This window comes from Embleya sp. NPDC059237, assembly GCF_042754105.1.
Classification (GTDB): Bacteria; Actinomycetota; Actinomycetes; order Streptomycetales; family Streptomycetaceae; genus Embleya.
Window position 1 is genome coordinate 550,640 of the sequence record NZ_JBHZAE010000002.1, and the last position, 230,686, is coordinate 781,325.

The 230,686-nt window shown below is 71.7% G+C and carries 200 protein-coding genes and 1 riboswitch (2 of these 201 cut by a window edge); of the genes, 103 read left to right on the forward strand and 97 right to left on the reverse strand.

The window, feature by feature from the left end:
• A protein-coding gene (locus ACFXKZ_RS09205; protein WP_379998121.1) for a PLP-dependent aminotransferase family protein crosses the window boundary here: on the forward strand, positions 1-313 show its 3' portion. 1,121 nt of this gene lie to the left of the window's left edge; 313 of the gene's 1,434 nt are visible here — the last part of the coding sequence; the start codon falls outside the window, past its left edge; it ends in the stop codon at positions 311-313.
• Between the two features lie 612 nt (positions 314-925).
• Here ACFXKZ_RS09205 and ACFXKZ_RS09210 read toward each other — a convergent pair.
• From ACFXKZ_RS09210 to ACFXKZ_RS09220, 3 genes are read right to left on the reverse strand one after another with little or no spacing between them, the layout of a single operon-like run.
• Complete coding sequence (locus tag ACFXKZ_RS09210) at positions 926-1,939, reverse strand: NAD(P)/FAD-dependent oxidoreductase (RefSeq protein WP_379998123.1); 1,014 nt, start codon at positions 1,937-1,939, stop codon at positions 926-928.
• Positions 1,936-2,454: an isoprenylcysteine carboxyl methyltransferase family protein gene (locus ACFXKZ_RS09215; protein ID WP_379998125.1), complete on the reverse strand. Its 519-nt coding sequence runs from the start codon at positions 2,452-2,454 to the stop codon at positions 1,936-1,938. Before ACFXKZ_RS09215 ends, ACFXKZ_RS09210 begins: the two co-directional genes overlap by 4 nt.
• 6 nt (positions 2,455-2,460) lie before the next feature.
• Complete coding sequence (locus ACFXKZ_RS09220; RefSeq protein ID WP_379998127.1) at positions 2,461-3,519, reverse strand: type III polyketide synthase; 1,059 nt, start codon at positions 3,517-3,519, stop codon at positions 2,461-2,463.
• Between the two features lie 196 nt (positions 3,520-3,715).
• On the opposite strand from ACFXKZ_RS09220, the gene ACFXKZ_RS09225 reads away from it, so the two are divergent.
• From ACFXKZ_RS09225 to ACFXKZ_RS09245, 5 genes are all read left to right on the forward strand, one after another.
• Complete coding sequence (locus tag ACFXKZ_RS09225) at positions 3,716-4,678, forward strand: UbiA family prenyltransferase (RefSeq protein WP_379998129.1); 963 nt, start codon at positions 3,716-3,718, stop codon at positions 4,676-4,678.
• A gap of 259 nt (positions 4,679-4,937) precedes the next feature.
• On the forward strand, positions 4,938-5,843 hold the full coding sequence (locus tag ACFXKZ_RS09230) for an ABC transporter substrate-binding protein (RefSeq protein ID WP_379998131.1): 906 nt from the start codon (positions 4,938-4,940) through the stop codon (positions 5,841-5,843).
• A gap of 103 nt (positions 5,844-5,946) precedes the next feature.
• Positions 5,947-6,861: an amino acid ABC transporter permease gene (locus tag ACFXKZ_RS09235; RefSeq protein ID WP_379998133.1), complete on the forward strand. Its 915-nt coding sequence runs from the start codon at positions 5,947-5,949 to the stop codon at positions 6,859-6,861.
• A 50-nt stretch (positions 6,862-6,911) separates the two neighbouring features.
• Positions 6,912-7,664: an amino acid ABC transporter ATP-binding protein gene (locus ACFXKZ_RS09240; RefSeq protein WP_379998684.1), complete on the forward strand. Its 753-nt coding sequence runs from the start codon at positions 6,912-6,914 to the stop codon at positions 7,662-7,664.
• Positions 7,665-7,833: 169 nt separating this feature from the next.
• Positions 7,834-9,174, forward strand: coding sequence for a class I SAM-dependent methyltransferase (locus ACFXKZ_RS09245; protein WP_379998135.1), 1,341 nt, complete (start codon positions 7,834-7,836; stop codon positions 9,172-9,174).
• Positions 9,175-9,188: 14 nt separating this feature from the next.
• Here ACFXKZ_RS09245 and ACFXKZ_RS09250 read toward each other — a convergent pair whose 3' ends face one another.
• Together ACFXKZ_RS09250 and ACFXKZ_RS09255 are read right to left on the reverse strand one after the other, a co-directional pair.
• Positions 9,189-9,584 carry a hypothetical protein gene (locus tag ACFXKZ_RS09250; protein WP_379998137.1) on the reverse strand — a complete coding sequence of 132 codons (396 nt, stop codon included), beginning with the start codon at positions 9,582-9,584 and terminating at the stop codon, positions 9,189-9,191.
• Positions 9,585-9,895: 311 nt separating this feature from the next.
• Positions 9,896-11,116 carry a helix-turn-helix domain-containing protein gene (locus tag ACFXKZ_RS09255; protein ID WP_379998139.1) on the reverse strand — a complete coding sequence of 407 codons (1,221 nt, stop codon included), beginning with the start codon at positions 11,114-11,116 and terminating at the stop codon, positions 9,896-9,898.
• A gap of 154 nt (positions 11,117-11,270) precedes the next feature.
• On the opposite strand from ACFXKZ_RS09255, the gene ACFXKZ_RS09260 reads away from it, so the two are divergent.
• Positions 11,271-12,359 carry a methyltransferase domain-containing protein gene (locus ACFXKZ_RS09260; RefSeq protein WP_379998686.1) on the forward strand — a complete coding sequence of 363 codons (1,089 nt, stop codon included), beginning with the start codon at positions 11,271-11,273 and terminating at the stop codon, positions 12,357-12,359.
• A gap of 77 nt (positions 12,360-12,436) precedes the next feature.
• Positions 12,437-12,988 (forward strand): hypothetical protein, encoded by a 552-nt coding sequence (locus ACFXKZ_RS09265; RefSeq protein ID WP_379998141.1) that lies wholly within the window; start codon positions 12,437-12,439, stop codon positions 12,986-12,988.
• Between the two features lie 37 nt (positions 12,989-13,025).
• Here ACFXKZ_RS09265 and ACFXKZ_RS09270 read toward each other — a convergent pair whose 3' ends face one another.
• The 3 genes from ACFXKZ_RS09270 to ACFXKZ_RS09280 form a co-directional block, all read right to left on the reverse strand.
• Positions 13,026-13,811, reverse strand: coding sequence for an SDR family oxidoreductase (locus ACFXKZ_RS09270; RefSeq protein ID WP_379998143.1), 786 nt, complete (start codon positions 13,809-13,811; stop codon positions 13,026-13,028).
• Complete coding sequence (locus tag ACFXKZ_RS09275; protein ID WP_379998146.1) at positions 13,808-14,563, reverse strand: SDR family oxidoreductase; 756 nt, start codon at positions 14,561-14,563, stop codon at positions 13,808-13,810. Before ACFXKZ_RS09275 ends, ACFXKZ_RS09270 begins: the two co-directional genes overlap by 4 nt.
• A gap of 66 nt (positions 14,564-14,629) precedes the next feature.
• Entirely contained in the window at positions 14,630-15,853 is a 1,224-nt protein-coding gene (locus tag ACFXKZ_RS09280) for an acyl-CoA dehydrogenase family protein (RefSeq protein WP_379998148.1), read from the reverse strand.
• 161 nt (positions 15,854-16,014) lie between these two features.
• Between ACFXKZ_RS09280 and ACFXKZ_RS09285 the strand changes: the two genes are divergently transcribed.
• Both ACFXKZ_RS09285 and ACFXKZ_RS09290 read left to right on the forward strand, forming a co-directional pair.
• The gene (locus ACFXKZ_RS09285) at positions 16,015-16,647 is read left to right on the forward strand and encodes a TetR/AcrR family transcriptional regulator (RefSeq protein WP_379998151.1); all 633 of its coding nucleotides are present in this window, start codon (positions 16,015-16,017) and stop codon (positions 16,645-16,647) included.
• A 43-nt stretch (positions 16,648-16,690) separates the two neighbouring features.
• Positions 16,691-17,332, forward strand: coding sequence for a GNAT family N-acetyltransferase (locus tag ACFXKZ_RS09290; protein WP_379998154.1), 642 nt, complete (start codon positions 16,691-16,693; stop codon positions 17,330-17,332).
• A gap of 44 nt (positions 17,333-17,376) precedes the next feature.
• Here ACFXKZ_RS09290 and ACFXKZ_RS09295 read toward each other — a convergent pair whose 3' ends face one another.
• The 3 genes from ACFXKZ_RS09295 to ACFXKZ_RS09305 all read right to left on the reverse strand — a co-directional run bounded on the left by ACFXKZ_RS09295 (position 17,377) and on the right by ACFXKZ_RS09305 (position 19,730).
• Positions 17,377-17,748 (reverse strand): OsmC family protein, encoded by a 372-nt coding sequence (locus tag ACFXKZ_RS09295; RefSeq protein WP_379998156.1) that lies wholly within the window; start codon positions 17,746-17,748, stop codon positions 17,377-17,379.
• A 172-nt stretch (positions 17,749-17,920) separates the two neighbouring features.
• Positions 17,921-18,574 (reverse strand): FMN reductase, encoded by a 654-nt coding sequence (locus ACFXKZ_RS09300; protein WP_379998158.1) that lies wholly within the window; start codon positions 18,572-18,574, stop codon positions 17,921-17,923.
• Between the two features lie 43 nt (positions 18,575-18,617).
• On the reverse strand, positions 18,618-19,730 hold the full coding sequence (locus ACFXKZ_RS09305) for an LLM class flavin-dependent oxidoreductase (protein ID WP_379998160.1): 1,113 nt from the start codon (positions 19,728-19,730) through the stop codon (positions 18,618-18,620).
• Between the two features lie 20 nt (positions 19,731-19,750).
• Between ACFXKZ_RS09305 and ACFXKZ_RS09310 the strand changes: the two genes are divergently transcribed.
• Entirely contained in the window at positions 19,751-20,146 is a 396-nt protein-coding gene (locus tag ACFXKZ_RS09310; RefSeq protein WP_379998162.1) for a hypothetical protein, read from the forward strand.
• A gap of 232 nt (positions 20,147-20,378) precedes the next feature.
• Here ACFXKZ_RS09310 and ACFXKZ_RS09315 read toward each other — a convergent pair whose 3' ends face one another.
• The 3 genes from ACFXKZ_RS09315 to ACFXKZ_RS09325 all read right to left on the reverse strand — a co-directional run bounded on the left by ACFXKZ_RS09315 (position 20,379) and on the right by ACFXKZ_RS09325 (position 23,460).
• Positions 20,379-21,071 (reverse strand): FadR/GntR family transcriptional regulator, encoded by a 693-nt coding sequence (locus ACFXKZ_RS09315; RefSeq protein ID WP_379998164.1) that lies wholly within the window; start codon positions 21,069-21,071, stop codon positions 20,379-20,381.
• A 51-nt stretch (positions 21,072-21,122) separates the two neighbouring features.
• The gene (leuA, locus tag ACFXKZ_RS09320; RefSeq protein WP_379998166.1) at positions 21,123-22,949 is read right to left on the reverse strand and encodes a 2-isopropylmalate synthase; all 1,827 of its coding nucleotides are present in this window, start codon (positions 22,947-22,949) and stop codon (positions 21,123-21,125) included.
• A 289-nt stretch (positions 22,950-23,238) separates the two neighbouring features.
• Positions 23,239-23,460, reverse strand: coding sequence for a hypothetical protein (locus ACFXKZ_RS09325; RefSeq protein ID WP_026218929.1), 222 nt, complete (start codon positions 23,458-23,460; stop codon positions 23,239-23,241).
• A gap of 332 nt (positions 23,461-23,792) precedes the next feature.
• Here ACFXKZ_RS09325 and ACFXKZ_RS09330 point away from each other — a divergent pair, with 332 nt between their 5' ends.
• Positions 23,793-24,497, forward strand: coding sequence for a hypothetical protein (locus ACFXKZ_RS09330; RefSeq protein WP_379998168.1), 705 nt, complete (start codon positions 23,793-23,795; stop codon positions 24,495-24,497).
• Positions 24,498-24,601: 104 nt separating this feature from the next.
• On the opposite strand, the gene ACFXKZ_RS09335 is transcribed toward ACFXKZ_RS09330, so the two are convergent.
• Positions 24,602-25,381, reverse strand: a complete 780-nt coding sequence (locus ACFXKZ_RS09335; RefSeq protein WP_379998170.1) for an SDR family NAD(P)-dependent oxidoreductase — start codon at positions 25,379-25,381, stop codon at positions 24,602-24,604.
• A 229-nt stretch (positions 25,382-25,610) separates the two neighbouring features.
• On the opposite strand from ACFXKZ_RS09335, the gene ACFXKZ_RS09340 reads away from it, so the two are divergent.
• From ACFXKZ_RS09340 to ACFXKZ_RS09355, 4 genes are all read left to right on the forward strand, one after another.
• A complete protein-coding gene (locus ACFXKZ_RS09340) occupies positions 25,611-27,245 on the forward strand; it encodes an MFS transporter (RefSeq protein WP_379998172.1) in 1,635 nt (544 codons plus the stop codon).
• A gap of 95 nt (positions 27,246-27,340) precedes the next feature.
• Entirely contained in the window at positions 27,341-28,069 is a 729-nt protein-coding gene (locus ACFXKZ_RS09345; protein ID WP_379998174.1) for a TetR/AcrR family transcriptional regulator, read from the forward strand.
• 127 nt (positions 28,070-28,196) lie between these two features.
• Positions 28,197-28,436 carry a DUF5302 domain-containing protein gene (locus ACFXKZ_RS09350; protein ID WP_379998176.1) on the forward strand — a complete coding sequence of 80 codons (240 nt, stop codon included), beginning with the start codon at positions 28,197-28,199 and terminating at the stop codon, positions 28,434-28,436.
• A 166-nt stretch (positions 28,437-28,602) separates the two neighbouring features.
• On the forward strand, positions 28,603-30,375 hold the full coding sequence (locus ACFXKZ_RS09355) for a GMC oxidoreductase (RefSeq protein ID WP_379998178.1): 1,773 nt from the start codon (positions 28,603-28,605) through the stop codon (positions 30,373-30,375).
• Between the two features lie 217 nt (positions 30,376-30,592).
• Here the strand turns inward: ACFXKZ_RS09355 and ACFXKZ_RS09360 are convergent, their stop codons facing one another.
• Both ACFXKZ_RS09360 and ACFXKZ_RS09365 read right to left on the reverse strand, forming a co-directional pair.
• A complete protein-coding gene (locus tag ACFXKZ_RS09360; protein ID WP_379998180.1) occupies positions 30,593-31,180 on the reverse strand; it encodes a hypothetical protein in 588 nt (195 codons plus the stop codon).
• A 53-nt stretch (positions 31,181-31,233) separates the two neighbouring features.
• Positions 31,234-34,785: a BTAD domain-containing putative transcriptional regulator gene (locus ACFXKZ_RS09365; RefSeq protein WP_379998182.1), complete on the reverse strand. Its 3,552-nt coding sequence runs from the start codon at positions 34,783-34,785 to the stop codon at positions 31,234-31,236.
• 228 nt (positions 34,786-35,013) lie between these two features.
• On the opposite strand from ACFXKZ_RS09365, the gene ACFXKZ_RS09370 reads away from it, so the two are divergent.
• Both ACFXKZ_RS09370 and ACFXKZ_RS09375 read left to right on the forward strand, forming a co-directional pair.
• The gene (locus ACFXKZ_RS09370; RefSeq protein ID WP_379998184.1) at positions 35,014-35,682 is read left to right on the forward strand and encodes a hemerythrin domain-containing protein; all 669 of its coding nucleotides are present in this window, start codon (positions 35,014-35,016) and stop codon (positions 35,680-35,682) included.
• Between the two features lie 93 nt (positions 35,683-35,775).
• Positions 35,776-36,321, forward strand: coding sequence for a YbaK/EbsC family protein (locus ACFXKZ_RS09375; protein ID WP_379998186.1), 546 nt, complete (start codon positions 35,776-35,778; stop codon positions 36,319-36,321).
• 96 nt (positions 36,322-36,417) lie between these two features.
• Here the strand turns inward: ACFXKZ_RS09375 and ACFXKZ_RS09380 are convergent, their stop codons facing one another.
• The 3 genes from ACFXKZ_RS09380 to ACFXKZ_RS09390 all read right to left on the reverse strand — a co-directional run bounded on the left by ACFXKZ_RS09380 (position 36,418) and on the right by ACFXKZ_RS09390 (position 41,425).
• A complete protein-coding gene (locus ACFXKZ_RS09380) occupies positions 36,418-38,244 on the reverse strand; it encodes an amidohydrolase (protein ID WP_379998188.1) in 1,827 nt (608 codons plus the stop codon).
• A gap of 117 nt (positions 38,245-38,361) precedes the next feature.
• Positions 38,362-40,212 carry an NAD-binding protein gene (locus ACFXKZ_RS09385; RefSeq protein WP_379998190.1) on the reverse strand — a complete coding sequence of 617 codons (1,851 nt, stop codon included), beginning with the start codon at positions 40,210-40,212 and terminating at the stop codon, positions 38,362-38,364.
• Positions 40,213-40,315: 103 nt separating this feature from the next.
• Positions 40,316-41,425 (reverse strand): glutamate--cysteine ligase, encoded by a 1,110-nt coding sequence (locus ACFXKZ_RS09390; RefSeq protein ID WP_379998688.1) that lies wholly within the window; start codon positions 41,423-41,425, stop codon positions 40,316-40,318.
• A 466-nt stretch (positions 41,426-41,891) separates the two neighbouring features.
• Here ACFXKZ_RS09390 and ACFXKZ_RS09395 point away from each other — a divergent pair, with 466 nt between their 5' ends.
• The 6 genes from ACFXKZ_RS09395 to ACFXKZ_RS09420 all read left to right on the forward strand — a co-directional run bounded on the left by ACFXKZ_RS09395 (position 41,892) and on the right by ACFXKZ_RS09420 (position 54,262).
• Complete coding sequence (locus ACFXKZ_RS09395) at positions 41,892-46,547, forward strand: hypothetical protein (protein ID WP_379998192.1); 4,656 nt, start codon at positions 41,892-41,894, stop codon at positions 46,545-46,547.
• A 2,757-nt stretch (positions 46,548-49,304) separates the two neighbouring features.
• Complete coding sequence (locus ACFXKZ_RS09400; RefSeq protein WP_379998194.1) at positions 49,305-50,279, forward strand: ABC transporter ATP-binding protein; 975 nt, start codon at positions 49,305-49,307, stop codon at positions 50,277-50,279.
• 31 nt (positions 50,280-50,310) lie between these two features.
• The gene (locus ACFXKZ_RS09405; protein WP_379998196.1) at positions 50,311-51,105 is read left to right on the forward strand and encodes an ABC transporter permease; all 795 of its coding nucleotides are present in this window, start codon (positions 50,311-50,313) and stop codon (positions 51,103-51,105) included.
• Positions 51,106-51,201: 96 nt separating this feature from the next.
• Positions 51,202-52,560, forward strand: coding sequence for a sensor histidine kinase (locus ACFXKZ_RS09410; RefSeq protein ID WP_379998198.1), 1,359 nt, complete (start codon positions 51,202-51,204; stop codon positions 52,558-52,560).
• On the forward strand, positions 52,557-53,216 hold the full coding sequence (locus tag ACFXKZ_RS09415) for a response regulator (RefSeq protein WP_379998200.1): 660 nt from the start codon (positions 52,557-52,559) through the stop codon (positions 53,214-53,216). Before ACFXKZ_RS09410 ends, ACFXKZ_RS09415 begins: the two co-directional genes overlap by 4 nt.
• A 95-nt stretch (positions 53,217-53,311) precedes the next feature.
• Positions 53,312-54,262, forward strand: a complete 951-nt coding sequence (locus tag ACFXKZ_RS09420; RefSeq protein WP_379998202.1) for an ATP-dependent DNA ligase — start codon at positions 53,312-53,314, stop codon at positions 54,260-54,262.
• Between the two features lie 22 nt (positions 54,263-54,284).
• Here ACFXKZ_RS09420 and ligD read toward each other — a convergent pair whose 3' ends face one another.
• Positions 54,285-55,166 (reverse strand): non-homologous end-joining DNA ligase, encoded by an 882-nt coding sequence (ligD, locus tag ACFXKZ_RS09425; protein WP_379998204.1) that lies wholly within the window; start codon positions 55,164-55,166, stop codon positions 54,285-54,287.
• Between the two features lie 104 nt (positions 55,167-55,270).
• Here ligD and ACFXKZ_RS09430 point away from each other — a divergent pair, with 104 nt between their 5' ends.
• Entirely contained in the window at positions 55,271-56,200 is a 930-nt protein-coding gene (locus tag ACFXKZ_RS09430) for a Ku protein (RefSeq protein ID WP_379998206.1), read from the forward strand.
• A gap of 110 nt (positions 56,201-56,310) precedes the next feature.
• On the opposite strand, the gene ACFXKZ_RS09435 is transcribed toward ACFXKZ_RS09430, so the two are convergent.
• Together ACFXKZ_RS09435 and ACFXKZ_RS09440 are read right to left on the reverse strand one after the other, a co-directional pair.
• Positions 56,311-56,583, reverse strand: coding sequence for a hypothetical protein (locus ACFXKZ_RS09435; protein ID WP_379998208.1), 273 nt, complete (start codon positions 56,581-56,583; stop codon positions 56,311-56,313).
• Positions 56,584-56,770: 187 nt separating this feature from the next.
• Complete coding sequence (locus tag ACFXKZ_RS09440) at positions 56,771-58,261, reverse strand: pyridoxal phosphate-dependent decarboxylase family protein (protein WP_379998210.1); 1,491 nt, start codon at positions 58,259-58,261, stop codon at positions 56,771-56,773.
• Between the two features lie 153 nt (positions 58,262-58,414).
• Between ACFXKZ_RS09440 and ACFXKZ_RS09445 the strand changes: the two genes are divergently transcribed.
• The 5 genes from ACFXKZ_RS09445 to ACFXKZ_RS09465 all read left to right on the forward strand — a co-directional run bounded on the left by ACFXKZ_RS09445 (position 58,415) and on the right by ACFXKZ_RS09465 (position 63,572).
• A complete protein-coding gene (locus tag ACFXKZ_RS09445) occupies positions 58,415-58,960 on the forward strand; it encodes a GNAT family N-acetyltransferase (protein ID WP_379998213.1) in 546 nt (181 codons plus the stop codon).
• A gap of 142 nt (positions 58,961-59,102) precedes the next feature.
• Positions 59,103-59,534: a nuclear transport factor 2 family protein gene (locus ACFXKZ_RS09450; protein ID WP_379998215.1), complete on the forward strand. Its 432-nt coding sequence runs from the start codon at positions 59,103-59,105 to the stop codon at positions 59,532-59,534.
• 179 nt (positions 59,535-59,713) lie between these two features.
• Positions 59,714-61,183: an SDR family NAD(P)-dependent oxidoreductase gene (locus tag ACFXKZ_RS09455; RefSeq protein WP_379998217.1), complete on the forward strand. Its 1,470-nt coding sequence runs from the start codon at positions 59,714-59,716 to the stop codon at positions 61,181-61,183.
• Positions 61,184-61,426: 243 nt separating this feature from the next.
• The gene (locus ACFXKZ_RS09460) at positions 61,427-62,041 is read left to right on the forward strand and encodes a hypothetical protein (protein ID WP_379998219.1); all 615 of its coding nucleotides are present in this window, start codon (positions 61,427-61,429) and stop codon (positions 62,039-62,041) included.
• An 85-nt stretch (positions 62,042-62,126) separates the two neighbouring features.
• Complete coding sequence (locus tag ACFXKZ_RS09465) at positions 62,127-63,572, forward strand: CHRD domain-containing protein (RefSeq protein ID WP_379998221.1); 1,446 nt, start codon at positions 62,127-62,129, stop codon at positions 63,570-63,572.
• A gap of 153 nt (positions 63,573-63,725) precedes the next feature.
• Here the strand turns inward: ACFXKZ_RS09465 and ACFXKZ_RS09470 are convergent, their stop codons facing one another.
• Entirely contained in the window at positions 63,726-64,745 is a 1,020-nt protein-coding gene (locus tag ACFXKZ_RS09470; protein WP_379998223.1) for an NADP-dependent oxidoreductase, read from the reverse strand.
• Positions 64,746-64,796: 51 nt separating this feature from the next.
• The gene (locus tag ACFXKZ_RS09475; protein WP_379998225.1) at positions 64,797-66,272 is read right to left on the reverse strand and encodes an MFS transporter; all 1,476 of its coding nucleotides are present in this window, start codon (positions 66,270-66,272) and stop codon (positions 64,797-64,799) included.
• 147 nt (positions 66,273-66,419) lie between these two features.
• On the opposite strand from ACFXKZ_RS09475, the gene ACFXKZ_RS09480 reads away from it, so the two are divergent.
• Both ACFXKZ_RS09480 and ACFXKZ_RS09485 read left to right on the forward strand, forming a co-directional pair.
• Positions 66,420-66,869 carry a MarR family winged helix-turn-helix transcriptional regulator gene (locus tag ACFXKZ_RS09480; protein ID WP_379998227.1) on the forward strand — a complete coding sequence of 150 codons (450 nt, stop codon included), beginning with the start codon at positions 66,420-66,422 and terminating at the stop codon, positions 66,867-66,869.
• Positions 66,870-67,021: 152 nt separating this feature from the next.
• Positions 67,022-67,573, forward strand: a complete 552-nt coding sequence (locus ACFXKZ_RS09485) for a hypothetical protein (RefSeq protein WP_379998229.1) — start codon at positions 67,022-67,024, stop codon at positions 67,571-67,573.
• 13 nt (positions 67,574-67,586) lie between these two features.
• Here the strand turns inward: ACFXKZ_RS09485 and ACFXKZ_RS09490 are convergent, their stop codons facing one another.
• Positions 67,587-68,195 carry a TetR/AcrR family transcriptional regulator gene (locus ACFXKZ_RS09490; protein WP_379998231.1) on the reverse strand — a complete coding sequence of 203 codons (609 nt, stop codon included), beginning with the start codon at positions 68,193-68,195 and terminating at the stop codon, positions 67,587-67,589.
• A gap of 118 nt (positions 68,196-68,313) precedes the next feature.
• On the opposite strand from ACFXKZ_RS09490, the gene ACFXKZ_RS09495 reads away from it, so the two are divergent.
• The 3 genes from ACFXKZ_RS09495 to ACFXKZ_RS09505 all read left to right on the forward strand — a co-directional run bounded on the left by ACFXKZ_RS09495 (position 68,314) and on the right by ACFXKZ_RS09505 (position 72,017).
• Complete coding sequence (locus ACFXKZ_RS09495) at positions 68,314-70,089, forward strand: CDGSH iron-sulfur domain-containing protein (RefSeq protein WP_379998233.1); 1,776 nt, start codon at positions 68,314-68,316, stop codon at positions 70,087-70,089.
• Positions 70,090-70,292: 203 nt separating this feature from the next.
• Positions 70,293-71,168 (forward strand): SAM-dependent methyltransferase, encoded by an 876-nt coding sequence (locus ACFXKZ_RS09500; RefSeq protein WP_379998236.1) that lies wholly within the window; start codon positions 70,293-70,295, stop codon positions 71,166-71,168.
• A gap of 141 nt (positions 71,169-71,309) precedes the next feature.
• The gene (locus ACFXKZ_RS09505) at positions 71,310-72,017 is read left to right on the forward strand and encodes a hypothetical protein (RefSeq protein WP_379998238.1); all 708 of its coding nucleotides are present in this window, start codon (positions 71,310-71,312) and stop codon (positions 72,015-72,017) included.
• Positions 72,018-72,035: 18 nt separating this feature from the next.
• Here ACFXKZ_RS09505 and ACFXKZ_RS09510 read toward each other — a convergent pair whose 3' ends face one another.
• The gene (locus tag ACFXKZ_RS09510) at positions 72,036-73,322 is read right to left on the reverse strand and encodes a lysine N(6)-hydroxylase/L-ornithine N(5)-oxygenase family protein (RefSeq protein ID WP_379998240.1); all 1,287 of its coding nucleotides are present in this window, start codon (positions 73,320-73,322) and stop codon (positions 72,036-72,038) included.
• Positions 73,323-73,736: 414 nt separating this feature from the next.
• On the opposite strand from ACFXKZ_RS09510, the gene ACFXKZ_RS09515 reads away from it, so the two are divergent.
• Positions 73,737-74,381, forward strand: a complete 645-nt coding sequence (locus ACFXKZ_RS09515; RefSeq protein ID WP_379998242.1) for an FMN-binding negative transcriptional regulator — start codon at positions 73,737-73,739, stop codon at positions 74,379-74,381.
• Positions 74,382-74,517: 136 nt separating this feature from the next.
• On the opposite strand, the gene ACFXKZ_RS09520 is transcribed toward ACFXKZ_RS09515, so the two are convergent.
• A complete protein-coding gene (locus ACFXKZ_RS09520) occupies positions 74,518-75,087 on the reverse strand; it encodes an LmbU family transcriptional regulator (protein ID WP_379998244.1) in 570 nt (189 codons plus the stop codon).
• A gap of 1,662 nt (positions 75,088-76,749) precedes the next feature.
• Between ACFXKZ_RS09520 and ddaH the strand changes: the two genes are divergently transcribed.
• From ddaH to ACFXKZ_RS09535, 3 genes are all read left to right on the forward strand, one after another.
• Positions 76,750-77,595 carry a dimethylargininase gene (ddaH, locus tag ACFXKZ_RS09525; protein ID WP_379998246.1) on the forward strand — a complete coding sequence of 282 codons (846 nt, stop codon included), beginning with the start codon at positions 76,750-76,752 and terminating at the stop codon, positions 77,593-77,595.
• A 257-nt stretch (positions 77,596-77,852) separates the two neighbouring features.
• A complete protein-coding gene (locus ACFXKZ_RS09530) occupies positions 77,853-78,416 on the forward strand; it encodes a sigma-70 family RNA polymerase sigma factor (protein WP_126635762.1) in 564 nt (187 codons plus the stop codon).
• Entirely contained in the window at positions 78,413-79,267 is an 855-nt protein-coding gene (locus ACFXKZ_RS09535; RefSeq protein ID WP_379998248.1) for a zf-HC2 domain-containing protein, read from the forward strand. The genes ACFXKZ_RS09530 and ACFXKZ_RS09535 overlap by 4 nt, the downstream gene beginning before the upstream one ends.
• Positions 79,268-79,333: 66 nt before the next feature.
• Here the strand turns inward: ACFXKZ_RS09535 and ACFXKZ_RS09540 are convergent, their stop codons facing one another.
• Positions 79,334-80,035 carry a transcriptional regulator gene (locus tag ACFXKZ_RS09540; RefSeq protein ID WP_379998250.1) on the reverse strand — a complete coding sequence of 234 codons (702 nt, stop codon included), beginning with the start codon at positions 80,033-80,035 and terminating at the stop codon, positions 79,334-79,336.
• A 445-nt stretch (positions 80,036-80,480) separates the two neighbouring features.
• On the opposite strand from ACFXKZ_RS09540, the gene ACFXKZ_RS09545 reads away from it, so the two are divergent.
• Positions 80,481-82,196, forward strand: coding sequence for a Cys-Gln thioester bond-forming surface protein (locus tag ACFXKZ_RS09545; protein WP_379998252.1), 1,716 nt, complete (start codon positions 80,481-80,483; stop codon positions 82,194-82,196).
• A 209-nt stretch (positions 82,197-82,405) separates the two neighbouring features.
• Here the strand turns inward: ACFXKZ_RS09545 and ACFXKZ_RS09550 are convergent, their stop codons facing one another.
• Both ACFXKZ_RS09550 and ACFXKZ_RS09555 read right to left on the reverse strand, forming a co-directional pair.
• On the reverse strand, positions 82,406-82,894 hold the full coding sequence (locus tag ACFXKZ_RS09550) for an isochorismatase family protein (protein ID WP_379998254.1): 489 nt from the start codon (positions 82,892-82,894) through the stop codon (positions 82,406-82,408).
• A 90-nt stretch (positions 82,895-82,984) separates the two neighbouring features.
• Positions 82,985-83,728, reverse strand: a complete 744-nt coding sequence (locus tag ACFXKZ_RS09555) for an SDR family oxidoreductase (protein ID WP_379998256.1) — start codon at positions 83,726-83,728, stop codon at positions 82,985-82,987.
• A gap of 129 nt (positions 83,729-83,857) precedes the next feature.
• Here ACFXKZ_RS09555 and ACFXKZ_RS09560 point away from each other — a divergent pair, with 129 nt between their 5' ends.
• Entirely contained in the window at positions 83,858-84,469 is a 612-nt protein-coding gene (locus ACFXKZ_RS09560; protein WP_379998258.1) for a TetR/AcrR family transcriptional regulator, read from the forward strand.
• An 18-nt stretch (positions 84,470-84,487) separates the two neighbouring features.
• On the opposite strand, the gene ACFXKZ_RS09565 is transcribed toward ACFXKZ_RS09560, so the two are convergent.
• The 11 genes from ACFXKZ_RS09565 to ACFXKZ_RS09615 form a co-directional block, all read right to left on the reverse strand.
• On the reverse strand, positions 84,488-85,639 hold the full coding sequence (locus ACFXKZ_RS09565; protein WP_379998260.1) for a low temperature requirement protein A: 1,152 nt from the start codon (positions 85,637-85,639) through the stop codon (positions 84,488-84,490).
• A gap of 117 nt (positions 85,640-85,756) precedes the next feature.
• On the reverse strand, positions 85,757-86,608 hold the full coding sequence (locus tag ACFXKZ_RS09570; RefSeq protein ID WP_379998262.1) for a fumarylacetoacetate hydrolase family protein: 852 nt from the start codon (positions 86,606-86,608) through the stop codon (positions 85,757-85,759).
• Positions 86,609-86,734: 126 nt separating this feature from the next.
• Positions 86,735-87,817, reverse strand: a complete 1,083-nt coding sequence (locus ACFXKZ_RS09575) for a hydroxyacid dehydrogenase (RefSeq protein WP_379998264.1) — start codon at positions 87,815-87,817, stop codon at positions 86,735-86,737.
• The gene (locus ACFXKZ_RS09580; RefSeq protein ID WP_379998690.1) at positions 87,801-88,832 is read right to left on the reverse strand and encodes a dihydrodipicolinate synthase family protein; all 1,032 of its coding nucleotides are present in this window, start codon (positions 88,830-88,832) and stop codon (positions 87,801-87,803) included. Before ACFXKZ_RS09580 ends, ACFXKZ_RS09575 begins: the two co-directional genes overlap by 17 nt.
• A gap of 53 nt (positions 88,833-88,885) precedes the next feature.
• Complete coding sequence (locus tag ACFXKZ_RS09585) at positions 88,886-89,944, reverse strand: NAD-dependent epimerase/dehydratase family protein (RefSeq protein WP_379998266.1); 1,059 nt, start codon at positions 89,942-89,944, stop codon at positions 88,886-88,888.
• Positions 89,945-89,975: 31 nt separating this feature from the next.
• Positions 89,976-90,950: a carbohydrate ABC transporter permease gene (locus tag ACFXKZ_RS09590; protein WP_379998268.1), complete on the reverse strand. Its 975-nt coding sequence runs from the start codon at positions 90,948-90,950 to the stop codon at positions 89,976-89,978.
• Between the two features lie 2 nt (positions 90,951-90,952).
• The gene (locus ACFXKZ_RS09595) at positions 90,953-91,858 is read right to left on the reverse strand and encodes a carbohydrate ABC transporter permease (protein WP_379998270.1); all 906 of its coding nucleotides are present in this window, start codon (positions 91,856-91,858) and stop codon (positions 90,953-90,955) included.
• 84 nt (positions 91,859-91,942) lie between these two features.
• Complete coding sequence (locus tag ACFXKZ_RS09600; RefSeq protein WP_379998272.1) at positions 91,943-93,202, reverse strand: ABC transporter substrate-binding protein; 1,260 nt, start codon at positions 93,200-93,202, stop codon at positions 91,943-91,945.
• 101 nt (positions 93,203-93,303) lie between these two features.
• Entirely contained in the window at positions 93,304-94,614 is a 1,311-nt protein-coding gene (locus ACFXKZ_RS09605) for a Gfo/Idh/MocA family protein (protein WP_379998274.1), read from the reverse strand.
• Between the two features lie 62 nt (positions 94,615-94,676).
• On the reverse strand, positions 94,677-96,887 hold the full coding sequence (locus ACFXKZ_RS09610; RefSeq protein ID WP_379998276.1) for a peptidase C14: 2,211 nt from the start codon (positions 96,885-96,887) through the stop codon (positions 94,677-94,679).
• Between the two features lie 325 nt (positions 96,888-97,212).
• A complete protein-coding gene (locus tag ACFXKZ_RS09615; protein WP_379998278.1) occupies positions 97,213-98,046 on the reverse strand; it encodes an IclR family transcriptional regulator in 834 nt (277 codons plus the stop codon).
• 204 nt (positions 98,047-98,250) lie between these two features.
• Here ACFXKZ_RS09615 and ACFXKZ_RS09620 point away from each other — a divergent pair, with 204 nt between their 5' ends.
• From ACFXKZ_RS09620 to ACFXKZ_RS09650, 7 genes are all read left to right on the forward strand, one after another.
• The gene (locus tag ACFXKZ_RS09620) at positions 98,251-99,624 is read left to right on the forward strand and encodes an aspartate aminotransferase family protein (RefSeq protein WP_379998280.1); all 1,374 of its coding nucleotides are present in this window, start codon (positions 98,251-98,253) and stop codon (positions 99,622-99,624) included.
• Positions 99,624-100,814 (forward strand): mandelate racemase/muconate lactonizing enzyme family protein, encoded by a 1,191-nt coding sequence (locus ACFXKZ_RS09625; RefSeq protein ID WP_379998282.1) that lies wholly within the window; start codon positions 99,624-99,626, stop codon positions 100,812-100,814. The genes ACFXKZ_RS09620 and ACFXKZ_RS09625 overlap by 1 nt, the downstream gene beginning before the upstream one ends.
• Positions 100,811-101,677, forward strand: coding sequence for an amidohydrolase family protein (locus ACFXKZ_RS09630; RefSeq protein WP_379998284.1), 867 nt, complete (start codon positions 100,811-100,813; stop codon positions 101,675-101,677). Before ACFXKZ_RS09625 ends, ACFXKZ_RS09630 begins: the two co-directional genes overlap by 4 nt.
• Entirely contained in the window at positions 101,674-102,507 is an 834-nt protein-coding gene (locus ACFXKZ_RS09635; RefSeq protein ID WP_379998286.1) for an SDR family NAD(P)-dependent oxidoreductase, read from the forward strand. The genes ACFXKZ_RS09630 and ACFXKZ_RS09635 overlap by 4 nt, the downstream gene beginning before the upstream one ends.
• 246 nt (positions 102,508-102,753) lie before the next feature.
• Positions 102,754-104,775 (forward strand): peptidase C14, encoded by a 2,022-nt coding sequence (locus ACFXKZ_RS09640; protein WP_379998288.1) that lies wholly within the window; start codon positions 102,754-102,756, stop codon positions 104,773-104,775.
• A gap of 1 nt (position 104,776) precedes the next feature.
• Entirely contained in the window at positions 104,777-105,685 is a 909-nt protein-coding gene (locus ACFXKZ_RS09645; RefSeq protein WP_379998290.1) for a GNAT family N-acetyltransferase, read from the forward strand.
• The gene (locus ACFXKZ_RS09650) at positions 105,685-106,740 is read left to right on the forward strand and encodes a lactonase family protein (protein WP_379998292.1); all 1,056 of its coding nucleotides are present in this window, start codon (positions 105,685-105,687) and stop codon (positions 106,738-106,740) included. Before ACFXKZ_RS09645 ends, ACFXKZ_RS09650 begins: the two co-directional genes overlap by 1 nt.
• Here the strand turns inward: ACFXKZ_RS09650 and ACFXKZ_RS09655 are convergent.
• Positions 106,700-107,575 carry an NAD(P)-dependent oxidoreductase gene (locus ACFXKZ_RS09655; protein ID WP_379998294.1) on the reverse strand — a complete coding sequence of 292 codons (876 nt, stop codon included), beginning with the start codon at positions 107,573-107,575 and terminating at the stop codon, positions 106,700-106,702. The genes ACFXKZ_RS09650 and ACFXKZ_RS09655 overlap by 41 nt on opposite strands.
• A gap of 119 nt (positions 107,576-107,694) precedes the next feature.
• Here ACFXKZ_RS09655 and ACFXKZ_RS09660 point away from each other — a divergent pair, with 119 nt between their 5' ends.
• The gene (locus ACFXKZ_RS09660) at positions 107,695-108,339 is read left to right on the forward strand and encodes a TetR/AcrR family transcriptional regulator (RefSeq protein WP_379998296.1); all 645 of its coding nucleotides are present in this window, start codon (positions 107,695-107,697) and stop codon (positions 108,337-108,339) included.
• Here the strand turns inward: ACFXKZ_RS09660 and ACFXKZ_RS09665 are convergent.
• From ACFXKZ_RS09665 to ACFXKZ_RS09680, 4 genes are all read right to left on the reverse strand, one after another.
• Complete coding sequence (locus tag ACFXKZ_RS09665) at positions 108,336-109,001, reverse strand: response regulator (RefSeq protein WP_379998299.1); 666 nt, start codon at positions 108,999-109,001, stop codon at positions 108,336-108,338. The two genes, ACFXKZ_RS09660 and ACFXKZ_RS09665, sit on opposite strands and share 4 nt — an antisense overlap.
• Positions 109,002-109,071: 70 nt before the next feature.
• Positions 109,072-110,454, reverse strand: a complete 1,383-nt coding sequence (locus tag ACFXKZ_RS09670) for a sensor histidine kinase (protein WP_379998301.1) — start codon at positions 110,452-110,454, stop codon at positions 109,072-109,074.
• Positions 110,455-110,520: 66 nt separating this feature from the next.
• Positions 110,521-111,642 (reverse strand): acyltransferase, encoded by a 1,122-nt coding sequence (locus tag ACFXKZ_RS09675; RefSeq protein WP_379998303.1) that lies wholly within the window; start codon positions 111,640-111,642, stop codon positions 110,521-110,523.
• Entirely contained in the window at positions 111,635-112,606 is a 972-nt protein-coding gene (locus tag ACFXKZ_RS09680; protein ID WP_379998306.1) for an alpha/beta hydrolase, read from the reverse strand. The genes ACFXKZ_RS09675 and ACFXKZ_RS09680 overlap by 8 nt, the downstream gene beginning before the upstream one ends.
• Before the next feature lie 274 nt (positions 112,607-112,880).
• On the opposite strand from ACFXKZ_RS09680, the gene ACFXKZ_RS09685 reads away from it, so the two are divergent.
• A complete protein-coding gene (locus tag ACFXKZ_RS09685; protein WP_379998308.1) occupies positions 112,881-114,380 on the forward strand; it encodes a sensor histidine kinase in 1,500 nt (499 codons plus the stop codon).
• A gap of 364 nt (positions 114,381-114,744) precedes the next feature.
• A complete protein-coding gene (locus ACFXKZ_RS09690; RefSeq protein WP_379998310.1) occupies positions 114,745-116,526 on the forward strand; it encodes a cholesterol oxidase substrate-binding domain-containing protein in 1,782 nt (593 codons plus the stop codon).
• Here ACFXKZ_RS09690 and ACFXKZ_RS09695 read toward each other — a convergent pair.
• Together ACFXKZ_RS09695 and ACFXKZ_RS09700 are read right to left on the reverse strand one after the other, a co-directional pair.
• The gene (locus ACFXKZ_RS09695; protein WP_379998312.1) at positions 116,518-117,105 is read right to left on the reverse strand and encodes a hypothetical protein; all 588 of its coding nucleotides are present in this window, start codon (positions 117,103-117,105) and stop codon (positions 116,518-116,520) included. The genes ACFXKZ_RS09690 and ACFXKZ_RS09695 overlap by 9 nt on opposite strands.
• A 184-nt stretch (positions 117,106-117,289) precedes the next feature.
• Complete coding sequence (locus ACFXKZ_RS09700) at positions 117,290-118,039, reverse strand: class I SAM-dependent methyltransferase (protein ID WP_379998314.1); 750 nt, start codon at positions 118,037-118,039, stop codon at positions 117,290-117,292.
• Positions 118,040-118,770: 731 nt separating this feature from the next.
• Between ACFXKZ_RS09700 and ACFXKZ_RS09705 the strand changes: the two genes are divergently transcribed.
• The 5 genes from ACFXKZ_RS09705 to ACFXKZ_RS09725 all read left to right on the forward strand — a co-directional run bounded on the left by ACFXKZ_RS09705 (position 118,771) and on the right by ACFXKZ_RS09725 (position 124,430).
• The gene (locus ACFXKZ_RS09705; protein WP_379998316.1) at positions 118,771-120,156 is read left to right on the forward strand and encodes a DUF6421 family protein; all 1,386 of its coding nucleotides are present in this window, start codon (positions 118,771-118,773) and stop codon (positions 120,154-120,156) included.
• A 99-nt stretch (positions 120,157-120,255) separates the two neighbouring features.
• A complete protein-coding gene (locus tag ACFXKZ_RS09710) occupies positions 120,256-120,957 on the forward strand; it encodes an SDR family NAD(P)-dependent oxidoreductase (protein WP_379998318.1) in 702 nt (233 codons plus the stop codon).
• Positions 120,939-122,006: a threonine aldolase family protein gene (locus ACFXKZ_RS09715; protein ID WP_379998320.1), complete on the forward strand. Its 1,068-nt coding sequence runs from the start codon at positions 120,939-120,941 to the stop codon at positions 122,004-122,006. Before ACFXKZ_RS09710 ends, ACFXKZ_RS09715 begins: the two co-directional genes overlap by 19 nt.
• A gap of 222 nt (positions 122,007-122,228) precedes the next feature.
• The gene (locus tag ACFXKZ_RS09720; protein ID WP_379998322.1) at positions 122,229-123,593 is read left to right on the forward strand and encodes a carotenoid oxygenase family protein; all 1,365 of its coding nucleotides are present in this window, start codon (positions 122,229-122,231) and stop codon (positions 123,591-123,593) included.
• 87 nt (positions 123,594-123,680) lie between these two features.
• Positions 123,681-124,430, forward strand: coding sequence for a hypothetical protein (locus ACFXKZ_RS09725; RefSeq protein WP_379998324.1), 750 nt, complete (start codon positions 123,681-123,683; stop codon positions 124,428-124,430).
• Positions 124,431-124,589: 159 nt separating this feature from the next.
• On the opposite strand, the gene ACFXKZ_RS09730 is transcribed toward ACFXKZ_RS09725, so the two are convergent.
• From ACFXKZ_RS09730 to ACFXKZ_RS09745, 4 genes are all read right to left on the reverse strand, one after another.
• Entirely contained in the window at positions 124,590-125,315 is a 726-nt protein-coding gene (locus ACFXKZ_RS09730) for a transglycosylase family protein (RefSeq protein WP_379998326.1), read from the reverse strand.
• Positions 125,316-125,503: riboswitch (cyclic di-AMP (ydaO/yuaA leader) on the reverse strand.
• 196 nt (positions 125,504-125,699) lie between these two features.
• Entirely contained in the window at positions 125,700-126,035 is a 336-nt protein-coding gene (locus ACFXKZ_RS09735; RefSeq protein WP_379998328.1) for an EthD family reductase, read from the reverse strand.
• 76 nt (positions 126,036-126,111) lie between these two features.
• Positions 126,112-126,975 carry a phosphoenolpyruvate hydrolase family protein gene (locus tag ACFXKZ_RS09740; protein WP_379998330.1) on the reverse strand — a complete coding sequence of 288 codons (864 nt, stop codon included), beginning with the start codon at positions 126,973-126,975 and terminating at the stop codon, positions 126,112-126,114.
• A 1-nt stretch (position 126,976) separates the two neighbouring features.
• Positions 126,977-128,221, reverse strand: a complete 1,245-nt coding sequence (locus ACFXKZ_RS09745) for a Tm-1-like ATP-binding domain-containing protein (RefSeq protein ID WP_379998332.1) — start codon at positions 128,219-128,221, stop codon at positions 126,977-126,979.
• A 157-nt stretch (positions 128,222-128,378) separates the two neighbouring features.
• Here ACFXKZ_RS09745 and ACFXKZ_RS09750 point away from each other — a divergent pair, with 157 nt between their 5' ends.
• The gene (locus ACFXKZ_RS09750) at positions 128,379-129,164 is read left to right on the forward strand and encodes an SDR family NAD(P)-dependent oxidoreductase (protein WP_379998334.1); all 786 of its coding nucleotides are present in this window, start codon (positions 128,379-128,381) and stop codon (positions 129,162-129,164) included.
• Positions 129,165-129,275: 111 nt separating this feature from the next.
• Here the strand turns inward: ACFXKZ_RS09750 and ACFXKZ_RS09755 are convergent, their stop codons facing one another.
• Positions 129,276-130,895, reverse strand: a complete 1,620-nt coding sequence (locus ACFXKZ_RS09755; protein ID WP_379998336.1) for a PucR family transcriptional regulator — start codon at positions 130,893-130,895, stop codon at positions 129,276-129,278.
• A 302-nt stretch (positions 130,896-131,197) separates the two neighbouring features.
• On the opposite strand from ACFXKZ_RS09755, the gene ACFXKZ_RS09760 reads away from it, so the two are divergent.
• From ACFXKZ_RS09760 to ACFXKZ_RS09780, 5 genes are all read left to right on the forward strand, one after another.
• Positions 131,198-132,082, forward strand: a complete 885-nt coding sequence (locus ACFXKZ_RS09760; RefSeq protein ID WP_379998338.1) for an FAD binding domain-containing protein — start codon at positions 131,198-131,200, stop codon at positions 132,080-132,082.
• Positions 132,079-132,579, forward strand: a complete 501-nt coding sequence (locus ACFXKZ_RS09765) for a (2Fe-2S)-binding protein (protein ID WP_379998340.1) — start codon at positions 132,079-132,081, stop codon at positions 132,577-132,579. Before ACFXKZ_RS09760 ends, ACFXKZ_RS09765 begins: the two co-directional genes overlap by 4 nt.
• A 4-nt stretch (positions 132,580-132,583) precedes the next feature.
• On the forward strand, positions 132,584-134,950 hold the full coding sequence (gene pucD / locus ACFXKZ_RS09770; RefSeq protein ID WP_379998342.1) for a xanthine dehydrogenase subunit D: 2,367 nt from the start codon (positions 132,584-132,586) through the stop codon (positions 134,948-134,950).
• 233 nt (positions 134,951-135,183) lie between these two features.
• Positions 135,184-136,689 (forward strand): NCS2 family permease, encoded by a 1,506-nt coding sequence (locus ACFXKZ_RS09775; protein WP_379998344.1) that lies wholly within the window; start codon positions 135,184-135,186, stop codon positions 136,687-136,689.
• Between the two features lie 40 nt (positions 136,690-136,729).
• Entirely contained in the window at positions 136,730-137,875 is a 1,146-nt protein-coding gene (locus tag ACFXKZ_RS09780; protein WP_379998346.1) for an XdhC family protein, read from the forward strand.
• Positions 137,876-138,154: 279 nt separating this feature from the next.
• On the opposite strand, the gene ACFXKZ_RS09785 is transcribed toward ACFXKZ_RS09780, so the two are convergent.
• The 8 genes from ACFXKZ_RS09785 to ACFXKZ_RS09820 all read right to left on the reverse strand — a co-directional run bounded on the left by ACFXKZ_RS09785 (position 138,155) and on the right by ACFXKZ_RS09820 (position 147,404).
• Complete coding sequence (locus ACFXKZ_RS09785) at positions 138,155-138,364, reverse strand: CsbD family protein (protein WP_078978080.1); 210 nt, start codon at positions 138,362-138,364, stop codon at positions 138,155-138,157.
• A 158-nt stretch (positions 138,365-138,522) separates the two neighbouring features.
• Positions 138,523-139,818, reverse strand: coding sequence for a family 2B encapsulin nanocompartment shell protein (locus ACFXKZ_RS09790; RefSeq protein ID WP_379998349.1), 1,296 nt, complete (start codon positions 139,816-139,818; stop codon positions 138,523-138,525).
• A gap of 290 nt (positions 139,819-140,108) precedes the next feature.
• Entirely contained in the window at positions 140,109-141,155 is a 1,047-nt protein-coding gene (gene alc, locus ACFXKZ_RS09795; protein ID WP_379998351.1) for an allantoicase, read from the reverse strand.
• Positions 141,156-141,271: 116 nt separating this feature from the next.
• Complete coding sequence (gene allB / locus ACFXKZ_RS09800) at positions 141,272-142,618, reverse strand: allantoinase AllB (RefSeq protein ID WP_379998353.1); 1,347 nt, start codon at positions 142,616-142,618, stop codon at positions 141,272-141,274.
• A complete protein-coding gene (locus ACFXKZ_RS09805) occupies positions 142,615-143,736 on the reverse strand; it encodes a glycerate kinase (RefSeq protein ID WP_379998355.1) in 1,122 nt (373 codons plus the stop codon). The genes allB and ACFXKZ_RS09805 overlap by 4 nt, the downstream gene beginning before the upstream one ends.
• A 157-nt stretch (positions 143,737-143,893) precedes the next feature.
• Positions 143,894-145,609, reverse strand: a complete 1,716-nt coding sequence (gene gcl / locus ACFXKZ_RS09810) for a glyoxylate carboligase (RefSeq protein ID WP_379998357.1) — start codon at positions 145,607-145,609, stop codon at positions 143,894-143,896.
• On the reverse strand, positions 145,609-146,565 hold the full coding sequence (locus tag ACFXKZ_RS09815; RefSeq protein ID WP_379998359.1) for a 2-hydroxy-3-oxopropionate reductase: 957 nt from the start codon (positions 146,563-146,565) through the stop codon (positions 145,609-145,611). Before ACFXKZ_RS09815 ends, gcl begins: the two co-directional genes overlap by 1 nt.
• The gene (locus tag ACFXKZ_RS09820; RefSeq protein ID WP_379998361.1) at positions 146,562-147,404 is read right to left on the reverse strand and encodes a hydroxypyruvate isomerase family protein; all 843 of its coding nucleotides are present in this window, start codon (positions 147,402-147,404) and stop codon (positions 146,562-146,564) included. The genes ACFXKZ_RS09815 and ACFXKZ_RS09820 overlap by 4 nt, the downstream gene beginning before the upstream one ends.
• Before the next feature lie 141 nt (positions 147,405-147,545).
• On the opposite strand from ACFXKZ_RS09820, the gene ACFXKZ_RS09825 reads away from it, so the two are divergent.
• The 6 genes from ACFXKZ_RS09825 to ACFXKZ_RS09850 all read left to right on the forward strand — a co-directional run bounded on the left by ACFXKZ_RS09825 (position 147,546) and on the right by ACFXKZ_RS09850 (position 151,526).
• A complete protein-coding gene (locus tag ACFXKZ_RS09825; RefSeq protein WP_379998363.1) occupies positions 147,546-147,803 on the forward strand; it encodes a thiamine-binding protein in 258 nt (85 codons plus the stop codon).
• Entirely contained in the window at positions 147,800-148,162 is a 363-nt protein-coding gene (locus tag ACFXKZ_RS09830; RefSeq protein ID WP_379998365.1) for a helix-turn-helix domain-containing protein, read from the forward strand. Before ACFXKZ_RS09825 ends, ACFXKZ_RS09830 begins: the two co-directional genes overlap by 4 nt.
• Before the next feature lie 159 nt (positions 148,163-148,321).
• On the forward strand, positions 148,322-148,819 hold the full coding sequence (gene uraD, locus ACFXKZ_RS09835; RefSeq protein ID WP_379998367.1) for a 2-oxo-4-hydroxy-4-carboxy-5-ureidoimidazoline decarboxylase: 498 nt from the start codon (positions 148,322-148,324) through the stop codon (positions 148,817-148,819).
• Positions 148,816-149,157, forward strand: coding sequence for a hydroxyisourate hydrolase (gene uraH, locus ACFXKZ_RS09840; protein WP_379998369.1), 342 nt, complete (start codon positions 148,816-148,818; stop codon positions 149,155-149,157). Before uraD ends, uraH begins: the two co-directional genes overlap by 4 nt.
• A gap of 4 nt (positions 149,158-149,161) precedes the next feature.
• Entirely contained in the window at positions 149,162-150,076 is a 915-nt protein-coding gene (gene pucL, locus ACFXKZ_RS09845) for a factor-independent urate hydroxylase (RefSeq protein ID WP_379998371.1), read from the forward strand.
• 34 nt (positions 150,077-150,110) lie between these two features.
• A complete protein-coding gene (locus ACFXKZ_RS09850; protein WP_379998373.1) occupies positions 150,111-151,526 on the forward strand; it encodes an 8-oxoguanine deaminase in 1,416 nt (471 codons plus the stop codon).
• 21 nt (positions 151,527-151,547) lie between these two features.
• On the opposite strand, the gene ACFXKZ_RS09855 is transcribed toward ACFXKZ_RS09850, so the two are convergent.
• From ACFXKZ_RS09855 to aceB, 3 genes are all read right to left on the reverse strand, one after another.
• Positions 151,548-151,895, reverse strand: coding sequence for a hypothetical protein (locus tag ACFXKZ_RS09855; RefSeq protein WP_379998375.1), 348 nt, complete (start codon positions 151,893-151,895; stop codon positions 151,548-151,550).
• 84 nt (positions 151,896-151,979) lie between these two features.
• Complete coding sequence (locus tag ACFXKZ_RS09860; protein WP_379998377.1) at positions 151,980-152,369, reverse strand: gamma-glutamylcyclotransferase; 390 nt, start codon at positions 152,367-152,369, stop codon at positions 151,980-151,982.
• A gap of 139 nt (positions 152,370-152,508) precedes the next feature.
• Entirely contained in the window at positions 152,509-154,128 is a 1,620-nt protein-coding gene (aceB, locus tag ACFXKZ_RS09865; RefSeq protein ID WP_379998379.1) for a malate synthase A, read from the reverse strand.
• A gap of 129 nt (positions 154,129-154,257) precedes the next feature.
• Here aceB and ACFXKZ_RS09870 point away from each other — a divergent pair, with 129 nt between their 5' ends.
• Positions 154,258-155,061 (forward strand): IclR family transcriptional regulator, encoded by an 804-nt coding sequence (locus ACFXKZ_RS09870; protein WP_379998381.1) that lies wholly within the window; start codon positions 154,258-154,260, stop codon positions 155,059-155,061.
• Positions 155,062-155,082: 21 nt separating this feature from the next.
• On the opposite strand, the gene ACFXKZ_RS09875 is transcribed toward ACFXKZ_RS09870, so the two are convergent.
• Positions 155,083-156,354, reverse strand: a complete 1,272-nt coding sequence (locus ACFXKZ_RS09875; RefSeq protein ID WP_379998383.1) for a TetR/AcrR family transcriptional regulator — start codon at positions 156,352-156,354, stop codon at positions 155,083-155,085.
• 255 nt (positions 156,355-156,609) lie between these two features.
• Here ACFXKZ_RS09875 and ACFXKZ_RS09880 point away from each other — a divergent pair, with 255 nt between their 5' ends.
• Positions 156,610-157,389, forward strand: coding sequence for an SDR family NAD(P)-dependent oxidoreductase (locus tag ACFXKZ_RS09880; RefSeq protein ID WP_379998385.1), 780 nt, complete (start codon positions 156,610-156,612; stop codon positions 157,387-157,389).
• Between the two features lie 183 nt (positions 157,390-157,572).
• On the opposite strand, the gene ACFXKZ_RS09885 is transcribed toward ACFXKZ_RS09880, so the two are convergent.
• Positions 157,573-157,743, reverse strand: a complete 171-nt coding sequence (locus ACFXKZ_RS09885; RefSeq protein WP_379998387.1) for a hypothetical protein — start codon at positions 157,741-157,743, stop codon at positions 157,573-157,575.
• Between the two features lie 141 nt (positions 157,744-157,884).
• On the opposite strand from ACFXKZ_RS09885, the gene ACFXKZ_RS09890 reads away from it, so the two are divergent.
• The 7 genes from ACFXKZ_RS09890 (at position 157,885) to ACFXKZ_RS09920 (ending at position 164,601) form a co-directional block, all read left to right on the forward strand.
• Positions 157,885-158,913: a glycerophosphodiester phosphodiesterase gene (locus ACFXKZ_RS09890; RefSeq protein WP_379998389.1), complete on the forward strand. Its 1,029-nt coding sequence runs from the start codon at positions 157,885-157,887 to the stop codon at positions 158,911-158,913.
• Between the two features lie 137 nt (positions 158,914-159,050).
• Entirely contained in the window at positions 159,051-160,199 is a 1,149-nt protein-coding gene (locus ACFXKZ_RS09895; protein WP_379998391.1) for an NAD(P)/FAD-dependent oxidoreductase, read from the forward strand.
• Positions 160,196-160,483: a (2Fe-2S)-binding protein gene (locus ACFXKZ_RS09900; protein ID WP_379998393.1), complete on the forward strand. Its 288-nt coding sequence runs from the start codon at positions 160,196-160,198 to the stop codon at positions 160,481-160,483. The genes ACFXKZ_RS09895 and ACFXKZ_RS09900 overlap by 4 nt, the downstream gene beginning before the upstream one ends.
• Positions 160,480-161,856, forward strand: coding sequence for an FAD-dependent oxidoreductase (locus ACFXKZ_RS09905; protein ID WP_379998395.1), 1,377 nt, complete (start codon positions 160,480-160,482; stop codon positions 161,854-161,856). Before ACFXKZ_RS09900 ends, ACFXKZ_RS09905 begins: the two co-directional genes overlap by 4 nt.
• Positions 161,853-162,794: a dihydrodipicolinate synthase family protein gene (locus ACFXKZ_RS09910; RefSeq protein WP_379998396.1), complete on the forward strand. Its 942-nt coding sequence runs from the start codon at positions 161,853-161,855 to the stop codon at positions 162,792-162,794. Before ACFXKZ_RS09905 ends, ACFXKZ_RS09910 begins: the two co-directional genes overlap by 4 nt.
• Positions 162,794-163,795: a proline racemase family protein gene (locus tag ACFXKZ_RS09915; protein ID WP_379998398.1), complete on the forward strand. Its 1,002-nt coding sequence runs from the start codon at positions 162,794-162,796 to the stop codon at positions 163,793-163,795. The genes ACFXKZ_RS09910 and ACFXKZ_RS09915 overlap by 1 nt, the downstream gene beginning before the upstream one ends.
• A gap of 122 nt (positions 163,796-163,917) precedes the next feature.
• Positions 163,918-164,601 carry a GntR family transcriptional regulator gene (locus ACFXKZ_RS09920; protein ID WP_379998400.1) on the forward strand — a complete coding sequence of 228 codons (684 nt, stop codon included), beginning with the start codon at positions 163,918-163,920 and terminating at the stop codon, positions 164,599-164,601.
• Between the two features lie 89 nt (positions 164,602-164,690).
• Here the strand turns inward: ACFXKZ_RS09920 and ACFXKZ_RS09925 are convergent, their stop codons facing one another.
• Positions 164,691-165,971: an alpha/beta fold hydrolase gene (locus tag ACFXKZ_RS09925; protein WP_379998402.1), complete on the reverse strand. Its 1,281-nt coding sequence runs from the start codon at positions 165,969-165,971 to the stop codon at positions 164,691-164,693.
• Between the two features lie 139 nt (positions 165,972-166,110).
• On the opposite strand from ACFXKZ_RS09925, the gene ACFXKZ_RS09930 reads away from it, so the two are divergent.
• The gene (locus ACFXKZ_RS09930) at positions 166,111-167,364 is read left to right on the forward strand and encodes a lactate 2-monooxygenase (protein ID WP_379998404.1); all 1,254 of its coding nucleotides are present in this window, start codon (positions 166,111-166,113) and stop codon (positions 167,362-167,364) included.
• A gap of 902 nt (positions 167,365-168,266) precedes the next feature.
• Positions 168,267-169,451: a low temperature requirement protein A gene (locus ACFXKZ_RS09935; protein ID WP_379998692.1), complete on the forward strand. Its 1,185-nt coding sequence runs from the start codon at positions 168,267-168,269 to the stop codon at positions 169,449-169,451.
• A 15-nt stretch (positions 169,452-169,466) separates the two neighbouring features.
• Here ACFXKZ_RS09935 and ACFXKZ_RS09940 read toward each other — a convergent pair whose 3' ends face one another.
• On the reverse strand, positions 169,467-169,973 hold the full coding sequence (locus tag ACFXKZ_RS09940; RefSeq protein WP_379998406.1) for an Lrp/AsnC family transcriptional regulator: 507 nt from the start codon (positions 169,971-169,973) through the stop codon (positions 169,467-169,469).
• 60 nt (positions 169,974-170,033) lie between these two features.
• Here ACFXKZ_RS09940 and ACFXKZ_RS09945 point away from each other — a divergent pair, with 60 nt between their 5' ends.
• A complete protein-coding gene (locus ACFXKZ_RS09945) occupies positions 170,034-171,341 on the forward strand; it encodes a trans-sulfuration enzyme family protein (protein ID WP_379998408.1) in 1,308 nt (435 codons plus the stop codon).
• Positions 171,342-171,427: 86 nt separating this feature from the next.
• Here ACFXKZ_RS09945 and ACFXKZ_RS09950 read toward each other — a convergent pair whose 3' ends face one another.
• Positions 171,428-172,582 (reverse strand): FAD-dependent oxidoreductase, encoded by a 1,155-nt coding sequence (locus ACFXKZ_RS09950; RefSeq protein ID WP_379998409.1) that lies wholly within the window; start codon positions 172,580-172,582, stop codon positions 171,428-171,430.
• A 140-nt stretch (positions 172,583-172,722) separates the two neighbouring features.
• Here ACFXKZ_RS09950 and ACFXKZ_RS09955 point away from each other — a divergent pair, with 140 nt between their 5' ends.
• The gene (locus ACFXKZ_RS09955; protein WP_379998411.1) at positions 172,723-173,352 is read left to right on the forward strand and encodes a TetR family transcriptional regulator; all 630 of its coding nucleotides are present in this window, start codon (positions 172,723-172,725) and stop codon (positions 173,350-173,352) included.
• A gap of 281 nt (positions 173,353-173,633) precedes the next feature.
• On the forward strand, positions 173,634-174,638 hold the full coding sequence (locus ACFXKZ_RS09960; RefSeq protein ID WP_379998413.1) for a transporter substrate-binding domain-containing protein: 1,005 nt from the start codon (positions 173,634-173,636) through the stop codon (positions 174,636-174,638).
• Between the two features lie 100 nt (positions 174,639-174,738).
• Here ACFXKZ_RS09960 and ACFXKZ_RS09965 read toward each other — a convergent pair whose 3' ends face one another.
• The 5 genes from ACFXKZ_RS09965 to ACFXKZ_RS09985 all read right to left on the reverse strand — a co-directional run bounded on the left by ACFXKZ_RS09965 (position 174,739) and on the right by ACFXKZ_RS09985 (position 182,168).
• Positions 174,739-175,434: a response regulator gene (locus ACFXKZ_RS09965; RefSeq protein ID WP_379998415.1), complete on the reverse strand. Its 696-nt coding sequence runs from the start codon at positions 175,432-175,434 to the stop codon at positions 174,739-174,741.
• 106 nt (positions 175,435-175,540) lie between these two features.
• Positions 175,541-176,716: a sensor histidine kinase gene (locus ACFXKZ_RS09970; RefSeq protein ID WP_379998417.1), complete on the reverse strand. Its 1,176-nt coding sequence runs from the start codon at positions 176,714-176,716 to the stop codon at positions 175,541-175,543.
• Positions 176,713-178,869: an MMPL family transporter gene (locus tag ACFXKZ_RS09975; RefSeq protein WP_379998419.1), complete on the reverse strand. Its 2,157-nt coding sequence runs from the start codon at positions 178,867-178,869 to the stop codon at positions 176,713-176,715. Before ACFXKZ_RS09975 ends, ACFXKZ_RS09970 begins: the two co-directional genes overlap by 4 nt.
• Before the next feature lie 824 nt (positions 178,870-179,693).
• Complete coding sequence (locus tag ACFXKZ_RS09980; RefSeq protein ID WP_379998421.1) at positions 179,694-180,728, reverse strand: ADP-ribosylglycohydrolase family protein; 1,035 nt, start codon at positions 180,726-180,728, stop codon at positions 179,694-179,696.
• A 906-nt stretch (positions 180,729-181,634) separates the two neighbouring features.
• Entirely contained in the window at positions 181,635-182,168 is a 534-nt protein-coding gene (locus ACFXKZ_RS09985) for a hypothetical protein (protein ID WP_379998423.1), read from the reverse strand.
• A gap of 940 nt (positions 182,169-183,108) precedes the next feature.
• Here ACFXKZ_RS09985 and ACFXKZ_RS09990 point away from each other — a divergent pair.
• From ACFXKZ_RS09990 to ACFXKZ_RS10000, 3 genes are all read left to right on the forward strand, one after another.
• Positions 183,109-183,627, forward strand: coding sequence for a DUF6643 family protein (locus ACFXKZ_RS09990; RefSeq protein ID WP_201260900.1), 519 nt, complete (start codon positions 183,109-183,111; stop codon positions 183,625-183,627).
• Between the two features lie 142 nt (positions 183,628-183,769).
• Positions 183,770-184,588 (forward strand): MOSC domain-containing protein, encoded by an 819-nt coding sequence (locus tag ACFXKZ_RS09995; RefSeq protein WP_379998425.1) that lies wholly within the window; start codon positions 183,770-183,772, stop codon positions 184,586-184,588.
• Between the two features lie 218 nt (positions 184,589-184,806).
• Complete coding sequence (locus ACFXKZ_RS10000) at positions 184,807-185,904, forward strand: ABC transporter ATP-binding protein (protein WP_379998429.1); 1,098 nt, start codon at positions 184,807-184,809, stop codon at positions 185,902-185,904.
• A gap of 72 nt (positions 185,905-185,976) precedes the next feature.
• On the opposite strand, the gene ACFXKZ_RS10005 is transcribed toward ACFXKZ_RS10000, so the two are convergent.
• Positions 185,977-189,114: a helix-hairpin-helix domain-containing protein gene (locus tag ACFXKZ_RS10005; RefSeq protein WP_379998431.1), complete on the reverse strand. Its 3,138-nt coding sequence runs from the start codon at positions 189,112-189,114 to the stop codon at positions 185,977-185,979.
• A gap of 390 nt (positions 189,115-189,504) precedes the next feature.
• Here ACFXKZ_RS10005 and ACFXKZ_RS10010 point away from each other — a divergent pair, with 390 nt between their 5' ends.
• Entirely contained in the window at positions 189,505-190,029 is a 525-nt protein-coding gene (locus ACFXKZ_RS10010) for a GNAT family N-acetyltransferase (protein ID WP_379998433.1), read from the forward strand.
• Between the two features lie 34 nt (positions 190,030-190,063).
• Here ACFXKZ_RS10010 and ACFXKZ_RS10015 read toward each other — a convergent pair whose 3' ends face one another.
• Positions 190,064-191,044 carry an aldo/keto reductase gene (locus ACFXKZ_RS10015; protein ID WP_379998435.1) on the reverse strand — a complete coding sequence of 327 codons (981 nt, stop codon included), beginning with the start codon at positions 191,042-191,044 and terminating at the stop codon, positions 190,064-190,066.
• Positions 191,045-191,253: 209 nt separating this feature from the next.
• Between ACFXKZ_RS10015 and ACFXKZ_RS10020 the strand changes: the two genes are divergently transcribed.
• A complete protein-coding gene (locus tag ACFXKZ_RS10020) occupies positions 191,254-192,303 on the forward strand; it encodes an LLM class F420-dependent oxidoreductase (protein WP_379998437.1) in 1,050 nt (349 codons plus the stop codon).
• A gap of 278 nt (positions 192,304-192,581) precedes the next feature.
• Here ACFXKZ_RS10020 and ACFXKZ_RS10025 read toward each other — a convergent pair whose 3' ends face one another.
• Both ACFXKZ_RS10025 and corA read right to left on the reverse strand, forming a co-directional pair.
• Entirely contained in the window at positions 192,582-193,205 is a 624-nt protein-coding gene (locus ACFXKZ_RS10025; RefSeq protein ID WP_379998438.1) for a hypothetical protein, read from the reverse strand.
• 256 nt (positions 193,206-193,461) lie between these two features.
• Entirely contained in the window at positions 193,462-194,436 is a 975-nt protein-coding gene (gene corA, locus ACFXKZ_RS10030; protein ID WP_379998440.1) for a magnesium/cobalt transporter CorA, read from the reverse strand.
• 180 nt (positions 194,437-194,616) lie between these two features.
• Here corA and ACFXKZ_RS10035 point away from each other — a divergent pair, with 180 nt between their 5' ends.
• The 4 genes from ACFXKZ_RS10035 to mshC all read left to right on the forward strand — a co-directional run bounded on the left by ACFXKZ_RS10035 (position 194,617) and on the right by mshC (position 198,192).
• Complete coding sequence (locus tag ACFXKZ_RS10035; RefSeq protein ID WP_379998442.1) at positions 194,617-195,342, forward strand: MSMEG_4193 family putative phosphomutase; 726 nt, start codon at positions 194,617-194,619, stop codon at positions 195,340-195,342.
• Positions 195,343-195,434: 92 nt separating this feature from the next.
• Positions 195,435-196,004 (forward strand): DUF3090 domain-containing protein, encoded by a 570-nt coding sequence (locus ACFXKZ_RS10040; protein WP_078978035.1) that lies wholly within the window; start codon positions 195,435-195,437, stop codon positions 196,002-196,004.
• Positions 196,001-196,825 (forward strand): SCO1664 family protein, encoded by an 825-nt coding sequence (locus ACFXKZ_RS10045; RefSeq protein ID WP_379998444.1) that lies wholly within the window; start codon positions 196,001-196,003, stop codon positions 196,823-196,825. The genes ACFXKZ_RS10040 and ACFXKZ_RS10045 overlap by 4 nt, the downstream gene beginning before the upstream one ends.
• A gap of 140 nt (positions 196,826-196,965) precedes the next feature.
• Positions 196,966-198,192, forward strand: a complete 1,227-nt coding sequence (gene mshC / locus ACFXKZ_RS10050) for a cysteine--1-D-myo-inosityl 2-amino-2-deoxy-alpha-D-glucopyranoside ligase (protein ID WP_379998446.1) — start codon at positions 196,966-196,968, stop codon at positions 198,190-198,192.
• A gap of 345 nt (positions 198,193-198,537) precedes the next feature.
• Here the strand turns inward: mshC and ACFXKZ_RS10055 are convergent, their stop codons facing one another.
• Positions 198,538-199,788 carry a class I SAM-dependent methyltransferase gene (locus tag ACFXKZ_RS10055; protein ID WP_379998694.1) on the reverse strand — a complete coding sequence of 417 codons (1,251 nt, stop codon included), beginning with the start codon at positions 199,786-199,788 and terminating at the stop codon, positions 198,538-198,540.
• Positions 199,789-200,145: 357 nt separating this feature from the next.
• Complete coding sequence (locus ACFXKZ_RS10060) at positions 200,146-201,018, reverse strand: TIGR04222 domain-containing membrane protein (protein WP_379998448.1); 873 nt, start codon at positions 201,016-201,018, stop codon at positions 200,146-200,148.
• 293 nt (positions 201,019-201,311) lie between these two features.
• On the opposite strand from ACFXKZ_RS10060, the gene ACFXKZ_RS10065 reads away from it, so the two are divergent.
• The 3 genes from ACFXKZ_RS10065 (at position 201,312) to ACFXKZ_RS10075 (ending at position 204,059) form a co-directional block, all read left to right on the forward strand.
• A complete protein-coding gene (locus ACFXKZ_RS10065) occupies positions 201,312-202,640 on the forward strand; it encodes a M20/M25/M40 family metallo-hydrolase (RefSeq protein WP_379998450.1) in 1,329 nt (442 codons plus the stop codon).
• 212 nt (positions 202,641-202,852) lie between these two features.
• Positions 202,853-203,092, forward strand: a complete 240-nt coding sequence (locus ACFXKZ_RS10070) for a chaplin (protein ID WP_379998452.1) — start codon at positions 202,853-202,855, stop codon at positions 203,090-203,092.
• Between the two features lie 307 nt (positions 203,093-203,399).
• On the forward strand, positions 203,400-204,059 hold the full coding sequence (locus ACFXKZ_RS10075; protein ID WP_379998454.1) for a chaplin: 660 nt from the start codon (positions 203,400-203,402) through the stop codon (positions 204,057-204,059).
• A gap of 134 nt (positions 204,060-204,193) precedes the next feature.
• Here the strand turns inward: ACFXKZ_RS10075 and ACFXKZ_RS10080 are convergent, their stop codons facing one another.
• Positions 204,194-204,379, reverse strand: a complete 186-nt coding sequence (locus ACFXKZ_RS10080) for a DUF5703 family protein (protein WP_078978027.1) — start codon at positions 204,377-204,379, stop codon at positions 204,194-204,196.
• 118 nt (positions 204,380-204,497) lie between these two features.
• Here ACFXKZ_RS10080 and ACFXKZ_RS10085 point away from each other — a divergent pair, with 118 nt between their 5' ends.
• Positions 204,498-205,139, forward strand: a complete 642-nt coding sequence (locus ACFXKZ_RS10085) for a hypothetical protein (protein ID WP_379998456.1) — start codon at positions 204,498-204,500, stop codon at positions 205,137-205,139.
• A gap of 89 nt (positions 205,140-205,228) precedes the next feature.
• On the opposite strand, the gene ACFXKZ_RS10090 is transcribed toward ACFXKZ_RS10085, so the two are convergent.
• Positions 205,229-206,368, reverse strand: coding sequence for a chemotaxis protein (locus ACFXKZ_RS10090; RefSeq protein ID WP_379998458.1), 1,140 nt, complete (start codon positions 206,366-206,368; stop codon positions 205,229-205,231).
• Positions 206,369-206,616: 248 nt separating this feature from the next.
• Between ACFXKZ_RS10090 and ACFXKZ_RS10095 the strand changes: the two genes are divergently transcribed.
• Entirely contained in the window at positions 206,617-208,170 is a 1,554-nt protein-coding gene (locus ACFXKZ_RS10095; protein ID WP_379998460.1) for an ABC transporter substrate-binding protein, read from the forward strand.
• Here the strand turns inward: ACFXKZ_RS10095 and ACFXKZ_RS10100 are convergent.
• From ACFXKZ_RS10100 to ACFXKZ_RS10110, 3 genes are all read right to left on the reverse strand, one after another.
• Positions 208,142-209,692: an MFS transporter gene (locus tag ACFXKZ_RS10100; RefSeq protein WP_379998462.1), complete on the reverse strand. Its 1,551-nt coding sequence runs from the start codon at positions 209,690-209,692 to the stop codon at positions 208,142-208,144. The genes ACFXKZ_RS10095 and ACFXKZ_RS10100 overlap by 29 nt on opposite strands.
• Complete coding sequence (locus ACFXKZ_RS10105; RefSeq protein ID WP_379998464.1) at positions 209,692-210,759, reverse strand: fatty acid desaturase family protein; 1,068 nt, start codon at positions 210,757-210,759, stop codon at positions 209,692-209,694. Before ACFXKZ_RS10105 ends, ACFXKZ_RS10100 begins: the two co-directional genes overlap by 1 nt.
• A 326-nt stretch (positions 210,760-211,085) precedes the next feature.
• Complete coding sequence (locus tag ACFXKZ_RS10110) at positions 211,086-212,033, reverse strand: LysR substrate-binding domain-containing protein (protein ID WP_379998466.1); 948 nt, start codon at positions 212,031-212,033, stop codon at positions 211,086-211,088.
• A gap of 410 nt (positions 212,034-212,443) precedes the next feature.
• Here ACFXKZ_RS10110 and ACFXKZ_RS10115 point away from each other — a divergent pair, with 410 nt between their 5' ends.
• Entirely contained in the window at positions 212,444-214,306 is a 1,863-nt protein-coding gene (locus ACFXKZ_RS10115; RefSeq protein ID WP_379998468.1) for an LVIVD repeat-containing protein, read from the forward strand.
• 54 nt (positions 214,307-214,360) lie between these two features.
• Here ACFXKZ_RS10115 and ACFXKZ_RS10120 read toward each other — a convergent pair whose 3' ends face one another.
• The 4 genes from ACFXKZ_RS10120 to ACFXKZ_RS10135 form a co-directional block, all read right to left on the reverse strand.
• Entirely contained in the window at positions 214,361-215,089 is a 729-nt protein-coding gene (locus ACFXKZ_RS10120; RefSeq protein ID WP_379998470.1) for an SMI1/KNR4 family protein, read from the reverse strand.
• Positions 215,090-215,098: 9 nt separating this feature from the next.
• On the reverse strand, positions 215,099-216,526 hold the full coding sequence (locus ACFXKZ_RS10125; RefSeq protein WP_379998472.1) for an MFS transporter: 1,428 nt from the start codon (positions 216,524-216,526) through the stop codon (positions 215,099-215,101).
• Between the two features lie 124 nt (positions 216,527-216,650).
• Positions 216,651-218,822 (reverse strand): endonuclease/exonuclease/phosphatase family protein, encoded by a 2,172-nt coding sequence (locus ACFXKZ_RS10130; RefSeq protein WP_379998474.1) that lies wholly within the window; start codon positions 218,820-218,822, stop codon positions 216,651-216,653.
• 93 nt (positions 218,823-218,915) lie between these two features.
• Entirely contained in the window at positions 218,916-219,470 is a 555-nt protein-coding gene (locus tag ACFXKZ_RS10135) for an NADPH-dependent FMN reductase (protein WP_379998476.1), read from the reverse strand.
• Positions 219,471-219,569: 99 nt separating this feature from the next.
• On the opposite strand from ACFXKZ_RS10135, the gene ACFXKZ_RS10140 reads away from it, so the two are divergent.
• A complete protein-coding gene (locus tag ACFXKZ_RS10140) occupies positions 219,570-220,037 on the forward strand; it encodes a YbaK/EbsC family protein (protein ID WP_379998478.1) in 468 nt (155 codons plus the stop codon).
• Here the strand turns inward: ACFXKZ_RS10140 and ACFXKZ_RS10145 are convergent, their stop codons facing one another.
• The 3 genes from ACFXKZ_RS10145 to ACFXKZ_RS10155 are packed head-to-tail and all read right to left on the reverse strand — an operon-like array spanning position 220,038 to position 222,990.
• Complete coding sequence (locus ACFXKZ_RS10145; RefSeq protein WP_379998480.1) at positions 220,038-220,700, reverse strand: class I SAM-dependent methyltransferase; 663 nt, start codon at positions 220,698-220,700, stop codon at positions 220,038-220,040. It lies immediately after the preceding gene.
• Between the two features lie 4 nt (positions 220,701-220,704).
• Entirely contained in the window at positions 220,705-222,117 is a 1,413-nt protein-coding gene (locus tag ACFXKZ_RS10150; RefSeq protein WP_379998482.1) for a VWA domain-containing protein, read from the reverse strand.
• A 6-nt stretch (positions 222,118-222,123) separates the two neighbouring features.
• Positions 222,124-222,990: a MoxR family ATPase gene (locus ACFXKZ_RS10155; protein ID WP_078979604.1), complete on the reverse strand. Its 867-nt coding sequence runs from the start codon at positions 222,988-222,990 to the stop codon at positions 222,124-222,126.
• A 235-nt stretch (positions 222,991-223,225) separates the two neighbouring features.
• Here ACFXKZ_RS10155 and ACFXKZ_RS10160 point away from each other — a divergent pair, with 235 nt between their 5' ends.
• Genes ACFXKZ_RS10160 through ACFXKZ_RS10175 form a run of 4 tightly spaced genes read left to right on the forward strand, consistent with a single transcriptional unit; the run spans position 223,226 to position 226,391 of the window.
• Positions 223,226-224,329 carry a slipin family protein gene (locus tag ACFXKZ_RS10160; protein ID WP_379998484.1) on the forward strand — a complete coding sequence of 368 codons (1,104 nt, stop codon included), beginning with the start codon at positions 223,226-223,228 and terminating at the stop codon, positions 224,327-224,329.
• A 36-nt stretch (positions 224,330-224,365) separates the two neighbouring features.
• Positions 224,366-224,989, forward strand: coding sequence for an AIM24 family protein (locus tag ACFXKZ_RS10165; protein WP_379998696.1), 624 nt, complete (start codon positions 224,366-224,368; stop codon positions 224,987-224,989).
• Complete coding sequence (locus tag ACFXKZ_RS10170) at positions 224,986-225,633, forward strand: AIM24 family protein (RefSeq protein ID WP_126635649.1); 648 nt, start codon at positions 224,986-224,988, stop codon at positions 225,631-225,633. The genes ACFXKZ_RS10165 and ACFXKZ_RS10170 overlap by 4 nt, the downstream gene beginning before the upstream one ends.
• Positions 225,630-226,391, forward strand: coding sequence for an AIM24 family protein (locus tag ACFXKZ_RS10175; protein WP_078978011.1), 762 nt, complete (start codon positions 225,630-225,632; stop codon positions 226,389-226,391). Before ACFXKZ_RS10170 ends, ACFXKZ_RS10175 begins: the two co-directional genes overlap by 4 nt.
• Before the next feature lie 82 nt (positions 226,392-226,473).
• On the opposite strand, the gene ACFXKZ_RS10180 is transcribed toward ACFXKZ_RS10175, so the two are convergent.
• On the reverse strand, positions 226,474-227,382 hold the full coding sequence (locus ACFXKZ_RS10180) for a LysR family transcriptional regulator (RefSeq protein WP_379998487.1): 909 nt from the start codon (positions 227,380-227,382) through the stop codon (positions 226,474-226,476).
• A 176-nt stretch (positions 227,383-227,558) separates the two neighbouring features.
• Here ACFXKZ_RS10180 and ACFXKZ_RS10185 point away from each other — a divergent pair, with 176 nt between their 5' ends.
• Positions 227,559-228,773 carry an amidohydrolase family protein gene (locus tag ACFXKZ_RS10185; protein ID WP_379998489.1) on the forward strand — a complete coding sequence of 405 codons (1,215 nt, stop codon included), beginning with the start codon at positions 227,559-227,561 and terminating at the stop codon, positions 228,771-228,773.
• Between the two features lie 61 nt (positions 228,774-228,834).
• Here the strand turns inward: ACFXKZ_RS10185 and ACFXKZ_RS10190 are convergent, their stop codons facing one another.
• The 3 genes from ACFXKZ_RS10190 to ACFXKZ_RS10200 all read right to left on the reverse strand — a co-directional run.
• The gene (locus ACFXKZ_RS10190; protein ID WP_379998491.1) at positions 228,835-229,191 is read right to left on the reverse strand and encodes a hypothetical protein; all 357 of its coding nucleotides are present in this window, start codon (positions 229,189-229,191) and stop codon (positions 228,835-228,837) included.
• Positions 229,188-229,634 carry a prevent-host-death family protein gene (locus ACFXKZ_RS10195; protein ID WP_379998493.1) on the reverse strand — a complete coding sequence of 149 codons (447 nt, stop codon included), beginning with the start codon at positions 229,632-229,634 and terminating at the stop codon, positions 229,188-229,190. Before ACFXKZ_RS10195 ends, ACFXKZ_RS10190 begins: the two co-directional genes overlap by 4 nt.
• A 230-nt stretch (positions 229,635-229,864) precedes the next feature.
• Positions 229,865-230,686, reverse strand: partial view of a choice-of-anchor A family protein gene (locus ACFXKZ_RS10200; protein WP_379998494.1) — the 3' end only. The gene runs 948 nt beyond the window's last position; the window shows 822 of its 1,770 coding nt (coding positions 949-1,770); its start codon lies off the right edge, out of view; it ends in the stop codon at positions 229,865-229,867.

Consider the following 230,686-nt stretch of genomic DNA (forward strand, 5'->3'; position numbering starts at 1 on the left):
GCGGCAGCGCTATCGGGCCCGCCGGGACCACCTGGTGGCGGCGCTGGCCGAACACGCGCCGCAGGTGAGCGCCACGGGAATCGCCGCCGGCCTGCACGCGGTGCTGCAACTACCTCCCGGCACCGAGCCGGCCGCCATCGCCGCGGCCGAACGCGAGGGCCTGGCCCTGGACGCCCTGTCCACCTTCCGCCACCCCGACACCGACTCCCCAGCCCGCGACGGCCTGGTAGTCGGCTACGCCACACCCCCGGACCACGCATACCCGGCGGCGCTAACGGCACTGTGCCGAGCCCTGGCGTCGGCAACGGCGTAACAACGCACCCGAACAGCGCCAAACCCAGCCCCGGGGAACCCGCCCCACCCCCAACGCTCGCACCCCGATGCTCGGCGGACTACTCCCCCCGCTCCCCGCAGACCACCCACCGTCGACCCGCCGAAGCCCACCCCGCCCGCCTTCCCGGCACTCACGCCCCGACGCTCGGCGGGCGACTTCCCCGGCATCCCGCAGACCGCCCGCCTTCAATCCGCCGGTGTCCGCTCCGGCCGCCTCCCCGACACCCGCACTTCGACGCGCAGCGGGGGCCTCTCGGCCTCCGCAGACCACCCCGCCCGCCTCCCCGGCGCTCACGCCCCGACGCTCGGCGAGCGGCTCCCCCGCTTCCCGCAGACCGCCCGCCGTCGACCCACCGGAGTCCGCTCCCGGCCACCTCCTCGGCACTCGCGCCCCGACGTTGGGCGGGCGGCCTCCCCGACTCCCCGCAGACCCCCCGCCGTCGCCCGCCGGAGTCCGCTCCGGTCGCGTCCTCGGCATTTGCGCCCCGATGTTCGGCGAGCGGCTTCTCTGGCTCCCCTGCCGGCCGGCCGCCTTCGCCTCGCCGGGCCCGCATCCGGCGGCAGCGCCTCGCGGTTTCGGGTCGCCCGCCGGTCAGGCGAGGGCGTTGACGATTGTGGTGAAGGCGGTGGGGAGGCGGTGGGCGGCGGGGACGATCAGGCGGGCGGTTCGGGGGTGGGCGCGGGCGGTGAGGAGGGCTTCGGTGAGTACGCGGTGGCGGCGGGAGAGGCGGCGCCAGTCGCGCTCGTAGCGCTCGGGGCGGCCCGCCCGCACGGCCGCGACCAGGGCGCGGGCCGAGGCCAGGGCCAGCGCGACGCCCTCGCCGGTGAGCGCGTCGGTGTAGCCGGCCGCGTCGCCCACGAGCAGCACCCGGCCCGCGACGCGGCTGCGCACCCGCCGGCGCAGCGGTCCCGCGCCGCGTACCTCGCCGCCCGCCGCGTCCGCGAGCCGTTCGCGCAGGGCCGGGAATGCGGCGAGGTGGTCGGCGTAGGTGCGACCGCGCGGGCCGAGCATGGCGACGCCCACCAGGTCCGGGCCGACCGGAGTCACGTACGCCTCGCCGCGCGGCGACCAGTGCACCTCGACGAAATCGGTCCACGGCGCGATCCGGTAGTGCCGGCGCAGCCCGTACCGCCGCTCCCGCCGATCGCGCGGCGGGGGGCCGAGCGCGGCCCGCACGGGCGAGTGCAGCCCGTCGGCCGCCGCGAGCCAGCGTGCGGTCGATCCGGCCGCGGTCACCGAGTGCGCGTCCTGGCGGACCTCGCCGACCCGGCCGATCCGGTGCTCCACGCCGAGGGCCAGGGCTCGTTCGTACAGCGCCGCGTGCAGCGTGGTCCGGCGCACCCCGAGCCCCGGCCCGGCCCGGAACCGCGCCTCCACCGCGTGCCGGCTGTCCACGTACCGGATCCCGGCCAACGGCCGCCCGGCGGGCGCCACCCCGAGCGCGGCGAGCGCGGCCACCCCCGCCGGCATCAGCCCCTCGCCGCACGCCTTGTCCACCGGCGTCGGGCGCGGTTCGACCACCACCACACGCAGCCCCGCGAGCGCGCCGTGGATCGCGGTGGCCAACCCCGCCGGCCCACCACCCGCGACGAGCAGGTCGATCACGCGGTCGCCGCCGACAACGCGGCCGACTCGCAGCGGATCCGGACCACCATCAACGCGGCGTTGAGGGTGGTGAAGGCAAGCGCGGTGATCCAGGCGCCGTGCACCAGGGGCAGCGCCGCGCCCTCGACCGCCACCGCGACGTAGTTGGGGTGGCGCAGCCAGGAGAGCCGATACGGCCCGCGCCGGATCAGCGGCGACCCGGGCACGACCACTACCTGGGTATTCCAGTGCGGCCCGAGCGCGGTGATGCACCACCAGCGCAACGCCTGCGCGGCCACCGTGAGCGCGACCATGGTCCACCCGAGTGCGGGAAGGAACGGCCGGTCGGCCAGGCCGACTTCGAGTACGCATGCGGCCAGCAGACCCACGTGCAGCACGACCATCGGCGGATAGTGTCCCCGCCCGCTGACCACGCCGCCCCGAGCCAGGCTCCAGGCCAGGTTGCGCCGCGCGACCACGAGTTCGGCGAGCCGTTCGAGGGCGACCAGGCCGACCAGGCCGAAATACCAATACATCGCGACCTACCACTCCACCAGGACGAGTTCGGAGCAGAACCCGGGACCCATCGCGATCATCAGGCCCGGGGTCCCGGGTTTTGGCCGAGCGGCGATCGTGTCGCGCAGCACGTGCAGCACCGACGTCGAGGACAGGTTCCCGGTCGCGGCCAGGGAGCGCCAGGTCATGTCGAGGGCGCCGGCGGGCAGGTCCAGCGTCTCGGCGACTGCCTCCAGCACCCTGGGGCCGCCGGGGTGGCACACCCATGCGGTGATGTCGGCCGTGGTCAGGCCGTGGTCGGCGAGGAAGTCCCGGACGTCGCCGCCGAGATGGGTGCGAGCCATCTCCGGGACGTCGGCGCCGAGCACGATCCGAAAGCCGGAGCCGCCCACGTCCCAGCCCATCACCCGCTCCGAGTCGGGGTACATCCGGCTGCGGGCGGCGATCACCTTGGGCCCGCGCCCGTGTCCCGGCTCGCGGTCGTCCCCGCAGACCACCACCGCCGCCGCGCCGTCGCCGAACAGCGCGCTCGCCACCACGTTGGCCATCGACGGGTCGTCGCGCTGGAGGGTGAGCGAGCACAACTCGACCGAGACCAACACCGCGACCTCGTCGGGCCGATCGCGCAGGTAGTCGTGCAATCGGGCGATCCCGGCCGCGCCCGCCACGCAGCCCAGGCCGAACACCGGCAGCCGTTTGACGTCCTCGCGCAGGCCGAGCCGGCCGACCAGGCGCGCATCGACGGAGGGCACCGCCAGGCCGGTCACGGTGGTGAACAGGATCAGGTCCACGTCCCGCGCGCCGAACCCGGCGGCGCCGAGCGCGGACTCGATCGCCTCGGCGGCGAGGTCGACTGCGACCTCCAGCCAGACGTCGTTGGCCGCGCCGAAGTCCGCCAACTTGGCGTAGTGGTCGAGCGGCAGCGCCAGATGGCGGGTGTCCACCCGGGCACTGGCGTGCACCCGGTCGAGTACGCGCCGATCGGCGCCGGTCGGCAGGCACAGCGCCGCGAACGTGTCGGTGATCTCGGCCTGCGGGTATCGGTGCGGCGGCAGTGCACCACGGACGGCGGCGATGCGGGTCATGGCGATTCCCCTGCTGGATTAGGGGGCGAGGCTGGAATAGCGGGTGAAAAGGCAGGTATCGGGAGGCGGGAGAGGTAGGGAACGCTGGAACAGTGCCCAGCGGGAACACGGAACCCACGTCGTTTGCCCGTAGTTGCCGCCCGCATGCGCTCCGACCCGTCCGGTCCCACCGCCTGCTCGCCCGAAGGACACCCACGTGAGTGACACCGCAGCGCCGAACCACCCCACCCCGCGCCCCCTCGGCCGTCCCCTCGCCCGTCTGCGCGCCCGCCGCCGCGCCGGCACCCCTGACCACCCCGAACGGGCCCCCGTCGTCGGCCTCCTGCTCGCCTGCCACCCCGGCCCGACCGTCGCCGTCACCGCGTTGACCACCGGGCTCGCCCGCGCCGCCGGCCGGGACGCGCGCGGCTGCGTACTGGTCGGCGCGGCCGTACTCGCCGGGCAGTTGTCGGTCGGCTGGTGCAACGACGCGGTGGACGCCGAACGGGACCGGGCGGCTGAGCGCGGCGGCAAGCCGGTGGCGGCCGGCCTGGTCGGGGCCGATCGGGTGGCGCGCGCCGCCCGCCGCGCGCTCGTGGTGTGCGTTCCGCTGTCCTACGCGTCCGGGCCCGCGGCCGGCACCGCGCATCTGGTCGGCGTGGGTGCGGCCTGGGCGTACGACCTCGGGGTCAAGGGCACGGCCGGGTCGTGGGTGCCGTACGCGATCGGATTCGGCAGCCTGCCGGCGTTCGTCGCGTTCGGGCTGCCGGGCCGGCCCGGGCCCACCTGGTGGATCGTCGGCGCCGCCGCGCTCCTTGGGTGCGGGGCGCATCTGGCGGACGCGCTGCCGGACCTGGCCGGCGATCGTGCGACGGGGGTGCACGGCCTGCCGCACCGGCTCGGTTCGACCGGGGTGCGGGCGCTCACCCCACTGCCGCTCCTCGCCGCCACCGCGCTGCTCGCGTACGGCCGGCCGGATCGCGCGGGCCGACTCGCCCTGCTCGGCGCGGGCACGCTCGCCGCGGCCGGCGCCCTGCTCGGCGGCCGGCGGCCCCGGATCCCCTTCGCGTCCTCCGTGGCGGTCGCCGCGATCGACGTTGCGCTGCTGCTCCGCCGGGGTACCGGGATCGCACGGGCCGGTTCGCGTGACGTCGGACGATCATCACGCCAATGCGCGTAGACCCGTCCCCGCCAGAGCTGTTTCGGTATGCCCTGAAAAAGGGCTGATGGGATGAAATAGAGCGATCGCTGCTTGACAGTCTGTCAAATTGGATCTTCGTATTTAACAATCTGTCCCATTGTCCCGCTCAGAGCATCAGGAAATCATTCATGCCCATAGCTCGATCCAGGATCAGTCCAAACCGCCCGCAGATCGGTCACCCCGAGCCAGCTCGTGCCGTGCCGGCACCTCTGTCCCCTCACACTGGAGGAACCCGCACATGAGCGGTCGCTTCACCCACCGCCGTCTGATCGCGTCCGCCGCGACCCTGATCGCGGGATCCATGCTGTTGACCGCCTGCGGCGACGGCGGCGGCGACAGCGCGCTCGGCAAGAAGGACGAGAACGCCCCGTTCTTCAAGATGCTGCCGCCCGACGTCCAGAAGTCCGGCAAGATCACGATCGGCTCCGAGGTCGCCTACGCGCCCATCGAGTTCATGAAGGACGGCAAGGCGGTCGGCGTCGACCCCGAGCTGGCCGCGGCGCTCGCCAAGCAGCTGGGCGTCAAGTACGACTACAAGAACTCGCAGTTCGACTCGCTGATCACCGGCATCACGTCCAAGCGCTTCGACATCGTGATGTCGGCGATGACGGACAAGAAGGAACGCCAGGGCCAGGGCCTGTCGTTCGTCGACTACTTCCGCGCGGGCACCTCGATCCTGGTGCAGAAGGGCAACCCGCAGCACATCAAGTCGCTCGACGACCTGTGTGGGAAGACCGTCGCGCTCCAGCAGGCGACCACCAACGAGGACGTCGCCGCCGCCCAGTCCAAGAAGTGTGAGGAATCGGGCAAGGGCGCGATCACCATCCAGAAGTACGAGCACGACGGCGAGGCCCTGCTGAAGCTGAAGAGCGGCGCCGCCGCGGCCGACCTCAACGACTTCCCCGTCGCCGCGTACAACGCGCAGACCTCCGGCGACGGCAAGGACTTCGAGGTCACCGGCGACCAGATCGACGCCGGCCTGTACGGCATCGGCGTCGGCAAGGACAACACGCAGCTCCAGCAGGCGTTGAAGTCGGCCCTGGAGGCGCTGATCAAGAACGGCGAGTACGCCAAGATCCTGGCCAACTGGAAGGTCGAGGCCGGCGCCGTCACCGAGGTCACCATCAACGGCGCCACCTCCTGATCGCCGGGTCCGGCCCGCACCGTCGCCCGGCGGCCGGGCCGGACCCGAACCGCGCCCGCCCGACCGCGTCCGTACTCGTGCTCCAAGAGGAGGTCACCCGACCGTGACCACGCCCGCAACACCCCCTGCCGACAAACAGCCGGTCAAGCGGGAACCCATCAAGGCCATCCCCGTACCGCACTACGGCCGCTGGGTCGCCGCCGTCGTGGTCCTCGCCCTGGTCGGCCTGCTGATCAACGCGTTCGCGAGCGCGAAGATCCACTGGGACGTGACCGGCGACTACCTCTTCGACGACCAGATCATGAAGGGCGCCGGCAACACCCTGCTGATCAGCCTGGCGGCCATGGCGGTCGGGCTCGTCCTCGGTGTGCTGGCGGCGATCATGCGGCTGTCCGGCAACCCGGTCACCTCGACCGTCGCCTCGGTCTACATCTGGTTCTTCCGCGGCACCCCGGTCCTGGTGCAGTTGCTCATCTGGGGCAACCTCGCGCTGGTCTTCCCGACCATGCTCGGCCAGAACACCAACGACGTGATCACCCCGTTCATGGCGGCGCTGCTCGGCCTCGGCATCAACGAGGGCGCCTACATGGCGGAGATCGTGCGCTCCGGTATCCAGTCGGTGGACGAGGGCCAGACCGAGGCGGCGCACGCGCTCGGCATGTCCAAGGGCCGCACCCTGCGCCGGATCGTGCTGCCACAGGCGATGCGGGTGATCGTGCCGCCGACCGGCAACGAGTTCATCAACATGCTCAAGACGTCCTCGCTCGCCAGCGCGGTGGTCTATCCCGAAGTGCTGCAGAAGGCGAAGGACGTGTACACGCACAACCTCGCGGTGATGGAACTTCTCTTCGCCGCATGTTTCTGGTACCTGCTGCTGACCACGGTGTTCAGCATCGGCCAGTACTACCTCGAGCGCTACTTCGCTCGTGGATCCAGTCGAGCCTTGCCGCCCACGCCGCTCCAGCGGATCATGGCCAATGTGTTCAGCACCCGGCGCACGGGGGTCAAGTCCCGATGACGACCAATCTCGACAAGCCCGCCCCCCGCCCGGCCGAGCCCGGTCGGGTGATGGTCCGGGCCCAGGACGTCTGCAAGTCGTTCGGCCCGCTCGAAGTGCTCAAGGGCATCGACCTGGAGGTCGCGACCGGCGAGGTCATGTGCATCGTCGGCCCTTCCGGCTCCGGCAAGTCCACCTTCCTGCGCTGCATCAACCACCTGGAGAAGGTCAACGCCGGGCGGTTGTGGGTGGACGGCCATCTCGTCGGCTACCGGGAGAAGGACGGCAAGCTCTATGAGCTGAAGGACAGCGAGGTCGCGCTCAAGCGGCGCGACATCGGCATGGTCTTCCAGCGCTTCAACCTGTTCCCGCACATGACCGCCGCGGGCAACATCATGGAGGCGCCCACCCAGGTCAAGGGCATAAGCAAGACCGAGGCCCGGGCCCGCGCGCACGAGCTGCTGGCGCGGGTGGGTCTGGCCGACAAGGCCGACGCCTACCCCTCGCAGTTGTCCGGCGGCCAGCAGCAGCGGGTGGCCATCGCCCGGGCACTGGCGATGGACCCCAAGCTGATGCTCTTCGACGAGCCCACCTCGGCGCTCGACCCCGAACTGGTCGGCGAGGTGTTGGAGGTCATGCGCGGGCTGGCCGAGGACGGCATGACGATGATCGTGGTCACCCACGAGATGGGCTTCGCCCGCGAGGTGGGCGACTCATTGGTGTTCATGGACGACGGGTTGGTCGTCGAGGCGGGTCATCCGCGCGAGGTACTGGCCAACCCGCAACACGAGCGCACGAAGGCGTTCCTGTCCAAGGTGCTGTGACCTCGGCGTAGCGCGTGTCTCGTCGGGCCGGCGGCCGTCCTGCTCCGTCCGGGGCGGCTCGCCGGCCCGGACGGAGCAATTCCGTTCGAGGCGTGGCGCGCGTGGGGTAGGGGCACCGGTGTCGCCCGGCTCGGGAGTCCGGGGATCCACCACCGCGGAGGAATCCGTCATGCCGCACACCGCCGACCGCCTCGCCGCTCTGGCTCGGCAGGTCCTCGGCCGCCCGTCGCCGATCCGGATCCGGGCCTGGGACGGCAGCGAGGCCGGTCCGCCGGACGGTCCGGCGCTGGTCGTGCGCAATCGCCGCGCGCTGCGCCGACTGATGTGGTCGTCGGGCGAACTCGGCTTCGCCCGCGGCTGGGTGTCGGGCGATCTCGACGTGGACGGTGACCTCTACGACGCACTGACCCGGCTGTCCGGACTGGCGCTCAATCGCGACGAGCCGGTGCCGGCGGGGCCGCCGGCCGGCGTCTTTGGGGCGGCCCCGCGCGGGCCCGCCGCCCGGCTGCGCGAGGCCGGGCGTACCGCGCGCGACGCGGCCCGCCCGCTGGGCACGATGCTCTCCCTGACCGGCCTGCCGGTGCCGCCGCCGGCGCCCGCCGAGGAGATCCGGCGCCGCCGGGGCGTGCTGCACAGCGTGCGCCGCGACCAGGAGGCGATCCGGCACCACTACGACGTCGGCAACGACTTCTACGCCCTGGTCCTGGGTCCGTCGATGGTCTACTCCTGCGCCTATTGGGATCGCCCCGACGCGACGTTGGAGGACGCCCAGCGGGCGAAGCTGGACCTGATCTGCCGCAAGCTCGCGCTCGGTCCCGGCATGCGGCTGCTCGACGTCGGCTGCGGGTGGGGCTCGATGGCGCTGCACGCCGCCGAGCACTACGGCGTGCAGGTGGTCGGGATCACCATCTCGCACGAACAGGCCGACCTGGCCCGCAAACGTGTCTCCGAGGCGGGTCTGACGGGGCGGGTGGAGATCAGGATCCAGGACTACCGCGAGCACGCCGACGGCCCCTACGACGCGATCTCCTCGATCGGCATGGCCGAACACGTGGGCCGCGTGCAGTTCCGCGCCTACGCCGACACGCTGTACGAACTCCTGCGCCCCGGCGGCCGGTTGCTCAACCACCAGATCTCGCGCCGCCCGGTGCCGAACGAAGAGGCTTACCAGGTCGACGAGTTCATCGACCGCTACGTCTTCCCCGACGGCGAACTGGCCCCGATCGGCACCACGGTGTCGGTCCTGGAGGAGGCCGGCCTCGAAGTCCGCGACGTACACGCCCTACGCGAACACTACGCAACCACGCTGCGCGCATGGGTGGCCAACCTCGAATCCAACCAGGAGCAGGCAGCCCGCCTGACCACCCAGGGCAGAGCCCGCGTCTGGCGCCTGTACATGGCCGCCTCGGCCCTGGCCTTCGAACAGAACCGGATCGGCGTAAACCAGATCCTGGCCGTCAAAACCCCACCCACAGGCCGCTCCGGAATGCCCCCCACCCGAACCCTGTAGCCCCGGGCCGTCGCCTATCGCCCCCGCACCCACCAGGCATCCTGGGCGGCCTTGATCCTCTCCCACACCTCCCGAAACGCGTCCTCCGGCTCCGCCTCCCCCAAAATCGGCGGCTCCCCCCACTCCGCCACCGCCCCCACGGGACACCCAACCCGCTCCAAATCCGCCAACAACGCAAACCACGCGGGCCCTTCGGCCGGTTGAACGGTCGCAAGCATGCCGCCGTCCACGGCACAAAGCTCCGTAAGCGTCCCCTCGGCCCGAAGCCCCACGTCTTCCCCACCCACGTACCGCACCACCCGACCCACAACCGGAGGCGGCAGCCGAAGAATCACCAAGTCCCGCACATCGGCGGCGAATTCGGTCCCGGCACGCAGCCGCAAATGCACCTGCCGCCCCTGCACATCCATGAGCACCCCCTCCCGCCCCGAATACGCGTCCCGACACCACGCATGCCGATAGCGCTCAAAGAACTCCCGCCCCCGGTCGATGTCGTCCTGCGTACTCCCCGAAACGCACCGCCGAGTCGTCGATCGATATGCCATCGCGCGCACGTGTCCCTTCTCGTGAGTGCGGCCGACGCCGATTGCCCCGCTCGCACGGTTGAGGTGGGCACGCGATGTGCGTGGGCGGCTTGCCGCATCTGTGACCGTAGGGATGGTGCCGGGGGCGGACCAGGGGCGGTGTGGGCGACTTTGTCTGCAGGGTGGGACGTCGTGTCCTACTCGGTGGCGATTTGCAGGCGGTCGGCGAGGGCGAGGATCGGGGCGGAGCGGCGGTGTTCGCGGGAGGTCAGGTCGGTGATGACTCGGCGGGATGTGGCGTGGTAGCGGAGCCATTCCGGGGCGGTTTGTTCGGCTTTGAGGATGGCTTGTGTGGCCCTGGTGTCGTTGGCGAGGTCGATGTGGGCCAGGGCGCGGTCGACGTGGTGGCGGGCCTGCCAGGTGGGTGGGAGGTGGTGGAGGCCGGTGATGCGGCGGGCTTCGGTCAGGGCCTGTTCGGGGCGGTCCATTTCCACGTAGGCGTTGACCGTGGCGACGCGGGCGTTGGTGGGGCCGAACGGTGTGGCGTAGTCCGTGCGGTCCGTGCCGATGCGGGCGGCGGCGGCGTTGGCGAGGCGTAGGAACTCGGCGGCGGTGTCCTTGCGTTCGGCGCGCACCGCGGCGGAGGCGGCGCGTAGGAGAAGGATGCCCCACAGCGCGACATCGATCAGTGGTGTCTTCGTCAGCGACGGCTCGATCTTCTCCGCCGTTGCCTGGGCCACCCGTTGAGCGTCGTCTATCCGGCCCTGCTTGCTGAAGATCCAGGACAGCGTGGACATGCCGATGACTTCGAGGCGGGGGTCGTCGGAGTTGCGGGCCGCCGCGCCGCCGCGTTCCATCGCCGTGTACGCCGCGTCCTCCTTGCCGAGCGCGGCCAACGTGGTTGCCGCGACCTGGTATGCCTCGGCCAGTACGGCGAACGACGCGGCGCGGTCGGCGCCGGCGTGTTCGCGCGTGGCGGATCGGGCGTCCGCGATCAGGCGCGGCAGGATCGTTGCGATCTCCGACAACCTCCCCTCGCGGCGGATCGCCTCCGTCGACCGCAACGCCTCGCGCAGATCGTGCACGGACGGCGATTCGCCGTCGGCGACCGCCGTTTCGTCGTCGAGCAGTTCGGCGATGGGGGTCACCGCCCGGCGCAGTGCCAACAGGCTCGGGGACGGATCCCGGTCCGCCGTCGCCCCCTGGAACGTGGTCGGCTGCCCGATCAGCGTCGACGTCTCCACGTCGAGCGCGCCCGCGAGCGCGTTGAGTGTCGAAAGCCTGGCCGTGAGGCGCTGGTTCTGCTCCAGTTTGCGGACCACGTCGACGGACACCCCCGCGACGGCGGCGAGCGATTCCTGCGTGTGCCCCCTCCGCAGACGCAACCGCGCGATGCGGTCCCCGATGCTCTCTCGCATGGTCAGACTCCCGGCAGGTTGGGCGCTGCCCACCACGGTACGCCCCGATACGGGCGGGTCGGCAACGCGCGACGCCGGCGGCGAGGTGCTTGACCCTCACGTGGCGTCATGGCGCATTGTCGGGGGTGTGGAGGAGCACCTGACTGTGGGGCGTGTGGCCGAGTTGGCCTGTGTGAGCGTCCGGACGTTGCATCACTACGACGAGATCGGACTTGTGCGGCCGTCCGCGCGGACGGCGGCCGGGTACCGGGCGTACGCCGCCGGGGACGTGGAGCGGTTGCGGGAGGTGCTCGCCTATCGGCGACTCGGCTTCGGGCTGCGCGAGATCGCGGATCTGGTCGACGACCCCGACACCGACGCGGTCGCGCACCTGCGCCGATTGCGCGGTCTGCTGCTGGAACAGCGCGACCGGGCCACCGCCATGGTGACGGCCATCGACACGGAACTGGAGGCACGGGCAATGGGCATCAGAACCACCTCGGAGGACCAGCTGAAGGTATTCGGCGCACAGTTGTACGACACGATCGGATCCGCGTACCCGGTGACGCGCCGCACCGAGCCGCGCATCGCCGCGCGGGTCTGGGAAGCACTCGGCGACGCCCGAACCGTCCTGAACGTCGGCGCCGGCACCGGCTCGTACGAACCCCCGGACCGCGACGTGACCGCGGTGGAGCCGTCGGCGGTCATGCGGGCGCAGCGTCCCGCGGGCGCGGCCCCGTGCGTGGCGGCCGAAGCGGAGAGCCTCCCGTTCCCGGACCAGTCCTTCGACGCGGCCATGGCGTTCAGCACCATCCACCACTGGCGGGACCCGATCGCCGGGCTGCGCGAGATGCGGCGAGTGGCCCGGCGCGTGGTGGTGTTCACGCACGATGCCCACGACACCGCGTGGCGGGACCGGTTCTGGCTCATCCGCGAGTATCTGCCCGAGGTCACCGGACTCGTCGCCGGCCGGCCCTCGGTGCAGCGGTTGGCCGGCACGATCGGCGCCCGCCTGGAGCCGGTGCTCATCCCGTGGGATTGCGCCGACGGCTTCTTCGAGGCGTACTGGCGCCGTCCCGAGGCGTACCTGGACGAACCCGTGCGCCGCGCGATCTCGCTGTGGACCCGCGTCGGACCGGGGGCCGAACAGCGGGCGGTGGACCGGCTCCGCCACGACCTCGCCTCCGGCCGGTGGTCCGAGCGCAACGGCGACTTGGCCGACCTCGACGCGGCGGAACTGGGCCTGCGTCTGCTCGTGGCCTGAGGCCGAGCGCCGGGCCGGAGAAATGGTTGTCGGCAGCGTTTGATGGAAAGGCCCCCCGGTGAACGGGAGGGGGACCATTGGCCGTTCGTGTTGCGGCGCCCGTGCCGCGGAAGGTCGCGGCCGTCACGCTGGGGGTGCTGCTCGCGATTGTCTCGGCGGGTTGCGGCGGCGGTGCGGCGTCAAGCTCCGCGGAGCAGGACTCCACACCGGGCGAGGGACGACTGCGGAAGTACCTGGACGGCTATGTCGCATTGCTCAACGCGGGCGACGTACCGAAGTTGGCCCGACATCTCGACATCGGCGGCGACCGGGGCAGACAGGACGCCGAGTTGCGGATGAGCGAGCACGGCCGGCAGCAGTGGCGGGACGTCACCTACACGTGGGATCAGCCGGTCTCCGTCGACCTGTACGACGTCAGGATCAAGGCATTCGCCGCCGCCACGTCCTCGTGGGTGCGCGTCGACGAACAGATCGTCTGGAGCCGTTCGCGCGATCGGTGGATGATCGTGTCGCACGTTCCCGCGAAAGCCGACCCGAGGAAACCGCACTCGGGCACCGAGCGCAGCCCGGTGCCCGACCTCGACCCGAAGAGCCTCGCGCCGAAGGCGTGGCGCCCGAACTCAGGTTGAGTCCGCGGCCGTTCCTCCGATGGGATGGGCGGGGGCTTCAGTCCTGTCGGGCCCGGTCCAACCTGGCCTGGAGTTTGCGCATGCCGGTCAGCCAGCGGTCCGGGTCGGCGGCGCGGCCCGCGTACATCGGGGCCACGTCCGGGTGGGGCAGGATCAGGAACGGGGCGCCCGCCGCGACCGCGTCGACCACCATGTCGGCGACGTGCTCCGGCTCCACGGCGTCGTCGTCCAGGAGCAGGCGGGCGGCCGGGCCGGAGGCGTCCAGGAGGGCCGTACGCACGCCCCGAGGGCAGATCGCCTGGACCGTGATGCCCTTGGCGCCGTACGTGATCGCCATCCACTCGGCGAACGCGTACGCCGCGTGTTTGGTGACCGCGTACGCCGACGCGTCCAACATGGTGAGGAGCCCGGCGGCGGAGACCGTGGTGACCAGGTGGCCGCGACCGCGCGCCAGCCAGGCCGGGGTGAGCAGTCGCGCGGCGCGTACGTGCGCCATCACGTTGACGTCCCAGGACTGCTCCCACGCCTCCTCGGGCGCGTCCAGGCCGACACCCGCACCGACGCCGGCGTTGGCGCAGTAGATGTCGACCTCGCCGAGCGCCGCCCGGGCCCCGGAGACCAGCGCCGCGACGCCCGCCTCCGTGGCCGCGTCGCCCGGCAGCGCGACGGCGTCGATGTCGGCGGCCACCGCGTGGCACGCGTCCGGGTCGAGGTCGTTGACCACCACCCGCGCACCGGCGGCGGCGAAGCGGCGGGCCAGGGCCGCGCCGATCCCCGCGCCGCCCCCGGTGACCACCACGCCCGCCCCCGCGAGCACCGTCACCCCACACCGCCGGACAGGCTCACGCCGCCGTCGACCAGCAGCGTCTGGCCGGTGATCCACCCCGCCTGCTCGGACAGCAGGAACGCCACCGCGCCGGCCACGTCCTCGGGCACGCCGAGTCGCCCCATCGGGTACGCCGCCGCGACCTCCTCCTCGCGACCCTCGTACAGCGCGGTCGCGAAGACGGTCTTGACCACGGCCGGCGCGACCGCGTTCACTCGTACGCGCGGCCCGAGTTCGCTCGCGAGCTGCGCGGTCAGGTGGGTCAGCGCGGCCTTGCTCACGCCGTAGAACCCGATCCCCTGCGCGGGCCGCTCGCCGGCCATCGAGGACACGTTGACGATGGCACCGCCGTGTTCGCCCAGCCACGCCTTGTGCACCCGCTGGGTCCAGGCCAGCGCGGCGAGCAGGTTGACCTCCAGGATCTTGCGCCCGGCGTCGAGGTCGAGTTCGACCAGCGGGCCGTAGACGGGGTTGATCCCGGCGTTGTTGACCAGCATGTCGATCCGGCCGAACGCCTCCAGGGTCGCGGCCACGGCGGCGTCCTGGTGGGCCGGGTCGTGCGCCTTGCCCGCGACGCCGATGGCATGCTCCGGGCCACCGAGCGAGGCGACCACCTCGGCCAGGGTGTCCGCGCCGCGCGCGGTCACGCAGACCCGGTCGCCGCGCGCGACCAGCGCCTGGGCGATGCCCAGGCCGATGCCGCGGCTGGCGCCGGTGACGATGGCTACGGGGCGGGAGGTGTCGGTCACTGGGCGGCTGCCTCTCGGTCGGAACGGGGTGCGCGGGTCATGGTCCGCGTCAACGGGGTGCGCGGTTCACTGGTCCGCGTCTCGGTAGGGCTTGAGTTCGCGGTGGGCGAGCGAACGACGATGTACCTCGTCCGGTCCGTCGGCCAGGCGCAGTGTGCGGGCGTGCGTCCACAACGAGGCGAGGACGAAGTCCTGGGACAGGCCGCCGGCGCCGTGCGCCTGGATGGCCTTGTCCAGGATCCATTCCACGGTGCTCGGCGTGGCGATCTTGATCGACTGGATCTCGCGGTGCGCGCCGCGGTTGCCGACGGTGTCCATCAGCCACGCGGTCTTCAGCACGAGCAGCCGCAACTGCTCGATCCGCACCCGGGATTCGGCGATCCACTCCTGGATCACGCCCTGCTCGGCCAGCGGCCCGCCGAACGCCTCGCGCGCCAGTACCCGACGGCACATCAGTTCCAGGCCGCGCTCGGCCATCCCGATCAGCCGCATGCAGTGGTGGATCCGCCCGGGGCCCAGCCGGGCCTGGGCGATCGCGAAGCCGTCGCCGGCGTTGCCGACGAGGTTGGTCGCGGGCACCCGTACGTCCTCGAAGACCACCTCGGCGTGTCCGCCGTGCGGGCCGTCGGTGTAGCCGAAGACGTGCATCCCGCGACGGATGTCCACCCCCGGGGTGTCGCGCGGCACCAGGATCATGCTCTGCCGGCGGTGACGCGGCGCGTCGGGGTCGGTACGACCCATCACGACCAGGATCTCGCAGGTGGGCGCCATCGCCCCGGAGGACCACCACTTGCGGCCGTTGATCACGTAGTCGTCGCCGTCGCGCACGATGCTCGTGGTGATGTTGGTGGCGTCGGAGGAGGCCACGTCGGGTTCGGTCATGCAGAACGCCGAGCGGATGGTGCCGTCGAGCAGTGGCCGCAGCCAACGCTCGCGCTGCTCCGGGGTGCCGAAGTCGTGCAGCAGCTCCATGTTGCCGGTGTCCGGCGCGGCGCAGTTAAGCGCCTCCGGGGCCAGGTGCGGACTGCGCCCGGCGATCTCGGCCAGCGGTGCGTATTGCAGGTTGGTCAGCCCCGCGCCCTCCTCACCCGGCAGGAACAGGTTCCACAGGCCGCGTTTGCGCGCCTCGGCCTTCAGCTCCGCCAGCACCGGCGGGCGGCCCCACGGGTCGGCGCCCGGAGCGGCCACCTGTTCGTCGAACACGGCCTCGGCGGGGTAGACGTGTTCGGTCATGAACGCGAGCAGCCGCTCGCGCAGTTCCTCGGTCCGGGCGTCGTAGCCGAAGTCCACCGGCGTGTACCTCCTCCTGGGTCGTTCCCGAGTCGACGGCGTCGAGTCCGTAGGGTTTTCGCGAGGCGTGCACGGAACACGACGCGCCCGATTCACGGTACCGACCGGTCGGTATCTTGGCTAGACTGGCGTGCGTACGCTCCCGCGAAAGGTTGAACATCATGGCGGCAAGAGGTCGCGGAAACGCGGCGCCGGTCGAGTCCGACGCCGACGGGGCGTCGCTGCCGCAGCGGTTGGTGCGCATCGCCTCGCGGATGTTCGCCGAGCGCGGCTTCGAGAGCACCTCGGTCCAGGAGATCGTGGCCGCCGCGGGGGTCACCAAGGGTGCGATGTACCACTACTACGCGTCCAAGGACGACCTCCTCGTCGAGATCTACCACCGCATGCTGGCGATGCAGACCAAACGCCTGAACACCATCGCCGACGGAGCCGAGCCGGTGCTCGACCGACTGCGCGAGGCCGCCGCCGACGTGGTGGTCACCACCCTCGGCAACATCGACGACGCGGTGGTCTACTTCCGCTCGATGCACCTGCTCGCGCCCGACAAGAGCGCCGAGATCCGGGCCGAACGTCGGCGCTACCACGAGCGGTTCCGCGCACTGATCGAACAGGGCCAGCGCGAGGGCCTGTTGCGCCGAGACGTGTCGGCAGACATCGCCACGCACAACTTCTTCGGCGGCGTGCACCACCTGAACAGCTGGTACCAGTTCGACGGGCCGATGTCGCCGCGCGAGGTCGGCGACGCGTTCGCCGACCTGCTGCTGCACGGGCTGGCGCCGACGGCGGCGCGCTGAAAATCCCGTGGCATCGGCGTCGCGGCAGCGCCCACAATCGAACATGCTCACCGATCATTGGCCGGTATTCGGCATCCGCGTGACCACGCCCAGACTGGAACTGCGCCCGGCGACCCAGGACGACCTGGTGGCGCTGGTGGAACTGGCCGAGAAGGGTGTGCACGCTCCCGACTACATGCCGTTCAGCCGGCCGTGGACGCGCGAGCCGCAACCGGCCAAGGCCCGGAACGCGCTGCGCTTCTACTGGAGTACGTGGGCCAACTGGCAGCCGGACGACTGGCGCCTGCTGCTTGCCGTCGTGCACGAGGGCCGGGTGATCGGCACCCAGGAGGGCAGCGCCAAGGACTTCGCCCACCGGCGCGAGATCGGCTCGGGCTCGTGGCTGGGCCTGGCCCACCAGGGGCAGGGATTCGGCACCGAGATGCGCGCGGGGTTGTTGGAACTGGCCTTCACCGGCCTGGGCGCACGATGGGCGATCTCGGCCGCCCTGTTCGACAACGCTCCGTCGCTGGCGGTCTCGCGCCGCCTGGGCTACGTCGACGACGGCATCGACGTCCTGCCGCACGACGGTGCGCCTCGCCCCTTCCAACGCCTGCGGCTGACCCGCGAGGCGTGGTCGGCGCATCGCACCACCCCGGTCGAGGTCACGGGCCTGGACGCCTGCCGGGACATGTTCGGCGCATAGCCTTCCGGCGGCGACGGCCGGTGCGGCGCTGGTCGGGCCGGCACTCAGGCGGGGTCGAAGACCAGCTGCTTGCTCAGCGTGGAGCGTACGGGCGAGCGTTCGACGCGCTCCATGACCGCTTCCCGGTGGGCCTCCATGGCCGGGTCCAGCACGAGTTCGTACCGGAACCGGGTCTGCGCCTCACCGCGCTCCAGGTGCACGCGCACGTCCACGTCGGCGTCGTCGACGCCCAGGTCCGCCAGGGCCATGCGCGCGGAGATGGCCATGCACGTGGCCAGTGCCGCCTCCAGCAGTTCGTGCGGCCGCATCCCGGCCGAGCCGCCGATGCCGCCCTTGAGGGTGTCGGCCATGCCCTCGTTGTCGTCGGTCCCAAACCTGACCTGCCAGGGAGTCGGCAACGCCGTCGCCTCGATCATGTGCCTCGCACCCAACTCTCCGTCGGAAACCGATCAGGATCAGGAGGGTAACGACAAGACCACATACCGAGAACGGGATTCCGAATGATGGACCGCCCATCGGCGTGCGCCGGATTCGACCGGCGGCCGGCGACGGGCCCACCCCGTCGCCGGCTGCCCTGTCAGGGCCCGCTCAGCCCCGTCCGAGCGCCGCCAACTGCTCGGCGAATGGCACGACTTCGTCGATCGCGTCGGTCGCGGAGGACGCCGGCCGAGTCGCCGGGTGTGGCGGCAACCCGACCACCAAGTCGGCCAGTTCGCCGCCTGCGCGAGCGATCCGCGTGCCCACTCCCTCGACGCCTTCCCCGGCCGCCGTACCCCATTCGTCGGTGGCCACGAACACCGAGGTCGGTACGACCGTGGCCCGCAGATAGGCGAACAGCGGGCGCAGCGCGTGCTCCAGGGCGAGCGAGTGCCGCGCCGTGCCGCCGGTCGCCGCGATCAGCACCGGCTTTCCGATCAGCGCGGTGTTGTCCAAGACGTCGAAGAACGACTTGAACAGCCCGCTGTAGGACGCGCTGAAGATCGGCGAGACCACGACCAGCGCATCGGCCGCGACCACCGTGTCGATCGCGGCCCGCAACCCGGGCGGCGGGAAGCCGGTGACCAGGTTGTGCGCGATGTCCACGGCGAGATCGCGCAGTTCGATCGTGTGCGCCTCGACCGCGACCTCCCGCTCGTCCAGTCGCCGGCGGGTCGCCTCGGCGAGCCGGTCGCCGAGCAGCCGGGTGGACGACGGTTTGCCGAGTCCGGCCGAGACGACGACGAGCTTCAGCGGTTCTGCCATCACTGTTACCTTCTCCCTTTCCACACCGGTGGGTTCGCTGCCGTCAGGACGTCTGCGGGACGGCATCGGCCGGCACCGCCGCCGCGTCGCGCCGGGCGACCAGCGCCGCGTGAGTGGGGCCGTCCGGCACCCCGGCCGGGCGTCGGGCGGCGAACTCCTTGCGCAGCACCGGCAGTACCTCCTCGCCGAACAGGTCGAGCTGTTCGAGCACGGTCTTCAGCGGCAGGCCCGCGTGGTCCATCAGGAACAGCTGGCGCTGGTAGTCGCCGAACGAGTCGCGGAAGGTCAGCGTCTTGTCGATGACCTCCTGCGGGCTGCCCACGGTCAGCGGCGTCTGGTCGGTGAACTCCTCCAACGACGGACCGTGCCCGTACACCGGCGCGTTGTCGAAGTAGGGCCGGAACTCGCGTACCGCCTCCTGCGAGTTGCGCCGCATGAAGATCTGTCCGCCGACGCCGACGATGGCCTGGTCGCGCGTACCGTGCCCGTAGTGCTCGAAGCGGTCCCGGTAGAGGTTGATCAGGCGCACGAAGTGGTCGCGCGGCCAGAAGATGTTGTTGGCGAAGAACCCGTCGCCGTAGTAGGCCGCCTGCTCGGCGATCTCCGGGCTGCGGATCGACCCGTGCCAGACGAACGGCGGCACGCCGTCCAGCGGGCGCGGCGTCGACGTGAAGCTCTGCAGCGGGGTACGGAAACGACCCTCCCAGTCCACCACTTCCTTGCGCCACAGCTCGTGGAGCAGCGCGTAGTTCTCGATCGCCAGCGGAATGCCCTGACGGATGTCCTGGCCGAACCACGGGTACACCGGCCCGGTATTGCCGCGCCCCATCATCAGGTCCACCCGGCCGTCGGCCAGGTGCTGGAGCATCGCGTAGTCCTCGGCGATCTTCACCGGGTCGTTGGTGGTGATCAGCGTCGTGGACGTGGAGAGGATGATCCGCTCGGTCCGCGCGGCGATGTAGCCGAGCATCGTGGTCGGCGAGGACGGCACGAACGGCGGATTGTGGTGCTCACCGGTGGCGAACACGTCCATGCCGATCTCTTCGGCCTTGAGCGCGATGGCCACCATCGCCTTGATCCGCTCGTGCTCGGTCGGCTCCCGACCGGTCGTGGGGTCGACGGTGACGTCACCGACGGTGAAGATCCCGAACTGCACGATGACCACTCTCTCAGTAGTTGAACTCTCAATCACCCCGTCCAAGCAGAATCCCACGCCGGGTATTCCCACCCACCCGCACCCCCGCACAGCCGGGCGCAGCGGGGGCGGCGGGCGCGGACGGGGCGGCGGGCGCGCGGACGGCGGCGGGCGCGGACGGGGCGGCGGGCGCGCGGACGGGGGCGGGCGCGGACGGGCGGGAGCGAGCGCGGGCGGGGGCGGGTAGTCGGTGCAGGCACAGCGGGCAGGCGCGGCGGGCGGCGGGGGCGGCGGGGGCGGCCGGATTCGAAGCACTCGACAAAACCGGGCGCTACCTGCTGATCCTGCCGCTGCTCCAAGCCCTCACCCCGGAGGCCAGGCAGCTCCGCCTCGACAAGGCCCTGAACGTACTGGACAGTGCCGACCGCCCGGAATGAGCAGCAGCCTCGACCCCGGAACGCCCCGAGGCAATGCACCCGGCAACCGACACGGGACGATCCGGGCCGGCAAGCCACGGGACGCGCCCACTCGCGCACGATCCGCACCCCGCCCCCGGGATCCGCCCCGGCCACGCGACCGTCCGCTGCCGCGTCGCCGGCACGGGTTGCCAAAACCGTCGCCGCCGTGGACCGCCCCGGATTCGATCGACGGACGCCACCGGGGCGAGGTCTAGTCGCGGAGGATTCGCAGGCTGACCTCGAGTTCCGTCTCCGTCACCCGGCCGGCTGCTGCCGGGTCGCCTGCTCGGATTGCGGCGACCATGGCCGCGTGGGCATCGGCTCCCGGGTCGGGTGCGGCTGCTCGCAGGCCCTGTGCGTCCATCGCGGCCAGGAGGTCCAGGAGGCCGGGGCGCATGGTCACCTGGAAGACCGCGAACAAGTCCGTGAGCACCTCGTTGTGTGCCGCCGCCACGATTGCCGCGTGGAACGCGATGTCGGCATCGATGTACGCCTCGTCGTCGCCGAGCGCCGCAGCCCGCGCGCGCAGTCGGGCGTCCAGTACCGCCAAGTCCTCGTCCGTGCGCCGCTCTGCCGCCAACATCGCGGCCCGCACCTCGATCAGGTTGCGCACCTCGTACACCTCGACCGCCGACGCCCGCCGCAGCCGCGCGGTCAGGTCCTCCGTCGGCTCGGTCGCGATCACGAAAACGCCGGACCCCTGACGCGACTCGACCAACCCGGCACCGGCCAGCGCACGGATCGCCTCCCGCACCGTCGACCGGCCGATGCCGAGTTCCCGGCCGAGTGCCACCTCGCCGGGCAGTTTCGTCCCGATCGGCCAGCGCCCGGTGGCGATCTGGTCCCGAAGCCGTTCGGCCGCCTGGCCGACCAGCGGGTTGCGGCGCAGGGGGCCGAACGTCATCGTGTGTCGCCTTACGTCATGGCTGCTGCATCTCAGGTTGTCTGATGAATCCTATCCCGCGTCAACCCGCGCCCGGTTCACCGCCGACAACGTCGCCTGCACCGAGGCCGCCAGGATCGACGTGTCGATCCCCACGCCCCACCGGGTCGCTCCGTCCACCCGGCACTCGACATACGCCGCCGCCTGCCGATCCTCGCCCGCGCCGATCGAGTGCTCGACGTAGTCCAGGATCTCGACCCGGATCCCGGCCGTACCCAGCGCTGCCGTCAGGGCCGACAGCGGCCCGTTGCCTTCCCCGACCACCGCCCGCGACCCCGAAGACGACCCCGCATGTGACCCCGAAGGCGACCCGACGAGCGTCCCGCTGAATCGATGCCGCCCCGCCGCCGGTTCCTCGGCGCGCCACCCCGTGATCTCCACCGGCGTACGCCGCTCCAGATACTCCCGCCCGAACAGCGCCCCCAACTCGCCCGCGCCGATCTCCTCGCCGCTGTCGTCGGTGGCCTCCTGAACCACCCGGGAGAACTCGATCTGGAGCCGACGCGGCAGGTCCAGGCCGTGTGCGCTCTGCATCAGGTAGGCGACGCCACCCTTGCCGGACTGGCTGTTGACCCGAATCACCGCCTCGTAGTCGCGCCCGACGTCGGCGGGGTCGATGGGCAGATACGGCAGGTTCCACGGCGCCCGATCCTCCTCCACCCCCAGCCGCGCGGCCTCGCGCGTGTGGTGCGCGAACCCCTTTCTGATCGCGTCCTGATGCGTTCCGGAGAACGCGGTGTGGACCAGGTCCCCGCCGTACGGATGCCGGGCGTGCACATCGATCCGGTTCGCGTATTCCACCGTGCGCCGGATCTCGTCGATGTCGGAGAAGTCGATCATCGGGTCCACTCCCTGCGTGTACAGGTTCAGCGCGAGCGTGACCAGGTCCACGTTGCCGGTCCGCTCGCCGTTGCCGAACAGGCAGCCCTCGATCCGCTGCGCCCCCGCGAGCAGCGCCAACTCGGCGCACGCGACGCCCGTCCCGCGGTCGTTGTGCGGATGCACGGACAGCACGACCGCGTCCCGGCGGGCCAGATGGCGGTGCATGTACTCGATCTGATCCGCGTACACGTTCGGCGTGGCGATCTCGACCGTGGCCGGCAGGTTGTGGATCACCGGCCGATCCGGGCTCGCGTCCCACAGTTCGGTGAGGCTGTCGCACACCTCCAGGACGTAGTCGGGTTCGGTCAGGTTGAACACCTCAGGCGAGAACTGGAACCGGATGTCCGCCCCGGGTCGCGCGTCGGCCCCGCGCGCCACGTCCTTCGCGCCGGCCAGGATCAGCGCGTGCAGCGCGGCCCGGTCGTGGCCGAGTACGACCTCGCGCCAGGTCGGCGCGGTCGCGGTGTACATGTGTACGACCGCGTGCGGCAGGCCCTCGATCGATTGGTGCGTACGTTCGATCAGGTCGGTCCGCGCGGCGGTGAAGACCACGACGGTGACGTCGTCCGGGACCGCGTCGCTCTCCGCCAGATGCCGGACGAAGTCGAAGTCGGCGCGGCTCGCCGAAGGGTAGCCGACCTCGATCTCCTTGTAGCCCATCGCCACCAGCAGATCGAACATCCGGCGTTTGCGTACGGGGTCCATCGGCTCGGCCAGCGCCTGATTGCCGTCGCGCAGGTCCACCGGGACCCACAGCGGCGCCTGCTCGATGCGATGGTTCGGCCAACTCCGCCGGGCCGGGTCGACATCGACGCGGACCCGCTCGTGCGCCGGGCGGTAGCGGTGGTGCGGCATCGTGCCGGGACGTTGCCGGTTCCAGTGCGGGCGGCCCTCGGGGATCGGGCCCGCGGGGGTGCGCAGGGTGGGGAAGGTGTGGTTGGTCATACGGTCGGTCATGGTGCGGGATCGTCCTCGCCGCTCGGAGGGGTCGACCGGCGACACCGAACCCCGCGGCGGGGTGCCGGTCGGATCAGGCCCCGCCGCGGCGGCCGAGAAGAAGGACCACGCGCAGCTTCATATCCGGGACGATAGCACAACTTGTCTGACAACCTGATGTCTTGGTGTATGGCAGGGTCCGAATCAAGCCGCGGCCCACAACGCGAAGGAGGCGCCGACCCGGTTGTCCGGGGGCGCCTCCTCGTACCGACCGCGTGGTGTCGGGACGTGCGAAACGGTGTCGTGTGGTTCAGAGATTGCTCAGCTTCGCGTAGGGACGGCAGATGCGTTCCTGGCGCGATCCGAAGTCGACAGTGACCGCGATGTCCTCTTCGACACCGACGATCCGACCGAGTCCGTACTGATCGTGCGTCACTCGAGCACCGAGTTCGAAATCCTCGATGATGGGAGCGACCGGGACATTGAAGGGACTGGTGGGCAGAATGCGCCGGGTCACGGCTGAGGTCGTCATCTCCCTCAGTATGCGCCTGTCGGGTGACGCGTGGGGCGTTCCGGGGCGGTATAGGCGAAGCCGTAACCGGAAAGTGTCCCCACGATATGGCGGCTCGAATCCCCTATGCGCCCGCCGAACCGGATCGAAATGCCACCTCGGCGCCGCTCCTGCAGGTCACGCGGTACCCGCCCGCCGGCATCCGCGGGACGCGATTCGCGTACAACGCCCCGTAGCCCCCGATTGGGCCGAGCGGGGGAATCCCGAACGGATCGCCGAGGTGGGACACGGGGTATCGGGGCCCGCCGGCGGGGCGCCGGGTCTCGCGGGGCCCCGGCGATAGGGTCGCCCACATGAGCGACAGCACTGCCCCGGTGGACATCGAGCTGGTCAGGCCGCCCGAGATCCTGCTCGCGCACGACGAGGTCCGGGTCTTCCATGGCGGGATCCTGCGTACGCCGGCCGGCCTGTATACGACCATCGGCATGGAGACCCTGGCCCGCCCGACCGGCCCGCGCCCGCCCGCGCCGCAGGTGTTCGGTCGGTACGGGGTGTCGGTGACCCGGTCGGGCGACCGGTTCGCCCACTCGGCGCTGGCCACGACCCTGTCCGCCGGGCCGATCCGGTTCACCTCGTGTCTGTTCGGCCATGTCCCGGACGGCGACCTCGTGTTGGACGTGGTGTTGCCGACCATCCCGCGCCGCCTGGTGCTGCGCTTCGACTCGGAACGCCACGACGGCACCGGGCTCACCCTGCGCACGCCGCCCGCGATCGTGCACAGCGACGCGGGCGTGACGCTGTGGCACGCGGGCGTGCTGGCCACGGAGACCGGTCTGCTCACCCATGTCGAGGCGACCTCCTCCGACGACCGCGCGCTCGGCGGGGCCAAGTGGGACGTCGAGCACGACCCGCTCGCGGTGACCTGGGCCGACCCGACCCCGGCCCGCGAAGCACACCAGCGCGGGCGGGGCTTCGTCAGCGCCGACAGCTGGATCGCCGCCCCCGCCGCGCACGGCAGCCTGCACTGCGCTCCGCTGGGCGTGACGCGGGACCTGTAGCGGACGGCGGCGATCGCGGCCCCGAAGTCGGCGGCCCCGGGCGGCAGTTGCCCGGCATACCGGGAGCCGGACGCCACCCCGTTCGGCCCGCCCCCGCCACGCCGTTACAGCTCCGACCCGCCCGTGGCGTCCAGCGTCGTACCCGTCACCCACCGGGCGGCGTCGGAGGCGAGGAAAGCGACCGTGTCGGCGATGTCGTCCGGGCGGCCGACCCGGCCCAGCGCCGCGCGGCTCGCCGCCTGCGCCTGCGCCTGCGGGTTCCCGCGCAGCCAGGACGCGTTGACGTCGGTGTCGACGATGCCGGGGGCGACGTTGTTGACGGTGATCCCGCGCGGGCCCAGGTGTTTGGCCAGGGCCAGGGTGAACGTGTCGAGGGCACCCTTGGTCATCGCGTACGCGATCGACTCGGGGAACGCGATCCGGGTCGCCCCGGAGGTGACGGTCACGATCCGGCCGCCGTCGCGCAGCAGCGGCAGCACCCGCTGGGTCAGGAAGAAGGGGGCCCGCGTGTTGACCGCGAACACCCGGTCGTAGCCGGCCTCGGTCTCCGCCTCGATCGGCCCGGTCGAGCCGATGCCGGCGTTGTGCACCAGGACGTCCAGGCCGTCCGCCCCGAACTCGGCCCAGCCGGCCCGCAGTCCGTCGACGACGGTGTCCACGTCGCCCGGTACGCCGAGTTCGGCCCGCACCGCGAAGGCCCGGCCGCCGGCCGCCTCGATCGTCGCGACCACATCCTTGGCGGCCGACTCGTCCCGGCCGTAGTGCACCGCGACCAGCGCCCCGTCCGCGGCCAGCCGCTCCGCGACGGCGCGGCCGATCCCCCGGCTCGCCCCGGTGACGAGTGCGGTCTTGCCGGTGAGCGTGTGGGTGAGCGTGCGCAACATGGCGCCCTTCCTCTCGTGTGTGCCGCTTCGTACGTCTCTCTCGGCGGCATTTCTTTAGCAATCGCTAAAGATCTTGCCGGGCAGCACCGTAGCGCAGGTTTATTAGCGATCGCTACAGAAAGAGTCCGGCACGGCGACCAACTTTGCCATTCCTTGGCTTTACAGCTGTATGTCGAAGCTCTAGATTTACAGCCGTAAGGAAACAGGCGTTAATCCATGGGGGCAGCTCGTGACCGGCACCGCATCGACCCGAACCACCACCGCATCACCGACACCGACCGACGTTCCCGATCCCGCCGGGCACCCCCGCCGGTGGGCCGCACTGCTCGTGTTGTGCTCGACCCTCGTCGCGGTGACCCTGGACAACTCGGTGCTCAACACCGCGCTGCCGTCCCTGGCCAAGGGCCTGGACGCGTCGACCGCCGACCTCCAATGGATCACCGACGCCTACACCCTCGTCTTCGCCGCCCTGCTGCTCCTCGCCGGCAGCCTCGGCGCCCGGTTCGGCGCCCGTCGCGCCCTCCTTGGCGGCCTGGTCCTGTTCGGCGGCGGCTCGGCCGTCGCCGCGGTGTCCACGACCGCCGGCGAACTGATCGCCTGGCGCGCGGTGATGGGCCTGGGCGCGGCCTTCGTGATGCCCGCGACGCTCGCGATCATCATCCGGATGTTCCCGCCCGTCGAGCGCCCCAAGGCGTTCGCCGTCTGGTCGGCCTCGGCCGGCGTGGGGGTGCTGATCGGCCCGGTCACCGGCGGCGCGCTGCTGATGCACTTCTCCTGGTCCAGCGCGTTCTGGATCAACGTCCCGCTGGTGCTCGCCGCGCTCGTCGGCATCCTGCGGATCGTCCCGACCATCCCGCGCCAGGGCACCGCCCGACTCGACCTGCCCGCCGCCGTGTTGTCCGTGCTCGGCCTCGGCATCCTGGTCGACGCGATCATCGAGGCGCCCGAACGCGGCTGGACCGACGCCGTCACCCTCGTCGAACTCGTCGTCTTCGTCGTGGTCGCCGCCGCGTTCGTCGTCTGGGAACTGCGTCGGGACGAACCCATGGTGCAGGTACGGCTGTTCGCCAACCGCGGCTTCGTCCTCGCCGCCGGCACCCTGGCGATCACCTTCTTCGCCCTGTTCGGCACGCTGTTCGTACTCTCCCAGTACTTCCAACTCGTCCACGGCTACAGCACGCTGAAGGCCGGGCTCGGCGCGATGCCGTTCGCCGCGGCGATGGCCGCGATGTCCGGACTGTCGCCGATCGTCACCGCCCGACTGGGCATTCGGGGCACCCTCACCACCGGGCTCGGCGCGATCGCGCTCGGCCTGGGCGTGATGGGCCTGACCACCGCCACCGACACCCCGTTCGTCGCCCTCGCCGGCGAAATGATGCTGGTGGGCGCCGGGATGGGAATGATGATGGCGCCCGCGAGCATGGAGATCACCGCGTCCGTACCGGCGCGCTTCTCCGCGATGGCCGGCGCGCTCAACAGCGTGGTCCGCGAACTCGGCGGCGTACTGGGCATCGCCGTGGTCGGCACGCTGGTCTCCTCGCACTACCGGAGCGAGATGGGCGATCAACACCTCACCGGCCCCGCCGCCGTCGCCGGGCACGACCTGCCCAGCGCCCACGTCGTGGCCGAGCACCTGTCCCCGGACGCGGCCGGCCGGCTCACCTCCGCCGCCGACCACGCCTTCACCACCGCGATGAGCAACGGCGCGCTCGTCGCCGCCGCGGTCGCCGCGCTCGGCGTCCTGCTGGTCGGCTTCGGCCTTCCCCGCCGGGCCGCACAGGCCACCGCCCCCGCCGGCAAGCCCGCCGAATCGGTCGACGTCCCCGCCGAACCGATCAACGCCCAAGCGGTACAAACCGTCTGATGAAGCCTCAGCCCGCCACCCGACGACCGGCCCCCGCCGGCCGCCGGGTGGCGGGCGTCATGCCATGCGCCGTCGAGAACCCCCGAGGAGGCCCCATGCCGAACAACGCCGTTTCCACGCCTCGTACGCTGAGCGCCATGGACGACGACCACGGGCCGAATCGCCGACGCAATCGCCGCGGCCAAGGGGCGCTGCTCCGCGACGACATCCTCGCCGCGGCGACCGACCTGATCGAGCGCGACGGCCACTCCGGCGACGTGACGCTGCGCCGGATCGCCCGGGAGGCCGCGATCACCGCGCCGTCGATCTACGCGCACTTCACCGATCTGGACGACATCCTCGACACGGTCCTCAACGGCTACTTCGACGACCTGCGCGCCGCCATCCTGGCCGCCTCGGGGGCCGAGGACACGCAGGCCCGCTCGCTGCTCGCGGGCTGCCGCGCCTACGCCCGGTTCGCGATGGAGCGCCCGGGCCGCTATCGGGCACTGTTCCACCGGATGCGCCCGGCACCAGAGGCATCGGAGGTGTCGGAGGCACCGGACGCGCCGAACCCGCCCGAGGCACCGGTCGCACCCCCGCCGCTGCCCAGGCTGCCCAGCCGCATGGACGTCTTCCAGACCCTCATCGACGCGATCGCCCGGACCCAGGCGGCCGGCCAGGCCGCCGGCACCGACCCGTTCCAGGACGCGCTGGCGGTCTGGGCCGCGATGCACGGCGCGGTGCTGCTGCGGATGACCGCGCCGGTCTTCGAGTGGCCGGAACTGGACACGTTCATCGACACCCTGGTCATCCGAACGGCGCAGGTCACCCAGGTGGGCTGAACCGGTCCGTCACGGTCCGAATCGACCGCCGTTGTGGCCGTTACCGCAACCGGGCGTGCCATCGCGGGCCTCGACATGGAAGGGTGGTCCTCACGGATCGCATCCAGTTCGAGAGCAGGAACGCACCATGGCTGACGAGACACCCGCGAACGAGACACCCGAGGAGACGGCCCCCGAGGCCGGCGAAGCCGCCGAGCCCGAAAGCGCCGAGGACGAGACCAAGCGCAAGTTCCGCGAGGCACTGGCCCGCAAGCGCGGCACCAAGACCGACGGCGCCGGTGAGAACCCCGGTGGCGACGGTTCGAAGATCCACGGTGCGCACGGGCCTGCGGCACAACAGCGCTCGTTCCGGCGCAAGAGCGGCTGAATCGACCCACCCCCGAACCGCGTCGGGCACGGGTCGACACACGGGCTCGACGCACGGGTCGCCACCCGACCGGACACACGGGTCCACACACGGGTCGGCTCGTCGAGGGGCTGCCTTCGCCGGGTTACCGGGGAGTAGGATCGCCGGGATCGCGAGATTTCACGGCATGCCTACTGCCCGCCCGGCGAAGGGTCCCCTCGTGTTCGACTACGACGTTCTGGTCATCGGCTCCGGATTCGGCGGCTCGGTCGCGGCGCTGCGGCTGACCGAGAAGGGCTACCGGGTCGGCGTACTCGAAGCCGGCCGACGGTTCGCCGACGCGGACTTCCCCAAGACGTCGTGGCAGGCCCGCGACTTCCTGTGGGCGCCGGCGATCGGGTTGACCGGCATCCAGCGCATCCATGTGCTCAAGGACGTGGTGGTGTTGGCCGGGGCGGGCGTGGGCGGCGGCTCGCTGAACTACGCGAACACCCTGTACCAGCCGCCCCAGCCGTTCTTCGACGATCCGCAGTGGGGCCACATCACCGACTGGCGCGCCGAACTCGCGCCGTTCTACGCCCAGGCCGAACGTATGCTCGGCGTGGTGCGCAACCCGCACATGACGCCCGCCGACGAGCACATGAAGGCCGTCGCCGAGGACATGGGCGTGGGCGACTCGTTCCATCTCGCACCGGTCGGCGTGCTGTTCCCCGAGGAGGGGCAACGGCCCGGCGAGGAGGTGCCGGATCCGTACTTCGGCGGGGTGGGCCCGAGCCGGACCACGTGCACCGAGTGCGGCTCGTGCATGACGGGGTGCCGGGTCGGGGCGAAGAACACGCTGCTCAAGAACTACCTCCACCTGGCCGAGCGGGCGGGCGCGGAGGTACACGCGGAGCGCACCGTGCGCCGGGTGCGCCCGCTGGCCGCGGGTCCGGACGGAGCGCCCGGCGCCTACGCGGTGGAGACGATCCGCAGCGGGCCGCCCACGACCGCCCGCGCGCCGCGTACCTGGACCGCCGAGCAGGTCGTGTTCGCCGCCGGCACGCTCGGCACCCAGCGGCTGCTGCACCGGATGGCGGCGGACGGTACGCTCCCGCGCCTGTCCCCTACGCTCGGCCGGTTGACCCGAACCAACTCGGAGGCCCTGGTGGGCGCGGTCGCGCCGACGACCGGGGTGATCGACGCGACGCGCGGGGTGGCCATCACGTCCTCGTGGCACCCGGACGCGGACACCCACATCGAACCGGTCCGCTACGGCAAGGGCTCGAACGCGATGGGGCTGTTGCAGACGTTCCTGACCGACGGGGACCGGCCCCGGGTACGGCAGTTGCTCGGCACGGTGGTGCGCGACCCGGCCAAGCTGAAATTCCTGAGCGTACGCAAGTGGTCCGAACGCGCGGTGATCGCCCTGATCATGCAGTCCCGGGACAACTCGCTGACGGTGTACCGGAAGCGGGGCCTGTTCGGCCGCACCCGGATCACCACACGCCAGGGCCACGGCGAGCCCAACCCGAACTGGATCCCGGCCGGCCACGAGGCGGTGCGCCGTATCGCGACCCGCCTCGGCGGCGTGGCCGGCGGCTCGTGGGGCGACCTGGCCAACGTCCCGATGACCGCGCACATCCTGGGTGGTTGCGTCATCGGCGACTCGCCGGCCACGGGCGTGGTGGACCCGTACCAGCGCATCTACGGCCACCCGGGTCTGCACGTCCTCGACGGCTCGGCGGTCAGCGCCAACCTCGGCGTGAACCCGTCGCTGACCATCACCGCCCAGGCCGAACGCGCGACGGCCATGTGGCCCAACCGCGGCGAGCCCGACAAACGACCGGATTCGGGCGAGCCCTACCGCCAAGTCCCGTACACCGCACCGGTGTCCCCGACGGTCCCGGCAGACGCCCCGGCGGCCTTGCGACTGCCGATCGTGGAGATCCGCTCGGGCCCTCGGCCGACGAAGGACTGACGGCGGGTCGGGCAGCGGGCGGGGCAGCGGGCTGCGAAAAAGAACTCCCCGCGGGCTGTCGATCCGGGCGTCGTGCGTTCGTCGTGTCGGTGTACGCGCCGAACGAGACGACACGACCCGAGGAGAGCCGGACATGGATCGCGACAGGATTCTTGCGTGGGTACGGGACGAGCGGCTCGGCCTCGCCCTGACGCGGCACCGGTGGGCCGCGGCCGGGTCAGCCGCGGGCGATGCGGGCGCGGCGGGCCCTGGCCGCCTCCTCCTCGGTGTCGGTGTGGCGGGGGATCTTGACCCGCTTGATCACGTTGAACTCCGCGCCGTCGGGCAGCCGCAGGACGCCGCCGTAGACGGGATTGCCCGCGAACAGCACCAGTTCGCTCAGGGGGTTGCCGGCCGCGTCGAACAGGTACCGCGCACCCCCGACATACGAGCCGATCGCACGCTTGGTCACCGGATCGAGCAGCACGAGCCGAAGCGTGGCGCGCACGCCCTTGCCCTGTCGCTCCAGGCGGTAGCCGTAGCGACGCCACGGGTATTCGCGCAGTATCCGCTCCGCGGCGCGAACCGAGGCGTGACGGCGGGACAGCAGGATGCCGAGGTATACCGGAATCCCGCCCAGGGCGAAGAACGCGCCGAACGAGTCGCGGAAGACGACGGTCAACGTCACAAGCGCCGCCACGCCGAACAACATCGCCGCGTCCAAGCGGCGTTGCCGACGCCGTTGCCACTCCACCGACACGCGCGTCTGCGCATCGCCGAGCGCGGGTCGCTCGTCTTCCGCGGGCAGCCCTTCCGAATCCGACATCCTGGTCCTCCCCCGTCGACAGGACTTCGGATTCTGCCGGCAGCCGGGGCGGGTCAGCCGGTGGATGACCGTTCTTCGGGCCGGCCCAGAGCCGAACGTGCCTGGTATGCCCAGTCGTTCGCTCCCCACGTGTCGGCGATGGCGGCGGCGCGGGTGAAGTGTTCGGTTGCTTCCTGTTCTCGGCCCAGGAAGCGGGCCAGTTCGCCCAGGGTCAGGGCCGGGGGGCGGATCGCGATGGACAGTCCCGCGCAGGCTGGGGGTGCTTCGGCCAGGGGGAACAGGGTCGGGTAGAGCGCGGCGGCCTCCTCTCGTTCGTCGAGGGCGATCGCCGCCGTCGCGCGAAGCACGGACATCGGGGTGTGGAAGAAGTCCGGGCGGATCGGCTCGTTCAGCGCCCGCATCGCGCGGGCCTCGTCGATCCGGCCGGCGGCGGCCATCGCGAGCGCACACAGATCCGCCGCGAACGGGCCGAACGTCGCCAGCATCTGCGGTGCCTCTTCGGCGAGTTCGCCGATCCGACCCTGCCCGAGCCGGATCGTGGACACGGCCACCCACCGGAACCCGAACGCGTGCGGCGAACCCTGGGCGATCATCGGCTCGATGGCCCGGTGATAGCGCTCCTCGGCCTCCTCGTGGCGGCCCGCGATGTGCGCGAGGGTGGCTTGTGCGAGGGCGCCGACGCCGATCGCCTCGGGCATCCGGTACGCCTCGGCGATCGCCGCGCTCTCCTCGACCAGGCGCCGCGCGGTCGCGGGGTCGTTGCGGTCGGCCGCCGTCGTGGCCAGGTTGAACCGGGCGTACCAGCCGTAGACGGGCAGGTCGTATTCGTCGGCCAGGTCCCGGAGTTCGGTCGCCGCCGCGTCCCGGGCGGCCTGCTCCGACAGCCGGCCCAGATTGGCCGCCAGCGTGGCCAGGGTCAGGCCGCGCAGGTCGGGATCGCCGAGTTCGCGGGCGAGCGCCACGGCCTCCTCGGCGAGCGCGCGCGGATCGGGGACAATGTTTTCCTCGGACACCTCGGACGCGTATGCCTCCAACAGCCGGCAGCGGATCTCCGGGGGCGAATCGGTACGGGCCGACAAGCGGCGCAGCGCCGCCACGACGGGCTCGTCCAGGACCCCGTACGGCCGGCGCTGCCACGGGGTGGGCACGGTCCAGGCGGTGAACGCGGCGACGACGAGGTCGTCCCGGCCCGCCGCCTCGGCCGCCTCGAAGGCGAGTTGCCGGGTGCGCCGGGCGCCCGAGACGTCGCCGGCGCGGACCCGAGCGCGCAACAACCGGCCGTACAGGTCGGCCCGTTCGGCGTCCCGGTCACCGGGGATGGCCGCCGGGACGCGGTCCAGGCATTCCAGGGCGCGGGTGAGCAGGTCGACGGCGGCGTCGTGGGCGAAGCGGCGTTCGGCCAACTCGGCGGCGGCGATGTGTACTTCGACGGCCCGGGCGGCGGTGGCGGCGCCGACGCCGTGGCCGTGGTGGTGGGCGAGGGCCGACACGTCGTGGGTGCCGAGTCGTTCCAGGGCGGCGGCGATCCGGGTGTGCATCCGGGTCCGGCGCAGGCCGCTGAGGTCGGCGGCCATCGTGTCGCGGACCAGCGCGTGCACGAACCGGACCCGGCCGGGGGCGGGTTCGGTGAGCAGGCCGGCGATCAGGCCGGCGTCGAGCGCGTCCAGCACGCCGCCCTCGTCCACCTCGGCCGCGTCGACCAGGACGTCCACGTCCGCCTCACGCCCGACGATCGAGGCCAGGCGCAGGACGGCGACGGCGGGATCGGGCAGCCGTGCCAGCCGGCGGCGCAGCACGTCGCGAACCCCCTCGGGGACGTCCGACAGCGCGACGAGGGCGCCCTCGCTGTCCAACAAGCGGGCGCTCTCCCGGAGATAGAAGGGGTTGCCGCCGGTACGCTCGGCCAGCGCGGTGAGGGTGGCGGCGTCGACGGCGGTCTGCGACACCGAGGCCACCACGCGGGCGGCGGCGTCGGCCGACAGCCCACCCAGCGCGAGCCGCACCGGCGACCGGCGGGCGAGATCCGCCAGCGTCTCGGTCAACCTGCCGTCGACCTCGTCGGGCCGATAGGCGGCGACGACGAACAGCCGTACCGGCGCCTGCTTTCCGTCGGCCGCCCCCGTCGTCCCGGCCTCCGCTCGGACGCCGGCGGCGAGCAGAGCCAGGGTCTCGGCGTCGGCCCGGTGCAGGTCGTCGAGCACGACGGTCAGCGGTCGGCGTCGGGCGACATCCGTCAGCCAGGCCCAGACCGCGCGGTGCAACCGGAATCGCCCTGCCGAGGTGTCGGGACCGGGCCCGCCGGCCGCATCGTCGGCCAGCAACGGCGCGAGCGCGTCGAGGAGTTCGTCCGGCGGCGGCTCGATCGCGGCGACCGCGCGCAGGGCCTCGACCCAGGCCCACGCGGGCGGCGCACCGTCGACCTCGGGGCAGCGCCCGGTGGCCACGAGCCCGCCGTCCCGCTGCAGTTCCGCACCGAGTCGGCCCAACAGCGCGGACTTCCCCAGTCCGGCCTCACCGGTGACCAACGCGGCCCGAACCCCGCCTGCCGCGGCCTCCCGAGCCGCCCGAAGCAACGCGGCCAACTCCTCGTCCCGCCCGACGAAGGTCTCGCCGGGACCCGAGCCGGGATCGGAAGCGACCTCGGAACCGAAACCGGACCCGACCTCGGAACCGAAGCCGGAACGCATCTCGGAGCCGGGATCGAAGCCGAGGCCAAAACCGCCCCCGGAGCCCGGACCGGGTCGAGGAGTGGACGCGAAGCCGGTCCCGGCCCCGGTCCCAGCCCCGGCTTCCACCGATTCGCCGACACCGAAGCCCTCACCCCCCGACCCCACCGCCGCCCGCAGCACCTCCATCCGCTGCCCCAGGATCGCCTCCTCGACCTCCGTCAACGCCGGCCCCGGGTCCAGGCCGACGTCGTCCGCCAGCACCGCGCGGGCCCGCCGGAGGGTGGCCAGGGCGTCGGCCTGGCGGTGGCTCGCCCACAGCGCCAGTGCGTGCAGCCGCCAGCCCTCCTCGCGCAGCGGGGCCTCGCGGGTGAGGCGTTCGGCGTCGACCGCCGCGTCCGCGGGGTCGCCGGTGCGCAGGCCGGCGGTGATGTGCAATTCGCGCGCGCTCAGGTGTAGTTCGTCCAGTCGCGCGGCCTCGGCGACGGCCCACGGCTCGTCCGAGGCGGCAGCGAAGGCCGGTCCGCGCCACAGCGCCAGCGCCGTTTCGACCAGCTTGCGGGCCTCGGCGGGATCGGCCTCGACCCGCTCGCGCGCGGTGTGGAGCAGGCGTTCGAAGCGCCACGCGTCCACCGCGTCGTCCGGCAGTCGCAGTGCGTAGCCGGGCGCCGCGCTGACCAGGATCGTGGCCGGTGCCCGGCGCGGCCGACCGGGTTCGAGCAGCCGGCGCAGGTTGGACACGTACGCCTGGAGCGAGGTGACCGCCTGCGTGGGCGGCTCGCCGCGCCACAGGTCCTCGACCATGCGGTCGATCGACACCACCCGGCCGCGCGCGACCGTCAGGAGCGCGAGTACCGCACGCTGCCGCGGACCGCCCAGGGGCACGGTCACGTCCGCCACCTCGGCCTCGAACGGGCCGAGCACGCGCAGGTACACCATTCCAACCCCAACCCGAATTCGTCGATGTCCGCCCCGGCGACCACCCGTACCGGTCCTGGGACAACCCGACCGGGCCGCTCCATGTTCCTTTACCGGTCCTGGGACAACCCGACCGGGCCGCTCCATGTTCCTTCCAGGTGCCTTCCAGGATTGTTCCAAGACGGCGGGACGAGGCTTGCACCACTCCCCACGACGACGGGTCGGGGGTCGCCGAAAGGGATCGTCGCCATGACCACCACCCCCATCACCCCCGCGCAGGCCGCCTTCGACACCCGCGAGATGGTCGTCATCCACCGCGGGTTGCGGCGCGAATCGCGGCTGCTGATCGAGCTGATCGGCGCGGTCGAGCCGGGCGACACCGCCCGTGCCAAGGTGCTCGCCGAGCACTTCGACCTGTACCGCCTCGGCCTGCACGGCCACCACACCGGCGAGGACGAGCTGCTGTGGCCGCCGCTGCTGGCCCGCGTCGACCTGGAGGCCGAGCTGGTGTTGCGGATGGAGGCCCAGCACGAGCGGGTCGCCGGTTCGCTGGCCGTCGCCGAGCAGTTGGCCGGCGCCTGGGCGGCGGGCGCCGGGGTCGCCGAACGCGACGCGCTGGTCGCGGCACTCGTCGAACACCGCACGGCGCTGATCGAACACCTGGGCGACGAGGAGACCGAGCTGCTGCCGCTGGCCCAGCGCCTGCTCACCGCGGCGGAGTGGCACGCCATGGGCGAACACTTCGTCGAATCCACGCCCAAGCCGCAGATCCTGCTGCTGCTCGGCATCGTGCTGGAGGACGCGACGGAGCAGGAGCGGGCGCAGATGCTGGGCGGACTCCCGCTCCCGGCCCGGCTGATCTGGTACGTGATGGGCCGGCCGATGTACGCCCGCATGGTCCGCCGGGTCCGCGGCTGACCCGGGTGCGTGGCGTCCTCCGCACCCGGGACCGGCTACCGCCACGGGGCCCGGGTGCGCGCATCGCCGCGTCGGGTGCGTTTGGATGGGTCCATGACCACCGCACTCGACCTGCATCCCGCCCTGACCCGACCCGAGTTGCTCGCGGAGCCCGTGGCCCGCGCGCTGGCCGGTTGGCCGCCCGCGTCCGCCGAGTTGGTGAAGGTGGCCGCGATCGATCCGGAACTGGCCGACACCGCCGCGTTCTGCGACCGCTACGACGTGGCCCCGGCCGACAGCGCCAACTGTGTGGTGATCGCGGCCAAGCGCGGCGGCACCGTCGGCTACGCGGCCTGCCTGATCGCCGCCACGACCCGTGCGGACGTCAACGGCCTGGTCCGCCGCCGACTCGACGCGCGCAAGGCCTCGTTCGCGCCGGTGGACGTGGTGTTGGCCGCGACCGGCATGGAGTACGGCGGCATCACCCCGATCGGCCTGCCCGCCGACTGGCCCGTGCTGATCGACGCCGCCGTCGCCGCACATCCGGGCGTCGTGGTCGGATCCGGGATCCGGGGCTCGAAGTTGTGGGTCCCGGGTCGGCTGCTGGCCGACCTCTCGGGCGCGGAGGTCGTCTCGGACCTCGGCGTCCCGATCGCCTGACCGAAGCCGGAGCCCACGCGTACGCCCCGCCCTGCCCGAGCACGATCACGAGCCGGGCAGGGCAGGGCAGGGCAGCCCGCGTACCGCAGCCGAACGTCAGCAGTGCGGCGCGAAGAGGTTCAACCCCACGCCCTCCGGAATCGGGGCCGACGCCGAATCCCCCGACGGCGGCGGCGGGTGGACCGTCCGCCCCGCCTTGATCGTCTCCTCGATCGTGATGCCGGCGATCTCCGTCCCCGGCACGGTCACCGGATTCGCGCTCAGGATCACCAGGTCGGCCAGTTTGCCGACCTCGATGGTGCCCTTCTCCGCCTCCTCGCCGTACTGGTAGGCGGCATTGACCGTGATCGAGCGCACCGCGTCCAGGCCCGACACGCACTGGTGTGCGCCCAGCGTCTCGCCGCTGCGGGTGAGCCTGGTGACCTGGCTGGACAGGATCGCGATGGAGCTGGGCCGGGCGACGGGCGCGTCGTGGTGGGAGGTGTAGATCATGCCGCGCTCCAGCGCCCACCGGGCGGGCGAGATGTCCACCGCGCGTACCGGTCCGAGGACGGTTTCGTAGTACCAGTCGCCCCAGTAGAACGTATGCATGGAGAAGAACGACGGGATGATGCCGAGCAGGCGGAACTGCTCGATCTGGTCCTCGCCGGCCGTCTGGCAGTGGATGCCGGTGGTGCGCCGATCGCCCGGTCCGGCCTCGTCGCCGGCGGTGCGTACGCAGCGGATCAGCTGCGCGATCGCCGCGTCGCCGTTCACGTGCGCGATCACCTGCCAGTCGTGCGCGTAGCCCGCGCGGACCTGGTCGAGCGCGGCTTTCTCGCCGAGCGCGGCGTAGCCGCGATAGTCCTCGTCCATGTCGTCCGGCGGGGTGGTGTAAGGCTTGCGCAACCACGCGGTGCGGCCCTGCGGGGAGCCGTCCAGGACGACCTTGATGCCGGCGGCGCGCAGGCCGTTCACGTACTCCCGGCCGGCCCGGACCAGTTCGGGCCGCTCGATCGCCTGGGCCGCCTTGACGTAGACCACGACGTCCAGCGGCAGACCGCCGGGTGTGGCGTCGGCGACCGCCCGTAGTTGGCCCAGTACGTCCAGTTCGGCGGCGCCCTCCTGCACCGTGGTGAAGCCGTAACTCGCGGCCGCGGCCAGGCCCTTGGCCAGGAATCCCGCCTTGTCCGCGTCGTCCATGCCGAGGATCGCGTGCCCCGAGGCGGGGTTGAACGCCGCTTCCTCCAGGACGCCGTCGGGTTCGCCGTGAGGCAGCACCGACATGTCGCCGCGGCGGATCTTCCCGCCGTCCGGATCCTTCGTCTCCGCCGAATATCCCAGCAGTTCCAGGCCCTTGCTGTTCACAGCGCCCAGGTGGAACGACTGGTGGATGGCCAACACCGGCCGGTCCACGGAGACCTGGTCCAGGTCTTCCCGGGTGGGGTGACGCTCCTCGGCCAGCAGGGAGTCGTCGTAGCCGAAGCCGATGATCCAGGTGGACCGCGAACCGACCGGGTCGACCGCGAACTCGCGCAGCTTGTCCAGGATTCCGGCGATGTCCTCGACGTCCCCGTCGGGCTCACCGAGCAGGTCGGCGATGCTCTCCTGAAGTCCGGTGCCGACCACATGCCCGTGCGGGTCGATGAAACCGGGAAGCAGCGCGCTCCCGCCCAGATCGCGCATGCGCGTCCCGTCGCCCTGCCATCGCGCACACGCCTGGTCCAGGTCACCGACGAAGACGATCCGCCCGTCCTTGACCGCGACCGCCTCCGGCCGCGGATCCGGTGACCTGGGACCGGCCGCCGGGCCGGCGACCGTCTCGATCTCACCGCCGTGGAAGATCGCATCGGCCGCACCCGGCCCGGTCGGCGGGGATTCCTCGGTCACCACACAGCTCACCCGATCCTTCGCCGACTCGCCGGCCCACGGACGCGCCGACACGATGCCGGCATCGCCATGCAGTCTGACGGTGACGGATCGTGACAATGAAGATCGAATCCGGCCATTCTTCGAATTCCCTTCCCTGCCGGCACGATTCCGGCGCGGCTCAGGCCCGCGCTACTCGGGCCCGCGCCCGGGCCCGCCGCCCGGTTCGCTCGGCTCCCGGTCGGCCCGGCTCACGTCCTCGCGCAGGAGTTCGGCCAACCCCTGGCGGGTGGCGGCCAGGATGACGCGATCCGTCGGCAGCAGCCGGTGGTCCGAGGGCGGTACGGCGACCGACCGGCCCGCGCTCGGCGACGCGGCGACACCGGGCGCGGGCGACTCGGTCGTGTCCAGGGCCAGGACCCGCCGGCGGCCCGCCCGAAACGATTCCGCGACGGTGTGGCCCTGGAGTTCGGGGTGACCCGCGACGTCGACCGCCGCGAACAGCAGCACCTCGCGCTCCACCGAGATCGCGCCGAGGATCTGTCGCCCCATCAGCGCGCCCGCGAACGCCGGTGCGGACAACGACGACACGCTGCGGCTGCGGGTGCGCGCGAGTGGATAGGACCGGCGCAGCGTCCCGTTCACGGACTTGGCGAAGTCGTCGTCGAACAGCCGCAGCACCACCCGTAGTTCGGGATCCACCTCGCGGGCGTACAGGACCGCCTCCAGGTTGATCGCGTCGTCGCTGGTGAGCGCGAGCAGGGCCCGGCTCGTCTCGATGTGCGCGGCTTCCAGGACGCCTTCGCGGGTCACGTCGCCGATCACCAGCGGTACCCGCCGGGCGTGTGCGGTCGCGACGCCGAGTGCCTGCGGGTCGCGTTCCACGCACACCACCGGTATGCCCAGGTCGCACAGCCGATCCAGCACCCGCGTACCGATCTTGCCCAGTCCGAGCAGCACCACGTGATCGGCGATGGCGCGCGGTGGCGGTCGCTGGATGGTCGCGGTACGGAACGTGCCCAGGCTCTCCAGCACCACCGCGAACAGCAGTGGCAGCAGCGCCATCCCGGCCATTGCGGACAGGACCTGGAGGATCTGGCGCCCGGCGTTCTCCCCGATCGCGGGATCGCCCATCCCGAACACGTCCAGGATCGAGCGGTACGCGGCGCGCATCGGCGGATCCCGGGTGACCCACCACGTCAGCCCCGCGAACACGAACAGCAGCGCCACCAGGCCGACCACGGCATAGCGCAGCCGGCGCGGGAAGAGAGTGGCCACCGGCAGCGCCTGGGGCATCCGGGGGCGGTTGACGGGCGGCCCGGCGGCCTCGGCGAGGCCGATCGCCTCCAGTACGGTCCGCCCCCGGGCGGCCCCGGCCGCGACCACGTCGGCCTCGTCCGGCAGCAGATCCGGGCTGCCCCCGGAGCCGTCGGCGGCCAGTGCGAGGGTGTGCAGGCACGGCGCCGGATCGGGTTCGGCGGGCGGCCGCTCGGCCACCCGCAGCAGCAGTCCGTCGGCCTGAACCACCTTGTCCGCGCCGGAGATCGCCGCCGCGACCAGCGCGGGTGTGGCGGTGTCCGCGTCGGAGAGAACGGTGGTGGTCACGTCCCGGGCCGATCCGTCGGCGGCCCGGGCCGCCGCCCGATCCAGCAGGTCCTCCAGATGCCGGCCCAGCTTGCGGTTGTACAGCCGCACCACCAGGCGGATCCGCGGATCGAGACGGCGCGCCCGTAACGCCGCGTGGATGTTGGCCCGGTCGTCGCGATACACCAGCGCCAGTGCCGCCGCGCCCGGGACGCCCGCGGAGCGCAGCGCGTCGTCGTCCGGTTCGGCGGCCTCGACCACCGCCACACCGCCGGCCCGGGCGAGATCGTCGATCTGGGGGCCGTGATTGCGGTGCACCGAGGGCAGCAGTACGGTCACGTGCTCCCCGTAGACGCGGGCCAGTTCGTAGGAGAGTCGTTGCGCGAGCGCGTCGTCGCCGCACACCACCAGGTGTCCGGTCCGAGGCGCGGGAGTCGGGTGGTGCGGAGGAGTCGACACACCCCCACCCTGCCCGCCGGGCCGCCCCCCGTCAGCCCCTTTCTTCCCGGCCGTACCCCACCGAGCCCCCGACCGAGCCCCCTGCCGCCGGCGCCGGCACGCCCTAGCTCGGCGAAGTGTCCGAGATCAGCAGGTCCATGACGCCCTGCAGCCCCCCGGCGGCGAACGCCGCCCGCTGGCGATCGGCCCCGGTCCCCTCCAGGATCATCCGGTCCACCAGCGCGAACACCTGGGCGGTGTCGCCGAATTCGTCCAGCACCGGGGCGACGTGTCGCAACAGCTCGCCGACCAGGTCCCCCGCGTCGATCCGCCGGGCGGCGCCCGCCGGCCCCACCGGTCCGAACAGTTCCGCTTCCAATCCGTCGCGCGCGGCCATCCAGCAGGCGGCGCGCAGCAGTTCCTGGTCGGGCGCGGCGTACGGCGCCTTCTCGTCGTGCTGTTGCAGCGCGGTCACCACCAGAGCCCGCACCAGGCCCGCCAGCATCACCGCGTCGTCCGCCCGCAGTTGCACGTCGGGGCAGCGGATCTCGATGGTCGGGAAGCGCTCGGACAACCGCACCTGCCAGTACACCTGTCCCCGATCCAACATCACCCCCACCGCGAGCAGCGCGTCCACCCGCCGCTCGTACTCCTCCAGGTCCACGAACACCGGAGGTTGCCCCTCCACCGGCCACCGCGCGTAATGGATCGTTCGCCAGCTGGCGAACCCGGTGTCCATGCCCTGCCAGATGGGCGAGTTGGCGCCCATCGCGACCAACACCGGCAACCAGGGCCGGATCCGGTTGACCACTTGCACGCCGGTCTCCCGATCCGGCACGGCGACGTGTACGTGCATCCCGTGGATCAGTTGCACGTCGGCCAGCCGCCGGGCGTTGGCTCGGATCGCCAGATAGCGCGGGTGTTCGCTGATCTCCATCATCTTCCCGTTGCCCACGGGCGCGGTCCCGCAGGCGATCATCCGGCAGCCGCTGCGTTCGGCCGCCGCCGACAGTTCCCCGCGCATGCGATGCAGGTGTCCGCCGATCTCGTCGAGCGAGTTGCAGACGGGGGTCGCCACCTCCAACTGCGCCTTGAGCAACTCGGGTTGTACGTCGCCGACACCGAGACCGGGCCGCAGGCACGCCTCGGCGCGGACCCGTTCCGCCGCCGGCGCCGGTAGACCGCTGACGGGGTCCACGAGCAGGTACTCCTCCTCGACACCCAGGGTGGTGATCACCGAACCGTCCTTTCGAGCGGGCGCGAACCCGCCGGGCAGGGCCTCCACCAGGACCTGACCCACCGGCGGCCGGTACGCGCCACGACCCGTGCCCCGGTACCCCGTAGCCCTCGGGAATATCCCCGAACCCCACACGGTGCGGCATCGCGACCCACGACGTGCTCGACCAAGATCCGGACAGGTCGTATTACTTGGGAGGACTCGATCGGTTGTACCCGTAACCACCACAGGTCGACACGTCCGGCCGGGTCGGGACCGATGGGGGCCGGAGGAGGGCGCGGTGTGGGGCGCTGCTCGGGCTCGGTTCGGGGCCGGGTGTGGCGGGGTCGGCGCGCCCGATGTCCGGCCGTTGTGATGGGGTGGATCCCGGTAGCCGAACAGGTGAGTGTGGGGGCGTGTGGTGTCTGGGGTTCAGGTCGCGAACAAGGCCTTGCTGGTCGGACTTTTGTTCGAAGGGGCGGCGGTGGGCGACCTCGGCCGCGTCCGTCATCGTCTCGGCGACGAGGTGATCGCCACCCTGCTCACCGACAAACGACTCACCCCGCGCCTGCGCTCGTTGGCCGCGCTCGACCCCGATCCGTGGGTCCGGCGGGCCGTGGCGGCCAACTCGTCGGCGCTGACCGCGGCCGATCTGGGCGCGCTGCTGGAGCAGCCCGATCCCGTGGTCGATCGCATCGTGTACGCGCACCCCGAGGCGACCGCGTGGATGCGCCGGGTGGTGCTCACGCCGGACCGGTATCCCGACGAACCGCACCCGTTGGCCGCGTTGCACGCGGAACTGCTCGCGCTGTCCGCCGAATCCGCGCTGCCGCGCCGGTTGGGCGCGGCGGTGGTGGCCGATCGGCCGGAATTGGTCGTGCACGCGTTGCGGGTGTGCGCCGGGGCGTTGACGGTCGCGGAAGAGCTGAGGGGGTTGCTCTCGCTGCAACGGTACGGTGGGGAGGGGCTGTTGGCGGAGGCGGCGCGATATGTACGGCCCGAGATCGCCGCGCTCGCGGGGTCGGGTGCGGAGGGGTCGGCCGAGGCTGGGGTGGGCGGCGCGGATCTGGCCGCCGCCGTAGCCGAGGCCGAGGGAGCCGTGGGGCTGATCGCCGAGTTGCGGGCCGGGATCCGGCCGACGACCTGGCGGCGCGGGGTCGACTGGGCCGCGGTGACCGAGGCGCATCGGGACGAGCCGCTGCCGGAGGCGATCGCCGTGGTGCTCGCCGCCGACGCCGAGTGTCCGGAGGAGCTGCTCGTCGCGCTGTACAGGGCGCATCCGACGGCGGTCGGCCCGGTGGCCCGGCCGGCGGCGGCCGTACTGCGCGCGGCGATCGACCTGCCCAAACACCCGGCGCTGGCCCGGATCGCCGTACTCACCCGCGACTGCGCCGCGCCCGCCGACGTGGCGCGGATCATCCACGAGGTGACCCCCGCCCGGACCGCCGTGGCCACCCTGCTCGAACTCCCGGAGCACACCGAGCTGCGCGACCTGCTGCACCGTCACCTGGGCGCGCACGCCGACCGCTGGCACACGCTGCGCACCGCGCTGCCCCGGTACCGCGCGACGCTGCCCGCGTTGTTGGCCGAGATCGCGGCGGGCACCGTCACCGCACCGGCGGAACCGGTCGGCGGCCCGCCGCCGACCCTGACCAAGCCCTACCGCTACCTGCTCACCGCGGCCGACCTCGACGACCTGCGCGAGGTGTTGCCCGCGCTGCCCGACGCGCTGGTCCGCGACCTGCTCTCCAGCGGCTCGCTGCCGCGGCGCGTGCACGAGGCGGCGATCGCCTCCACCGACCCGCGAGCGTGGGAGGCGTTGGCCCGCAACATCGGCCTGGACGTCCGCGAACTGGCCCGCCTGGTCGACAAGCGGGTCCCGGCGGTGGACGCCGCGGCGTACATGAGCATGCGCTCGACCCCGTCGCTGCGCCGCACCATCGCCCGCCGCACGCCGCTGGACCCGGGCCTGCGCAGGGAACTCCTCGCCGGCGGCGACCGCCGTACACTGCTGCCGCTCGTGGCCTGCGGCGAACCCGAACTGGCGGCTAGAGCCCTGGAGTTCGGGTGCCGCAAGATCGCCCAGCAGTACGCGTACATCCAGGTCTGGGAGCGGCACGGCCCAGAGGGCGTCCGCGAGTTGCTGGCCGCCGCCGGCAAGGGCACCGCCGCGCAGATCCGCAAGCGGGTGGAGGCAGCGCTCAAAGCCGAGGACGGCCTGGCCGACCTGCGCGCGAGCGGTGAGCCGTACGACGATCCGGCCACGCTGCCGAACCGCTTCCAGACCCGGACCAGTCGAACCACCGTGCGCGACCTGGTCCACGAGCCGTACGCGCACGACTTCCCGCTGCTGATGGCGGCCAACCGCACGGAGCCGTTCGCGTACGAGGCGCTCGACGACCTGATCCGGCACGAGGACGCCACCGACGCGGATCGGGCCGCGCTGCAACTGGAGTTGGTCAACTTCCTGCGCGGGTACGACCGTCGTGCGGTCGACATCTCACCGCAGGAGTGGCTGCGCACCAAGGCGTTCAACCGCGACGAGGACTGGGCCGACGCGGCGGTCGAGAACGGCCTGCTCGACCCGGCGCACCTGGTGGACATCGCCTATCCGGCGCATGCGGTGGTCGCGAGCATCAACCGGATGAGCCCGACCCTGGTCGTGGACCCGATGCGGGAGCGGCTCACCGAACTGACTCGGGATCACCTGGCGGGCCACACCGAGGCGTTGGCGATCGCGGTGGGCCTGGTCGAGGAGTTCAACGGCTCGCTCGCCGAACTGGTCACGCTGGCCGGGCAGGCGGCGGGCCCCCGGCCGGACGCCGAGGAGGTGGCCCGGGCCGACGCCGCTGCCCTCGCACAGGCCCGGCGCGAGGCGGCCGAGACCGCGCTGACCGCATCGGTGCCGGCGACCGCGGATCCGGCGACGCCGGCGGCGAACGCACGTCGGGGCCGGGAGCGGACGACCGAGCCCGACCGCACCTCGCGCCTGGTCGCGGTGGACCTGCTGCGCACGCTGGCCGGGGCCGCCGCCGGCGACCCCGAGGCCGCGCCGGTGCCCGACGATCCGGCCGTGCTCGCCGCGCTGGCCTCGCTGTCGACGTTCGACGCGCCCGGCTACGAGTATCCGAGCTGGCTGTACGAGGCGTGCTTCGCGAGCAAGTCGGTCGAGCCGCGGGTGGCCCTGGGACGCCGGGTGTTCGACGAGTCGGTCGCCAACGACCTGATCGACCTGGGCGAGCCGGAGGTGCTGGGCGCGCTCGGCGAGAACAAGGGCCTGGAGAAGCCGACGGCGGACCGGGTCGCCGCGATCCTGGCGGGCACGCCGACCGATCGCCCCGCGCAATACCCGTCCCGGGACACCTGGCCGAGCGCGGCCGCACCGACCGCGTTCTTGCGCTGGATCCGTGAGTACTTCGAACAAGGCCGCGGCGGTGGCGGCGAATACCTCGCCGAGGGCGCCTACCGGCACGGCATCGTCGGGCCGACCGACATCCTCGGCATCCTCCCGACCCGGGCACTGACCCCGCTGCCCCGAAAGTGGCGACACCGAATCGTGGCGGACCCGATCAAGCGGGCGGTCGGCACGCTGGTGGCCGACCGACTGGGCGTGGACCCGGATCGGTGGTTGCGGGCGCTGACGGCGATGGGGACGGCGGGGGATCGGCCGATCGGGGAACTCCTGGATGCGGCGGTGGAGTCCGGGTCGGGGGCGGTGGCAGGGTCCGTCGTGGAGGCGGAGGCGGGCCTCGGGACCGTCGCGGAGGCGGAGACGGAGGCGGATCGGGAGGCCGCTTGGCAGCGTCTCCAATCCCCGCACACGATCGAGGCCGCGGTGGTGCACGAGGCCGAATGGCGAATCCGGCGCGCGTGGCGATGGCCGGCCGCCGACCTCCTGCTGCACGCCTCGCCCGAGGCGCTGGTGGCGATCCTGCCGCGACTCGGCCCGCACGCCTACCCCTCGCTGTGGGCGTACTCGCGGCACGTCGAGCACTCCTCCCGAGCGCTGGACGAGTACCCGTTCCTCGCCAACGACCGCGTCGCGCTGCGGATCGTCGCGACCCACACCGAGAACCCGGTGCTGCTGAAGCGGCTGTTGCGTCTCGACGACCCCGAACTCAACCGCGACCTGTACGGCTCGCCCCTGGAGGACGAGGGCGCCTCGATCCGACGTGTGGTGCTCTCCCGGGTGCCGCAGGGCCGGCCCCCGACCGGCCCCGACGATCTGCTCGCGCTCGACCCGGATCTGCGCGCGCAGTTGCTGATGGACCACCGGCCCACCGCCTCGCTCGTGTCGGCGCTGCGCCTGAAGGTGGAGGCGGCCGACCCGGAGGTGGTCGAGCACGCGCTGCGCCAACTCGGCCGAAAGCTCTCGCTGTTGGACCGGCTCATCGGTGTCCGCGGCCTGCTGCGGCACGGCGGCGCGGACCGGATCGGGGCCTTGGTCGAGGAGGGCGTACTCGGCGCCACGGCCGGCCGGTTGGTGGCCAAGGCCCTCACCGATGCCGACCCCGACGCGACGCTCACCGCCCGCATCGACCGCGAGCGGGGCGGCGACAAGTTGGTCGCGAAGCTGCGCCGGTGCGCCGGTGTGGCCGACACGGACGAGGCACTGGACCTGCCGTACATCCAGGACTGGGACCTGATCCTGGCCGAACACGAACGAGAGCCCTTCCCGGGGCAGGTCCTGAGCCGCCTCGTCCTCCACCGCGAGTCCCCCGCGAGGCTCCTCGAACTCGGCCCGGTCGACGTCGGCGCCGCCCGCCGCTCCGCCCTCCTCGACCCCGCACACGCACTCGCCTCGATCTCCTCCGGCCAATCCTCCCTCGGCGACGCCAAGTGGTACGCCCACATGGACGACCTGGTCACGAGGGGCCACATCACCGGAAGGGACCTGGTCCACAAGGCCAGAGGCGCCGCCACGATCCTCCGCTGGATAGCCGAATCCACCCACCGCCTCGAGGCCCCCACCCAAATCCACAGGGCCGGCCACGAAGCCCAAACGGAAATCACTTCCATCCTGACGACGAGCAAGCCCGAATGGCCCCACGTCTACGCAGCCCTGACAGCCCAAGACCCGACGTGGCATGCGGAGTCCCCGAACTCAACCATCCACAACCTGCTGACACGCACCGTGTAGCGGGAGCGGAGGGGCCGGCGGGGCCGGAGGGGCGACACGGGAGGGCGGTCGAGTCCGGTTCACCGGCCGCCTTCCCGAGTGGGCCGGATGCTTCCGGCGGGTGTTGCGCTTGTGGTTGCAGGCCGGCTGGTGTGGGGCTGGTCGGAGTCGGTGGTGGGCCGCTGCCCGGGGTGGGCTTCGGGGTGTGGGGTTTCGTCGGGGCGGGTGCCCGGGTCGGGGTGAAAGGCGACCAGCGGCGGGTGGCGGGGTGGGGGGTCGGGTTGGGTTCCGCCGGGCTTGCGTTGTCGGGTGGGTCGGGTTTGTTTCGGCGTGCGTTGGGCTTGGGGTTGCGGGCCGGGTGGTGCGGGCTGGTCCGGGTTGTGGGGTTGGCCGGCGCCGGTGGGGGCTTCGGGGTGTGGGGTTTCGTCGGGGGTGGGCCCGGGTCGGGGTGAAAGGCGACCAGCGGCGGGTGGCAGAGAAGGGGGCCGGGCTGGGTTCCGCCGCTCTTGCGTTGTCGGGTGGGTCGGGTTTGTTTCGGCGTGCGTTGCGCTTGGGGTTGCGGGCCGGGTGGTGCCGGGCTGGTCCGGGTCGTGGGGTTGGCCGACGCCGGTGGGGGCTTCGGGGTGTGGGGTTTCGTCGGGGGTGGGTGCCCGGGTCGGGGTGAAAGGCGACCAGCGGCGGGTGGCAGAGGAGGGGGCCGGGCTGGGTTCCGCCGCTCTTGCGTTGTCGGGTGGGTCGGGTTTGTTTCGGCGTGCGTGGCGCTTGGGGTTGCGGGCCGGGTGGTGCGGGGCTGGTCAGAGTCGGTGGTGGGCCGCTGCCGGGGTGCGGGGCTCCAAGACTCGAAGCTCCCGACGAGACGGGTGTGTTGCTCGGCGAAAAACCGGCCGGCAGCGGCGGGCAGGGAGGGCACTGGGGTGGAGTCTTCCGAGGAGCCCTCTCGGCCGGGTTGGGACGTTTTCGGGGGTGTTTGGAGGGGAGTTGGGGTTCGAAACCGGATCGCGGTGGGTGGTTGTGGGCTTCGGGCTTCGGTGACCTGCGGTTTTGTGGTGTCGGGGTGGAAAGTCGGGCGTCGAGTGCCGGTTTCGTGTGCTCCGGCCTCTTCGACGCCGGTACGGAGACCGAAACTGCCCGGTCGGGGCGGCTTCGGGCGCTGCGACCTCGCAAAGGCCGTCGAGCCGACCGAAAGTGCCCAGTGGGAGCCGAAACCGGATCCCGAGGCACACGAAACGGCTTCCCTCCCCGCTGACCTGCGGTTTTCTCTCGCGCCGAGACCACGGCACCCGACGCCGTCCGGTTTCGTGAACTCCCGCCCCCCACAAGCCCACCGCACCTCGCAACGCCCTGCCCAACCCACTCGGGAAGGCTCTCCGGAGAACTCGACCGGGCCGCCTCCCTGTCCGCCGCTGCAGGCCGGTTTTTTCGCCAACCAACACGCTCGCCTCGTCGGGAGCCGACGGCGCGGAGCCCCCGGACGCCGGCAGCGGCCCATCACGGACTCTGATCAACCCCGCACCGGCCACCCGCAACCAAAGGCGCAACGCACGCCGAAACAAACCCGCCCCAATCGGAAACGCAAGCCCGGCGGAACCCAACCCGGCCCCCTCCTCTGCCACCCGCCGCTGGTCGCCCTTCCCCCGACCCGGGCACCCGCCTCGACGAAACCCCACACCCCGAAGCCCCCACCGGCGGCGGCCCACCCCACGACCCGGACCAGCCCGGCACCAGCCGGCCCGCAACCCCAAGCGCCACGCGCGCCGAAACAAACCCGACCCACCCGCGAACGCAAGCCCAGCGGAACCCAACCCGGCCCCCTCCTCTGCCACCCGCCGCTGGTCGCCTTTCACCCCGACCCGGGCACCCGCCTCGACGAAACCCCACACCCCGAAGCCCCCATCGGCGGCGGCCCACCCCACGACCCGGACCAACCCCGCACCACCCGGCCCGCAACCCCAAGCACAACGCACGCCGAAACAAACCCGACCCACCCGACAACGCAAGCCCGGCGGAACCCGACCCGACCCCCTCCTCTGCCACCCGCCGCTGGTCGCCTTTCACCCCGACCCGGGCACCCACCCCCGACGAAACCCCACACCCCGACGCCCCCACCAGCGCTGGCCAACCCCACGACCCGGACCAACCCCGCACCACCCAGCCCGCAACCCCAAGCCCAACGCACGCCGAAACAAACCCGACCCACCCGACAACGCAAGCCCGGCGGAACCCGACCCGGCCCCCTCCTCTGCCACCCGCCGCTGGTCGCCTTTCACCCCGACCCGGGCACCCACCCCCGACGAAACCCCACACCCCGAAGCCCCCACCCCGGGCAACGGCCCCCCACCGACTCAGACCAACCCCGCACCACCCGGTCCCGCAACCACAAGCGCAACACCCGCCGGAAGCATCCCACCCGGCCTGGCATCCTCTCCTCCGCCGCCATCACCCGACCAGGCAACAGGGCCGGTTCCGCGTCGTGTTCGTCGCCTCGGCGGCCGGCGGCCGGCGGCGGTCCGGGCTGTACCGCGTTGGGTGGACCGATCGCCGGGTCCGTCTGCCGAGTGCCCGGCTTCAGGTCGCGTCGGCGTTGTCCTCCGCGTCTGCCGCGACGAAAAGCGTGGCGGCCCCCTTTCGCCTTCCGGCCATCCACCGATCGGTGGATGGGGGTCCACCGGGCCTGTGGTGAGTGCGGCTCGTCGGTGGATTCGGGGGTGTCCGCCTCGGTCGCATTCTCGTAGGGGTCGGCACGAGGTCGGCTCGGAGTGCGGGGAGTGGTCAGCCACCATGGCGAATGTCGAAGCGGTGCGTGTCGAGGGGTTGAGCAAGTCCTACCCCGGCAAGTCCGTCCTGCGGGACGTCTCCTTCAGTGTCGACGTCGGCGAGATCTTCGGCCTGGTCGGGCCCAACGGAGCCGGCAAGACCACCACCGTCGAGTGCGTGACCGGGCTGCGCCGGCCCGACGGTGGTACGGCGCGCGTGCTCGGGCTCGACCCTCGGACGCAGCGCGACGAGGTGCGGCACGTGCTCGGCGTGCAGTTGCAACAGAGCGCGCTGCCGGACAAGTTGCGGGTGTCCGAGGCGATCGAGCTGTACTCCGCCTGCCACCGCGCCCCGATCGAACCGGGCCCGCTGCTCACCCGGCTCGGCCTCGACGCGCACCTGCGCACCCCATACGCCAAGCTCTCCGGCGGCCTCCAGCAGCGGTTGTCCATCGCCCTCGCGCTGATCGGCGCGCCGCGGGTGGTGATCCTGGACGAACTCACCACCGGACTCGACCCGCAGGCCCGCCGGGACACCTGGTCGCTGGTGGAGGAGATCCGCGACGCGGGGGTGACGGTGCTCCTGGTCACCCACTTCATGGAGGAGGCCGAACGGCTCTGCGACCGCGTCGCGGTGCTCGACCGCGGCCGGATCGTCGCCCTCGACACCCCGCAGGCGCTGATCGAACGGGTCGTCCGCCACCAGATCGTGCGCTTCCGCCCCCGGACTCCGCTCACCCCGGAGCTGCGCGCCGACCTGGCCGCACTCCCCCAGGTCCGGGAACTGACCGAGATCGACGACCGGATCGTGATCACCGGCGCCCCGGACGTACTCACCGGCGTCACCGCGCTGCTCGCCCGCGCCGGCGTGATCGCCGAGAACCTGCGCGTGGACAGCCCCGACCTGGACGACGCCTACCTGGCCTTGACCGACACCAACGCTGGCACGGATGCGGACGCCGACACACGCGCAGGCGCCCGAACCGTCGACCAACCCTGACCACCCCCCACCACCCCACTCGGGAGCCCGCATGTCCACCGCAACCACCCCCGCGACCATCACCCTCGCCCCCCGCCACCCCGCGCGCGGTCTCCTGGCCCAGGTCACCCGCACCGAACTGCGGCTGTTCCTGCGTGAACCCGTCGGCCTGCTGTGGGGGCTGCTCTTTCCCGTGGTGCTGCTCGTCGTGCTCGGCTCGATCCCGGGCACCCGCAAGCACAGCGACGACCTCGACGGGCAGAGTGTGGTCGAGGCGTACGTCCCGATCCTGACCGCCTTCACCTTCGCGATGCTCGCGCTGAACGCGATGCCACCGGCGCTGGCCGGCTACCGGGAGAAGGGTGTGCTGCGTCGGTTGTCCACCACGCCGCTGCCGCCGAGCCGGGTGCTGGGGGCGCAGATTCTGATCCACGGCGCGGTCGCCACGCTGGCCACCGCCGTGATCACCCTGGTCGCCCGGTTCGCGTTCGGCGTGCACCTGCCGCGAGCGCCGTTCGCGTTCGTGGTCACCGTCGTCCTGACCGGCCTCGCGCTGTTCGCGATCGGGCTGTTCGTCTCCGCCGTCGCCGCCAATACCAAGGTCGCCAACGGCGCGGGTGCGGTGCTGTTCTTCGTGTCGATGTTCTTCGCCGGCTTGTGGCTGCCCCGGGCCAAGATGCCGGACACGCTGCGCACGATCGGCGACTGCACGCCGCTCGGCGCCGGCGTCCGGGCCCTGGGCGACGCCGGCGCCGGTCACTGGCCGCACGGTTCCGCGCTCCCGGTCCTGGCCGGCTACGCCCTGGTCTTCGGCATCGCCTCGGCCCGCTGGTTCCGCTGGGAGTGACCCGGCCCGGGCGAACCGCGTCCGGGCCCGGTGAGAGGATCCGTGAGGATCCCGGTGGTACATCCCCCCTGAGAGAGGAAGGAAGGAACGATCGACGTGGCGACGGCGGACGACACCCCCGGCCGGGTCGGCCCCGGGCACTCCGCTCTCCGGGACCGCACCGAGCGCGACGACGCGCGGATCGCCCGCTACCGCAGGTTCGGCCCGTTCTTCCTCCTCGCCGCCTCGGCCGTACTCGCCACTCTCAGCGTCGCGCACGGCTACGGCTCTATTGGCGAGTACCAGGCCGCCCTGCTCCTGACCGTCGTGGCCGGCGCCTGGTCGTGGTGGATGGACAGCCGACGCCCGATCGGCCCGGAGCGACCGCGCCTGTTCCACCTCTATTTCTGGGTCCGGTGGGGATTGAGTGCGGTCCTGGTCGCGCTCAATCCCTGGTACGCGGTGTTCGGATTCCTCGGCTACGTGGACGCCCGCCGCTTCGGTTTCGGCCGACTCGGCACGGTGGCCAAGGTGGCCACCGCCGCGGTGATCGCCCTCGCCCAGATGGGCGGACGCGCCGAGTTCACCGTCGGCAACCTCCCGCTCTACGTCTCGCTCACCGCGATCAACGCGATCATCGCGTCCGCGATCGTCCTGGTCGCCAACGCCGTGCAGGTGCAGAACGACGAGCGCAAGCAGGTCATCGACGCACTCGCCGACGCCAACGCGCGCCTGGAGACCGCGTTGCGGGAGAACACCGGCCTGCACGCGCAACTGCTCAACCAGGCCCGGGAGGCGGGTGTCCTGGCCGAGCGGCAGCGGCTGGCCGGCGAGATCCACGACACGATCGCGCAGGGCCTGGCGGGTATCGTCACCCAACTGGGCGCGGCGCACGAGCAGGCCCGCCGGCACGGCGGCGTACCGGCCGACTGGCAGCGGCATCTCGACCAGGCCCGTGACCTGGCCCGGGACGGCCTGAACGAGGCGCGCCGCTCGGTCGAGGCGTTGCGGCCCGCGCTGCTCGCGGAGCGGGTACACCTGCCGGAGGCGATCGCCGAGTTGGTCGCGCGCTGGTCCGAGAGCACCGGCACACCGGCCGCCGCCGGGACCGACGGCGTCGTGCGGGCGCTTCCGGTGGACTGCGAGGTGGCCCTGTTCCGGGCCGCGCAGGAGGCGCTGGCCAACGTCGCGAAGCACGCCCACGCCACCCGCGTCGGGGTCGCGTTGACCTACCTGGACGACGTGGTCCTGCTCGACGTCCGCGACGACGGCATCGGCCCGACCCGCACCGACGACACCCGGCTCGACCGGGACGGCGGCTACGGCCTGCACGCGATGCGCCACCGGGTGGCCCGGGTCGGCGGCACCGTCACGATCGAGGGCGCCCCCGGCGAGGGCACCACGGTCAACGTGTCCGTCCCGACCGGCCCGCCCGCCGCCGGCCCCGGCACCACCCCGAAGGAGACGCCCGCATGACCGCCGCCCACCCCGCCCCCGGCGAGGCCCCGATCCGCCTGCTGATCGTCGACGATCACCCGGTGGTCCGGGACGGCCTGCGCGGCATCTTCGCCGGCGACCCCGGCTTCGACGTGGTCGGCGAAGCGGGCGACGGCGCGGCGGCGGTCGACCGGGTCCGGGTGGGCGGGGTGGACGTGGTGCTGATGGACCTGCGGATGCCCCGTATGGGCGGCGTCGAGGCGATCCGGGCCCTGCGCGAGGTCGCCCCGGACGTCCGCGTGTTGGTACTGACGACGTACGACACCGACCGCGACGTACTGCCGGCGGTGGAGGCGGGGGCGACCGGCTATCTACTCAAGGATGCGCCACGCGACGACCTGGTACGCGGGGTGCGGGCCGCACACGCGGGGCAGGCGGTGCTCTCGCCGTCGGTGGCCGGCCTGGTGATGGGCCGGGTCCGCGCTCCCGAGCCGGCCCCGGCGGTGCTCAGTCCGCGCGAGTCGGAGGTGCTGCGCCTGGTCGCCGGCGGCGCCACCAACCGCGAGGCCGCAGCTGCCCTGTTCGTCAGCGAGGCCACGGTCAAGACCCACCTGCTGCACCTTTACGGCAAGCTCGGCGTCCGCGACCGCGCCGCCGCGGTCGCGGAGGCCTACCGACGCGGTCTGCTCGTCTGAACCCTGCGCGCCTCGGACCGGCCCCGGCCGTCGGCCGCTGCGCCGTCCGGGCGACGCAGGGTATACATCCGCGGCGGCGCGACCACGCTCACCCCATGCCCGAGCTGCCCATCTACCCGCCCATGCTGGCCACCCCGGGCACCCTGCCACCCCGGGCCGAGGACGAGCGCTGGGCGTACGAGACCAAGCTCGACGGTCAACGCTGCCTCACCTACCTCCCGGGCGACGGAACGGTGTCGTTCCGGGCCCGTTCGGGTGCGGACATCACCGGGGCCTACCCGGAGTTGCAGGGGTTGCGCGACGTCCTGGGCGCCCGGCCGGCGATCCTGGACGGCGAGGTGGTCGCGCCGGACCGGCACGGGCACAGCGACTTCGAGCGGTTGCAGTCCCGGATGGGCCTGGTCGGCCACCCCGCCGAGGCGGCCCGGATGCGTGACGTGGTGCCCGTGCGGCTGCTGCTCTTCGACGTGCTGTTCCTGGATCGGCGGACCACGGTGGACCGCCCGTACCTGGAGCGACGCAGCCTGCTCGAAGGGCTCGACCTGCACGGATCGCACTGGGCGACGCCGACCGCGCTGATCGGACACGGCGAGGCCGCCCTCGCGGCCACCCGGGAGGCGGGTCTGGAGGGCCTGGTCTGCAAACGCCTGGATTCGGTGTACACCCCCGGGGTGCGCTCGCCGGACTGGGTGAAGATCCGGCACGCACACACCCTGGACGTGGTCGTGGGCGGCTGGCTGCCCGGTCGCGGCCGGTTGGCCGATCTGCCCGGCGCGCTGCTCGTGGGCGTGCGCGAGGCCGGCCTGCTGCGCTTCGTCGGCGCGGTCGGGTCCGGCTTCGCCGATCGGGAGCGGACCATGCTCGGCGAGCTGTTGCGGGTGTCCGCGATCGACGAGTGCCCGTTCACCCCGGAGCCGGACCTGGTCGACGCCCATTGGGTACTGCCGCGCCTGGTCGGCGAGGTCCGCTACGCCACCCGCACCCGCGCGGGCCTGCTCCGCCACCCGGTCTGGCACCGCCTGCGCCCGGACCTGGCAGAGGACTGAGCGCGACGCGGCACCGGCGCCGCTACGGCAGCCGCCCCGTGGTCTGCGCCGCCAGCAGCGGCGCGAAGCCGTCGCCGTCCCGGGCCACGCGCTCCAGCACCTCGGCCGGGCCGAAGGTCAGTTCCGCGGTCGAGTCGATCTCGGCCCAGGTCACCGGGGCGGACACGGTCGGCTCCGGGCCGGCCCGCAGGGTGTACGGCGCGGCGGTGGTCTTGGCGGAGGCGTTCTGGCTCCAGTCCACGAAGACCCGGCCGGCCCGCAGGTTCTTGGCCATCCGGTGCACGACCAGCTCGGGCCGCTCGCGTTCCAGGCGTTGTGCGAGCGCCTTCGCGTAGGCGCTCGTGGCCGCCTCCGGAGTCGGCTTGAGCGCCGCGTACAGGTGCAGCCCCTTGCTCCCGGACGTCTTGACCACGCAGGTCAGCCCGTCCTCGGCGAGCACGTCCCGGGCCAGCAGCGCAACCTCGCGGCACTCGGCCATCCCCGCACCGGGCCCCGGGTCCAGGTCGAGGACCAACCGGTCGTGGGCGTCCGGGTCGGTGCCCCACTGCGGCACGTGGATCTCGATCGCCGCCAGGTTGGCCGCCCACATCAGCGTGGCCAGGGAGTCGACGTCGACCTGCCGCCTGGTCTCGTCGTGCCCGACCACCTCGATCGTGCTCACCCACTCGGGCGCACCGGGCGGCACGTGCTTGGCGTAGAACCGGGTCGTGCCCTCGACGCCGTCGGGGAGGCGGATGAACGAGGCGGCGCGTCCGGCAACGTGCGGAAGCAGTACGGGGGCCACTTTCGCGTAGTAGTCCAGCGCCTGGCCCTTGGTGTACCCGGTCTCGGGCCACCAGACCTTGTCCAGGTGGGAGAGGGTCAGGGTGCGTCCGTCGACTGTCGTGGCGATGCGGTCCGGCATACGGTAAAGGTCCCCTCGTGCCCGTTTTCGATGCATTTTGCGGCACATCGAGGCAAAGACGTACCACAGCGGACCATGCCCCGCCCCGCGATTCTGGAGAGCCGATGCGCAGCAGCTGGAAAGGCGCGATCACGTTCGGACTGGTGAGCATCCCGGTCCAACTCTTCCCCGCCACCGAGGAGCACAACGTGCCCCTGCACCAGGTGCACGAGACGGACGGCGGCCGGATCCGGCTCAAGCGCTACTGCGAGTTGGAGGAGCGCGAGGTCCCGTACAAGGAGATCGCCAAGGCGTACCAGGCGCCCGACGGCCGGCAGGCGGTGCTCACCGACGCCGACATGGCGGAGTTGCCGCTGCCCAGCAAGAAGGTCATCGACGTGCTCGCGTTCGTGGCCGACGACGAGATCGATCCGCTGATGCTCTCCAAGGCGTACTACCTCCAGACCGCGACCCCGGCCGCGGCCAAGCCGTACGTGCTGCTGCGCGAGGCGCTGACCAAGGCCGGCAAGTCCGCCGTCACCAAGATCACCCTGCGCACCCGGGAGAGCCTGGCCCTGCTGCGGGTGCACGACGACATCCTGATCCTGCAGACCATGTTGTGGCCGGACGAGGTGCGCGCGGCGGACGGACTGGCCCCCGAGGGCAAGTTCGACATCCGGCCGCAGGAGCTGAAGATGGCCACCTCGTTGATGGACACGCTCAGCGAGGACTTCGACATCCAGTCGCTGCACGACGACTACAAGGAGGCCCTCGACTCGCTGGTGGTCGCCCGCCTGGAGGGCGCCGAGCCGGTGGAGGGGGGCGAGGAGGCCGCCGCGACGCCGGACAACGTGGTCGACCTGATGGCCGCGCTGACCGCGAGCGTCGAGGCGGCCAACCGCAGCCACGGCCGGGCCTCCGCGAAGAAGGGCACGGCCCGCAAGTCGGCCGCGAAGAAGACGTCGGCGGGCGGCTCGTCCGGGAAGGGCAAGTCGGCGTCGACCGCGAAGAAGGCCGCCGCCAAGAAGACCACCCGCAAACGCACCAGCGCCTGACGCGGCCCCGGCCGGCGGCGGCACCCGACCGGCGGCGTCCCACCGTCCGGCGTCCCGACGCCCGGCGTCCCTGCTCCCGGCCCGGCGAGCCGCGACGCCGGCCGGTGCGCTCAGGCCGTGGGGAACGCCGCGATCCGCTCCGCCAAAGGCACCGGCTCCTCGGCGATGCCGTCGGCCGAACCGCTCGCCAGGCGCGCGCACACCCCCCGACAGGCGAAGGTCTGCCGCTCCTCGACGTGGCCGACCGGCACCGCGTCGGGCGCCGGCTTGTCGGCGGGGGCGCGCAGATCGCGCCCGCACATCGTGCAGGCCAGGCCGTAGGTCATCTCGACCGTGGGGCGGGGGCTTCGGCGGTGTCCAGCGATCGAGTGCTGTGAGTACATGCGTTCGAATCCTCCGGTCGGCCTGGTGCTCGAATGTCCGAATCACCGCAGACGACGCCGGCACGGACAAACGGCATACGAGGTGCCCTCGGTCTCCTCAAAGTACTCCCCCCATTCGCCCACCCGGACCCCTACGCGGAATCGTTTCGACATCGCGTCCGGATCGCCGCGACCGACCCGCGTGGCACTACGCGTCGCCGGCCGCGGACCTTCCACCGCGCGAATCGGCCGCCACCCGGGCGCCGATCTCCCGTACCAGGGCCGCGAGCAGATCGATATCGGCCGCCGATGTACGCCAGTTCACGATCGCCGGGCGCAGCGCCACCCGCCCCCGGTACACGGTGGTGCCCACGTACACCCGGCCGTCCGCGTTCAGCTCGGCCCCCAGGCGCCGGTTCAACTCGTCCAGTTCGGCCTCGGTGAGCGGTTCGGTGCGCGCATCCGGACCCGACTCGGCCGGTCGATAGCGGAAGCACACCACGCACAGCTTCACCGGCGCGAGCAGTTCCAACTCGGGTGCCTCCTCGACCAGTTCGCCGAGCCGGCAGGCGAGGTCGTGGTGGCGTTCGATCATCTCCCGGTAGCCGGACCGGCCGTACGCGCGCAGCGTGGCCCAGATCGGCAACGCCCGGGCGCGGCGCGAGGATTCGGGCCCGAGCCGGTTGTAGTCGAGGTGCGTGTCGCCGGTCTCCGGCAGGTACGGGGCGTTCCAGGACCCGAACGCCCGCCCGAGCATCTCGGCGTCGCGCACGAACACGAAGCCGCTCTCGTAGGGCACGTTCAGCCATTTGTGCCCGTCGGCGGCCACCGAGTGCGCCCGCTCGACGCCGTGCACCAAGTGGGCGAGTCGCGGCGAGACGCCGGCGAACAGCCCGAAGGCGCCGTCCACATGCAGCCAGGCGCCATAGCGCCGGGCCAGGTCGGCGAGCGCGTCGATCGGGTCGAAGTCGCCGGTGTTCACCTCGCCCGCCGAGGCGATCAGCACCGCGGGCCCGTCGATCTCGATCAGCGCCCGCTCCATCGCGTCGATGTCCACCCGACCGGCGTCGTCGCGCGCGCAGATCCGGACCGTATCCCGCCCGCAGCCGAGGATCTGCAGCGCCTTGCGGTTGCTGGGATGTATGTAGCCGCTCGCCAGGACCGGCATGGTCGGCAACCCGGCCAGCCCGTCGGCGGTGACGTCCACGCCGTGTTGCGCGGCCCACCAGTGGCGCGCGCAGGTGAGCGCGGTGAGGTTGGCGAAGGTGGCGCTGGGCGTGAGTACGCCGCCGTACGTGTCGGGCAACCCGAACAGGTCCTTGAGCCAACCGAGCACCACCGTCTCGGCCTCGGTCGCCAGCGGTGACGCGATCCACAGGCCCGCGGGCTGGTCGAGCAGCCCGGTGACCCAGTCGCCGGCCTGCGCGGCGGGGGTGGCCCCGCCCACGACGAGGTGGAAGAACCGGGGTCCCGAGGACTGGATCGCGCCGCGCGTACCGATGTCGAGCAGTTCCTCGATACTGGCCAGCGTGCCGTCACCGCGCTCGGGCAGCGGGCCGCCCAACCGGTCGAACACCACGTCGGCGGCCGCGTCACGGACCGGCAGTTCCGGCAGCGCCTCCAGGTAGCGTCCGGCGGCCTTGGCCACCAGGTCGAGGGCGGGCCGGGCGAGATCACGTTCGTGGAGGGGGTCAGCCATCCGAGCAGGGGATCACGACCGGCCCGTCCGCGTCGAGTATTTCCGGACCCCGAACGGCTTTTGACGGCCCATCAGGATTACCGCGCGGGCGTGGCTCGCGGCGCCCCGGGGAAAGTCCCCTCTCGGGGACCGATCACCCGACCGGGAGGAAGCGTGGCGACCGAGATCGAGCTGACCCACCACCGCGGCGGTGACCTCGACGAGATCCGGAAGGTGCTGCTCGACGTCTACGCCGAGGTGTACGCGGCCGAGTCGGCGCAGCCGTTCCAGTCGGTGGACGCCTTCGCCGAACGGCTGGCCGGGTACGCCGCCTCGCCGGGGTTCGAGTGTGTGATCGGGTGGAGTCGGGACATCCCGGTCGGCTACGCGTTCGGCTACACCCTCCAGCCCGGCGCGCGCTGGTGGATCGGGCTGACCGAGCCGGTGCCGGCGGTGGACATCGAGGAGGACGGGCGGCGTACCTTCGCGCTCAACGAGTTGATGGTGCGCGAACCGTGGCGGGGCTCGGGCGCGGCACGGGTGATCCACGACCGGCTGCTCGCCGCCCGCACCGAGCAGCGGGTGACGCTGCTGGTCGACCCGACCCATCCCAGGGTGTTGGCCCTGTACGAGCGCTGGGGTTACCACGTGCTCTGCGACCTGCGCCCGGCCTGGCCGAACGCGCCGCTGCTGACCGTGCTCCTGCTCGATCGCACCTGAGCGGCCGGGTGTTCGCCCCGGCCCCGGCCCCGGTCCCGGCCCCGGTCCCGGCCCCGGTCCCGGCCCCGGTCCCGGCCCCGGTCCCGGTTTCGAGAAACCTTGCCTCTGTTCAGTTTCGGCGCTCGTACATAGTGTTCGCGCCATGAGTGACGCGACCGCGAACAAGCGGCTGATCGAACAGTTCTGGCAGGACCTGTACGCCCGCGACTTCGCCAAGGTCGCGGCCTGCTTCGCCGCCGACGGCCACTACACGGACGTCGCCGCGCCCGGGCCCGGCGCGACCGGCCCGGCAGCGATCGAGGCCCGGCTGCGACTGGGCCTGGACATGCTCACCGGCTACATCCATCACCACAAGAGCACCGTCGCCGAAGGCAACCTCGTGGTGACCGAGCACGCCGAGGAGTGGCACTGGAAGACCGGCGAGCAGGTGGTGCTGCCGTTCGTGTCGGTGCACGAGTTCCGCGACGGGCTGATCGTGCGCTGGCACGACTACTGGGACTTCGGCACGCTCATGAACGCCGCACCGCAGTGGTGGCTGGAGCACGTCGCCCAGGGCTACGCGCAGGACGCCTGACACCGAGGCGAAGCCGCGACGCCGACGAGCCCGCCCGTACCGACCGCCGACCGCCGACCGCCGCTTCCGTACCGACCGCCGGACCGCCGGGCCGGATAAAAATTGGCCCACGTGTCGGCACGACGTAGAGTTCCGCCGGGGTTTTGTGGCACCGGCGAGCACAGGAAACGGCAACGGCGATGACAGCGAGTAGCGAGATTCAGGCGGACACGGGCGTGGCGGAGGGGATCGACCCCGCGCGTATGGAGTTGTGCCTGAGCGTGCTCGCCGAGGTGGAGGAACTCGACGTCGAGCACCCGGACGCGGTGCGGATCCGGCGGGCCACGGCCGCGATCTACAAGAGCGTCAAGGAGCGCCGCCGCAAGGAGCGCCGGGACCGGGTGCTCGCCAACGACGAGGCGGTCACCGCCGCGACCGCGACCGGCGCGCCGGGCCGGATCGACGACGAGACGTTGGGGATCGCGCTGACCACGGTCACCACCACCGAGATCGCCGGTGTCCTGGAGCGCGCGCGGGCCTGCTACATCTGCAAGCAGCGCTACCGCGAGGTGGACGCGTTCTACCACCAGCTGTGTCCGGAGTGCGCCGCGTTCAACCGGGCCCGCCGCGACCAGCGCACCGACCTGACCGGCCGCCGTGCGCTGCTCACCGGCGGCCGGGCCAAGATCGGCATGTACATCGCGCTGCGCCTGCTGCGCGACGGCGCGCACACCACGATCACCACCCGCTTCCCGAACGACGCGATCCGTCGCTTCGCCGCGATGCCGGACAGCGCCGACTGGCTGCACCGGCTCAAGATCGCCGGGATAGACCTGCGCGACCCGGCCCAGGTGGTCGCGCTGGCCGATTCGGTGGCCGCGGCGGGGCCGCTGGACATCCTGATCAACAACGCCGCGCAGACGGTACGCCGGACCCCGCAGGCGTACGCGGCGCTGGCCGCCGCCGAGGCCGCGCCGCTGCCCGCCGGCGAGTTGCCGGAGATGGTGTCGTTCGGCCACGTCGGCGGCAGCGGCCACGTGCTGCTGCCCGGCCAGTCCCGCGGCGACGACCAGGCGCTGACCCCGCAGGCCCTCACCGCGCTCGCGCTGACCAGCGGCTCGGCCTCACCCGCCCGGATCGAGACCGGCACGGCGATCGACGCGGGCGGCCTGGTCCCCGACCTGGACCCGGTCAACAGCTGGGTGCAGCGTGTGCACGAGGTGGACCCGGTCGAGCTGCTCGAAGTGCAACTCTGCAATGTGACCGCGCCGTTCGTCCTGGTCAGCCGGCTGCGTCCGGCGATGGCGGCGGCCAAGGCGCGGCGGAAGTACGTGGTCAACGTGTCCGCGATGGAGGGCCAGTTCAGCCGCGGCTACAAGGGCCCCGGCCACCCGCACACCAACATGGCCAAGGCCGCGTTGAACATGCTCACCCGCACCAGCGCCGAGGAGATGTTGTCCGACGGCATCCTGATGACCGCCGTGGACACCGGCTGGATCACCGACGAGCGCCCGCACCCGCAGAAGATGCGCCTGGCCGACGAGGGCTTCCACGCGCCGCTCGACCTGGTCGACGGCGCGGCCCGGGTCTACGACCCGATCGTGCGCGGCGAGGCCGGCGAGGACCTGTACGGCTGCTTCCTCAAGGACTACGCGCCGGCCGCCTGGTAGGCCGCCGACCTGCGCTTTTCGGCCCCGGCGAGGATTCTCGCCGGGGCCGTTTCGGGTCCGGTCGGGATTCGTCGAAAAAAACTTTCCCGACCGTTGAACCCTCTTCGACCCCTCCCCCGTACTGCTGGATGTCGACGCACCACCGACCGGCAGCGCACCGGTCGACCCGCCCGGGATCGGAACCAACAGCCGTTCCCCGTAAGGCAGTTCGACTCATTCATCGATCTTTTCCGGGGGTTCACCATGTCTGTCTTCAGCACGCGCGGCTTCGCCGCGATCGCCATCGCCGGTGCGCTCGGGCTCGGTCTGTCCGCCTGTGGCAACGACTCGAAGAGCGACACGTCCACCGGCACCACGCCGCCGGCCGCCACGCAGCCGGCGCAGTCCGCGCCGAGCGCCCCCGGCACACCCGGCGGGGCCTCGAACGGCGGGGTGGGCAAGGCCGTCCTGAAGGCGGGCACCGACGCCAAGCTCGGCCCGATCGTGACCGACGGCAACGGATTCACCCTGTACCGCTTCGACAAGGACACCGCCAAGCCGTCCAAGTCGAACTGCGACGGCGCCTGCGCAACCCAGTGGCCTCCGGTGACCACCACCGGCGGCGTCACCGTGACCGGCGTCGACCAGTCCGCCGTCGGCAGCGTCACCCGTAGCGACGGCAGCACCCAGGTCACCATCGCCGGCTGGCCGGTGTACCGCTTCGCGCCCGACACTCAGCCCGGCGACACCAAGGGCCAGGGCGTGAACGGGACTTGGTTCGCGGTGACCCCCGACGGCAAGAAGGCGGGCGCGGCCGCGACCGGCGCACCGCAGACGAGCAAGGCGCCGACCACCAGCGGTGGCGGCTACGGCTACTGATCGACCCGAGCGGTATGCACCGACGCCCGTCGGCGCCGCTCACCCGGCACGCATCCATCCCACCCAGTCTTCGGGGAGACTCGTCATGTCCGCACGCAGGTATCCGCTGCCCGCACTCGCCCTCGCCGCCGGTCTCGTGTTCGCCGTCGCCGGCTGCTCGTCCTCGGACACCAAGTCCGGTGCCTCGCGCCCCGATCCGGCCGCCGCGGCCAAGGGCGCCAACGATCCCGGTACGGTCCACGGCGCCGAACACGGCGGCGCCGTGCCGGCCTCCGACCTGACCACGACCGGCGCCGCCGAGCCCGCGACCGGCGAGGAGACGTTCTTCGCCGCGGGCCTGACCGGGGCCAACGAGGTCCCCGGCGGCAACGCGCGGGTCGGCGACCCCGACGGCAAGGGCACCGCGCTGGTTCGGGTCAAGGGCGACCAGGTCAGCTTCGGCATCCGGTGGGAGGGCATCGGCGCGCCCACCGCGGCGCACCTGCACCTGGGCGGCAAGGGGCAGAACGGCGAGGTCAAGGTGCCCTTCTTCGCCTCGCCGCTGCCCGACTCGGCGACCGCGGTCACCGGCGCCGTCAAGGTCACCGACGCGGCGCTGCTCGACCGGATCAAGAGCGACCCGGCGAGCGTGTACTTCAACGTGCACACCGGCGAGTTCCCCGGCGGCGCGGTACGCGGGCAGTTGGTCAAGCTCGCCCGAGCGGCCGATGTGAACAGTGTGCTCAAGACCGGCACACTGCCCGCCGAGGCGACCGGCAAGCAGGAGGTGCCGAACGCCGAGGGCAAGAAGACCGCCGACCCGGACGGTCGGGCCGACACCTCGATCCGCCCGTGGGGCAACTGCATCGACTGGTCGTTCAGCTGGACCGGCATCGCCCCGCCCACGCTCGGCCACCTGCACCGGGCGGCGGCCGGGGCCAACGGCGACGTGGTCGCGCCGCTGTTCGACGCGAAGGCGGGGCTGCCGCAGTCGGTGACCGGACTGGCCGGCACCGTCGAGGGCATCGACCCGGCGCTGGTGGAGCGGATCAACGCGACGCCGGCGAACTACTACACCAACCTGCACACGGGCGAGTTCCCGGGCGGCGCGGTGCGTGGGCAGCTTTCCCGCAAGGTCACCCCGAAGTCGCCGGCGCTGAACCTGTCGGTGGTCGCGGGCAAGCAGATCTACCAGTGCACGGCCAAGGACGGCGGCACCGCGTTCACCCAGCTCGACGTCGCCGCCAAGCTCCAGGGCGACCTCAAGCACACGTTCGTGACCCCGACGGCGGGCCCGCCGCAGTGGGTCGCCCCCGACGGCAGCTCGGTCACCGGCGCGGTGGCGAGCAAACTGCCCAACGGCGACGGCAACATCCCCGAGCTGGTGCTGAACGCCACCCAGACCGGCAAGCCGGACGCGCTGCTGTCCGCGACCACGCAGGTACTGCGCCTGAACACCCGGGGCGGCGTGGCGCCGACGGGCTCGTGCGACCCGGCCACTCGGCCGACGGCGGAAGTGCCGTACCAGGCGGACTACCTGTTCCTGGGCTGAGTCGAACTCCCCTCCCCCGAGGGTGAGTCACCGGCCCGCACCACCCCGAAGGGCCGCGCGTAGACCCCCACGCGCGGCCCTTCGGCACGTCTGCATCCGCTCACTGCGGCCGGTCACCGCGCCCTCCGGCTCCCGCCCGCTCACCGCGGCGGCTCACTCCGGCAGCGCGACGACCATCTTCCCGGTGTTCTCCCCGCGCAGCATGCCGAGCAGCGCGGACAGGTTGTTCTCGATCCCCTCGACCACCGTCTCGCGATACTTGAGTTCGCCGTTGCGCAACCAGCCGCCGACCTCGGCCAGGAACTCGTCGCGCCGGCCGAAGGAGTCGATCACGATGAAACCCTGCAACCGCAGCCGCTTGCCGATCGACAGCGCGAGGTTGCGCGGCGCGGGCGTCGGCTCGATGGCGTTGTACTGCGCGATCGCGCCGCACATCGCGACCCGGCCGTGTGTGTGCAGCGCGCCGATCGCGGCCTCGAGGTGTTCGCCCCCGACGTTGTCGAAGTAGACGTCGATGCCCTCGGGCGCGGCCTCGGCCAGCTGCTCGGCGACCGGCCCGTCCTTGTAGTTGAAGGCCGCGTCGAAGCCGTACTCGTCCTGGAGCAGGGCGACCTTGTCCGCCGAGCCCGCGCTGCCGATCACCCGCGAAGCGCCCTTGAGCCGGGCGATCTGGCCGACCTGGCTGCCCACCGCGCCGGCCGCGCCGGAGACGAACACCGCGTCGCCCTCGCGGAAGGACGCGATGTCGAGCAGGCCCACCCAGGCGGTCAGACCGGGCATGCCCAGCACACCGAGGTAGGCGGACAGCGGGGCGAGGTCGGGATCGACCTTGACCGCCCCGGCCCCGCGGCCCTCGACCACCGAGTACTCGCGCCACCCGAGCCAGTGCTGCACGTAGTCGCCGACGGCGAAGGCGTCCGACCGGGACGCGACGACCCGGCCCACCGCGCCGCCCTCCATGGGCTCGTTCAGCGCGAACGGCGGGGTGTACGACTTGACGTCGTTCATCCGGCCGCGCATCGCCGGGTCGACGGACAGGAACAGGTTGCGGACCAGGATCTGCCCGTCCGCGAGTTCCGGGATCTCGACCTCGCGCAGTGCGAAGTCCTCCTCCTTCGGCCAGCCCTTCGGGCGGGCGAGGATGTGCCATTCGCGGCTGGTGGTGGGGGTCATCTCGGGTGGCCTTTCCGAAGTGGGACGGACGGAGGGGACGGGCGCGGTCGGTCAGGCGTCCACGGACTCCTGGACCCGCGGGTGGGGCACGGCGACGGGTTCGGCCCTGGCGGGTACCCGCTGTAGGCCGAGCAACGCCACCCCGACGACCAGGACCAACATCACGCCGGCGATCACGAAGCCGAGCGTGAACCGGCTCTCCGCCGGGATCGGCGGCAGGCCCGGGGGCAGGCCCTCGACCGACTTGGACGCGAGCAGCGAGGTGATCACCGCGCTGGCGATCGAGCTGCCGACGCTGCGCGAGATGGAGTTGATGCCGTTCGCGATGCCGGTCTGGTGGTGCGGTACGCCGGCCACGATCAGTGCGGGCATCGCGGCGTAGCCGAACGAGATGGCGATACCGGTGAGCATGCCCGCGAGGATCACCGACGCGGACGCGCCGTGCCCGAAGGCGAGCCAGGCGAAGCCGGCCACCCCGACGGCCGAGCCGATCGCGAGCGTGGCCCGGGCGCCGATCCGGCCCACGAGCAGACCGGCCGGCGGCGCCGCGAGCAGCGAGATCAGCGCGCCCGGGAGCAGATATTCCACCGAGGCCCGCAACACCGAGGCACCGAAGCCGTATCCGGCCACCCGCTCGGGCATCTGGACCAGGTAGGAGATGCCGATGAACTGGCTGAACGCGGCAAAGCCGACGAACAGACCGGCCAGGTTGGTCAGCAGGACCGGGCGGTGCACGAACATCCGCAGGTCCACCAGCGGGTCGGCGACCCGGCGCTCGACCTGAACCCACACGAAGGCCATCACCACCGCGCCGACGAAGGAGCCGATGGTCCGGCCGGACGCCCAGCCCCACTCGTGGCCCTGCGAGATGCCCAGGAGCAGCAGGACCAGGAACAGGCCGAGGGTGGCCGCGCCGAGCAGGTCGATCCGACCGCCGGCCTTGACCCGGCTCGCCGGCACCCGGATCAGCACCGCGACCAGGGCCACGACGGACAGGATCCCGGAGAACCAGAACACCAGGTGGTAGTTCGGGTCGTCACCGCGCGTGAGCAGCCCGGTGGCCACCAGCGACAGACCGCTGCCGAACGCGAGGGTGGCGCTGATCAGCGCCATCGCACCGGGCAGCTTCTCGACGGGCACCTCCTCGCGGATGATCGACAACGCGAGCGGGAAGATCGCGGTCGCCGCGCCCTGGAGCACCCGGCCGACGATCAGCAGCGGCAGCGAGGACGTCACGGCCGCGAGCACCGAGCCCGCGATCATCACGATCAGTACGCCGATCAGGGTCGGCCGCTTGCCGTGCTGGTCGCCGAATCGGCCGAGCAGCGGCGTGAACACCGCCGCCGACAGCAGCGTCGCGGTGGTCACCCAGCCGACCCCGGCGGGCGTGGTGTCCAGTTCCTGCTGGAGCAGCCCCAGGATCGGGATGACCTGGGTCTGCGCCATCGCGACGACCATGGCGGCCAGGCCGAGGGCGAGGATCAGCGGTCCACCGGATCGTCGCGTGTCGGGCGGGGTGGGGGTCACGGGTGTTCTTTCTACGAGCGAGAAGCTTGTCGGCCTCGATGGTTGAAGACTTCAAGCAATTGGACGGAACCGACCGTAGACACCCGGAAATTGCTACGTCAAGTTCAATGGTTGAAGTCCTCAACCTTTTTGCATTACCTTGGGGTCATGAGCAGTCCCGAGCCGAGCACCCCTGAGCCGAGCACCGCCGAGATCATGGACGCCATGGCCGCCGTGGGTACCGCGTACTTCCACGACTTCGCCGCGGTGGTCAGCCGGCACGGGCTCACCTCCGTGCAGGCCAAGACGCTGTCCCTGCTGCGCCGCCCGCTGCCGATGCGCGGACTGGCCGATCGGCTGGTGTGCGACGCCTCCAACGTCACCGGCATCGTGGACCGGCTCGAATCGCGCGGCCTGGTCCGCCGCGAGGCCGACCCCGCCGACCGGCGGGTCAAGAACGTGGTGGCCACCGAGGAGGGGCACGAGACGATCCGCCGGATCCGGGCCGAGATGCACACCACGCGCGCCGCGCTCGACGCACTCACCCTCGACGAGCGCGCCGCGCTGTACGGCCTGCTGGGCCGGCTGCGCCCGGCGATGGAGGCCCCGCACGCCTGACCGCGCCGGCGGCGGCTCCGGTTCGCCCCGGGCCCGACCGCGCGAATCGGCTTGCCCGAAGGTGCGCGCGCCCGGCACGCTCGGTCGGTGACCGCGATTCCCGAGATCGAGTTCCCCGCGGCCGCACCGGCCCGGCACCGGTTCGGCAGCGCATGACCACCGATCCCGAAGGCGCCCCATCCGGCCTGCACTTCGTCCCCACGCCCCTCGAACTCGGCGACCCCACCTGGGTCTTCCCCTCCGTCGCCGAAGACGAGGCGGCCGGCGTCCGGACCGCGCTCGCCGAGGCCGACGCCCGGCTGCGCGAGACGGGCGCACACCTCGGCGTCCCCGGCTCGGTGCACTACGTCGGCCAACACTTCGACGGGATCCACTGCGCGAGTGTGCAGGGCCGGCTCGAACTCCCCAACGGCCGGAGTTTCCTGGCCGCGCTGTACTTCCCCCGGCGCTGCGCCTTCGACCTGCGCTGGGGGCCGCCCTGGGTGAGCGAGGTCGAGATCGGCCGCGCGTGCCCGCCGCCGGCGGACTGCGGCGGTCATCCCGACGCCGAGTGGTCCCGCGAGTACGACACGCCGCCGGCCGCGGCCCTGGGCTTCGCCGCCGACGCTGCTCGGCTGCGGGAGCGGGTTCTGGCCCGGCCCCGGTCCGCTTGGCTCGCGGCCGAACCGGACGCCGGTTGCCGACCGTTCGACCCGGCGACGTGAGCGGGCCGATCCGCTACGGCGTGTCGGGGTCGGCCGGCGGGACCGTGCCGCCGAGGGCGCGCCAGAGCAACGCCGCGGTGCGATACGGCCAGTTCGTCGGGACCGGCGCGCCGGCCAGTTCGCGGCCGTACCAGGAGCCGGTACACATCGTGAGGGCGACCTCCAGGTCGGCGTCGGGGTCGAGTTGGCCCTGGCGGCGGGCCGATTCCAGCGCGGCGAGCAGGCGCGCGCGGCGGGGGGCGATCACCCGGGAGCGGTAGCGGGCGCGCAGTTCGGGGTCGGTGGTGTCCTGGAGCATCGTGCCGACCAGGGACATCCGGCCGGGTTTGCCGACGCCGCGCTGGAAGTCGGCGAGTTCGGCCACCAGCGTGCCGAACGGGTCGGCGGCGCCGACATCGTGCTCCTCCTCGGCGAGCGCGGTCACCACCGCCGCGGCCAACTCGGCCTTGCCGGGCCAGCGTCGATACAGCGCCTGGCGGGTCGTGCCGGCCTCCTGGGCGACCGCCGCGAGCGACATCGCGGCGTATCCGTCCCGGGCCAGATGCTGTCCCGCGACGGCCAGGATGCGGGCGTCGATCGCGCTGTCCCGCGCCCGACCGGCACCGCGGCTGGCACTTTCCATTTCAATACACTCCTGTATTGTATTGATCGGCAACGCACCGAGAAACAGGGGTAGCGAGCGTGATCATCGTGTTCAACCGTCCCATCATCCCGTCGGGCCGATCCACCGGCGGAACCCCATGACCGGCGCGCCGATCCCGAGCCGGTTGCGGTCGCTGCTGACCCGAGCACACACCCTCGACCACGCGCTCACCCGCCGGATGACCGACGCCGACGCGGGCGAGCCGCTGCGGGACACGGTGATCCGCCCGCTCGCCGAGGCACTGGCCGAGGTCGGCGGGAGCGCCGTCGGGCCGGAGCCGGCCGACCCGACGGCCGCCGACGCGGATCCGGCCGGCCTCGTGCGCGCCCTCGCCGCGGACGTCACCCGGCTGCGCGCCGAGGTCGACCCCGAGCCGCCGCTCGGCGTGCAGGAGGCCGCCGCCGCGCTGCAACACCTGGCCTGGCTGTTCGCCGACGAGGCCGATCGGGTCGCGCTGGTCGAGGAGTTCACCGCGCTCCAGGCCGGCCTGCAGAGCCGGATCATGGTCGCGCCGAACGGCCCGTACCTGGTCACCAATGCCACGCGCGTCACCGACCGGCTCGGCGAGCCGATCCCGGTACTGCCGCAGACCGCGCTGTGCCGGTGCGGCGAGTCGACCACCAAGCCGCTGTGCGACGGCAGCCACGCCCGCAACGGGTTCACCGGCGCCAAGGACCCCGGCCGCGTGCCCGACGAGCGGCGGACGTACCCCGGCGCGCCCGTCGCGGTCACCGACAACCGCGGCATCTGCGCGCACTCGGGCCTGTGCACCGATCGGCTCTCCACCGTCTTCCGGCAGAAGGAGGAGCCGTTCGTGGCGCCCTCGGGCGACCGCATGGACGAGATCGTGCGCACCGTGCGGGCCTGCCCGTCCGGCGCGCTCGACTACCTCATCGACGGACAGTCCCCGCCGCCGCAACCGCGCGACCCCACGATCGAGGTCTCGCAGGACGGCCCGTACCGGGTGACCGGCTCGATCCCGCTGGTCGGCGCCGACGGCGAACCGGAACCGCGCGGTCCGGGCGCCCCGACCGAGCACTACAGCCTGTGCCGGTGCGGCCATTCGCAGAACAAGCCGTTCTGCAGCGGCATGCACTGGTACGTGAACTTCGCCGACCCGCCGCGCTCCGAGGAGCCCACGCTCTACGAATGGGCCGGCGGACTGCCCGCGCTGACCCGCATGACGCACATCTTCTACGACAAGTACGTACCGCAGGACCCGCTGCTCGGCCCGCTGTTCGCCCGGATGGCACCCGACCACCCCGAGCGGGTGGCGGCGTGGCTGGTCGAGACCTTCGGCGGCCCCAAGCTGTACACCGAGCAGTACGGCGGCTACGACCACATGGTGGGCGAGCACGCCGGCAAGGCCCTGACCGAGGAATGGCGCACCCGCTGGACCCAGTTGATCGGCCGGGCCGCCAACGACGCGGGCCTGCCCACCGACGCCGAGTTCCGCGCCGCGTTCGTCGCCTACGTCGAGTGGGGCTCGCGCATCGCGGTGGAGAACTCCCAGCCCGGCGCCCGGCCGCCGGCCCACATGCCCGTACCCCGGTGGTGGTGGGTCTGCGGCGCCACCCCCGGCGCCCGGGTCTCCGCACTGGCCCCCGTCGCGACCGAGGAGACGACCGAGATGCCCCTGCCGACCGAAGAACAGCCGATCGGCTTCGCCGAGCACATCAAGCCGCTGTTCCGGGAGATGGACCGCAAGTCGATGAGCTTCATGTTCGACCTGTGGTCGCACGACGACGTCAGCGCGCACGCGCAGGCGATCCTGGCCCGGCTGCGTCAGGGCAGCATGCCCTGCGACGGCGCCTGGCCCGCCGACCGGGTGGACGTCTTCGCCCGCTGGGTCGACGAGGGCACCCCGGCGTAGCGCCGGTATACGCCGGTGCCGGCGGTCCGCGCCACGGGGGCCGACCGCCGGCACCGATCGTACTCGCCCGGCACACCGGCCGGTTGCCGACCGGCCTCGGGTATGTCCCGGTTCCTCGACAGCGGTTGCCCGTCGACCCGAACCGCGAACGTCCCCGGTACGCTCGGCGCACGTACGGAATCTGTGGTGCGGAGGCAGGCGGCGTGACATCCATACCGGCGGGGCACGCGGGCGAAGGCGACGAGAACGCTTGGCGGTTGCCGCGACTCGACGAGATCGAGAGCGGACTGCCCACCCGGATCGACACGACCGTTCCGCATACCGCCCGGATCTACGACTATCTTCTCGGCGGCAAGAACAATTTCGCGGTCGATCGGGCCACCGCCGACGCCATCGTCGCGGCGATCCCCGACCTGGCGGTCAGCCTCCGGCTCAACCGGCTCTTCCTGCGTCGCGCCGTGCGCTACGCGGCCCGCCGGGGCATCCGTCAGTTCCTGGACATCGGCACCGGGATTCCCACCTCGGGCAACACCCACGAAGTGGCCCACGAGATCGCCCCGGACGCCCGGGTGGCCTACGTGGACAACGACCCGATCGTGCTCGTGCACGGCCGGGCGCTGATGACCGACGCGGATCCGGGCCGGACCACGTTCACCCAGGCCGACCTGCGCGCGCCCGAGGACATCCTGTCCGCGCCGGAGGTGCTGGAGGTCATCGACTTCGACCGGCCGGTGGCGCTGATGCTGGTGGCGATCCTGCACTTCATCCGGGACGACGAGAAACCGCACGACATCGTCGCCCGACTCCGCGACGCGCTGCCCTCCAAAAGCATGCTGCTGCTCTCGCACGCCTCCTTCGACGCCAACCCGAACCAGGGCCGCAAGGGCGCCGAGGGCTGGAAGAACGCCTCCGCCGAGATGACCATGCGCCCCTACGCCGAGATCCGCGCCATGTTCGCCGGGTTCGACCTGGTCGAACCCGGATTGCGTACCCACTGGAACCCGGACGGGGAGCCCGAACACCCGCTGGACGAGGTCGAGAACGTCTGGGGCTACGGCGCCGTCGGCATCAAACCCTGACCCTCGCGACACCGCGCGGGCCCGCGTGCGCGGCGATCGACGATGCGGACGGGCCGCCCGCGCCCGACGGGATCCGACCCGCGATACTTACCCGTCGGATTCCCGGGTTCGCAGGCAAGGAACGTCGTGTACACATCCCGAATGGCCGTGACCGCCATGGCGGTCGTCCTCTGCTGCGCCGCGCTCGCCGGCTGCGCCGGTGTCGGTGACGCGCTGGAGTCCAACGTCGACCGGGACGCGCGGGACCTGGTCCGCGAGTCGGCGAGTCTGGTCCGCGGCGCCGACGACATCCGCATCGTCGGCGACCAGGTGCTCACCTCCACCAGGCGCGTCGACTTCGACCTGTGTGTGCGCGAGGGCCGGGACTACCGGGGCTCGTTCGAGATGAACGGGCGCCCGGGCGAGGCGATCGTGGTCGGCGGGAAGTCCTACCTCAAGGCCGGCGCCGAGTTCTGGGAGTGGGCCGGCACGAGCCTGCCCGACACCGCCGCGAACAGGCGGACGTACGCCGATCGTTACGCGATGCTCGCGTACGACCCGACCAATCCCCTGGACACGGTCGGCGTGATCTTCGAACCCGGCGCCGACGGCTACACCAAGGGCGAACCGGTCACCATCGACGGCCGTACGCTGATCCCCCTCACCCGGGTCGACGGGGAGGGGGACGCGCAGGGCCGGCGGCGGTCGCGCACGGTCTATGTGCGGGCGTACGGCAAGCCGTATCCCGTCGTCATCCGCTCCGAGGGCACCCGTCCGCAGAATGCGAGGATCACCCGCAGCGAACGCTCGTGCGTGCCCGCCGCACCCCCCGCGGGCGAGGTCGTGGATCGCCTGCCCGCGGGGAAGTAGCGGCTCGGGTCGATGACGTCAGCCGTGCAGGGCCTCCGCCGGACGGCGGCCGAGGATCGACTCGGCGATCTCGCCGCTGCGGATGGCGAGATTGGACAGGAGCGAGGAGGTCAGCCCGTGGGTGTGCTCCGTACCGCCCTGGAGATAGATACCGCAGCGCAGTTCGGGCGAGGTGACCAGTCGGTAGTCGCGGCCCACCCGATGCCGGCCGGCCTCGTCGCGCAGGCAGTACCGGTCCAACTCGCCCAGCAGGCGGCTCGGTTCCATCGCCTCGTAGCCGGTGGCGAACACGATCGCGTCCACGTCCAGCTCGGGCGATTCGTCGTCGAGCAACGACAGCAGTGACACGCGCGTCTCGTCGCCCGCCCGCTTGACCTCGTCGACCCGGGTCAGGTTGAGGAAGTGCAACCGCTCGGCCCCGCGCACCTCCTCGTCGTACGAGCGCCGGTACAGGTCGCGGATCACCTCGGCATCGACCACCGAATAGTTGGTGTTTCGGTGGTACTGCCAGAACGCCTCGCGGGTGCGGTCGGTCCCGAAGTAGTACGCGTCGACCGCGTTCGGGTCGAACACCTGGTTCGCGAACGGGGTGTCGTCGGCCACGCAGTAGCCGTACGACGGGATGATCGAGTAGACCCGGGCGTGCGGGAGTTCGTCGTAGAGGAACCGGGTGATCTCGGCCGCGCTCTGGCCCGCGCCGACCACCGCCACGGTGCGCAGCCCGGTCGGGTCGGTCCGGCTGTACTTGTCCAGGAACTCCGAGCTGTGCCAGACCCGTTCGTCGGCCTGGATACCGTCGGGCAGGCGCGGTACCAGGCCGGTGGAGATGGCCACGTTGCGCGCATCGACCGTGCGGGTCCCGGAGCCGTCGCGGATCTCCAGGCGCAGATGCTCGGCCGAGGCCGGGTCGACGCCCGCCGGCAGCCGGATCGCGGTCACCTCCGAGCCGTAGTGCACCCGGTCGGTGAAGCTCGCCTGCGCCCACTCCAGGTACTGGTGGAACTCCTGGCGGGTCGGGAAGAAGTCCTGGTTGTTGACGAACTGCGTGAGCCGGCCCACCTCGTGCAGATACGACACGAAGCTGAACCGCGACGCCGGATTCCGGAACGTGGCCAGGTCCTTCATGAACGAGATCTGCATGGTCGCGGTCGGCAGCAACATATTGCGATGCCAGCCGAACGCACGCTGCCGCTCGAAGAATATCGCCCCGGGTCCGTCCGGGGATCCGTTTCCCCCGGCGCCCCCGTACTCCTCCAGGGCGATGGCCAGGGACAGATTGGAGGGCCCGAATCCAATGCCCGCCACGTCGTAGATTTCATGTGCAAAAGTACCCATAGAATACTCTCTCGCTAGCGTGGCGGCGACAGGGGCTTCGGTAACTTCGACGGGTCGGTCACGGAAACCGGGAAGGGACCCTGATCGGGCGTCCTGGAATTCAGCGGAAAACTTCGTCGAGCGTTGTCGGCTGTTCCCGCATCGCTCGACCGGAGAACCGGGAGAAACGCATTCGGTATTGCGCCGGGAAGCACCGCAGCTTCAACTTAGAGGGGCCGAGCACACCTTTCAAGGGCTCGGTCGCAATGCAGCGGAGTACGCCGTCCTGCCGACGGGACAACGCCCCCGCCGGAGCGGCGCCCCGCTCGTATCCATGCCAAGCACTCCGGCTCCGTCGTCGTGGAGCCGCGCCCTGCACCAGGTCACCGAAAGGGTGAGTTCCGGATGTTCGTTCCCGGGCAGTATCGCGAACCGGACGGTTCGTGGATGGTCGAGCTGATCCGCAGTAATCCGTTGGCGCTCGTGGCACTGAACGGCAGCCCCGAGGAAGGGCCTTTCGCCACACACCTGCCGGTGATCCTCGACCCCGAGCGGCACACCGAATGGAGCGACGACCTGGTCGGTGTCACGTTGCTCGGACACATGAACCGGGCGAATCCGCATTGGCGGGCGCTGACCGACGGCTGCACCGTGCTGCTCACCTTCACCGGACCGCACGCGTACGTCTCGCCGACCGTGTACGAGATCACGCCGGCCGCGCCGACCTGGAACTTCACCTCGGTTCATCTGCGCGGCACGGTGGAGAAGATCGATTCACTGGACGAGACGCTGGGCGTGGTGAAGTCCACCGTCCGGGCGTTCGAGAGCGAGCACGGCACCGGATGGGACATGACCGAATCGGTGGAGTACTTCCGCAGCATCGTGGCCGGCGTGGGCGCCTTCCGGATCCGGGTGACCCGGGCCGACGGCATGTTCAAGCTCAGCCAGGAACAACCCGGCGAGGTGCGGGACCGGGTGCAGCGCTCGTTCGACGAGCGCGGGTGCACGCGGCATCGCGCCACGGCCGAGTTGATGAGCCGCCTGCCCTGACCGTGGCCCGACCTGCCGACGGGCCCGTGCTCGATGCGGAGCACGGGCCCCTCGGCCCACCGGAGCGGGAAGTCGGGCGGGGGCGTACCGGGCTTCGGGCCGCCCCCGCCCGCCCGCCGACCTGCGTCCGGATCGGTCAGACGCCGACGCCGGCCTCCTGCGGCACGCCCTCCTGTACGTCCTCCAACGCGACCTCGATGGCGTCCTCGAGCACCCGCTCGGCGGCGTGGTCGAGCGTCGCGAGCACCCATTGCTCGAAGTCGATCCCGGAGTGTTCGGCGGCCTTGTGCCACCACTGGATACGATCCCCGGGCACCGCGAGACGACGGGTCGCCTCGATCTGCCGGCCGTCGCGCCCCTCGTCCGCTCGCGCGTCGCGGATAGCGTTGCGCAGCTGCTTGGTGGTCCACTTCATCTGTTCCGCGCGATCCAGCCACAGCTCCTGTTCACCGACCGGCAACGAGGCCAGCTCGGCATGATGCTGGAAACTGAGCGCGGATCGCCGTCGATCGAAGTCGAACCTCCTGGAGACCCACGCATAATTCCGGAGCGTCTGGTAGCTTAACCCCGCTGCGCGTATCCCTCGCTGATACAGGTCGGTATAGTGATCTTTTCCGTATACCAACCAGTCGCCGAGCCACCACGACGAGGAATCAAGGATTCCCGAGAGCTTACGCCCGGCTTGCTCCCAATCCTCGAAGGTCATGTCGGCCGGGATTTGCAGACCCACCTTTGTGGTGAGCAATCGTCCGCAATGCGGCGGATGTTCCCTGACAGCTCTTCGCGGGCGGGCGACCACTCCCGGCCCCGAGTGCAGCTGGGCCTCTCTCTCGCGTTCGTGAACTCTCGTCTGGTTCGCCACCATGCCTCCATGTGCGTGCATGCTCGAACAAGCAAATAATGCGCAGGCCATAACCGCTGTTTGCGCAGTGCGTTGCCCCAGGGAGTTCTGCTACGGGGTGTGCCCGATATCCGATCTGCATTCAGTGGACGATCGGCCCCGCCGCGGCTCCGGTGTCGCCGGTCGCCTACGGATCACCCCCACCCGGGTGATCGGCGACACGACTTCCGGAAGCATGCGGCTACACCACGCAGAGGGCGCGGTATCAGGGCCGGACATAGTCGACATGTGTACGAATGCGTGCATCAACGGTTTGCCCCGTTCGCCTCTTTACAGATCCCCGTTGGCGTTGCGGCTGTCGGCGGCACACCCCCGCCGACTCCCGAAGATCCACATTCAGAGTGGTGCTCTTCGGGCCTACCCGAGTAGATCTCAGCAGGTCCCGGAAATCAAGGAACCAACCACCAACACTTCGCGACCGACTGGCTACGCAACTGTTTGGTTGGTGTTCATCGACATTTTGCCGACGGCGGGAATGAATCGACCAACCGGATCGTCCCGCAACCCAACCCGTAGGAAAGGCAATCGGTTGGCCGCAGGCCCGGATCCGGTGTACTCGATCGTTCACTTCAACCATTCTCGCGGGGCGGTCACTATAGACGAAATGATCTGCTCCCCACTCGGCTACTCATGCGTATTGACGCCTTCCTAACGCACCACCCGCAGATATTTACGATGGGACGCAACCCGAGACATCCGATCACCATCCGGATGGTTTTTTCGAACATCAGGTCGAAGCCTCGATCGGCGCCGCGCCGGCGGCGCGATCCGGCCGGCGAACACGCGGGGTGTCGGGGTCGCAGCGGGGTGCAACGAGAGGGGAAGAAGTGCCGGAACGGCCTCGAAGGAGCCGCCGGGGTGTGCGACGTGTCGCGCGCGGGAGCGGGCACGGGAGTCGTGAGGCGTGCTCCGGGGTGCGGATGTGGGTGTGGGCCCGGGTTCGGTCATGAGCGCGGGCGTGAGCGCAGGCTCGGTCGTGTAGGCGTTCGACTCGGTCGTCCCGGGGTCGATCCGGCGCGCCCGGGAGGGCCGGCCCGGCCCCGGGGGCCGGCGGTGGCACCGGGTGGGGTTCGGCGACCCGATCCGACCCGCCCGTGCCGGCTCGGCTCCGGGTGCCTCCCCGCGTGACCCGCCGGCCCGGGACCCCGCCCCCACCGCTTCGGGGCTGCAACGCTCGCTTCGGTGGGAAATATGGCCGCGAGTCGCCGGAATGCGCGATTGTCGGTCTCCGGCGCGATCCGTCGTGGAGCCCTTCACGGTGCCGCGCCGACCGAAACGGCGGCTGTCCTGTCAACGGGACGGATATCGGTCGAACCTCGTGCTAGTTTCGATCGGCGGCAATCCCGCTCTTTTCCGGTATGCCCGCATCATCGGGCGCACACCGTGTTTTCCTCCGGTGTCGCACACCGCCGAATTCGGCATTGATTTCATCCCCCGGACACAATCACGGAGAAAAAGGAAATCAACGTGCCCCAGTCAGAGATCGAACGACCCACACACGACAACCGAACGGTTGGACCGCGTCGCTATCTGATGTGCCGGCCGACCTACTTCGACGTCACCTATTCCATCAATCCGTGGATGGATCCGAGTGTGCCCACGTCGGCGGACACCGGTCTGGCCCAGTGGAAACGCCTGCACGACGCCTACGTCGCGCTCGGGCACGAGGTGGCGCTGATCGAACCGGTGCCCGGACTGCCCGACATGGTGTTCTCGGCGAACGGCGCCACCGTCGTGGACGGCCGGGTGCTGGTGGCCCGGTTCCGCCACCCGCAGCGCGTCGACGAGTCCGCCGCCTATCTCGACTGGTTCCGTGCCGACGGCTGGGCCGAGGTCCACCAGGCCGAATACATCAACGAGGGCGAGGGCGACTTCCTCCTGGTCGGCGGGCAATTGCTGGCCGGCAGCGGCTTCCGCAGCGATCCGCGGGCGCACGACGAGGCCCGCGAGTACTTCGGCCTGCCCGTGCTCGGCCTGACCCTGGTCGACCCGAGGTTCTACCACCTGGACACCGCGCTGTCCGTGCTCGGCCCCGACGAGATCATGTACTACCCGGAGGCATTCGACGAGGCCGGCCGCCGCGTCCTGGCCGAACGTTTCCCGGACGCGATCCTGGCCGACGAGGCCGCCGCCGCCACGTTCGGGCTCAACGCGCTCTCCGACGGCCGGCACGTACTGCTCCCGGAGCGCGCCGTCCCGCTCCTCGGTCCGCAGTTGCGCGAACGCGGCTACATCCCCCAGGGGATCGACCTGACCGAACTGCTGAAGGCCGGCGGCAACACCAAGTGCTGCACACTGGAACTGCGTCGCTGATCGACCGGTTGTCGAATCGGTGCCGGCCGGGCCACCCGAAATGCCCGGATCCCGTCGACGAGACGGCCCTCCGGCCACGCGCCGGCACCGTCGCGGCCACCCCCGACACCGCGTTGCCACCCCGGCGCCATCGATGGCGCCGGGCCGATCCGGCCGAAGCGGGCTCCCGGTTCCCCTAGGGTATTGCCAGTTCCGGGGACGGTGAGTGCGGTTCCGGGGACTCGGATCCCGACTACGGGGTGAGGAGGCCGTCGCGGATGTCCGATGTGGACACACCGGGGTCGGGCCCGCCGGGTGCCGACGACCCGCCGGGTGGCGACGAGGAGACCAGGTTCGTCGCGATGCTCTACCGCGAGTATTCCCGACCGCTGCTCGCGGTCGTCTCGCGCTTGAACGGCGGTGACCGCCAGCGGGCGGAGGACAGCGTGCAGGAGGTGCTCGTCCGCGCCTGGCGCAATCGGGAGAAGCTGGATCCCGCCGCTCCGCTGCTGCCGTGGCTGGTCACCGTGGCCCGCCGCCTGGTCATCGATGAACAGCGGGCCCGATCGGCCCGCCCGCCGGAGGTCGGCGACGAGCCGCTGGCCACGCTGCCCACCGGCGACGAGGTCGACCGCCTGCTGCGTTCGGTCGTGGTCGGCGACGCGCTGGACGCGCTTTCCACATCGCACCGGGAAATTTTGATCGAAACCTTCTTCCGCGACCGTACTGTCAATCAGGCGGCCGACGTACTCGGCATCCCGGCCGGTACGGCGAAGTCGCGCGTGTACTACGCGCTGCGCGCCCTGCGGGTCGTCCTGGAGGAGAGGGGGGTGTCGTCATGAGCGTCCAACCCGAGCACGCGGATGTCGGCGCGTATGCCCTCGGACTGCTGGAACCGGCCGACCGGGAGGCGTTCGAGGAGCACCTGACCACATGCGACCGCTGCCTGGACGAGCTGGCGGATTTCTCCGGCATGGCCACGCTGCTGACGGAGCTGCGCGACGAGGGGGTGTACGAGCTGCCGGAGGCGAGGGGTGAACCCGAGCCGACCGGGTCGGCCGTACCCTCGCCGACGGCGGCTCCGGAACCGCCGACGCTGCGGGTGGCCGCTCCGCCTCCCCCGGCCGGTTCGACTCGCTCGGACTCTTCGGCCGGCTCGGCCCCCGCGGCCCGCTCGGCTCCCGTGGACGAACTCGCCACGCGCCGGGCGGCCCGCCGGGCGCCGCGGCGCTCGTTGCTGGTGGCCGCGTGCGCGGCGCTCCTTGTGATCGGCCTGGGCGCCGGCGTACTGACCGGGCGGACCTGGTTCAAGGACGACTCGTCCACCGCGACGCGGGCGGTGCCGGGCGACCCGATGGCGGTGATCGCTGCGAACGGGCAGGTGGTGGGCGCGACCGGGCCGAACGGTGGCGCCACCGCGCGGATCGCCCTGGAGAGCAAGGCGTGGGGCACCAACCTGGCGCTCGAACTGCGCAACGTCCACGGCCCGTTGAAGTGTTCGCTGGTCGCGGTGGACAAAGCGGGGAAGGAGCAGCAGATCTCCTCCTGGATGGTGCCACCGAAGGGCTACGGCGTCCCGGGCTCGGAGGCCCCGCTGGTACTGCAGACCGGGACGTGGACCACGAAGGACAATCTGGCCCGCTTCGACGTACGCACGTCCGACGGGGGCACGCTGGTCAGCGTGCCGGTGTAGCGGCGGCAATACCGATGCCGGTGCCTCGGGACACCCGTCCCGAGGCACCGGCACACCGGACGGGTTCTAGGCGAAGCGGCCCTGGAGCAACCAGACCCCGGGCGCGCCCGGGTCGGCGACCGGGTCGCCGAGCAGGCCCCAGAATCGCTCCACCACGGCGGCCCGCGGCACGTCGGCCACGTCCATGCCCTCGGGGAAGACCGAACTCAGCACCTCGAGCACCTCGCCGATGCGCTTGCGGCGCATCCCGATCAGCCGGGTGATGTCGGGCAGTTGCGTCTTCCACCGGCCGACCACGGCCTCGGCCAGCAGGTTCTCCAACTCCGGGCCCACGCCCGACACTTCGGCCAGACCCTGCATGGACAGGCCGAGCGCGCGGACCAGGAATCCGGTGCGCTCCTCGTCGGCCCGCCACTTGTTCGCCCGTTCGAGCCGGGTGTAGCCCACCTCCCGCATCCGCACCCGGTTGGCGAGTTCGGCGCGGGTGAGGCCGGCCGCGATCCGGTGGTCCTGGAGGTTGGTCGGCCGGCCGCCCATCAGTCGGCTCACGGGCACGACCAAGGACTTGGCGAGGGCGAGCAGTTCGGCTTCGTTCGGGCGTTCCGTACCGGCTTCCCACTGGGCCACGGTCGACGGCATCACCCGCAGCTCGTACGAAGCCAATGTCGCGGCCACACGCTCGCAGGTTAGCGCCATCACCCCCCGTGCGGAGGCGGCTGCGGACGGCGAGAACGCCGGTGGGACATCGAGGTCATTGGGGTCGGTCACGCGGCAAGCATAGAAAGTCCGGGCCGCGACTCCGAGCCGACGTCCGGGTGTTGGGGCGGACCGGCACCGACGGCGAGCCGGACCGACCGGCCATCCGGTCCGGATCGATCGTCGATCGATCGGGTCCGGATGGTTCACGGATGGTATACAGACCGCGCACGGTCGGTATGCACGCTTCTCGCGACTTCCGCGAAGCATCCGAGCGACGTGCCGATCACCCTCCGCACACCGACTCGGGCATAAATCCGGAGAAAGCCCAACACCGTTCCGGTGCGCTCCTGTTCGGCCGCCGAACCGGCCACAATTCGACGCCGAATTTCCCCCGTCCCGAATTGACTAAACATGCCGTCGCCACGATTCTTGCGTGCGGTGGCCCAGGGGTGGGGAGCCCGGTGAACAGGCCCGGGCTGCGGGGGCCGCTTTTTCGTGAGGGAGTCGTCTTTTCATGTTCCTGGCACAGCGGGGTATATCCCGCGCGGCGTCGGCGTGTGCCGTCGCCGGTCTGGCGGCCGTCGCGCTCGTCGGGTTCGCGCCCGTCGCGCAGGCGGACACGGCCGCGCTGCAATTCCGTGGGCACGTCGACCGCACGGAGGGCGCGGTCGCCCTGTCCGGCTTCCGGTGGCTGCAGCAGACCGAGCTGATGATCCTGAGCGCGGAGGGACGCCACGCCCCCCAGGTTCTCGTGTACTGCATCGACCTGGAGACCTCCGTCCACGGCGGTGTCGACTACCGCGAGGGGGCGTGGGCCGACTCCTGGCTCAAGGACACCGCCAAGGTCGCGAAGATCAACTGGGTGCTGAACCACTCGTACCCCAAGATCAACGACCTCGACGCGCTCGCCAAGACCGCCGGCCTGCCGGACAAGAAACGCCGGCTCGACGCGCAGGAGGCCGTCGCGGCCACCCAGGCCGCAATCTGGCACTACAGCAACGGCGTGAACCTGTCCACTTCGGACAACGGCGAAGACGTCGTGAACCTGTACAAGTACCTGACGGGCGACGCCAACAAGGGCGAGGCGAGCGAGCCGGGGGCCTCCCTCGAACTCGCGCCGACCACGACCAGCGGCAAGGACGGCGACACGCCGGGCGTGGGTCCGGTCACCGTCAAGACCACCTCGACCGAGCCGGTCGCGGTCAAGCTCGACGGCACCGTCCCCGCCGGCGTCTCGCTGGTCGGCAAGGACGGCAACCCGCTCGGCACCGCCGGCAACGGCACCGAGTTGTACGTCAAGGTGCCGAAGAGCCAGAACCCGGGCGAGGCCCGGATCGCGGCCTCGACCAAGGCCGGCGTCAACATCGGCCGGGTGTTCCTGGCCAAGGACCGCAAGCACTCGCAGACCCTGATCGCGGCCGGTTCGCAGCCGTTCTCGGTCGGCGCCGCGGCCCAGGTCAAGTGGAGCCACCAGCCGGTTCCGGTCCCCTCGTCGGCGTACAAGGAGGACTGCGTCCAGGGCGGGGTCACGGTCACGCTGAAGAACACCGGTGACGGCCCCGCCGACTTCAAGCTCAACGGCGAGAAGGTGACCGTTCCGCCGAACTCGACCAAGACGCAGTTCGTCAAGGTCGCCGAGGACACGAACTACACCATCACCGTGACCGGTCCGGGCGACTACGCGCAGACCTACACGGGCCGGCTCGACTGCGTCGAGACCCCGACGATCCCGCCGACCACCACGCCGCCGACGGCTCCCGCGAGCACGCCGCCGCCGGTGGTGACCACGCCGCCCGCCACCTCGAAGCCGCCGACCACGACAGCCCCGCCGACGTCGAACACCTCGGCCCCGGCGACCAGTTCCGCCCCGGCGACCACTTCGGCTCCCCCGGTCACGCCGACCATCCCGCCGAGCACGTCGGCTCCGGCCACCACGGGCGCGCCCGCCACCACGGGCACACCGGCGACCTCCTCGTCCGCCCCGGTGGGCAGCGCGAGCCCGAGCGGCAGCCAGGCACCCACCAAGCCGATCGTGGAGCCCGGCACGGACAACCCGCCGATCGAGGTGCCCTGGCTCCCGGTCGCCCCGGCGGGCAGCCGCAAGGACCTGGCCAACACCGGTGGGGACGACTCCAACGTCGTCCTGATCACCGGCGTCGCCGCCGGCCTGCTGCTGGCCGGTGGAGGCGCGCTCTACCTGAACCGCCGCCGCGGCCGTCACGAGGCGTGACCGTCCACCGAGGTGATCGCACCACCACGCAAGGCAGTTGAATCGGGTCCCGTCACCATGTGACCCGTTCCGACGACGAAGGCCCCGCCGGTGTACCGGCGGGGCCTTCGTCGTCCGCGAACTCCCTTTCCACACCACCTCGAATGCGATCCCTATTTGTCGACAGCACGATTCATTTCCTGAATCACGTCGCGCGGGGGCATTCGAAATCAGCCGTAGGAAGCCGCGGTTCGCACCGTCCCGAAGCGCGGAAAGATGCGCTCGACGGTGAAGTCGTGCTCGTCCGCCGCGAATCCGGACATCGCGTCGGCCACGAACTCGACCTCGTAGCCGTGGTCGTCGGCCGCCCGGCCCGTGGACTCCACACCCATGGTGGTGACCAGGCCCGCCAACACCAGCCGTTCCACGCCGCGCGCCCGCAACTGCGCGTCCAGGTCGGTTCCGTGGAACGCGCCGACGGTGTGCTTCACGATCGTCACGTCGCCGGGGCGGACCAGCCCCTCCGCGAAGTCGCTTCCGGGTGGCTGCTCGGCGACGCCGGGTCGGTCCACCCGCACCAGGACCACCGGGTTTGCGTCGGCCCGGAAGTCGTCGGCCAACCGGCGACAGCGGGCGAGCACGTCCTCGCCGGAGTGCGGTGCCACCGGCAACGCGACGATGCGCGGCATGAGATCGATGAGAATCAGGGCGGTAGTCACGGTCGTGATCGTAGACACGCCGTCCGCTCGGCGCCGGACCCGGCCGGCCGGCCGGCCACCGTGACGGGCCGGCCACCGGCGCGTCGGTGCCTACCGGCCGGTGGCCAGGTTCGCGCCCCCGGTGCAGTCGATCACAGTCCCCGTCATGAAGCCGTTGCCCACGAGCATCCGGATCACATCGGCCACTTCGTCGGCGTGGCCGACCCGGCCGACCGGGGTCGCGGCGCTGATCCCGGTGAAGAGTTCGGTGCGGGCCTCGCTCGGGATCGTGTCCCACCACGGGGTGTCGATCACGCCCGGCGAGACCGCGTTGACCCGGATCGGCGCGAGTTCGACCGCCAGCGGCGGCACCATCGCCTCCAACGCGCCATTGATCGCGGCCAGTCCGGCGGTACCGGGGAAGGCCGCCCGCGCCGAGGCCGCGGTCACGAACGTCACCGAGGCGTGCGCGGCCAGCCTGGGCAGCGCCGCCTGGACGATCCGGATGAACGGCCAGAACTTGCCCGCGAAGCCGGCCGCCAACTGCTCCAGGTCCAGGCCGGCGATCGGGCCGCTGCCGGCGGCGCCGCTCAGCGCCAGGACCAGGTGGTCGATCGGCCGGCCCGACGCCGCGAAGAACTCGGCCACCTCGGCCTGATCCGCGCCGTCGAGCCGGTATCCGGTGGTCTTGCCGCCGATGCGCTCGACGGCGGCGTCCAGCCGCGCTCGGTCGCGGCCGGTGACCACGACCTCCGCGCCGTCGGCGGCCAGCAGGGCCGCGGTCGCCTCGCCGATTCCGGAGGTGCCGCCCATGACGACGACGTGCTGACCATGCAGGGAACGGGACAGAGCCATGACGGTGCCTTGCCTTCTCTTCGTACCACCCGATGCAGACCACGGGAGGGCTCTCGCTTTACCGAGACCTTCCGTCTCGACAAAGCATTACCGAGACCGACGGTCTCGTCAAGCGGCTATGCTGATCCCATGACGAACCCCGACGACGACACCCCGCGCCGCGCGCACACCGGTCGGCGCCGCAACGAGGACGCCCGCCGCGCGATCCTGGACGCCGTGCTCGTCCTGCTCGCCGAGTCGGGCGGCGCGCCCGTGACGATCGACACCATCGCGCGCGCGGCCGGCGTCGGGAAGCAGACGATCTACCGCTGGTGGCCCTCGAAGGGCGCGGTCCTGCTCGAAGCCCTGATCGGCCTGGCGGGCGACGTCGTGTCACCGCCCCGGGGCGACACGCTGCGCGCCGATCTGACGTCCTTCGTCACCGCCACGTTCCGCGGTGCCCGGGCCGAGTCGACGGCCGCCGTACTGCGCTCGCTGGTCCGCGAGGCGGCGCGCGATCCGCATGCCGCAGACCTGGTCCGCACCTTCACCGAGACCCGCCGGGACGCGCTGCGCGCACTGCTGGCCGGGCACCCCGACGAACTCGCACCAGACGCCGACCTCGACCTGATCGTGGATCAGATGTACGGACTCTTCTGGTACCGCTTCCTGCTGGCCCACCGCCCCCTGTCGGACGAGGCCGCCGCCGCCCTCGGCGCGGCCCTCGCCGCCCAGGCCGGAGCTGGATCCGCCCGCCCCTGAGGGGCCCCGGCCCCCGCGTCACTCCCGCGCGGCCGACTCCGCCGGTCGTCGGCGGGTCGCCGAGACCTCGGCCGCCGCCGTCACGACGAGGACCGCGGCGGTCGCGCCGATCAGGCCCGCCACCGGCAGCACCCCGGCGGCGGGCAGCAGTGCCGACACCACCACCGCGGCGGCGATCCTGATCCACACCGTCGCGTCCCGCGAGCCGGCGAACGCCGCGCGTACCCCCGCCCCGGCGACCAGGAACAGCACGATCCCGCCGAGCAGGCACGCGGCGGTCGCCGTGGACACGTGCCGGTCGTCGCCGCCGACGACCGTACCGATCGCCGCGCCGGTCACCGCGATGCCCCATTGCATGGGCAGATGCCCGAAGACGTACACATCGCGCAGGATCGGACTGGTGGCGATCTCCTCGTGGCCGCCCACCCGGGTCGCGCTCGCGTTGAAGTACATCCACCAGACGCACGCGCACAGCGCGAACGCGCTCAGCCCGATCAGCCCCGTGGACACCGCCCCGCGCCCGCCGTCGGCGAGGCCGCCGGTGCAACCGAGCACCGCCTCGCCGATCACGATGATCGTGAACAGCCCGAAACGCTCCCGCAGATGCTCCGCGTCGTGCGAAGCGGCGGCGATCCGGCGGCGGGCCAGGAACGGCAGCGACAACTCGCCGACCATCGCGACCGCCCAGAGCCCGTAGCGCACCGAGTCCCGAGGCGCCGGCAGACCGAGGACCCACACCGAACCGGTCAGCGTCGACATCGTGCCGAACGAGCGCAGGATCGGCCGAAAGCTCGGGTCGGATCGCGCACCCCAGGCGTACGAGAACACGATCACCCCGCGCGCGCCGAGGTATCCGGCGACGAACCCGACACTCGCCCCGGTCCCGTGTCCGACCCCGCCGACGAACACCGCCATCGCGGCCACGGCGGCCATCCCGACCATGGTGATCAACCGATGCGCGGAGTCGTCCGGATCGAAACGATTGGCCCGCACCGTGTACAACACCCAGGTCCACCACACCGGTACGAACAGCGCGGCGGCTCCCACGACCGAACCGCCCGTGGGCTGTTCCCCCACCCGGTGCACGACCTGCCCGACGGCCGCCACGAACACCAGGTCACAGAACAACTCGAACCAGGTGGCCCGCCGCTCCCCCACCGCCTCGGTCACCCGAATCCCCCCACACACCGGCCCGATACGCCGGCCGATCCTACGACCACCCCATGCACGCACGAGGCGCCGGTCGGGTGCTCCCCCGACCGGCGCCCCCGCGGCGTGCGGCGTTCGTCAGGCCTGGACCAGATGTGACCGCTGCCGACCCAGCCGGTCGATCTCCAGTTCCATCACGTCGCCCTCGGCCAGGTACGGGAACCGGCCGGACAGCGCGACGCCCTGCGGCGTCCCGGTGTTGACGATGTCACCGGGCTCCAGCACCAGATACTGCGACAGGTGGTGGATCAGGTACGCCACGCCGAAGATCATGTCGGCCGTGGTGGAGTCCTGCCGGGCTTCCCCGCCGACCCACGAACGCAGCCCGAGCGTCTGCGGATCGGGGACCTCGTCGGTGGTCACCAGCCATGGGCCGAGCGGGTTGAACGTCTCGCAGTTCTTGCCCTTGGACCACTGCCCACCCGACTGCTCCAGCTGGAAGGCGCGCTCGGAGACGTCGTTGCTGATCGTGTATCCCGCGACGTGTGCCAGGGCCTCCTTCGCCGAGGCGAGGTAGCGGGCCCGGCGGCCGATCACGACGGCGAGTTCGACCTCCCAGTCGGTCTTGACCGCGCCGCGCGGGATCAACACGTCGTCGTACGGGCCGACCACGGTGTGCGGTGTCTTGTAGAACAGGATCGGCGTGGTCGGCGGCTCGGCGCCGGATTCGGCCGCGTGCGCCGCGTAGTTCTGGCCGATGCACAGGACCGCGCCGGGCCGGGCCACCGGGGCGCCGACGCGCAGGCCCGCGACGTCCAGCTCCGGCAGCGTGCCCGCCGTCGCGGCCTCGCGGACCCGCTCGACGCCGTCGGAGGCGAAGAACGCGCCGTCGATGTCGGCGGTGAGCCGGCCCAGGTCGAAGTGGCGGCCGTCGGCGGCGAACAGCACGGGGCGTTCGTTGCCGGGCTCGCCTACGCGCATCAGGCGCACGGTGAACTCTCCAGATACATATGGGTACAGGGGTATGGGGATGATGACCGGAAGCAGACCACACACCGCACACGGCAGATGCCATAGCGCACACGGCATACGGCATACGGCAACGAACGGCCTGCTTCAGCCGACGCGGATCAGCGCCTCCGGGCCGACCTCGTGGTTGAGTGAACGACCCGTCAGATAGCGCTCCACCTCGTCGACGACGATGTCGCCTTGTCGGCGGCGACACTCGACCGTACCGGCGGCCTGATGCGGAGTCAGCAGCACGTTGGGCAATGCCCGAAACCCATGCCCGACGGGCAACGGCTCCGCGTCGTACACATCCAGCGCGGCATCGATCCGCCCGGTGCGCAACGCGGCCAGCAGCGCGTCCTCGTCGACCAGCCACGAACGCGCCGTATTCACCAGGCCGGCGCCGTCCGCCAGCAGGGCCAACTCGCGGGCGCCGATCAGGTGTCGCGTCTGCGGCAACGACGGCGCGTGCAGCGCGACGATCCGGCTCGTGGCCAACAACCGATCCAGCGGCACGAGTTCCGCCCCGATCCGGGCCGCTTCCGGCGCGCTCAGGGTGGGGTCGGCGACCTGCACCCGAGCACCGAGAGCGCGCACCACCTCGATGTACGCCCGACCGGTGCGGGACGCGCCGACCACACCGATCCGGGCGCCGAACACCTCGTGCCGCGGCGGTGCCACCGATGCCTCGGCCCATTCCCGTCCGCCGCGCAGCGCGTGGTCGTAGCGATGGGTCCGGTGCAGCAGCGCGAGCGTGAAGGCCAGTGCGACCTCGGCCACCGACCGCGCCATGCCCTGCCCGGCCTGGGTGACCCGCACGCCGCGCGCGAAGGCGTCCGCGCCGACGTACGGGGCGATCGCGGCGCCGGTGTGCGCGAGCAGCCCCACCCGGGGCGCCGCCGCGAGCAGTTCGCCGGTCAACCGCGGCATGCCCCAGGAGGACACCACCACGTCCGCCCGCGCGAACGCCGCCCGCAGGGCCGGGAGATCCCGGGGATCGTCCACGACCACGATCCGCCCGACATCCCGCAGCCGCTCGCTCAGCGCGCCGACGTGGGGTTCACCCGAGCCGCCGCCCGCCGCCTCGCCGAAGAACTCCGCCCGCAGTCCCGGCGGTACGGCGACCGCCACCACGGCCGGCCCCCCATCCGCCCCGGTCCGGTCGAAGCGCGCCTCACCCGAGCCAGGCATCGAGGTGCTCCAGGACGAACGTGTCGTCGGTCAACCACGGATACGCCGAGGCCACCCGATCGATCTCCGCGGCCTGCCCCGGCGACAATGTCTCGGCCGGGTCCAGGCACCAGGTCCCCGCCAACAACCCCTGCCGCCGCAGCACTTCGTGCACCCCGGCAATGCAGCCTCGGAACCCGCCGCGCACGTCGAAGACGGCCGAGTTCGCGTCGGTCAACTCGGGTGCCTGCCGCAGCAGTTCGACCATCGTCTCGTGATCGCCCGCACGCGCCCGGCGGACGCGTTCGAGCAGGGTGACCGCCGTCGACGTCCACACCGCCCACTGTCCGAGCAACCCGCCGGCGAACCAGCGGGGCCGGTCGCCGGCCCGATACGGGGTCAGCAGGTCGGTGATGATCGCGTCGTCGTTGCCGGTGTACAGCGCGACCTCGCCCGCCCGGTCCGCCGAGGCGATCGCGCCGAGCACGTCGGCGGTCCGGTAGCGGTCGAACGGCGCTATCTTGATCGCCGCCACCGACGGGATGTCGGCGAACGCGCGCCAAAACCCCGGGGTCAGGAACCGCCCGCCCACCGCGTCCTGGAGGTAGAAGCCGATCACCGGCAACACCTCGCCGACCGCGCGGGCCCGGTCCAGCAGCCCCTGCTCGTCGGCGCCCGGCACCGCCGGGCTCAGCAGCACCGCGTCATAGCCGAGCGAGGCGGCGAGTTCGGCCTCGGCCACCGCCTGCGCGGTATAGCCGCACGCGCCGGCCACCCGCACCACCGGCCGCCCCGCCTCGCGCGCCACGGTCTCGGCGGCCAGTTCGAGCACCGGCCGCAGCAGCCCGACCTCGGGTTTGCGGATCTCGAACTGCGTGGTGTGCACGCCGACCGCGATGCCGCCCGCACCGGACGCGAGGTAGTAGCGGGTCAGCGCCCGCTGCCGCCGCTCGTCGAACCGCCCCTCGGCGTCCAACGCGAGCGGATGCGCGGGAATCACCGTGCCCGAAAGCAGCAGTTCGATCGGCGAGTCGATCCGCGAGTCGGGAGCACTCGACGCGGCCGTATCGGAGTTGATCACGTTGTGCCTCAGAACTTTCCGTCGCGGACCTGGAACTTGGTGGCCTTCCCGGACAGCGGATGACCGCGCCGGATCCAATCCGCCTGCCAGGCCACGAGCGTGCGCAGGGGGACGTCGGGATAGCCGAACAGCTCGTGGCAGCGGCTCGCGTCCGACAGCAGCGCACTGCCCGACTCGACGCCCGCCACCACCGCTTCCCGCCCGAACTCCGCACCGAACAGGGCCGCGAGGCGTCGCACCGACGCGGTCTCCGGACCGGTGAGGTTGATCGTGAACGGTACCGCCGCCGCGTGCCCGAGGCAGCGCAGCGCCACCTCGTTCGCGTATCCCTGCCACACCACGTTGGCCTGACCCGTCGTCACATCCACCGGCTCGCCCGCGTACACCGCCGCCGCGATGTCGGCGAGCACCCCGTACCGCAGATCCACCGCGTAGTTCAGCCGGATCAGCGCCACCCGGGTGCCCCGAGTGCTCGCCGCGTGCGCGAACACCCGTTCCCGGCCCAGGCACGACATCGCGTACTCGCCGACCGGCCCCACCGGGTCGCTCTCCACGCTGCCCCCGGAGCCGACCGCGACCAGCGGATACACATTGCCCGTCGAGAACGCGGCGATCCGCGCGGCCGGGTAGCGGCGCGCGATCCGGTCCGGCAGCGCCGCGTTCACCGCCCACGCGTGCTCCGGCGCGCCGGCCGAGCCGAACTTGGCGCCGACCATGAACACCACGTTGCCCGCGTCCGGCAGTTCGGCCGGATCCCCGTCCATCAGGTCGAACGCGACGGTACGTACGCCGTCCTCTTCCAACGACCGGGCCGCCGCCGGGTCCGACCAGCGCGAGACCGCGTACACGCTCACGTCCCCGCGACCGCCCGCGTCCAGCGCCCGCCGGGCCAGTCGGCACAGGCTCGGGCCCATCTTGCCGCCGGCGCCGAGCACGACCAGGTCGCCCTCGATCCCGGCCAGGTCCGCGATCAGCCCGGCCGACGGCGTCGCGAGCAGTTCCTCCAGTGCGGCCTCACCGTCCGGGAACACCGATCCGGTCGACCCGGCCGGCGCCGATTCCGCCATCCCTACACCATTCATGACGCGTGATCAGCTCTCAGCCCTTGATTCCGGTTGCCGCCACGCCCTCGGTGACGTAGCGCTGGCCCACCAGGTAGGCCATGAAGATGGGGACGAACGCGACCACCGAGCCCGCGAGGACCACGTTGAGCGGCACGTTCTGTTGTTGCAGCGACGCGATGCCGACGGTCAGCGTGCGCATGTCCGTGCTCTGCCCGACGATCAGCGGCCACAGGAAGTCGTTCCAGTGCCACAGGAAGACGAACGTGCCGAGCGTGGCCATGATCGGCTTGATCAGCGGCAGCACGATCCGGACGAAGATCTGGAACTCGGAGGCACCGTCGATCTTCGCCGCCTCGAACAGCTCGTCCGGCAGGCCCTGGATGAACTGCCGCATCAGGAACACCGCCTGCGCGTTGGCCAGCGACGGCAGGATCAGACCCCAGTAGGTGTCGACGCCGTTCATCTTCGCGATCAGGACGAACGTCGGGATCATCGTCACGTGGTACGGGACCATGACCATCGACAGGAACGACCAGAACATCGCCTCGCGGCCGGGAAAACGCTTCTTGGCGAACGCGTATCCGGCCAGCGCGGAGAGCAGCAGCGTGCCGAGCACGCCGACGATCGAGTAGATGAGCGTGTTGATCAGCCACTGGGGCACGTCCTGCGAGCCGAGCACGTCGCTGTACGCGCTCGTGGTCAGGTTCCACGGCAGCAGGCTGCCCGGGAACTCGACCGCGCCGGACGGCTTCAGGGACAACACGACCATCGCGTAGAACGGGAAGATCGTGGCCAGCGCCACCACGCCGAGCAGCACGCCGCGCAGTACCTTGCCGCGCCGGGTGCCGCGCAGCGCGTACGGCACGGTGTCCTGTTCGCGTCCCGCGCCGAAGCGCTCGCGCCGGCGCAACCCGAGCCGGGAGCGCGGGGGTTCGCCCTGCACCGCCGGCACCGACGGCGACTCGGTCACCGTGCGGGCCTCGTGGGTGCCACGTGTATCCAGGGACATGGTCACTTCTCCTTCCCGATCACCAGGCGCTGGATGACCGCGACGATGAGCGTCAGTACGAACAGGGCCAGGCCGATCGCACTGGCGTAGCCGAGATCGAAGTACTTGAACCCGGCGTCGTAGAGCTGGAAGACCAGCGTGTAACTGGCGTTCGCCGGACCACCGCCGGTCATCACGTACACCGCGTCGAACACCTGGAAACTGGCCGTGGTCTCGATCACGGCCAGGAAGAACAGGGCGGGCTTCAGACTCGGCAGGATGATGTACCGGAAGCGCTGCCAGGGGCCGGCGCCGTCGGTGAGCGCGGCCTCCTCCAGCTCGCGCGGTACGTTCTGCAGGCTCGCCAGGAGGATCAGCATGCCGTAGCCGAACCGCGACCAGATGCCCACGATGGCCAGCGCCGGCACCACGAACACGTCGTCGGCCAGCCAGGATCCGGTGTGTCCGCCGACCCAACCCATCACCGTCGACCACGGACCGTCGGTGGAGAAGATCCAGATGAACACCGTGGAGGCGAGCACCAGGCTGGTGACCACCGGCAGGAAGAAGATCGAGCGGAACAGCTTGGATCCGCGGAACGCGCGCCGGGTCAGCAGGGCCAGACCCATCGCGGCGACGATCGTGCCGGGCACGGTGATCACCGTGTAGAGCACGGTGACCTTGAGCGAGGACCAAAAGACCGGGTCGTCCCACAGCCGGGTGAAGTTGTCGAGGCCGGTGAACGTCGGCGAGTCCATCAGCGAGTAGTCGGTGAAGCCGAGCAGCACGCCGGCGATGCTGGGGCCGAAGCGGAACAGCACGAACAGCACGAAGGCGGGCAGGACGAACAGCAGCCCGATCCGGGCCTCGCGGCGTGCGTGCGGCCCGCGTCGGCGGAGCCTGCGGGATTGTTCCGCGACTGCGGCCACGGGGACCTCCTGGGGCTGGGAAGGCGGATGGAACACAACGGGAGGGCGGGCGGCCCGCGCGGGGGTCGGGCCGCCCGGTCGGGGTCAGCGCGCGAGCAGCGCGTTCGCCGCCTTGGCCGCGTCGTTCAGCGCGTCCTTGGGGCTCTTGTTGCCGATCAGCGCGGCCTGGATCTCCGGCGCGAGCACGCCCATCACGTCCCGCGACTTCTCCTTGAGCGGGCCGGAGCTCATCACGTCGAGCGTCTTGGCCACGTCCGCCTGGAGCGCGTCGCCCGGGTACGGATCGGCGGCCGAGGTGCGGGCCGGGAAGTAGCCGTTGGACTTGACCAGGGCCAGGCTGTTCTCCGGCTTGGACACGAACGAGATCCACTTGCCCGCGGCGTCCTTGTTGGCGCCCTTGAGCATCGCGAACGAGCCGACCGTGCCGTAGCCCGCCGACTTGGCGTCCTTGAGCGGGGGCTTGACCACGATGTTGTCCTTGCCCCAGAACTTCTCCACGTCGGCCGGGGTGTTCTGCCAGGTGCAGGCGACCTTGCCCTTGGCCACCGGGGTCTGCTCCAGCTTGGGCGTGGTGGTGACCTGGTCCTTGTCCGTGTAGCCCTTCTCCACCAGGGTCTTGAGGTAGGTCAGCGCCTTGACGCCGGCCTCGGAGTTGAACGCGACCGACTTGCCGTCGGCGGCGAACACGTCCCCGCCCGCCTGCCAGAGCATCGGGTACCAGGTCAGGTTCAGCGTCTGCTGGGTGTCACCGCTGTAGCTGGTCGCCTGGTAGCCCTTCTCCTTCAGCTTCGGCGCCAGGTTCAGCAGGTCGTCCCACGTACTCGGGTAGTTCGTCTCGCCGATCGCGGCGAACACCCGCTTGTCGCAGATCAGCGGGTTGGCGCTCATCAGCAGCGGGGTGGCCATCGGCTTGCCGTCCACGCTCACCGAATCCAACGCGGCCTTGCGGAAGTCGGCCTTGTCGGCGGGCGGCATGTAGTCGTCGGCGGGCACCAGGCTGCGCGCGTACTTGGGCAGCTGGTCCGGCACCAGGTAGACCACGTCCGGGCCCTTGTTGGCCGCGATGGCCGTGGCGAGCGCGGTGTCCCGGTTGGCCCAGGGGTAGGTCTCGACCTTGACCTTGTAGCCCGGGTTGGCCTTGCTGAACGCGTCGCTCAGCCCGGCCCAGTACTCCTTGTTCTTCGCCTCGTCGGCGATCACCGGGTACATCCAGGTGGTGACGGTCTTGCCGCCCGAACCCGGGCCGGACGAGCCGCCGCAAGCGGCCAGGCTCACGGTGAGGGCGGTGGCGAGCACCGGGAGGGCGATCATGCGGGCGGTGCGCGGGCGGATGGTTCTTCTCATGGGGATCGCGTCTCCTGACAGCGAGATGTGACGGGGTGTCAGTTCTGGGGGCCGGGCCGGGCGAGGCCGAGGCGGCGGGGCCTTTCGCCCCGCGCGGGCGCTCAACTTCGCGGCACGGTTTCGGTGTTGCCGCCGAGTCGGGAGCGTTCGACGGCGAAGGCGGCGAGATGGCTGCCGAGCGAGTCGGCACCGTTGGAGCGGATGTGCGCGGGATCGCCGGTGGCGAGCGCCGTGACGAACGCGTCGATCAGCGCGGTGTCCCCGCCGCCGTGTCCGTCCGCCGCATTCGACCCGGACGCGCCCGCGTCGTGGGTGACCACCCGGTCGTCGGCGAAGGTGTGCACGGTGACCTTCTCGCCGTCGCCGCGCAACCAGCCGTGGCTGCCGAAGATCCGTACCTGGCGGTGCGTCTGCTCGGTGAACGCGGTCATCGTGAAGGTCGCGGTGATCCCGCCGGACAGCTGCATGGCCACCACCTGGTGGTCCACCACGTCGTTGTCGCAGTGGTAGACGCAGCGCCCGTACGGCCCTTCGCGCAGTGCCCGGACCAACTCCGCCTGATCCTCGGGTCCGTGCGCGGCGTCGGTGACGTGGTTGATCGGCCAGGCGTCGCCGGTCTGACGCAGCGCCGGGAAGTACAACTTCGGTCCGGAGTAGGGGCACTCCGGCTCCACCGCGCAGTCCAGGCAGTTGCGGGCCGAGCCCGCCGGCGCGTTCTCCGGCTTGAAGTGAGCGAGGCCGCCGAAGCTCGCCACCGTCTCGATCCGGGCGCCGGTGACGTATCCGATCCAGTCCAGGTCGTGCGAGGACTTGGCCAGGATCATCGGCGACGAATCGGCCTCGCGGCTCCACGGACCGCGCACGTAGCTGTGCGCGTAGTGCCACCAGCCGACCGGCTCCAGCAGGTCCAGACTGACGATCGAGCCGAGCACGCCGGAATCCAGGACCCCCTTCACCAGGTCGGTGTAGGGGGTGTACCGGAGCACGTGGCACACCGCGAACGGCACGCCGGCCGCGGTCACGCCGTCGAGGATGCGCCGGCAGTCCGCCTCGGTGGCGGCCATCGGCTTCTCGGTGAGGATCGCGTAGCCGGCCTCGGCCAACGCCAGGATCGGCTCGACGTGTTCGCGGTCCTGGGTGGCCACGATCACCGCGTCCGCAATGCGCTCGTCGAGCAGCGGTCGCCAGTCCTCGAACTGCGTGCTCGCCCCGGACGCGGTCCGGGCCGAGGCGCGCGGGTCGGCCACCGCGACCAGTTCGGCGCGGTCGGGGTGCCGGCGGATCCAATCGGTGTAGGTCAGACCCCGGTTGCCCGCGCCGACCAGCGCGAACCGTACGGGTCGGTCGGTGATGGCCGGTCGGTCGGTGCGGGCCGGCGTGGCGGGGTTCGTGGTCGAACCGGTGGCGGTCATGGTGCTTCCCGTGGTGCGAGGGCGGTGCGGATACGAGGGTGCTGCGGGCTCGTACGGGCGGGTCAGATCAGCTGGTTGCCGGCGGTGTGCGCGACGCGCGGGCCCTCGTCGGGCATCGCGGTACGGGTGACGCCGTCCTCGACGCAGCCGCTGTGCAGCAGTGCGCCGGCCCCGCCGAAGGCCGCGCCGGCCAGTTCGAGTCGGCCGCCGGCGAAGGTGTTGCCCGCCGCGCGGTAGCGGTTGGTGCCCTCGCCGATCAGCACGTGTGCGGTGGCCGCGTCGGCGGCGGTCGACACGCAGCCGTCCAACTGCCAACGGACCGTGCGGGCGCCGCCGGTGCGCGAGAGCAGCGCACGGGTCGCGTTGGTGCCGCCGAGCCGAGTGCGCGACAGCGCCACGCTCTGTTCGCCGGTGCCCGCCAACCGCAGCCCGGTGTCCCGCAGTTCGCCGCCGGACACGGCCAGCGCGGCGCCGGTGACGGTGATCGGTGCAGCGTTCGGCGCGCCGATCAGGGTGCACTCGGTGAGCACGAGTCGACCGGCGTTGCGCAGCGCCGCGTTGTCCAGTCCCTTGAGCGTGACCCGTTCCAGGTGCAGGTCGCCGGTCACGTTCGCCTGGGTGATCTCGGCGTCCTTGGCCAGGGTGAACGTGGAGTCGGCGATCACGTTGGCGCGTTGCGACCGGTTGGAGGCCTGGGAGACGATCAGCGGCCCCGACGCGGTGCAGCCGCGAATCTGTACGCCATCCGCGTTGACCCAGAGCATCCCGGAGCCGGACAGCGCGGGTTTGCCGATCACCTGCATGTCCTCCAGGGTCAGATCGGTGATCTTCACCCGGGCCACGAACCACGAGCACACGTGCTTGCGGACCGTGATGCGTTTGGCCACCGACCCCCACGCGGCGCCGGAGTTGGCGAACGTCATCAGGCCGGAGTTGCCGGTGTAGACGAGGTCGTGCTCGAACTGACCGTGCGTCACGAACGGGCCCTGGTCGTCGCCGTCGCCGTGACAGTTCGTCACGTAGCAGTAGGCGGAGGCGGTCAGGTCGTTGAGGTGCCGGCTGTTCGCCACGTGGCAGTCCTCGACGTGCCCGTACAGGCAGTAGATCTGCTGGGTGAGATAGCCGGCGCCGCCCCAGGTCACGCTGGCCGGGTTGCGCAGCGAGCAGGCGCGGGTGCGGTAGTGGGTGCACCAGCGGCGCATGATCACCGGCCAGAACGTGCCGACCGCGTCGACGTGTTCGACGTCGCAGTTGGTCGTGTACTCGTAGGCGATCGGGTGCGATCCGGTGTACTGGTCGCCGTCGGCGATGCCCTGGAAGACCATGTTGCGCACGTGCGCCCGGTCCACCGGTTCGATCCGGGTCCAGGTGAAGGTGCGGCCGGCGGCGAGGTCCCACCCGATCTTGTAGCCGACCCGGATGTGCGTGGCGTCGACGAGTTGGGTGATCTCGACCAGGCGCTGCACCTCCTGCTCGTACTTGCCCTTGCCGGTTTCGGGATCGATGGTGACCGCCCACCAGTCGCCGACCTTGAACGCCGCGCTGTCCGGCACCTCGAACACGTCCGCGAGGTCCGGCATCGGCTGGGACAGCTTGGCCTTGACCACGGTGTCGGTGACCTTGCCCTTGAAGTACAGGACGGCGCCGAAGGGGTTGTCGTGGGTGTTCTTCTCGATGCCGGTGGTGCGCACGGTGTGGCCGCCGAAGTCGAGCACGATGCGCGAGCGGGCGAAGGTGTGGCGTTTGACGAAGAGCAGGTCGCTGTGCGCCTCGACACGATGGATGTACGGATCGTTCACCATCGCGTCCAGCGCGGCATCGGCCGGGACCTTGTCGTCGAGGATGCCGAACCGGCGGAAGTCCATCACGCCGTCGTGCACCTGGATCCACCGACCGTCCCGGCCGGCGGCGGGATCGGCGAGCACGGTGCCGCCGTTGACCGGAAGCTTCGACCGCGGGTCCCAGCGCACCACCATCGCGCCACCGTCACCCGCCGCGTGATAGCCGGCCACCAGCACCATCGCATCGGCCTCCAGGGGCCTGACGTTCATCCGCAACAACGCGGCCACATTCGGCACGCTCATCGACACGTCGCGCGAACCCGCGCCATGCCGATCGTCATCGGAGGAGGCCGAGGCGGTCCCCGCGGCGGCCGTACCGGCGAGCAACAACCCGCCGAGACCGCCGGCGGCGAGCAGCCGACGACGCGACGACCCGGGAGCGGGGGCCGACGGCGTGGCGGTGGAGGTGGAAGGAGTGGGGGACGTGCTCATCGGGGAACCTCGGCCTTCGACGGAGGATGCTTCCCGTGGCGCGTGCCGATGACGTCGTTTCCCGACCGGGGAGGGAAACGCGCGGCGGATGGCATGGGGTGGCTGCGCGGCCGTGGTGACGGACCGTCAACCCGGGGCCGGCGATCGGGCACGATTCGTGGCAGCGAACGTGCGGGCCCTGATGAGTCCAGGAACGTAGGCCCGGACATCGATCCTGGTCAAGCCCTCCTGGCCGACTTTCATCGTCCGTAATCGCGGGAACACGAAGGGGTCGCGACGGATTGTTCCGCCACGACCCCTTCGCCCGATTGTTCACCCATCGATTTCAGCCGGCGCCGATGTCGCCTTCGCCACTCTCCGTGCTGCCCAACTCGCGGCTGACCCGCAGCGCGCCGGCCCGCACCTGGCGGCCCAGTTCCTGGAACCGCCAGCCGGGCAGGTCGAGCTTGAGGCCGGTGATGCTGATCGCGCCCACACATTTGTCGCGGTGGTCGCGGACCGGGCTGCCGATGCAGAAGATCCCGTCCGCGTCCTCCTCGTCGTCGAGCGCGTAGCCGGTCGCCCGCACGTCGCGCAGGTGGGCGATCAGGGTCTCGGTGTCGGTGATCGTGTGCGAGGTGCGCCGGGGCAGCCCGGAACGGTGGATCACCTCGCGCGCCTCGGCCTCGGGCAACGCGGACAGGATCGCCTTGCCCAGGCCGGTGCAGTGCGGCAGCTCCCGTACCCCCATGCGCAGGTCCAGGCGGACCCGCTGCTCTATGCCGACCTGGTCGACCACCACCGCGAGCCCGCCCTCGGGCACCGCGAAGCGGGCGGCCATGCCGGTCTGCCGGGTCAGCTCGGCCAGCACCGGGCGGGCCACGTCGCGCAGCGACACCTGGGCCTGGGCCCGGTCGCCGAGTCGGGCCAGGCCCATCCCGAGCCGGTAGCGCCGATTCATCCCCTCGCCGTCGTCGGACACGAGGCCGTAGCCGCGCAGGGTCTGGAGCAGTCCGAAGGTCGCGCTCTTCGAGATCCCGCAGGCCTGACCGACCTCCGTGACGCTCATGCCGTCCCCCGGACCACGTGCGGAGAGCACTTCGAGGATGTCCGCGGCCCGGGCGACGGACTTCACCCAGTACTTCGACTCCTCGACATTCTCGTTAACGCTGTTCGACATAGCAGAACACTTTACCGGTCCAGACCTCTTGACTGCTTTGTACATCCAAATGTAGAGTCCTGCACTGTTCGGCTGTGTCGAACAGTGTTCAGAAAACGAAAATGCACCACCTGCGACGCGTGCCGAAGGCGGATGGCGCCGGAGGTCCACGGCCTGGCAGGGCCGCGGATCCGAACGGTCACGAACGACGCAAGGAGCCCACCGATGAGTGTCGGCACAGCCGCCACCGACTCCCTTCCCGCCCGAGCCCTTCGGGTCATTCCGGGCGGGGTGAACAGCGGTCAGCGCCGGATCCCGGGCCTGACCGACCTGATCGTCACCGGCACGAGCGGGGCGAACTTCACCGACGCGGAGGGTCGCGTCTACACCGACTACCACTCCGCGTTCGGCCCGCCGCTGCTCGGCCACAACGACCCCGACGTACAGCGCGCGGTGGCCGAGGCCGCGACCCGCCTGGACCTGACCGGCGTCGCCGTCACCGAGGGCGAGGTCACTCTCGCCGAGACCCTGGTCGAACTGGTCCCCTCGGTCGAGAAGGTGCTGCTCACCAGCACCGGCAGCGAGGCCACGTTCCACGCGCTGCGGGTCGCCCGCGCGGTGACCGGACGGCGGCTGATCGTCAAGTTCCAGGGCTGCTACCACGGTTGGCACGATGCGGTCAGCCTGAACGTGATCTCCTCGCCCGAGGCAGTCGGCGCGCCCGACCCGATCTCCACCGGGATCCTGCCCGAGGTGCTGGCCGCCACCCTGGTCCTGCCGTTCAACGACCCGGCCGCGGTACGCGCCGCGTTCGCCGAGCACGGCGCGGACATCGCCGCGGTGATCCTGGAGCCGATCCCGCACAACGTCGGCTGCCTGCTGCCCGACGCCGAGTTCCTCACCACGCTGCGCGAACAGTGCACCGCACACGGCTCGGTGCTGGTCTTCGACGAGGTGATCACCGGCTTTCGGCACGACCTCGGCGGCTACCAGAAGATCGCCGGGATCACCCCCGACCTGACCACCTTCGGCAAGGCCATCGCCAACGGCGCCCCGGTCGGCGCGCTCGGCGGCCGGGCCGACCTGATGGAGCAGTTCAGCACCCGCCCCGGCGCGCCCGCGTTCTTCGCCGGCACCTACAACGGCCACCCGTGGGTGGTCGCCGCCGCCCTGGAGACGTTGCGCAAGCTGCGCGAGGAGCCGGTCCACGAGCACGTGTTCCGCCTCGGCGAGCGGGTGCGCACCGGCCTGGCCGAGATGTACACCCGGCTCGGCGTCCCGGCCGTCGTCACCGGCTACGGCTCGGTGTTCGTCACCTACTTCATGACCGGCGGCGTACCGCGCAGCTACGACGACCTGCTCGCCAACGACGCGAACCTGTTCATCGGCTACCGCCGCCGCCTGCTCGAACACGGCGTGTTCGAACTGCCGTTGAACCTCAAGCGCAGCCACATCTCGTACGCGCACACCGACGCCGACGTGGACCACCTGATCGCCGCCACCGAACTGGCCGTGCAGGACGCGATCAAGGACGGCGGCATCGACGAACTCGCCGGCACCTCCACGATGGGCGGCGCAACCGAGGGGACGGCCCGCTGATGCTCGTCGTCGACCGCACCCGACCCACCGGACCCGCCGGCCGGATCACCCACGTCGAGACCCTGCTCCTGGGCACCGCGTGGCGCGACTTCGGCTACGTCCGTGTACACACCGACCAGGGCCTGTCCGGCGTCGGCGAGATCACCCACCCCTACCGGGTCGCCGAGACCGCCGCACTGGCCGAGGCGATGGCGCGGCGGCACCTGATCGGCGCCGACCCGTTCGACACCGAGGAGATCTGGCTGCGCCTGTACCAGGGCGACTTCCTGCGCGGCGGCGACATCGGCGGCATCGTGCTCTCCGGCTTCGACCAGGCCATGCACGACCTGATGGGCAAGGCACTGGGCGTACCGGTGTACCGGCTCACCGGCGGCGCCTGCCGGGACAGGGTCCGGGTGTACGCGAACGGCTGGTACAACGGCGAGCGCGACCCGGCGGTGTTCGCGGCCAAGGCCAAGGAGACCGTGGCCAAGGGGTATTCGGCGCTCAAGTTCGACCCGTTCGGCGCCGGGCTGCACGAGTTGTCCCGGGCCGAACTGCGCCAGTCGGTCGAGCTGGTGGGCGCGGTCCGCGAGGCGATCGGGCCGGACGTGGACCTGTTCGTCGAGGGACACGCGCGGTTCGCGATGACCACCGCCTCCGCACTGCTGCGGGCGCTGGAGCCGTTCGACATCGGCTGGTTGGAGGAGCCGATGCCCTGGACGCACATCGAGCGCTACGCGGAACTGCGCGCCCGCGCGCCGTTCCCGATCTCCGGCGGCGAACACTTCCACAACCGCTACGAGTACAAGCAGCTGTTCGCGACCAACGCGGTGGACATCATCCAGCCGGACCTGTCCATGGCCGGGGGCCTGACCGAGGTGCGCAAGCTGGCCGCGATCGCCGACACGCACGGCGTGATGGTCGCCCCGCACAACTCCAACTCGCCGCTGTGCACCACCGTTTCGGTGCACGCCGCGCTCGGGATCACCAACTTCAAGATCCTGGAGACCTTCGACGGCCTGCTGGAGCCCTACGTATTCGACGCGGTGCGCGGCGCACTGCCGGTGACCGCCGACGGCCACGTGGAGATCCCCACCGCGCCCGGCTTCGGCGTCGAACTCGACGACGACGTGTTCGCCGAACACCCGCCGACGCACCGGTTCTGGAACATGTTCTCGGCCGGCTGGGAGAAGAGGAACCGCACATGACCTCCGCGCCGGCGGGCCCCGGCATCGTCGACGTGCACTCCCACCTGTTCCGGCAGTGTTGCGACTTCGACGACGCGTTCAAGGCCGAGTCGGCCCGCGCGCACGCGGGCGAGGTGGACCTGACCGTGCGCTGGGCCGACTACGCGGCGAGCAGCCCGGCGGACACCCGTACCATCGTGGTCGGCGGCAAGGCACGACGCAGCGGGTTGTGGGTCGAGGACAAGGCCGTCGCCGAGTATGTCGGCGCGCAGCCGGAGCGGCTGATCGGCTACCTGTCGATCGACCCGACCCAACCCGGCTGGCAGGACGAACTGCGGTTCGGACACCAGGAGTTGGGGCTTCGCGGGATCAAGCTGATGCCGATGTACGCGGGCTTCGACCCGGGCGATCCGCACTACGACCCGCTGTTCGCCTACGCCGAGGACAACGGCCTGCCGATCCTGGTGCACACCGGGACCACGTTCGTCTCGGCGGCGCCGATCGCCTACGCGCAGCCGAGGTTGCTGGACCCGGTGGCGATCCGGCATCCGGAACTGCGCATGGTGCTCGCGCATCTGGGCCATCCGTTCGAGGGCGAGTGCATCGCGGTGATCCGCAAGCACCCGCACCTGTACGCCGATCTCAGCGCGCTGCACTACCGGCCGTTCCAGCTGTGGCACAGCCTGCGGCTCGCCCAGGACTACGGGGTGCTGCACAAGCTGCTGTTCGGCAGCGACTACCCGTTCACCACGGTGGACGCGTCGGTGACCGGGCTGCGCGAAGTGGCCGCCGTGCCCGGCATCCCGGGTCTGCCGCCGCTGGACCGGGACGCGGTGGAGGCGATCATCTTCCGTGACGCGCTGCCCCTGCTGGGGTTGTCGTGACCGGCGGCGAGGCGGGGCGCACGGTGGACTTCGCGCTGACCGACCGCACCGCCCTGGTCACCGGCGCGGCCGGCGGCCTGGGTCGGGCGTTCGCGGTCGCGCTGGCCGAAGCGGGCGCCGACATCGTGCTCACCGACCTGCCGGGCGTCGACTTGGAGCCGACCCGCGCGGCCGTCGAGGCGACCGGCCGCGCCGCTCGGGTGATGCCGTTCGACCTGGCCGACACCGCCGGGCTGGCCGGCTTCGTGGACGAGGTGCGGGCCGCGGCCGGGCCGCTGCACATCCTGGTCAACAACGCGGGCACGGCCGCCCTGGAACGGTTCAACGAGATCTCCGTGGCGAGTTGGCGGCGGGTGCTCGCGGTGAACCTGGACGCGGTGTTCTTCCTGTCCCAGCGAGTCGCCGAGCACCAGATCGCGGACCGGGTCGCCGGCCGGATCATCGCGGTGACCTCGAAGAACGCCCACGTCGCCGAGGCCGGGTTGGCCCACTACAACGCGTCCAAGGCGGGTGTGGACCTGCTCGTGCAGAGCCTGGCGGTCGAACTCGCCCCGCACGCGATCACCGTCAACGCCGTGGCGCCCGGCATGGTCGAGACGCCCATCGACGGCGAATTCCCGCTGGACCGGGAGCCGTTCGAGGCCGCCTACCGGGAGCGAATCCCGCTCGGCCGCTACGCCACCCCCGACGAGTGCGCCGGCGCGGTGGTCTTCCTGGCCTCGCCCGCCGCGTCCTACGTGACCGGCACCCGCATCGTCGTCGACGGCGGCGTGCTCGCGGACCAGATGCCGCGCATGCGCCACATGCCGCCGTACCGCAGCTCGCTCTGATCACCGGTGTGTGCCCGTCGGCCCGAAAAGGGCCGACGGGCACACACCCGACCCCACTTCGTGCACGGATCGAGAAAGTGAGCGGGACCCATGTCCTCACTCGGTTCTTCCCCTTCGTCGTCCCGCCGCCGACTGCTGGCCGCAGGCGGATTGGGCGGGTTGTTGCTCGCCGGTACGGCCGCCGCGGGGACCGCCTCGGCCTCCTCCGATGACGATCGGCATGGCGCGGGTTCGCGTGATGTGTCGATGAGCGTGCCGAATGTGGCCGCGTTGTTGCGGATGAACGTCAGGCCCCTGGAGGCCGATGCGATGGTGCTGGTGGCCGGCTATCACGCGGCGGGTGACGGTGGCGCGATGGTGGTGCGCTGGGACCCGCGGTCGAAGCTTCCGGTCAACGGCGGCACCGTGCTCGCCGATCCCGCCGCCGGCCGGGACGGTCGGTGGATCCAGGTGCACGACGGCGTGATGGACTTCCGCCGGTTCGGCATCCTCGACGACAAGGTCCCGGCCGATGCCGCGCTGGACGCGATGGTGAACGACCCGTACATCCATCGTGTCGAGGCGCACAGCGACCTGCTCTTCGTCAAACGCCACACCTTCGCCCGCTCGCGCATCGTGCTCGACTTCGGCGGCCACACCGTGCGCACCACCGGCATCGAGAAGAACACCCACGACAACCCCTTCGGCGCCGTCCTGTACTTCAAGGGCAAGGTCACCGACACGGTCGTGAAATACGCGCTGCCCGAGACCGTCATCGAACTCACCGACGCCTTCCCGGTTCCCGACGCCGGCGCGTTCAAGGTCGGCGAGTGGTGGACGGTCGAGATCGACCCGATCGCCGGCGGCGGCACCTACGAGCGCGAATTGCAGAAGCTGGTCGAGATCACCCAGGTCGTCGACGGCAAACACATCCGCGTCGACTACCTCAACGGATGGGAACTGGCCGCCGGGCGCGGCATCACCTGGACCCGGGTGGAACCCGTGCGGCGCGCCGACGTCCGGAACATGGTGTTCTTCGGGGCCGGTGCCGGCGACGACGAGTACACCGGCTCGCACCCGATCGCGTACGAGTACGCGGTGCGCTGCGACGTCACCGGGATCGAGGCGACCGGCTCGTTCTGGCCGGTGGTCATGCGCCGTTGGTGCACCCACTTCGTCACCGCCCGCTCGTCGTTGAAGAACCCGCCCACGGTGATGTACGGCGGCGCGGGCTATCTGACCCAGCAGATCTACTGCCTCTACGGCCGGGTCGAGGACTGCGTCTCCAGCAACGCCCGACACCTGAACGACCTGACCGCGTCCGCCTACTGTCACGTCGTCAACTGTCACGGCGACGGCGACGACCAGGGCGGCAACCCCTTCACCACGCACGGCCAGTACGAGCACGACCTGCTCTTCGAGGGCAACTCCGGCCTGATGGACATCGCCAACTCGGGTGCACTGTGGGGCACTTCGGCCAAGCGCATCACGGTGCGCGACCACACCTGCTCGTGGTTCGTCGCGGGTACGAAGATCACCGACCTGACCCTGGAGAACGTCCGGGTGATCCCACGTCCGACCTTCGACCCGGGCGGCACGCTCCAGGTCAACGCCGACGGCGTGCAGATGCGCGGCTGTGTGGCCCGCACGTTCGCGATCGGCCAGCGCTCGAACCGCTCGACCCGGCCGAACATCGTCGAGGGCTGCACGTTCGACCTGCCCGCGAAGCAGGTGCTGGTCCAGACGCCGGTGAGCAACACCGTGCACTTTCGGGACTGCCTGTTCACCGGCGTCGACGGCGCGATCCTGCGCGGCTCGGGCGAGGTCGACTTCGACTCCTGCACCCTCGTCGGCGCGGGGCCGACCGCCGCGCCCCTGGAGGTCGGCTCGGCCGTACTGCGCCTGACCGCGAGCACCCTGACCGACACCGGGATCCTGCTGTCGGCCGTCCGCGACCAGAACCTGCACGTGAGCGCCGGCACCCGGCTGACCGGCGGCAACGGCGCGGGCGCGCTGCTGTCCCGAGGCGCCGGGGCGGGCGTGCTGCGCTGGCACCTGGCCGGCGCTGCCTCGACCACCGACGGTGCGCATGTGCGCCTGGCGGGCGGGGTCAACCACTGGATGGCCGGCCAGACCCGGTTCACCGGCGGCCGGTTGGAGCTGCGCCCGGAGGCGTTCGGCGGCGCCTCCTCCGCGCTGCACACCGGTTGTGTCGAGGACGGGGTGACCCGGACCGCGATGCCGGCGGACGGCGCGCGGGTGGCCACGAGCGGGAACCTGGCGATCTGAGATGCGGCTGCGCCCGAGCACCACGGCCGACGAACCCGCGCTGCGCGCCCTGTGGGCGGTGGCCTTCACGGACGCGCCCGACCTGCCCGCGCTGTACGCGCGCGACGCGGGCCGGCATCCGCGCACCCTGGTGGCCGCCGGCGACGACGGTGGGATCGACGCCGTCGTGCACTGGCAGCCCCGCCCGATTCGCAATCCGGCGGGCGGGGTGGACACGGTCGGCTGCGTCGGCAGTGTGGCCAGTGCGCCCAGGGCCCGCGGCCGGGGGTTGATCCGGCGGCTGCTCGCCCTGACCGTCGACGACATGACGCGCCACGGTTGTGCGTGGTCGTTGATGTTCAGCGGTACGCCGGGGGTGTACACGGGATCCGGCTGGGAGACCTTCGCGGCCCCGTATCTGCGCGGCGTGGCCGGCCCCGAGGCGGCGTGGGGGGATCGTCGGGTACGCCCGGCCGCCCCCGCCGATCTGCCCGGGATGGTCGCCACGCACGCCGCCTGGAATTCGAACCGGCCGCTGACCACGGTGCGTTCCGCCGCCGACTGGGCGCACCGCTTCCCGCACTGGTACGCGCCGCCGACCCGGATTCTGGTCACCGAGGAGGGGGACTACGTGGTGCTCCGGCCGGACACCGGCGAGGTGGTCGAACTCGCGCTCGGCCCGGGCCGCCCGTACGCGCTGCCCGCACTGTTGCGGGCGGCGACGCGTGAACTCGGCGGCCCCGGCACGGTGGTGACGCTGCACGTGCCGATCGACGCGGCGCTGACCCGGGCGGTCGGCGCGGTACTCGCCGACCTGAGCACCGGGCACACCACGTTCGGGCTGGCCCGGCCGATCCAGAGCGACCGGGCCCGGGTGCGCGCCACGATCACCGCCCCCGGCGCGATCCACTGGCCGGCGGACGCGTTCTGATGAGCCGTCAGGACGCTGCGATACCACCCGACTCGGCGAGAAATCACCCCGTGCCGCCGAGTCGGGTGCCGGTCCTGGTCGGCGGCGCCGGCACGCTGGTCTGCGCCGCCGACCCGGACACGGGCGTACTGACCCCGGTCGGCCCGCCGGCCCCGGTCCGCACCGCGTACGCCGCCGCCCATCCGCGTCTCGACTTGGTCTACGGCGTGGACGAGGCGCCGGTCGGCACGATCACCGGGATCACGACGACCGGCGGCGCCCGAATCCGGCAACAGGCCCCCTCGCACGGCGCGATCCCCTGCCATCTCGCGGTCTCCCCCGACGGCGGCCGGCTGGTCACCGCCAACTACGGCAGCGGCGACCTGGTCGTACACCGGCTCGCCCCGGATGGCGCGCTCGCGGGTGTGGCCGCCTCCGTCCCGCTGCCGGGGTCGGGCTCCGGCGTGATCGCGGACCGGCAATCCGCCGCGCATCCGCACCAGATCGTCTTCGCGGACACCGACACGTTCACCGTGGTCGACCTCGGCAGCGACGCACTGCTGACCTACCGACTCACCCAGGGGCGGCCACAGTTGCTCACCACCCGGCCCGTTCCGCCCGGAACCGGCCCCCGGCACCTGTCCGGTCGCTGGCTGCTGGGCGAACTCGACCCGGTGATCCTGGCGTTGCCCGACCTCACCCGCCACCCGCTGGCCGCGCCCGGCCTGCCGTCCGCGATCGTCACCGCGCCCGACGGGGCCCACGTGTACGCGGCCAACCGCGGCCCGGGCACCATCACCACCCTGGCCGCCGGCGCCCCGCATACGATGTCCGACCTCCCCGCCGGCGGCGCCGCCCCGCAGGACCTGGCCTTCGTCGGCCGGATCCTGTACGCGGCCGTCCCCGACGCCGACGCGGTCACCGCGTTCGCCTGGACCCCGGGCACCGGCACGCTGCGCCCCCTCGGCGTGGCGCTGCGCGTCCCGGATCCGCGCTGCGTCCTGCCGCTGCACCCGGGCCTGCCGGCATCCCGGATCATCCCCGGCTCGACCGGAAGACCTCGGTCAGGCTGGTGAAGCTGTCCCTGCCGTGCCCGGCCGCGATCCCCCGGCGGAAGATCTCCAGGACCGCCGCCGGCAGTGCCGTGTCCACGCCCGAGTCGCGCGTGGTGTGCAGCACGTGCTCGACGCTCGCCACGCCCATCGCCAGGTTGTCCACGTCCCCGCCGTGCTCGTCCGCGTCCAGGCGGGGCGCGTAGAAGGCGAGGAAATCCGGCACCGACGCGGCCGTCGAGGACGCGTACGGCAGGAACTCCCGGGCCGAGATGCCGTTCGCCCGGGCCACCGTCAGGGCGTGCGTCGCACTGAGCATCGAGGTCCAGAAGATGTCCATCTGGAGCTGGTAGAGCAGCGCGGCCAGACCCGGATCGGCGCCCCGGTAGTCGGTGCCGGTGAGTACGGCGAGCGTGTCCCGATGCGCCTCGAAGACGTCGGCCGGGCCGCTGTAGAAGGTCGACATCTCCGGCGACCCGATGCCCGAGGGCGGCGACTGCACCCCGCCGGTCAACTGCCGGCCGCCGTGCCGACCCACCCACGCGGCCGCCTTGCGGGCCTGCTCCGGGGTGTCCGAGCTCAGATTGACCACCACCCGCCCGGCCAGCGCCGCGGCGACCGGTTCGAGCAGCACGTACATCGCCGCGTAGTCGGTCAGGCTGAGCACCACCAACTCGTTCGCGGCCAGCGCCGTCTCGATCGTGTCGGCCCGTACGGCCCCCTCGGCCACCAGTGCGTCGGCCCTGCTCGCGGTCCTGTTCCACACCGTCGTCGGGTGGCCGGCCGCCAGGAACGCGCGGGTCATCGCCTGCCCCATCGGACCGAGACCGATGACCGTGACCGCCTGCTTGTCACCCACGAGTACTCCCGTTTTCGCGATACGAGCAAAGGAATGCCCGGACTAGAACGAACGCTCTATCCAGTGCGAGAAACGTAGCACGCCTCTGGAACGAACGCTCTATTCGGTAGACTCGGCCCGTGCAGACGAAGACGCAGCAGAGCCGACCCGATCAGTCCGAGGCCGCCGCCGGGGCGACTCCGCCCGGCACCCGCGAGCGCATCGTGCGCACGGCGTCGCGGCTGATGCAGCGGCAGGGCTACGACGGCACCGGGATCAAGCAGATCTCCACCGAAGCCGGCGCCACGCTCGGCTCGATGTACCACTTCTTCCCGGGCGGCAAGCAGGAGTTGGCGGTCGCCGCGATCCGACACGGGGACGCGGAATTCGTCGACATCCTGGGCGCCGTACTGGCCGCCGAGCCGGACCCGGGCGCGGCGATCCGCGCGCTCACCCGGAGTCTGGCCGAGGGGCTGCGCGCCTCCGACTGGGTCGACGGCTGTCCGGTCACCGCGACCGCGCTCGGCACCGCCGCCGGCCTGCCGGACATCCAGGTCGCCGCGGCCGAGGCGTTCGCGCACTGGCGGGAGGCGGTGCTCGCCAAGCTGATCGAGGCGGGCCTGGCCGAGACCGACGCGCGCGAACTCGCGCACACCGTGATCAGCACGCTGGAAGGCGCCGAACTGGCCGCCCAGGTGACCCGCAGCGAGGAACCGCTGCTGCTCGCCGGCACCCACCTGACCCGGCTGATCGACACCTACCCGCGCACCACCGACACGCGTTAGCGCTCGCCCGCGCGCACCACGCCGTTCTCGTACGCGAACACCGCCGCCTGCGTGCGGTCGCGCAGGTTCAGCTTGGCCAGCAGCCGGCTGACGTGCGTCTTGACCGTCTGCTCACCGATCACCAATCGCGCGGCTATCTCCGCGTTGGACAACCCGTGGGCGATCAGCGACAACACCTCGGTCTCCCGCTCGGTGAGCTGCTCGACCCGGGCGCGCGGACCGGCGCTCGGACCGCCGAGCCGGGCGAACTCGGCGATCAGCCGCCGGGTCACGGTCGGTGCGAGCAGCGCCTCACCGGCGGCCACCACCCGTACCGCGTCCGCGAGTTGCCGCGCCGAGGCGTCCTTGAGCAGGAACCCGCTCGCCCCCGCACGCAGCGCCTCGTAGACGTACTCGTCCAGATCGAACGTGGTCAGCACCAGGACTCGGGTCGCGCAGTCGGGGTCCGCGGTGACCTCGCGGGTGGCGGCGAGGCCGTCCAGGACCGGCATCCGTACATCCATCAGCACCACGTCCGGGCGCAGCGCCGCGACCTGTGCCACCGCGTCGCGCCCGTCCACCGCCTCGCCCGCGACCTCGATCCCGGGCTGGGCGCCGAGCAGGACCGAAAAGCCCTCGCGCACCAGCATCTGGTCGTCGGCGATCAGCACCCGGATGGCCATCGTGTCCCTACCGTTCGGTCGTGGTCGCGGTCCATGGCAGGTGCCCCGGCTTCCCCACCGGTGGGCGGCGTCATTGCCCGTCCGTCGGCAGGAAGACCTCGACGTGGTAACCGCCCTCGGGAGTATGCCCGGCCTCCAGGGTGCCGCCGATCATCGCGGCCCGCTCGCGCATGCCCATCACGCCCTGCCCGGAGCCCTCGCGCGCGGGCGGCGTCGGGTGCGGCGGCGGTTCGTTGTGTACGCGCAGGCCGAGTCCGGTCGGCACGTACGCGACCTCGACCCGCACCCGCGCGCCGGACGCGTGGCGCAGCGCGTTGCTCAGCGCCTCCTGGGCGATCCGGTAGGCGGACAGATCGACGCCCTGGGGCAGCGGGCGCGGGGCGCCGACGGTGACGCGGTCCACCGTCATCCCCGCCGCGCGCACGTTGTCGATCAGTTCGGGCAGTCGCTCCAGCGTCGGCAGCGGGGCGGGTCGCCCGCCCCGGTCCACCGCCGCGGCCCCCTCGCCGTCGCCCTCGGTGCGCAACAGGCCGAGCACGCGGCGGAGTTCGGCCAGCGCGTCGACCGCGTTGGCCCGGATCGTGACGAAGCTGCGCACCAACTCCGGTGGCGGGTCGGCGACTCGGTAGGGGGCCGCTTCGGCCTGGATCGCGATCACCGACATGTGGTGTGCGACCACGTCGTGCAACTCGCGGGCGATCCGCGCACGTTCCTCCAGGAGTGCGCTGCGCTCCCGCTCGGTGGCGGTCAGGTCGGACTGTACGGCGAGTTCGCGGCGCGCGTCGCTGCGGCCCCGGAAGGCGACCACGACGATCATCACGGTCGCGGTCAGCAGCGCCACGGCGGGCATCGTGTCCCAGCGCGACGGGTCGTCCTGGGCGTTGCGCACCAGCACCACGCCGAGCAGCGCGGTGCACACCCACGTCTCCAGCACGATCCGCACCGGGGTGTGGAAGGCGACATGGGCCATCACCACCACCTGGGCAACCACGCCGACCGCGCTCCACGGCCACTGCATGGCGGGGGTTCCGCCGGACCCGGACCCGCCCGGCGTGGCGGCCAGCGCGCACACCGCGGTCGAGCCGAGCGACATCCACCAGGCCACGATCGGTCGTTGCGGTGCGAGCAGGATCGGAACACCCGTGGCGAGGCCCAGGGCGAAGGCCGCCCCGCCGGACACCCCGGGATAGCCGGCGAACACAGCCCCCTGGATGCCCACGACGAGCACCACGGTGAGGTAGTGCAGCGCCAGGGCGACCGCGCGGCTGCTGAACGGGGCGGGCGGTCGCTCGGTTCGGACCCGGGCGTCGAACAGGTCGCCGCGCAGCGTGGTCAGCCCCCGCCGCACCCGGTCCGCCGCACCGGCCCGGACGGTGGTCGAGGTCTCGGCGCCGCCCGCCGCATCCGCGACGTCGATGTCCCGCCCGCCCGATCCGCCTGCCTTTGTGCTCATCCACAGCAGGCTAGAGCCAGGCCCGGAGCCCGGCGTCCCCGACCCGGGTGATCCGGGATATCACTCTCAGGAGCTACGCGACCGCCCGCCGGCGGTCTCCCACCGATGGAACACCGTCCACAACACGAGCAGCACGGCGGCGAACACCGGCATCCAGCCGATCCGCGCGGCCACCCACGGCAGTCCGTCGGGCGCGGTACCCAGGCCGGGCAGTCCGCCCAGGGCGATGCCGACCGCGGTGGTCGCGAGCATCGCGCTCTGGTGCCACAGGAACACCGTCATCGCGGACAGATTGACCAGCGCCACCGCCGCCCACGTGCGCGGATGCCGGCTCAGCGCCCGGCGCAGCGGGGCCCGGACCAGCAGTGCCAGGCCGCACTGGGCAAGACCGAAGGCGACCGCCGCGAGGGTGGGCGGGTTGAGGTTGGAGATCGCCTGGCCCGGGACGCCGACCATGCTGACCGGATAGCCGCACCAGCGGATCAGCGCGGCGCAGCCGAGCGCGCCCGCCACCAGGAGCGGACCGCCCAGTCGCTCGATCCGGGCCCGATGCGGACCGGCCCAGAGCACCCCGAGGCTGTACGGGACCAGCCAGCCGGCGAGCACGTTGACCCAGCCGAGCGCGGCGGGCCCGTCGGCGGCGAACCTGGTCAGGTCCACCGCGGCGACCACGGCGAGCGCGAGCGGCGGCCCGGCCCGGCCGAGGCGGACCACCAGTGGGGTGAGCAGGGTCAGGCCCGCGTAGACGAGCACGAACCACAGCGGGGAGAGCACGAGCTTGCCGAGCGTGTGGAGGGTGTCGCCGGGTACGAAGTCGGCGAGCAGCGCCATGAGTACGGTCCACACCGCGAGCAGCGCGGCGATCGGCCGGCCGAGCCGGATCATCCGCCGCCGGGCCCACGCCCGGTGGCTCCTCGCGTGGGCGTACGAGCGTGCCCCCACGTACCCGCCGACCAGGAAGAACACCGCCAGCGGCTGGAGCAGCCAGGTGGCCGGGGCGAAGTCCGGCAGTCGGCGCAGCGGGCTGTCGGTCCGCCAGTGGTCGGCGCCGGCGGACACGCCCGTGACGATCCAGTGGCCGAGGACCACGCCGAGGATGGCGAACGCCCGCAGACCGTCCACCTCCCGCTCGCGGTCGGCGGGGGTCGATTGCTCGATCCGGCGTACCAGCACGCCCGGTTCAGCCATGGGTCACCTCCGTCGCGCGGCCTCGCACGATCAACGCGAGGTTGTACAGGGCCCGCCCGCCGGGCCGCAGGTAGTCCGAGTGGCCACCGCCGCCGGCCGCGAAGTCGCGGGCGCCGAAGCCGCGCGAGGTCGGGTCCGCGCCGAAGCCGACGGTGGTGTCGAAGAACGGGATGCTGAGGTGCGGCACCACGTCGATCCAGTCCGAGTCGCCGCGACCGGCCCAGACGCGGGCGCCGGTGCCCAGGTCGTCCCGGTCGTCGACACCCAGGCCGGGGCTGCCGAACACGGCGAGATCGGCCACGTCGATCGTGGAGACCGCCCGCCCGCACACCACCGAGCCGTAGGAGTGGCACAGCAGCGACACCTGCGCGGCAGGCGCGACCGCGTACAGCCCGGCGACGAAGCGGCGCAGTTCGCGCGCGCCGTCGTCGGCCCGGCCGGTGGTCAGCACGTCGAGGCTGATCGTGTGCGGCGGGGAGTAGCCGAGCCAGGCGATCACCGCGACGCGGGCGGTCGGGTCCTGGGTGTGGATCTGCGCGTACAGGGCGCGCGCGCCGCCGCCGGGGGCCGAGTACGGCTTGTCGCCGCGCGTGTCGAAGTGGTCCAGGTCGGTGTCCGCGCCCGGCACCAGGACCGCGATCCGGTCCGCGGCGGCCAGGTCGCCGACCACCTCGACCGCCCGTACCCGGCCCGCGCGGCCGTCGAAGGACAGGAAGGTCCGGGCCGGGTCGGCCATCCGCGCCAGCTTGTCCGCCCGGCCGGTGTGTCCGGTGTCCCGGGCCAGCCCGGCCGCGTCGGCGATGGCCCGCTGGTTGGCGGTGTAACGCTCTCCCAGGGTGGTCGCGGACATCGCCGGCAGCGTCGGCGGGGCCGCCGCGGCGGCCTCCGCCGCACCCACGCCGGGCCCGGCCAGCCCGGCCGCCACCAGCACCGAGACCAGGCCCATTCGCAGCCGACCACGCATCTCCCGCTCCCGTCCTCGAAGTTCCGGACTCGAAGCTAGGAATCGGCGTCCGTAGCCTGCGTCGCGCCAGGGAGTGGACCCTGCGGGTAGCTCTGGGGGACTACATGGGCCACTCGCGTGGTCGAGCGTCGGCGGGGACTTCCGGGGCGGCCCGCGCCGGGGGCGGTTCGCGCCGGGCAGCCCGTGCCGGGGGTGGTTCGCGCCTCAGGTATCACGCGTGCTCTCCTCCGCTGGGCTGACGGCGCGCCGGGTGCGGCCGGCTACCGTGGCATCCGTGACTTTTCGCTCCGCCGCCGAGTCGATCCGCCGCCCGTTCCCCTCCTGGCCGCAGGCCCGACGCTCGTTCGCCTTCGACCTCACGGTGGCGATCGTGGTCGGGCCGCTGGTTCCCGCGATCGCCTTGGCGGTGCATCTGCACGAGTCGGGTGCGGACGTCGCGAACGCATGGCTGACGTACGTGGCCCAGGCGATCGCCGGGCTGATCCTGATCGTCCGACGCCGGCATCCCGAGGTGTGCGTCGCGGTCATCGCGCCCACGCTGCTGCAGGGCCAGTCCTTCGGCGCCCTCTTGGCGGCCTACGCGGTCGCGGTCTACGTGAGCGACCGCCGGCGGATGTGGTTGTTGATCGGCGTCCTGTGCCTGGCCACGTGGCAGCCTTGGGATTGGCGGGATCTCGCCAACAACACCGGGAACACCTTCGGAACGCTCACTCCCGCGTGCTACGGCCTCTACATCGCCTCACGCCGCCGGCTCATCGCTGCCCTCGGCGAGCGTGCCGAACGGGCCGAGCGTGAACAGGAGTTGCGTGCCGAGCAGGCCCGGGAGGAGGAGCGCAACCGGCTGGCCGGGGACATGCACGACATCGTCACGCACCGGGTGAGCCTGATGGTCCTCCAGGCGGGCGCGATGCGTTCGCAGGCGGTCGACGACGCGACCCGGCGGGCGGCGGAGGACCTGCGTTCGACCGGGTGTCAGGCGCTGGCCGAACTGCGCGATCTGGTCTCGGTGTTGCGTGCCGCGCAGGAGCGTGACGCGCGCGCCCCGGTGGAACCGGCGGTGCTGGACGCATCCGCGCTGGTGGAGGAGTCGGTGGCGGCGGGGGTGGATGTGCGCCTGGAGGTGGAGGGTACGGCCCGGCCGGCCTCGCCGGTGGTGGTGCGCACCGCGTATCGGGTGGTCCAGGAGGCACTGACGAATGTGCACAAGCACGCGCCGGGCGCCTTCGTCCGGGTCCTGGTGCGGCACACCGACGGCGAGGTGCGGATCACCGTGACGAACACCGCGCCCACCCGGCCGCCGGAGATCGAACTGGGCGCGGGTGGCACGGGATTGGTCGGGCTGCATCGGCGGATCGAGCTGACGGGGGGCACGTTCCGGGCGGGGCCGCGGGCGGATGGGGGCTTCGAGTTGGACGCGCGGTTGTCGGTGGGGGCCGGCGCGGCGACGGCGGCCGTGGATTCCGGTGCGCCGGGTGACCCGAACGAGCCGCCACGGGCCGAGACTTCGACCGAAGCCGAAGCCGAAGCCGAAGCCGAGACCGCGTCCGTCGAGCCGCCGAGCGGGGTCGCCCGGGTGTCGCGCGCGCGTCCGGTACGCCCGGCCCGGGAGCGGTCGGGCCGGGATCGATCCAAGGCGGGCCGCCCCGCCCCGGAGCACGTGGACCGCCCGGAGCACGCGGAGCGTTCGGGCCGTTCGGATCACCACGATCGTTCGGACTCCGCCCCGGCATCGACACCGGGAGTACTGACGGGATCACGCCCCGAAACCGGCTGATACCCGGAGGATCCGGCCGCGCCGACTTCTCGATCCTCGACACGTGTCACCCACCTTTCGGTGTTGACTTGCGCGGCCCCCGGATGGACCCTCGGGCCAGCCGCGTCGCACTGTTCGGCCGACCGGCCCCGGGTTCGGAACCACCCCGAACCCGCCGCCTCGGCACGCCCGGCACGGCTGCACCGGCACGGCACCGCACGGCGCCCGGATCCGTTTCTCCGCTCCCGCGCCGTGGTGTTCGACATCACCGCTCCACCTCGCTCCTCGGCACGCAGCAGATCGATCTTCCGGAACCGGAGCCACCGATTCCGCATGTCGAATTCCCCCGGGCTGCAGGCCCTCGGGACGCCCGAAAGGCATCCTGATGCCCCGACCGAACCACCCGAGTCCGAACCCGAACCACTCGAACCCGAACCCGAATCCCGACCCGAGCCCGTCCCGCCGCGCGGTGCTCGGCGGCCTCGCCGGCGCCGCGCTCGTCGCGGCCCAGTGGACCCCCGTCGGCCTGGCCCCCGCCGCCGGGGCCGCCGCGCCGCCGGCCCCGCCCGACTTCCCGGCCGGCATCACGCTGGGCGTGCAGCAATACCGGAACTGGTCCGGCGAGATGCGCGCCGACGACGTCTGGACGGCGGTACCCGCGCACCCCTCCGACGTGGTGACCCTGGCCAACTGGGCACGCGCCAAGGGCTATCGGCTCCGCCCGCGCGGCATGAGCCACAACTGGTCGCCGATCCTGATCCCGCCCGGCGCGGACACCTCGCGCACCCTGATGGTGGACACCACACGAAACCTGACCTCGCTGGTGATCAACCCGGGCTCGCCCACCACGGTGACCGTCGAGACCGGATGCAGCATCGAGCGCCTGCTGACCAAACTGGAGGAGGTCGGTCGCGGGATGATCGCCACCACCGCGCCGGGCAAGCTGAGCGTGGGTGGGGTGCTGGCCGTCGGCGCACACGGCAGCGGCATCCCGACACCCGGCGAAACCCTGCCCCAGGGCGGCACTTACGGCACGTTGAGCAACCTGGTGACGGCGCTGACGGCCGTGGTGTGGGATCCGGCGGCCGGTGCGTACGTCCTGAAGACCTTCCGGCGCGACAACCCCGAGATCGGCCCCTTCCTGGTGCACCTGGGCCGGGCCTTCGTCACCGAGGTCACCCTCCAGACCAACACGAACCAGCGGCTGCGCTGCCAGAACTTCTACCACGACCAGATCGGCACCCTGCTCGGGCCACCCGGCGGTTCCGGCAAGAAACTCGCCGACTACCTGCGCGACTCCGGCCGGGTCGAGGTGATCTGGTTCCCGTTCACCACGGTGCCGTGGCTCAAGGTGTGGAGCGTCGCGCCGAGCAAGCCGTGGGTGTCGACCCAGATCAACGCGCCGTACCCGTACACGTTCGCCAACTTCGTCACCGAGGACCAGGCGAAATTCCTCGCCGACATCGCCACCGGCAACGTCGGCGGCACCGAGGTGTTCACCAACGCCGAGATGGCGGTGGTCGGCTCGGGCCTGATCGTGACCTGGACCTGGGACATCTGGGGTTGGTCGAAGAACACCCAGCTCTTCGTCGAACCGACCACGCTGCGCATCCACGAGGGCGGTTGGGCGGTGCTGACCGCGCGGGCGAACGTGCAACGGGTGCTCAACGAGTTCTTCGTGCGCTACACGGGCCTATTGAGCGCGTACAAGGCCAACGGACAGTATCCGTGCAACAGTCCGATCGAGTTGCGGGTGACCGGCGTGGACCGGGCGAGCGAGGTCGTGGTCGCGAACGCGGTCGAGCCGACCCTGTCCGCCGCCCGCCCGCGCCCCGACCATCCCGAATGGGACACCGTGGTCTGGCTCGACGTCGCCACCCTGCCCGGCACCCCCGCCAACCACGACTTCTACCGGGAGATGGACTCCTGGATCTGGGCCAACTACACCGGCAATTACGCCTGTGTCCGCCCGGAGTGGTCCAAGGGCTGGGCGTACGGCCTCGGCGGCGCCTGGACCGACACGGCCGCCGTGACCGGCCGCATCCCGAACGCGTTCCGCGCCGGCCTGCCCACGACGGCGAACTTCGACACGGCCCGCGCCACCTTGAACACGTACGACCCGAGTCGCGTCTTCGCCAACCCGTTCCTGGACGTGCTCCTACCCTGACCGCCCGCCCAACCAGCCGTCATCCAGCGACCCGTTGTCGTCGTACACCACGAACTCTCGCTCCATCGAGGCGATTTCGTACTCGGCCAGGGCGGTCACCAGGTCCTCCGCGGCCCGGGTGGCCGCCACGTCCCCGACCCCGTGGCAGCGCTGCGTGACAAACCGCTCGGCCCGCCCGTCCGCCCGCACGCGTCGCGCGTTGTACGACAGATGCGCCCCATGCCGCAGCACCGCGGTCACCAACCCGCCCGACTCGGCGGCGCCTTCGGCCAACACCAGCTTCACGTGATGCTCGAAATACATCCCGGACCCGAGTTCCCGCGCCTGCGCGTCCGTCCGAGGCACCCCCGGATGCCACGGCGCCACCTCGATCTTGGTCCGCGTCACCCGATGCCCGCCCCGCGCCAACACATCGGCCAACTCCGCGGCCCGCTCCCGAGCCGCCGGCAGGGTCGTGGTGGCCCGCTCGGTGACCATCGGCTGCGACACGGTCCGCCCTCGCGCCAACACGATGTGCGTCACCCCGACGCCCGCCTCGGCGGCCCACCGAACCAACCCGTCCACATCCGGGGTCCCCACGGTGACATGCGTCTCGAAAAGCCCGACCGCCGCACCGGGAAACCCCGCACCATCAACCTCACCCGACCCGTACACACGCCCATCCTCCCAGGTGGGGCACCACGAACGACGCAATAATCGACGGCGCCCCATCTTGGGGAGCGGTCGCGGAGGGTGATCCTGGGCCTTCTCGGAGGCGAGGCCCTCAGGTGGTTCGGAGTCGGAAGTGCAGCAGGTCGGTCGAATCGGCAAAGGCGGGTTTACCGTCCGGGTCGGTGACCGCGATCACGGTCAGGCCGGCGGTCATGGCCAGCGTCTCGAACCGGTCCCGGGGGTACCAATGCATGATCCACGGGCGGTCTTCGATGGTGCTGTCCGAACCGTGGTGCCGTTCGTAGCGTAGAAGAGTCGTCTGTGTCCGGGCTGTCTCGTCGCGTTGCTCGGAGACGACGGATACCCGGAGTTCGGCGCCGTCGGGTGCGGTGGCCGTGCGCACCCGGCCGATCTGTTCGGCGGGGGTGGGTGCGGGGGTGAACAGGGGCACCAGGGCGGTGCCGCCCTCAGTCAGGTGATCGCGGATGCCGCGCAGGGCGGTGAGCGCTGTGGCGTCATCGGGAAGCAGGGTGAAGGTCGGCCCGGCCAGGAAGATCGCCCGGTAGCGGCGGGGCAGGTTCAAAGCCTCCATGCGCTGGTGGAACACGGTGGCACGGATGCCTTGTTCGTCTGCCCGGCGTCGGAGCCGCTCCAGCATGTCGGCGGAGGAGTCGACGCCGTCGACGTCCAGGCCGCGTCGGCACAGTTCGAGCAGGGGGTCACCGTCTCCGCACCCCAGCTCCAGTGCCGGTATGCCGGCTTGCCGAATGAAGGCCGCGTAGGGTTCGGGATCCTGGGAGAAGGATTTCAGCGGTCCATAGAGCTCCGCGACGATGCCGGTGTAGAAGTCCGCTGGGTCCACGCCCGTCACCCTACGCAGCCCCTTCCCTGCGTTCACCCGAATATCGCGAGTGGGTCACTGCGGGTGTGGCGGTGCCGCCCTGGTGGCCGAACTCCGTGCCACGCACGCGCCGGGTTCGTGCGGCCCGTCCCCGAGAGCGGTGCACGTGGCGCACAGGTGGCCGAGTTCGTCGGTATGTCCGGGCCCGGACCTCGTCATCAGGGCCCCCGATCCCGCCGCGCCGAGCCGGCACCACCCCGCAGACCGGCGCGGCCGGCACCGCACCGTGTCAGCCCCGGCCCGAAGCAATACGGGTCGGGGCTGACCGCACTTCCTGCCCGAGCGTGACCCCCTGCCGCCCGTGACGCTCGTGCTCCGGGCCATCGGCGTACGGGATCGCAGGTTCGGGCAGTGAGAGTGGATGCGGATCCGGGAGCGTTCCCATGGTCGACTGGTTTCGTGATCCGGAATCAGTATTCCGAAGAGCGGATCGACGGTCCATGGCGACAGCCTTCGGCGGCCGGGTCGGCGAAATCTTCTGGCTTCTCCCCGGGCGATCAGGGTCGGGCCGCGCTTCGGTCGGCATCGGGCCGGCCGTGGACTTGCCGCGAGCAAGATGATCGCATTCTCAACTTATTCGGGCAAAACGCACTGGAGACGATAAGATTGCGTTTGAATCGGCCTTGCCACGTGAAATTCTTTTGACATAGGTTCGCCTGACCGTGGTTCCTGCGTTTCCCTGAGGGGGTTTCATGTCCGACATGACCCGCGTAGCCGTCCGTACCGCCGTCGACCACCCGCAGTGGCCGGTGCTCAAGGAAGCCGTTGCCGACCTGCGTCCGCTTCAGGCCAAGGACGGCTCGATCGAGCCGTCCGGGCATGCTGCCGCCCGCCTCCTGGTCGCCGACATCACCGCCGCCATCGCGGCGCTCGCCCCGCTGTTCCCGCACGACGAGGCCTACCTCGACGCCGTCGTGGCCGATTTCCACCGCTGGGCCGAGGCCGACTTCGCGCGCCCGGACTTCCTGGACTCGCTGGTCGCCTTCCGCCCCGAGCAGAACCGGCGGGACGGTCTGGAGCACCTGGTGGTCTTCCCGATGACCACCCAGAACGGCAATCCGAACCGCAACGTCGAGGCGGTCCTGCTGCGCGTGGTGTGGCCGCAGTGGCTGGCCGACCTGGAAGCGACGCGCTACGACAACGCGATGTTCGTGCCGCTCGCGTTCGTCGACTTCACCGACGGATACGACACCGACTCGGCGGTGCTCTTCCCCGAGACCGTCGCCGTCCGCGAAGTACCCAGGTTCACCTGGGGCGGCATCTTCTGCGACCGCGAGGCGGCTCGCTTCCGCCGGGTCGGGACCGCCGCGGCGGACACCCTCGGCCTGGAACTGCCGCCGGAGGCACAGGCGTTGGTCGAGAGCCAGCAGCTCGCCCAGAACGCGTTCGTGTTGTGGGACCTGATCCACGACCGCAGCCACATGCGCGGGCACATGCCGTTCGACCCGTTCATGATCAAGCAGCGCATGCCGTTCTGGATGTACGCCCTGGAGGAGCTGCGCTGCGACCTGACCGCGTTCCGCGAGGCGGTCGCGCTGTCCGCGGAGGGCGAGCCGACCGCGCCGCTGGTGCGCTACGCGGTGATCTTCGACCGGCTGTTCCGCTTCCCGGTCACCGGTGGGCGGGTGCGCAACTACGACGGGCTCGGCGGGCAGCTGTTGTTCGCCTACCTGCACCGCGCGGGTGTGCTCGACTGGTCGGACAACCGGCTCACCATCGACTGGGACCGGATCACCGACGCGGTGCTCGGCCTGTTCGACGAGGTGGACCGGCTCTACCGCGAGGGTGTCGACCGGCCGAAGGTCGGCCACTGGCTGGCCGGCTACCAGTTGGTCGCCAAGTATGTGCCGTCGCACCCGGGGTCGGTGTGGGCCAAGGGGACCGCCGCGCTGCCGATGGACGGCCCGCCGAAGGCGCTCGTGGACGCGGTGCTGCCCGACGAGTTCCCGCTGAGCATGTTCTACGAGGCGCTGAACCGGCGGCTGCGCGACGTGATCGCGTCCACGCGCGGGATCACCGCCGACGCCCCGCCGACGGGCCCGGTCGAGGCGCGCGAGCGGGAGGCCGCGGTGTCGTGACCGTGCGGATGCGACGGATGCGACCGACGTGATGGGTGCGACGTGCGCCCACCGGGGTACGGGGCAGGACGAACGGCACGTGAACGAGGAGTCGCAGTGATGAACGGTCTCGAAGGCGCGGTGATCGCGGTCGCGGGCGCGGGTGGACCCACCGGGCGGGCGGTGCTCGAACGGCTGGTCGGCGCCGGCGCCCGGGTGTACGGCGCGGACGCGAACGCCGAACGATTGCGGGCGAGCGTGGACGCCGCGCCCGGAGCGCACGGCGCGGTGGTGGACCTGCTCGACCCGGACGCCACCCGCCGCTGGGCGGAGGAGGTCGAGCGCGAGCACGGCCGGGTGGACGGGCTGGTGCACCTGGTCGGCGGCTGGCGCGGCGGCAAGAAGTTCGGCGACAACTCGCTCGACGACTGGGCCCTGCTGCACAACCTGCTCGTACGTACCCTCCAGCACACCACGCTGGCCTTCCACGAAGCGCTCGCGCGCAGCCCGCGCGGTCGGTTCGTACTGATCTCCGCCGCCGCGGCCGGACAGCCGACCCAGGGCAACGCGGGTTACGCCGCCGCCAAGGCCGCGGCGGAGACCTGGACCCTCGCGCTCGCCGACGCGTTCACCGACACCGAGGCGGCGGCCACGATCCTGGTGGTCAAGGCGCTCGTCAACGACGAGATGCGCGAGGCCCGACCCAACGCAAAGTTCGCCGGATTCACCGACGTCGCCGATCTCGCCGCCGAGATCGCGGGTCTGTGGAACACCCCGGCCATCGACCTGAACGGGAAACGACTGTGCCTGAACGTCCCCTGACCCCGCGTCACGACCCCGACGCGCGCGGTTTCGCCAGCGACAACTACGCGGGCATACATCCCGAGGTGTTGGCCGCGATCGGCACGGCCAACGGTGGACACCAGATCTCCTACGGCGAGGACGTCTACACCGAGCACCTGACCGAGGTCTTCCGCGCCCACTTCGGCGAACGCGCGGAGGTGTTCCCGGTGTTCAACGGCACCGGGGCCAACGTGGTCGGCCTGCAGTCGATGACCGACCGCTGGGACTCGGTGATCTGCGCGGCCACCGCGCACATCAACGTGGACGAGTGCGGCGCGCCGGAGAAGGTGGCGGGCCTGAAGCTGCTCTCCGTGGCCACCCCCGACGGCAAGCTCACCCCCGAACTCGTGGATACGCATGCGTGGGGTTGGGGCGACGAACACCGGGCCCAGCCGCGGGTGGTCTCATTCGCCGAGAGCACCGAACTGGGCACGGTCTACACGGTGGACGAGATCGCCGCGTTGGTCGCGCACGCGCACGACCACGGCATGCTCGCCCACCTGGACGGCTCGCGCCTGGCCAACGCCGCCGCCGCGCTGGACGTGCCGCTGCGCGCGCTGAGCACGGACGTGGGCGTGGACGTGTTGTCCTTCGGCGGCACCAAAAGCGGCCTGATGTTCGGCGAGGCCGTGGTCGTGCTCAACCCGGACGCGGCGCGCGGCATCAAGTATCTGCGCAAGGCGGCGATGCAACTCGCGTCCAAGATGCGGTTCGTGTCGGTGCAGTTCGAGGCGCTGCTGTCCGGCGATCTGTGGCTGCGCAACGCGCGGCACGCGAACGCGATGGCGGCGCTGCTCGCCGAGAAGGTCGCCGACCTGGACGGGGTGACGCTGTCTCGGATGCCGCAGGCCAACGCGGTGTTCGCGGTGCTGCCGGCGGATGTCACCGAGCGGATGCAGAAGCGGTTCCGTTTCTACACCTGGGACGAGTCGATCGGCGAGGTGCGCTGGATGACGGCGTTCGATACCACCGAGGCGGACATCGAGGCCTTCGCGACCGCGCTCGCCGAGGAGTTGGGCGCGCGCTAGCCGAACGGGCGCACGGCGGTGGGCGGGTCGGGGCGGGTACCCCGGCCCGCCTTCGCGTAGTGCCGGGGCTTTGTCGCATCGACCTCGAAGTGGTGCCGGTTTCCGGCCGGTTGCGGACTTCTTTCGGGGCGCACGGGTCGGCGAGGGCTCGTTCACATCGGGTGCCGAATCGGCGGCGGCAGGTGCTACAGTCACCGACCCAGGTGATCGGAGCGCGCCGTCGTGGACCTGCGAAAGCCCTATCTCGCCGAGCACTTCGCGCCTGTCGCCGACGAGATCGACCGGCGCGACCTGAAGGTTCGGGGCATGCTTCCGCCGGAGCTGAACGGTCGCTACATCCGCAACGGGCACAACCCGCGACCCGGTGACGTGCCGTCGCACTGGTTCCGGGGCAGCGGCATGCTGCACGGCATCCGGCTGCGGGCCGGCCGGGCCGAGTGGTACCGCAACCGGTGGGTGCGCACCCCCGCGTGGAACGGCGCGCCGTATGTGCGCGCGGACGGCAGCGTCGACCTGACCGCGAGCATCGCCGGCACGCACATCGTCGAACACGCCGGTCGGCTGCTCGCGCTCCAGGAGGCCAACCTCCCGTTCGAGGTGACCCGCGAGTTGGACACGGTCGGCCCGTACGACTTCGCCGGCGGGCTGACCACCGCGATGACCGCGCATCCCAAAACCGATCCGGGCACCGGCGAACTGCACTTCTTCGGCTACTCGCCGACCCCGCCGTATCTGACGTACCACGTCGCGTCGCCCCGAGGGCGGATCATCCGCAGCGAGGTGATCTGCGGCGCGGGACCCTCGCTGATGCACGACTTCGGGCTGACGCGACGCCATGTGGTCTGGCTCGACCTGCCGGTGGTGTTCAACCCGGCCGAGTCCTCCGGTGTGCCCTACCGCTGGAGCGAGTCCTACGCGCCCCGGATCGGCGTGATGCCGCGCACCGGCCCGGCCGTGCCGACCTGGTTCGAGGTGTCTCCGGGGATGGTGCTGCATGTGGCCAACGCGTACGAGGACGCGCGCGGTCGGATCGTGCTGGAGGCACCGAGGTTCGATCGGGCCGCGTGGGAGACGAGTTGGCGGTGGTGGGTGGGTGCGCCCGGCTACCCCGAATCACCCGTGGTCGGCGCGATCTCGCACCGATGGATCCTGGACCCGGCCTCGGGCGTCGCGGGCGAGCAGGCACTGGACTCGCTGGTCGTCGAGTTCCCCACGATCGACGCCCGCGCGGTGGGCCGGCCGCACCGATTCGGCTACGCGTCGGCCTTTCCCGGGGCGGGGCTGCGCGAGTACGCGATCGTCAAGTACGACCGGGTGAGCGGGGAGCGGTGGATCGCCGGGCAGGGGCGCGACCGTATGCCCGGCGAGGCGGTGTTCGTGCCGGCCGAGGGCGGCACCGCCGAGGACGACGGCTACCTGCTCACCGTGATCAGTGATCTGGCCCGGAATGCCTCGGAGTTGCTGGTACTGGACGCGCGCAGGATCACCGCGCAGCCGATCGCGGCCGTCGAATTGCCGCGCCGGGTGCCGGCCGGGATCCACGGTTCGTGGATCCCCGACCCCGACGGATCGGTTGCCGACGGCTGAACCCGATCACGGTGATCTCCGTGCTCTACAGTCCGAGCAGCGTGCTCGGGTGGGCCGGGCACCGGGTGGGGTGGGAGTGCGATTCGGGTGGGTGCGACCAGGCTGCTTGCGGTTCTGCTGTTCGTCGGCACGACGGCGTTGGGCATCGTGCTGTACTTCGTCGAGGACACGTCACTGGCGGATCTGCTCTCGCTCGGGGCGGGGGCGGTGTGTCTGTTCTGGCTGATCCTGGTGCTCACCGCGCCGTGGAACCTGTACTTCCGGGCCCAGCGGGTGATCACGGAGATCGCGATCAGCCGGGAGCGGGGCCTGGCCGTACCGGAGGGGCGTGACGTCGAGGCCCGGCGGATCGCCCGCCGACTGCTCTACGGCGCGATCGGCGCACACGTGCTCTCCGCCGCCGTGATCGCGCTGATCACCTGGATCTCCGGTGGCGTGGTGGGCTACTGGTTCGCCGGGTTCTACCTGCTCAGCACCCTGTTTCGACCCGGTCAGGCGTATGCGGAGCACCTGTCCCAGCGGCTGCGCACCATGCTGCGCGAGGTGACCCACCCCCGCGACGACGTGCTCGCGGTCAGCCAGGACGTCACGGCGCTCAAGGCCAAGGTCGAGGCCCTGGAGACCCGCACCAAGGAGTTGCTGGAGAGCATCGAGCAGCTCAAGGAGACGACGGTCTTCGGGGCGGCCGACACCACCAAGCGCTTCCAGGAGGCGGACCGCAAGGTGGACGCCCTCGGCCGCCGCTTCGAGGACACCATCAGCCAGTTGACGGACAACCAGGAAGTCATCTCCGGCATCAAGGCGTTCCTGCGGCTTTTGCGCACCGAGCAGAGCTGACCGGGCCGTTCGGCCTACTCGCGTCCGGTGCTCACCGCCAACGCCATCTCGCGCATGTCCGGATCGGGATGGGCGCGTGCAACGGCCCGGCCGGGCCTGGTCGAACGCGCGTGGGCCCCGCCGAATGTCTCGGCGGGGCCCACGTGGTGAGGGTATGGATCAGACGGCGAGCTTGGTGCCCACGGCGATCACGTTCGGGTTGTCGCCGAGGACGCCGGCGTTGGCCGTGTGCAGGGCCTTGTAGCCGCCCTTGACACCGAACTTGGCCGCGATCGCGGACAGCGTGTCACCGGACTTGACGGTGTAGGTGCCGGAGCCCGACGCCCGCTCGGTCGCGGCCGACTTCGGCGCGTCCTGCTTGGCAACATCCTGCTTGGGCTGCACGTTGAGCTTCGGCGCATTGCCGGTCGCGGGCTTGGCCTCGGACGTCGGCGCGGCCTTCGGCTCGACCGCGGACTTGGTCTTGCCGGTGGTCGAGGACTCGGCCGTGGCGTTGGCGTCGCCGCCCTTGCCCAGACCGGCCTTCACGGAGCAGACCGGCCAGGCGCCGGGGCCCTGGCTCGCCAGGACCCGCTCGGCGACGGCGATCTGCTGCGCCTTGGAGGCCTGCGCCGCGCTGGCCGCGTACTGGCTGCCGCCGAACGCGTTCCAGGTGCTCGGGGTGAACTGCAGACCGCCGGAGAAGCCGTTGCCCGTGTTGATGCTCCAGTTTCCGGTGCTCTCGCACTGGGCGACCGCGTCCCAGGTGGACGAAGTCGCGGCGTTCGCGCTGCCCGCCATGCCCACGAGGGGAAGGACGAGACCCGCACCGGCGGCGACGGCGATGCCGGCGCGACGGCCACGAGAGAGCGAACGAACCGGAGCGGTGATGGCACGGAAGGTCATTGATTACCTCGTCGGGCGCCTACGAAGTTAGCTGTCGGGTTCGGACGATTGGCCCGGCCTCGCCTGTCACAGGCATGGCTTCACCCCAGGCATCGGCAGTGCCGATGTCGGCTCACTTGGTTCCCCCGCTCCTGCCGCCAGTCGATATCGACTGCTTCCCTCGGACGGCGGCAGGATTCGGCGTACCGCCCGGGGAGTCCGCTTGTGCGAACAACCACGAAGCTACGCACCGGTTCGCCGGGTTGGCAAACATTTCGGATGGTTTGTGACGTCCCCCATAGGGAGGAATAACACCTATTTGCCCGATTTGTCGCCGTCTTTGCAGGTCACGGCTCCGGCGTACACGGTGCGCGGCCGCGTGGTCACGCGTGCTTCAGCGACGGGCTATTCCGTCGCGGGCAGCTCTACCGGAACCACTACCCGCTCCTCGTCCCAGAGGAACGTCGCGCCGCCGGTCGCGAAATTGGGCACATCGGCCACCGTGGCCCGCCCCTCGGGCGAATCCAGCACCGCCTCGAGTTCCGCGCGCGAGGGCGCGTACAGCGCGACCACCAGGTAATAGGGCGGCTTCGCACCGGACGGATCCGGTTCGCACTTGCCGATGGTCCAGCCGGTCAGTCCCGGCATGGTGCGGGCCAGCGGGACGTGCTTGTCCCAGTAATAGGAGTCGAACGCCGCCGGGTCTTCAGGGTGGCCGTAGAGCACGGTCAACTTGTACATGCCGGGTCCTCACGCTCGTGGTTGTCGGACGGACGGACGTGCGCGTGCGCCACGCATCTGCTGCCGGGCGCGTTGGTTACGGATGTGCCGGAGTGTCGCCCGCCGTGGCGGTGCCCCCACTCGGGGTGATGCTCTTGAACGCCCGCGCCTGCTCGGTGATGGCCACCTCGGTCGGCAGGCGCTCCATGCTGGAGGCGCCGAAGAAGCCGACCACGCCGGTGGTGTGGGCCAAGACGTACGCCGCGTCCTCGGGTTCGGCGATCGGCCCGCCGTGGCACAGCACCAGCACGTCGGGGTTGACCTCCGCCGCCGCGTCGCGCATCTCCTGCACCCGCTCCACCGCCTGGTCGAGGGTGACCGCGGTGGTCGCGCCGATGCTGCCCTTGGTGGTCAGCCCCAGGTGCGGGACCAGCACGTCGGCGCCGGCCGCCGCCATCGCGCGGGCCTGCTCGGGATCGAAGACGTACGGCGCCGTGAGCAGGCCGCGCTCCGCCGCCAGCCGGATCATCTCCACCTCCAGGTCGTAGCCCATCCCGGTCTCCTCCAGGTTCTGCCGGAAGACACCGTCGAACAGGCCGACCGTCGGGAAGTTCTGCACTCCCGCGAAGCCCATGGCCGCGAGTCGGTCCAGGAAGTGCGGCATGATCCGGAACGGATCGGTGCCGCACACCCCCGCGAGGACCGGGGTACTGCGCACCACCGGCAGCACCTCGCCCGCCATCTCCACCACGATCGCGTTGGCGTCGCCGTACGGCAGCAGTCCCGCCAACGAACCCCGGCCGGCCATGCGATAGCGGCCCGAGTTGTAGATGATGATCAGGTCCACACCCCCGGCCTCGGCGCACTTGGCGGACAATCCGGTGCCCGCGCCTGCGCCGATCACGACGCCGCCCTGCTCGACCGTCGTGCGCAGTCGGCCCCGCGCCTCGCGTCCGTTCATCTCAGTCCACGTGTCCCTTCGTGATCAATTCGTGCAATCGATCCGCCGCCGCCTTGGCGAACGCCGGATCGTTGATGTCCGTCGCGACCTCGCGCACCTCGACGGCGGTCCCGTCGAGGCCGGCGCGCAGCGCGTCGAACAACGCCGTATCGGCGTCGGAATCGTAGAAGGGTCCGCCCTCGACGTCGATCGCGGAGACTCCGCGCAGCGGCAGGTACAGCGCGGTGGGCCCGGTCGCGTCGATCAGTTTGGCCGCGATCCGCCGTCCCAGTTCGGCGTTTTCGGCCGGTGTGGTGCGCATCAGTGTCACGGTCGGGTTGTGCACGTACAACAGCCGGTCCTCGAAACGCGGCGGAACGGTGTCGCGGGGGCCGAAGTTGACCATGTCCAGCGCGCCCACGCTGACCACCTGCGGCAATCCCATCCGCCCGGCCGCGGTCAGCCGCTGCGGGCCCGCGCTGAGCACCCCGCCGACCAGGTCGTCGGCCAGCTCGGTGGTGGTCAGATCGAGGACCCCGGCCAGGAAGCCGCCCTCGGCCAGGTTCTCCATCGACCGGCCGCCGGCCCCGGTGGCGTGGAACACCAGTACCTCGTAGCCCAGTTCGTTGAGCCGCTCGCGCGCCGCGTCCACCGCCGGGGTGGTCACGCCGAACTGGGTCGCGGCCACCAGCGGTCGGCCCTCGCCGGTCACCCCGGCGACCGCCGCGCGGTCCTCGGCGTAGCCGCCGGCCATGCCCGCGATCGCGTCCGCCGCGTTGCCCAGGATGCGTTCGGAGAGCCGGTTGATCCCGGCGATGTCCACGACGCTGTACATCATCGTCACGTCCACCGCGCCGACGTACGGCGACACGTCGCCCGCCGCCATCGTGGACACCAGCAGCTTGGGCACGCCCACCGGCAGCGCGCGCATCGCGTGGGACGCGATCGCCGAGCCGCCCGAGCCGCCCATCGCGAGCACCCCGTCCACCCGTCCCTGCTCGAAGAGTTCGCGCAGAATCGAGGCCGCGCCCTCGGCCATCGCGGTGGTCGCCGCGCCCCGGTCGGCGCGGGTGCGCAGGTCCTCCAGATCGGTGCCCGCCGCGGCGGCGACCTCGCCCGCCTGTACATCGGCCTGGGCCAGCGAGTCGCCCAGGACGCCGACGTTCATCAGCAGGACCTCGGCTCCTCTGGCCCGCAGCCGGTAGGCCAGCCACGCGTATTCGGACCCCTTGGTGTCCAGCGTTCCGATCAGTACGACGGTGGGCATCGGTGCCTCCGGTGGTGTCGGTACGGCTTGCCGGGTTGACGCTTCGGCGGCGAACGGCCGCGCACAGTAACCCAACCGGATGATCATGGCAATGCAAAGCACCGTGCGATAGGACGGGTGGCGAGTCGCGGATTTCGCGCACGTGAAAGGGGTGTCGATGGCGGAGGAACCGGACGCACGGGTCGCAATCGTCGCGGGAGCCGGAGCGGGCATCGGGCGCGCGTCGGCATTGGCGCTGGCCCGCGACGGCGCGGACCTGGTGCTGGCCGCCCGCCGCCCCGAACCGCTGCGCGAACTCGCGGACGAGATCCGGGAGCTGACGGGCCGTCGGGTGCTCGCGGTGCCGACCGATCTGGCCGACCATGGCGCCTGCCGCGCGCTGGTGGACACCGCGGCCCGGGAATCGGGCCGGGTGGACGTGGTGGTGAACGTGGCGACGTACAACCCGTCGGGACGCCTGGAGGAGTTGGACCCGGACGAGTTCCGGCGCGCGTTCGAGATCAACGTGCTGGGTGTACTGGCCGTCTCCCGCGCCGCGTTGCCCCATCTGCGCGCGGTCGGCGGCGGCTCGATCGTGCAGATCTCCTCGGAGGCGCCGCGCGCGAAGCTCGTCGGGCTGGGCGCGTACGCGGCGACCAAGGCCGCGATGGAGGTGGCCTCCGGGGTGTTGGCCAAGGAGGTCGGGCCGGACGGCATCCGGGTCAACGTGGTCGTCGCGGGCTACACCGAGAACGCCAAACTCGCCGGGTACATCGCCGACATCGCCGCGCGCCGGGCGGTGCCCGAGAGCGAGGTACGGGCCGAGCTGACCCGGTCCTCGGCGCTGCGCCGGATCACCCGGCCCGAGGACATCGCCGACGCGGTCGCCTTCCTGGCCTCCGACCGGGCCCGGGCAATCACCGGCACGGTCGTCCCGGTCACGTCGGGGGTCTCCTTCGGCTGACCCGGCCGGCACGATTTTCGACCCATCGGCCGACCCGGGATCCGCCCGACCGATCCGATTTCGACGCATCGGCGGGGAAGCCGGGCCGCCGGTACGCCCGTTCGCGCCCGCTCAGCGCAGCCGCAGCGCCAGGAAGAAGTCCACCTTGTCCTCCAGACGAGCCAACTGACGCCCGGTCAGCTCCTCGATCCGGCCGATCCGGTAGCGCAGCGTGTTCACGTGTACGTGCAACCGCGCGGCGCACCTGGTCCACGACCCGTCGCAGTCCAAAAACACCTCCAACGTGCCGATCAGGTCCGCCTGATGGCTCGCGTCGTACGCGCGCAGCGGTTCCAGCAACCGGCCCCGGAAGGCCCGGCGCACGTCCTCGGGCACCGCGGCCAGCAGCGCCACGTGCGAGGCGAGTTCGGCGTGCCCGACCACCTCGATCCGGCCCGTCCTGGTCCCGGCGATCCGGCCCGCGTGCCAGGCCTCCTCCAAGGCGCCGCGCAGCGCGTCGGCGCGGTCCACCCGGGCGCTCACCCCGATGTGCGCCCGCAGGTCGTCCGTCGCGGGCCCGTCCAACGCGGCCAGCCGCTCGCGCAGCAGGCCTGCGGTGGGATCCGGCTCGGCGCCGTCCCGGTCGTCCCCGCCCTCGCACGAGATCAGCGCCACCGCGCCGGAGCCGGCCGCCGACACCAGGGCGGGCGTCGGTCGATCCGCCAGCGCCTCCTCCAGGAGCACCCGGGCCAGTCCGGGTGCGTCGCGCACGGGCACGTCGGGCAGCGTGAGGGTGACGAACTGCCGGTGCCACGTGTCGCCCTCGTCCGGCTCGGCCACCCGCAGGCGTGTCGCCACCTCGAACGAATCGGCGCCGCTCGCGAGCAGGTTCAGCACGTCCTCGGCCACGCGTCGGGTGCGCCGGCGCCCGTCCTCGACCCGCTCGCGGCCCACCGAGACCAGCCGGACCAGTTCGCCCAGCAGCGCCTGGTGCCGGTCGGGCCAGTCGCTCACGTCGTCCTCGACCGCCAGGAACCAGTCGCCCCACGCGTCCGGGTCGGCCGCCCCACCCGCCTCGGGCACCGGCAGCAGCGAGAACGAGCGCCCGTCGGCCCGGTGCCGGAACGGCACCCGGGCCCGGCGCTCGCGGGCGGCGAAGTGCGCGCGGGCCAGCTTGACCCGCAACCCCGGTGCCAGGTCCGGCCCGCCGGCGGCGGCCTGCCGCCCGGTCAGCGAGAGCACCCAGCAGTGGATGTCGATGTCGGCCGCGACCAGCCCGAGCACCCCGTCCAGCCCGGCCCCGCCGGCCGCCGCCTGGACCAGACGTCGATGCCGGTCGACCACCGCGGTCAGGTCGTCGGCCCGCTCGGCGGAGATCCGCCGGACCACGAACTCGGTCAGGTGGGCGAAGGACAACTCCTCCTCGACCGCGAACAGCGGCAGGTGATGCCGCTCGCAGGCGTCCACCAGATCGGCCGGGATGGCGCCGATCTCCGCCTCCCCCGCGGCCAGCGCGGTGGCGCCACCCCGGGTCAGCACCCGGACGAAGCGGTCCGAGTCGCCCGGGCCCGAGCGCCAGCCCATCCCGGTCAGCACCAGGGCCCCGGCGGTCAGGTAGCGGCTGGGGTCGTGCAGGTCGGTGGTCATCACCGCGCGCACCGTACGATCCAGCTCCCCCTCGCCCACCAGCAGACGGATGCCGGCTATGCCGACGCCGGTCGTGCCATCGCCGAGAAGCGCGCGCAATCGCATCGACGGCCCCCTCTCGATCGAGCCGGCCACGGCGTCGGCCGCGCGGCGGATCCGTCATACCGGTTCGGCGACCGGACGAGCACTTGGAGAAAAGTACGGGAACACCGCCCGTGTGACACGCCTGGGTCATGTCTTCGGTGGGTACTCGCAGTGACCTCCGTCTCGGTGTACTGGTGCGCACCCTCCCATCCACAAAAACGACCGGTCACGAAACGAGCGGTCACCACGCCCCGAGCGACGCGCCCCCCGCGACGGGTACAAGGACGGTAGGGCCATACGCAAGGCAGAAGGAGACACCCGACATGGAATTCCTGCGGCCCGCGACGTGGGAGGAGGCGCTCGCCGTCAAGGCGCAGCACCCGTCCGCGGTCCCGATCGCCGGTGGCACCGACGTGATGGTCGAGCTGAACTTCGACCGGCGTCGCCCCGATGCCCTGGTGGATCTCAACCGGATCCGCGAGTTGCACGAATGGCGGATCGAGGACGACGACACGGTGCGTCTGGGCGCCTGCGTACCGTACGCGCGGATCATCGAGTCGCTGCACGACCGGCTGCCGGGGTTGTCCCTCGGCGCACGCACCGTCGGCTCGCCGCAGATCCGCAACCGGGGTTCGGTCGGCGGCAACCTCGGCGGCGCCTCGCCGGCGGGCGACGCGCACCCGCCGCTGCTCGCCTCGGGCGCAACGGTGGAGGCGGCGTCGGTGCGTGGCACCCGGCTGATCCCGATCGACGACTTCTATCTCGGGGTCAAGCGCAACGCGCTGGAGCCGGACGAGCTGATCCGGGCGATCCACATCCCGTCGGCGACCGGGCCGCAGCAGTTCGCCAAGATCGGCACCCGCAACGCGATGGTGATCGCGGTCTGCTCGTTCGCGGTCGCGCTGCACCCGCGCACCCGGGATGTACGCACCGGGATCGGCTCCGCCGCGCCCACCCCGCGCCGGGCGCGCGAGGCGGAGGAGTTCATCCGGGCCGAACTCGACGAGAGCGGCCTGTGGACCTCCGGCGGCGAACTGCCGCAGGCCACCGCGCGGCGCTTCGGCGAACTGGTGGCGGCGGCCGCCGCGCCGATCGACGACGTGCGCGGGTCGGCCGCGTACCGGCGCCACGCGCTGGCCGTGATGGGGCGCCGCACCCTGCTCTGGACCTGGAACGACCACCGCGCCACCGGGAGGGCCGCCGCATGAGGGTCACATTCACCGTGAACGGCCGCCCGACCGAGGCGGACGACGTGTGGGAGGGCGAGAGTCTGCTCTACGTCCTGCGCGAGCGGGTCGGGCTGCCCGGGTCCAAGAACGCGTGTGAGCAGGGCGAGTGCGGCTCGTGCACGGTCTATCTCGACGGCGCCCCGGTGTGCGCGTGTCTGGTCGCCGCCGGACAGGTGCAGGATCGTGAGGTCGGCACGGTCGAGGGGTTGGCCCACGGGGACACGCTGGATCCGGTCCAGCAGGCGTTCGTGGACGCGGGCGCGGTGCAGTGCGGGTTCTGTACGCCGGGCCTGCTGGTCCAGACGCACGACCTGCTCAACCGGGCGCATCACCCGTCCGACGCGGAGATCCGCGAGGCGCTGTCCGGCAATCTGTGTCGCTGTACGGGCTACGAGAAGATCATGGACGCGGTCCGGTTGGCGGCCGCGCGCAAGGCCGACGCGCGCGGTACGGCCCCGGCCGGTTCGGAGGGCTGACGCCATGGCCGGTCCGACCATGCCGAAGAACCTGCTCGACGTCGCCGCGCCCGGTCGGGACGGCATCGGCGCGTCGCCGCTGCGACCCGACGGGATCCTCAAGGTCAAGGGCGACTTCGCCTACGCCTCGGACCTGTGGCACGAGGACATGTTGTGGGGCACGACACTGCGCAGCCCGCACGCCCGGGCCCGGATCCGATCCTTGGACGTGTCCGCGGCGCTGGCCGTGCCGGGGGTGTACGCGGTGCTCACCCACGAGGACATCCCCGGCAGCAGGTTCTACGGCCTGGAGATCGCCGATCAGCCGGTCCTTGCCATCGACGAGGTGCGCTTCCACGGCGAGCCGATCGCGATCGTGGCCGCCGACCACCCCGAGACCGCGCGGCGCGCGGCGGCCCGGATCGTGGTGGACTACGACGTGTTGCCGGCGATCGGACCGGTCGAGGCGCTGGATCCGGAGCGATACGGCTACGTGCACGCGCCGGCCGACTACAAGGCGCACGCCTTCGGCAACATCGTGCACAGCCAGCACATCCACCACGGCGACGGGGACTCGGCGCAGGTGCGCGCACGGGCCGATGTGATCGTGCGCGGCGAGTACGAGGTCGGCATGCAGGACCAGGCGTTCCTGGGCCCGGAGTCGGGGCTCGCGGTGCCCGCCGAGGACGGCGGGATCGATCTGTACATCGCCACCCAGTGGCTGCACGTGGACCGAGAGCAGTTGTGCCCGGTGCTCGGTCTGCCGCCGGAGAAGGTACGACTGTCCCTGGCCGGCGTCGGCGGCGCGTTCGGCGGGCGCGAGGATCTCTCGATGCAGGTGCACGCGTGTCTGCTCGCGCAGTACACCGGCAAGCCGGTGAAGATCGTCTACAACCGCGAGGAGTCGTTCTTCGGCCACGTGCACCGCCACCCGGCGACGATGGTCTTCGAGCACGGCGCCACGCGGGACGGCCGGTTGGTGTTCGTCCGGGCGGAGATCGTGCTGGACGGCGGCGCGTACGCATCATCCTCCCCCGCCGTGGTCGGCAACGCGGCCTCGCTGGGGATCGGTCCGTACGTGATCCCGAACGCCTCGATCGACGCGACCGCGGTGTACACGAACAACCCGCCGTGCGGCGCGATGCGCGGCTTCGGCGCGGTCCAGATGTGCTTCGGCTACGAGAGCCAGATGGACCGGCTGGCCGCGGAACTGGGCCTGGATCCGGTGGAGTTGCGGCGGCTGAACGCGATGGAGCAGGGCTCGGTGCTGCCCACCGGCCAGGTTGTGGACGCGCCCGCGCCGGTGGCCGAACTGCTGCGCCGGGTGAAGGCGATGCCGCTGCCGGCGGCGGAGCACCGGCACACCGGCGACGGTGTGGACGTGCGCGAGTTGCCGGGCGGGGTCTCCAACAGCACGCACGGCGAGGGCGTCGTGCGCGGGATCGGCTACGGGGTCGGGATCAAGAACGTCGGCTTCTCCGAGGGCTTCGACGACTACTCCACCGCACGGGTTCGGCTCGAGGTGGTGGGCGGCGCGCCGGTCGGGCTGGTGCACACCGCGATGGCCGAGGTGGGCCAGGGCGGTGTCACGGTGCATGCGCAGATCGTGCGCACCGAGTTGGGCGTGGACCTGGTGACCATCGCGCCGGCCGATACGCGGGTGGGCTCCGCCGGGTCGACCTCCGCGTCGCGGCAGACGTACATGACGGGCGGTGCGGTCAAACTGGCCGCCGAGGCGGTGCGCGGCACGGTGTTCGAGCGCGGCCGGCTCCGCCACGGCTGGACGCCCGATCTCGTGGCGGGCCTGCGCCTGGTCGGCGGCAAGGTGGTCGACCGCGCCGACGCGGTGGTCGCCGACTTGGCCGACCTGCTCGGCGACGAACCCGTGGACGAGACCGTCGAGTTCCGACACCGCCCCACCCAGGCGTTCGACCGGACCACCGGACAGGGCTTCGGACACGTCCAGTACACCTTCTGCGCACACCGCGCGGTGGTGGACGTGGACGTGGAGCTGGGCCTGGTCAAGGTGGTCGAACTGGCCGCCGCACAGGACGTGGGCAAGGCGATGAACCCGCTCGCGGTGCTCGGCCAGATCCACGGCGGCAGCACCCAGGGGCTGGGTCTGGCGGTGATGGAGGAGATCGTGGTCGCCGAGGGGCGGGTGCGCAATCCGTCCTTCACGGACTACCTGATCCCCACCATCCTCGACACCCCGCCGATGCCGGTGGACGTCCTCGAACTGGCCGACCCGCACGCCCCGTACGGGCTGCGCGGAGCCGGCGAGGCACCCACTTTGTCCGCGACGCCCGCGATCGTCGCGGCGATTCGCGCGGCGACCGGCCTGGCCCTGAACCGGGTGCCGGTCCGGCCGGAACACCTCACCGGGCTCTGAGACACCGTCAGTTCCCGTTCTCATCACCGTAGTACGGTCCCGGCGGCGGCGCAGACGCGGCCCCCGGGGCCGGACCGGCTCGACCCCGCACGGCCGATCGCCGTGCCGTCGAGCGGACGCGCCCCCACGCAGGAAGGTCGTCGCGCCCGCCTGCCCGGAACAGGCTCCGGGTGGCTGCGCCGCGGCGACCCGGCTCCACCCCAACAACACCTAGGACACTTGGGAGTGGGAAAGTGCCTCAGACATCGGTTCCGACGGAACCCGGCGAGAATCCCCCGAATCCGCCGCGCGGATCCGGGGCGACCCGGGCCGGCGATCCGCCGCCGGCCGGCTCGTCCGGTTCGGGCGCGTTGGACACGTACTTCCGGATCAGCGCGCGCGGCAGCTCGGTGGGCCGCGAACTGCGCGGCGGTCTCACCACGTTCATGGCGATGGCGTACATCCTGTTGCTCAATCCGATCCTGCTGGGCGGCAAGGACGTCAAGGGGCACCAGCTCGACCCCGCGCAGATCACCACGATGACCGCGCTGGCCGCGTTCATCACCACGGTGGCGATGGGCCTGATCGGCAATGTGCCGCTGGCGCTTGCCGCGGGCCTGTCGGTGGCCGGTGTGGTGGGCAACCAGGTCGCGGCCGAGATGACCTGGCCGCAGGCGATGGGCCTGTGCGTGATCTACGGCCTGATCATCATGCTGATGGTCGTCTCGGGGCTGCGCGAGCGCATCATGAACGCCATTCCGATGGCGCTCAAGCACGCGATCACCATCGGGATCGGCCTGTTCATCGCGATGATCGGGCTGAACAAGGCGGGCGTGGTGACCGAGAACGCCGCGCCGGGCGGACCGCCGGTGACGCTCGGCCCGGCCGGTGAACTGGCCGGCTGGCCGGTGCTGATCTTCGCGGTCACGGTGCTCACCATCTTCATGCTGATGGCCCGCGACATCCGCGGCGCGATCCTGATCGGCCTGGTCTTCGGCACCGTGCTGGCGATCGTGGTCAACGCGATCGTCGACATATCCGACAAGACCTGGGGCGGTGGTGTGCCGAACCTGCCGGACAAGGTGGTCGATGCACCGGACTTCGGGCTGTTCGGCGAGGTGAGCGTGTTCGGCGGCTTCTCCGAGGCCGGCGGCATCACCGCCTCCGTCCTGGTGTTCACTCTCGTCTTCGCGGGCTTCTTCGACGCGATGGCGACCATCATCGGCATCGGCACCGAGGCCGAGCTCGTGGACGACAAGGGCCGGATGCCCGGGCTGTCCAAGGCGCTGGCCATCGACGGTGCGGGGGGCATCGTCGGTGGGGTGACCAGCTCGTCGGGTCAGACCGTCTTCATCGAATCGGCGACCGGCGTCGGCGAAGGCGCCCGCACCGGGCTGGCCGGCGTGGTCACCGGCACGATCTTCGGCCTGATGTTGTTCTTCACCCCGCTCGCCGGCGTGGTCCCCGACCAGGTCGCCGCCGCCGCGCTCGTGGTGATCGGCTCGATGATGATCACCCAGGTCAAGCACATCGACTGGGACGACAAGGCCGCGGCCATCCCCGCGTTCCTGACCATCGTGCTGATGCCGTTCACGTACTCGATCACCGCGGGCGTCGCCGCCGGCGTGATCGTCTACACGCTGATCAAGGCCGCCCAGGGCAGGTTCCGCGACATCGGCCCGCTGATGTGGGTCCTCACCCTGGCCTTCCTCGTGTTCTTCGCCCTGCATCCGATCAAGGAGTGGTTGGGCGTCAGCTGACGCCCGCACACCGCACCACCCACACCCCCAGGAGACGTCGATGCTCGACCTCGGGAGCGAACTCGCGGCATGGCGCCGTGCGGGAACGCCATACGCCCTGGCCACCGTCGTCGGCGTCGGCGGGAGCGCCCCCCGCCCCCCGGGCGCGGCGCTCGCGGTGGGCGCCGACGGCACGGTCGTCGGCAGCGTCTCCGGCGGGTGTGTGGAGGGTGCGGTGTACGACTTGTGCCGCGAGGCGCTGGAGTGCGGCACCCCGGTGCTCCAGCGCTTCGGCTACAACGACGAGGACGCCTTCGCCGTGGGGCTGACCTGCGGCGGAGTGCTCGACATCTTCGTACAACGCGCCGGCGACGCGACGGTGGAGGCGGCCCTGGCCGCGGCCGAACGGGACATCCCCGTGGCCGCGGCCCGCGTCGTGGCGGGACCGGCGACGCTGGTGGGGCGGGCGATCACGGTCGTGGGCGCGGCGCGAGGGGCGCACCCCGCGGAGTCGGCGGTGACCGGTACGTTCGGCGCCGATCCCGCGCTGGACGCGTCCGTGGTCGCCGAGGCCCGAGCCATGCTCGCCCTGGGCTGCACCGGCCGGGTGACGCTGCGCCCGGACGGCCGTCCGTGTCCGGAATCGGACCCCGACGACGTCACCGTCTTCGTGGAGACCCGCACCCCGCCGCCGCGCCTGCTCGTCTACGGCGCGATCGACTTCGCGGCGGCGGTGACCCGCATGGGCAACCTGCTCGGCTACCGGGTGACGGTGTGCGACGCGCGGGAGGTGTTCGCCACCCGGCGGCGTTTTCCCGACGCGGACGAGGTGATCGTGGACTGGCCGCACCGCCACCTGGCCTCGATCGCGAACACCCTCGACGCCCGCACGGTGATCACCGTTCTGACCCACGACCCGAAGTTCGACGTCCCACTCCTGGACCTGGCGCTGCGCCTGGATCTGTCCTATGTCGGCGCCATGGGCTCGCGCCGCACCCACGCGGCGCGCCTGACCCGGCTGCGCGAAATCGGGCTCACCGAAAAGCGGTTGGCCGCGCTGCACTCCCCCATCGGCCTGGACCTCGGCGCTCGCACCCCCGACGAGACGGCCCTGTCCATCTTCGCCGAGGTGGTGGCCACCCGAACCGGCGCCACGGCCCGCCCCCTGCGCACGGCCACGGGCCCGATCCACCACACGGCGACCTGACCCCGCCACCCCGCCGTGCCGACGCCGACCTCGTCGACGCCCCCGCCCGGGCCGCCGCGCTCGCGATCGCCGTAGTCGTGCCGCCGCGGGCCGACCGCCGCCCGTTCGGCCGCTCGGGCCAATTCGTCGGAACCGACCCGCGTGGGCCGACCCGTCCCGGCCGACCCGCTCACCCACGCCGCGAGGCCCCCGGCGCACCGGGGGCCTCGCGGTCGCCCGACTCCCGTCGCACGCGGCGACCGGGCGGGCCCTGCGATCAGTCCCGCTCGAACGAGACGATCAGTCTCGCTTGAGCGAGCCCTTGATCTTGTTGATCGCCTCGTTGGCCTTGTCCTTGGCGCCCTCGACGGCCTGCTTGGCCTTGGCCGAGCCCTGATCCTGTTGGCCCTCGTCCCGCAGGTCCTCGTTGCCGGTCGCCTCGCCGACCTTCTCCTTGGCCTGGCCGGCTGCGTCCTGGGCCTTGTTGCGGATGTTGTCGTCGATGCCCATGTCTCGGGTCTCCTGTCGCGGTAGACCGCGCGCGTCCGTTGATCGCGCGACGTCCGGCCCGACCTATAACCGGAAATGACCGGTTTGACACCTATACATAGTCTTCGTGATCTTTCTCATCCGGTCACCCGTGTCCCGCACGGGGCGCCCTCTCCCGCTCATCGGGCCCGCGAGATCTCGACGTTCTCCAGGACCCCCAGGGCGTCCGGGACCAGTACCGCCGCCGAGTAGTAGGCGGTGACCAGGTAGGAGATCAGCGCCTGCTCGTTGATGCCCATGAAGCGCACCGACAGGCCCGGCTGGTACTCGTCGGGCAGGCCGGTCTGATGCAGACCCACCACACCCTGGTCGTCCTCGCCGGTACGCATCACCAGGATCGAACTGGTGTGCCCCTCCGAGATCGGGATCTTGTTGCACGGGAAGATCGGCACGCCGCGCCAGGCCGGGATCTGGTTGCCGCCCACGTCGACCGTGGTCGGGTACAAGCCGAGCCGACTGCACTCGCGGCCGAACGCGGCGATCGTGCGCGGGTGGGCCAGGAAGAGCCTGGAGCCGCGTCGCCGGCTGAGCAGTTCGTCCATGTCGTCGGGGGTGGGCGGGCCGGACTGGGCCTGGATGCGCTGGTCGTAGTCGGCGTTGTGCAGCAGCCCGAACTCGCGGTTGTTGATCAGCTCGTGTTCCTGGCGCTCGCGCAACGCCTCGATGGTCAGCCGCAATTGTTGCTCGATCTGATCCATCGGGTGGTTGTACAGATCCGCGACCCGGCTGTGCACCTTGAGCACGGTCTGCGCGGCGCTCAACTCGTATTCGCGCGGCTTGAGTTCGTAGTCCACAAAGCTGCCGGGCAGCAGCGCCTCGCCGCGGTGGCCGGCGGACATCGGGATCTCCGCCTCGCCCTTGGCGTTTTGCGGCCGACTGGTGTCCTCGGCGTATTCGGCCAGGTGCGTGCGCAACGCGTCGGCCCGCACCGCGTCGAACGCCTCCCGGGTCATCTCCAGCACGATCACCGAGGTGGCCGCGGTGGCCGTGTACCCCCACGTCGCGTCCCGGTCGACGAGCATGCGCTCGCCGAAGTGGTCGCCGTCGCCGTGCAGTCCGAGCACGGTGCGGTCGCCGTAGCGGCCCTCGCCGAACCGGTTGATCTTGCCGTGCACGACCAAAAAGACCCGGTCGGTCGGCTCCCCCAGGGTCGTCAGCGTCTCCCCCGCCGCGAACTCCCGCCGCACGAAGCGGTCCGCCAGCGCGCGCAGCACCTCCTCGTCCTCGAACCCGCGCAGCGGCGCCAGCTCGCCCAACTCCGCCGGGATCACCCGCACATCGGAACCGGTCTGGACGAACTGGACCCGGCCATCCCCCACCCGGTAGCTCAGCCGTCGGTTGACCCGGTATGTACCACCCGATACCTGGACCCACGGCAACATCTTCAGCAGCCATCGCGACGTGATGTCCTGCATCTGCGGGACGGTCTTGGTGGTCGTCGCGAGATTTCGCGCCGCCTCCGTCGCAAGACTCGAACGGGCCTGCGTGTCCTGGGCGTCACCTTCCGTGCGCGCCCCAGCATCGATCGACAACGATTCCGCCTCCCCTGGATGAACCCGTTTGCGCGGTCAATCGTTGCCGGTGCGCCGACGGCCGGCCATTACCCGAACGAGTGAGACTGATAGGGGTGCGAAGTGGCTAAGCAGCTCTGACGGAGGCTTCCCGCGGGTTCTGCACGCTCATCTCGGATCCGACTCCCCGTCGGCTATGCGGGTCCGGCGCTGTGGAAGCGCTCGCGCAGCGCGGTCAGGCCCGCCGCGGTCAGTCGGCCCGGCAGCCGCAGTCGGGCCACCCCGCCGTCCGGGAAGACCTCGATGCGTACGTGCGTAACCGGGGGCACGTCGGTGAAGCGGAATCGGTGTCGGGTGTCCGGCTGGACCCTGGTGCGCGGCAGCAGTTCGAACCAGGCGTCGGGATCCACGCTCGCGTCGCTGCCGGCCAGCGCGATCCAACCCGGCGCGTTCCCCAGGTAGTTGTCGATGTCGACCTCGGCGCCGAGCAGTTCGGCCCGTCCGACCAGGCGCAGCCGCACCCAGTCGTGGCCGGCGTCGCGCCGCCGGCGGGTCTCCCAACCCTCGCCCATCACCCGCGAGCGGCCCGGCGCGTTGAGGTTGTGCGGCGAGGAGAAGTAGCGGTCGCTGGCCGCCTCGGCGACCCCGCCGTACTCCTGCGCCGCGAGGTCCACGGTGAGCCCGTCGAGCCAGGCCGGATCCGGTACCGCCTCGCCGTGCACGCGCAGTCGGGCCACCCCGCCGTCGGGGAAGATGTTCAGCCGTACGTGGGTGAACCGCCGTGCCACGGCGACCTCGAAGGGATGCGCGGTGTCGCCCCGCAGCTCGGTGCGGGCGACGATCGTGGCCCACGCGACCGCCGGGTCGAGCAGTTCCTCGACCGAGGGTGTGCCGGGCACGGAGGCGGCCTCGACCGAGACGCCCGGCGGATAGTTGCCGGTGAAGAACGCGGTGTCGATCACGACCCCGCGCACGATGCCGGGCACGCCAAGGCGCACGATCGCCCAGTCGTGCGCGTCCGGTTCGGGGTGCGGGTGTGCAGCCGAGGGGCCGCGCCGGCGGCGGGTCTCCCAGCCGTCCATGATCTGCCCCCTGGGGCCGAACGTGTGCGGTGCGAAGACCGGCGGTTCGGCCCGAAGCAGGTTCTCCTTCTCGGCGAACCACTCGTCGTTGGCGGCGACCACGCCGGCGCCGAGCGCGCGCGAGGCCAGATTGATGTATGCGGTGAAGTCGGTGGTCATGGGGAATCTCCTCGCCCGGAACGGGAGTCGACAACCGCGGGCGGGCGCTCGCGGTTACTGGAGACCACTCGAGGGAGGTGGGCCGTGGCCGCGCAGGCGGCGCATGGCGGGGGTGATCACGCGGCCGTCCCCACACGATCCAGGAGGCGCCCGCGCGGGGTGCCGTGTACGTTCACGGGCGCGCCCGCGAGCCACGTGGTGCGGACGACGCCGGTGAGCGTGCGGCCGGCGTAGGGGGTGGCCGGATTGCGGTGGTGCAGCCCGCCCGGATCCACCGTGAACACCGTGTCCGGGTCGAACGCGACCAGGTCCGCGTCGTATCCGGGGGCGATGGTGCCTTTGCGGGCCAGGCCGACCAGCCGCGCCGGTCCGGTCGACATCAGCGCGACCACCTCCGCCAGCGCCAGGCCGCGCGCCCGGGCCGCGGTCCACACCGTGGGCAGACCCAGTTGCAGGGAGGCGATGCCACCCCACGCGGCGGCGAAGTCGCCGACGTCGAGCCGCTTGAGGTCGGTGGTGCACGGCGAGTGGTCGGAGACCACGGCGGCGAACGCGCCCGCCTCGACCCCGCGCCACAGCCGCTCGCGGTTGTCCTCGGAGCGGATCGGCGGACAACACTTGAACGTGGTGTCGCCGGCCGGCACCCCCTCGGCGGCCAGGGTCAGATAGTGCGGACACGTCTCGGCGGTGACCGCGATCCCGTCCGCACGGGCGGCGGCGAGCAGCGGCAGTACGTCCGCCGAGGACACGTGCAGCACGTGCACCCGCACGCCGGTGCGCCCCGCGGTGTCCAAGAGTTGCCCGACGGCGACCGTCTCCGCCGCGTCGGGTCGGGAGGCGAGAAAGTCGGCGTAGGCCCGACCGGGCACTTGCGGCGCGGCGTCCAGGACCTGCGGCGCCTCGGCGTGGATGATCGCGAGCGCGCCCAGCCGGGCCTGTTCGGTCAGCGCCTCGGCCAGCTCCGCGGCGTTCACGTGCGGGAACTCGTCCACGCCGGACGGCGCCAGGAAGCTCTTGAACCCGTACACGCCGGCCCGGTGCAGCGCGGCCAATTCGCCCGTGTTCCCCGGGATCGCCCCGCCCCAGAAGCCCACGTCCACGTACACCCGCCCGCGGGCCGCGTCCCGCTTGACCCGCAGCGCGTCGACCGTGACGGTGGCCGGGATCGAGTTGAGCGGCATGTCGATCAGGGTGGTCACCCCGCCGGCGGCCGCGGCCCGGGTGGCGCTGGTGAAGCCCTCCCACGCGGTGCGACCCGGCTCGTTGATGTGTACGTGGGTGTCCACCAGGCCCGGCAGCAGGGCGACGTCGCCCAGATCCTCGATCGGCGCGCCGCCGGCGGCGGTGCCGTGGGGCAGCACCTCGGCGATCCGGTCGCCGGCCACGACCACGTCGGCGGGCCGCTCGCCGTCCTGGGTGAGCACCCGGCGCGAGCGCAGCACGAGGGTGGGGGTGTGGGTCACGACGCGTCCTCCGATGCGGTGAGCAGGTCGCGGGCCAACCGCTCGCCCGCGATCTCGGCGAGGGCGCCGGCGCGGGTCAGGCTGTCGGGGCCCAGATCGGTCAGCGCGTAGGCGGCGACGATGCCGGCCGCGTCGAGTCGGTCCCGGCTCAACTCGACGCGGCCGCACACCACCGCCACGGGCACCCCCCGGGCCCGGGCGGCGGCGGCCACCCCGGCCGGTGCCTTGCCGTGCAGGGTCTGTGCGTCCAGGCTGCCTTCGCCGGTGACCACGAGCCGGGCCCCGTCGAGCAGTTCCGCGAAGCCCAGGAGGTCGAGCAGCAGGGCGATGCCGGGGCGCACGGTCGCGCCGAGCAGCGCCAGCGCGCCGAAACCGGCGCCGCCGGCCGCTCCCGCGCCGGGGACGTCGGCCAGGTCCGGGGCGACCACCTCCGCCCAGCGCGCGAGGGCCGCGTCGAGCACGGCCACGTCGTCGGGTGTGGCGCCCTTCTGCGGCCCGTACACCGCCGCCGCGCCCTTGGGGCCCAGCAGCGGGTTGTCCACGTCCGAGGCGATCACCACCTCGACGCCGGCCAGCCGTGCGGCCAGGGCCGGGGCTCCGTCGATCCGGTCCAGGTCACGCAGCGCGGCCCCGCCCCGGGGCAGGTCCGCCCCGGCCGCGTCGAGGAGGCGCACCCCCAGCGCCCGGGCCAGCCCCGAGCCGCCGTCGGTGGCGGCGGCGCCGCCCAGGCCGAGCACGATCCGGGTGCAACCCAGTTCGAGCGTGTGGGCGATCAACTCGCCCACCCCGGTGGTGTCGGCGGTCAGCGGCTCGAATCCGCCGGGCAGCCGGGCGAGCCCCGCAGCCTCGGCCAGTTCCACCACGGCGGTGGCGCCGCGCACCGCGAACGCCGCGTCGACGGGCCGCCCCGTGGGACCGCTCACCCGCGCCGGGATCCGGGTGAAGCCGGCCGCCACCGCGGCGTCGACCGTGCCCTCACCGCCGTCGGCGACGGGCAACACGCGGATCTCCGCGTCCGGGCGCGCCCGGCGGATCCCGGCGCCGATCCGGGCCGCGGCCTCCACCGCGGTCAGGGTCCCCTTGAATTTGTCGGGGGCCAGCACGACGACCGGGCCCATGCGCTGCTCCTTCGGGTGGGCTGTGCCAGGAGCACAGTCAACTACGCGGCCGCCGTTTCGGGCAGGACCGACGAGGCCGGCAACCGCCCGGTGACGCGGGCACGACACCGGAATGGGGTCGACGCCACCGGACGGAATCGATGGGAGCGGCGGTCCGCTACGGCACCGGCTCGAACTCCTCGACCGCGTCGATCGCCGGCCCGTGCGGCGTGTTCGCCTCACGCTCGATCATGATCTCCACCAGGACCGGCCGCGAGGTGCGCCGCGCCTCCTTGCGAGCCCACTCGATGCTCGGGCGGATGTCGCCCGGCTCGATCACCCGCGTGCCCGAACAGCCGTATGCCTCCATCAACTTGACGTTGTCGGTGCCGACCTCGTCGTAGTGGATGTCGACCTGGTAGTTCATCTCGTACGGGATCGACGCCTGCCGGATCAGGCCCAGATACTCGTTGTTGATCATGATGATCACGAACGGCACGTTGTACTGCGCCGCCACGGCCAGTTCCTCGACCAGATACTGGAAGCCGTAGTCGCCGACGATGCCCACCACCTCGGCGTCCGGATCGTTGTGCCGCAGCGCCTTCTTGACCCCGATCGCCGCCGGGATCTCCCAACCGAGCGGGCCGGCCTGACCGCAGACCTGGTAGTGGCGCGGCTTGTACGCCTTCTGATGCTGGCCGCCCCAGATCTGGTAGAGCCCGATCGCGGTGACGAAGTAGGTGTTCGCGTCGAAGATCTCGTTGATCTCCTTGTACACGCGCGGCGCCTTGATCGGCACGGTGTCGAAGTCCTCGCGCCGGGTCAACGACGCGCGCAACTCCCGGATCCGCGCGACCCACGCGCCCGCCTCGCGGCGGATGCCGCGCTCCTTGGCGGTGGCCAGGATCGCCTGGAGGAACAGCCGGGTGTCCGAGACGATGCCCAGATCCGGCTCGAACACCTTGCCGATCTGGGTGGGTTCGATGTCGACGTGGATGAACTTCCGCTGCCCCCGGTACACATCGAGTGTGCCGGTGTGCCGGTCGCCGAAGCGGGCGCCGAGCGCGAGCACCAGGTCCGATTCCAGGAACGAGGCGTTGCCGTAGCGCTGCGAGGTCTGCACACCGGTCATCCCGCTGTAGAGCGCGTGGTCCTCGTCGATCGACCCCTTGCCCATCAGGGTGACCTGCACCGGGACCTGGAGCAGTTCGGCGAGTTCGACCAGTTCTTCGTGCGCCTCGCCGATGATCACCCCGCCGCCGGAGAGCAGCAGCGGGCGTTCGGCGGCGAGCAGCAGGTCCAACGCGGCGTCCACCCGCGGCTGGTGCGGGTACACCTCGGTCACCGGCAGCGGCGCGTCCACCGCGGAGTCCCACCGGATCTCCTGGCGCTGCACGTCCAGCGGCAGGTCGATCAGCACCGGGCCCGGGCGGCCCGAGCGGGCCCGCCGAAACGCCTCGCGGAAGATCCAGGGAGCCTGTGCGGCCTCCTTGACCTGCACCGACCACTTGGTCACCGGTTTGGCGATCTCCACGATGTCGACCGCCTGGAACGCCTCCTGGTGCAGCTTGCTCGACACGGCCTGACCGGTGATGCACACGATCGGGACGGAGTCGGCGAGCGCGGTGTACAGGCCGGTGATCATGTTGGTGCCGGCCGGACCGGAGGTGCCGATCGCGACGCCGACACCGCCGTTGGTCCGGGCCCAGCCGTCGGCCATGTGGGTCGCGCCCTCTTCGTGCCGGACGATCAGGTGCTCGATCCCGCCGACCGCCTCCAGGGCCGCGTAGAGCGGCAGGATGGCCGCACCGGGGCAGCCGAACGCGGTGTCCACGCCCTCCGACTTCAGCACCTCCACCACGGCGTTCATGACCGGAACACGACGGGGTGCCATCAGTTGTCTCCCTGCTTCGAAGCACTGTCCTTGGTGCCGGCGGTCGGCGAACCGCCCTCGCGGGGGCCGCCGTTGAGCCGTTCCAGGCCGAGCAGCAGGCCGGAGTGGTCCAGCCCGCCCCCGCCCTGGGCGCGCAGCGAGGCGACGAGTTGCGCGGTGAGTCCGGCGAGCGGCAGCACGAGGTCGAACTCGCGGGCCGATTCGGTGACGATGCCCATGTCCTTGTGGTGCAGGTCGATCCGGAACCCCGGCTCGAAGTCGCGGTCGCGCATCAACCGCCCCTTGCGGTCCAGGACGGTACTGCCGGCCAGTCCGCCGGCGAGCACCTTCAGCCCGGCCTCGGTGTCCACCCCCGCGCGCTCCAGGAACAGCAGTGCCTCGGCGACGAGTTGGACGTTGCCCGCGACGATCAGCTGGTTCGCGGCCTTGACCGTCTGGCCCGCGCCGTGCGGACCGACGTGCACGATCGTGCGGCCGAGCACCTCGAACAGCGGCAGTGCGGCGGCGAAGTCCTGCTCGGTGCCGCCGACCATGATCGAGAGCACCGCCTCGATCGCCCCCGCCTCGCCGCCGCTGACCGGCGCGTCCAGCACCCGCAGCTTGCGCTCGGCGCCGGCCTGGGCCACCGCGATCGAGGTGCCGGGCTTGATCGAGCTCATGTCGATCACGAGCGTGCCGGGCGCGACACTCTCCAGGACGCCGCCCGCGCCGAACATCACCCGCTCGACCTGCGGATCGGCCGGGACCATGGTGATCACCACGTCCGCGTCGCGCGCCGCGTCGGCGATGCCCGCCGCGCCCTCGCCGCCGGCCGCGATCAGCCGGTCGATCGCGGCCCGCTCCAAGTCGTATCCGGTGACCCGGTGGCCGGCCCGGACCAGGTGGGCCGCCATCGGGCCGCCCATGATGCCCAGTCCGATGAACCCGATCCGCCTGGTGTCCGCCGCGCCGGTCATCCGGCCCCTCCCCTGTTGCCGCGCAGCTCGCGTGCGAGCCAGCCGAAGCTGTCCACGGCGGCGCCGACCGCCTTGTATTCGAGGCCGACGCGCCCGGTGTACCCGGCGGCGACGAGTCGGCGGAACAGGTCGTCGAAGTCCACTTCGCCGGTGCCGGGTTGCCCCCGTCCGGGGGTGTCGGCGATCTGCACGTGGCCGAAGCGGTCGGCGTGGGCGTCGATCACCTCCGCCGGCGCCTCGCCGTTGCGGGCGAGGTGGTAGAAGTCGGCCAGGAAGGCCGTGTTGCCCAGGCCGGTCTCGGCGTTCACCTTGTCCACCACGGCGAGCGCGTCGGCCGCGCCGGCGAGCGGGTAGCGCGGGTTCTCCGGCGTGTTCAGCGCCTCGATCAGCACGGTCGCCCCGACCCGCTCGGCGGCGACGGCCGCCGACACCAGGTTTTCCAGGGCGAGTTCGTCCTGGGCCCGCGGATCCACGCCGTCCTCCCGGTTGCCGTACAGCGCGTTCAGCGCGCGGCAGCCCAGGCTCCCGGCGAAGCCGGTCGCGACGTCGATGTTGGCCCGGAAGCGCGCCGCCTCGGCGGGCCGGGACAGCAGGCCACGATCCCCGGCGGGCATGTCCCCGGCGTCGAAGTTCAGCCCGACCAGGGCGACGCCGGCGTCGCGGACGGCCCGGGCCAGCGCGTCCAGCTCGGCGTCGGCGGGGGTCGGCCCGGCGAAGGGCCACCAGAGCTCGATCTCAGTGAAGCCGGCCTCGGCGGCGGCCGCAGGCCGTTCGAGGAGCGGGAGTTCGGTGAAGAGGATCGAAAGATTGACGTCGAAGCGCAGTTCGCGAGCGCTCACGGGATCACCTCTTCCACGTTGATTCCATAATGCGGAAGTAATATTCTGATCACCGAAATCATGCCATGCGGCTTCAACAGTTTGTCAAGGGTGGTGCGCGGCAACCTGGCCTGCCGGGGATCGGCCGGTTAGGGTTCGGGCGTGCGATTGCGGATGGAGTTCTCGACCGAGCCGTTCGATCTGGACGGCGTGCCGGCCCATGCCCTGGAGGCCCGACGCGTGCTCGACGAGGCGGGTCTCGACGTGGAGGTCGGCCCGTTCGGCACGACCGCCGAGGGCGATGCCGCGGTGGTGCTCGCGGCACTGGACCGGGTGTGCCGAGGCGCGTTCGGGGTCGGCGCGTCCCGCATCTCGATCCAGGTGACGACCATGCCGCAGACGCCGGGAGGCCGGGCGTGAGCACCGCCGAACATCCCCTGTCCGCCGCGATCAAGCCCTTGGTGACCGCGATCGGCGCCGAATTCGTCCCGGTCGGCGACGCCGGCCCCGAGGACGTCGTGCTCGACTGGGAGGGCCACCCCGCCGTCGCCGTACGCCTGCCCGGCCTCGGCAGCGCTCTGGACCGCCTCCTCGGCGAGGCCGAACGCCAATACGGCCCGCTGGCCGACCTCGGCCGCGAGGACAAGCAGCGGGTGGTCCGCACCCTCGAACAACGCGGCGCGTTCACCATCCGGCACGGCGTCGAGACGGTGGCCGCGGCCCTCGGGGTGAGCCGCTTCACCGTCTACAACTACCTGAACCGCGACGCGCGCCCCTGATCCGAGGCCGCACGATCGCTCCGACGATGCACTTCAACAAACTGTTGACGATCGGGATTCGCAACGCCTAGCGTTCCGGCCAGTGCCGACGCCGGGTACTCGCTCGGGCGTGGTGCTCACCTCTGGACGGGAGTACCCGCGGAGCGAGGAGGTCTCGACATGCCATCGACCCCAGGGCTGAAACGGCTCGACGACGCGTCCACCGACGAGGGGATCCGACTGCTCGGGGAGGTATGCGCCAGTCGCGCCTGGATCGCGGCGGTGCTGGCCGGACGCCCCTACGCGGACCCGGACGCATTGTTCGCCGGCTCCGACGCGGCGACCGCCGCTCTCACCACCGACGATCTGCTGGAGGCGATCGACGGACACGCCGTGATCGGGCGCCCCCGGCACGACGATCCACGGTCGACCCGCGAACAGGCGGGCGTACAGCAGGCGGACGACACACTGTCGGCCGAACTGCGGGCCGGGAACATCGCGTACCGAGACCGGTTCGGTCGGGTCTTCCTGACCTGCGCGAGCGGGCGCGGCGCCGTGGAGATCCTGGCCGAACTGCGCCACCGACTCGACAACGACCCGACGACCGAGTGGGAGGTCACCCGTGAGGAGTTGCGGAAGATCAACCGCCTGCGCCTGGAAGGGCTGATCCGCGCGTGATCTCCACCCACATCCTCGACACCAGCGAGGGCCGCCCGGCCCCCGACGTCCCCGTCGAGCTGTCCCGACGCACCGCCGACGGCACCTGGATCGTGCTCGGCACGTCCGCGACGAACGCCGACGGCCGCTGCCCGGACCTGCCGGCGCTCGGCGTCGACCCGGCCGCCGGCCCCGTCGACGTGCGCCTGGTCTTCGACGTCGGCGCCTACCGGCGCGCCCGTGGCGAGACGCCGTTCTTCCCGGAGGTCCGGGTGGTCTTCACCGCCGATCCCGAAACGCACTACCACGTACCGCTCTTGCTCAACCCGTACGGATACTCCGTTTATCGAGGGAGCTGACGACATGCCGATGGTGCTCGGGCAGAACCAGTATGGGAAGGCGGAGACCCGCGTCGTCCGGGTCCGCCGCGACACCGAGCGGCACGAGGTCAAGGACCTCAACGTCGGCGTCGCGCTGTCGGGCGACCTGGCCGACACCCACTTGACCGGCGGCAACGACAAGGTGCTGCCGACGGACACCATGAAGAACACCGTGTTCGCCTTCGCCCGCGAACACGGCGTCGACTCCATCGAGGCCTACGGGATACGGCTGGCCCGGCACTTCGTCGAATCGCAGCCGTCGATCACCCGGGCCCGGATCCGGATCGAGGAATACCCGTGGAACCGGATCACCTCGGCCCCGGGGCGCGATCGATTCGTCGGCGCGGACGAGATCCGCCACTCGTTCGTCCGCGACGCGAGCGAGACCCGCACCACCGAGATCGTCTGGGAGCACGAACGGGCGCGGGTGATCTGCGGGCTGAAGGACCTGGTCGTGATGAACACGACCGCCTCCGAATTCCGGGGCTACATCAAGGACCGCTACACCACCCTCCAGGAGGCGTACGACCGCATCCTGGCCACCGAGGTCAGCGCCCGCTGGCGGTTCTCCTTCGACGCCTCCGCCGGCGCGAGCGAACCGGACTGGGAACGCTCGTACACGCAGGTGCGCCGGCATCTGCTGGAAGCGTTCGCCGAGACCTACTCCTACTCGCTCCAGCAGAGCCTGTACGCGATGGCGGACCGGGTATTGACCCATCGGCACGAGGTGGACGAGGTCCGCCTGTCGCTGCCGAACAAGCACCACTTCCTGGTCGACATGGAGCAGATGGGCATCAAGAACGACAAGGAGGTGTACTACGCCGCCGATCGACCCTACGGTCTGATCGAGGGCACGGTGCACCGCGAGGGTGTCACACCACTGATCCCGGTGGACTGAACCCACCGACACCGCTGCCGCAAAGGGACCGCCGATGTCTGTTGACAACTCCACCGGCTCCACCGCCTCCGCCGTCACCGGCGACACCACCGCCCCCGGGCGCATCGTGATCGAGAACTGCGCGATCGCCACCGTCGACGCCGGGGACACGGAATACGACTCCGGCCACGTCGTGGTCGCCGGCAACCGCATCGAGGCGGTCGGCGCCGGGCCCGCCCCCGCCGGCCTGGAACGGGTCGTGCGCCGGATCGACGGGACCGGGCACCTGGTCACCCCGGGCCTGGTCAACACCCACCACCACTTCTACCAATGGATCACGCGCGGCCTCGCGCAGGAGTGCAACCTCTTCGACTGGCTCGTCACGCTCTACCCCGTCTGGGCCGGGATCGACGACGAGATGTGCCACGCCGCGGCGCAGGGTTCGGCCGCCGCGCTGCTGCGTTCGGGCTGTACCACCTCCACCGACCACGCCTACGTCTTCCCCAAGGACGGCGGCGACATCCTGGGCGCGGAGATCCGCGCACTGGCCGAGTTGGGCATGCGGTTCCAACCCACCCGGGGATCGATGGACCTGGGCACGTCGCAGGGGGGACTGCCGCCGGACGCGTGCGTCGAGGACACCGACGCGGCGCTCGCCGCGACCGCCGAGGCGATCGACCGCTGGCACGACGCCTCCTTCGACGCGATGGTCCGGGTCACCGCCGCACCCTGCTCGCCCTTCTCCGTGACCCCCGAACTGCTGCGCGGAGCTGCCGAGTTGGCCCGCTCCAAGGGGGTCCGGCTGCACACCCACGGCGCGGAGACGGTGGAGGAGGAGGCGTTTTGCCGGGAACGATTCGGCATGGGGCCGACCGACTACCTGGAGAGCCTGGGCTGGTTGGGCGAGGACGTGTGGATGGCGCACTGCATCCACATGGACGACTCGGACATCGCCAAGTTCGCCGCCACCGGCACCGGCGTGGCGCACTGCCCCTCCTCCAACGCCCGGATCGCGGCGGGCATCGCCCGGGTGCCGGACATGCTGGCCGCCGGCGTCCCGGTGGGCCTCGGCGTGGACGGCGCCGCCTCCAACGAGTCGGGGGAATTGGGTACCGAGCTGCGCAATGCGCTGCTGATCGCCCGACTGCGCGGCGGCCCGGGCGCGTTGACGGCCCGTCAGGCGCTGCGCCTGGGCACCGCGGGCGGCGCGAAGGTGCTCGGCCGGGAGCACGAGATCGGCTCCCTGGAACCTGGCAAGCTCGCCGACCTGGCCATGTGGCGGGTGGACGACGTGCTGCACTCGGGCATCGCCGACCCGGTGGCCGCGCTGGTCCTGGGCGCCGCCGCCCCGCTGACCCTGCTGCTCGTGAACGGCCGCGAGGTGGTCGAGCAGGGGCACCTGTCCCGGGTGGACGAGGAGGAGATCGCCCGCAACGTGAGCCGAGCGGCGGCCCGACTGCGCGCGAAGTAGCGCCGTGCGGCGGACGGGAGGTCAGTCCCGGGCCGCCTTGGCCACCAGGGCCAGCGGTACCGTCGCGCACTGCGTCGCGGAGGCCACCGTCATGGTCCGCACCCCGGTCCGCCCGGCGATGTCCACCAGCCGGGCCGCGTCGCACACGTAGGGCCGGGCATGCGGGACGTCCCGGGCGCAGGTGGCCGCGTCGACGAAGGCCGCCAACCACGGCTTGCCGTCCTGCCCGTGGATGAACACCACCGACTCGGTGTCGTCGATCGCCACCACCACCCCGCCGGCCACGATCGCAGCGAGCAGGTCGGCGGGGTCGATCTCCCCGTCGGGGTCCTCCAGGACGGCGGCCAGGGCGGCGTTCTCGGCAGTCATACCGTGATCATATGGGCGCCGGCGCGGCGTTTCGCCCACACGTCGCGCCCGCGCTCGGGCCGGCGGAACACCCCACGCCGGCGGCTACGCCTCGCGCCCGAGCCTGCGCAGGTACGCCCGCCACCCGCCGAACTCGGTGATCTCCTTGTGCCGGCCGGACTCCGACTCGCCGCGGCGCAGGATCATCGAGAAGCAGGCCGAGCCGTCCTCCAGCTTGATGATCCCGAACTCCAACTCCGGCGGTTCGGTCGGCAGCAGGTTGTCCCGCAACACCTCGTCGGGGACCTCGTACACCTCGCCCGCGATCCGCGCCTCGCTCGTCGGGTCGGGCAGCAGTCCCGGGCAGCGGTCGCCGATCGAGAAGAAGCGGTATCCGGGAGCGGTGCGCGTCCGGGCGACGAGCGGCGCGCCCTCCAGGTGGTGGTGGAACGGGCCACCCTCCATCGCCTGACCATTGAGGAACATGCGGGCCATCGGCTGTCTCCTGTTCGAATCGGCAGGGGTGTGGGGGGAGGGTGCGGAACGGCCGGGCCCGTCCGATCGGACGCGCCCCACGACCGCCGGGATGGACCCGGCCGTTCCGCGCATGTGGGGGATGGACCAACGGCTCGACTCAGTCGAGGAGTTCGCATCCCGGCAGGGTGAGGAAGTCGACGAACTCCTCGGCGAGCGCGACCCGCAGGAACAGCTCGCGCGCGTCCGTCCAGCGGCCCGCGTCGAAGTTCTCATCGCCCAAGTCCTCGCGCAGCGCGCCCAGTTCCTCGACCACCAGGCGGCGGACCAGGTCCGCGGTGACCTTCTCGCCGGTGTCCGAGAGCACCACGCCGTTGTTGATCCACTGCCACACCTGGGAGCGGGAGATCTCGGCGGTGGCGACGTCCTCCATCAGGCCGAACACGGCGACCGCGCCGTATCCGCGCAGCCACGCCTCCAGGTAGCGCAGGCCCACACCGACCGCGCCGTGCAGTCCGGCGCCGGTCGGCGAGCCCTGGGCGGAGGCCACGTCGAGCAGCTGATCCGCCGTCACCTCGACCTCGTCGCGGGTACGTTCGAGCTGGTTCGGCCGATCGCCGAGCACCGCGTCGAACGCCTCGCGGCACACCGGGACCAGGTCCGGGTGGGCCACCCACGACCCGTCGAAGCCGTCCGCGGCCTCACGATCCTTGTCGTCGCGCACCTTGGCCAGCGCGGCCGCGTTGGCCGCCGCGTCCCGGCGGGAGGGGATCACCGCCGCCATCCCGCCGATGGCGTGCGCGCCGCGCCGGTGGCAGGTGCGCACGAGCAGTTCGGTGTACGCGCGCATGAACGGTGCGGTCATGGTGACCGCGTTGCGGTCGGGGAGCACGAACGCCTCGCCCGCGTCCCGGAAGTTCTTCACGATGCTGAACAGGTAGTCCCACCGGCCGGCGTTCAGCCCCGAGGCGTGCTCGCGCAGTTCGTACAGGATCTCGTCCATCTCGAACGCGGCGGTCACCGTCTCGATCAGCACGGTGGCCCGGATCGTGCCGCGCGGGATGTCGAGCAGGTCCTGCGCGTGCAGGAACACGTCGTTCCACAAGCGGGCTTCGAGCCGGCTCTCGATCTTGGGCAGGTAGAAGTACGGTCCCAGGCCCCGGTCGAGCAGCCGGGCCGCGTTGTGGAAGAAGTACAGCCCGAAGTCGACCAGCGCGCCGGACGCCGGCGCGCCGTCGACCAGGATGTGCCGCTCGTCCAGGTGCCATCCGCGCGGACGCATCACCACGGTGGCCAGTTCGTCGTCCGGGCGCAGCCGGTAGCTCTTGCCCTCGGCGGTGGAGAAGTCGATCCGCCGGTCGTAGGCGTCGATCAGGTTGAGCTGGTGTGCCACCACGTTGTGCCAGGTGGGCGCGGAGGCGTCCTCGAAGTCGGCGAGCCAGATCCGGGCCCCGGAGTTGAGCGCGTTGATCGTCATCTTGCGGTCGGCCGGTCCGGTGATCTCGACCCGGCGATCACGCAGCGCGGGCGGCGCCTCGGCTACGCGCCAGTCGGCGGCACGCACGTCGGCGGTCTCCGGGAGGAAGTCGAGCCTGCCGGTGCGGGCGATCTCCGCGCGTCGGGCCCGTCGCCGGTCGAGCAGTTCGAGGCGGCGACCGCCGAACCGGCGCTGCAAGGCGGCCACGAAGCGCAGCGCCTCGGGGCCGAGCACTTCGTCCGCCCGCGGCACGGAGCCGCCGGTCGCGCCGCCGTGCTTGACCACGATGGTCGGTGCACTCATGGTGGCTCTCCTTCGCCGTCGACGTTCTTTTGTAGAGTGGACATTAGTTTCCGGCAAACGGAAGTTCAACAACATGTTGAACTCAGTCTCGACGAATCCCGTCGAACCGAGTCGTGTGGAGGATCGTCGGTGGCCGCAGTCAACGCAGGCAGCAACGGCACGGGCGGCGGTGTCCAGTCCCTGGAACGCGCGTTCGACCTCCTCGAACTGCTCGCCGACGCCGGCGGGGTGCTGACGCTCAGCGAACTCGCCGCGCGTTCGGGATTGCCCATGCCCACGATCCACCGCCTGGTACGCACCCTCGTGTCGTCGGGTTATCTGCGCCAGGACGCGTCGCGCCGCTACACCCTGGGCCCGCGGCTCATCCGGCTGGGCGAGACCGCGGGCCGGCTGCTCGGCAGCTGGGCCCGGCCGTATCTGGCCGAGCTGATGGAGGCCACCGGCGAGACCGCCAACCTCGCAGTCCTGGAGGCGGGCGAGGTGGTCTACGTCGGCCAGGTGCCCAGCCGGCACTCGATGCGAATGTTCACCGAGGTCGGCCGCCGGGTGCAACCGCACTGCACGGCGGTGGGCAAGGTGCTGCTCGCCCAACTGCCCGAGGCCGACGCGGCACGGGTACTCGGCGCTCGCCCGCTGGCCTCGCACACCGAGCACACGGTCACCGATCCCGCCGAGCTGCTGGCCCAGTTCCCGACGATCCGGGCCCGTGGTTACGCGATCGACGACCAGGAGCAGGAACTCGGCGTGCGCTGCGTGGCGGTGGTGGTACCGGGCGCGCCGACCGCTACCGCGCTGTCCATCTCCGGCCCCGAGGCGCGCATCCGGGCGATGGAGGAGGGCTGGATGACCAGCCGGATGCAGGAGATCGCCGTCCGCCTGGGCCAACGCCTCGGCGGCACCGATCCGCTCCCGGAGCCCCTGGCCGCCGACTGAGCCACCACCCGCCGAGCGGGGTCAGGCCGGCGTCAGGCCGAGCACGGCGCCGGCCACCACCGCCAGGGTCGGCGCCACGCCGTCGGTGTCGCGCAGATGCCGCACCCGGGCCACGTCGTTGATCGCGCTCAGCGCCGCGTGCACCCGGATCCGCGCCTCGGCGGCGCCGTACTGCGGCCGGACCGCGCACAACAACCGGTTCCACTCCATGAGGTAGTCCACCCGCGCCTGCCGGGCCCGATGCCGCGCCTGCGTCGGCAGGTGCGAAACCTCCGCGACCAACAACTGCACCAGATCGTTGCGGTCGAGGGAGAAGCGCACATACGACCGCAGCAGTACGCGCAGTGCCGTCTCGGCGTCGTCGGCGCCCGCGAGCGCGCGCGTCATGTCCAGCAAAAGCCACTCCAGGCCCCGGGTGACCGCGGCGCACAGCAGGTCGGCCTTGCTCTCGAAGTGGTTGTACACACTGGGGCCGGCGATCCCGGCGGCGGCGCCGATGTCCTCGATGGCCACTCCGGCGTAGCCCTGCTCGGCGAACATCCGCACCGCCGCGCCGAGCAGCGCCTCGCGCCGCGAACGCAGCCCGATCCCGGCCGGCGCCGGGGCCTCGGCGATCGGCCCCAGTGCCACCGGTTCCGCGGTGACCGCCGCCCGACACAGGTCCACCAGGAGGCGGACGTACTCCGGACGGGGCAGGTCGATCCGGTGGAAGGACGGGCTGAGCAGCACCCCGAGGCCGCTGCGGGCCAGCACCTCGCCCTGCCCGGCGGACAGTCGCGGGCGGGCCTTGCGGATCAGCGCGGTGACCACGGCGGTGACCGCGCGCACCTCGCGGCGTACCTCGGCGCGTTCCGCCGGCGGCAACAACCGGCCCTCGCGCTGCCACAACACGCCCACCTCGCGGTGGTCGAGGGTGGCCGCGACCACCGCGCGCAGCACGGTGTCCGGGTCGTCCACGGCGCTGCGGGCCAGCGCGTCGCGCACCGGCGCGATCCCGTCGAGCACCACCTGCAGGAGCAGGTGCTGTTTGCTGCGGAAGTGCCGGTACAGGGCGGAGGGGCCCATGCCCACCGCCTCGGCGATGTCGCTCATCGCCACGTCGGCGTAGCCCCGGCGGTAGAACAGGTCGGCCGCCGCGGCCAGGATCAGTTCGCGTCGATTGCGCGGCCGGGTCCCCCGGGCGGGCGGCACGAGTCCGCCGACCTTGCGCACCGCAGCCGCCATCGCGTACTTCCCTCCGGGATCCGCCCCCGCGCGCCATTGTTCCAGCCGGCCGCCGCCCGCGGCGGCCACGCGCCGAACCTGCCCCGCCCCGATGGACAGGACCGGGCCACCGGTCGCGATCACTAGGGCGTGTCTTCAAACCCCCGCCGAGCTCCACGACGCCCGGCACCGCACCTCGCCGCCCCGGAGAAACAGGCGAATAGAACCACTATGCACCTGCTTCTTCGACACGCCGATGCACGGCATCCGCCCTTCGGGCTCCTCGCTGCGCTCACGCCGCGGAGCCCGACGGGGGTTTGAAGACACGCCCTAGGCTGCGGAGGCATGACGACCTCACTGATCACCGGTGCCACCGCAGGGCTCGGCGCCGCGTTCGCCCGGCGCCTCGCCCACGAGGGGCACGACCTCGTCCTGGTCGCGCGCGACCGCGAACGGTTGACCGAATGCGCCCGCGAACTGCGGGAGGAGCACGGCGTGTCGGTGCAGGTGCTGGCCGCCGACCTGTCGCTGGACGAGGGGATCGCCGCCGTCGAGGCACGTCTGGCCGACCGCGAGGCGCCGGTGGACGTACTGGTCAACAACGCCGGGTTCGGCAGCAGCGGCGGCTTCCTCGCCATCTCCACCGCGGAGGAGTTGCGCATGCTCAAGGTGCACTGCGAGGCGGTGCTGCGGCTGACCGCCGCCGCGTGCGAGGCGATGCGCGAGCGCGGGCGCGGCTGGGTGGTGAACGTGGCCTCCGTCGCCGCCTTCCTGCCGCGCGGCACGTACGGCGCGAGCAAGGCGTGGGTGGTGAGCTTCACCGAGGGCGCGGCCAAGGAACTCGCGGGCAGCGGTGTGCGGTTGATGGCGCTGTGCCCGGGCTTCGTGCGGACCGAGTTCCACCTGCGGGCCGGGATGGGCACGTCCAACATCCCCAACTGGATGTGGCTGGACGCCGATCGGGTGGTCGCCGCGGCGATCCGGGACCTGGCGCTGGGCAAGTCGGTCAGCGTGCCGGACCTGCGCTACAAGGCGGTGGTCGCCCTGGCCCGGCTCACCCCGCGCGCCCTGTTCGGCAGCGTGTCCACCCGGACCGGTCGGGTGTACGGACCCACGCGCGGTTAGCGCCTGCCCGCGGTCGCGGCGCCCACGCTCCGGGTGGGACACCGAAGACCCCGCCGACGGGTGGTCGGCGGGGTCCTCGGGTGCGTCCGGGCGGGGCGGTGTGTCCGTCACGCCCCTCCCCCGGGTATCCGCGAAGTCTTCGGGTCGACACTCCGGGACCGTCGCCCCGGAGCGACCGGACGGTCAGCGACGACGGCCCTTGGGTCGCTCGCTCTTGCCGCGCCGGGCGGCCTTGGGGGCTTCGAGCGTGTCGATCGCCTCGGTCGGCTGCGCCGGGGCGGACTCGTTGCGCCCGGTGTCGGCGAGCAGCGGGTTCTTGTTCTTCAGATGCGGCTTCTGCTTCTGCTTGGCCATGACCGTTTCCTCCTGGAGAGAGCCGTTGGGCGGTCATCGACCACTCTCACACCGTTCGTGACGGTACGCATGTCGAGCATCACACGCCGTCATCCAGGGGGGATTCGAATGGCAGCTCGACGTACCTTCTACGATGCCGGGATGCCCATCGATCCACCCCAACGCCGGCACCGCCGCCGGGGATACCCCGTGCGGCGGATCGGCGTCGCGCTCGCCATAGTCGGCATCGCCGTCGGCACCGTCCAGTGCGCCGAGCCCGCCTGGATGCACAAGGACGGCAAGACGGCGTCCGCCGGCGGCGTATCGACGACCACCGAGCCGCCCCAGCCTGCCGCGATGCGCCCGTCCTCGGCCGGCGCCGGCGCCCCGAACGGCTCCTCGGTGATCGACGGTCGCCGGTACATGCGATCCGCCGGCGCCCGGGTGACCGTGTTCGCGCACCGCGGCGCGCCGACGCTGGCCCCGGAGAACACGCTGCCCTCCGACGAGGCGGCCCGGCGTTCGGGTGCGGACTGGATCGAGAACGACGTGCAGCCGAGCCGGGACGGCGTGCCGCACATCATGCACGACGAGACGGTGGATCGAACCACCGACGGACACGGGCGCATTCGCGATCTGACCTCGGCCCAGTTGGCCGCTCTGGATGCCGGGAAGTGGTTTCGGCCGGAGTTCGCCGGCACGAAGGTGATGACCCTGCGCGGGCAACTCGCGGATCTGCGCTCCCGGGGCGGGCGGCTGCTCCTGGAGATCAAGAACCCGCAGACCCGGGAGGAGATCGCCCGCATCGTCGACGAGGTGCGCCACAGCGGCATGTCGGACCGGGTGTTCGTACAGAGCTTCGATCGGGAGTCGTTGCGGATCACCCGCGATCTCGCCCCCGACCTGCCGCTCGGCCTGCTGGGCGACGAGGACGAGGCGGATCCGGTGGCACTGGCCCGGGAATTGCGGCTGACCTCGTACAACCCCTCCTACTACCTGGTCGCCAAACATCCCGACCTGGTCCGCCGACTGCACGCGGCCGGCGTCGCGGTGTTCGCGTGGACCCCCGACGACCCGAACGAGTGGTCGAAGCTGAACGACGCGGGGGTGGACGGGATCATCACCAACCGCAGCGCCGACCTGGTCGCGTGGAACGGGCAGCACACCCCCGGGAAGGGCGCCCGCCACTGAGCCGAGCCGACGAACGGCCCGTGAACGGCCCGCGACCGACCCGAAACCCGCTTTCGGACGGGTCGCGGGCCGTCCTGTCCACGGAACCGCGTCGACAAACCCTTTACCTCGTAAGGGCAATGTGACATTTTACTGACGTGAGCCAACTCCGTCCCAGTGATGTCGTCGTCATCGGCGCGGGCGTGGTGGGTGCCGCGTGCGCCCACTTCGCCGCGCGCGCGGGCCTGTCCGTCACCGTGCTCGACCGGGGTCCGGTCGCGGGCGGGACCACCGGCGCGGGTGAGGGAAACCTCCTCGTCTCGGACAAGGAGCCCGGCCCGGAACTCGCGCTGGCCCTGCTCTCGCTCCGCCTGTGGGCCGAACTCGCGGAACGCCGCGACGACTTCGAATACGAGCCCAAGGGCGGCCTGATCGTCGCCCGGACCGGGGCCGAGGCCGCCGCGATGGCGGCGACGGCGGCGGCCCAGCGCGCCTGCGAGGTCACCGCGCACGCGGTGGACGCCGCGCGCCTGCCCGACTACGAGCCGCACCTGTCGCGCGCCGTCGTGGCCGGCACCCACTATCCGCAGGACGCCCAGGTACAGCCGGCCCTGGCCGCCGCCTCGATGTTGCGCGCCGACGGCATCCGGCTGCACACCGGGGTGAGCGTCACCGGCTTCCTGCGCGGGGCTAACGAGCGGGTGGTGGGCGTGCGGACCTCACACGGCGACCTGGCCGCCGGCGCGGTGGTCAACGCCGCCGGCACCTGGTCCGGCGAGGTGGCCGCGCTGGCCGGGATCGCCCTGCCGATCCTGCCGCGCCGGGGCTTCGTGCTGGTCACCGAGCCGCTGCCGCCGATCGTGCGACACAAGGTGTACGCGGCGGCCTATGCCGGGGACGTGGCCGGCGACGAGGCGGACCTCGCCTCGTCGCCGGTGATCGAGGGCACCCCGGCCGGGACCGTCCTGATCGGCGCCAGTCGGGAGCGGGTGGACTTCGACCCCTCGTTCCCGGTGCCGGTGTTGCGCCGACTGGCCGCGCAGGCGATCGAACTGTTCCCGGTCCTGGCCGGCGCCTCGGTGCTGCGCGCCTATCGGGGCTTTCGGCCGTACTGTCCGGACCACCTGCCGGTCGTCGGCCCGGATCCGCGCGCGCCCGGCCTGCTGCACGCGTGCGGCCACGAGGGCGCCGGCGTGGGTCTGGCACCCGCCACCGGCCTGCTGATCGCCCGCACGCTGACCGGGGAGCGCCCCGACGTCGACCTCGCCCCGTTCGCCCCGACCCGCTTCGCGGAGGTAGCCGCGTGACCGACGAAACCGGCCCCGCCCCCCTCGATCGACCCGGCGACGCCGGCTTCCACCTGACCGTGGACGGCCGCCGCATCCCGGTCGAGCCCGGCCAGACGGTCGGCGCCGCGATGCTCGCCGCGGGGATCCGGTCCTGGCGCACCACCCGGTTCGCGGGCAAGCCGCGCGGCCTGTTCTGCGGCATCGGGGTGTGCTTCGACTGTCTGGTCACGGTGGACGGCACGCCGTCACTGCGGGCCTGCCTGGTGACCGCGCGCCCCGATGACGAGGTGAGCACGTCATGAGCGACGAGATGGGCCAGGGAATGAACCACGAGAAGGGCCCCGACTCGGGTGGCCGCGACACTCTCCATGACCTCGTCGTCGTCGGCGCCGGGCCGGCCGGGCTCGCCGCCGCCGTCACCGCCGCCGGCTTCGGCCTGCGCGTCGCCGTCCTGGACACCAACGCCCGGGCGGGCGGCCAGTATTACCGACACCGTGCGGGCCGGCCGCCCGCGTGGGCACCGCTCGCGCGCCTGCACACCGTCGAGCACTTGGCCGAACACCGGGTCTGGGCGGTCGAACGCGGCGACGACCACTTCACCGTGCACGCCGTGGCAGGCGAGCGCGACGGCGTCGCGGTGACCGTGCGCGGCCGTCGGCTGCTCCTGGCCACCGGCGCCTACGACCGGCAACTGCCCTTCCCCGGCTGGGATCTGCCCGGGGTGTTCACCGCCGGCGGCGCGCAGGCCCTGCTCAAGGGCAACGGCGTCGCGCCCGGGCGGCGGGCGGTGGTGGCCGGTACCGGTCCGTTCCTGCTGCCCGTCGCCGTCGGGCTCGCCGACGCGGGTGTGCGGGTGCTCGCGGTGGTCGAGGCCTCGCGCCCCACACCGCGAGCCGCCGCGCTCGCCCCACACAGCCCGGCACGGGTGGTCGAGGCCGCGGGATATGCCGCCGCGTTGGCACGGCGGCGCATCCCGTACCGCACCGGCCGGGCCGTGGTCGCCGCGCACGGCGACGCGGGCGTACTGGGTTCGGTCACCGTGGCCCGGCTCGACGCCGACTGGCGGGTGCGGCCCGGGACGGAAAGCGAACTGGCCTGCGACACCCTCGCGGTCGGCTACGGCTTCACCCCGCAACTCGAACTCGCCGGCCAACTCGGCTGCGCGAGCACCCCCGACGGCTTCGTCGCGGTCGACACCCGCCAGGCCACCGACCTGCCCGGGTTGTACGCCGCCGGCGAGAGCACCGGCATCGGCGGCGCCCAACTGTCCGAGGTCGAGGGCGAGTTGGCCGCCTACGCCGTCGCCGGCCGGACACCGCCGAAGGCGCTGCTGCGCCGGCGGGCCCGGCTCACCCGCTTCGCCGGCGGGCTGCGCGCGCTGTACCCGATCCGGTCGGGCTGGCCGTCGTGGTCCGACGAGGACACCCCGATCTGCCGCTGCGAGGAGGTGCCGCGCGGTCGGATCGCGGACGCGGCGCGGCAGGGCGCGGACGACGTGCGCTCGATCAAGCTGCTCACCCGCGCGGGCATGGGCTGGTGTCAGGGCCGTATGTGCGCCGAGGCCACCGCGTGCGTGCTCTCCGACGTGTTGGGCCGGCCGATCGCCGCGCCCGCGCCCACCCGTCCGATCGCTGTCCCCATCCGTCTCGGAGATCTCGCCCAAGGAGCCTCATGAGCACAAGCCCGCACCTTCCCGCCCCGGAGCGCTCCGCCCCGCAGGACGGCGCCGACCGCAAGCCGTGGCACGGCGTCGTGGTGGCCACCGCCCTGCCGCTGCGCGAAGACCTGTCGGTGGACTTCGACGCGTACGCCGAACACGTGCGGTGGCTCGTGGACTCGGGCTGCGACGGGGTTTGTCCGAACGGCTCGCTGGGCGAGTACCAATCGCTCACCCCGGAGGAGCGCGCCCGCGTGGTGCGGGTCGCGGTCGATGCGGTGGGCGGCGACCGGGTGCTCCCGGGCGTGGCGGCGTACGGCGCGGCCGAGTCACTGCGCTGGACCGAGCAGGCGGCCGAGGCGGGCGCTCATGCGGTGATGCTGCTGCCGCCGAACTCCTATCGTGCGGACACCCGTACGGTGATGGACCACTACCGCACGGTGGCCCGGGCGGGGCTGCCGATCGTGGCCTACAACAACCCGTTCGACACGAAGGTCGATCTGACCCCCCGGTTGCTCGCGGACCTGTACGAGGAGGGTCTCGTGGTCGGCGTCAAGGAGTTCACCGGGGACGTGCGCCGGGCCTACGAGGTGGCCGAACTCGCCCCGGGACTCGATGTGTTGATCGGCAGCGACGACGTCACCCTGGAGTTCGGGCTGGCCGGCGCGGTGGGCTGGATCGCAGGCTACGCCAACGTCTTCCCGCGCGCGAGCGTGGAGTTGTACCGCGCGGCCGTGCACGGCGACCCGCGCGCGGCATTGCCGCTGTACCGCCTGCTGCACCCGCTGCTGCGGCTGGACGCGCGCACCGAGTTCGTGCAGTCGATCAAGTTGTCGATGGATCTGGCGGGCCTGCGCGGCGGGCCGTGCCGCGCGCCACGGCTGCCGCTGTCGCCCGAACAGGAAGCCTTCGTCCGGGAATCCACCGAGAAGGCGCTCGCGGAGGGATTGAACTGATGCGTTCCCGACACGTCTACCACGCGGTCGACTCGCACACGGAGGGCATGCCCACCCGGGTGATCACCGGCGGCATCGGGGTGATCCCCGGCGCCACGATGGCCGAGCGGCGCAGCCACTTCATGGCCGAACTGGACCACATTCGCACGCTGTTGATGTACGAACCGCGCGGGCACGGGGCGATGAGCGGGGCGATCCTGCAACCGCCGACCCGGCCGGACGCCGACTACGGCGTGTTGTTCATCGAGGTGTCGGGCTGTCTGCCGATGTGCGGACACGGCACCATCGGGGTGGCCACCGTCCTGGTCGAGACCGGCATGGTCGAGGTGGTCGAGCCGGTGACCACGGTCCGCCTGGACACCCCGGCCGGGCTCGTGGTCGCCCAGGTCGAGGTCCGCGACGGCGCCGCCCGCTCGGTGACCTTGCGCAATGTGCCCGCGTACGCCCACGAGTTGGACGCGACGGTGGACGTGCCGGGGCTCGGCGCGGTCACCTACGACATGGCGTACGGCGGCAACTTCTACGCGATCCTGCCGATCGAGAAGGTCGGCCTGCCGTTCGACCGGGCCGAGGGCACCCGCATCCTGGAGACCGGCCTCGCCATCATGGCGGCGATCAACGAGCAGGCCAGGCCGGTGCATCCGGAGCATCCGGAGTTCGCGGGCTGCCACCACGTGCAGTTCCTCGCTCCGGGCTCGGACGCGGCGCTGTCGCGCAACGCGATGGCGATCCACCCCGGTTGGTTCGACCGTTCGCCGTGCGGCACCGGAACCAGCGCGCGGATCGCGCAGTTGGCGGCGCGGGGCGAGTTGACGGTGGGTCAGACGTTCGTCAACGAGTCGTTCATCGGGACGCGCTTTCGCGGTCGGATCGTCGCCGAGGCGGAGGTCGGCGGGCGGGCGGCGGTGGTGCCGGAGATCACCGGGCGGGCGTGGGTCACCGCGACCGCGCAGTATCTGCTCGACCCGGAGGACCCGTTCCCGGCGGGGTTCCGGCTCTGAGGGGCGGCCGGGCGGGCGGTTCCGCCCGGTTCCTTGCTCACCCTCGGTGATCTTCCACACGCGGAGTCGCGATCCCGCCCCAGCGGTGACTGACCGTCAGTAACATGGCGGGAGGAGGCACCATGGACACGGGACACGGAGCGCTCGCGCTGCCGTCCTTCGACGATCGACCGATCCTGCGGGATCGGGTGGCACGAGAGTTGCGCGCGGCGTTGATCGCGGGTGAGATGCGGCCGGGCGTGGTCTATTCCGCGCCCGCGTTGGCCGCTCAGTTCGGCGTGTCGCCGACGCCCGTGCGTGAAGCGATGCTCGACCTCGCCAACGAGGGACTGGTCGAGGCCGTACGCAACAAGGGATTTCGCGTCACCGAGCTGTCCGACCGCGAGTTGGACGAGTTCACCGAGGTGCGCGCGCTGATCGAGGTTCCGGTGGTGGCCCGCCTCGCGGGCGTGGTCACCCCGGCCGAGACCGCCGCGCTGCGCCCGGTCGCCGAGGAGATCGTCGCGGCGGCCGAGGCGGGCGACCTGATCAGGTACGTGGAGGCGGACCGCCGCTTCCACCTGTCGCTGCTCGCGCTGGCGGGCAACGAACACCTGGTCCGGGTGGTCGGCGATCTGCGCAAACGGTCGCGCCTGTACGGGCTGTCCCGGCTCGCGCGCGGCGGCCGACTCGCCGCGTCCGCCGCCGAGCACCTCGAACTGCTCGACGCGCTCGACAGCGGCGACCCGGCCGCGGCCGAGCAGGTGATGGCCCGGCACATCGGCCACGTCCGCAATCTGTGGGCGGGGCCGGAGCGGGAGGGCTGAGCCGGGGGCGGGATCGGGATCGACGTCGCGTCGCCGGCTCCGCACCCCCGGATCACGTGCCCACCGCCGACCGGGCCCGGTCGGCGGTGTCAAACCTTGCCGGCGACCATGTCCATCAGACGGCCGAGGACCGCGCCGCCGGAGGCGTGGGAGCCGTCGTGCTCCCACTCGTTGGTGACCCACGCGCGCAGGTTGCCCACCTCGCGCGCGGTCTCCAGGGACAGGTCGGCGTCCACGTACATGTCGTCGAAATAGACCGCCGCGGCCACCGGGACGGCGTTCGCGCGCAGTCGCTCGACGTCGTACAGGACGGGCCAGTCGTGCTGCTCGGCCAACAGGTGGGCGGCCTCGCGGAACGGGCGCAGCGCGGCCATCTCCTCGAACATCCAGGGGTACATCATCTCCCCGGTGAACAGCAGCGGATCGGCACTCTCCGCGAACTCCGGCAGCCCCGCGCGCACCTTCTCGGCGGCCCACCCGGTGGCGACCTTGCCCTGCCCGTAGATCGGCTCCTGGAGCACGGCCCACAGCGGTTGGTCGGTCAGCGCGGTGGCCTGCATGGCGGCGGCACGGAAGGTGTCCGAGACCCGGTCGCCGTCCCACGCCTCGTCCAGCATCCAGTGCACCCGCTCGAAACCGTCGCCCATGCCGAACACCGAGCCGAGGAACTGCAGTCGGCGCACGGTCAGTCGGTCACCGTCGGGCAGCCGCACGTCATGCGCGGCCAGGTGGTCGGCGAGCCGGCGAACCGCCTCCACGTCGTCCGGGTAGCGTGCGTAGTACTCGGCGTTCTTGGTCCGCACCCTCGGGTAGGTGCGGTGGTAGACGTCCTCGGCGGTGACGTCCAGGCCGATCAAACCCCCGGTGACGTAACAGGACTTCAGCGCCTCGGGGGCTCGGGAGAGATACGCGAGGGTGATGAAGCCGCCGTAGCTCTGGCCGAGCGTCTCCCACGGCTCGTCGCCGCATAGTCGACGGCGGATCAGCTCGGCGTCGGCGACGATCGAGTCCGCGCGCATGTGCCGTAGCAGGGCGTCGAGTTCGTCGGGTGGGGTGCGCGCCGCCAGGCTCGGTGTGACAGGCGTGCTGCGTCCGGTACCGCGTTGGTCGAGCAGCAGCACCCGGTGGGTCTTCAGCGCACGGGCCAGCCAGCCGTTGGCGCGTGGGGGCCGCTGCGCCTTCTGGCCCGGGCCGCCCTGGAAGAAGCACAACCACGGCCGGTTGCGACCCGTCGCGGTGGGATCGACCACCTCGCGGGCGAAGACCTCGATGGTCGGCCCGTCGGGACGCGCGTGGTCGAGCGGGACGACGAAGGTGTGATCGGTGAGGGCCATCCCCGGGATCCGGGTGATGCGGGTCGTGCGGGTCATGCGGATTCCTCCCCTGGGTGCGTGGCGTTCGGGTGTGCTGTGACATTCCACCGGAGGAAGGTGCTTGTTGTCCCGCCGCATCGGGAAGATTGCTGCGGCAGGGTTCTGCGGGATCCCGTGCGGCGAAAGGGTGTCAGTCATGCTCGATGGCCCGGTGTCCGATGGTGCGCAGGCCGATGGGCCGCAGCCCGGTGAGGCGCAGTCCGGTGAGCCGCAGGCCGGTACGGCGCAGACCGCCGGGCCCTTCTCCGCGTTTCAGGACTCGATCTACCTCGACGGACTGCTGACCGGGGAGACACCCCCGTACCCCACGGGCGCGAGCGCGTTGGAGGAGGCGGCGCGCGAACGGCTCGATCCGGGGCCGCGCGGCTACGTACTGGGCGGCGCGGGCGAGGGCGCGACGATGCGGGCCAATCGCGAGGCGTTCGAGCGGCGCCGGATCGTTCCGCGCATGTTGCGGGACGTGGGCGCCCGGGACCTGTCCTGCTCGGTATTGGGCACCGACTCGCCCGCGCCGGTGTTGCTCGGGCCGGTCGGCGTGCAGTCGATCGTGCATCCCGAGGGCGAGTTGGCGACCGCGCGGGCGGCGGCCGGGCTCGGGCTGCCGATGGTGTTGAGCACCGCGTCCTCGTACTCCCTGGAGGAGGTCGCCGCCGCGTCCGGCTCGGGCCCCCGGTGGTTCCAGCTCTACTGGCCTCGCGACGACGACGTGACCATCAGCCTGCTCGCCCGGGCGCGGGCGGCCGGCTACACCGCACTGGTGGTCACCCTGGACACCTGGTATCTGGGCTGGCGGCCGACCGACCTGGACCGGGCGTACCTGCCCTTCCTGCGGCACATCGGCCTGGCCAACTACCTGAGCGACCCGGCCTTCCTGGCCGGCCTGAGCCGCCCGATCGCCGAGGACCCGATGGCCGCGATCGTGCACTGGGCCGGAATGTTCTCCGACCCGACCAAAACCTGGTCCGACCTGGCGTTCCTGCGCGACAACTGGATCGGCCCGATCGTCCTCAAGGGCGTCCTCCACCCCGACGACGCCCGAAAGGCCCGAGACGCGGGCATGGACGGCATCGTGGTCAGCAACCACGGCGGCCGCCAACTGGACGGCGCAATCCCGGCGTTGGATGCCCTGCCGCAGATCGCAGCAGCGGTGGGCAACGACCTGACGGTCCTGTTCGACAGCGGCGTACGCACCGGCACCGACATCCTCAAGGCCCTGGCCCTCGGCGCCCGCGCAGTCCTCCTGGGCCGCCCCTACATCTGCGGCCTGGCCCTGGGCGGCACCCCAGGCATCACCCACGTACTCCGCTGCCTACTGGCCGAGTTCGACCTATCCATGTCCCTGTCAGGCCACACCCACCCACAAACCCTAACCCCTTCAACCCTGGCCTAACCGCCAACCAACCCGAACCCACCCAACCTTCTCCATCCCACCCAACACCCTCCGGCCAGTCCGACGCTCTCCGGCCTGCCCAACGCTCTCCGGCCAGCCCGGCACCCTCCAGCCCGTCCGACACGCTCCGGCCCGTCCGGCACCCTCCAGCCGGTCCGACACGCTCCGGCCCGTCCGGCACCCCTCCGAGCCGTCCGGCATCCAGCCCCTCCGGCACGCTCCAGCCCATCCAGCACCCCTCCAGCCCGTCCGGCGCTTGAGGACAACGCCTGCGCCACCAACCACATCACGGCACATCCCAGCGCACGAGCCCACCAACCTCAGCCCGTCCGGCGTTTGAGGACACCACAAACGCCACCCAACACTCAGCGACACATCACAGCGCAAGCCAACCAACCCAGCCATCCGGCGCTTGAAAACACCCGCGCCACTCACCGCACGTCAACACATCACACGAGCACCAACCAACCCCAGCCCGTCCGGCGTTTGAGGACAACGCCTGCGCAACCGACCGCATCACGGCACAACACAGCGCGCGAGCCCACCCACCTCAGCCCGTCCGGCGTTTGAGGACAACGCCTGCGCAACCGACCGCATCACGGCACAACACAGCGCGAGCCCACCCACCTCAGCCCGTCCGGCGCTTGAGGACACCACAAACGCAACCCAACGCACGGCGCAACATCACAGCGCGAGCCCACCAACCCCCCAGCCCGTCCGGCGTTTGAGGACAACCGCAGGCCGGCCACCCCGTCGACCCCAGGTCACCTCGACGACACCGCCCGCTGAGATTACCCCGTTTTGCCCGCCCCTCTCGGATACCCTCCGCGCATGATCACGCCCGGATCGAGAGGACCCACCCCGTGACCAACCCCGCGCGCCCCACCGCCATCCTGCGCCGCATGACCTCGCGCAGTTCCACGGAGCCGCACCGCGCATCCACGCCGTTGGAGTTGTTCTTCGACCTGACCTTCGTGGTAGCCGTCGCGCAAGCCGGCAGCCGCCTGGTGCACTCGCTCGCGGAAGGCCACCCCGGGCACGGGATCACGGGATACCTGCTCGTGTTCTTCGCGATCTGGTGGGCATGGGTCAACTTCACCTGGTTCGCCTCCGCGTACGACTGCGACGACCCGCTGTACCGCGTCGCCACGCTCGTCCAGATCACCGGTGTCCTGGTCCTGGCCGCCGGTGTCCCGCGCGCGTTCGAGAACAGCGACTACACGGTCGCCATCGTCGGCTACCTGATCATGCGCCTCGCGCTGACCTTCCAGTGGCTGCGCGCGGCCCACGACGAGACCGACCCGGCCGCCCGCCGCACCGCGCTGCGCTACGCGGCCGGCGTGGTGCTGGTCCAGATCGGCTGGGTGGTGCTCCTGCTCCTCCCCGACGCCGCCTGGAACTGGGGCTTCCCGCCGCTGGCGATCGCCGAGATGGCGGTACCGGCCATCGCCGAACGCGGGCGCTCCACCAGCTGGCATCCGCATCACATCGCCGAGCGCTACGGCCTGTTCACCATCATCATGCTCGGCGAGAGCGTGTCCGCCGCGACCGTCGCGATCCAGACCGCGCTCGACGACCAGGCCGCACTGGACGAGTTGTTGCCGATCGCCGCCGGCGGGCTACTGATCGTGTTCGCGGCCTATTGGATCTACTTCGCGGCACCGATCCACGAATACCTGCAATCCAGCCGTCAGGCGTTCCTGTGGGGCTACGGCCACTACGTGATCTTCGGCTCCGCCGCCGCGATCGGGGCCGGTCTCGAAGTCGCCGTCGAGCAGGCCGTCGGCGAGGCGCACATCTCCGACGTCGCCGCCGCGGCGAGCGTCACGGTCCCCGCGGGGCTGTTCCTGGTCACCACATGGGCGCTGCACGCCCGCCACCACAAGCGCGGCGCCGCCCAGCAGATACTGCTGCCGAGCGCCGCGGTCCTGGTCCTGGCCTGCACGTTCCTGGGCGAGGCGGCGGTGCCGGCGGCCGGAGCGGTGGCGGCGCTGACCGTGGCCGCAGGGGTGGTGTTGTCCGCCCGACAGGGCGAGGGCGCCGGCGACGTCGACCCGCGCCCGGAGCCGGTGCCCGAGGCCGACTGAGTCCGGGGTGTACCGCTAACCCGCCGTCAGGCGCCGTGCGGGCACCGACGGTTCGGGCGGGAGGAGCGGACCGCCGGACCACTGCTGGAAGATCAGCATCGTGTGCACCTGGGTCACCTCGGTACGCGCCGTGAAGCCGTCCACCACCAGCCGTTGCAGCCCGGTCGCGTCGGCGACCGCGACGTGCACGAGGAAGTCGTCGGGACCCGCGAGGTGGTACAGCGCGCGGGTCTCCGGCAGCTTCAGCACATGCCCGACGAACGGGTTGAGCACCACGCGGTGGTGGGGCCGTACCCGCACCGCGAGCATCGCCTGCAGCGGTCGCCCGAGCGCCGCCGCGTCCACCTCCACCGTCGCGCCCTTCACCACCCCGGCGGCGCGCATCCGGGCCACCCGGTCCAGGCAGGTCGAGGGCGCTATGCCGACCTCGGCCGCGAGCGCCTTGTTGCTGATCCGGGCATCGTTCTGAAGAGCCCGGAGAATGCCGAGGTCGGTCGGATCGAGGGCGATGGATTGGCTCATTCGGCGATGATAATTCGGCGTCCGGGCAGCTTCTCCGGAGGTCGCCCCAGGATGACGTCCATGGACCTTCGACCGGACTCCCCCGCCACCGCCGGCCGCACCGACACCGCGCCCGCCGGCCTCACCCCTGCCGGCTCCACCCCCGCCGGACCCCTCGCGCGGCACACGTTCGAGACCCGCGCGGTACACGCCGGCCGCGACGACCTGGCCGCGCTGGGCGTACACGCCGTGCCGATCGACCTGTCGACCACCTATCCCCTGCCGGACCTGCCGGCCGCGGCCCTCGCCCTGGACGCCTACGCGGAGGGCGAGTTGCCCGACGGCTCGGCGATCTACGGTCGGCTGACCAATCCGACCGTGCGCCGCTTCGAGCAGGCGCTCGCCGAACTGGAGGGCTGCGCCGACGCGGTGGCGTTCGCGACCGGCATGGCGGCGGTCACCGCGTGCCTGCTCGCCGCCGCCGCGCAGGGCCGACGGCACGTGGTCGCGGTCCGGCCGCTGTACGGCACCACCGACCACCTGCTCTCCGGCGGCCTGCTCGGCACCGAGGTCACCTGGGTCGAACCGGACGGCGTGGCCGCGGCGTTGCGGCCCGACACGGGCCTGGTCATGGTCGAGACACCGGCCAATCCGACGCTGGCCGAACTCGATCTGGCCGAACTCGCGGTGCAGGCGGGCGAGATACCGCTGCTGGTGGACAACACGTTCGCCACACCGGTCCTGCAGCAGCCGGCGTCCTCGGGTGCCCGTCTGGTCCTGCACAGTGCGACCAAGTTCCTGGGCGGACACGGCGACGTGCTCGGCGGCGTGGTGGCCTGTGATCCGGAGTGGGCCAAGGCGCTGCGGCAAATCCGGTTCGCGACGGGCGCGTTGCTGCATCCCCTGGCGGGCTATCTGCTGCTGCGCGGCCTCGCGACCCTGCCGATCCGCGTCGCCAGGGCCTCCGCGACGGCCGCCGCGCTGGCCGCCCGACTGGCCGCACACCCGGCGGTGGCGCGGGTGCACTATCCGAGCATCGGCGGCGCCCTGGTGGCCTTCGAACCGACCGGCGACCCGATGCGGCTGGTCGGCGCTCTCCGCCTGATCACCCCCGCCGTGAGCCTCGGCGGCGTCGACACCCTGATCCAGCACCCGGCTTCGCTGACCCACCGGGTCATCGACGACGCGGCGCGCACCGAAGGCGACATCGGTCCGCACCTGCTCCGCCTGTCGATCGGCCTGGAACACGAGGCGGACCTGTGGGCGGACCTGTCGGCGGCGCTGGACCGGACGGGCGTCGAGCACGTCGGGGCATCGCCGGTTCCGGACGCGCAGGTCGGGGTGGGCGACGCGGCGCCGGGCGCGGCGCTGTGGCCGGTGGGGGTCTGAGGGGGCGGGGCCGGGGTGGGTCCGGAGTCCGCGCGGGCCGGGGATCGGTGGCGGTGCACTTCGCGGCGCGGCCGGCCCCGGCGGGGTCAGCGGTAGGTCAAGCCCGAGAGTTGCAGGGCGAGTCGGCGGCGCACGGCGGGGATCCGGGTGAGCGTGCGCAGCACGGTGTTGCGCAGGGGGCGCAGCGCCGGGGTGAGGGTGGCCACCCGGGTCATCCGGTCGGCGAGCCTGACGATGCGTTCGGCGATCGGGCGGCGGGTGGCGCCGTAGGTGTCCAGGGCCGTGGTGGGGCCGCCGTCGAGTACCGAGCCCAGCGCCTCGGCCAGGGTCACCGCGTCGAGGATGCCGGCGTTCATGCCCTGGCCACCGGCCGGGCTGTGTATGTGGGCGGCGTCGCCGGCGAGCAGGATCCGGCCCGCGCGGTAGGTGTCGGCGATCCGGTGGTGAACCCGGAAGCGCGATCCCCAGACGACCTCCTCGACCACCACGCGGCCGGTCTTCGAACCGCGTACGTCGAGGAGTTCCTGGACGTAGGCCGCCGACGGCTCGTGCGGCGCGTCGGCGACCGGCGCGACGATCCGGTGCCGACCGCCCGGGAGCGGGGCGAGCACGACGAGGCCGGCGGGCGCAAAGTACAGGACCACCTCGTCGGCCGCGACCGCGCCGCTCAGCCGTACGTCGGCGAGGACGAACGACTCGGCGTAGGTGCCGCCCTGGAAGCCGATCCCGGCCTGGTCGCGCACCGTGCTGTGCATGCCGTCGGCGCCGACCACCCAGCCGGCGCGGAGACGTTCGCCGCTCTCGAAGGTCGCGGTCACGCCGTCGGCGTCCTGGTCGAGGGAGGTCACCCGGTACGGCCGCAGGACGGTGCCGCCGAGTGCGGTAAGGCGGTCGAGGAGGGCGGCCTCGGTGGTGGCCTGGGAGACCATCAGCGAGTACGGGTACTCCGTGGGCAGGTCGGTGAAGTCGATCCGGACCACCACGCGGTCCCGGTCGCGGACGGTGAACGTCGGCGCGGGGATGCCCTGCGCGACGAGCGGCGCGGCGACTCCGAGCGGGGCCAGTACCTCGAGGGTGCGGGCGTGCACGACGGCGGCGCGCGAGGTCTGCTCGGCGGCCGTGTGGGCGTCGACGACGGTGACGTCCCGGCCCTGGGCGGCGAGGGCCAGGGCGAGGGTCAGTCCGGCGGGGCCGGCGCCGACGACGAGGACGTCGGTGGTGGCGGGGAGTCGGGTGCTCATCGGGGGCTCCTCGGGTGGGGATCGGAGGCCGGGATCGAAGCCCGGGCCCGTTGGCCAACGTTTGTTGGCCAACGCTTGTTGGCATAACCATGGCGCTCCCGCGACGGTAAGTCAACATGCGTTGGCCTACAATCGTTGGCATGAATACTCCGCGAAGGTCGTCCATCGAGACCAAGGCCGTGATCCTGGCCGCCGCCCGGGAACGATTCGGCGCCGACGGCTACGAGCGGGCCACTATTCGGGCGATCGCCTCGGATGCGGCGATCGATCCGTCGATGGTGATGCGTTACTTCGGCACGAAGGAGAAGTTGTTCGCCGCTGCGGCGGACGTCGATCTGCGGTTGCCCGCGCTCGATGCGGTCCCGCGCTCGCAGCTCGGAGCGGTGCTCTCGGCGCACTTCCTCGACCGGTGGGAGGGGGACGAGGCGATGCTGATCCTGCTGCGGACCGGGGTGACGAACGACGACGCCGCCGAGCGTATGCGCGCGGTATTCGCGGACCAGCTCGCCCCGCTCGTACTCCGCACCTGCCCGAACCCCGCCGAGGCCCCCCGGCGCGCCGGCCTGATCGCCACCCAGGTGCTCGGCCTCGCCCTGTGCCGATACGTCCTGCGGCTGCCGCCGATCGTGGCCATGACGCATCCCGAGGTGGTCGCCTGGCTCGGCCCCCAGATCCAACGCTGCTTGACGGGGAGCCTGGGGGCCGACGGTTCCGACGCCGATCGGGCACCCGCGTACGGTCTCGACGATTCGGGGGATTACCCCCGGTAGTCCGCGAGTTCGCCCGGTAGCGTCTCGATCGAGGCCGTATCGGCTGCGTCGAGCGGTGTCGCGCACACCGCCCCGGGAGGTGGCGCGTCATGTACAGGCACGCGGTTCGACCGCATCGCACGGCCCGCCGCCCGCTTCGGGCCCTACCGTTCACCGGACTTCGGCGTCCCGACGGGTGGGCGCCGCGCGCGGCGGCTCGACACCCGCGACGCCGGGGCGACCGAGGGATGCGGCTTGGGCCATGCCGGAGACGCACGCTTCGGCCGACATCCGCGCTGTCGATGGCGATCGTGCTGATCGTGCTCGCGGCGCTGGCGTCGTGTACGTCCGCCCGCTCCACGACGTCCGGCGCACCCGCCGCCTCGCCCACCGGACGCCCCGACGCCGGGGCGACCGCACCCGGGTTCGCTCCCGGAGCCGCCGGCGAACCACCCGCCGCCTGCGGAAGCCCCACCGCGAGCCTGCGGCCCGCCCCCGGCCCGCCCCGCGCGGCCGACTACCGTACCGAGGGCTCGCTCACCCGCATCCTGGAGCGGGGCTACCTGACCGTCGGGATCGACCAGAGCGCCTACCCGTTCGGCTACGCCGACGTGACCGACCACAACCGGCTCAAGGGCTTCGACGTCGACCTGGTGCGGGAGATCACCGCGGACCTGTTCGGCGGCAACGACCCGAGCCGACTGCGCTTTCGGGTGGTGCCGAACAACATCCGCGAACAGTCGGTCGCGGACGGCACGGTGGACATCGTGGCGAAGTCCGTCACCGTCAACTGCCGTCGGCGGGCCGTGGTCGACTTCAGCTCGGTCTACTACGAGTCGGGCCAGCGGGTACTGATCGTCGACGACACCCCGGCCGCGGGCGCCGACCACACGAAGGGCCTCGCCGGTCTGCCGACCGGGACCAGGGTGTGTACGGTCGGCGGCACCACCGCCGCGGACGCGGTACACACCACGCGGGGCCTGGTCGACGTCACCGGCGACAACTGGACGGACTGCCTCGTCCGCATCCAGCAGGGCCAGGCCGACGCGGCGGTCGGCGACGACACCGTCATGGCCGGCCTCCAGGCGCAGGACCGCTTCATCCGCGTGGTCGGGCCCAAGTTGACCAGCGAGCCCTACGGGCTCGAAATCGGCAAGGGCAAACCGGACTTGGTCCGCTTCGTCAACGCGTCCCTCGAACGCATCCGGCACGACGGCACCTGGCGTCGGTTGTTCGACACCTACCTGGGTCGCTACATCCCGGAGTCGGGGGGTGTGACGGCGCCGGAGGCGGAGTACCGCGACTGAGCGGGCGCGCGGAGCCGGGCGGGCGGCGCGGCTCGTCCGTCGCCCGGGCGGGGTCGGGGTGGTGGCGGCGGTCGCGGTCGCGGTGCACCGTTGTCGAACGCTACGTCGGCGACAGGTCGTCCCCCGGCACGATCAGCCCAGACTCGTAGGCGATGACCACCAGTTGCGGCCGGTCCCGGGCGCCGAGCCGGGCCATGATGCGGCTCACGTGCGTCTTGGCGGTCAGCGGGCTGAGCCCGAGCAGCGTGCCGATCTCCGCGTTCGTCAGCCCTCGTCCGACCAGCGTCAACACCTCGCGTTCGCGCGCCGACAGGTCGGCCACCCGAGCCGAGCCCGGCGTACCCGTGCTCGCCGTCGCCGGCATCCGCAACACGCGCGAGATCAACCGTGCGGTCGGGCCGGGCGACAGCAGCGCCTCGCCGGCCCCGATCGTGCGGATGGCGGCCAGGAGTTCGGCCGGGCGCGTGTCCTTGACCAGGAACCCGCCGGCACCGGCGCGCAACGCGGCCAGCACGTTCTCGTCGTCCTCGTAGGTCGTCAACACCAGCACCCGGATCCGGGACAACTCCGGATCCGCCGCGATCAGCCGCGTCGCCTCGATGCCGTCCAGGATCGGCATCCGGATGTCCATCACCACGACGTCCGGCCTGCACTCCCGGGCGAGTTCCAGCGCGGCCCGCCCGTCGGCGGCCTCACCGACCACCTCCATGTCGGCCGCCGAGGACACCAACATCGCGAACGCCGACCGCACCAGATGCTGATCGTCGGCCAGCAACACCCGCAAGGCATCGCCCATCACACACTCCCCCGTTCATCCGAAACCCGCCGGCCGGGGCGGTCGGGACGGTCGGCACGGCCGGCACAACCGGCGCGGCCGGGCAGTCGGCACGACGAAGTCGCCTTCACCCCGCGCCCTCCGACCGTGCCATCGGCAACACCGCCGAGACCGCGAACCCGCCCTCGGGAGCCGGGCCCGCGACCAACGTGCCACCAACGCTGCGGGCCCGTTCGGTCATTCCGAGAATGCCGAAGCCGGTGCCCTCCCCGACCCCGTTCGCGTGCCCGTCGTCGACCACGCGCACCCGCAACTCGGTGTCTTCGGCGCTCAGTTCGACCCGGACCGTGCGCGCATGCGAGTGCTTGACCACGTTCGTCAGCGCCTCCTGCACGATCCGGTATACGGCGACGCCCACCTCGGGCGCGGGCGTCGGGCCGTCGTGTCCGGTCAGGGTGACGTCGATGCCGGCGGAGCGGGCCGCGCCCGCCAGCGGGACCAGGCCGTCGAGACCGGCCAGGCCCGGCACCGCCTCGTACGACGCGACCTCTTCGGCATCGCGCAACACCGCGAGCGTGGCCCGCAGTTCGTGGCGGGCGTCCCGACAGGTCTGCGCGATCGTGTCCAACGCGCCCACCATGACCGTAGGGTCGGCCGGCGGCTCCTGCGCGGCGAGGTGCGCGGCCACCCCCGCCTGGACGCCGATCAGCGTGATGCTGTGCGCCAGCAGATCGTGCAAGTCTCGTGCGATCCGCAGGCGTTCCTCGGCGACCCGCCGCCGGGCCACCTCGTCCCGGGTGCGTTCGGCGCGCTCGGCCCGATCGATGATCGCGCTCACGTAGTCGTGATGGCTGCGCCACGCCTGGCCCGCGACCACCGCCGCGACCACCCAGCCCGCCATCCCGCAACGATCGCGCCAGCTCGGCCCGTCGGTACCGCCCAGGGTCATCGCCACGACCGCCACGGTCAGCGCCGCCACGCCGACCACGACGGCCGCCCCGCGCCGCACGTACGCCGCGTATGTCCCCAACGCCACCAACGCCGGCACCGCGGCGCTCTCGTGCAGGTATTCGCGGTGGTGATAGGGCACGGTGAGCGCGAACGTCAGCACCAGCACCGTTCCCGGCCGGACCCGACGCCAGGCGAGCGGAATCGTGGCACCGACCAGCAGCACCACCCCGACCGGGTCCAGCGCCCGCTGCGCCGACCACACCTGCGCCGCGCCGAGCGCCCCCGCCGCCAACAGGACGGCGAGCAGGGCGTCCGCGACGGACGCCCCACCCCACCTCGTTCGTGTCGTCACACCGCCATCTTCCGGGTCGACACGGGCGGTTGCGCCTGCCGGGTCCCGGTCGTGTCCCGCGCGGGCCGTCGGGACAGCGGGCCGGGCCACCAGATCCACCGATCCAGCGCCACGCTCGCCGCGGTGACCAGGAACGTCCGGACCAGGAACGTATCGATCAACACCCCCACCGCGACCACGAATCCGAGTTCCACGAGGGAGACCAGCGGCAGCAGCGCGAGGACCGAGAAGGTCGCCGCGAGCACGAACCCGGCCGAGGCGATCACCCCGCCCGTGGTCTCCAGCGCGGCCGGCGCGGCAATCCGCACCGAATCCCCGCGCAGCGCCATCTCCCGCACGCGGTGCATCAGGAAGATGCCGTAGTCCACCCCGAGCGCGACCAGGAACACGAAGGTCAGCAGCGGCGTTTGCGCGTCCACGCCCGCGTACCCGAAGCCGTGCTCGAAGACCAGCCCGCCCAGTCCGAGCGACGCCGCCCAGACCAAGCCGACGGCGGCGACCAGAATCAGCGGCGCCACCAGGCTGCGCAACAGCACGATCAACACCAGCAATACCGCGAGCAGTACGAGCGGCACAACGACGCGGCGGTCCCTGGCCGTGGTGTGCGCGGTGTCCATCTGCTGCGCGGTGGGGCCGCCGACCCGGGCATCCGGTACCGCACGCAGGCGTTCGATCGTGGCATGCTCCCCGGCCGACTCGGGTCGATCCTTCGCGAAGGCCAGGATCTCCGTCCAACCACCGGCCGTTCGTCCCTGACGCACATGCTCGACCCCCTCGGTCGAGCCCACCGCCGCCAGCACGTCCCCGGCCCGCTCGCTCCGCGCCAGCACCGCGATCGGCGCACCGGACTGCTCGGGGAAGGCCGTGCTCAACGTCTCCTGGGCCACGATCGACTCGGGCTTCTTCGTGAAGCCGTCGCTCTGCCGCAGCGCGCCCGGCAACCCGAACGCGGTCAACGCCCCGGCCCCGAGCAGCACCACTCCCGCGACGAGCACGGCAATCGGTCGCCGCGACACCGCCGTTCCGATCCGCGCGTACGCCCCACGCCCCAGCTTCGGCGCCCTCCCGAACACCGGCACGAACGGCCAGAACACCCGCCGCCCGAGCAACACGAGGATCGCCGGCAGCAGGGTCGTCATCACCGCGAGCGCGCACACCACGCCCACCGCCCCGACCGGCCCCATGCCCCGACTGCTGTTCAGATCGGCGGCGGTGAGGCAGAGCAGCCCGACCACGACCGTCCCCGACGAGGCCAGCACGGCGGGCCCGCAACCGCGCAGCGCGGCGAGCATGGCCACCAACGGCCGTTCGTGTACTCGTAGTTCCTCGCGGTAGCGGGCCACCAGGAGCAACGCGTAGTCGGTGCCCGCTCCGAACACGAGCACCGTCAGCACGCCGGAGCTCTGCCCGGTGACGGTGATCCCGAATGCGCGCACCAACCCGTACACCGTCGCCGTCGCGACGGCGACGGCGACTCCGGCGCAGACGAGCGGGACGATCCAGAGGTAGGGGCTGCGGTAGGTCAGCATGAGCAATACCGCCACCACGAGCACGCTCGCGAGCATCAGCGTCCCGTCGATGGACGAGAACACCTCCTGCATGTCCGCCGTGATGCCGCCGGGGCCACCGACACGCACGCTGAGTCCGTCGGGATGCCGCTCCACGAGGGTGCGGATGTCCGGCACGATGTCGTCCGGTTCGGCGCCCCGGCGGTCGACGGACAACGCGTAGCGCAGCGTGGTGTGATCGACCGACTCCTGCGCGGCCGGCGCCGCGCCACCCACGAGCGGATGCCGAGCCACCACGTCGGCGACCCCCGCGGCGGCCGTCTGCCGATCGGCGGGCGTCAATCCGCCGTCGCGGCGATACACGATCTGCACGTCCATGGCGTCGCCGCCCGGCAACCCGCCCTGGATCCGCGCCACTTGGGTGGACTCGGCGTTGGCGGGCAGGTAGTCCACGGCCTCGTTGCGCTGCACGTCACCGAGCTTGGCGGCGAACATCCCCGCCACCAGCACCACCAACACCCACCCGCCCACCACAACCCACGGCAACCCCCACAACCGCCCCCGCCGCGACGGCCGCGGCCGTGACCGTACGGGCACACCCGGGTCGCCCCCCGAGCCGCTCTCTTCCCGCGCCAAAATCTCCATGCCCCAAGGCTTCCGCCCAACCCCACCCCACTCGTCCGGCCAAGGACCGATCTCCGCATTACTCCACCCGACGTCAAGCAACCCCCACTAATCCCAGAGGAGTAACCCACCCCTCCCCAGCGGGCCGGCGCAGCACGACGTACATCGGTGAAGACCGCAGGAACCGCGCAGCGCAGCAGTGAAGGCCCGGACAGCAGACGCGGAGCGCAACGCGGGGGTGCAGGCGCCGAGATCGGACAGCGCCGGGCGCGCGAGGACCACCGACGCACGGACGGAGTGAGGGCGGACACGGGGACACCGGGGCGGAGCACGCGTGAGGCGAGGGCGGAGGCGCCGCAGCAGGCGCGGGCAACGAGCAGGGACCACAGGCGCGCGGGCCGGGCCGGAATGCGGCGGGGAGGGCGGAAGTCGCGCGTCGGACGTGGGGCGATGGCGAGGCCCTGTGCCGCCCAGACGGGGACAACCCCGCGGCCCCCGTTCGTCCCATCAGGCGCCGGCATCAGCCACCAAACCACGCCTGCCGCCAACCCCAGCGGCATCCGCCCACCGGCCGTCACCTCAGGACGCAGTCCAGCGCCGCCCACGGCCGAAAGCCACGGCGCAACCACCCCGGCCGGCACACCGACGGCTCCCCAGAGCGGTCGTCAGCCGTCGCCACGGTACGAATGGCCCCGCCAGGACCCGCATCCCAGCCACCACAACGTGCGCCGGCGCCCGAGTCCGCAAACGAACCCGCCACCCCGCCACCCCGCCACCCCGCCACCCCGCCACCCCGCCACCAACGACGGTTCAGCCGCCTCGGGCACCCGGCCCATGGTCCAACGTCACCGCAGGGGCAACTCGGTTCCGCTCACCGCCAGAGTCCGCCGCGCCAACTGCCGCAGCGCGCAAACGCCTTCCCCGGGCAGCGCGGTCTCGACCCGAGTCGCCGCCCCCTCCGGCCATCCCGCCTCGGCACCGTGCAACACGCCTGCGATCGAGCCCACCAACGGCGCGGTGGCATGAACGTCCCACCCGCCGCGCACAGTCAGCCCAATCTGCCGAGCGGGATCGGCGTCTCCCCACAACAACCCAGCCGCGATCAGCCCCGCGCTCCCCGACGCGTCGTGCCGATCGTCGCTCCCGGACTCTCGTCGTACCTCGGCGACCACTTGGTCCCAGGCCCACCCACGCGCAGACGCAACCAACACATCCCGAACCACCCGCGACACCCCCGACTTCACCGGAACGTGCCGCAACGAAACACCGACCGCCTGCGCCGCATCCCGAGCCGTGAAGGCCGCCGCCGCAAGGGCAGCACACCACATGGCGGCGTACACCCCCTCCCCGGCATGCGACACCACCGCATCCTTCCGAGCCAACCGAGCCGCCCGCCTCGGATCCCCGGGCGCCACATAGCCATACAGGTCGGCCCGCGTCATCGCCTCACCCGACCCGCTCCCATCACCTGCCGTGGTCGGGGGCAAATCCCCCTCAAGCAAACGCAGATACGCGGCCTGCTCCGCCGCAAAGGCCCGTAGGAACGGCAGGGTAAGCAACCACAATCCGCCAACCTGCGCACTCGTGAACCCCGGCCCGTACGACTCCAAAACCCGCAGACTCAAAACCGCCCGATCAACCGCGTCACTGCGATCCTCGGCCGGACCGGAACCCAATCCCTGCCTCGCCTCACGGGCGCCAAGGCATCGCCCGATCCATCCCCCGTGGATCCGATCGAACAACACGGCGCGAACCGGCGGCAGATCAATCCCCCCGGCCGGAGGCAGCAGTTCATCAACCAACGCATCAACCCCCGAGATCTTTTCCCGACTCGACTCGTCTCGCAACAATCCATCCCCCCGCAAGCCATCGAACTCCATCGACTTCCCAGGAATCACGCCCGGTCCAGAAGCTCTTGCCCAGGACGATCCACCCCGCAAGCATCGTGGCGCCAACCGCCTCCGAAGCACCTGTCTCAAGCCAAATGTTCGTGGTGTCAAACACCTCGGTGCCGCCCATCTCTGCAGCACTCGTCTCCAGAGCACACAATCGTGCACCAATCATTTCAAAGTAAACGATCGTTTCGCCCATCTTGGGCCGGTCCTCGCGTTGATCGGGTTACCTCACAGGCCCACCCCGGAATCACCGTCAAAGCCAATCATCTCGAGAAGACGACCTTGTCCCGGACGACCCCGCGAGCAAATCTTCACGAATTCGATCGTCGCTCACCGTATTCGCTTCACATGCTTGGCTTTCACCCTCTTGCTTCGTGCCGGTCGACTTCGACGCTCAATGCTCGGTCACCCCTCGTCCCGGCTCCCGGCCCCGACACCCCGCACCCACTGCCGAACCGAAGACCTCGATGTATGGGATGACTCCTCGGCGGGCCTGCGCACGGTTCGTGGAGAGATACCGCTTCGGGCGGCGAACGCACGCAGGAAACATGGGGCCGGGCGACCCAGGGTCGGACCGGCGGCCCCGGCGCCGGAAGCGCTGCTCTCCGGTACCTCGCTCGCCGAGAGGCCGTCGGAGCTGATCGACCACCTCACCCCGGCCACCGTCGGCGAGGTGGGCGGGGCTCTCGACTGACCCAGCGCCCCCTAACCTCGGGCCCTGCACGCCCGGGGCCGGGGAGGACGGCCGACCAAGCCGTCGCGACCGAGCGGCAACCCGACGAGCGACAGGCCCGGCTCGAAGCGCGGCTGCGCGCCGGTCCGGTTCGTAGACGGCCGGCGGCCCGGACGCCGGGGCACATACTCCGTCGCCGCCGTAGGGACCGGGGCCGATCAGTTCGTGGGGTTGGTGGCCTCGGATGGGAGGTCGACGGTGTCCGATGTGGACGGCGCGGTGACATCGACCGGCTTGCCGAGGTCGGACCACTCGACGGTGCCGTTCTCCGGGAGTTCCAGCCGGATCGGCACCGGGTTCCCCGTGGCGGGCACGTGCAACCGTGGGCCGCCACACAGCCCCGGCACGATCGTTCGCGTGCCGTCGACGATCTCCTCGGAGCGTTCCTTGGCCGGGGATCGCCAGTCCGTGACGACCGTTGCGACGTTGCCGTACTCCGCGATCCGGGTGATGTCCTCGAAGCGCGAGTCGTCCGCGTCGATCCGGACGTACTTGTCGCGGCGCCCGGCCGCGGCGTTCGCGTCGGCCGGCCTCAGGGCCGCCTTCCAGTATTCGTCCGGGGCTTTGAGGTAGACGTTCGAGCCGACCCGACGCAGTTCCAGTCGGTGCCCGCCGAGCCCCCGGCGCGGCCGGGGCCGGTACGCGGTCGGCCCCGAGGGGCACGGTAATCGACCGGCCGCCGCAACTGTCACGTGCCTCGTCACCGTCACGCGAACGGCCGCTCTCCACTGCTCCGAAACCCCGCCCGGGCCGCGGCGGGCACCGACCGGCGCGCCCAGGGCGAGCGTTCGGTCCGCGAACCAAAGCACAACGTCCGTCGGAACACCCCGACCCACTCGCGAGAGCCTCCGAAAAACCGACCGAACCCAAGCCCTGCGTTCGACGCGACAGCCCGCCGGGTCGGGCTGCGGCGCGCCGGGTGGCCGAAAGCAAGTCCCGTGCCTTGCAGTCGGCTTGAGAACCGGCGGGGTCGGTGGTGCATCGCGGCGGGCGTCCAGGGGCGCGATCCGCGCCCCTGCCGTCGAGGTTGGGCCCCGCCAGGTCGGGCAGCCGTGCCCCGCAGTCGGCGTCCGCGGCCGACGCGTGGCCTGCCGTCGAGGTGGAAGCCCGCCAGGGCACCCGGAGGCGCATCTCGGCCGGCATCCCCGGACGGAGCCACATGTCTGCCGTCGAGGTTGACCCCGTCGGATCACGCGGCTGGGCCCCACAGCCTCCATCCCCGGGCGCGGCCCCGCGCCCTGCCATCAAGAATCGGCCCCGCCAGGTCCGGCCGCCACGCCCCGCAACCCGCCCCCGTCGGCGAGGCCGGCACCCGCCCGTCGGGGTCGAGCCCCGCCGACCCCGGCAGCCGCCCCCGCAAGCAAGGCCGAATGCCTCCCGTCGCGCCCTCGCCCCGCCGCCCCGGCCCCCAACCCGCCCCCTCCCGACACGCCCGTCGGTTTGGTTGACCCCGGGTGTCGGGAGTTGCGGAAACGACCTAAATGTGACGCCCTATCACATCGCCTGCGCAGGCGGCGGAAGCACCCCGGCACGGGCTATTGGCAAGCCTTGACGAAGTTCAGACGCAACCCGCTGAAATTCGTCACGACCCAGGGGGTTCGCAAGCGCCGCGAATCGCGTACCTTATCGGCCATGACCTCGGCTCGCGCCTATGACGGCGGCATCTACTCGCCGTATTCGGAGACCCCGATCTACGACCGGCTGGTGGCCGAACGGGGCCGGCCGGAGATCGGCCCCTTCAACGTGCCCCTCCCGGACTTCGCCATGCACCCGCTCTTCGGCGAACGACCGGCGCTCCCCGCCCTTCCGGCGCTGCCCTCCTCGTACTCGTCGCCCGCGCCCGCGTACGGCTCGTCGACCCCGGGCTACGGCTACAACGCGCCCGCGCCGATGCCCGCGCTGCCCGCGCCGCTGCCGGTGCCCGCGCAGTACGGTGGCGCTCCGCAGTACGGGGGCGGTCAGTACAACAACGCGCCCATGTCGGGCTATGCGTCGATGGCCCCGGCCGCGCCGCAGGCTCCGCAGCCGGCCGTGCACCAGTCGCAGCCGGGTGCCGGGCAGTACGCCGCGCAGTACGTCCAGCCGCCGCAGGTTCCCGCGCCGCGTGTGCCGAACATGGGCGAGCCTGGCCAATTCCCGCCCCGTTACTGAGCGAACGACGCCGAGCGCACGCCCGAGCAAGGTCGAGTACCGAGAGTCGTCATACCCGTACGTCCCGCGTGGCCGTCCCCGAGCCGAGGCGTCGCGCGGAGCCGCCGTCGGCCCTCACGGGCCGGCGTGAAACAGTGAAGCCATGCGCCACCGCCACCTCGCCTCCCTGCACCTGTACCCGATCAAGTCCACCCGTGGCATCGACCTCTCCGAGGCCGTGGTCGAGCCGTGGGGCCTTGCCGGGGACCGGCGTTGGATGTTGGTGGACACCACCGGACGGTTTCTCAGCCAACGCAAGCAGCCCCTGCTCGCGACCGTGGCAGTACGTCAGGAGGACGGCGGACGACTGGTCGTCCGCGCGCCCTCGATGGACGAACTCCGGATCGAGCCGCCCGCCGAGGTCCGGCTCGTGCCGGTGACGGTCTGGAACGACGAGGTCGAGGCCGCCGTGGGCCCGGACGACGCGCATACGTGGTTCGGGAAGTTGCTGGGCATCGACGTGCGGCTCGTCTACCTGGACGACCCGACCCGGCGGTTGCCCGATCAGAGGTTCGCGGACTCATCCGATCGAGTGAGCTTCGCGGACGGCTTTCCGCTGCTCCTGACCACGACGGGTTCACTCGAAGCGCTGAACGGTCTCGTCGAATCCCCACTGCCGATGAACCGTTTCCGCCCCAACGTGGTCATCGACGAGCCCGAGGCCTGGGCCGAGGACCGCTGGCGTCGGATTCGGATCGGCGATGTCGTCTTCCGCGTGGTCAAGCCGTGTTCGCGCTGTGTCATCACCACCACCGACCAGTGGACCGGCGAACGCGGCCCCGAACCGCTCCGGACCCTGGGCAGACACCGCCGCTTCGGTACCAAGCTGGTCTTCGGCCAGAACCTGGTCCCCGAACTCCCCGCCCACACCACCGGCATCCTCCACGTGGGCGACACCTTCGAAGTCCTCGAAGCGGACTGATTCGAAGTCCTCGAAACAGACTGACCGGACCACGGCGCGGCCGGCCCCGCGCGCACCGCGCCACACCGCCCCGCCCCGCCACCCGGCGCACCGGCGTCACTCACGTGGGTGACATCCTCCGCGCGCCCCGACCCCACGCCCCCGGTCCCCCGACACGCTGATACCCCCACTACCTAGGACCGTCCGGCACGTTCCTGCCGGGTGAGGGGCGCGACTCCATGGCTACCGTCACGTTCGACCGAGCCACCCGCCGGTACACCAAGGGCGACAGGCCCGCCGTCGACCAGCTCTCGCTGGAGATCGGCGACGGCGAATTCCTCGTCCTGGTCGGCCCGTCCGGCTCCGGGAAGAGCACTGCCCTGCGGATGCTCGCGGGCCTGGAGGACGTGAACTCGGGCGCGATCCGCATCGGCGACCGCGATGTCACCAACCTCGAACCCAAGGACCGCGACATCGCGATGGTGTTCCAGAACTACGCGCTCTACCCGCACATGTCGGTGGCCGAGAACATGGCCTTCGCGCTCAAGATCGCACATCGGCCGAAGGACGAGATCGCCCGACGCGTCACCGAGGCCGCGAAGATCCTCGACCTCACCGAATACCTCGACCGCAAGCCGAAGGCGCTCTCCGGCGGTCAGCGCCAACGCGTCGCGATGGGCCGCGCGATCGTCCGCGAACCGCGCGTATTCCTGATGGACGAGCCGCTGTCCAACCTCGACGCCAAGCTCCGCGTCCAGACCCGCATCCAAATCGCGGGCCTGCAACGGCGGTTGGGCACCACCACGGTCTACGTGACGCACGACCAGGTCGAGGCGATGACCATGGGCGACCGCGTCGCCGTACTCCGCGACGGCATCCTCCAACAGGTCGACACCCCACGTCGGATGTACGAGCACCCGAACAACGTGTTCGTGGCCGGCTTCATCGGCTCGCCGTCGATGAACCTGATCGACACCGAACTGACCGAGGACGGCTTCCGGTTCGGCGACGCCCCGATCCCGCTCACCCGCGGGGCGCTGGAAACGGCCCGCGCCGAGAAGGCCGAGCGGATCACGGTCGGCATCCGCCCGGAGCACCTGGAGGTCACCTCCGACGCGGACGCCGGCGGCCTGCCCGTCACGGTGGACGTGGTCGAGGAACTGGGCTCCGACGCCTACGTATACGGCACCGCCCGGGTCGACGACTCGCCCGCGCCCCTGGTCGTCCGGGTGCCCGGCAATCGGGTGCCGCACAAGGGCGAGACGCTGCGGGTGACCCCCCGCATCGACGAGATCCACAAGTTCTCGAAGTCCACCGGCGAACGCCTCGCCGACTGAAGTTCACGCACCCGCACACGCACGCGCCCACGCACACGCCCGGGCTCACCGCGCCCGGGCGCCGAGGGTCCCTCAGCCGGCCGCCTCCCCGAACGCCTGCCGCAGGTGGGTGGTTCGCTGCCGGGTCGGGTCGGCGGCCACCGCGGCGGCGAGGGCCGGACCGGCCGCGTGCACGATCGAGACGTGGCGTTCGCCTCGCGTGACGAGCGTGTACATGAGGGCCCTGGTGTAGGCGTCGGCGCCCTCGGCGGGCAGTACGACCACCGCGGCCGGACGCCGCACGCCCAGGGATTGACGGGCCGTCAGGGCCCAACCGTGGCGAAGCTCCGTCGGGGGTACCGCCTCCGGCGCGGCCGTCCCGAAGAGCACGACCGCCCGCCCGTCGGGCAGGAGTTCGCGCACCGTCCCCTGGACCACCCCGCAACTCGGGTCGGTCGTGGCCCGGATCACCCGGTCGCCGACGTCGATGGCGCCCGGCGTCGGCGAACTCCCGCCGCCCGGAACCGGGTTGAGCCGCGCCTTCAGGGCGGCGTTGAGCGCGTTCGCGCCGGCGGGCCCCGTGGCCAGGGGAGCGACGACCAGCACGTCCCGCGCCGCGATGCCGATCGCCCTCGGAATCGAGTCGGCCACCAACTGGGCGCAGCGATGGGCGGCTTCCTCGCCGGTGCGGGCGGGGATCAGCACGACACGGCGCTCGGGATCCCGAATCGGTGGCAGCCGGCCGTCCCGGATGCCGTCCGCGAGCGCTTCGAGGGGTCCGTCCGGGACGTTCGGCGCGACCAGCGCACGGATCGCGCCGGTGGCGGCCAAATCGGTGAACACCCGTCCCGGACCGGTCGATTCGAGGCCGGCCGGGTCGCCGGCCAGCAGGAGCCTGGCGCCGTCGGGAACCGCCTCGAAAATCGCCGCCGCGGCCGTGACGTCGAGCAGGGTCGCGTCCGTGACGACGAGGAGGTCGAGTTCGAGGGTGCCGTCCGGGCCACGTTCCATCGCGGCCAACTCGCGCAGACCGACCGCACCGGCGCCGAGGCGATCCCGGCCGTCGGTGGTCGGGGCGACCACGACCGCCCGAAGCCCGGCCGCCCGAACCTTCGCGACGACGGCCGAAATCGCTGCGGGCGGCTCCTCACCGGGGCCCGCGGCGTAGAGCACGACGCCGGTCGAAGCCAGCGCCCGATCCAGCTTGCCGTCGCCGAACGCCGGCCAGGGCTCGACCGTCGACATCAGCCGCACGACTGCCTCGGCGATGGCCTCCTCGGCAAGGGCGTAGTCGTCCAGGGCGAGCAGCACACCACCGACGGCGGCGAGTTCGTCGGGTTCCTCGAAGTCGGCCTCGAAGTCCCCGTCGCCGTCGTCCGTTTCGTCGAAGTCGCCGTCCTCCTCGCCCCCCGCCTCGGCGGAGGCGGCAGGTACGGCGGCGAAGGCCATCACCCGACCCTCGGCCAATATGGCGCGCAACGCCGTATCGGGCTCACCCACCTCGAAGTGCCCGAGCGCCGCCCGAACGGCATCGGCCTCGATCGCGGTATCCCCCTGGCGAGCGGCCCGGCGAAGCAGCCACAGCACAATCGCCCGCACCCGCCGAGGATCGTCGGCGGCCCACGCGGCACCCACCGCCCCACGCGCGAACAGGTCGGCCTGCTGCGGCGCGATCCCCGCCACGCCGAGCAATGCCCACGGATCACCCGCCAACAGCTCCGCCGCCTCGCTCCCCAGCGCGGCAACCACCCGGGGAGCCATTCCCTCGGGAGCCCCGGCAGCCCCCAGCAGCCGAGCAACATCGGCAACCACGACACCGAACGGCCGCCGCTCCACCTCCCCCACCCCCGGATCGGAGGCACCGCCACCACCACCGGGCCGCCCCCAGGCCTCACGCTCGCGCCCACCGCCCTCGCCAACGCCCGGCCCCCGGGGCGTACCGCTCTCGCCCACCATCGGGGACCTGCCGCCGTCACCCCCAAAAGCAAGGGCACCACCGCCCCTCCCGAAGCCCGACCCATCGCCGTCGCCATCCGGAGCAGCGACAACATCGCTCTCGGCGTCCGAGCCGGGGGAAGCGTCCTCGGTACCGGCGTCGACGGCCTCCACGGCGTCGGCGCCGCGCGCAGCCTTCGGGTGAAGTGACCTCACCTCCGCTGCCCGATCCCGGTCGGCGCGCGCGGAGCCCTCGTCGGCGGGCTCAGGCGTCGCGGCCGTCGCGTCGGCGGCGTTCGGCGGTCGGACTGCGCTCTCATCGGCCGCGAGTCGGGCGTCGCCGCCGCCGGCCGGGTTCGTCGGACCGCCCACCGGCTCCGACAGCTGAGGGGCGAGAGCGGCGCTGTCGGGGGTCCCGGTCTCCGTGCCCTGGTCAACCGGCGAGGTCGTGGCCGCGTCGCCGGTGGCCGGGCTTGGCGAAGCGTCGGCAGGGGCCGGACCGTCCGATTCGACAGCGGCGCCCTCGTTGTCCGGCTCCGGCGGGAGGTCCAGGTCGCGGATGCGCCGAGGGACACGCCGGGTGCCCCGATCGGGCAACGCTTCGTCACCGGCCTCGGTCTCTCGATGGGACAACGCTTCGTCACCGGCCTCCGGCTCCCGACGGGGCGGCGCTTCCTCACCGGCCCCGGGCTCTCGGTGGGACCGTGCCCCTTCACCCGCTTCCGGCTCTTGACGAGGCGCTGCCTCGTCACCGACCTCGACCTCTCGACGGGACGGCGCATCATCGCCGTCCTCGACCTCTCGGCGGGCCTGTTCGTCCGTCGACGAGGGAGCAGACACCGGATCCTCCGCAGCGGCCAGGTCGTCCGAAGCCCCCTCGCCACGGGCCTTCTCGGCCGCCGCCGCAGCCTCGGCTGCGGCCTGCGCTTCGGCCTCGGCGGCGGCAATCGCGGCGGCCTCGGCCTCGGCGGCTTCCGCGGCCACCGTCGTGCGACGGCGGGCGCGCTCGGCGTGGTTCGGGTCGGCGGTCTCGATGTGCGCCACGCCGCCGACGACCTCGGGGGCCTCGCCGCGAGCCAACCTCGCGAGTTGGTCGCGAAGGAGGGCCACCGGGTCGGCCTTCGGCCGGTTGTCCCGGGCGTGCGACGGTTCGGGCTCCGGATCCGACGGCGCGTGCTCGGAGCCGGCCCGGGTCGGCGTGGTTCCGGGGCCGGCCCCGGCCCGACGCTCGGTCGCATCCTCCGAATCGGCTTCCGCACCGTCGCCGTTCACGCCGCCCGCACCGCCCACACTCACGTCAGCCACACCCGACCCACACTCGTCCGCTCGAACACCCCGACACACAACCGGCCACGCCGGTGTCACCGACCCTCGCCGGAATCGATGGTCCCAAACTGCCGTACCCGGCCGTCCGACACCTTCCGCCGCACCGAAGCCGCCCCTCTCGACCCACCCGATCCAGCGAAACCCCCGACGGGCGCGCCCCCGAACACCGACCTCACCCCGACCAACGCCGACCCGACATCCGTCCCGACGACGACCCGCCAACCGCACGCTCCGCACACCCAACCAACCAGGACCGACCGACACTCGGCAGCCCCACGGCCCCACAGCCCCCGCCGCTGTCGGTCCCCGGCAATACCGTGCCAACCGCCCGCCAAGCCACCGGCGCGCGGGAAGGACACCATGATCGACATCAAGGTCACCCAAGGCAGCCTCGACGACGTAGCGGACTTCGTCTCGATGCTCTACGAGCACACCACCTGGCTGCTCCCGACGCGCTACGTCGACCTGCCCGAAACCCTGGAGTGGGAGGAACCCCCGCCGATCGTCAAACAGGTGCTGCGCCACACCCGCGCCGGCCGAACGCGAATCTGCCGGCACCCGTCGGACGGCATCACCGGCGGCTCCGTACCGACCGACGAGGCCCCGGAGTTCGTCCCGCCGGCCGACGAGCCCGAGCTATACCTGTACCTCCTGGTCAGCGATGCGAGGCACTGGGATCTCGACATCGCGGCCCTGGTCGCCGACGCCCGGGCCGAAGCCGCCCGGCGCGGCATCCGACTGCTCCGCACGCACTGTCGGACCGGCGAGGACGGTTGGCTCGTGCACGACTACGAGAAGCTCGGCTTCACCCCGACCCTGGAGTTCGAGGTGCTGCGCGCGGACGGGTCGTTCTGGCCCGGCCAGGTGCTCGAAACCCGGGTATGAGCCCGCCGCGCCCCATCGGACCACCGACGCCCCCCTAAGCCTGGCTCCACGAATCGTCCGGGTAGCCCGTCATCGGCTGGGAGACGTCCTCCAACGCGTTCCGGATCTCGGTCGGAAGCGTCACGGACTCCGCCGCCAACGACGCGCGGAGCTGGCCGGCGTTGCGGGCGCCCACGATCGGCGCGACCACGCCCGGCCGGTCGCGGACCCAGGCCAGGGCCACCTCGATCGGAGCCGCGCCCAGGCCGTCGGCGGCGGTGGCCAGGGCGTCGACGATGCGGCGGGAGTGGTCGTCCAGGTACGGGGCGACGAAGGGGCCCATGTGGGCGGATGCGCCCCGGGAGTCGGCCGGCATGGCGTGGCGATACTTCCCCGTCAGCACCCCGCGTCCCAGCGGCGACCACGGGAGCAGGCCGACGCCCAGGTCGAGGGCCGCAGGCAGGACCTCGCGTTCGATGCCGCGTTGCAGCAGCGAGTACTCCACCTGCGTACTGGCCACCACCACCCGGCCGGGGGCCGCCGACTGCCACGTGGCCGCCTTCGCCAGTTGCCAGCCGGAGAAGTTGGACACCCCGACGTACCTGGCCCGCCCGCTGGTGACCGCCAGGTCGAGCGCGTGCAGGGTCTCCTCGAGCGGCGTCGACGGGTCGTACGCGTGCAACTGCCACAGGTCGACATGGTCCGTGCCGAGGCGGGCCAGCGAGTGGTCGAGCGCCTGGAGCAGGTGGCCGCGCGAGCCGTCGAAGCGGCGCTCGCTGTACGGCACGCTCGCGGCCTTGGTCGCGATCACCACCTCCGAGCGCGGGATGTACCCGTCGAGGAGGCGGCCGATCATGTACTCGGCCTCACCGTCGGCGTATACGTCGGCGGTGTCCACGAGGTTCCCGCCGGCATCCAGATATGCCTTCATCTGGTCGGCCGCGTCGTGCTCGTCGGTGTCTCGTCCCCATGTCATGGTGCCCAGCCCCATGCGGGAGACCCGCAGGCCGGTGCGGCCGAGATGTCGCTGCTCCATGGCACCGGAGACTAGCCGTTCCCTCCCCCGCGCCGCCGTTGGCGGGGCCGTTCGGCGGTATGCCGGCGAGACAGGTTACCGACGGGTAGGTCACGCGGTATGGTCTGCCGAGGCGACAGGCAGCGCCAACCAGTCGGACGAACGCCGGACGAACGCCGTCCCGGCGTGAGACGGACGTCGGACAGACGTCGAACAGGGGGTCCGCGGAGATGCGACTCGGAATCAACCTCGGCTACTTCGGCGCCGGCAACGACGCCGACAATCTGGCCGTCGCCCAGGAGGCCGACCGGCTCGGCTACGCGGTCTGCTGGGCCGCGGAGGCCTACGGCTCGGACGCGGCCACCGTGCTGTCCTGGGTCGCGGCGCAGACCACCCGAATCGACGTCGGCTCGGCGATCTTCCAGATCCCGGCCCGGACGCCGACCATGACCGCGATGACCGCCGCGACGCTCGACGTGCTCTCCGGCGGCCGGTTCCGGCTCGGCCTGGGCGTGTCCGGGCCGCAGGTGTCCGAGGGCTGGTACGGGGTCAAGTTCGACAAGCCGCTCGCCCGCACCCGCGAGTACGTCGAGGTGATCCGCAAGGCGATGCGCCGCGAGCGGGTCGCCCACGAGGGCGCCAACTGGACGCTGCCGCTGCCCGGCGGCCCGGGCAAGCCGCTCAAGCTCACCGTGCACCCGGTACGCGAGCACATCCCGCTCTACATCGCCGCCGTGGGCCCGAAGAACCTGGAGTTGACCGGCGAGATCGCCGACGGCTGGCTGGGTGTCTTCTACGCCCCGGAGCACGCCGAGGAATCGCTCGTACACATCCGCGCCGGCCGGGAGAAGGCCGGCCTGGCGATGACCGACTTCGACGTCGTGCCGACCGTCCCGCTCGTGGTCGGCGACGACCCTCGGCAGGCGGCCGAACAGGTGCGCGGCTACGCCGCGTTGTACGTCGGCGGGATGGGCAGCCGGGACCAGAACTTCTACAACCGGCTCGCGGTCCGCATGGGCTACGAGGCCGAGGCCAAGGAGATCCAGGACAGGTTCCTGGCGAAGGACTACGCGGGCGCGGGCGCGGCCGTCCCGTACGACTTCATCGACAAGACCAGCCTGCTCGGCGGCCGGGAGCGGATCGCGGAGCGTATGCAGGCCTACGCCGACACCGGCGTGACCACCCTGACCATCGCGCCCAACGGCAGCACCCTCGACGAACGGGTGGCGGCGCTGCGCCTGGCCGCCGAGGCGCTGGACCTCTCCGGCACCGGCTCCTGACCCGACGGCGGGCCCGACACACCTGGCGTGTGTCTTCAAACCCCCGTCGGGCTCCGCGACGCCCGGCACCGCACCTCGCCGCCCCGGAGAAACAGGCGAATGGAACCACTGTGCACCTGCTTCTCCGGCACGCCGATGCACGGCATCCGCCCTTCGGGCTCCTCGCTGCGCTCACGCCGCGGAGCTCGGCGGGGGTTCGAAGACACGCGCCAGGGCCCGCCGCACGATCATCCACGCCGCACCCGCAGCGCCCGAAGCACCCACCCGCACCGACACCCTCAGCGCGGCCCCGGCACCCGCGCCGCGATCACCTCGGCGAACTCCAACAGCCGGCGAATCTGCCCCGGCCCGCCGTCCTCCAACGACTTGCTGAACCGGTACGCCTCCTGCCGGAAGCGCCCCGTCGACGCGCCGTCCTCCCCGCGCACCGTCGCCACCTCCTGCAGCGTCGGCGTGGCCAGGAACACGAACGCGCCGCGCAGTTGCCGCCGCCCGTCGTTGTCGGTGCCCACCAGGGTGCGTATCCCGACGTGCGACACCGACCCGAGCGGAATCACCTGCACGGAGGAATCCAGCACCGTGCCACCGGGCGCGGACGGGTCGGTCATGTCCTCGCTGTGCCACAGCACCAGGCGCCGGTCGTCGCAGACCGCCGCCTCCTGCCAGACCGAGGTGCCGTTCGCGTTGATGTCCACGACCCGTTCGAGCGTGAAGCCGCGCACGGGACGGCGGCCCAGCACCGAGCCCAGGGCCTCCATCGCCACGTCCGGGTGCAGCAGGTAGGACCGCACCGCGTCCTCCAGCTGGGTGTGCGCGGACCAGTCGGCCCCGGCGGCTCCGGCCCCCGGAACCTGGGCCGGGCGCGTCCCCGATGTGCGCTGCCTGCCCGACTTGCCGAACATCCCCACCTGCTTCCGCCGCGTCTGTACAAGCAGAAGCCTACGAGAGTCCGGCGTGGGCGGTGCCGGCGTCCACCGCTTGATCGCTCACGGAACGAAATCAGGCCGCGGCGGGGGAGTCCAGTGCATCCCCGCCACGGCCGGTACCGAGTTCAACGACCACACCCGACAAAGGACACGCCGGCGGAACCGGAGCCCCGGACGCGCCGGCCACCGAAACCGGTACGGCGGTGACCGAACACGGAGCCCACCCCGCCCCCTACAACCACCCGCTCCGCCGGAACATGCGATGCAACCCCACACACGACAGCACCATCAGCGCCACCGCCCCCGGGTACCCCCACACCGACTTCAGCTCCGGCATGTGCTCGAAGTTCATCCCGTACACGCCCGCGATCATCGTCGGCACCGCGAAGATCGCCGCCCACGCGGAGATCTTGCGCATGTCCTCGTTCTGCCGCACACCCACCTGCGCGAGGTGCGCGCCCAGGACGTCGGACAACAACCGGTCGAACGATTCGATCTGTTCGGTGACCCTGGTCACGTGGTCGGCAACATCCCGAAAGAACGGCCGGGTGTCGGCCGGGACGAAGGCGACCTCGGACGTGGCCAGCCGCCGTATCGGCTCGATCAGCGGCAGCGCGGCGCGCCGGCACTCCAGGACCTCGCGCTTGAGCAGGTAGATCCGCTCGGCGTCGTTCTCCCGGCTCGGCGAGAAGACCCGCGCCTCCAGCTCCTCCAGGTCGGTCTCCAGCTCGCCGGCGATGGCGAGATAGGCGTCCACGACCGCGTCGGCGACCGCGTACATCACCGCGCCGGGACCGTGTTTGAGCAGCTTGGGCTGCTTCTCCACCCGGCGGCGCACGGACTTCAGCTCCGCGCCCGGACCGTGCCTGACGGTCACCACGAACGAGTCGCCGACGAACATCATCAGTTCGCCGGTCTCCACGGACGACGTCTCGTCGTAGTAGTGCAGCGTCTTCAGGACCAGGAAGATCGAGTCGTCGTAGGTCTCCAGCTTGGGCCGCTGGTGCGCGTGCAACGCGTCCTCGACCGCCAGCGGGTGCAGCCCGAACTCGCTCGTGACCAGGTCGAACTCGCTCGGCGTCGGCTCGTGCAGCCCGATCCACAGGAACGAGTCACCGACCCGCCGAGCCTCGTCCAGCGCGTCGGAGAAGTCGGCGGGTCCTTCGGTCCGGCGGCCGTTCGTATAGATGGCGCAGTCGACGATCACCCGGCCAGTTTGCCGGCTCACGCGCCCGACCGACTCGGCTCGACCCACCAACTGCCCCACCCCCACCCACGCCCCACCCACACCCCGGCCGCCCCCACCCACACCCCTCCCACGCTCCACCCACCCCTCACGCACGCCTCGCGCACGGCGCCCGCACCACCCCGACATAGGCTTGACCCCATGACGACGGTGCTCTTTGTTCGGCACGGACGGACCACGGCCAACTCCTCCGGAGTCCTCGCCGGTTGGACGCCGGAGGTGTTCCTGGACGATCGGGGCGAGGAACAGGCCGCCGCGCTGGCGGCGCGGATCGCGGAGGTGCCGCTCGCGGCGGTGGTGACCAGCCCGCTGGAGCGCTGCCGGCAGACCTCGGAGGCGGTGCTGACCGCCCGGCTCGGGACCAAGTTCGCGCTCGACGCGGGCGCGCAGGTCGACGAGCGGGTCGGCGAGTGCCGCTACGGCGACTGGACCGGGCAGGAGCTGAAGAAGCTTGCCGAGGACCCGCTGTGGCAGACCGTGCAGACACACCCGAGCGCGGTCACCTTCCCCGGCCCGGGCGGCGAGGCGCTGCGGACCACCCAGGCCCGCGCGGTGGACGCGGTCCGCGACTGGAACGAGCGCATCGCCGCCGAGCACGGACCCGACGCAATGTACCTGGTCTGCTCGCACGGCGACGTGATCAAGGCGCTGGTCGCGGACGCGCTCGGGATGCACCTGGACCTGTTCCAGCGGATCCAGGTGGATCCGTGCTCGCTCACGGTGATCACGTACGGTACTCACCGGCCGACCGTCGGCCGCCTCAACGACACCGGCGGCTCGGTGGCCGGCCTGCTGCCGCCGCCCGACGGACGGCACGGGCCGGCGTCCGGCGACGCGGTGGTGGGCGGCGGAGCCGGCGCGCCGTAGGGTTCTTCGGAGGGCGTGCTCCCCCCGCGCGCCCTGGCCGACCGACCCGATCGACCACCCGTCCAGCTCTCGACAGAAACACGGAGCAGATCGTGCCCCGCCAGGTCTTCCTGTACGACCCCCCGGACCGTTTCGTCGCCGGCACCGTGGGTGAACCCGGCCAGCGAACCTTCTTCCTCCAGGCCTCCGCCGCCGGCCGCGTGACGAGCGTCGCGCTGGAGAAGACCCAGGTGTCCGTCCTGGCCGAACGTGTCGACGAACTCCTCGACGAGTTGGTGCGCCGCACCGGGGGCGAGACCGCCGTACCGGCCGTGACGCCCGCCGAACTTGAGGACTCCGGACCGCTGTTGCCGCCGATCCTGGAGGAGTTCCGGGTCGGCACGATGGCCCTCGCGTGGGACGCCGACGACGAACGCCTCGTGGTCGAGGCGCAGGCCCAGGTCCCCGACGACGACTCCCCCGAGGACACCCTGCTCGGCGATGACGACGACGAGGACGGCCCGCCGCTGCTCCGCGTGCGGCTCACCGGCGGCCAGGCCCGGGCGTTCGCGAAGCGCGCGCTGCTCGTGGTCGCGGCCGGGCGGCCGGCGTGTCCCTTCTGCGGGTTGCCGATGGACGCCGAGGGCCACATCTGCCCGCGCGCCAACGGGTACCGGCGTTGACCGACACGGTCCTCGACGCCGCCGCCGTCCCGGAGCTGTTGCGCCGGGGTGAGCTGACGGTGCAGGCGCGCCTGGAGGACGCCTCCAACGCCACGCTGTACTGCGTCGCGACGCTCGACGGCGTGTCGCTGCCGTGCGTGTGGAAGCCGGTCGCGGGCGAGCGTCCGCTGTGGGACTTCCCCGACGGCACGCTCGCGGGGCGCGAGGTGGCGGCGTACGAGGTGTCCGAGGCGCTGGGCTGGGACATCGTGCCGACCACGGTGTTCCGGGAGGGCCCGTACGGCGCGGGCATGTGCCAGTTGTGGATCGACCACAAGCGGGCGGACGACGAGCCCGAGCCGGTCGCGATCCTGCCGGCGGTCGACCCCGGACCGGCCTGGAAGCCGATCGCACACGTGGTCGTCCCCGACGAACAGGGCAAGGAGCAGCCCGCCCTGCTCGTGCACGCCGCCGGTGACGTACTGCAGCGCATCGCCGTGTTCGACGCGGTGATCAACAACGCCGACCGCAAGGGCGGCCACCTCCTGCCCGGCCCGGCCGGCCACGTGTACGGGATCGATCACGGCATCTGCTTCCACGTCGAGGACAAACTCCGCACCCTCCTGTGGGGTTGGGCGGGCGAGCCGCTGCCGGCCTCCGCGCGCGCCGCGCTGACCTCGCTGGCCGAGGAGTTGCACGGCGCGCTGGGTGTGCGTCTGGGCGAGCTGATTACGCCGGACGAGGTCGAGGCCACCCGCGAACGGGTGAGAGTTCTGCTCGCCGAGGGCCGGCTGCCGAAGCCGGACGGCCGCCGGCACGTGATTCCGTGGCCGCCGATCTGACTCGAGACGAAATTCACGAGTCGACCGGGCGTTCCCGGCCGACGGCGCCGGCCGGCGCACCCCGGCGCGGGTAAAGACGCGGAAATTCGTCTGCCAACCCTGGAAGATCTTCACCCCCCGCGGACGTTAGGCTCATACGTATGTATGCCTGGCCTGCACCCGAGCTCCCCGTTCTCCCTGGTCAGGGTGCGTCCCTGCGCGTGCACGACAGTTCCGTGCACGAGCTGGTGACGGTCACCCCGGGACCGGTCGCGCGGTTGTACGTGTGCGGCATCACGCCGTACGACGCGACCCACATGGGCCACGCGGCCACGTATGTCGCCTTCGACCTGCTCCAGCGGGTCTGGCGGGATGCCGGCCACACCGTGGACTACGTGCAGAACGTCACCGACGTGGACGACCCCCTCCTGGAGCGGGCCGTGCGCGACGGCGTCGACTGGGTCGAGTTGGCGGAGCGCGAGACCGCGCTGTTCCGCGAGGACATGGCGTCGCTGCGGGTGCTCCCGCCGGCGAACTACATCGGCGTGGTCGAGGCGATCCCGCTGATCGTGCCGCTGATCGAGGACCTGCTCGCCAAGGAGGCGGCCTACTCGGTCGACGGCGACATCTACTTCTCGATCGTGTCGGACGAGCGCTTCGGCGGCGTGTCCGGATACACCGCCGCCCGGATGCTGGAGATCTTCGGCGAGCGCGGCGGCGACCCCGAGCGGAGCGGCAAGAAGGACCCGCTCGACCCGCTGCTCTGGCGTGCGGCGCGGCCGGGCGAGCCGTCCTGGGACGCGTCGTTCGGCGCGGGGCGCCCCGGTTGGCACATCGAGTGTGTGGCGATCGCGCTGAAGTACCTCGGCATGGGCTTCGACGTCCAGGGCGGCGGCAGCGACCTGGTCTTCCCGCATCACGAGATGGGCGCCTCGCACGCGCACGTGGTCACCGGCGAGGTGCCGTACGCGAAGGCGTACGTGCACGCGGGCATGGTCGCGCTGGACGGCGAGAAGATGTCCAAGTCGCGCGGCAACCTCGTGTTCGTCTCCAAGCTGCGCCGCGAGGGCGTGGACCCGATGGCAATCCGCCTGGCCCTGCTGGCCCATCACTACCGCAGCGACTGGGAGTGGACCGACACGGTCCTCGCCGAGGCCGAGGCACGGCTGGCCACGTGGCGCGCGGCGGTCGGCCGTCCCGACGGGCCCGACACCACCGAACTGCTCGCCGCGATCCGCGAACGGATGGCCGACGACCTGGACGCCCCGGGCGCGCTGGCCGCCATGGACGCCTGGGCGGCGCGGCAACTCGCCGACGGCGGCGAGGACATGTCCGCCCCGGGCGTGGCCTCGCGGGCGCTGGACGCGATCCTCGGCGTGGCCCTGTAACCGCGACCCGACGACGGCGACCGGCCGCGACGGCCGCATCGGCCCGGACCACCACGAAGGCCCCGAACGGCACTCGCCGTTCGGGGCCTTCGTGGATCACCGGCACCTGCCCGGCACCGGCCCGGGGTCGGTGCCCGCTCCGCCCGGCCACACCCCCGCGACGGCCGATCGGAGCGGACCCCTCGCCCGCGTCATAAGCAGATCACGCGGGAATCCCTCGGCACTTCAGGGGAAGCCCTCATCTTCGGCGGAAACTTCGAGGGAGTCGCCGACCCGATTCCCCGACATTGCCCCCGAACCGGGCTCCGCGAGGCGGATCTCCCTCGGATCCCGCCGCTCTCGCGCTCACGCCTCCATCAGCAGGTACTGCCGCACGTCCAGGTAGCCGGACCGGAAGCCCGCCTCCGACCAGGACAGGTACAGGTCCCACATGCGCCGGAACACGTGGTCGAAGCCCAACGCCTCGACGTCGTCGGCCCGCCGGTCGAACCGCTCCCGCCACAGCCGCAACGTCTCGGCGTAGTGCAGGCCGTACGACCTGCTGTCCGCGACCCGCAGCCGGGTCGCGGTGGCGGCCTTGCGCACCGCGTCGTCGGAGGGGATCAGACCGCCCGGGAAGATGTACTTGTGGATCCACGTGTACGTGTCCCGACCGGCCAGCATCCGGTCGTGCGGCATCGTGATCGACTGCAACGCGACCCGGCCGCCGGGCGCGAGCAGTCGGTCCAGCACTGCGAAGTAGGTGGGCCAGTACTCCTCCCCCACCGCCTCGATCATCTCCACGCTGACGATCGCGTCGTAACTGCCGCTCACGTGGCGGTAGTCGCGCAACTCGACCCGGACCCGATCGGCCAGGCCGGCGTTCGCGATCCGCGCCACCGCCAGGTCGCGCTGTTCGGCCGAGATGGTGATGGTGTGTACGTCCGCCCCGCGTTCGGCCGCGCGCAGCGCCAACTCGCCCCATCCGGTGCCGATTTCCAGCAGTCGGGTACCGGGGCCGACGTCCGCCAGGTCGAGCAGCCGGTCGATCTTGCGCCGCTGGGCCTCGGGCAACCCGTCCTCGTCGGCGCGCGGTCCGCCGTCGGGGCCCTGTTCGAAGACCGCCGACGAGTAGGACATCGTCTCGTCCAGGAAGGTGGCGAACAGCTCGTTCGACAGGTCGTAGTGCCGGTGGATGTTGCGCTTGGCGCCGGCCACGGTATTGCGCTGGGCACGCGGCAGGCGCGGTATCACCAGGGGGCGAAGTCGCTGAAGTGCCGGGGGAATCAGCGTGCTCACCCGGGAGGCGAACACGGTGAGCACCGCGGTCAGGTCGTCCGCCTCCCAGTCGCCCGCCTGATACGCCTCGCCGAAGCCGATCAGCCCACCCGTGCCCACCCGACGAAAGAACGCGTCCGGCCGCACGATCCGCATCACCGGCGCCTTCGCGTCCCCGTCGCCGCGCAGCGCGCCGTCGATCCACACCTGCAACGGCAGCCGGGCCACCGCTCGTTCGAACAGGAAGCGGGCCGCGGCGGCGCGCAGCGGTCGACGCGGCACCTCCGCCACATCGGGCCAGCGCACCGGATCGACCCGGGTCGGGGCAACCTCGATCACACTCAACGCAGACTCCCTCCAGCCCCGTGCTCGCACCACGGGTACGCCGCGCGGCCGCGCACCCGGTTGGTGCGACGTGACCGTCCGCGCCGCGCCTCCCTCCGGTTGGGCCGACCCGATCGACGGCTGCCCGCCTCGGGAGGAACGGCGACTCGTAGAACTCCCATTCGAGTCCCACTCTTCCCGGAACGGGCGGCGACAGCCGTGGGCCGGGAGAACCCGTGCCGACGGCCGCGGCGGAGCGTCGTGCGCGGCGCGCGGCGGCGGCCCGACGTGCGTCGGCTCCGCATCCCGGAGTCGAGGATGCGGAGCCGGTCTTCTTCGATCGTCGAGCGGGCGGATCACCGGACTCGGGGCTCAGCCCCCGCAGCCGCCACCGCCACAGCCCCCGCCTCCGCCGCAACTGCTCCCGCCACCGCAGCTGCTGCCGCCGTCGCCCCCGCCCCCGCCGCTGCCGCCGGAGCCGCCGTACGCGACCAGCGCGAGCCGGGCGTCCGGGTCGGGGTGTGCGGCCAGGCCCAGACAGGCCACCACGAACAGGCCGGACAGCGCGCCCGCGCCGACCAGGGCACCGGAGCGGCGGTCGGCCCGCAACTGTGTGGTCAGCTCGCGCAGCTGCCGGCGGCCCGCCGCAGTGGTCCGAAAGCCCGCCGCGGTCAGCCCCGCGAAGACGAAGGTGAGCACGATCATCGGGACCAGGAAGCCGATCGGCCGGCTGTGCGCCAGGCCGTTGACGAAGCGGGCGATGCCCACCAGTCCGAGCACGAACAGCAGCCGGGAGGGCGTCTTGGCGATCCGACGCGCGAGCGGCGAGTGCAGCAGTCCGCGTTCGACCAGACTGCGCTCGATCTCCTCCCGCATGGGAGTGCGCGACCAGCCTCGCAGCAGGGCGAGTCGGGTGCCGCGCGTGGTGCGGACGACGTCCAGCATCGCCGCGGCCACCGGCTCCGGCGGACGCGATCCGGTCGCGGCGGTGACCCGACCGACCCGCTGGACGTGTACGTAGCCCTCGGTGATCAGGGACGCCAGGGCGGTGTCGGCCACCCGCATCGGGCCGCCCGCCAGGTAGGCCGCGTCGTACGCGCCCAGCGGCCCGCTGCGCGCCTGGCCGCGGACCGCCCAGGCGAGCACGATCCGCAACACGATCGCCAGGACCACGAGTCCGAGGGCGATCCCGCCGTAGAGGCGGAGAAATTCGGGACCCGTCAGACCCCACGCCGTGCCGTTCATGTGACGTCTCCTCCCGATGGTCCGACTCGCGGGTGTGTGCGGCTTGTTCACCCTGATCCGGAAGGTAGCAGTGGCCCAATCCCCCCGGTCAGAGGCATCTCCCTACGTTCCGGGGACCGTCGCCGAGCGGTCGCCGCGCGCTCGCCCGGCGGCCCCGTACCGACCCCGCGACCGACCCCACTCGACTGACTGATCGTCAGAACGGTGCCCGGGCTCGGTCGGATCCGCTCGCGGGTGCAGGATGGTGGTACACCCGTACACACGTGCCGTTCCGCCTTCCCCGAGGAGCCGTCATGACGGAGGCTGTCCGTCCCCAGCCCACCACCCGCGCGGAAGACGAGGTCGTCGACCTGTGTCGCGACCTGATTCGCATCGACACGAGCAACTACGGCGACGGATCGGGGCCGGGTGAACGGGCCGCCGCGGAATACGTCGCCGAAAAGCTGGCCGAGGTCGGCCTGGAGCCGAAGATCTACGAATCCGAGCGCGGCCGGGCCAGCACGGTGGTCCGGATCGAGGGCACCGACCGGTCCCGGCCGGGCCTGCTGATTCACGGCCACACCGACGTGGTCCCGGCGAACGCCGCCGACTGGACCCACGACCCGTTCTCGGGTGAGATCGCCGACGGCTGCGTGTGGGGTCGGGGCGCGGTCGACATGAAGGACATGGACGCGATGGTGCTCGCGGTGCTGCGCGACCGGGTACGATCCGGCCGGCCGCCCGCGCGCGACGTCGTACTCGCCTTCGTGGCCGACGAGGAGGCCGGCGGGGTGTTCGGCGCCCGGCACCTGGTGAACAACCACGCCGACCTGTTCGAGGGCGTCACCGAGGCGATCGGCGAGGTCGGCGGCTTCTCCTTCACGGTCAACGAGGACCTGCGGCTCTACCTGGTCGAGACCGCCCAGAAGGGCATGGACTGGATGCGGCTGATCGTGGACGGCACCGCCGGCCACGGCTCGATGATCGCCAAGGACAACGCGATCACCGAACTGGCCGAGGCGGTCGCCCGGGTGGGGCGGCACAAGTTCCCGGTCCGGGTCACCAAGACCGTGCGCGCGTTCCTGGACGAGGTCTCCGACGCGCTGGGCATCGAACTCGACCCGGACGACATAGAGTCCACCATCGAGCGGCTCGGCCCGATCGCGAGCATCATCGGCGCGACCATCCGCAACACCGCGCAGCCGACCATGCTGAACGCCGGGTACAAGGTCAACGTGATCCCCGGGCAGGCCACCGCCCACCTGGACGGCCGGTTCCTGCCGGGCTTCGAGGACGAGTTCCACGCCGAGTTGGACGCGGTCCTGGGCCCGCGCGTACGCCGCGAGACGATCCACACCGACCAGGCCCTGGAGACCGGCTTCGACGGCGCCCTGGTCGAGGCCATGTCGGCCGCACTGCGCGCGCACGACCCGGCCGCGCGCGCCGTGCCGTATTGCCTGTCGGGTGGCACCGACGCGAAGTCCTTCGCCGATCTGGGCATCCGCTGCTTCGGGTTCGCGCCGCTCAAGCTGCCGGCCGACCTCGACTTCGCGGGCATGTTCCACGGCGTGGACGAGCGGGTCCCGGTGGACGGGCTGAAGTTCGGTGTCCGGGTGCTGGATCACCTGCTCGACAACGCGTGAGACATCGCCGAGCGGGGGCGCGCGGCCGGGCCCGGGAGGGGATCCCGAGGTCGCGTCGCGCGCCCGTCGGCACCGCCGGCCCGGGGTTTCCCGGCCATCGGGCCCGAACGAGTGAATACCTCGTGGAGCACGTAGCCTGCGACTGATCCGGTCGTTTCTTCTTGTGCGGCGCGCATGCGCGTCGTGGTGTCTACAAGGAGGACGGAAGAATCATGAAGAAGATGGGCAAGGCCGCGTTCATCGTCGCGGCCGGCAGTGGTCTCGTGCTCGCCGGTGCCAGCGGTGCCATGGCCGACGCCGAGGCGGACGGTGCCGCCGTCGGCTCCCCCGGTGTGCTGTCGGGCAACAACATCCAGGTGCCGATCCACGTGCCGATCAACCTGTGCGGCAACAGCATCGACATCGTCGGGATCCTGAACCCCACGTTCGGCAACACCTGCATCAACGCCTGATCCAGGCCCACGCCCTCGATGGCGTGTGGACGGCCCCGGGACCGCCACGGTCTCGGGGCCGTCCCGCTGTGCCGCCCACTCCCACCCGGCGGCGTCGGCGCATCGACGGTCGTCTTCGTTCAGCCGAGCGCCCGTCCGGGCCGAAGCGCGGGCGAAAACAATCGGAACACGGTTGCAAGGAAGGCTGAAACTCAGCCATACGAGCGAATCGCCGTCACCCCGGTGACCTCCGGTGTCGACTCTCGTTGGACGACCGTGCGGGGTCAACGTCCCCCGCCCCTCGCGAGAGAGACACAGGGGTACCTACATGCACCAGCTCGCCAAGAAGGGGCTGTTGGTCGTCGTCGCCACCGCGGGCGCACTCGCGTCCGCGGCCGTCGGCGTGGCCAACGCCGGCAGTGGGGCCGACGGAGCGGCCGTCGGCTCGCCCGGCGTGGCGTCGGGCAACAACATCCAGGTGCCGATCCACGTCCCGGTGAACATCTGCGGCAACACCGTGAACGTCATCGGTGCGTTGAACCCGGCCTTCGGCAACCACTGCGCCAACGTGTCGACCAACCAGCCGCCGCACACGAAGCCCCCGACGACGCACCCGCCGACCAGCAAGCCGCCGACCACGTGCCCGCCGAGCACCAAGCCCCCGACCACCAAGCCGCCGACCACGTCCCCGCCCACCACCGGCGGCACCAGCGGCGGCTCGACCGGCCACAACACCGGCGGGTCGACGGGCGGCAACACCGGCGGTACGACCGGCGGAACCACGGGTGGGACCACCGGCGGCACCACGGGCGGTACGACCGGTGGTAGCTCGGCCGGCAGCACCGGCGGCTCGACCGGCGGTTCCTCGCACGGCGGCGGAGCCCTCGCCCAGACCGGTTCCGACGCGCTGACCGTGGCCCCGATCGGCGCCGCACTGCTGCTCGGCGGCTTCGTCCTGTACCGCCGCGCGCGGCCCGCCCGGGACTGATCCCGACCCACGGGACCGACCCACATCGACCGGGCGCACGACGCACCCCGACGCACGCCCGGATGGACCGCTCGCCCCTGGGAGGACAGGGGCGGGCAGTCCGCGTTTCGCCTCGCTCACATGGTGCGCATCGCTCACATGGTGCGCACCTGTCGGATGATCCGGCGCCGGAGCACCACCCGGCGGCTGCCGTCGCCGCGCAGGAGCAACCGGTCCAGCTCCCAATATCCGTATTCCGCCTGCTCGGTCAGGATCCGACACGCGTCCCCTCGGGACGTGCCGCGCGGAATGTCCAGTTGCCGAAACTCGTAGTCCGCCATGTTTCCATTCCCCGGCGCCCGCGCCGCCGGCGCGGTGACCGGCCTTTTGGTAGGCCAACGACTCCGCCATCAGTGAACCATTGTGCGCGCGTGGGGCTCTTGCGGATAACGTCACCCCATGACCGGTGTTGCGCAGCCCACGCCAGAGCAGGTCCGTGCCGCCGCGGACGTTCTCAAATCGGCGATCGACGACCATCTGGCCGCCGTCGAAGCCCGCCAGGGCGAGAGCGACCCGGCCGTCTTCGCCGCGTACGACGCGCTCGCGGCCGCCGCGGAGGCCTACGACGAGTTGTTGTACGACGCCTATGACGAGGTCACTCCGTTCGAGGTGCCGAGCAGCGGCGAGGAAGCCGAATACGAGGGGCCGACCAACCCCGAGGCGGTGACCGTGCTGATCCGTCGCGACTACGTGATCAAGGATCTGATCACGCTCGTCGAACACGCCCGCCGGGCCGACGCGGAGGCCGGCGAGAACGAACCGGCCGTCTCGCCGCGCGATACCGGCGCCGACAGCGCGTCCAGCGCGGTCGCGGTGCTCTTCGACGTCTACGATCCGGACGAGATCGCCCAGCGCGCCGACGAACTGGGCCTGGAACCGGGCGACTCGACCCTGTGGGTGTCCGCGATCGAGCCGACCGAACCGGGCGAATGGCTCGACGCCCCCTTCGAGGACGCGGATCCGCGCAGCATCATCTACCGGTTCGAGACGAGCACCGCGTACGAGGACGACCTGGAAGCCCTGGAACGCGATCTGCACTGATCGAGGCACCGACCGACGCACGGGTCGTCCGGGTGCGGGGGCGGCCTTTCCGGAGGCCGCCCCCGCACCCGGACGTGCGTGATGCCGGCTCAGTAGCGCAGCGCCAGGGCGATGCCGCCCGCGTCCGCGAGCGTGCCGTCGGGGACGAAGACCACCTTGCCGTCGCCTTCGAGGGCCGCCTCGACCACCGTGTCGACGATGTCGTCCTCGGCTCGACCGGCCAGTACCGCGTCCTCCGCGTGCGGGCCGGTGAGCACCTGGAGCGCGATCTCCCCGGTCGCCTCGACGATGACCAGGCGGCCGGTGACCCGCAGGCCCTCCTCGACCACGAGCAGTGCGCCGCGCCCGGCCCGGACCGGCGTCCACACCTCCTGGATGCCGCCCGCGTACCGCTTGGCGCTGCGCGCGTCGTCGAGCGCCCGCAGTGCGGCGGCGGTCGCCTCCTCGGCCAGCGCGGCCCGCGCCGGGGCCAGAATCTCGGCGAGCTGCGCGGCCGTGGCGTCGACCAGGCCGCCGACCTCCAGATCGCGCTCGGCCAGGTGCCCGGCGTTGCGGCTGCCCTCGCGGAACGCCTTGACCTGCGGGCGCAGGCCGACCAGGACGACCTTGCCGTCGCGGTTGGGCCCGACGAGCGCGTGGGCCAGGTGTTCGTCGGCCTCGTTCAGCAGTCGGCGAAATTCCTCGCTCACCCCCATGCCGCCGCCCTCGCGCCGGAGTTGGCCGTCGGGCTCGGGCGCGGGTGTGGTGACCGGGAACCCGTCGACGCGCGCCTCGTACACGTGCTCGCCCCGGCCGCGCCACAACCGTGCCTCCTGCTCGCTGAGCACCAGCGCCCAGTACGGGGTGAGCCGTTCCGCCGCGGAGACCAGGTTGCGGGTGAGGTAGGTGGTCGCGAAGACGATCCGCTCGCTCACCGGCGCCTCGATCCTGAAGGCGTAGTGCTCGTCCGCCGACGCGTAGAGCACCAGACCGTCGAGGAAGCTCTCCGGATCCAGTTCGGCCGCCGCGGCCCGGAGCCGTTCCGCCGTCTTGATCCGTACCTCCCGGGTCACCTCCGGGTCCGCCGCCAGCCGCTTCTCCGCCTCGGTGAGCACGTTCCGCAGCCGGATGTGGTCCTGCTGGTTCTCCGGGCGGTGCCGGTGCGTGGGCAGCGTCAGGGACACCAGCGGGTACGCGCGGGGACGGCGCAGCTCGGCGAGCAGGTCCGGCGTCAGGGCGGCGGTGGTCATGCGGTCTCCTGGCGTGCGTTCAGGCCTCACGGCATCGGCAAACACACCGTCCTATGCCCGCTTCGGCAGGAAAATCGCGCGAATCACCCGACCGGCTCGCAGCCCCGGATGGTCACCGATCCGGAAACGCTTGTTGACCGTGAGTCAGGAGTGACTTTAGGTTGAGCCCTCACCGTCCATGGGGATCCGGCCTGCCCGGAGACCGTGGTCCGCCCGGACCGGGGTGGGCCCGTGCGAGGAGCGACCACGTGCGATCCGTGCTCTCCCGGCGGCCGGCCCTCGTGGCCGCGCTGCTCGGGTCGACCCTGACCACCGCCGCGTGCGGCGACGACTCCGCCGCCGGCGGTTCGTCCCGCGACGCGATGACCGTGCTGGTCACGCAGGAGGCGCGCAGTCTCGACCCGATCGTGGCGAGCCTGTCCCAGATCACCGGCGGTACGCAGGCCGCGGCGGTCTTCGACGTGCTGTTGTGGATCGATCCCAAGACCGGCCGGGCCCAGCCGCAGTTGGCGGAGAGCGCGACGGCGGCGGAGGGCGGTCGGGTCTGGACGTTGCGGTTGCGGCCGGACCTGAGGTTCTCCGACGGCACCCCGCTGGACGCGGAGGCGGTGAAGTTCAACTGGGAGCGGCACGCGGATCCGGCGAACAAGTCGCTCCAGGCGCGGGTGGTCGCCGGGATCGGCATATCCGTGGCCGACAGCCGGACCGTCCGGGTCACGCTGCCGGCCCCGAACGCGCACTTCGACAAGGTGATCGCGCACAACCTGGCGTTCATCGGCTCGCCGACGGCGATCAAGGCCGATCCGAAGGGGTTCGGCGCCAAGCCGGTGGGGGCCGGGCCGTATCGGCTGGAGAGCTGGGTGCGCGACCAGCAGATGGTGTTCAAGCGCAACCCGAAGTACTGGCAGGTGGGCTCCCGGCCGCCGCTCAAGGAACTGATCCTCAAGCCGGTGGTCGACCAGTCGCAGCGGCTGGCGATGCTGGGTGCCGATCAGGCCCAGGTGTTGACCACGGCGCAGGCCAAGTTGATGGGCGACGCGCGCAAGGCCGGGCTGCCGGTGGTCACCGAGGGCAAGAGCGGCGGTTTCATGACGCTGTTCAACACGGCCCGACCGCCCTTCGACGATCCCCGGGCGCGGCGCGCGTTCGCGTTGATCATGGATCCGGCCGCGCGGACGAAGGTGGTCACCGACGACGCCGGCAAGCCGCTGAGCACGTTCCTGCGCCCGGGTTCGGACTTCGTCGCCTCCGACGCGCCGCTGCCCGCGAACAACCGGGTCGAGGCGCAGCGCCTGCTCGACGCGCTCGCCGCCGAGGGCAAGCCGCTGAGCTTCACCTACAGCACGTACAACAGCCCGGGCTCGCACGTGACCGCCGAATACTGGCTGGCCCAGCTCGCCACGATGAAGAACATCAGCATGAAAACCGAGTTCCTGGAGGGCACCCAGTACCTCCAGAAGGTGCAGATCCAGCGGCAGTTCGACGCGGGCGAGTTCGTGTTGTCCTTCGACGACCCGGAACCGGTGTTGTACAACTTCCTGCACTCCAAGGGGCAGGACAACCACATGCAGTGGAAGAACCCGGCGGTGGACGGGGCGCTGGAGCGGGCCCGGGCCACCACCGATCCGGAGGTCCGGCGGGCCGCCTATGCCGAAGTGCAGCGGGCGCTGGCGGAGGATGTGCCGATGTTCGCCTACGAGCAGGCGTTCACCGCGGCGATCCGGGCGAAGAACGCCAAGGTGGTCGACCTGACCGTGTTCGAGGACGGGTTGATCATGTTCGACCGGTTGGGTCTGGCCTGATCGCGAGCGGGCGCGACTCGGCGACGGGGGCGGCCGGGGCGGGGATCGGCACGGCCGTGGGGCCGCCGGGTTCGGGGATGCACAGGCAGGCGATCAGCGCGCAGCCGGCCACCGCGCCGGCGATCACGAATATCACCATGTAGGCGTGCAGCGCGGGTAGTTCGCGACCGGCGGCGGAGATCGTGTACGACGTGAGCACGGCCGCCACCACCGCGCTGCACACCGCCTGGCCGATGGTGCGCATCAGCGCGTTGATCCCGTTGGCGGCGGCGGTCTGCGCGGCGGGCACGGCCCGGATGACCAGCATCGGCAGCGCCGAGTAGCACATGGCGGTGCCGGAGGCGACGACCGTGGCGCCGGCGATGACGGTCCACAGGTCGTGGCTGGTGAAGATGCGCACGACGTAGCCCAGGCCGAGCAGGACGGCGCCGAGGCCGAGGCAGAAGCGTGGTCCCCGGGTGGCGGTCAGCCGGGTGGAGAGGGGGGAGAGCACGACCATCATCACCCCGCCGGGGAGCAGGCACAGGCCGCCGGCGGCGACCGAGAGGCCGAGGCCGTAGCCGCTCGCCTCGGGTGTCTGGACCAACTGGGCCGTGGACAGGCTGTTCGCGTAGAACGAGAAGCCGATGAACAGCGCGGCGATGTTGGGCAGCAGCACCGCCGGGCGGGTGGTCACCCGCAGGTCCACGAGCGGGGTGCGGGCCCGCCACTGGTGCCGGCACCAGCCGAGCAGGATCACCGCGGCGGCGCCGATCAGGCCGGCCGTCCGGGCGCCGCCCCAGCCCCACGCGGCGCCCTTGGAGACCGCGAGCAGCAGGCAGACCAGAAACGCGGCCAGGCCGAGCGAGCCGATCACGTCGAAGCGGCCGGGGGTGCGGACCGGCGACTCGCGGACCACGAGCACGACCAGGGTCAGCACCACCAGGGCCAGCGCCGTGGCGGCCCAGAACATCACGTGCCAGTCGGCGTGGTCGACCACGAGGCCGGCCAGCGGGAGGCCGACGGCGGCGCCGATGCCGAGCGTCGAGCTCATCATCGCGATGCCGCCGCCGACCTTGGCCGGCGGCAGTTCGTCGCGCAGGATGCTGATCCCCAGCGGGACCACCGCGGTGGCCATGCCCTGGAGGGTGCGGCCGACGATCAGCACGCCGATGTCCGAGGTGAGCGCGCACATCAGCGAGCCGATCGACAGCACGACCATGGCCAGGACCAGCATGCGCTTCTTGCCGAACATGTCGCCCGCCCGGCCGAGCAGCGGGGTGCAGACCGCGCCGCTGAGCAGCGTGGCGGTCAGGGTCCAGCTCACCGTCGAGGCCGAACTGCCGGTCAGCGCGGGCAGGTCCGGCAGGAGCGGGACGACGACGGTCTGCATCAGCGCGGCGACGATGCCGCAGGAGCCGAGGACCGGTACGAGGAAGCGTCGTCGCGCGTCGTGCGGGGTCGAGGCGGGGCCGGTCACGAACGCTCCGGGTGGGAGAGGGCGGAAGGTCGGCCCCACCCTAGGGATAGATGTACGACACATCAATCGTTTGCGGACACCTTTGCCCGCTCCTTGCGCAGCGGCGCGCCCACCCGGTGCATGTGGCCGAGCGCCTGCCGATACGAGGTGACCGCGCTCGTCTCCAGGTAGGGCACCCCGAGCCGGGCGCAGTGCGCGCGCACGATCGGCTGTGCGCGGCGCAGGTTCACGCGCGGCATGTTCGGCACCAAGTGGTGTTCGATCTGGTAGTTCAGCCCGCCGAGGAGCCAGTCGGTGACCGGACCGCCGGTGACGTTGCGCGAGGTCAGCACCTGGCGGCGCAGGTGGTCCCACTTGACGCCCGGCTCGGGCATCGGCATGCCTTTGTGGTTGGGCGCGAACGCCATGCCCAGGTGCAGGCCGAGCAGCGCGTGGGTGAGCAGCACGAAGACCAGGGCCTTGACCGGCGACATCGAGATCGCCAGGACCGATATGTACAGGGCGTAGTGCAGGGCCAGCACCGAACCCTCGACCCGGCGCTCGCGCGGGGTGCGCTCCTTGAGCGCCATCAGGCCGTTGACCTTGAGGTTGAGCCCTTCGAGCAGCAGCAGCGGGAAGAACAGCCGCGCCTGGTTGCGGGTCAGCCACCCCATCAGGCCGGTCCGGCCGCCCGTCTGGTCGGCGTCCCAGACCAGCACGCCGACCGCGACGTCCGGGTCCTTTTCCCGGTGGTTCGGGTTGGCGTGGTGCTTGTTGTGCTTCGCGTTCCACCAGCCGCAGCTCATCCCCATCAGCAGGTTGCCGTGCAGCAGGGAGAGCACGCGGTGGGTGCGGGCGCTGCGGGCGATCTGCTGGTGGCCCGCGTCGTGGCCGACGAAGGACGCGCGGGTGGTGAACAGCGCGACGGGTATCGCGAGGGCGAGCTGCCACCACGAGTCGCCGACCCGGACGACCGCGGCCCAGGAGCCGAGCAGGAGCAGCAGGTTCAGGCCGATCGAGCGGGCGTACCAGGCGGTGCGCCGCTCCAGCAGGCCGGCGGCCTTGAGGTCGGCGAGCAGCGGCGCGAAGTCGCTGCCCCGGCGCGGGGCGGCGGCCTCCGGGGTATCCAGGATCGGTGCGGTCATGGTCATGGGGCGTCCCCGAATTCAGGTTGCGGATGATCGGTCGAGCACGCCGACCGGGCGTAACTCGACGCTATTGATCACCCGCGCGGGGAACGAGCCGGTCGGCCCCCGGATGCGGGGGCATCTCCACCTCCCCCATCCGGGGGCCGCACCCCATGGACAACCGGGGTGTGATCGGGTATGGCGGGCGGGTCGCTGCCGGGCGTGGGGGTGGGGGCTGTCTCCGGTGGTGGGGCTGCGCGGGTTATGCCTTGCGGCGTCGGCCGTCCGGGGTGCGGCCGACTCACAGCGGGGTGTTGCGGACGCCGGCCCGGTACACCCCCGCGGGCGCGTCAGTCCGGATCGAGCGCCGCCTCCTCGCCCAGCGCGGCCCGCAACGCCGCCGCCTCCTCGCCGATGCAGGCGAGGAAGGCGCCCATGGCGGGGGTCGGCGGCCGGTCCGCGAGGAGCGTGGTGCCCACCGTGCGGCGCACCGACTCCAGCGGCACCGGCAATACCGCGAGGCGGTCGTCACCGGTGACCACGAGTTCGGGCAGCGCCGCGATCATGTCGGTGCCGAGCAGCAGCGCACGTACCGTCAGGATCGAGGTGCACTCCACCCGGTCGGCCGGCAGGGCCAGCCCGTTGCGCAGGAACAGCTGGGCCAACTCGCTGCGCAGCGCCGTCTGTTCGAGCGGCAGGATCCACGGATGCGCGATCGTGTCGGCCAGCTCGCGCGCGCTGTCCAGGAGCGGGTGGCCGCGGCGCACGACCAGCCGGATCGGCTCGCGGTACAGCGCGGTCCGCCGGACCCGCCCGCCGTCCGCGGCCGGTCCCAACCGGCCCACCACGACGTCGATCTCGCCGGCAAGCAGCTGCGGGTGCAGCACGTCGTGGGTGGCCTCGCGGACGATCACGGTGATCCCGGGCCGCTCCCGCTTGAGCGCGGACACCGCACGCGGCAGCAGCACGCTGGTCCCGGCGAGCAGGGTGCCGACGACGACCGTGCCGGTCTGGCCCTCGCGCAGGCTCGCGAGGTGGTCGCCGGCGCGCCGCACCTCGGCCAGGATCGCCCGTGCGTGTGCGACCAGGGCGGTGCCGTACAGGGTCGCGCTCATCCCGTGCGGGCCGCGCTCGAACAGCGGCACGCCGACCATCGTCTCCAGCTCGCGCAGCGTGCGGGTGGCGGCGGGCTGGGTCAGGTGCAACGCCTCGGCCGCGCGGCTGACTCCCCCGTGCTCGGCGATCGCCGTGATCAGGGTCAGGTGGCGAAACTTCAGCCGTCCGTCGAGCAGGTCCACGCGGGCTCCCGTACCGATTCGGTGCTGCGTCCCCCCGACAGGACGCATACCTGTTTGGTGATGCCATGGCGCCGGATCGGCATTGGATGGACATGCACCGGCGCAGCCATCATGCACGTGGCGACGGCTTCTTGACGAGCCGCCGCCGTGGCCGCACGAGCGCGCGAGCGGCCCCGGGCGGATCGACGCGCGGTGGCATCGGAGCTTCCGGAGCCGCCGGGTCGGGCCACTCGCCGAATGTGCCCCTCGCCGGATGTACGAGTCGCCGGCGAGGCGGTCACGGGTCGACGGCGCGATCGGGGATTCCGTTCGTGTCGTGCCCCGCGAAGGCGCGTGCCGCGTCCCCGCCCGGCGCCGTCGCCGCCGGTCGTGTACTTCCCCGTCATCGTCCCGGTCGGAAGGTTCGTCAGATGCGCCGCACTCCCCTCCTCCGCAACGGCACCGGCAGATACGGCAGATCGAGCGCACTGGCGGTGGCCGCCCTGGTGGCGCTCACCGCCGGTACCTACGCGGGCGCCCCACGCGCCGGCTCCCCCGCCGCCGGCTCCCCGCACCGCACCGCGACCGCCGCGGGCGCCGCCGGCACCGATCCGAACATCCCGTCGGTCTGCCAGGAGCGTCGCCCGCGGGCGGCGGATCCGAACGCGTACGGCATGCAGCTCGACGGCTCGTTCCTGGCCCCGGCGTCCACCCCGCTCGACGAGGAGAACCCGCACCCCTTCCCGGGCCGGCGCGCCGACTACGACGGCCGGCAGTACGTGAAGAACATGACCGTCGAAGCCGCCTACGAGGGCTACGACTTCACCCCGGACTTCTTCCACACCTGGCAGAACATCGTCGACTTCGACGGCCGCCGCTACATGTTCCAGTACGACCGCTCCGAGGGCCGCGTCTACGACATCACCGACGTCAAGCACGTCACGGTGGTGGAGAAGATGTCCCGGGAGGACGTCGGCGGCGACGAGTCGAAGGCCAACGGGACCTGGGCGGCCGGGGATTACTGGGGCGCGTCCACGATCCAGTGGAACGACCGGCTGCGCTCCTACGTGATGGTGCAGTCCTTCGAGGACAAGCGCCAGATCACCGAACTCGGCGACGAGCCGGGCAAGGACAAGTACGGCAACCCCGAGGGCGTGGCAAAGTTGCGTGCCAAGCCCGGACTCAAGGGTTTCAAGGTGTATCGCCTGAACGGTCCCCGCAAGGCCGATTGGCAGCTGATCTCGACCGTCAGCACCGACTCGACCCAGCCGGATGCGCTGCACAGCGACCCGAACCGGCCGCAGCAGGGCTCCGGTTCGCTGGACGTGCCGTACTGGGACGGCGGCAGGTACATGTTCATCGCGGTCGCGCCGAACGACACGTACGCCAACACCGAGTACCCGACCAACCTGCACTCGGCCGGCTACCAGTCCTACGACATGTCCGACCCGAGCGCGCCGAAGCTCTTGGACACCTGGCACCTGCCCGGACAGGTCACCGGCGAGGACGAGGCGTACGCGCGCAATCCGCGCTGCGGGAACCGGACCAGCTGGCTGGGCGCGCGGATGTCGCTGTTCGTGCCCACGCCGGTGGAGCAAGGCGGTCGGTACGGCTTCGCCGTGCAGGGCGGCCTGGGCATGACCGTCCTGGACATCTCCGACCCGGCCCGGATGCGCCAGGTGGGGCACGTGGACCTGCCGCCGTCGGTGGCGGGTACCGAGGGCGACAACATCGACGTGTCGCAGTTCCGGCGCACCGGGATGATCTACGTCTCCGGCTATCCGCTGACCGAGGACTGCTACGAGCCCTACAAGCCGATCTACCAGATCGACGCGCGCGACCCGGCCAACCCCCGGATCGTCGGGCGACTGCCGCGTCCGACCCCGCCGAAGTCGGCCGGGATCACCGACTATTGCCAGCGCCGGGGCAGCTTCGGGCCCAAGCGCACCGGCTACTACACCAACCCGGGCCGGCACGACGACGGCACGCTCGTCTACGGCTTCTACAACGCGGGCGCCCAGGTCTTCGACGTGAAGAACCCGGCCCGGCCGGAGATCGAGGCGTACTTCGTGCCCAAGGCGTTCGGCACCAAGACCCGGGACTGGCCGACCGAGGACGGCACGTTCCCGGAGTGGGCGATGGGCAACCAGACGCACGGCGTCTACGTCGAGTGGGACCGCAACGTGGTGTGGGTGCTGACCAATCACGGCATCTACGCACTGTCCGCGAAGGACGTGCTGGGCAAGCCGAACCTGGGCCGGCCGAAGGAGCCGTTCCGCAACAGCGTTTCCTGAGCGACGGGTTCGGCCGCTCGGCGTCCGCTCGGGACGCCGAGCGGCCGGCCCGGCTCACCCGATGCGGGCGTCGGGCTCGTCCTCGTCGTCCTGGTCCGGGCCGCAGACCGCGTCGAAGAACGCCTCCTGGTCGTCCTCGGTGCGGGCGCGGAAGACGATCATCGTGCCGTCGTGCCGGCCGAGCAGGTCGGGACCGGCGAACCAGCGGACCCGGTTGCCGGCCGGCTCCCCCTCGGGGTAGCCCGGGAAGGCCAACTCCCGCATCGTCTCGGGGAGCAGGTCGAGGTCGTCCGCGTCGAGCTCGACCGCCTCGACCAGGTCGTCGTCGAACAGCAGCGTCTCGGACAGCACGATCTCCACGGCCGCGAGCGAGAACCGGTGCAGCCAGGGGCTCCACGGCTCCTCGACCGGCTCGGCCATGCTGAAACTCACCAACACCTCGGGGTCGTCGCCGTCCGGCCGCACGCCCCACCACGCCACGCCCTGGTTCTCCTCGCGAAAGACCAGCAGGCCGTCCTCCACGTAGAGCTTGTCGGGCGGCAGCAGCACGTCGTGATTGCTCGTCAGGTCCGCCCGCCGACCCAGGAGTTCGTACAGCTCGCGAAGCGCGGCCGGCAGCGGGACGCCCAGTCGCGCCGCGCTCGCGTCCAGTTCCGCCGGGGTGTACCCGTCGGCGGGCCCGATCGCCCGGCCCCGGTCGGCGGCGAAGGCGCGAACGAACTCCCAGGCGCCGGCCCGATCGGCAAGCGCGGCGGGCAGTGCCGCGTGGATGTCGAAGGTCATGGCCGGACGCTACCGCGTCCCGGGCACCCGTCCCCGGTGCAGATCCACCACCGCGACGACGAACGCGGCGAGCACGAACGCCACCGACACCACCAGGCCGTGCCGCAGCGGCCCGGCCCAGTCCCGGCCCTGGTCGGCGGCCAGTCGGGAGAAGAAGATCGAGCCGACCGCCGCGATGCCCATCGCCGAGCCGATCCGCTGCCCGGTCTGCAACACCCCGCCCGCGCTGCCGCCCTGCGCCGGCGGCACCCGGGCCAGGGTCAGCGTCTGGTTGGGCGAGATCACCAGCCCGCTGCCCACCCCCGCGAACGCCAACGGCGCCACCAGGACCCAACCGATATCGCGCCCGGGTACCTCGTACACCCCCACGATCGCGCCGCCGAGGCCGACCGCAACCATCAGCAGCCCGCCGGTCACCAGCGCGAGCCCGTACCGGTTCACCAGGTGCCCGCCGATCGATGCGCCGACCGCGGAGCCGACCGCGAACGGGGTGATCGCAAGTCCGGCGAGCAGCGCGCTGTAGCCGAGGCCGGACTGGAGATAGAGGGTGAAGACGAAGAAGATCGAGGTGAATCCGGCGAAGTAGAACAACATCACCAACAACCCGAGCGTGTACGACCGGACCCGGAACAGGGCCAGGTCGACCACCGGATTGCGGCCGACCCGGGTCTGGTGGATCTCCCAGCGCACGAAGACCGCCAGGAACACCGCCGCGATCGGGATCAGGAGCCACTTGGTCGAGCCCTGCCACTGGCGTTCCTCGACCAGCGGCAGCAGCAACAGCAGCACGCCGCAGCCGAGCAGGAGCACCCCGACCGGATCGAGGTCGCGCAGACAGGCCCGGTTCTCGTGGTCCGGTCCCGGCAGCAGCCGCCGGGCCAGGACGAGGGCCAGCACGCCGATGGGGAGGTTGACGTAGAACACCCAGCGCCAGCCCTCCTCGGCGCCGGCGGCCTTGATGATCAGGCCGCCCAGGAGCGGGCCGACCGCGGTGGAGATGCCGATCACGGTGCCGAACATGCCGAACGCACGGCCGCGTTCGTGGCCGGCGAACATCTGCTGGATGAGCGCGGACACCTGCGGGGTGAGGATGCCGCCCGCGATGCCCTGGAGCAGTCGGGCCAGCACCAGCCACAACGACGTCTGCGCGGCGCCGCACAGCGCGCTCGCGGCGGTGAACAGGGCCAGGCCGGTCATGAACATCACCCGGCGCCCGCGCGCGTCGCCGATCCGGCCGGCCGGCACCAGGACCAGGCCGAAGGTCAGCGCGTAGCCGGACAGCACCCACTGCACGTCGCTCTCCGACGCGCCCAGGCCCGCCCGGATCGACGGCAGCGCGACGTTGACGATCGACACGTCGAGGAGGGTGATGAACCCCGCGATCAGACAGACCCCGAGCGCCTGCCACCGATGCGGGTCGGGCGCATCGTGCGTCACGCTCCCACGCCCCTTCTCGGCCGCTCCCGCACGGCCACCCCGTCGGCGACCATCCGAGGGACGATGCCCACATCCCCCGGGGCCAAGGCGCCCGCCCGGGTGACCCCGGTCGCCGGGGCGCGGGTCAGTAGCCCAGCGTCACCGCGACGGGCAGGTGATCGGAGGCCTTCGACGGCGGTGCCTCCACGGCGAGCACCCGCAACCTCGGGTCGACGAGCACCTGGTCGATCTCGCGCCGGGGCCGGTCCGCGGGATAGGTGCGCACCGGCCGTACCCGGGCCAGGCCGTCCACCAGCCCGCGCGCGGTGAACGCCCGCACCTGCGGGCTGTCCACGGCCGCGTTCAGGTCGCCGAGCACGGTCACCGGCACCGCCTCGCGCTCGGCCAGGCCGGTCGCGAACGCGGCGGCGCGGTCCGCCTGCCGCTGGGGCACCTCGTCGTCCGCGTCCTGGAGGTGGGTGGCCACGAACCCGAGCCGTTTGCCGGGTGCCGCCTCGACCACCACGCCCAGCGCCTGTGCGCCGGTGGGCGCGCCGCCGGCCGGGAGCGCGATCGACTCCAGGTGCCGGATCGGCTTGCGGGTGAGCACCGCGTCGCCCCACTGCGGGTCGGCGGCGGGCGCGAACCGGTAGGGCAGGTCGAGCCGCCGGGCCAGCAGGGTCAGTACGTCGTGGCCGCCGTTGAGGAACCAGGCCCGGTCCACCTCGTTGAGCAGCAGCACGTCGGGGTGCAGCGCCCGGATCGTGTCGGCCGTGCGATCCGGGTCGAACCGTCCGTCGAGGCCGTAGCCCATCCGGATGTTGTACGTGACGACCCGCAGCGTCCCGGCCGCCGCGTCCGGCACCGGCGCCGAGCCGGGGCCCGGGCGCAGGCCGAAGGCCGCCAACGCGAGCAGGACCGGGAACACGGTGGCGAAGGCGAGCGGGAGGTGCAGGCGTTCGGCCCGCTCGGACAGGGAGGGCGGGGGCGCGACGCGGTCCGCCTTGCGGGTGGGCGTGCCGGGAGGGGTGGGCGCCCCCGGGCGGCCGGCGGAGGGCTTGGGGGTGGGCTTGGGGGTGGGCTTGGCGCCGGGGCGAGTGCCGGGTTTGCGGCCGGGGCGTTGCGGCGAGCGGCCGGCGCGGGTGCGGGCGCCGAGCGGGACGTCGGATCGGGGGCCGTTGGAGCCGGCGGCGTGTGCGACGGTGCGCCCACGGGCTCGGGTGTGGGGTTGGGTCTGTGTTTGGCTTTTGGCTTGGGCACGGGCCGGGGTGTCCGGCTCGGCCCGCCTGGGCGAGCGCAGGTCGCGGATCGCCGCCGTGCCCGCGACGACCACGATCGCCACCACGCCCAGGAGCAGCACCCGGCCGCGGGCCAGGACGCCGATCTCGATGTCGTAGCGGGCGTAGTGCAGGAAGGTCAGTGCGAAGAAGCCGACCATGCTCCAGGCCGGCGCCCACCGCACCTCGGCGCGTATTCGCCCGGCGGCGTCGCCCAGGACCAGGCCCAGGCCCAGCACGCCCACCGCCTGCCACGCCGCCGCGCCGGTCGGGGCCAGGCCGACGATCCCGTCGTGCGCGCTCGTCTCCAGGTAGCCCGCGCCGATCACGCCCGCGACGACCAGCGCCAGGCCGACGGGCAGCACCCACACGCCGCGCAGCCGCGACACGGGCACCGCGAGCGCCCAGGCGGCGACCAGGACCGGTACGCCCCACCGGGGTTCGCCGGCCGCCGCGTGCCCGACGCCGACGTTGCCGAACAGCACGCCGGTCAGGAACAACACGGGACCGAACACGGCCCACAACACCGGCGCGGGCGCGGGGGTGGTGGGCGCCTGGATCCACACCTGGCCGGCCACGAACAACACGGCCAGGACGCCCAGTACGGCCCAGCCGCGCCAGACCTCCAGCCACATCGGGTCGAGCGTGCCGAGCCCGGCGTGCAGCGCCACCGCCGCAGCGAGGCCGGCCGGCACCGCGACGCCGGCGTCCCACCCGGTGTGCGCGACCGCGACCAGCCAGCACAGCGCGGCGACCAGGGCCACGCAGGCCAGGTAGAGCTGCCGGTCGCCGCCGTCGGTGAACTGCGTCCACAGCCGCACCATCACCATGGCGACGCCGGCCACGACCGCGACCGGCCGACCGCCGGCCCGGCGACACAGCGGCACCACCGCGAAGGCGGCCACGAACCAGGCGATGGCGAACAGGCCCAATTGGGCCGCGGAGGTCGACCCGGCGTCCCCGTACACGGTGATCAGCGACGGTAGCCACACCCGCAGGATGTCGACCGTAAAGACGATTCCCAGAGCGATCACGATCATCGGCACGCGCAACCCCCGTCTCGATGGCGGGGTCAGCATAGAGCGGCGAATCCCGCTCGGGAGGGGACTCCCGACGATCCGTCGACGGCGCGTTCAGGCCCGGGTGAGTCGGGCCGCCTCGGCGAGTACGGTCAGCACGGCGGCGATGCCCTCGCGCACCTCGGGGTCGGCGATCAGGCCGTCGGGGTCGATCCCGTCGCGGGCCACGCCCAGGCGTACGCAGGCCCCGTCGACCACGTCGGCCCCGGTGTACCCGAGCACCGTGCGCAGCGACTCGTGCGCCTTGGCCGCGCCGCCGGGGTTGGTCGAGGCGTTGATCCAGCCGACCGGCTTGTCGCTGGTCTCGACGCCGCCGACGGTCCAGTCGAGCAGGTTCTTGAACGAGCCGGGCAGCGCGCCGGCGTACTCGGGCGTGGAGAACAACACCGCGTCGGCGCCCTCGATCGCGGCGCGCAGCGCGAGGACGGCCGGCGGCAACGGCTCGTGGTCGTCGTCGGGGTTGAAGTGCGGCAGCTCGGCGAGGCCGGGAAAGACGACGGCGTCGACCCCTTCCGGCGCGACCACGGAAGCGGTCCGCACCACCGCGGAGTTGGTGGACTCCGCACGAAGCGACCCACTGATCACGAGCACCCGACGATTCGCTGTCATGGCCGGTCAAGGTAGCACCGCGCGGACTTTGCTCGCCCGACGCCGCAGGTCGGCGGCATCGGTGCCGTGGCCGCGGTGCGCCGGTATTAACCTCACCCCATGAACACGCCGGTCGAGAACGTCGCCGAGGCGCTGCGCGCGCTCGGTGCCACGGGTGGGATCCGCGCCTTCGCCGAGACGGTGCCGACCGCGGCGGCGGCCGCGGAGGTACTGGGCTGCGAGGTGGGCGCGATCGCCAACAGCCTGATCTTTTCCGCCGACGGGCGACCGCTCCTGGTGGTCACCAGCGGGGCGCACCGGGTCGACACCCGCGTGGTGGCCCGGCTGCTGGGCGTGCGCAAGGTGCGGCGCGCCGACCCGGAGTTCGTCCTCGCCGCGACCGGCCAGGAGGTCGGCGGGGTGGCCCCGGTGGGTCATCCGCAGCCGATCCGCACGCTGATCGACACGTGGTTGGACAAGCACGAGGTGGTCTGGGCCGGTGCGGGCGACCACAACCACATGTATCCGACGACGTACGCGGAGTTGCTGCGGATGACGGGTGGGCAGGCGGCGGACGTCGAGGCGTGATCAGCGCGGCCGGCGCACGATCGTCTCCCAGTGGGCCCAGCGGCCTGCCGGCGGGTCCAGTCGCGGGCTGTATTCGGCGCGCAGGGGCAGGACCGGCTCGAAGTCGGCCAACAGCGCCTCCAGTTCGGCCCGGCCGTAGTAGTGCACGACGAGTCCCGCCTTGAAGCCCTCCAGGTAGCGGAAGGTCCGCCCCCCGTCGGGGTGTTCGTCCAAGTCCTCGTGCGCGTCGACCGCCTCGGTCTCGGCGGAGGCGGTGCGCAGCGCGAACAGCCCGCCGGGGGCCACCCGTTCCAGCGAACCGCGCACCATGTCCCGGGCGGCGGCGCGGGTGCCGTGCTGGTGCACCTGAATGCCGACCACGAGGTCGTATCGCCGCCCCGGCGGCAGATCATCCTGGGTGCCGTGCACCAACGGCACCCCCGGCTCCCGCAGCGCCAGTTGCTCCAGCGCGATCCGGGACGGATCGACCCCGACCAGATCCAGCCCACCGCGCCGCAGCGGAATCAGGTTCCGCCCGTTGCCGCACCCGATCTCCACCCCCGAGACCCCCGGCGCCGCCACCTCCAGGATCCGCGCCGTGAACACGTCGGGCTCGGCGTCGGCGTACATCCCATCCGCGTAGGCGTCGTCCCAAAACTCCACGGCGATCCGGTGCGCGTCCATGTGGTCAGGCCAACTCCCCTACGAATCTGCCCAGTTGGGTCAGATTGCGACACTCGATCAGGGGGATGTGGCGGGCGTATACGCCGGCGATCGAGTCTCCGGTGTCCCAGTCGCGCTCGGGCTCCGGGTTGAGCCACCAGGCGTGCCGCGCCGGGGCGACCATCGCCTCCAGGGCGGACAGGGCCGGGTCCTGGTAGTTGTTGCGGGCGTCGCCCAGGATCAGGAGGGAGGTCTTGGGGCCGATCACGTCGCCGTAGTGCTCGACGAAGACCTTGAAGGCGTGTCCGTAGTCGCTGTGTCCGCTCAGCCGCACCAGGTTCGCCTCGGCGGTCAGCCGGCGCATCGCCTCGCCCACGTCGCCGCCCGGCCGTTCGAAGAAGCGGGTCACCTCGTCCAGCGTGTCGATGAACGCGAACACCCGCACTCGGGCGAACTGCTCACGCAGTGCGTAGGCGAGCAGCAGGGTGAAGTGGGCGAACGAGGCGACCGATTCGCTGGCGTCGCACAGCACCACCAACTCGGGCTTGTGCGGTCGGCGCGGCCGGTGTCGGGTGGTCAGCGGCACGCCGCCGGTGGACAAGGACGCGCGCACCGTCCGGCGGAAGTCCAATCGGCCGCTGCGGCCCGCACGTTGTCGGACGGTCAGTCGGGTGGCCAGGCGCTGCGCGAGGGGTTGCACCTCGCGGCGCAGCGCCACCAGGTCGGCCCGGCTCGCGCGCAGGATGTCCAGGTTCTCCACGGCCGGCCGCACCGCCGTCTCGGCAACCCGTTCGATGCCGCGTTCCTCGGCGAGGCGACGGCGTACGTCAGCCAGGATGTGCGCGTTCAGCCGGTCCACCCGGGCCTGGATCATCCGCCGGGCGTTGCGTTCGGCGACCCCGCCGGGGAGTTGCCCGCCCAGTACCGCGCGCAGCAGGCCGGCCATCAGCGTCTTGGGGTCGAGCGCCCGGCCGACCAGCTGTGCGGACCACGAGGATCCCGACGCGCCCTCGAAGCCGGCGAACCGGCCGACCGCCTCGCGGGCCAGCGCGCGCAGCGCGATCTCGTCGTCGGTGAGCAGGAGTTCGCGCAGCCGGTCGCGGAATGCCTCGGCATCGGCGGCGTCGGTGTCCGGGGCGGGGGTATCCGGGGTGGGGGCGCTGTCGGCCGGCGCCGCCGCCGGTGGTTGCGGCATCTGCTCCGGGCTCTTCGGGCTCTCCCCGAGCGGGAACCACAGCTCGAAGAGGGTGTCGAAGACCGGCCGATGGGTGTGGCGTTTGACCAGCGACGCGGCGTAGGCGGCGCGCAGCGTCTCGCGGTCGGCGAGGTCGAGCACGGTCAACGCGCGTGCGGCGTCGAGCCCTTCGGCGAGCGACACCGGCAACCCGCCGTGCCGCAGCGCCCGGACGAACCCGGTGTGTCGATCCAGCAGCGACATCGGCGGTCAGCCGCCGAGGCCGGGCAGGCCGAGTTCCTTCGCGGCCCGCGTGTGGTCGGCGACGTGCTTGAGCACGACGCCGAGGGTGCGCGCGATGGTCTCCTCGTCCAGGTCGTCGGCTTCGAGGGCGAGCAGCGTGTGGGCCCAGTCCAGGCTCTCCGCGATGGACGGCGCCTTCTTGAGTTCGAGGGCACGCAGCGAGGCGACGGTGCGGACCACCTGTTCGGCCAGGTGTGCGCGGATCCCGGGCACCCGGGTGAGCACGATGTCGCGCTCGCGCTCCGGCGTCGGGTAGTCGATGTAGAGGTAGAGGCAGCGGCGCTTGAGCGCCTCGCTCAGCTCGCGGGTGGCGTTGGAGGTGAGCACCACGAACGGGCGCTGCGAGGCGGTGATGGTGCCCAGTTCGGGGATGGTGACCTGGAAGTCGGACAGCACCTCCAGGAGCAGCCCCTCGACCTCGACGTCGGCCTTGTCGGTCTCGTCGATCAGCAGCACGGTGGGCTCGTCCCGGCGGATCGCGGTGAGCAGCGGGCGGGCGAGCAGGAACTCCTCGGCGAAGATGCCGGCGCGCGCCTCGTCCCAGCCGTCCACTCCGGCCTGGATGCGCAGGAGTTGTTTGCGGTAGTCCCACTCGTACAGCGCCCGGGACTCGTCCAGGCCCTCGTAGCACTGGAGTCGGATCAGCGCCGAGGAGGTGGCCGCCGCGACCGCCTTGGCCAACTCGGTCTTGCCCACCCCCGCCGGTCCCTCGATCAGCAGCGGTTTGCCCAGCGCGTCGGCCAGGAAAACGGCGGTGGCGATGCCGGGGTCGGTCAGGTAGTCGACCGCGCCGAGCCGGGTACGGGCGTCCTCGGGCGAGGCGAACATCGTCATCGTGGTGCACTCCTCGCGGGCGATCGCGGCCGGCCGGTGTGCCGGGTCCGGCGCCGGCCGCCCCCTCAAGTTACAAGAGGGGCCGGTCGGCGGGATACGAGCGGGGCCGGGTGGGCTCCGCCACGCCCTCCGACGTGACTGACGTGGCGTCACATGACCGATTCTTGACGCCGATCACACCGTGCGTAGGGAGTTCCCCGGTCCCATTCCGACCTCGGGTTCCTAGCATCGAAGCATGGACATCGCGGTGGGTTTCGTCATCGGGATCGTGGTCGCCATGCTGATCGTGGTGGCCAAGGGCGCACGAGTGGTACAGCAGTACGAACGCGGGGTGGTGTTCCGGCTCGGCCGGGTCAGGCAGCGGGTCCGCCAGCCCGGATTCCACGTGATCGTGCCGTTCTTCGACCGGATGCGGAAGGTCAACATCCAGATCATCACGATGCCCATCCCGGCGCAGGAGGGCATCACCCGGGACAACGTGACGGTGCGGGTGGACGCGGTCGTCTACTTCCGGGTGCACGACCCCGCGCGGGCCATCGTCGAGGTGCAGAACCACGTGTTCGCGATCGAGCAGGTGGCGCAGACCTCGCTGCGCTCGATCATCGGCAAGAGCGACCTGGACGACCTGCTCTCCAACCGCGAGGAACTGCACCGGGGCCTCGCCCTGATGATCGACAGCCCGGCGGTGGGCTGGGGTGTGGAGATCGACCGGGTCGAGCTCAAGGATGTACAGCTGCCCGAGTCGATGAAGCGCTCGATGTCGCGCCAGGCCGAGGCGGAGCGCGAGCGGCGCTCGCGGATCATCACCGCCGACGGCGAGTTCCAGGCGTCCAAGAAACTCGCGGCGGCGGCCGACGAGATGTCCCAGTCGCCGGCCGCGCTGCAACTGCGGCTGCTGCAGACGGTGGTCGAGGTGGCCGCGGAGAAGAACTCGACGCTGGTGATGCCCTTCCCGGTGGAGATGTTGCGCTTCTTCGAGAACTTCCCGAACGGCGGGGGCGGGCCGGAGCCGCGCGATCCGGCGGTGGCGCGGGCCGCGGTGAAGGCGGTCGCGCAGGCCGCGGCGCGGGTCGCGGACGGGGGCGAGGAGCGGGAGAGCAGGGGCGGAGAAGGGTCCGCGGACGAGCACGCCGCGGCGGTCGCGGCCTCGGCCTCGGCGCCGGCGCCGGCGCCGGCGGACGAGGATCGACCGGTGACGGCGGTGGTGCCGGCCGTACCGCCGATGCCGCCCGCGCCCCGGGTTCCGCCGGTGCCCGCTGCGCCGCCGATCGTGCCGCCCGCCGCGCCGCCGGTAAAGCCCCGGCAAGATGAGGGGTTTCCACCCTCCGACCACGGCTGACCCGCTGCTAACTTCCCCACCGTGGCGACCTTTGTGATGCAGGGCACGCGAGTTCTCGCGGTGGGCTTGGGCGGAGAGGCGGTCAAGGCCCGGAACGGGACGATGATCGCCTATGACGGACGAATGACCTTCAAACGATTGTCCGGTGGGGGTGAGGGGCTGCGCGGGATGGTGACCCGGCGGCTCACCGGCGAGGGCATGACCCTCATGGAGGTGAGCGGCGAGGGCACGTGCTGGTTCGCGGACCGGGCCACCGAGATCAATCTCGTGCACCTGAGCGGCGAGACGTTGCACGTGGAGTCGAGCAACCTGCTCGCGGTCGAGCAGAGCCTGCGTACCGGTACCGAGTTCACCGGGCTGCACGGCGCGACCAGCGGGCAGGGCCTGTTCACCACGACCGTCTCGGGTCAGGGCACGGTCGCGGTGACCTCCGACGGGCCGGCGATCGTACTGCGGGTGTCGCAGGGCGAACCGCTGTCCGTCGACCCGGGGGCGTACGTCGCGCACACCGGGCAGCTCCGCAAGGAGTTCGTCAAGGACGTGAACTGGCGCACGTTGATCGGCGAGGGATCCGGCGAGAGCGTGCAGTTGCGCTTCGAGGGTGACGGGTTGGTGTACGTACAGCCCACCGAGCGGCAGACCATCGGGGGGCAGACGTGACGTTCGACCAGCTCAACTCCAAGATGATCGAGGCCACCGTGCGGCCCGGGCAGACGCTGTACTGCCTGCGCGGCGCGATGTTGGCCTACCGGGGCGAGGTCTCCTTCACCCCGACCAGCACCGGGGCGCAGGGCGTCGGCGGGATGATCGGTCGGCGTCTGGCCGGCGAATCGGTGCCGTTGATGAAGGCCGAGGGTGACGGCCGGGTGATGTTCGGCTACGCGGGCCGGCACGTGCACCTGATCGAGATCACCGGCGACACCCTGCACATCGAGGCCGACCGGCTGATGGTGTTCGAGGACAGCCTCCAGCAGGGCACGATGTTCATGGGCTCGCAGGGCGGCGTCCGCGGGATGATCCGCGGCCAGGTGACCGGCCAGGGCCTGTTCACCACCACGCTGACCGGGCGCGGCTGGTGCGCGGTGCTCGCGCACGGCGGGGTGATCGAACTGCCGGTCCAGCCGGGCCGGTCGATCCACGTCGACCCGCAGGCGTACATCGCGCACCGGGGGCAACTCGACAACCGGATCGGCGCCAACGTCGGCTGGCGCGACGTGATCGGGCGCGGTTCGGGCGAGGCGTTCCAGTTGGAACTGTCCGGCACCGGCACGGTCTACGTCCAGGCGAGCGAGGAGAAGCTGTGAGCGGCCCGGGTTCCGGCACGACCGTGTACGACGCACGCTCGCTGCCGCAGGACGACAACGTCAATCCCTACTCCTTCTGCGTGGCGCTCGACGGCGAGTGGTTCGTGCAGAAGGGCAAGATGATCGCCTACTACGGGCGGATCAAGTTCGAGGCGCTGGGCGTGGGAGCGCTGGACCGGCTGGTCACCGCCAACTTCAACTCGCCGCTGTACATCCAGGATTGGATCGTCGCCCAGGGCAAGGGCCAACTGCTGCTCGCCGACCGCGGGTTCGACGTCAACTCGTACGACCTGGAGGTGGGCAACCTGACCATCCGGGCGGCCAACCTGCTCGCGTTCCAGCCGGGTCTGGACCTCAAGCAGTCGATCGTGCCCGGGTTCGTCACGCTGATCGGGACCGGCAAGTTCGTCGCCGCGTCCAACGGCGCGGTGCACTTCGTCGAACCGCCGATCCGGGTGGACCCGGAGGCGCTGCTGGGTTGGGCCGACTGTCCGACGCCGTGCCACCACTTCGACACCAAGTACATGCGCGGCGCGCTCGGCATGGCCCGGCGGCTGACCGGGATCGGCGGCGCGTCGGGCGAGGAGCACCAGTACGACTTCGTCGGGACCGGGACGGTGCTGATGCAGTCCTCGGAGATCTCCATCGACCCGAATCTGATCCCGGCGCAGACCGCGCAGCAGAACCAGCCGCCGGGGGCACAGAACATCCCGGGGCTGCCGAATCTGCCGGGGCGGTTGGGTCGGTTGTTGCAGTAGCGGGAACCGACGGCGGGCTCGGGCCGTTGACCTGGCGAGGCCCTTCACTGGGGACGGTGGAGGGCCTCGCCAATGCCCCGGCCTACAGCTGGTCGGCCAAGTCGCTGTCGGCCGCGACCTCGCGCAGGAGTTCCACCAGGACGTCGACGCCCTCGTGGTCGGTGTCGGCGCGCCAGAAGGCGGTCACCGCGACGTCCGGCGCCCCCGTCAGCGGGACTTGGACCACCCCGCGCACCGGCCGCTGTCGGGCCCAGCCGCGCGGCGACAGGCCGACCCCCTGGCGGTCCACGACGCGCGCGATCACGTCGTCCACGCTGCCGTACGCCTCGACGATGTCGGTCGCGCCCGAGCGCCGCAGCGCCTCGGTGACGCGCGTGTACAGCCGGGGATGCGGTTGGCGCGGCCACACCACGATCGGCTCGCCGCAGCCGACCAGCTCGGTCAGGTCCACCGAGCGCCGTTCGGCGAAGGGGTGCTCCTGCGGGAACAGCGCGACGAAGGCGAACGTGCCGACCCGGGCCGACTCGAAGCCGGAGCCCAGGTCCGGCAGCCAGCCCAGGCCCGCGTCGAGTACACCCTCGCGCACGTCGGCCACCTGGCGCGCGGTCGGCTCGCTGGTCCACTGCACGCGCAGCGCCGGGTGGCGGATGTGCAGCGCGGAGATCGCGGCCGACACGAGCGAGGGGCCCAGGCCGGAGGTATACCCCACACGCACCTGCCCGGCGTCCCAGGTGGCCCGCCGTCGTACCTCCGCGCACGCGTCGTCGAGCACCCGCAACGACTCGTCGAGCCGACTGCGGAACACCTCGCCGAGCGGGGTGAGCGCCACCGGCAGCGACGAGCGGTCCACGAGCCGGGTGCCGAGCTGCTGCTCCAGCCGGCGGACGGCCTTGCTCACCATCGGTTGGGACAGATACAGCCGGGCGGCGGCCCGGCCGAAGTGCCGCTCCTCGGCGACCGCCAGGAAACATCTCAGGTCGCGCAGTTCCATGGAAACCCACCTATGCCGTGTCGGCATAACGTTAGCAACAACAGGGGCTTGGCTGACGCCCCGTCAGCAGGTTTCCTTGGGAGCACCGCAATCGCACCGCGGCCACACCGCAGCCACAATGCAGCCGCGCCGCAATCGCACCGAAGCCGCACCGAAGTCGCACTAAGGAGCAGGTCATGACGCTCGAGATCCCGCGCATCATCTCCGTGGACGACCACGTGGTGGAGCCGCCGGACCTGTGGACCTCGCGGCTGCCCGCCAAGTACAAGGATCGCGGTCCGCGCGTGGTGCGCGACAAGGCGAAGTTCAACTTCATCGGCGGCGTCTTCTCGTACGAGCGCGGTGTCGAGGACGGCGAGTGGTGCGACTGGTGGCTGTACGACGACCTGGTCTACCCGTTCCCCAAGCTCTCCGCCGCGGTCGGCTTCGACACCCTCGACGTGACGCCGGTCACCTTCGACGACATCCGGCCGGGCGCGTGGATCCAGTCCGAGCGCCTCAAGGACATGGACGCCAACCACGTCGACGCCTCGCTGTGCTTCCCGAACATCCTGCCGCGCTTTTGCGGCCAGGCGTTCTACGAGCGTGAGGACAAGGAACTCGCGCTGCTGTGCGTGCAGGCGTACAACGACTGGATGATCGACGAGTGGTGCGCGGGCGACGGCAAGGGCCGCCTGCTGCCGATGACGATCATCCCGCTGTGGGACGCGAACCTGGCCGCCGCCGAGGTGCGCCGCTGCGCCGCCAAGGGCTCCTTCGCGGTCGCCTTCTCGGAGAACCCGGTCCCGCTCGGCCTGCCGTCGGTGCACTCGAAGGACCGGTTCTGGGACCCGTTCTTCAGGGCCTGCGAGGAGACGGACACGATCGTGTGCATGCACATCGGCTCGTCCTCGAAGATGCCCTCGACCTCCCCCGACGCGCCGTTCATCGTCTCCTCGGTGCTCACGTTCCAAAACGCCATGGGCTCGATGGTCGACTACATCTTCTCCGGCGTCTTCGACCGCTTCCCCAAGCTGAGGATCGCCTACGCCGAGGGCCAGGTCGGCTGGATGCCCTACGTCATGGAGCGCGCGGACAAGCTGTGGGAGGAGCGCGACGACAACGCGTTCGGCTCCTCGCTCACCCAAAAGCCCAGCTCGTACATCAAGGACCGGATCTACGGCTGCATCTTCGACGACGAGATCGGCCTGCGTAACCGCGACGTGATCGGCATCGACCAGATCTGCTTCGAGGTCGACTACCCGCACGCCGACTCGACCTTCCCCAACACCCACAAGGTCGCCCTCGACATCGCCACCAAGGCGGGCCTCACCCAGGCCGAATGCGACAAACTCTTCCGCACCAACGCCATCAAGGCCTTCGGCCTCACCCGCTTCGGCATCACCAAGTAAACCCACCCCCGCCGGCCGCCCCCACATCCCCGGGCGCGGCCGGCGGCAGGGCCTCGGTCACTCAGGTATCGGTGTCCTTCGGATGCCGGGTACTCGCATATACGAGATGCACGATCCGTCGAGGCTCGTCGACGAGGTAGCGCACCCGCCCGCCCGCGGTCACCTCGTACTCCCATTGCGGAAACTCGTCGCCACCCAGAGCCCGGACACCGAGTCGCCCGTGCAGGCGATGTTGCCGATCCGGGTCGGCGGTGGACTGTGGTGCGGCGCGCAGGGCTTCGAAGCAGCGGCGGGTGTTTCCCGGCGCTTCCGCACACAGGTCGCTCCAGCCCTTGGCGGCTTCGCTGGTGGCGAACCGCAGTCGCCATTCGGTGCCGACGGGGGGCGGGGGGACGTCGTCCCCGCGCTTCGGGCTCATGGGGCGATGACCTCGCCGTGGTTCTCGCCCGGCAGGGGCCGCGTGAGGGCTTCGGCCAGGGTCGGGTCGGCGAGGATCCGGGCGGTGGCCCGCCACTCGACGATCACGCGGTGAAGGTTGGCGTGTATGTCCAACTCCACGACATCGCGGGTCGCGTCCACGAGGTCGACCGCGAACTCTCGCACCTCCCGGGCCGAGAGGTGCCGCGTCCACGGGAACACCGAGGGCAGCGCCAGAAAAATGGCTCGCGCGCCTTCATCGCTGCCCATCAGGGCAGCGAACAGTCGCGCGGTGACGTCGGCGGTCTCCTCGCGCTCACGGTCATGCCGCTCGGTGGTGAGATACAGGTCCTCACCATCCCGGCGCGTGACGTGGAGGCGCCGAACCTGTTCGACGGTGTCGGCAACACGCTTGGAGTTTTTTGACAAGTCGGAGAACGACACAGTCGGTGTGGACATATCCGACACAATACTTCGGAACATATTCCGAAGTCAACGGGCCCCCGGAGCGGGCCGGCTCGGGCGCTTCCCGGGTGATCGAGCCGATCGTCGGGACGGGTGTGCGGGGGCTGCTGATTGCGGCGGGCGGGTGGTTGAGCCGACGGGGCGGCTGCGGACGTAGGAATGGCCCGCGAACTCCGGGGAGTTCGTGGGCCATTCGGATCGGATGGGGACTACGCGCGGTTACGTCCGCGCGCGCGGTAGAGGAACATCAGGACCAGTCCGAAGCCGATGGCGCACGCGCTGCCGGCGAGGAGGAAGGCCACGTTGCCCGGCATACCGCTGTGGGCGAGTTGGTCGGATCCGTTGGATCCACCGATCCCACCGCCGTGACCTCCGCCGTTGCCGCCGTTACCGCCGTCGCCGTGGCCGCCGTGCCCACCGCCGTGCGGTTTGGTGTGCGCACCGGACGGCACGGCCGAGTGGCTCGCGGACGGCGAGGCCGAGGAGGAACGGGACGGCGAGGCCGACGGGGACACCGAAGGCGACGCGGACGGCGAGGCCGAGTGGCTCCTTGACGGCGACGCGGACGGCGAGGCCGAGTGGCTCCTCGATGGCGACACCGAGGGCGACGCCGACGGGGAAGTCGACGGGGACGCCGAGGGCGAGACCGACGGGGAAGCCGAAGGCGACATCGACGGCGACGCGGACGGCGAGACCGAGGGCGACGCCGACGGGGACATGGACGGCGAGACCGAGGGCGACGCGGACGGCGACATGGACGGCGAAACCGAAGGCGACGCGGACGGGGACGTCGAAGGCGAGGCCGAAGGGGACGTCGAGGGCGACGTCGAGGGCGAAGCCGACGGCGACGTGGACGGCGAGGTCGACGGCGACGGCGACGTACCGCCGCAGTCCGGCAGGTCACCGTTGAACGGGTACCGGTGGAACTCCGACCCGGACGACGACTGGTGGATCAGCGACCCGGCCGTGAAGAACCGGCCGTTCATCCCCGGCACGGACACCGTCGTGGTGCTCGCCGGGTTGCCGATCAG

Coding starts and splice junctions, on each gene's coding strand:
- ACFXKZ_RS09215 (WP_379998125.1), bottom strand. CDS start 2,454: ATGTATTGGTATTTCGGCCTGGTCGGCCTGGTCGCCCTCGAACGGCTC.
- ACFXKZ_RS09220 (WP_379998127.1), bottom strand. CDS start 3,519: ATGACCCGCATCGCCGCCGTCCGTGGTGCACTGCCGCCGCACCGATAC.
- ACFXKZ_RS09230 (WP_379998131.1), top strand. CDS start 4,938: ATGAGCGGTCGCTTCACCCACCGCCGTCTGATCGCGTCCGCCGCGACC.
- ACFXKZ_RS09240 (WP_379998684.1), top strand. CDS start 6,912: ATGGTCCGGGCCCAGGACGTCTGCAAGTCGTTCGGCCCGCTCGAAGTG.
- ACFXKZ_RS09245 (WP_379998135.1), top strand. CDS start 7,834: ATGCCGCACACCGCCGACCGCCTCGCCGCTCTGGCTCGGCAGGTCCTC.
- ACFXKZ_RS09250 (WP_379998137.1), bottom strand. CDS start 9,584: ATGGATGTGCAGGGGCGGCAGGTGCATTTGCGGCTGCGTGCCGGGACC.
- ACFXKZ_RS09255 (WP_379998139.1), bottom strand. CDS start 11,116: ATGCGAGAGAGCATCGGGGACCGCATCGCGCGGTTGCGTCTGCGGAGG.
- ACFXKZ_RS09285 (WP_379998151.1), top strand. CDS start 16,015: ATGGCGGCAAGAGGTCGCGGAAACGCGGCGCCGGTCGAGTCCGACGCC.
- ACFXKZ_RS09290 (WP_379998154.1), top strand. CDS start 16,691: ATGCTCACCGATCATTGGCCGGTATTCGGCATCCGCGTGACCACGCCC.
- ACFXKZ_RS09295 (WP_379998156.1), bottom strand. CDS start 17,748: ATGATCGAGGCGACGGCGTTGCCGACTCCCTGGCAGGTCAGGTTTGGG.
- ACFXKZ_RS09300 (WP_379998158.1), bottom strand. CDS start 18,574: ATGGCAGAACCGCTGAAGCTCGTCGTCGTCTCGGCCGGACTCGGCAAA.
- ACFXKZ_RS09315 (WP_379998164.1), bottom strand. CDS start 21,071: ATGACGTTCGGCCCCCTGCGCCGCAACCCGCTGGTCGGCCAGGCGGCC.
- leuA (WP_379998166.1), bottom strand. CDS start 22,949: ATGACCGACCGTATGACCAACCACACCTTCCCCACCCTGCGCACCCCC.
- ACFXKZ_RS09325 (WP_026218929.1), bottom strand. CDS start 23,460: ATGACGACCTCAGCCGTGACCCGGCGCATTCTGCCCACCAGTCCCTTC.
- ACFXKZ_RS09330 (WP_379998168.1), top strand. CDS start 23,793: ATGAGCGACAGCACTGCCCCGGTGGACATCGAGCTGGTCAGGCCGCCC.
- ACFXKZ_RS09335 (WP_379998170.1), bottom strand. CDS start 25,381: ATGTTGCGCACGCTCACCCACACGCTCACCGGCAAGACCGCACTCGTC.
- ACFXKZ_RS09345 (WP_379998174.1), top strand. CDS start 27,341: ATGCCGAACAACGCCGTTTCCACGCCTCGTACGCTGAGCGCCATGGAC.
- ACFXKZ_RS09350 (WP_379998176.1), top strand. CDS start 28,197: ATGGCTGACGAGACACCCGCGAACGAGACACCCGAGGAGACGGCCCCC.
- ACFXKZ_RS09355 (WP_379998178.1), top strand. CDS start 28,603: ATGCCTACTGCCCGCCCGGCGAAGGGTCCCCTCGTGTTCGACTACGAC.
- ACFXKZ_RS09360 (WP_379998180.1), bottom strand. CDS start 31,180: ATGTCGGATTCGGAAGGGCTGCCCGCGGAAGACGAGCGACCCGCGCTC.
- ACFXKZ_RS09365 (WP_379998182.1), bottom strand. CDS start 34,785: ATGGTGTACCTGCGCGTGCTCGGCCCGTTCGAGGCCGAGGTGGCGGAC.
- ACFXKZ_RS09370 (WP_379998184.1), top strand. CDS start 35,014: ATGACCACCACCCCCATCACCCCCGCGCAGGCCGCCTTCGACACCCGC.
- ACFXKZ_RS09375 (WP_379998186.1), top strand. CDS start 35,776: ATGACCACCGCACTCGACCTGCATCCCGCCCTGACCCGACCCGAGTTG.
- ACFXKZ_RS09400 (WP_379998194.1), top strand. CDS start 49,305: ATGGCGAATGTCGAAGCGGTGCGTGTCGAGGGGTTGAGCAAGTCCTAC.
- ACFXKZ_RS09405 (WP_379998196.1), top strand. CDS start 50,311: ATGTCCACCGCAACCACCCCCGCGACCATCACCCTCGCCCCCCGCCAC.
- ACFXKZ_RS09415 (WP_379998200.1), top strand. CDS start 52,557: ATGACCGCCGCCCACCCCGCCCCCGGCGAGGCCCCGATCCGCCTGCTG.
- ACFXKZ_RS09420 (WP_379998202.1), top strand. CDS start 53,312: ATGCCCGAGCTGCCCATCTACCCGCCCATGCTGGCCACCCCGGGCACC.
- ligD (WP_379998204.1), bottom strand. CDS start 55,166: ATGCCGGACCGCATCGCCACGACAGTCGACGGACGCACCCTGACCCTC.
- ACFXKZ_RS09430 (WP_379998206.1), top strand. CDS start 55,271: ATGCGCAGCAGCTGGAAAGGCGCGATCACGTTCGGACTGGTGAGCATC.
- ACFXKZ_RS09435 (WP_379998208.1), bottom strand. CDS start 56,583: ATGTACTCACAGCACTCGATCGCTGGACACCGCCGAAGCCCCCGCCCC.
- ACFXKZ_RS09440 (WP_379998210.1), bottom strand. CDS start 58,261: ATGGCTGACCCCCTCCACGAACGTGATCTCGCCCGGCCCGCCCTCGAC.
- ACFXKZ_RS09450 (WP_379998215.1), top strand. CDS start 59,103: ATGAGTGACGCGACCGCGAACAAGCGGCTGATCGAACAGTTCTGGCAG.
- ACFXKZ_RS09455 (WP_379998217.1), top strand. CDS start 59,714: ATGACAGCGAGTAGCGAGATTCAGGCGGACACGGGCGTGGCGGAGGGG.
- ACFXKZ_RS09460 (WP_379998219.1), top strand. CDS start 61,427: ATGTCTGTCTTCAGCACGCGCGGCTTCGCCGCGATCGCCATCGCCGGT.
- ACFXKZ_RS09465 (WP_379998221.1), top strand. CDS start 62,127: ATGTCCGCACGCAGGTATCCGCTGCCCGCACTCGCCCTCGCCGCCGGT.
- ACFXKZ_RS09470 (WP_379998223.1), bottom strand. CDS start 64,745: ATGACCCCCACCACCAGCCGCGAATGGCACATCCTCGCCCGCCCGAAG.
- ACFXKZ_RS09480 (WP_379998227.1), top strand. CDS start 66,420: ATGAGCAGTCCCGAGCCGAGCACCCCTGAGCCGAGCACCGCCGAGATC.
- ACFXKZ_RS09485 (WP_379998229.1), top strand. CDS start 67,022: ATGACCACCGATCCCGAAGGCGCCCCATCCGGCCTGCACTTCGTCCCC.
- ACFXKZ_RS09490 (WP_379998231.1), bottom strand. CDS start 68,195: ATGGAAAGTGCCAGCCGCGGTGCCGGTCGGGCGCGGGACAGCGCGATC.
- ACFXKZ_RS09495 (WP_379998233.1), top strand. CDS start 68,314: ATGACCGGCGCGCCGATCCCGAGCCGGTTGCGGTCGCTGCTGACCCGA.
- ACFXKZ_RS09505 (WP_379998238.1), top strand. CDS start 71,310: ATGGCCGTGACCGCCATGGCGGTCGTCCTCTGCTGCGCCGCGCTCGCC.
- ACFXKZ_RS09515 (WP_379998242.1), top strand. CDS start 73,737: ATGTTCGTTCCCGGGCAGTATCGCGAACCGGACGGTTCGTGGATGGTC.
- ACFXKZ_RS09520 (WP_379998244.1), bottom strand. CDS start 75,087: ATGACCTTCGAGGATTGGGAGCAAGCCGGGCGTAAGCTCTCGGGAATC.
- ACFXKZ_RS09530 (WP_126635762.1), top strand. CDS start 77,853: ATGTCCGATGTGGACACACCGGGGTCGGGCCCGCCGGGTGCCGACGAC.
- ACFXKZ_RS09535 (WP_379998248.1), top strand. CDS start 78,413: ATGAGCGTCCAACCCGAGCACGCGGATGTCGGCGCGTATGCCCTCGGA.
- ACFXKZ_RS09545 (WP_379998252.1), top strand. CDS start 80,481: ATGTTCCTGGCACAGCGGGGTATATCCCGCGCGGCGTCGGCGTGTGCC.
- ACFXKZ_RS09555 (WP_379998256.1), bottom strand. CDS start 83,728: ATGGCTCTGTCCCGTTCCCTGCATGGTCAGCACGTCGTCGTCATGGGC.
- ACFXKZ_RS09560 (WP_379998258.1), top strand. CDS start 83,858: ATGACGAACCCCGACGACGACACCCCGCGCCGCGCGCACACCGGTCGG.
- ACFXKZ_RS09575 (WP_379998264.1), bottom strand. CDS start 87,817: ATGCCTGGCTCGGGTGAGGCGCGCTTCGACCGGACCGGGGCGGATGGG.
- ACFXKZ_RS09585 (WP_379998266.1), bottom strand. CDS start 89,944: ATGGCGGAATCGGCGCCGGCCGGGTCGACCGGATCGGTGTTCCCGGAC.
- ACFXKZ_RS09590 (WP_379998268.1), bottom strand. CDS start 90,950: ATGTCCCTGGATACACGTGGCACCCACGAGGCCCGCACGGTGACCGAG.
- ACFXKZ_RS09600 (WP_379998272.1), bottom strand. CDS start 93,202: ATGAGAAGAACCATCCGCCCGCGCACCGCCCGCATGATCGCCCTCCCG.
- ACFXKZ_RS09605 (WP_379998274.1), bottom strand. CDS start 94,614: ATGACCGCCACCGGTTCGACCACGAACCCCGCCACGCCGGCCCGCACC.
- ACFXKZ_RS09610 (WP_379998276.1), bottom strand. CDS start 96,887: ATGAGCACGTCCCCCACTCCTTCCACCTCCACCGCCACGCCGTCGGCC.
- ACFXKZ_RS09615 (WP_379998278.1), bottom strand. CDS start 98,046: ATGTCGAACAGCGTTAACGAGAATGTCGAGGAGTCGAAGTACTGGGTG.
- ACFXKZ_RS09620 (WP_379998280.1), top strand. CDS start 98,251: ATGAGTGTCGGCACAGCCGCCACCGACTCCCTTCCCGCCCGAGCCCTT.
- ACFXKZ_RS09625 (WP_379998282.1), top strand. CDS start 99,624: ATGCTCGTCGTCGACCGCACCCGACCCACCGGACCCGCCGGCCGGATC.
- ACFXKZ_RS09630 (WP_379998284.1), top strand. CDS start 100,811: ATGACCTCCGCGCCGGCGGGCCCCGGCATCGTCGACGTGCACTCCCAC.
- ACFXKZ_RS09640 (WP_379998288.1), top strand. CDS start 102,754: ATGAGCGTGCCGAATGTGGCCGCGTTGTTGCGGATGAACGTCAGGCCC.
- ACFXKZ_RS09645 (WP_379998290.1), top strand. CDS start 104,777: ATGCGGCTGCGCCCGAGCACCACGGCCGACGAACCCGCGCTGCGCGCC.
- ACFXKZ_RS09650 (WP_379998292.1), top strand. CDS start 105,685: ATGAGCCGTCAGGACGCTGCGATACCACCCGACTCGGCGAGAAATCAC.
- ACFXKZ_RS09665 (WP_379998299.1), bottom strand. CDS start 109,001: ATGGCCATCCGGGTGCTGATCGCCGACGACCAGATGCTGGTGCGCGAG.
- ACFXKZ_RS09670 (WP_379998301.1), bottom strand. CDS start 110,454: ATGAGCACAAAGGCAGGCGGATCGGGCGGGCGGGACATCGACGTCGCG.
- ACFXKZ_RS09675 (WP_379998303.1), bottom strand. CDS start 111,642: ATGGCTGAACCGGGCGTGCTGGTACGCCGGATCGAGCAATCGACCCCC.
- ACFXKZ_RS09680 (WP_379998306.1), bottom strand. CDS start 112,606: ATGCGTGGTCGGCTGCGAATGGGCCTGGTCTCGGTGCTGGTGGCGGCC.
- ACFXKZ_RS09690 (WP_379998310.1), top strand. CDS start 114,745: ATGCCCCGACCGAACCACCCGAGTCCGAACCCGAACCACTCGAACCCG.
- ACFXKZ_RS09705 (WP_379998316.1), top strand. CDS start 118,771: ATGTCCGACATGACCCGCGTAGCCGTCCGTACCGCCGTCGACCACCCG.
- ACFXKZ_RS09710 (WP_379998318.1), top strand. CDS start 120,256: ATGAACGGTCTCGAAGGCGCGGTGATCGCGGTCGCGGGCGCGGGTGGA.
- ACFXKZ_RS09730 (WP_379998326.1), bottom strand. CDS start 125,315: ATGACCTTCCGTGCCATCACCGCTCCGGTTCGTTCGCTCTCTCGTGGC.
- ACFXKZ_RS09735 (WP_379998328.1), bottom strand. CDS start 126,035: ATGTACAAGTTGACCGTGCTCTACGGCCACCCTGAAGACCCGGCGGCG.
- ACFXKZ_RS09740 (WP_379998330.1), bottom strand. CDS start 126,975: ATGAACGGACGCGAGGCGCGGGGCCGACTGCGCACGACGGTCGAGCAG.
- ACFXKZ_RS09745 (WP_379998332.1), bottom strand. CDS start 128,221: ATGCCCACCGTCGTACTGATCGGAACGCTGGACACCAAGGGGTCCGAA.
- ACFXKZ_RS09750 (WP_379998334.1), top strand. CDS start 128,379: ATGGCGGAGGAACCGGACGCACGGGTCGCAATCGTCGCGGGAGCCGGA.
- ACFXKZ_RS09755 (WP_379998336.1), bottom strand. CDS start 130,895: ATGCGATTGCGCGCGCTTCTCGGCGATGGCACGACCGGCGTCGGCATA.
- ACFXKZ_RS09760 (WP_379998338.1), top strand. CDS start 131,198: ATGGAATTCCTGCGGCCCGCGACGTGGGAGGAGGCGCTCGCCGTCAAG.
- ACFXKZ_RS09765 (WP_379998340.1), top strand. CDS start 132,079: ATGAGGGTCACATTCACCGTGAACGGCCGCCCGACCGAGGCGGACGAC.
- pucD (WP_379998342.1), top strand. CDS start 132,584: ATGGCCGGTCCGACCATGCCGAAGAACCTGCTCGACGTCGCCGCGCCC.
- ACFXKZ_RS09780 (WP_379998346.1), top strand. CDS start 136,730: ATGCTCGACCTCGGGAGCGAACTCGCGGCATGGCGCCGTGCGGGAACG.
- ACFXKZ_RS09785 (WP_078978080.1), bottom strand. CDS start 138,364: ATGGGCATCGACGACAACATCCGCAACAAGGCCCAGGACGCAGCCGGC.
- ACFXKZ_RS09790 (WP_379998349.1), bottom strand. CDS start 139,818: ATGCAGGACATCACGTCGCGATGGCTGCTGAAGATGTTGCCGTGGGTC.
- alc (WP_379998351.1), bottom strand. CDS start 141,155: ATGACCACCGACTTCACCGCATACATCAATCTGGCCTCGCGCGCGCTC.
- ACFXKZ_RS09805 (WP_379998355.1), bottom strand. CDS start 143,736: ATGGGCCCGGTCGTCGTGCTGGCCCCCGACAAATTCAAGGGGACCCTG.
- gcl (WP_379998357.1), bottom strand. CDS start 145,609: ATGGCACCCCGTCGTGTTCCGGTCATGAACGCCGTGGTGGAGGTGCTG.
- ACFXKZ_RS09815 (WP_379998359.1), bottom strand. CDS start 146,565: ATGACCGGCGCGGCGGACACCAGGCGGATCGGGTTCATCGGACTGGGC.
- uraD (WP_379998367.1), top strand. CDS start 148,322: ATGCCATCGACCCCAGGGCTGAAACGGCTCGACGACGCGTCCACCGAC.
- pucL (WP_379998371.1), top strand. CDS start 149,162: ATGCCGATGGTGCTCGGGCAGAACCAGTATGGGAAGGCGGAGACCCGC.
- ACFXKZ_RS09850 (WP_379998373.1), top strand. CDS start 150,111: ATGTCTGTTGACAACTCCACCGGCTCCACCGCCTCCGCCGTCACCGGC.
- ACFXKZ_RS09855 (WP_379998375.1), bottom strand. CDS start 151,895: ATGACTGCCGAGAACGCCGCCCTGGCCGCCGTCCTGGAGGACCCCGAC.
- ACFXKZ_RS09860 (WP_379998377.1), bottom strand. CDS start 152,369: ATGGCCCGCATGTTCCTCAATGGTCAGGCGATGGAGGGTGGCCCGTTC.
- aceB (WP_379998379.1), bottom strand. CDS start 154,128: ATGAGTGCACCGACCATCGTGGTCAAGCACGGCGGCGCGACCGGCGGC.
- ACFXKZ_RS09880 (WP_379998385.1), top strand. CDS start 156,610: ATGACGACCTCACTGATCACCGGTGCCACCGCAGGGCTCGGCGCCGCG.
- ACFXKZ_RS09885 (WP_379998387.1), bottom strand. CDS start 157,743: ATGGCCAAGCAGAAGCAGAAGCCGCATCTGAAGAACAAGAACCCGCTG.
- ACFXKZ_RS09890 (WP_379998389.1), top strand. CDS start 157,885: ATGCCCATCGATCCACCCCAACGCCGGCACCGCCGCCGGGGATACCCC.
- ACFXKZ_RS09905 (WP_379998395.1), top strand. CDS start 160,480: ATGAGCGACGAGATGGGCCAGGGAATGAACCACGAGAAGGGCCCCGAC.
- ACFXKZ_RS09910 (WP_379998396.1), top strand. CDS start 161,853: ATGAGCACAAGCCCGCACCTTCCCGCCCCGGAGCGCTCCGCCCCGCAG.
- ACFXKZ_RS09915 (WP_379998398.1), top strand. CDS start 162,794: ATGCGTTCCCGACACGTCTACCACGCGGTCGACTCGCACACGGAGGGC.
- ACFXKZ_RS09920 (WP_379998400.1), top strand. CDS start 163,918: ATGGACACGGGACACGGAGCGCTCGCGCTGCCGTCCTTCGACGATCGA.
- ACFXKZ_RS09925 (WP_379998402.1), bottom strand. CDS start 165,971: ATGACCCGCACGACCCGCATCACCCGGATCCCGGGGATGGCCCTCACC.
- ACFXKZ_RS09930 (WP_379998404.1), top strand. CDS start 166,111: ATGCTCGATGGCCCGGTGTCCGATGGTGCGCAGGCCGATGGGCCGCAG.
- ACFXKZ_RS09935 (WP_379998692.1), top strand. CDS start 168,267: ATGACCTCGCGCAGTTCCACGGAGCCGCACCGCGCATCCACGCCGTTG.
- ACFXKZ_RS09940 (WP_379998406.1), bottom strand. CDS start 169,973: ATGAGCCAATCCATCGCCCTCGATCCGACCGACCTCGGCATTCTCCGG.
- ACFXKZ_RS09945 (WP_379998408.1), top strand. CDS start 170,034: ATGGACCTTCGACCGGACTCCCCCGCCACCGCCGGCCGCACCGACACC.
- ACFXKZ_RS09950 (WP_379998409.1), bottom strand. CDS start 172,582: ATGAGCACCCGACTCCCCGCCACCACCGACGTCCTCGTCGTCGGCGCC.
- ACFXKZ_RS09955 (WP_379998411.1), top strand. CDS start 172,723: ATGAATACTCCGCGAAGGTCGTCCATCGAGACCAAGGCCGTGATCCTG.
- ACFXKZ_RS09960 (WP_379998413.1), top strand. CDS start 173,634: ATGGCGATCGTGCTGATCGTGCTCGCGGCGCTGGCGTCGTGTACGTCC.
- ACFXKZ_RS09965 (WP_379998415.1), bottom strand. CDS start 175,434: ATGGGCGATGCCTTGCGGGTGTTGCTGGCCGACGATCAGCATCTGGTG.
- ACFXKZ_RS09975 (WP_379998419.1), bottom strand. CDS start 178,869: ATGGAGATTTTGGCGCGGGAAGAGAGCGGCTCGGGGGGCGACCCGGGT.
- ACFXKZ_RS09980 (WP_379998421.1), bottom strand. CDS start 180,728: ATGGAGTTCGATGGCTTGCGGGGGGATGGATTGTTGCGAGACGAGTCG.
- ACFXKZ_RS09990 (WP_201260900.1), top strand. CDS start 183,109: ATGACCTCGGCTCGCGCCTATGACGGCGGCATCTACTCGCCGTATTCG.
- ACFXKZ_RS09995 (WP_379998425.1), top strand. CDS start 183,770: ATGCGCCACCGCCACCTCGCCTCCCTGCACCTGTACCCGATCAAGTCC.
- ACFXKZ_RS10000 (WP_379998429.1), top strand. CDS start 184,807: ATGGCTACCGTCACGTTCGACCGAGCCACCCGCCGGTACACCAAGGGC.
- ACFXKZ_RS10010 (WP_379998433.1), top strand. CDS start 189,505: ATGATCGACATCAAGGTCACCCAAGGCAGCCTCGACGACGTAGCGGAC.
- ACFXKZ_RS10015 (WP_379998435.1), bottom strand. CDS start 191,044: ATGGAGCAGCGACATCTCGGCCGCACCGGCCTGCGGGTCTCCCGCATG.
- ACFXKZ_RS10020 (WP_379998437.1), top strand. CDS start 191,254: ATGCGACTCGGAATCAACCTCGGCTACTTCGGCGCCGGCAACGACGCC.
- ACFXKZ_RS10025 (WP_379998438.1), bottom strand. CDS start 193,205: ATGTTCGGCAAGTCGGGCAGGCAGCGCACATCGGGGACGCGCCCGGCC.
- ACFXKZ_RS10035 (WP_379998442.1), top strand. CDS start 194,617: ATGACGACGGTGCTCTTTGTTCGGCACGGACGGACCACGGCCAACTCC.
- mshC (WP_379998446.1), top strand. CDS start 196,966: ATGTATGCCTGGCCTGCACCCGAGCTCCCCGTTCTCCCTGGTCAGGGT.
- ACFXKZ_RS10060 (WP_379998448.1), bottom strand. CDS start 201,018: ATGAACGGCACGGCGTGGGGTCTGACGGGTCCCGAATTTCTCCGCCTC.
- ACFXKZ_RS10065 (WP_379998450.1), top strand. CDS start 201,312: ATGACGGAGGCTGTCCGTCCCCAGCCCACCACCCGCGCGGAAGACGAG.
- ACFXKZ_RS10070 (WP_379998452.1), top strand. CDS start 202,853: ATGAAGAAGATGGGCAAGGCCGCGTTCATCGTCGCGGCCGGCAGTGGT.
- ACFXKZ_RS10075 (WP_379998454.1), top strand. CDS start 203,400: ATGCACCAGCTCGCCAAGAAGGGGCTGTTGGTCGTCGTCGCCACCGCG.
- ACFXKZ_RS10080 (WP_078978027.1), bottom strand. CDS start 204,379: ATGGCGGACTACGAGTTTCGGCAACTGGACATTCCGCGCGGCACGTCC.
- ACFXKZ_RS10085 (WP_379998456.1), top strand. CDS start 204,498: ATGACCGGTGTTGCGCAGCCCACGCCAGAGCAGGTCCGTGCCGCCGCG.
- ACFXKZ_RS10090 (WP_379998458.1), bottom strand. CDS start 206,368: ATGACCACCGCCGCCCTGACGCCGGACCTGCTCGCCGAGCTGCGCCGT.
- ACFXKZ_RS10100 (WP_379998462.1), bottom strand. CDS start 209,692: ATGTGTCGTACATCTATCCCTAGGGTGGGGCCGACCTTCCGCCCTCTC.
- ACFXKZ_RS10105 (WP_379998464.1), bottom strand. CDS start 210,759: ATGACCATGACCGCACCGATCCTGGATACCCCGGAGGCCGCCGCCCCG.
- ACFXKZ_RS10115 (WP_379998468.1), top strand. CDS start 212,444: ATGCGCCGCACTCCCCTCCTCCGCAACGGCACCGGCAGATACGGCAGA.
- ACFXKZ_RS10120 (WP_379998470.1), bottom strand. CDS start 215,089: ATGACCTTCGACATCCACGCGGCACTGCCCGCCGCGCTTGCCGATCGG.
- ACFXKZ_RS10130 (WP_379998474.1), bottom strand. CDS start 218,822: ATGATCGTGATCGCTCTGGGAATCGTCTTTACGGTCGACATCCTGCGG.
- ACFXKZ_RS10135 (WP_379998476.1), bottom strand. CDS start 219,470: ATGACAGCGAATCGTCGGGTGCTCGTGATCAGTGGGTCGCTTCGTGCG.
- ACFXKZ_RS10140 (WP_379998478.1), top strand. CDS start 219,570: ATGAACACGCCGGTCGAGAACGTCGCCGAGGCGCTGCGCGCGCTCGGT.
- ACFXKZ_RS10145 (WP_379998480.1), bottom strand. CDS start 220,700: ATGGACGCGCACCGGATCGCCGTGGAGTTTTGGGACGACGCCTACGCG.
- ACFXKZ_RS10150 (WP_379998482.1), bottom strand. CDS start 222,117: ATGTCGCTGCTGGATCGACACACCGGGTTCGTCCGGGCGCTGCGGCAC.
- ACFXKZ_RS10155 (WP_078979604.1), bottom strand. CDS start 222,990: ATGACGATGTTCGCCTCGCCCGAGGACGCCCGTACCCGGCTCGGCGCG.
- ACFXKZ_RS10160 (WP_379998484.1), top strand. CDS start 223,226: ATGGACATCGCGGTGGGTTTCGTCATCGGGATCGTGGTCGCCATGCTG.
- ACFXKZ_RS10165 (WP_379998696.1), top strand. CDS start 224,366: ATGCAGGGCACGCGAGTTCTCGCGGTGGGCTTGGGCGGAGAGGCGGTC.
- ACFXKZ_RS10180 (WP_379998487.1), bottom strand. CDS start 227,382: ATGGAACTGCGCGACCTGAGATGTTTCCTGGCGGTCGCCGAGGAGCGG.
- ACFXKZ_RS10185 (WP_379998489.1), top strand. CDS start 227,559: ATGACGCTCGAGATCCCGCGCATCATCTCCGTGGACGACCACGTGGTG.
- ACFXKZ_RS10190 (WP_379998491.1), bottom strand. CDS start 229,191: ATGAGCCCGAAGCGCGGGGACGACGTCCCCCCGCCCCCCGTCGGCACC.